Raw genomic sequence first — 230,686 nt, forward strand, 5'->3', positions numbered from 1 at the left:
GATAACTATAATGGGCGATCAAGTCATGTAAAAGGACTTGATCGTTCTTAATTTAAACCGACTGACTCATCCTATTAAGTATGGAGAGTCGGTTTTATTTGTGTTTTACATACGTTTTTTCATATATCCATATATTTTCAAAAAAATAGTATAGAGAGTATGATATACTTTTTCGTGTACTAAGTATGTATATTATTATCTATCAACTCACGAAAGGGGATTGTTATATGAAATTTCGTATCTTGCCCATTGCATTAACGGTAATCATCACTGGTTCGCTTTTGTTTGGCGGATGGTTTGTATATAAGCAAGTGAAGGTTCAGAATCCACTCGAAAAAATAGTGACAGAATATGAAGGAGTTAATACTGCACAATTGAATATTACCCGCAACGAGGTTGTTGTGAAACTTGATATTGAACCAGGTACCCGATTACCCGGATTGGTTCAACAAATCACGACTGAAGGAAAGTCTATCGTTGGGAAGCGTACATTGAAGTTAGATGTGAAGGAACACCCAACAGCTAACATAAATGAATTCTGGGATAAAGCGATGTTTCCTGTAGCGGAGGCTATGGAGAATAAGCGCTATACACAAATTGTAGATAAATTGAAAGAAATGGAACAAGATTCGACTGTGAAAGTGACAACTGAAATGGACGATAAGAATGTGTATATTAGTCTAACGGATGGAGAGGCAAGTAAATTTATCATTCTACCACGTGATCCAAACGTGCTGGGGGTGTGGAAAAATGCCTAAGTTATTGAAAGAAATATTGATTGGTTTTGTGCCGATATTGCTTATCTTTCTTGCTTTTATAGGTGTGAATATTATTCCAGTTCTCTTTGTGGGAGGGTTAGTGGCTGGTCTTCTGACGTTTACTAAAATGCGTGGTGGGATTGCGGTAGGTACATCAACTGATCGTAAACGTAAGAAGAAAGGTCCTAGTAAGCTGACCTTTGATGAAATTGGAGGCCAAGAGCATCCCAAGGAGGAATTGATGGAAGCACTCAATTTTCTCATTCGACATGAAGAAATTCAGAAATATGGGATTCGCCCATTGAAAGGTATATTACTGACAGGCCCTCCGGGAACAGGAAAGACATTGCTTGCAAAAGCAGCTAGCCATTATACGGACTCTGTGTTTGTAGCAGCATCAGGCAGTGAATTTGTTGAAATGTATGTGGGTGTTGGTGCGGGAAGAATTCGTGACTTATTCCGAGATGCACGCACGAGAGCGCAGAAAGAGAACAAGCAAAGCGCAATTATTTTTATAGATGAGATTGATGTCATCGGAGGAAAACGTGAAGGTGGGCAACAGCGAGAGTATGACCAAACCTTAAATCAGTTATTAACCGAAATGGATGGTATATATAATTCGGAAAGTCCACGAATACTGCTCATTGCTGCAACGAATCGTAAGGAGATGTTGGATAGTGCCCTTCTCCGTCCAGGGCGGTTCGATCGACACATTCAAGTGGACCTTCCTGAGAAGAAAGGGCGCAAGCATATTCTAGATATTCATGCGAAGAATAAACCCATTCATAAAGACGCTAACATGGATAAAATTGCGGAAGAGTCCTATGGTTTCTCTGGAGCACAACTTGAGAGTGTGATGAACGAGGCTGCTATTTATATGATGAGAGAGAACAAGGTTGAAATTGAACAGCGGCATATGTCGATGGCAATAGATAAAGTTATGATGGGTGAAAAGACAGATCGAGAGTCTACCCATGAAGAGAAAAAGAGAGTGGCCATACACGAATTAGGACATGCGATCATGGCGGAAATTGTTCGTCCTGGAAGTGTTAGTCAAGTGGCACTTACGCCCCGAGGTCAAGCTCTAGGGTATGTTCGACACAATCCACAAGATGAACAATATCTGTATACGAAGGCATTTCTAGAAGAACAGATTATGATTGCGCTTGGTGGGGCTGCTTCGGAAGAAATTTACTATGATGGACGAAGCACGGGATCTAGTAATGACTTTGAACAAGCACTAAATATTGTACAAACGATGATGAAGTCAGGATTAACGTCCTTGGGTATTATTAAGATAGAAATGGTGACGACAGAACTGTTAATGAAAGAGAATAACGTCATTTTAGAACAATTAATGACACGTACTCGAAACATACTTGAGCAACATCGAAATGTCTTTGATCATTCACTGGAGATCCTACTTACAGAGGAAAATCTATCAGGAGAGCAATTTCGATGTCTATTTCGTGAAACTTCACTTTTACCAGCATAAAATATGATGCTGGTTATTTTTTTTTACTTTTGTTCCATGCTAAGATATTATAGTATGTTGGAGCGAAATTATCGTATTTTTCGACAAAAAGGGTACAATACCGAATATCAGACATAGAGAGGGAGTTGCATACCGTATGTTATTTAAAAAGATTGGTGTCATCGGTGGTGGTACGATGGGACAAGGAATCGCTGAAATGCTTGCTGCAAAGGGCATTGAAGTATTATTGGTAGAGAAATCTGCTGAGAAATTAAATTATTCTTATAATATGATTGAAACAAGTCTCGACAAACAGCTTGAGAAATGGGGAATCACCCAAGCGGAGAAAAAGCTTATCCTAAGCAGAATCCAAAAAGTGGTTCATTTCGCGGAGCTGGGTAGCTGTGACATGGTTATTGAGACGATCTCTGAAGATATTGAAGCAAAAAAACAAATATTCTCACAATTGGATCAAGTGTGTCCTAATAATATTATTCTTGCTAGTAATACATCGACACTTAGTTTGACGGAACTCGCAAGCTCTACGATGTATCCTGAACGTGTCATTGGCATGCATTTTATTCATCCCGTTGGAAAAGTGGATTTAGTTGAAATCATTCGTGGTTTGAAGACATCAGATATTACATTCTTAGAAACGAAACGTTTTGTTGAAGAAGTGGTAAGTAAAAAGGGAATTATGATCTATGAATCACCTGGTTTTGTCTCTTCTCGACTAATCTGCTTATTAATTAATGAGGCACTTCATCTTCTTCAAGAAGGCGTTGCTTCTGCTGAGGATATCGATGATGCAATGCGTATTGGTTACCAATTTCAGAATGGTCCTCTAGAAATGGCTGATCGCTTCGGGCTTGATTCCGTACTTGCAGCTCTTGAAAGAATGTTCCGTGAATTTGGTGAATTGAAATATCGTCCGTCTACTATACTTAAGAAGATGGTTCGTGCAGGGCATCTAGGCGTTAAAACAGGTGAGGGATTCTTCAAGTACGACAAGGATGGTGACCGTGTATGAATATTCTAGTTATTAATTCAGGAAGTTCTTCTTTGAAATATCAATTGTACGATATGAGAGACGAATCCGTATTGGCTAAAGGTCTTGTAGAAAGAATTGGGATGGATTCTTCGATACTGACTCATAAACCTACTGGTGGTCAGGAAGTAACTCAAGTCAATGAGATTTTGGAACATAATACTGCCATTCGAAAAGTACTTTCATTGCTAACAGATCCTGAGCATGGTGTTATCAAATCGGTGGATGAGATTGAAGCTGTAGGTCATCGTGTTGTCCATGGAGGAGAGTCGTTTAAGACATCTGCTATTGTTGACGGTCAAGCTAAGTCAGAAATACGTCGTTTGTTCGACTTAGCACCACTTCACAATCCAGCAGCAATGATGGGGATTACAGCAACAGAAAATAATATGCCAGGTGTTCCTCAAGTTGTTGTTTTTGATACCGCCTTTCATCAAGCAATGCCTGAGAAGGCTTATTTATATGCGATCCCGAAAGTTCTGTATAATAAATACAAAGTACGCCGTTACGGCTTCCATGGTACTTCGCATGAATATGTTAGCCAGGTCGCAGCGGAGTTTCTTGGCATAGCTATTGAAGATCTGAAGATTATAACTTGTCATATCGGGAACGGGGGAAGCTTAACTGCCGTTCAAGGAGGCAAATCAATTGATACTTCTATGGGCATGACTCCTCTAGAAGGTTTGATGATGGGAACTCGTAGTGGAGACCTTGATCCAGCGATCGTACCGTTCGTCATGAACAAGGAAGAATTGACTGTGAATGAAGTGAACTCTATGCTTAATAAGCATAGCGGACTTCTAGCAATATCCGGAATCAGCAGTGATATGCGAGAAATTACAGATGGCATGGCGAATGGCGATACGAATTGTACACTCGCTTTTGAAATGTACGAATATCGTTTGCGTAAATACATTGGTTCTTATGCTGCAGCTATGAATGGTGTCGATGTGATTGTATTTACAGCTGGAGTGGGCGAGAATTCCGTTGTTGTTCGTGAAAAAGTATGTGAGAATTTAACTTATCTTGGCGTGGAAATTGATGATGCTCTTAATGCTATTCGTTCCGGTGAACCACGGTTGATCTCAACAAGTGATTCTAAAGTGAAAGTATTGGTCGTTCCAACCAATGAAGAATTGGTCATTGCACGTGATACGTACCGCATTGTTAATGATTTGAAATAATTGTATTTATTATGAATACATTATCTAGAAGGTCAGTGAATAAGGGAGAGATTAAGGCATGTCCAAGAAAAGTGTGATTCGTGATGTGTTTCAGCATGTTGGGGAAACAGTGACCATTGGAAGCTGGATCAACAACAAACGCTCAAGCGGGAAAATTCAATTCTTACAATTACGTGATGGTAGTGGATATATTCAAGGTGTTGTCGTAAAGAGTGAGGTATCAGAAGAAGTATGGGACGCGGCTAAGAGTCTGACGCAAGAAAGCTCACTGTATGTAACAGGTATCATTCGTGAAGAACCACGTAGCGCTTCAGGTTATGAAATGACGGTTACAGGTATTGAAGTGATTCATATCACTGAGAACTATCCCATTACTCCGAAGGAGCATGGTGTAGATTTCTTAATGGATCATCGTCACTTATGGCTACGTTCTAACAAACAACGTGCGATTCTTGTGATCCGTGCTGAAATCATTCGTTCGGTTCGTGCATTTTTTGATAATAATGGATTTACATTGGTTGATCCACCGATCCTTACTCCGACATCTGCGGAAGGAACAACGAATCTGTTCCACACGAAATATTTCGATGAAGATGCTTACTTAACACAAAGTGGCCAGTTATACATGGAAGCTGCAGCGATGGCATTAGGTAAAGTATATTCCTTCGGACCGACTTTCCGTGCTGAGAAATCCAAAACACGTCGTCACTTGATTGAATTCTGGATGATTGAGCCAGAGATGGCTTTTACAGATCATGAAGAAAGTTTACGTGTACAAGAGAACTTTATCAGTTATGTTGTACAATCAGTTCTTAAGAATTGTCGTGCTGAACTGGAAGCAGTAGGTCGTGATATTTCGAAGTTGGAACAAATTCAAGCACCATTCCCACGTATAACTTACGATGATGCGATTGAATTTCTACATGGACAAGGCTTCGAGATTCCTTGGGGTGATGATTTCGGTGCACCTCATGAGACAGCGATTGCTGAGAGTTATGACAAACCTGTATTTATCACTCACTACCCAGCAGGTATCAAATCGTTCTATATGAAGCCAGATCCAACTCGGCCAGAAGTTGTGCTATGCGCTGATATGATCGCACCAGAAGGATATGGTGAGATTATCGGAGGGTCTCAACGTATTGATGACCAAGCATTACTAGAAGAACGATTCAAAGAACACAACTTGTCATTAGAGACATACCAGTGGTATATGGATTTACGTAAATATGGTTCAGTGCCGCATTCAGGATTCGGTCTCGGTCTAGAGCGTACTGTGGCATGGATTTGTGGACTTGATCATGTACGTGAGACGATTGCATTCCCACGCACGTTGTATCGTCTTTATCCTTAAGTTAAGAGGTGAAGCTTATGGATAATGCTAGTTGGAGAATATGGGCAGATGGAGCTTCATCGGGAATGGGAGCGGGAGTAGCTGTCATACCGTATGCTTTGTTTCGTTACTACCACAGATTGAAGCTGAGTGACAATGAGTTGTTATTGTTAATGCATCTGATATCTTTCAAGCAGGTAGAGCATAAAGAGTTCCCAACGTTAGAAGATATGCAGGAACTTGCAGGAGGAACAACAGCATCCATATCTCTCACTTTACAGAAGCTTATGAAGGATGGATTTCTCAGTATTGATGAAGAGTACGATGAAGAAAGTGGTATTCAATACGAACGTTATAACGTCTCAGGATTATTTGACAAACTAAGTATATGTATGGCGAATGATGCTAAGAATAAGGCTAAATTAGCTACTATTCAACGTGAAAACACCATATCAGATGCAGGTGAACCTGAGGCTGAACGTAATATGTTTACCATTTTTGAGAAGGAATTTGGACGTCCGCTGTCACCGATGGAATGTGAGACGATATCGGGTTGGCTAGATCAAGACCAATACCAAGACGAACTCATTCTAATGGCTTTGAAAGAAGCTGTATTTGCTGGAAAGGTCCATTTCCGTTATATCGACCGTATTTTACTGGAATGGAGCCGCAATCGCGTCAAGAATGTAAATGATGCAAAGGCGTACACGCAGAAGTTCCGTAGTAACGGTAGAAATTAATAAGATGGATTGAGAATATTAAGATGAGAACCGATAAAAAGCTAAACAGCTTTTGCGGTTCTCATCTTTTTTGTATCTATTTGGATTACACTCTGTTCTTCTCCATCCATGTAACAGTCCAATCGACTAATGGTCTTTGTTTCATAAATCGAACATCAGCATATCCTACTCTATGAATCTTGTAATTGTTTACTGTTTCATACTCGTTGCCTAACCTAATGAAATCTTCATCATCGACTGCTTGGGTAGTATAAGTCACCCACTGTCGCTTTCCGTCTACCAGTATTGCGCTGCTTTCATTTGTAAATCTTTTTGTAGCAATGTTCGCTCTTGTCTCCGCCAAATGGAGTGATGTGTTCTTATCATAACCGACACCTATCAAGAGGACGTATCCATCTAAGGTATACAATTTATCCACAGGAGAGTTGTTACCGAAAATATTACTTAAATCATGTTCAGATGTTATATATTCTGCATGTTTACCTACCGCAGCTATCGACCTTGCCGGGTGATCAGATCGGTATGCTCCCGGCCATTTTCTAAACATTTCAGCGACGATCCCCATACTATTGGTAGGTGTAATCTCTTTATCATAAGCGGGCCAATGTTCACGAATGATAGGCCACCATTCTACGGGTTCCTCCCAATGTACGCCAGTGGATGGATCGAGATTCTTCCATGTCTGAGTAGGCATCATTAATGTTCCTTCTTCGCCTACGATTTCAAGAAGGGCCCTGATCAACGTTTCGGCACCACCTACAACAAATCCCAGACTTTTAAATGATGTATGTACAAATATCGTCTGCCCTTTTGCTAATCCACATGTAATAAATTGTTTGATTAAATCCTCTTTGGTTAAGATGACTCTTGCTTCATGTAGTTCTGACATTGTTTAACCTCCATATTCAATTAAAAATACAAAACAAAAACAACCCATCGTAGTTACGGGGTTGTCTCTGGAATCTCCAGAAAAGCATAGCCCTTATGTTGTTGTAAATGGAATGTTTTTAATATTGTAGCAGTTATGACCATAGGCTACAATGGTGATTTAGTTGATAAAAATAAAAGGATATGGATAGATGTAGAATTATAGTAATCGTAAGTGTATTGATCAAATTGCTTGATTTTTCCGTAAGCACGGTTATTAACAAGGATATCATTCTTATCCGCAAGTTTTCGCCAATGGGTCCATCGTTTAGTGCCTGCCTGTTGACTGTGAGCAAGTGCTCAGGGGAGTCTCATAAGGCACATCGCTAGCTTAAATGGAAAAACTTGAATGATCCACAAGACGAAGGCCGCAAGTAACTGCATTGCTAACATCAGAGTGATAACTTTTCAATTCGTTCAAAGTAGAGTTAGAGGAAAAAATTACAATTATGAGGTCGCCTCTTTCAAATCGAGTGTATGTGCAATCAATGGTATAGAAAGGGCGACCTTTTTTTAAATTGTAGTTTCCTTATTTTGGTTAATAAACTGGCGTGATAAATAACACCAAGTTTATTTTGTAATACTAATTATAAAATATTCGAGGTTGCCCCTTTAAGATGGCAGCCTGTTTGTGGTTTCTAATTTATTATTTAACGTTTTGGATTTATTTGGGAGCCAAATATATTATCATAAATTTGCGAATTTGGTATTGTTTATTCATTAAAGTAATTATATTGTATTTTAACAATATTATTCTTGTATTTCCATATATTACTATGATAAACTCCAACTGAAAATATATATAAATTGCATGTAGAGAGAATGATTATGATGATAATTTTGGAGGAGAGATATGTATACTAATCAATTTCAAACTTTAGTAGAGGTCATACAAGACAGAAGTAAAATGACTGACCGTGGTATTCTTTTTATTGATGCTGATAAAATAGAAACTTTTATATCGTATAGTCAGTTATTCAATGAAGCACGAGGATATTTAGGTTATTTACAAGAAATGGGAATCAAGCCGAGGCAAGAAGTTATTTTTCAGATCCAAGAGAACAAACTGTTTCTAGTAGCATTCTGGGCTTGTTTACTTGGTGGGATGATACCCGTACCTGTAAGTGTTGGTGAAGATGATGAACATAAGCTGAAGGTAAGCCGTATTTGGAATTTACTTAAGGACCCATTTATGATTGCGTCCGAAAAGGCATTGAATAAAATCAAAAAGTTCGCTTTAGAACATGAATTACTAGATTTTCATGATCAATTAGGAGCTACATCGGATATTATACAAAATAAAATATATGATTTCGAATCTGCTAGATGTTATAAACCTAAGGCAGAAGAGTTGGCATTTATTCAATTCTCTTCAGGATCAACAGGTGATCCCAAAGGTGTTATGCTCACGCATCGTAACTTAATTTACAATACATGTGCTGCTATAAATGGTACTCAAATTACTTCAAGTGATTCTTTCCTTTCCTGGATGCCACTTACCCATGACATGGGGTTAATTGGATTTCACCTCGTGCCGATGGTAGCAGGTATTCATCAGTACTTAATTCCTACCGAATTGTTTATTCGGAAACCTATTCTTTGGATGCAAAAGGTAAATGAACATAAAGCAAGCATTCTATCCTCTCCTAACTTTGGTTATAAGTATTTCTTGAACTTCTTTCGTGAAGAGAAAGCTATGGGTTGGGATTTGTCTTGTGTCAGAGTCATTTATAATGGTGCCGAACCCATATTACCCGAAGTATGCCATGAGTTTTCAAACGTATTGTCACCATATCATTTAAAGAACACGGCAATGTTTACTGTATATGGATTAGCAGAAGCCTCTGTTGCAGTTGCTTTTCCAAATATAGATGAAGAATTGACTTCTGTATATATACACCGAGATCACCTGAATTTCGGCGAGCAAGTAGTTGAATTAGAAAAAGACGCTGAGCATGTGGCATCGTTTGTTGCAGTTGGTAAGGCTATTGATTATTGCCAGCTAAGAATCTGTGATCATGTAAATACTATTGTCCCAGATTATGTTATTGGAAACATTCAAATCAAAGGGGATAACGTTACCCAAGGTTATTATAATAATCCACAAGCAACAGAGAAATTGTTAACTCCAGATGGTTGGGTGAATACAGGGGACCTAGGTTTTATAATGAATGGTAATCTTATCGTAACAGGACGGGAAAAGGACATTATTTTCATCAATGGTAAAAATGTATACCCTCATGACATTGAACGTGTAGCGATTCAATTGGATGGTATCGAATTAGGAAGAGTTGCAGCTTGCGGTGTTTATGATTCTAATAGTCAAAGCGAAGAAATTGTCGTGTTTGTGGTCTATAAAAAATCAATCGAACAATTTCTACCCCTCATAAAAGAAATTAAAAAACACTTATATATACACGGAGGGTGGAGTGTCAAAGACATACTACCCATTAAAAAATTACCAAAAACAACGAGTGGGAAAATACAGCGCTATCAGTTAGTCAAGCAATTTGAAGCAGGAAAGTTCTTAACAGAGTCCTCATTCATTAATGAATGGATCATAAATGATAAAACAAAAGAAACAGCTCCTATATCTGTTCATGTGTTAGAAACGGAATTAATTTCACTATTTTCTGAAGTGTTAGTAGGGAAGAAGATTGTTATTGGGGATAGTTATTTTGATATGGGTGCAACCTCATTACAACTTGCTCAAATTGCTGAACGTATTGAACAACAATATGGAGAAGAACTTGCTATCACCGACCTCTTTACATATCCGACTATACCTGAATTAGCAAGATATCTTGCTAAAAGTTATGACGAACCTACTCAAGTAAACAAAAGCATGGAGGATAATCCATCCTCAAAAGATATTGCCATTATTGGTATGTCTCTAAATGTACCGGGAGCCTCAAATACGAATGAATTTTGGAGTATATTGGAGAATGGTAAGCATTGTATTCATGATTATCCTGACAATCGGGTAAAAGACGCAGCGGATTATTTACAATCCATTAGAAGTGAAATCAATGAAAGCCAATTTATTAAGGGTGGTTATTTAGATCAAATTGATCAATTTGATTATTCCTTTTTTGGTGTAACTCCGAAAACAGCACAATTTATGGACCCGAATCAAAGAATGTTCTTGCAAACGGCATGGCACACCATTGAAGATGCAGGCTACGCGGGTGAAGAAATAAATGGAAGAAATGTAGGCGTGTATGTAGGTTACTCCAAGGTGGGATATGATTATGAGCGCCTCGTCACGGCAAGTTATCCTGAGGAACTAAAAAATTATTTAATTGGAAATTTGCCCTCTGTACTGGCGAGTAGAATCGCTTATTCAATGAATTTAAAAGGCCCGGCTATTACGATTGATACGGCTTGTTCTTCATCTCTTGTTGCTGTTCATATGGCATGTAAAGGATTGCTCGTTGGAGATTGTGAAATGGCATTAGCTGGGGGAATTAGAACGGCATTGTTACCTATAAGTATTGGATTAGATATGGAATCTCCAGATGCGTTAACAAGGACTTTTAGCGAAGATTCTAGCGGTACAGGATTTGGTGAGGGTGTAGGAGCTATACTCTTGAAGCCATTACAGCAAGCCATTAACGATGGGGACCACATTTATGGTGTGATTAAAGGAAGTGCGATTAATCAAGATGGTAAGACGGTGGGAATTACTGCACCTAATCCTGAGTCACAGACGAATGTAATTGAACAGGCGTGGAAAGAAGCGGGAATTTCTCCAGATATGCTTAGTTTTATCGAAGCACATGGAACAGGGACAAAGATAGGTGACCCCGTTGAGTTTAATGGCCTGCGTAAAGCTTTTGAGAAATATACGGATAGGAAACAATTTTGTTCTATTGGATCTGTAAAAACAAACATTGGGCATTTATTTGAAGCAGCGGGTATAGCTGGATTAATAAAATCGATCCTCATGTTTCAAAACAATAAAATTCCGCCATTGGTCCATTTCGATAAACCTAATCCATTGGTTAAATTTGAGGCTTCACCCTTTTATGTTAATCAAGAATTGATGGATTTTGCTGAGGAAGACAAGCCTTTAAGATGCGGAGTTAGCTCTTTTGGTTTTAGTGGTACCAATGCGCATGTTGTACTAGAAGAATTTATACCTTTGGCAACAGAAAATATCATTACTGGCTCTAAGCCTAGTCTTAATCTATTTGTTCTATCTGCTACTAATGAACGGGCACTTGATGAGCTAGTTAAAAGCTATCAGCAATATATAATCGATCACAGCGAAGTTTCAATTCAACAAATTTGTTATACAGCGAGTATAGGAAGAGCTAATTTAGATTATCGTTTGGCAATCGTTATAAGCAGTACACACGAACTAAGTGAAAAATTAAAACGAATCGGACTAGGAGAACGTAACCTTTCAGATGTTTTTTATGGTTATGGAAAAAAAGAGAAAAGGTTCATTTCCGATCATCTGTATACAGAGGCAACTATAGAATCCTTAAATCAATTAGGCGAGTTATTTACACAAGGGGCAGTTATGGATTGGGAGAAATTATATGGTCATGAAGTCATTCAGAAAATTCCATTGCCGTTATACCCATTTGAACAGAAGAGGTGTTGGATTGAAGTTAAACATCCAATACCAACGGGAAACATTTCAGAGAGGGATGAGGTTCATATGGAGATGGCTACAAATGATATTGAATTAAAGATTAAAACAAGTATTAGTCATGCTTCTGGAATTAAGCTGAATGATCTAGAGGTTCATGCTCATTTTCTCCAAATGGGTTTAGATTCCATTATTCTCGTGCAAATCAAGAAAGAAATTTTAGATATGTTTGGTCTAGATATCCCAATGGAAATGTTTTTTGAAACCCTAACTAACATTCATTATTTAGTTAAATATGTTTCTGAGAATGTAACTTATAAACATAATGAGGAATATACAGAAAATGATGCCATAGTGAATAACACTGTGCAATCTTCTGCAAATGCTTCGGAACAAAATGTTGTTTCCACAAATGTTTCAGAACAAATTGTTATTTCTGCCATTCAATTGATGGAATCGCAATTAAAAAGTTTGAATTTACTAATAGGTGACTCCATAAATACGGTTCAATCACCTCATTTGGAAGTTAGAAATAATGAAATCAATGAAATTAAAAAAATAAAAGAAATCAAAGAAGTTAGCGAATCTAAAGGAATCAAACCATTTATACCTTATCAATCCTTAAAAATTCATGAAGACAGTGGATTCTCACATCGTCAAAAGCAGTATGTCGAACAATTTATGACGAAGTATACTGCAAAAACAAAAGGTTCTAAGTTAAGAACAGATCAGACTCGGTTTGCTCATGCCAATAATCGTAATGTATCTGGATTTCGTTCTTATTGGAAAGAAATAGTTTATCCGATTGTCTCCATAAATGCGGATGGTTCAAAGATGTGGGATATAGACGGGAATGAGTATTTGGATCTGACCATGGGATTTGGTGTGAATCTATTCGGTCATAATCCATCTTTTATTAGGAATGTAATGCTAGATAGTATTCAAAGCAATTTACCTCCTTTAGGCCCAATGTCAGACTTAGCAGGAGAAGTCGCTGACACCATTTGTGATATGACAGGTGTAGAGCGTGTTGCATTTTATAATTCAGGTACAGAGGCAGTCATGGTAGCACTCCGGTTAGCAAGAGCAGTAACGGGGCGTTCTAAAATTGTATTGTTCTCAGGGTCATACCACGGTACCCATGACGGTGTGCTGGGTGTAGCGAATCCTGAAGATGCTTTAGCTTCTGCGCTTTCTATGGCCCCTGGTATTGCAAAAAGCTCTTTGGATGATTTAATTATTCTTAATTATAACAATCCAGAATCACTAGATATCATTCAAAGCCTCGGTGATGAATTGGCAGCTGTACTTGTGGAACCGGTGCAAAGTCGAAGACCTGATGTGCAACCAAGACAATTTCTACAGGAACTAAGAGAGATTACAGCTCGATATGGAATTGCACTTATTTTTGATGAGGTCATCACTGGATTTAGAATCGCGTTAGGTGGGGCGCAACAATGGTTTGGCGTTCAAGCAGATCTGATTACTTATGGAAAAGTTGTAGGTGGAGGGATGCCTATCGGCATCGTCGCAGGTAAAGCGGAATTCATGAATGCGGTTGATGGGGGAACTTGGAATTTTGGTGATCAGTCTTATCCGGTAGCTGCGGATAAGAAAACATTTGTTGGTGGAACATTTTGTACACACCCCCTTACGATGAGAGTAGTGCTAACGGTGCTGCGTTATCTCCAATCAGAAGGAGACAAATTATATGAAGATTTAAATGAAAAAACAAATTATCTTGTAAAAGAGTTAAATGAGTTTTTTAAAAAGTCTGATGTACCTATATATATGGTAAACTACGGATCGCTTTTTAGATTTATCTCATTCGGGGATATGGAGTTGTTTTTTTACCATTTAATTTATAAAGGTTTATATATTTGGGAAGGGCGTAACTGTTTTATATCCACGGTGCATACGTTGGATGACATGAATAACATCATTAAGATTGTGAAAGAAACCATCTATGAACTTCGCGAGGTTGGATTTATACCTGGAGATTCACCTATTCCAGAATATCAACTTTCTTTAGAGCAAAAACATCTTTTACTGACTTCACTGCATGGGGAAGAGGCTAATGCTTCATTGAATCAAAGTATTATTTTGAAAATGACAGGGAATGTAAATGCTCAAATATTGAATCAGGCAGTGAATCATATTGCACATCGTCATGAGGCTTTGAGAACGATAATTCATGTAGATCGTGAAACACAACAAGTTAGACCCGTAATGGATTTTCAGTGTGCATATATTGATTTTTCAGATGATGTGAATGAGAATCAAGAACTACAAATTTCCAACTGGTTATCTAATGATGCGAGTAAAGCATTTGACTTACAGTCAGATGAACCTCTATTTAGAATCAGTTTACTTAAACGAGCAACGAACCAATATCTTATGGTGCTTTCATTTCATCATATTATTGCAGATGGTTGGTCAATCGCTGTATTCATTCAAGAGTTAGAAAAAACATATTCTGCTCTTATTCGTGGGGGTTCAATTGCATTACCAGAAGCCACTCCATTTCGTGATTATTTAGAATGGCAACAGGTTGAACAGGGTAAAGATACATTTACACAAGGGATTCAGTTTTGGAAAGAGCAGTTTTCCTTACCATTTCCAAAACTAAACTTACCAACCGTGCAATCTGGTGATGTTCACAAGGGATATTCAGGAGAAAGATATTCCTTGAAGTTGGATCATCAATTAACAGAGTCACTCCGAACATTAAGTATAAATAATAAGAGTAGTTTGTTTGTAACTATGTTTGCTGCGTTTCATTTATATTTGCACAAACTAACAGGTCAGTCTCAACTTGTGATTGGTGTTCCTACGGCGGGTCAGTCCCACATGAATAAAAACGTGCTCATTGGTAATTGTGTCAACATTCTACCTGTTCATTATACCGTGCAAATGGAACAATCCATTGTAGACCATATCATTCATATCAAAGAAACATTAGCTAGCGTGATGAAACATCAGGGTGTGCCGTTGTCTAGCGTTTCAGAACAACTTCCTAACATGCCTATACCGGATACTCGCATTTTATTTAATATGGATAGAACCATTCATAACCTTCATTTTGAGAACATGGAGACCGAAATTTTATCGTATCCCATTAAACATGTGGCTTATGACTTATTTCTTAATATTACGGATGTTAGCCACGAATTGTGTCTGGATTTTGATTATAATACCGATGTCATTGAGCATGAGATGATGAAATTGTGGTCAGAAGGTTTTGTGGGTCTGTTGCAAAATATGGTGGGTCATCCATGGGTTGAGATTTCGTCTTTAACGTTATTTTCGCATGAACGACAAGAGCGTTTAAATCAAATGTATAACCGTTTTGTTCATGAGCGTGAACTTAACTCCAATCATTTAACCGTGTTTGAACATCCAGTAAATGATACGGAGAGAACGTTGGCACTTATTTGGGAGGACATACTTACGGTAGAGAGAGTAGGCAAAAATGACCATTTCTTTGATCTAGGGGGGAACTCACTCAAAGCGACGGTTATGCTTTCAAAAGTGCATGAGCAGTTACATCATAAAATTTCAATTGTACAATTCTTTAAGAATCAACATCTTAAGGACCTTGCTAGTGTGATTATGGGTGAGAAGGAGGAAGCTTTTATACCTATAGAGGTATTGGAAGTAAAGGAATTCTATGAAACCTCCCCTGCACAACAACGGATATATTTCATGGATCAATTCGAGCAGAATAGCATTTTTCAAAACATGTGCGGGCACATCACGGTTACAGGGAATAGTGATGAACATAAATTGATTTCATCATTGAACAAAATGATACAACGTCATGAAGCATTTCGAACATCCTTTCAGCTTGTAGATGGAGAACTTTATCAAAAGATTGCCCCATCCGTTGATTTCGAAGTGAAAAAGTCTCAAATGAGTGCTTGTCAATTTGATCAATATGTTAATGAGTTTGCACAACCATTTGATTTGTCAAAGGCTCCATTAATTCGTGCGGAATTCATTCGAGTAGATCAGGATCATGTAGAAATACTTATCGAGATGCATCATATTATATCGGATGGCTATTCCGTTAGTATTCTCGCGAATGAACTCATGGATGATTATGATGGAAAACTTATTCCAGAAGTTGAAGTTGAATACAAAGATTTTGTAGCTTGGCAGAATAATTTCTTGGCAGGAGAGTCTTTTAACCAACAAGAAAAATATTGGCTGGATCAATTTAAAGGGGAGATTCCAAACCTTAATTTGCCTACTGATTTTGTTCGAACACCTTATGTAACATCAAGAGGATCAAGACTCTCATTCTTTTTAGATGATCAATTGAAGCTGGCTTTGGATAAGCTTGCAAAACAAACAGGAACAACGTTATTTATGGTTTTATTGGCAGCTTATAATGTTTTACTTCATAAGTATTCGGGTCAAGAAGATATTATTGTAGGTACCCCTACTTTAGGTAGAAATCATCCAGATGTAGAAAAAATGATAGGTGTTTTTATTCAGACCGTAGCGATTAGATCGCAACCGATTGCGAATAAACCTTTTCGAATGTATCTCGAAGAGATTAAAAAACAATCCCTTTATGCATTGGATAACCAAGATTATCTTTTTGATAGACTAATAGACAAGTTAAATACACATCGAGATACAACAGGGACAGCGCTCTTCAATACGATGTATAGCTTTTTAAATACAGATTTAAATCAAAGACAAGAGGATGCTTGTCAGTTTAAGGTTAAAGAATTAAATGTTGGAGTATCGTTGTATGATTTAATGCTAATCGTGGAAGATGATAACCAGTGTTTGGAAATGCACTTTAATTATAAGACGGAATTATTTACACGAGACACAATCGACACGATGCAAATGCATTTTATCAACATACTCAGAAACATTGTGATCGAACAAGATGTTGTATTGTCAGACATTCAAATGTTATCTCAAAGTGAACAAAACCAACTATTAAAAGAATTTAACGACACAAAGATAGAGTATTCACGGGATAAGACGATTCAGGAACTGTTCGAAGAACAGGTGAAGGAAACACCCGACCAATTGGCGGTTTCATTTGAAGATCAAGAATTGACCTACCGACAGCTGAATGAACGAGCGAATCAGTTAGCGCGAACACTAAGAGACGAAGGCGTACATGCAGATTCATTGGTAGGGATTATGACAGAGCGTTCAATAGAGATGATCATTGGCATCTTTGGGGTCTTAAAGGCAGGCGGGGCATACGTGCCGATTGATCCGGACTCTCCAGCAGAGCGTATCCAGTATATCTTGCATGATGCAGGAGCAAAGTTTTTAGTCACGCAAGGGCATCTTAAACAGGCTGTATCTTTTACTGGCAAATATATTGATTTAAATGATGAACAAGCCTATACAGATGACATTTCGAACTTGGAGTTAACGGTAGGTTCCAATTCGTTAGCTTATGTTATTTATACTTCAGGTACAACCGGAAAGCCCAAAGGGGTCATGATTGAACACCGTCAGGTACATCATTTAATTACAGGATTGTATACCCAAGTTATTGATGATCAGAATAAAAAATTGAACGTTTCTTTATTAGCACCTTATTATTTCGATGCATCTGTTAAGCAAATTTTTGGTGCATTACTGTTAGGCCACTCTTTGTTTATCGCAAACCAAGAAACGATATTAGATGGACAAGCTCTATTAAATTACTATCGAGACAATCAAATTGATTTAACCGACGGTACACCTGCGCACTTGAAATTACTTTTGAAATCGAACGATTTTCAAGGCATATCGTTACAATACATGCTGATTGGAGGAGAGGCGCTTTCTCAACAAAGTGTGGTTGAATTAACATCATTATTTTCGATAAACCAAATCTCGCCACCAACCATTATAAATGTGTATGGTCCAACAGAATGTTGTGTGGATGCCGCTACGTTTAAAGTTGTGCCAGAGCTTGTATCAGGGAATAGTCGAGCATACGTCCCGATTGGCAGGACATTAGGCAATAACCGTCTGTATGTTGTGAACAAATATGAACAATTACAACCTGTGGGAGTAGCGGGAGAATTGTGTATTGGTGGCGACGGCGTAGGTAGAGGTTACTTAAATCTATCGGACCTCACAGCAGAGAAATTTGTAAGTGATCCGTTTGTGCAGGGCGAAAAAATGTACAAAACAGGGGATTTAGTGAAATGGCTTCCAGATGGAAATATTGCGTATTTGGGACGAATGGATCACCAAGTAAAAGTTCGCGGATATCGAATAGAACTAGGAGAAGTAGAAGCAGCGCTGTTAAATATAGATTCTGTAAAAGAGGTCATCGTCACTGTACACGAGGATGATCATGGGGATAAATCGTTATGTGCATACTTCATAGCAGATGACATGCTAACGGTTAAAGAGTTGAAAGAAAAAGTATCCAATGAATTACCGAGCTACATGGTACCAGCCTATTTCATACAAATGGATCAAATGCCACTAACACCTAATGGAAAAGTTGATCGCAGATTGTTTCCTGCTCCAGAAGAAAATATACAAACGGGAAGAGATTATGTAGAACCTCGTACATCAGTGGAAGAACAATTGTTATCTGTATGGCAAGACGTGCTTGGTGTAAATGAAATCAGTATCAAAGATCCTTTCTTTGATGTCGGAGGCAACTCTTTACGAGCGACAAAGCTCGTATCAAAGATAAATGAAAAAATGAATGTCAGTGTATCTGTCAGAAATGTATTTGAATTACTCACGATCGAACAGATGGCCCAGTTCATTGATCATACGGAGGAGCGGAATGTATTTGTCTCCATCCCCAAAGCTGTGGAGAAAGAATACTACCCTATTTCTTCAGCACAAATGAGAATGTACATTATGAGTATAAAGGCCGGTAAAGAACTTATCTATAATATGTCAGGTGTATTCATGATCCAAGGATCATTGGATCGAATGAGATTAGAAGAATCATTTCAACAATTAATTCGTCGTCATGAGTCTCTTCGAACGGCATTTAAAGTAATACACGGAGAACCTAAACAACAGATCCATCCTGAAGTGAATTTTGGAATTGAATATGTAGAACTAACGGAAGAAGATGCAGAGGATCAAATTCAACAATTTGTTCGTGTATTTGATCTTAGTCAAGCACCTCTTCTAAGAGTTGGAATCATTGAACTTGAGCCTGAGCGTCATGTATTGCTTGTAGATTTGCACCATATTATTTCAGATGGATTATCCGTAAATATTCTAATGACTGAAATTAGTGAGTTATATAATGGAGCAAAACTCTCACCTCTTCGGATTCAATACAAGGATTATGCAGAATGGCAGCAGATTCAAATTCAAAGTGATCGGATGAAAGAACAGGAAAAGTATTGGCTCCATGTTTTTAGTGAAGGAATCCCCTTATTGGATATGCCAACAGATTATGAGAGACCTGTATCCTTAAGTTATGAAGGAGATTTATTCGAATTTGTGATTGAGGAACAAATGATTGAAGGTTTAAGAACGATGGAGGGTTTGACAGGAACGACGCTGTACATGATTCTATTAGCAGCCTATACCATTCTTTTATCTAAATACAGTGGGCAAGAAGATATTATAGTTGGAGCACCCATTGCAGGAAGAACACATGCAGAGTTAGAACCGATTATTGGTATGTTTGTGAATACACTTGCTTTAAGAAATTATCCTTCAGGAGAAAAAACGTTTACTGAGTACTTACTTGAGGTCAAAGAAAACATGTTAAATGCCTATGAAAATCAAGATTATCCATTTGAAGAATTAATCAAGAAAGTAGATATAACAAAAGATGTACGGCGTAATCCGTTATTTGACACGATGTTTGTGTTACAAAATACAGATGTAACGGAAATTCAAATGGATGCTGTAACATGTAAACCTTATGTTCAGAATAACAAGATATCTAAATTTGATTTAACATTATATGCAGAAGTTTTTGACTATAAACTAGAAGCGGCTTTTGAATTTAGCACAACATTATTTGAGAAAACAACGATTGAAGCGATGTCCAAAAATTTATTGTTGATCTTAACATCTGTTCTTCAAAATCCACACATCGAAATCAACAAGATTAAATTGGTTGAAGAATTAATAAATAGTGAACCCTTAGTAGATTTAATTGAAGTAGATTTCTAATTATTAAAAATCGGAGGTGCTACATGTCAATTTTTAAAAAACAAGAGTCTTTTTGGATAAATCAGTTTGAAGAAGAAGATGTTCTTATTCATTTGCCTTATAAAACGACTTTAAAACATTTAGGTGATACTAATCATCACAATTTTATTTATAAATCTTTATCATCCGATGTTTCGCAAAAAATCAAGTCTATATCTAAGGACTCTAATATGGCGATTTATGCGATTTTATTAACTGGGATGAAGTGCCTACTTCATAAATACACGAATGAGAACAATATTATTATGGGTATTCCAACGATGGAAGAAAAGAATAGTGACCTTTCGCTTTCCAATAAGTTTTTAATATTAAAAAATAGTATAGCTAGTAATAGTTCATTTAAATCTATATTTAATCAAGTGAAACTAGGTCTAAGTGGAGCCATCCAACATCAAAGAATACCTTTCAGAAAAATGGTCGAACAGTTAAATTTGCAATATGATTCGAACCACTTACCTATGATCAATACCATGGTTTCTTTAAATGAAATTCATTCATTCGATTATGAAAAGCACGTAAGTTCAGATACTATTTTTCATTTCGATCTGGAAAATGATGAAATTCATTTAAAATTATTTTTTGATGAAGATCGTTATGATGAAGAGTTTATGGTTCAAGTGATTGAACATTTAGACCAATTCTTCTCCATTGTTTTAAACCAACCTGATCTAGAGATTAATAAAGTAGATATGCTCTCAGAGACACATAGAAATAAGCTATTATTTGATTTCAACGATACCGCGGTGGAGTATCCACAGAACAAGACGATGCATCAATTATTTGAAGAACAGGTGGAACGAACACCAGATCATATAGCCGTGGTATTTGAGAGTAAACAACTAACGTACAAAGAACTAAATCAACAATCGAATCAATTGGCTAGGACGCTTCGAACTAAAGGTGTACAAGCGGGGCAGTTAGTTGGAATTATGGTAGAACGCTCGCTTGAGATGGTCGTAGGTATATTCGGTATCCTAAAAGCGGGTGGCGCTTATGTTCCAATTGATCCAGAATACCCGGAAGAACGTATTCATTTTACATTAGAGGATTCGCAAGTGAAATGCTTGTTGTTGCAAAATCATTTACAGAAACGAGTATGTTTTGCAGGGACGTCCATTATTTTAGATGATGAACAAAGTTACGATAACAATCGTTTGAACTTGGAGCACGTAACGAGTTCGCATGATTTGGCTTATGTAATCTATACATCAGGAACAACAGGAAATCCTAAAGGGGTTATGATCGAACACGGCAGTATTTCAAATTCCATCCAATGGAAATCAGAATTTTACAAATTTACTGAAGAAGATCGGGTATTGATGCTGAATCCATTCGTTTTTGATTCGTTTATTACCCATTTTTTTGGGCCCATTAGTTCTGGATCGACGGTATATGTGTTAAGTCAACAACAATGTAAAGATGCTATAGCCATTAACACCATCGTAAAAAAACAGGGAATCACGCATATGCAAAGTCCACCGAGTTTTTTGATGACCTTATTGGAAAGTGTGAACGCAGAAGATTGGATTTCGATGAAGAATGTCGTCGCCGCAGGAGAGAAGATCATACCTGCCTTAATACACAAATTACAGCACATTAATTCGCATATCGAAATTTGCAATGAGTATGGCCCAACCGAGAATAGTGTCGTATCAACGGTTCTTTCTATTCATCACGCGGATCAAGACATTTCAATCGGCAAGCCTATTGCGAATAATAGAATCTATATATTAGGGGAACAAAATAGATTACAGCCTATTGGCGTACAGGGAGAATTATGTGTAGCGGGAGCAGGACTCTCTAGAGGTTACTTGAACCAACCGGACCTGACGGCTGAGAAATTTGTAGATGACCCGTTTGTTGTAGGAGCAAAAATGTACAAGACGGGTGATTCAGCCAGGTGGCTGCCAGATGGGAACATTGAATATATAGGAAGAATGGATCACCAAGAGAAAATCCGTGGATACCGGATCGAACTTGGCGAGATAGAAACAGCACTCTTAACAATAAAAGTGGTTCAAGAGGCCGTTGTCATTGCCCGAGAAGATGAAGTGGGAACGAAGCAATTATGCGCATACCTGGTAGGGAAAGATGCAATAGAGATAGGAAAACTGAGAGAAGAGTTGTCCCACAAACTACCAAACTATATGATTCCGTCCTACTTTGTACAACTAGATCAGATTCCACTTACGACAAATGGAAAAGCCGACCGCAAAGCGTTACCTGCTCCGAAAGAAAATATGTTGAAGGGAATGGCGTACGAAGCACCAGAAACTTTTGTGGAACAACAACTCGCATCCATTTGGGAAGTGGTATTAGGAGTTGAGAAGATTGGGATCTCGGATAATTTCTTTGAACTTGGAGGGGATTCTATTAAATCTATTCAAGTGTCTTCGAGGTTATATCAAGCGGGCTATCAGGTACAGATGGAACATTTATTTAAATATCCAACCATAGCAAGCTTAATTCCATATGTTCATCCCATTAGTTCGATGTCAGAGCAGGGGATCATAACTGGAAAAGTGATGTTAACTCCAATTCAACATTGGTTTTTTGAGCAATATAAGGTGGATGCCCATCACTATAATCAATCTATAACGTTATATCGGCAGGATGGTTTTCACGAAGCTACACTTCGCCATGTATTACATAAAATTTGTGAGCACCATGATGCGCTTCGCATCGTATATAACCAAACGGAAAGTGGTTATGAAGCATGGAATAGAGGGACGGAAGATGAACCGTTATATAGCCTTGAAATTATAGATTTCAAGAACCTAGCAGATCCTTCTCAACAGATAGAGAATAAAGCCAATGAAATTCAAAGCAGTATCCATTTGCATAAAGGACCCTTGATGAAGTTAGGCCTATTCCAATGTGCAGATGGAGATCATCTATTGATCGTTATTCACCATTTGGTCATAGACGGGGTTTCGTGGCGAATATTGATAGAAGATGTCTCAAAGGGATATGAACAATTACGTAATGAAGAACCGATTCAATTCCCTCAAAAAACAGGTTCATACCAATTATGGGCAAAACAATTGGAGTTGTATGCGGGTAGTGAAGTAATGCAGCAAGAGCTTGAATATTGGAATGAAATAGAACAAGTCGAATGTAATCCGTTACCTAAAGATGATGAACAGGATCATGCACTAGCAAAAGATAGTGAAGAAATAACGTTAGAATGGACAGCGGTAGAAACGGTACAACTATTAAAACAAGCGAACCGTACTTACAAAACGGAAATCAACGATTTGCTGCTAACCGCATTAGGTATGTCTATTCATCAATGGACTGGCATGGATAAAGTCCTTGTGAATCTGGAAGGGCACGGAAGAGAACAAATTATAGCAGATCTTGATATTACACGTACAATAGGATGGTTTACGAGCCAGTATCCTGTTGTATTAGATATGGAAGCAAGTACAAATATGTCGCACCTCATCAAAACAATAAAAGAAAATCTTCGCCAGATTCCGAAAAAAGGAATTGGTTATGGTATTTTGAGATATTTAAGCGAAAATCAGAATGATGCTCAATTTAAAATAAATCCAGAAATTAGTTTTAACTATTTGGGACAATTTGATCAAGATATTCAAAATACTGCGATGAAGATATCCCCTTACTCTAACGGAGTAGCAACAAGTGAAAACCACACAAGAAATCATCTTATTGATCTGAACGGTCTAATTGTGGAAGGAAAGTTATCACTTTCATTTCGTTATAGTCGCACACAATATCAGAAAGAAACGATAGATCAATGGACTAAACTATTTAAAGATAGTCTGCAAGAAATTATTAGGCATTGCGTAACGAAAGAGAAACCAGAGTTAACCCCAAGTGATATTTCGTTAAAAGGAATAAATATAGAAGAATTAGAAGGATTTGTGCAGCAATCCGAACATATTGGTGAGATAGAAGATATATATGCTTTATCGCCTATGCAAAACGGAATGTTTTTTCACAACCTGCTTAATTCAAGTTCTGATGCTTATTTTATTCAAACAACGCTTGATCTTCATGGATCTTTAGATGTGGAAGCTTTTACAAAGAGTTTGAATCATCTGATACGACGAAATGTCATTTTCAGAACTAATTTTCACAGTAAATGGACAAATAATCCATTGCAAGTCGTATATCGTAATAAACAGAATGGACTCAGATATGAAGATTTGCGTGAAATGAATAAAGAAGAACGTGAAGTGTATGTGGCATCCTATACGAGAGAAGATAAAATTAAAGGTTTCGACTTATCTCAAGATGTGTTAATGCGTATCTCAATCTTGCATACCCATGATGAAACATATCGTTTTATTTGGAATTATCATCATATTTTGATGGATGGATGGTGTCTGTCTCTTGTAATAAAGGAGCTATTCGATGGATACTTTGCGATTCAAGAACAAAGAAAACCTGAGGAGAAGGTAGCGATCCAGTATAGTCAATATATCGAATGGCTAGCAAAACAAGATCATGATAAATCTTTGAAATACTGGAGTGAATATTTGAAAGGTTATGATGAGCAAACGACTCTGCCGAAAGAAAATACAATAACGAAGAGTGACGAATATCGTTCAGAGAATATGATTTATACGCTAAGTAAAGAATTGACTGGGCAAATGACACAAATCGCCAGTCAGAATCAAGTTACGTTGAATACGTTAATGCAGACCGTATGGGCCATTTTGCTGCAAAAATATAATGGAAGTGAAGATGTTGTATTTGGGAGTGTTGTATCAGGCAGACCCTCGGCCATCATAGGCATCGAAAACATCATTGGCTTATTTATTAATACCATTCCAGTACGTATTCATGCCCAAGGCAATGAAGCATTTATTGAAGTAATGAAGCGGAATCAAGAACAAGCCGTCGCTTCTCATCATTTCGATACGTATCCATTATATGAGATTCAAGCTATAACACAGCAAAAACAACATTTGATTGATCATATTCTAGTGTTTGAAAATTATCCCGTCCAAGGCATTATGGAACAGTTTGGGGATCAAGAGAAGACAGCTCTTAAGATTACGAATGTAGAAGCGGATGAACAAACGAATTATGATTTTAACCTGATTATAAAACCAGGTGAAGAGATGAAATGGATGTTTTTTTATAACGCAAACGTCTATGATCAAGCAAGTATAGAACGAATTCGAGGTCATTTGGTTCAAATGATGGAGAAAGTGATAAGAAATCCACAAATCGGTATCAATGAAATAGAGTTAATAACACCTCAAGAGGAAACACAAATTTTAGAGGTATTTAATGATTCCATGGCTGACTATCCATTGGACAAGACAATCCACGGGTTATTTGAAGAGCAAGCGGTACGAACTCCCGATCAAGTGGCTGTTGTATTTGAGGATAAATACTTAACCTATAAAGAATTGAATGAAAAAGCCAATCAATTGGCAAGAACACTGAAATCTGAAGGGGTAGAGGCGGATCAGTTAATTGGGATCGTGGCAGAACGATCATTAGATATGATCATTGGAATCATGGCGATTATGAAAGCGGGTGGAGCCTATGTACCCATTGACCCAGAATATCCAACGGATCGTATTCACTATATGCTTGAGGATTCGGGAGTACACTTATTATTGTTACAACGTCATTTACAAGAACGTATTTCTTTCGCAGGAAAGGTTGTTATGGTAGATCATCATCAATTTTATCATGAAGATTATTCAAATTTAGGAATAACCGTTGCTCCATCGGGATTAGCCTACGTAATTTATACTTCAGGAACAACAGGTAAACCGAAAGGTACGTGGATTGAACATAAAAATGTCGTTCGTTTATTATTCAACAGTAAAAATTTGTTTGATTTTCATGTATCAGATACATGGACTTTGTTTCATTCATTTTGTTTTGATTTTTCTGTATGGGAAATGTATGGTGCGTTACTCTATGGCGGAAAATTAGTCATCGTACCTCAAATGACGGCAAAAAGTCCAGAACAATTCCTACAGTTGTTAAAAAATGAGCAAGTGACGATATTGAATCAAACACCCACTTACTTCTATCATCTCCTTCATGAAGAACTACAAGATCATGGAAGAGAATTGAAATTAAGAAAAGTAATTTTTGGTGGAGAGGCACTCAATCCATCGTTATTAAGTGAGTGGAAGGAAAAATATCCATTAACACAGTTGATTAATATGTATGGAATAACGGAAACGACGGTTCATGTGACCTATAAAGAAATAACTGCAATTGAAATACATGCGGGTAAAAGTAATATTGGCAAACCGATCCCGACTTTGCAAACGTATATTTTGGATAAACACCAACGAAATCAACCTATCGGAGTACAGGGAGAGTTATACGTAGCAGGTGAGGGGCTTGCTAGAGGTTATTTAAACCGACCTGACTTAACAGCAGAGAAATTTGTAGATAACCCCTTTGTTGCAGAAGGGAAGATGTACAGAACAGGAGACGCAGCGAGATGGTTGCCGGATGGAAATATTGAATATCTAGGACGGATTGATCATCAAGTGAAAATTCGTGGTTACAGAATTGAGCTTGGCGAAGTGGAAACAGCGCTTTTAAAAATAGACTCTGTTCAAGAAGCAGTGGTGATTGCTAGGGAGAATAATGATGGGTCAAAGCAGTTATGTGCGTATTTGAAAGGGAACAGCTCACTCACAGCCAAGAAAATGAGAATGGAATTATCTCAAAAAATCCCAGATTATATGATTCCATCTTATTTTATTCAATTAGAGCAAATGCCGTTAACATCAAACGGGAAAATCGACCGAAAAGCATTACCTTCTCCAGAAGAAAGCATGCAAAAAGGAACAGAATATATGGCGCCAAGAACATCTACAGAACAAACGATAACTTCTGCTTGGGAAGCTGTGCTCGGCGTTCAGAATATTAGCATATCAGATAATTTCTTTGAACTCGGAGGCGATTCGATTAAATGCATTCAAGTTTCCTCACGCTTGCTCCAAGCAGGTTATAAAGTTGAAATGAAGCGTTTTTTCACCTACCCCACGGTAGAAGAGTTAAGTTTACACGTTAAATCAGTAAGCACCATTTCTGATCAAGGGGAAGTTACGGGACAAGTGATGCTCACCCCGATTCAACGCTGGTTCTTCGATCAAAATATGGTGGATGCGCATCATTACAATCAAGAAATGATGTTTTATCGAGAAAAAGGATTTGAAGTTAGTTTCATTCACCAAGTGATGAATAAGATGGTTAAGCATCATGATGCACTTCGTATGGTTTACCGCAAGGCGGCTGAAGGCGGATATGAAGCAAGGAATCAGGGGTTCGAGGAAGATGAATTATTTAGTCTTGAAATCATGGACCTTAGGAAAGAAGTAAACTCTGCACAAATCATTGAAAATAAAGTGAAAGAAATTCAGAGTAGTATAAATATAGATCATGGGCCGTTGATGAAACTTGGCTTGTTCCAATGTGCTGAAGGGGATCATTTATTAATAGCAATTCACCATTTAGTGGTAGACGGGGTTTCATGGCGTATTTTATATGAAGATATTCAATCAGGACTTGATCAATTTTTAAGAGGGCAAGAAATTCAGTTCCCACAAAAAACGGCTTCGTATAAACTATGGGCAGAACAATTGTCTATTTATGCAAACAGTTCTGTCATGGAGCAAGAATATAAATATTGGCATTGTATTGAGCAGGTTGATATGAAACCACTGCCTAAAGACATTGACTGTGACTATACCATAGGGAAAGACAGTGAAGTGATAACCATACAGTGGACAGCAGAAGAAACCGAACAATTATTGAAGCAGACACATCATACGTATAATACTGAAATTAATGATCTATTGCTAACGGCACTTGGCATGGCTATTCATGATTGGACAGGTATGGAAGAAATTATTGTGAACTTGGAAGGCCATGGGAGAGAGCAAATCATTCCAGACATGGATATCACCCGAACGGTGGGTTGGTTTACAAGTATGTACCCTGTGATCCTTAGTATGAAAGCTGCGTCAGATGTATCAAGAAGGATTAAGACGGTTAAGGAAGGATTACGCCAGATACCAAACAAAGGTGTTGGTTATGGTATTCTAAAGTATTTGTCACATTCTCATAAAGAATTTATTCTTGAAAAAAATCCTGAAATTAGTTTTAACTATATGGGACAGGTGGATCAAGGTTCAGAAAATGATGGAATTAAATTTTCATCTCATTCTAGTGGTCCATCAGTAAGTGAAAACAACAAAAGGCCATTTTCACTTAATATCAATGGTATCGTTATAGAAGGCAGGTTGTCGCTCACAATCAACTATAGTCAAAGACAATATCGACGAGAAACAATGGAGCAACTGGCGTCGCACTTTAAGGAAAGTCTCAAGGAAGTGATTGTCCATTGTGTTACGAAAGAACGAACCGAACTTACACCAAGTGATATTTCATGCAAGACATTAACCATTGATCAACTGGATCGCTTAGTGGGACAAACACAACACATAGGTCGTATAGAAAATATTTATCCGTTAACACCGTTACAGAAGGAAATGCTGTTTGAAAGTGAACGGAATCCAATTTCGGGAGCTTATTTTGTACAAATCATGTTTGATATGCGTGGGGATTTCGATGTTACCTCTTTTGCACAGAGCTTGGATCATTTAATGCAAAGACATGCGATATTAAGAACTAATTTTTATAGTGATTTCATGGATATCCCTTTACAAATCGTTTATCAAGAGAAGAAATTTGAATTTAATTATGAAGATTTACTGGATATGAAGGAGATTCTACGTGAGGGATATGTTAACGATTATATCCAACAAAATAAGGCAAGAGGATTTGATTTACAACAAGATTCCTTAATACGTATGACTGTTTTACGAACAAAAAATGAAGAATACCGCGTTATATGGAGTTTTCACCATACTTTAATGGATGGTTGGTGTATGTCTCTTGTAAGCAAGGAAATATTTGAAAATTACTTTGCTATTCGGGAGAAAAGAAAACCTAAAATGACGTTACTGACGCCATATAGTCAATTTATTGAGTGGCTAGAACAACAAAATAGTGAAGAAGCAATAAAATATTGGGGTCATTACTTGGAAGGTTATGAAGAGCAAACGAAATTGCCTGGAGAAAAAATAAAAAGAAAGAATGTAAGACAAGATTCACAAACTTTAAACTGTTATTTGGATGATGTATTAATCCAGCAAATGAAGCAAGTAGCGGAGCAGAACCAGGTTACCATGCACACATTAGTGCAAACGGCTTGGGGTATTTTACTACAGCAATATAATGAAAGTAACGATGTTGTATTCGGAAGCGTTGTATCAGGCAGACCGCCTGTTATTCCTGGTATTGAAAGTATGATTGGATTATTTATAAATGCAGTGCCTGTTCGTATTCAATCGAAGGGAGAAGAATCTTTTATATCATTAATGAAAAAAACTCAAGCACAAGCCGTTGTGTCACATGCTTATGATACGTATTCATTATATGATATTCAAAATTTAACCAAGCAAAAACAATCTTTAATTAACCACGTTGTTGTATATCAGAATTTCCCTGTTGAAGAGCAGCTGGAGGATTTGGGTAAACACGGCGAAAAACCTCTTGAAATTATGAATGTTGAGTGTGCAGAACACAATAGTTTTGATTTTACTTTAATAGTCAAGCCCCATGATCATATGAAGATGATACTGCTATATAATGCAAATGTGTATGACTCATCAACAGTAGAACAGATTCAAGAGCATTTTATCGCTATCATTACACAAGTGGTAACGAATTCTGGGGTTAAAATAAATGAACTTGGATCACGTCGAATGACAACAATATAGCCCATAAGCAACCTGCTATATGAATATCTCAAACAGGATCTTTTCCAAAAATAGAAACCAAGAAGAGGGTACCAAATGAAGACATATATTGCATTTTTGCGAGGTATTAACGTAGGTGGAAAGAATATGATCAAAATGGCAGTGTTAAAACAACTGTTCGAAACGATGGGTTTCCAACGCGTACAAACCTATATTCAAAGCGGAAATGTCCTCTTTCAATCAAATGACTTGGAGGGAACATTACGCAGTCAAATCGAGCAAGAGATCGAAACGATTGTTGGATTTGCAGTCAATGTTGTGTTGAGAACGGCTGTTGAGCTGGAACGGATTATCGGTAATTGTCCATTCTCGGAGGGGGCAGTGGCGGAAGCGGAAGCATCTTCCGTTGGAGAAAGTCTCTATGTTTCGTTGATGGTAGAAGCGCCGGTCCAAGAATCCGTTGATCGGTTGAGCATCTACGCAAGTCCTAATGAACAATATTGTGTTGAAGGTCGAGAGGTCTATTTATTGTTTGGGAATAGTGTACGGAATTCGAAATTATCGAACAATTTGCACAAGCTTGGGGGACCAGCTACGGTCCGTAATTGGAAAACATTAAGCAAGCTTTTAGTATTGGCAAAAACTATGGATGGTGCTTAAATAAATACAATAAATAAGGGGTGCCGAATTAACGGTGTCTCTTATTTATTCTGTATTGCCAATTTATGGTGAGTGAGATATTGTTAGGAAATAGTTGCTCGAAAGCTAATTTGTTCCGCGGAGAGACCTTTGGTTATCGATTACGGTGTGGGATAGTCTATAGGTTTAACGATAAAGAAGCGATGCCCTCATGTACAAATAGATTAGGTATCCAATGCTATGGATTGATTTTATAATTAATATATGAGGTGAGTTGAGATGAGTAGATCTGAGCAGAGTACAAAGTTAGATTTAGAAAGAATTGTTTTTATCGGAAGAAGTTATAGGGAGTATTTAGATATGTTTTCTCTTTCGGTGGAAGAATTGAAGGGGAAGAAAATACTGGATTGTCCAGCGGGGGCTTGTTCATTTACAGCATTAGGTAATCAATTAGGATTAGATATCACGGCATGTGATATTGCTTATTATCATGCTGGGGAAGACTTAGAGAATAAAGGACTGAAAGACATTGTGCATACAATGGAACAGTTGGAAAAAGTTAAAGAAAAGTACAAGTGGGATTATTTCAAAGATATAGACAGTCTCAGAGAATATCGTCTAAATGCTTTGAAAGATTGTGCTAACGATATGAGAGAATCAAGTGAGCGATACATTCCTGTTACGCTACCTACTTTACCGTTTCGAGATGGGGAGTTTGATATTCTTCTTTCTGCACATTTCTTATTTACGTATGCTGACCGAATAGATTATGAATTTCATATAACAACGTTGAATGAGTTATTAAGAGTGTCGAAAGAGGAAATTCGTATATTTCCTTTAGTGGATTTAACAGGGGAAAGATATGAACATCTAAATATAATAGTGAAATATCTCGAAAGTATGGGATGCTCAGTTGAAGAGGTTAAGGTATCCTATGAATTTCAGGAAAATGCAAATTCAATGTTGAGAATAATCAAGGGGAAATAGGAAGGGGGAATGGCGAGAATGCAAATCATCAAGTTGTTTTTTATTCCATACGCTGGAGGTTCGGCTACCGTCAGTTTAAAGTGGAAGGAACAATTAAATCCTCATATCCAGTTGATTCCACTGGAGCTGTCTGGAAGGGGGATACTTGGTGGGGAGATTTTACACAGTAATATACATGACGCGGTAAAAGATCTGTCCATTTACATTCAGAATTTCTTAAAACCCGGTGAGCGTTATGCAATTTATGGTCATAGCTTGGGGAGCAGGATTGGGTTTGAATTGGTATACGAGTTGTTAGCTAACAACTACGGGGAACTACTACACTTCTTTGCATCTGGTGGAAGTGCGCCTCAAATCAAGCGTACCCCAACATACATCTACGATAAACCTGACGATGAATTTAAGGAGCATTTGATGAAATATAGTCAAGCTTCCAATGAGGTATTTGAGAATAAAGAACTTTACGATTATTTCGTTCCTGTACTGAGAGCAGATTTTCAAATGTCTGAAAGTTATGAATATGTTCCCAAATTAGATAAGCTAAGTTGTAATCTAACAGCCTTAACGGGTCTGGATGACCCTAATGTTTCGGATTGGGACATGTTAGAATGGGGCCAGCATACGACGGGTGTCTTTAAGTTGTGTAACGTCTCAGGGGGGCACTTTTTCATAAATGAGAACCATCGAGAGGTTGTCGAAATCATAAACAATACCTTGAAATCAGAGATATTATTTGATCATATTGATTATGCAGAGCTTTAAGAAATCATTTAGCGTCTATTTGCTGGATGTAAGGCATAATTCTGGGCAACGTATCATGTTGTCCTTTTTTTTATTGCTCAAGGTAATGATAATAGTTAAAATATTGAAACTTTGAATCTCCTATATACGTCTATTATTAAAGTATATGACATAATTTTCTTGAGATATGTAAGAAGACGAGACAGGGAGGCAAATAAAAGCAGTGAACCCTTCATCATTACCCAGACGTTCAACGGTACACCAACAGAAGAAAATAACCAAGAAAAGAAAGAAAAAAGGATTTATTTATGTAATGAATCGGGTATTTTTGGGTGTGTTTATGCTGCTAATTGTTGCAGGGATTTGGTTGTATTTTGCCCCTTCAGCTCAAAATATCCGATATCTAATTGCGGACACTTTTATTACAACGCAGCACCGTTACTTAGCTAAATATATTATCGGAGAAGATGAATTGAAAACACGGGTGACGGAGTATAATACCCGGTTTGAGCATATGGGAGATGAAATAGATACGCATGACATTCAACCCATCGTGCAAGAAGAGAAAAAGCCTCTTGTCGAAATTGAGAAGATTACAGGCAGCGGTTATACCGGATTCGTTATGATAGTCAACGATCCGACGAAGGTCCGACTGGGCATACCTAGTAAAGTGGGTACTGGAGAAAAGGTATCCGATATGGTCAAGCGCACAGGTGCGATTGCCGGAGTTAATGGGGGTGGATTTGCTGATCCGAATGGAAAAGGCAACGGGTTCAAGCCGATTGGCGTCGTAATTTCGCAAGGACAGCTATATTATAACGGTATCGGTGGCAAGAAGAGCACACAGATTGTAGGGCTAGATCGAGAAGGTAAGATGATTGCTGGTAACTACACGCTCAAAGAGCTGACAGAACTGGGGGTTCAGGAGGCAGTCACGTTCCAGCCACGTATGATCGTTAATGGGAAGGGACTTATTAAGAATGCAGGCGAAGGCTGGGGTATTGCTCCAAGAACGGCTATGGGACAACGTGCGGATGGCGCGATCCTATTTGTTGTCATTGATGGACGGCAGGTAGGTTACAGTGTAGGCGCGAACTTATATGATGTGCAGCAAATCCTGCTTCAACACGGCGCTGTGATTGCGGCGAATTTGGATGGCGGTTCCTCTACCGTGTTGGTCAAGGACGATGAGATCGTTAATAAGCCATCTTCTCAATATGGCGAGCGGTATCTACCTACTGGATTTCTGGTCTTTGAACATCCTGAGCAGGTCAGTCTACCTAACATTTGGAAGGGACTTGATTCGAAGGATATTGATGCTGGGAAGAAGCGGAAATAAGTAGCACTTAGTAGATCAAGGAGATAGCAAGGGGGAATATCGTTGTTCATAAATATGACAGGGCATGTCTTCGTAAGATCTCTTATTAGTGTGGCTAAGAAAGATTTGCCGGACGATTTCGATATCAATTTTATCAGCATGGTTGGCATTTAGGATCAATAGATACAACGGATGTAGTTCTTATTTTGCTAATGGATAACGTTGGTGGAATGGCGGGTGCTTCGGCAGCTGCTTTTTTCTTGTGCTCATCTACTGATGATGAATTGTTCATATCCAAACGGTAAGTTATCAAATATTTGTCAACCAAGTGAGAGTTTTACTAATATTTCTCGTCTATATAGTATAGAACTTTTAGGAGGCTTGCCATTGGAAGAATGTGCACATGGGAATGATGATGAACAACGATGGATTAGCCGAGTGTTGGAGGGACATAAAGAGGAATATACCTTTTTGGTGAACAAGTACAAGAATAAAATATATGGTCTTCTCCGTGGAATGGGGGCTGATCAACAGGATGCTCAGGATCTAACTCAAACTAGATGGTAATTTCAAAGCGAAGGCATTTTATGAAACGCTGGATAGACAAAAAAAATTTGCCTTCCTATTCAGAATTCATAATGCGAAGAAACAAGAAACTCGAGAGAAACGAATTCACAGTTTGTAATGATGCTTGAAAAAGGTGAGAAAATTTATCCCTAAATTTCGAGGAACTATATATTACACGAGAATCCAGGCCAACTAGGTTGAAGACTGCCGCCAGTTTATAAGGTAGCCTATTCATCTAAGCTGGTAGGGAAGTATTCTTTTTCATGGAATTCAATAGTATAAGCCTATTGATTAATTAACGTTGTTCTCACAAATTGGCCAATATTCGTGATGGCATGTTGTGCTTCGGGTAACATATAGGCTAAGAAGTGAAACACACTCCACATGTTGTCCCATACTTCGAGCGTGACTTCGACACCTGCATCTCTTGCGAGGTCAGCACAACGAGTCGCATCGCATAATAAGACTTCGTGATCTCCTACTTGGATGAAGAGCGGGGGTAATCCTTTTAAATCCATCCTTAAGGGTGATAACAACAGAGGTACTTCTTGTGACACATCACCTAGATAAGCGCTCAGAATCCTCTGATTAGTCTGTATACTCCCACTAGGATCCAGCTCCGCTCGGCTCTGATATGATTCGCCGTCTAAATGCACGAGATCGGTATGCGGTGAGATAAGAAAGGCACCAGCCGGTAGTACTTCATTAGCATCACGCAAAGAAAGTAATGTCATCAGCGCGAGACTGCCTCCGACAGAATCACCTCCTAATATGATATTGTGGGGCGTGAATCCGTTCTCCATTAACCAAGAATAGGCACTCAGACAATCCTCATTTGCAGCAGGATATGGATACTCTGGTGCTAGGCGGTATTCCAACGTCAATACCTTCACGCCACTAGCTTTCGATATCCTTGAAGCTAGATCTCGATAAAATTCGCAGGTTCCTGAGATAAATCCTCCTCCATGCAAATAAAGAATTACTTGTTTCTCGGTCTCAGGGTTATTATCCACGCTACTGACCCACTCACCTTTTAAGTGCCCGATAGCGACCCTTTCGAACATAATATCAGGAAGTTGAGGGAGGGCCGCTGCTGCGTCCGCCATACCGTTTCGTATTTCCTCAACAGTCTTACCTTCGTAGTTACTGGTTTGACGTAGATAACTTTTGATTCCCTTTAGCTGTTCTAAAGGCGTTCTTTGCACATTAATTCCTCCTACAAGGTTAATAAAGGTATTATAAAACCTGTAGTAAGGTACAAGGTCAAGTTAAGAATTCATATTGAGAGTCTGGAGTACAACCTGAACTTCAGGATCCTTATTTGTTGTTTGCAGACTGGATTTCAAGTGTGACAGCATCGATTTTGTATTCTCTCTCTTGCTAATTTCTTTGTTTATGCTGTTGATTTTTCTATCAATAACATCGATGAAATCAGCAACGCTGATAGAATGGTCTTTACACCTAGTTAAAGCCTTCTTTATTTCTTTTAGTGTAAATCCACAAAGCTTGGCATTTTTTATAAAGGCGAGACGAATGAGGACTTCATCACTATATAATCGATAGCCGGATTCTGAACGTATCGGGGTTTGAATGAGCCCTTGATCTTCGTAATATCTTAAAGTTTCAATATTCACATCTGCCATATTTGCTATTTGTCCACGTAAAAATTCACCCAACAACCACACCTTCTTTCATAATGCCAAAGATAAGATCACGAATATCATAGTATGGATTGTATAAATATGTAAACCGAAGTTATGACGTGCTACACTGATAGAGTGAAAGATTCGTAAGGAGGATAAATAATGGAAATTAGAAAGTTCCGTGATTCGGATATGAGTCAGATTATCTCATTATTTTATGACACAGTGCATACGGTCAATAAACAACATTATACGCAAGCGCAACTTGATGTTTGGGCACCGAGAGATGAAGAGGCGCTTAAACTGACAACTTGGAAAGATTCTTTTAATCACAATGTCACATATATAGCAGAGATCAACGGTATCATCGTTGGGTTTGCTGATATGTCTCAAGAGGGCCATTTAGATAGACTGTATATACATAAAGATTTCCAAAGACAGGGAATAGCTTCATTATTGGTGAACACTCTCGAATTGGAAGCAAGAAGACAAGGTCTTCTTGCGATGGATACAGAAGCAAGCATCACAGCGAAACCATTTTTTGAACATCATGGGTATCGCGTAACTGAACAACAAGTTGTAGAGCGTAGGGGAGTTACATTATCTAATTTTAAGATGATTAAAAATTTGTAGAATAAATAAAATCATTTCATTGTACTAAAACCGTTTTGCCTGTTCGGCAGTCTAATATGGGAAGGGACGGGGTGAAGGCGTGTTACAAGAAGACCTGGTGAAGGCAGCACAACGTGGCGACCATGAGGCGTTTCATCAATTAGTCAGTGGCAATAAGCAGAAACTTTACTCCATCGCTATCTCGTACCTAAAGGACGAGAATGATGCATTGGAAGTTATCCAAGAGACGACATGCAGAGCTTACACGAAGCTTACTAGGCTAAAGGAACCTCGATATTTTCAGACTTGGATGATACGTATCCTTATCCGATGTTGCATTGATGAACAAAAAAGAAAACGTAAAATGATTCAAGTAACCGAGCCGCTTGCTGCGGATCTTGAACTAGATTTCAAATTGAGTATGGAGATGGCAATCAATCTGCTCGCTCCTAAACTGCGTCATATCATCATTCTTAAATATTATGAGAATATGACACTAAGCGAGATCGCCAATCTGTTGGAGAAACCAGAAGGTACAGTGAAGACTTGGCTGAATAAAGCATTAAAGGAACTTCGGATATATTTTTCGAAGGAGGGGGAATACGAATATGTCCAACCCAACTGAACAAGAAACGGACTGTGAACTAGATCATCGAATTGAGACTGCTATTACGGATGGGATTCGGAAAGGGCAAACGGAGATTACGCGTCGGAGAAAACAAAGGCGAAGACGATTAACAGGTTCAATCGTAACAACTTTTCTATTCCTCACATGCCTGTTTACAATTAGGGTATCACCGGTGTTCGCCGCTATGGTCAGGGATATTCCCGGCCTTGAAAAGTTCGTTGATTTGATCAACGATACATCGGATAAAGGTATTAAACTAGCCCTAGATAACGACTTCATTCAACCTGTTGGCGTCTTCGAAGAGCGTGAGGGCATGAAGTTCATGGTTCAAGGAATCATCGCAGATGACTCCCGGATCGTTGTATTCTACGACATTCAATTATCCGACAAGGATAATTCTGCCCTAATAGATAAGATATCTCTGTTGGATGACTCTGGTAAGGAATTTCCAGCCGTCATCAGATTCAATTCTCCCGAGGAAGCGAAGCAAGACATTCGAGAAACGGGATTTCAGCGCGGAACAGCAGATTTTCAACTTGAGGAAGGAACATCCTTACCTAGCGAAGTGATACTAAAAGTGTTACTCAAAAAGTCAGCATTACCGAACTTGTCAAATGTGATATTAGACAAAAGTGAGGGCGAGGAGGGCACACCTGTCATTGAAGGGGATATTAGTGGGACGGAGTTCAATGTGAAAATACCGATTGACCGGGCACGGTTCGCAGGCCTTCAGGAAGAGTATATCATCGGAGAAACCATCAAGATCGAAGGTCAGAGTATCACCTTTGCTAAAGCTGTCGTCTCTCCATTGAGCATATCTTTGTATATAGATTACGACAACGACAATTCAAAACAGGTTTTTGGGCCTGGTGATATTGTGTTGGTCGATGACGAAGGTACTGTTTGGAATAATACTATAGGGGTAATGGTGAAGGATCATCCGGTTTATCATTTTGAGAGTCCATATTTTAGGGAACCTAAGTCACTGACTATTAAGGGGAGCTGGTTTCGTGCCTTAGACAAAAACAAGCTGTCTGTGATTGTTGACACGGAGAAAGGTCAGCTGCTCCAGGCTCCGGACGGAAAGCTTAATTACCGAGGGTTAACAAATGTAGATAAAAATATGAAACTAGATTTTTCCCTTAATGGGCTCGATCCAGCAGATAAGATGATGTATTCTTTATTATTTGAAGAGGAGTTTACTGACGCTGCTGGGATCGGGTACAAGAAGACCTACCTTGAGGGGAGTACTACTACTGGATATTTCAGAGGGTCAAGTACGGTAGAGCAACATTCGCTGCAATATATATAGAATAATTTCTATCAACAACCGCTTACCTTCACGCTATACGACTATCCTGCATATATCCGTAAGCCATATAAGATTCGTATAAAGTGAAATAATCGTTAGCTCCACTCACATTGATAGTTTCTTCAGTCGTCACCATGAGTGACGACATTTATTTGTATCGCGCCAAGAGGTCAGAATTCTCTAATGGTGAGCTACATATTATCAAAGTAATATGCCTTGTGAATGGATTCCGTAATGTAGATGCAGATCAAGTTTGAACAAGGTATGATGAAATCATCCTTCTTAAGGAATACAGTCCTTCTTGTGGAAGCTCAATGATTTGGTACATTTGAAGGCAAGAAAATCGTTGGAAATGGTGTAACGACCGCTTTACTTATAAGAAACGGTTTAAGAGTGATTTCGGAAGAGAACCTATCGGATTTTCTTGATGATCTGTAAAGGATACTTATTCCATTGACAGTCAGCTAGTTTTCAATTATGCTTTACAAGAATTATTTTTAAATATCACAAACTCAGTTTTTTTGAGAGACGAAATTTTTAAAAGGGAAACCTTTTTTTCAGTCGTCATCTGTCCTTAGGACAGGTGGCGATTTTTATTTTTTAATAGAAGGAGTGTTTAGTTTGAATTTATTGAAATATTCAATTTTTGCAATTTTAGGAGCAATATCGTATGGGACATTGTCGACGATGGTTAAGCTTGGATTTAAGGACGGTTTTACTTCTGGAGAATTAATTGGAAGCCAATATTTGATCGGCTGGGTCATTATTGCTGCTATATATCTGTTCTCATTTAACTACAAGATTTCATGGAAGAACGTAGGGCAACTCTTGCTTACGGGTTTAATGACCGCTTTAGTAGGTATAACCTACGCGGTCTCTGTATCTGAATTACCTGCATCTATAGCGGTTGTATTCCTGTTCCAATTCACTTGGATAGGCGTTGTTATTGAAAGTATAATGACTAGAACATTGCCAAGTAAGAGTAAATTGGTCGCCATCTTCTTATTAGTGATAGGTACATTACTGGCGGGGGCTATCTTTAATCAATCCTTATCTGCATTGAGTATGAAAGGCGTATTGTTTGGGCTACTTGCTGCCTTATTCTTTGCACTTTATATGGTACTTTCTTCAAAAGTTGCAACGCAGGAAGCGGCTCCAAAAAGGTTGTTTTTTATTAGTACCGGAGCGTTCTTAACGATATCCCTTACAACAAATCCGGTACACCTTGTAACCCAACTAACAGAGACAAGTCTTTGGAGATATGGTTTGCTACTTGGGGTGTTAGGTGTCGTAGTTCCGTTCTTTTTATTTGCAATTAGTATGCCTAAAATAGGAGCAGGTCTAGGAACGATCCTATGTGCAGCAGAATTACCTTCAGCAATGGTAGTATCTGTCATATTCTTGGGAGAATTGGTTACGCCTCTGCAATGGAGCGGGATGTTCTTGATTGTACTAGGAATCATGGCACCAGATATAATAAAGAGGATCTCAGTCACACACCGATCAGGGGAAAAGTTGCTACCTTACAATAGCCAAGGATGATCACAATGTAAATTATGATATGATAGCCATGGTAAATATTTCTGCAATCTATGATTGAGAAATAGAGCCGTTGCGTATTTTCAAACTAACCTTCAGGGGGAACAATGAAATATGGTGTTCTGGGTGTGGAAATGGAAACGACTGCTATCTATACACTAGCGGCGAAGAGACAACCTCTGAAGAACGCCAGACTACATGTAATGATATGATAGAAGTTGCACTTGATACAGCTATCAAATTGAATTTTTTTATTTGGGCGCGTATGTTATGAAATAGCCTTTAAAATAGAGACTGAGCGAGGATATCCTTGTTCAGTCTTTTTCTGGATTTAATGAGACATAAACGTACTGAATTGGAACATGGGAATAATATTTTCATAAGGAGTGCAGGGGACATGATAAAATAGACGTCTAAGATTAGGGGAAGGAGAGGAGAACTATTGACGAGGATAAAATCATAGAAGATATTCTTCAAGGGGACGCTACAGCATTTCGATTCATTGTAGATCAATATAGTAAACATATATTCCATACAACATACTCCGTATTGCGCGATGTAAAGGATGCAGAAGATGTTGCTCAAGAGACTTTTATCCAGATCTATAAGTCTCTTTCTCAATATCGATCCCAAGGGTTTAAATCGTGGATTACACGAATTGCAATGAACAAGGCCATTGATCTGAAACGAAAGAAAACGCGGCGAGGCGAAGATAAGCAATATCCTGTGTTCGATATGGAATTAATTCCTTCCGATGAGGAAGATCCGTTAAACCGTACGATTCGCAAAGAAAAGAAGGAACTCTTTAAGCAGAAGTTACAGACGATTCCTGATAACCATAGGGTTGTACTTACGGCATTCTATTTAGAGGAGAAGAATTACGAACAAATCGCGCAAGAACTAGAAGTAAAGCCGAAGACGGTAGAATCTAAATTGTATCGGGCAAGAGAGTGGATTCGGAAGAAATGGAAGGAGGAAGATTGGAAATGAAACATTTAAGCGTGGAAGATAAGCGAAGATTAGGACAACTTTATATCAATGGTGGCTGTACGATGGAACAAGAGCAGTATTGGGAAACGTTACTACTTGAAGATACTGAAGCGATGGATTTACATATCCAACTTCTATCTTCCGTGGAACTAAGTATGCCGGATATGATGGATTCAATACAATTTACGGATAACGTCATGAATAGAATATCTGTTCATCTCTATAAACAAGACGAGAGATACATTGAATATCGACGACGGTGGTTCGAACATCCGATCTTCCATTATGCTGTGGCTGCATGTGTGACTTTGTTATTCTTGTCTACCGGGCTTTTTGATAAATTAGTTACTGGGGATTTAAATGTTATAGCTAAAGAACAGAAACAGACGACGCCTTACAGCGAACAGATGATGGATATTACAGTGACTTGGCTTGACCAATTGAAACGATAAATGACTTGAAAGGATGGATCGATGTGCAGAATGAACGAAATGGATTTTATGCTTTTATATTAAATATGATCCCCGGATTAGGGCATTATTTCTTGGGAAGAAAAACGAGAGGATTTCTATATCCCTTAATGTTCTTTGGATGTATGGGTTTCAGTTTTTTGTTGTTGTTGGTTAGTAATGAGGAGGGATTTATAGGTGTTGGATTCGGAGGTGGACTATTCTTCTGGTGTATTAGCATGCTAGATTTAATAATCTTCTTACTAAGAAGGCCATCTTCACCGCAGATTGCATCACAATTGAGAAATGAACTAGGTCATGCAATTGATGAACATGGAAACTTGATCAGTGAACCAACCATTATGAAAAGCGAGCATAGTGAGCGTTTTTACACGATTCTACTATCATTTATCCCAGGGTTAGGCCATCTTCAATTAGGTTTGATGCAGCGAGGATTATCTTTTCTAGTGGCATTCTTCGGGTTGTTGACGATCATGATGTTCGTTACAGGGATTACAAGTTCATCGGTATTCATGTTGTTTCTCGGTGTGCTCCCCATTATTTGGTTATATTGTATGTTTGATGTTGTACAACAAATGAATCGGAAGCAGGCAGGGGAGAATTTATTTGATCGAACATTATTTGAGGAATTTGAAGAAGGACGAGAAGAAGGTAAACGTAGTAAAATATTAGTGACGTTGTTGTCTGCCTTTCCTGGTGCGGGACATATGTATCTCGGCTTGCAAAAGAGAGGGTTACAACTGATGGTATTGTTCTTGGGTTCCATCTATATTCTAGATATTCTCAGACTTTCGCTATTCATGTTTCTCATTCCCGTTATTTGGTTCTATAGTTTCTTTGATGGACTACAACAGGCCTCTCGTTATGGGAAAGAGCCTCTTGTTGATCGTCCGCTTGTTGAAGGAATCGACAATCATCGTGGGTTGATAGGTATAGCATTAGTATTACTAGGATTGTATTATTTAGGTACGCAATTCATTTTTCCTTTGTTGGATGCGTGGTTCCCTGAATTCCGTATTGACTATCGATTCCGTACGTATATCCAAACCTTCATCGTGTCGTTACTATTTATCGGTGGTGGACTGAGGCTTGCGCTCGGGAATAAGAAGTTGAACAAGAAATCGGATCAAGTTCGACCTCGTCGTTAACGTATTTGATATAAATGTAGGAGGTATTTCATGACAACAGCATTAGTATTAGGTGGGACACGATTCTTTGGAAAGAAATTAGTAGAGCTCCTCTTAAAAGAAGGCGTGGAGGTAACGATCGCTACTAGAGGGATTACTTCGGATGCTTTTGGAGATCGAGTTCAACGTCTTGTCGTAGATCGAGAGAGTTATGATTCCTTATTACAAGCTACCGCAGGTTCTGAGTGGGATGTCATATACGATAATATTTGTTATTCTCCACAAGAAGCATGGAATGCCTGTGAAGTGTTTGCAGGTAAGGTGAAGAGATATATTAATACATCAAGCATCTCCATATATGAACCCAATCCTAATGAACACATAGAAACAGAAGTGGATCCAACTACGTATCCTATAAAGATGGGAACACGCTCAGATTTCGACTATGGTGTGGGTAAAAGACTAGCTGAAGCCGTATTTGCACAACATGCCACATTCCCTGTGTGTAGTGTTCGATTTACCTTTGTCGTGGGTGAAGATGATTATACTAGGCGTCTTGAATTTCACATCGATCGGATTAAGAATGGGACACCGATACATATTCCTTCCTTAGATGCAAAGATTAACTTCATCTCTTCGGATGAAGCGGCATCATTCCTATGTTGGCTTAAGGATCAATCGCTTACTGGACCACTAAATGCCTGCGCCACAGGTGAGATATCATTAGCAGAGATGATCGCATTGATGGAACAAGCAGTGGGCAAGACAGCCATTATAGATCAACATACAGAGGATTCGAATCACTCACCTTATGGTGTGGAACAATCGTTCTTCAGTAGCAATGCTAAGGCAGTTGAAGCAGGATTCCCCTTCACATCATTAAATTCGTGGTTCCCAGTTCTAATTCGTCAATTGGCGCGAACAACATTATAGATGTTTGATTGAAAAGAAGCATCCCATTCCTAGTTGAAGGAATGGGATGCTTTTGTGTCACTATCTCTTAGGAACATTATTCAGAAGCAAACCGCGATACAAATATTCAAAAATAAATTCAAATGCCTCTAAGTGTCTCTTAGCTTCAAAAGCATTCTTACCCCAGGCACAGATACCATGATTCTGTAACAATATGCCAGGTACCGCAGGATTAAGCACACCAGGAACTTCTGCTGCAATACTTGGAATGTTTGCATAATTAGGGATAACTGGAATGGCAATCTCAGCATTCTCTTCCCAGATGTTGAAAGCTTTAATCAGTTCAATACCTTGAGCTTTAACAACCCCCGTCTGACCAAGCCATTCGCTAATCAGGTTGTTGTATACGGTATGTACGTGGAACACCGCACCGCAACCAGTCAATCGATATATTTCACAATGGATCAGTGTTTCGGCACTGGGTTTGAGTGTAGTTGTTTCACACGCTTGACCGTTCTGATCTACGAATAAAAAGTCCTGAGGCGTATTCACAGATTTATCTTTACCGCTTGCAGTTACCGCGAAATGAAATTGATCCTCTTGAAATTCCCCAACTCGAATGGATAAATTACCGCTTGTTCCAGGGAACCAATTACGCTCTGCAAATAGGGTTTTTACTTTTCGTAGGTCATCAAGCGCCTGTTGTTTTTCTTCTAAGGTGATATCCTCAAAGCTCATGATTTCAGCACTCCTTATTCTTGTTTCAGTTGCATATCTTTTAAGATGTCATGAAAAGTCTCATAAGGAACATGGTCTACACCAAGCTCTTCACATTTCGTAGTGAGGTGGGAGCGGGAATAGACAAGATCAGCAATTTTGGCACCTTCGAAATCAGTTAGGCTATCTCCAATAAGGATTCGGAAATAAGATTCCTCTGGAAACATTCGCATCACTGTTGTTTTACACATGCCGCACCCACTCTTGCAAGGAGGAAGACATGGATTGGGCCAAGTGATTTCCATTTGTTCACCTGTAAAGTCAGCACCATTGCAATAGATATGATCCGCAGGAATGCCAAATGGTTTCAGCATAGGATGGATGAAGAAATCCATACCACCACTAGTGACATTGAATTCAATATTCTCAGCTTCAAGATAGTGGAGAAAGTCTTGGAAACCTTCGCGTATCCCAGCGGTATTTAGTACGAAAGAGGTAAGTTCTTCTTTTTGGCTAGAAGGTATGAGAGCGAACATAGCTCCTACACCTACTTTAAGCGTTAACCGTTGCTTAATTGTATCTTCAACAATAGCCTCATAACCAGCGGGTTTGAATTGGTTCATAATCGCAACAATATTATCTGTAATTGTGATAGTACCGTCGAAATCGCAAAAGATGACGGTTTTCTTAGGTGATGTCATTATTTTCCTCCCCAGATGTTCAATGCTGTTTGTAGTTCAGGAAATGAATGTGCATAGTCGGATAAAGGGATGTTGTGTGTAGCTGCATCAATGGCTTGTAAAAAAGCACGTCCGCCTGCAGCCGTACCCATTGGATGACCGTGAATACCGCCACCTGCATTGACTACGACATCCATGCCGAAATCTTGTAGTATGACCGGTACGAGGCCGGGATGAATTCCAGCAGAAGGAACAGGCATACTTGTTTTTATAGATAAATCTGAGCTTATAAGTTCATCTCGGATCGCTAAATTCTCATCGCGAGGCATCGTGACAGATCCATATGGAGAAGGGAAAAGTACTAGATCGGCACCAGCTAGGCGCATTAACTGTCCAAGAAGTACTGACGCTGAAATACCATAATGAGGTGAAGGGTACATTGCCCCAGCCAATGCAGGATGTGCTGCAATCGGAACGGTAATCTCCGGATCACTACTTAGCTCATGCAGGACATCATAACCATAAGACAGGACATTGAACAGTAAAGCGTTAGCCCCAGCATCGATAGCTCTTAGTGCTTGCTGTTTCAGATCAGACGTGCGTCCGGTTAAGTTCGTAGCGTAAAGAAGTTTTTTACCTGTTTCTTTACTCGCTTCTTCCGCAGCTCTAGCACAAATCTCGACACGTTTCTCAATAGGTGTTAGTTCATTCTCGAACAAAATCTCATCATCTTTGATGAGATCGACACCGCCCAAAGCTTGAAGGGTGAATTGCTCACGAAGTTCATCTAGATTAAGCCCTATGACAGATTTAAAGATACTCATTAGGAGTGGGCGATTGTGTACATCAAGTTGTTGTCTGATGCCTTCAATTCCAAATTTAGGACCTGGAAAAGCTGACTGAAATGATTCTGAGAATCCGAGCTTAATTAATTTGATTCGTCCATCCATAGAGATTTTACCAAATACGGTGACAAGAAGTGCTGGAATATCACGGCTGAAATTGACATCTGGGTAGGCAATGGTGATGTCCGCATACCGATCTGCGTCTGATAAGTCTTCATGTACATCGACATGTAATACTTGGCCTAGATGCTTTTGCATGGCGGTACGTTTCGCTTGAGGTAATTCGGTCCAACTTCCTACCGTTAATCCAACAGCGATCGATTCTGCCTTTTTATGAAAATCCGCTTTCGGATCATGCAATCTATACGTAGCTGTGCAATAACTCATTTAAATTTCCTCCTCAAGTGCCGCGCCCATTTCACGTGAGCGTTCACTGCAACGATTGACAGCGGCAATAACATCTTCGAAAAAATCACCTTCGTCAAGCACACTAATCGCGGCTTGGGTAGATCCGTTAGGTGAAGTGACTTTCGCTCTCAGAGCGCTAGGTGCTTCACCCGTTTGTTGTACCATTCGAGCAGCACCAAGTACCGTTTGAATCGTCAATTCCGTGCATTGTTCTTGGGTTAGACCACCACGAACCCCTGCAGCAATCATCGCTTCCATCATATAGTAGATATAAGCGGGGCCACTGCCCGAAATTCCAGTCAATAAGTCCATATTCTTCTCTTCAATGATCGTGATCGTGCCAACAGCTTCAAATAAAGTCGTAACAATACGTTGTTGATCTTCAGTCACTTCAGTAGAGAACGAAATTCCAGTGGCGCCAAGACCAATTGAACTAGACGTATTCGGCATCGTGCGAGCGATAGGTTGATTGCGACCTAATAGGCGCTGCATAGTGCTGATCGATAGACCTGCGATAACAGATACAATCAACTGGTCTTCTGAAAGCAGAGGTCCTAGTTGTTGGAGAGCCGCAGCAGCATCTTTGGGTTTCATCGCTAGGACAATAACCGAAGAACTCTGCAGGATACCGATCTTGGCTGATTCATCATTGCTGGTCTTAACTTGATATAACTTCTGCAATTCTTCAAGACGTACAGCATTACTGCGATTAAGCATCATAATATTGGAAGGCAGAACCACGGACCGCGCAATAAGACCGCGTACGATAGCTTCTGCCATCGATCCTGCGCCATAAAAAGTAATATTATTCTGAATTGCGTACTGTTGTTGGCTCATGATTCAATCCTCCATGTCGGAATTATCGACGAATTTGTCCGTTACCGTAGATTCTATATTTCGTAGAAGTGAGTGAAGGGAGTCCCATTGGGCCCCGAGCGTGTAACTTTTGAGTGCTGATTCCAATCTCTGCTCCAAATCCGAATTCGAATCCGTCCGTGAACCGAGTAGAAGCATTATGATATACTGCTGCAGCATCAACCTCTTGGATGAACAAAGCAGCCTGATCTTTATCTTCCGTAACGATACATTCAGAGTGTTGCGTTCCATGTTGTGCAATATGATCAAGCGCTTCTTGGATCGTGTTGACTATTTGGACATTCAAAATGTAATCATTATATTCCGTAGAGTAATCTTCTTCGGTAGCGAGGGTAGCCCAAGGGATGATCGCAAGCGTTTCTTCACATCCACGAATTTCTACGTTGGATTCCTTGAATTGCTCTGCTAGAGATGCAAGATGGCGTGCAGCGAAATCTTGATGAACGATAAGGGTCTCCATCGAATTACAGACGGATGGACGTTGAACTTTGGCGTTTAAGCTGATATCCGATGCCATAGTAGGATCAGCCGATGCATCTAAATACGTATGACATACACCAGCGCCTGTTTCGATGACTGGGACAGTGGCATTCTCAACAACATTCTGGATAAGAGATCTGCCACCGCGTGGAATCACAACGTCTAGTAATCCTTTGAGCTTCAACATTTCATCGACAGATGCGCGATTCGGATCTTCGATAATTTGTAGGGCATCCACAGGGATAGCTGATAGGGCAAGTGCACGATGCAGCACTTCAATAATTTGACGGTTGGATGATATAGCGGAAGAGCCACCGCGCAGGACAACTGCGTTACCCGTCTTAAGACAAAGACCAGCAGCATCGACAGTTACATTCGGACGAGCTTCATATATGATACCAATTACGCCAAGTGGAACACGAACTTTATCGATCGTAAGACCGTTAGGACGATCTAACGCTTCTAGTACGTCACCAATAGGATCTGGAAGATCAATAATCTGCTCTAAACCTTCAGCCATAGCGTTGATGCGTTCCGGATTCAATGCCAGTCGGTCGAGTAGAGAAGGGACCGTACCCTGCTGACGTCCGCGTTCAAGATCTTCAAGATTCGCACTTAGAATTAGCTCTTGTTCCTGTCTAAGCGCCTGAGCCATCAGTTGCAACGCCTCATTCTTCTGATGAGTATCCAAGCGATTCAGTACAGTAGCAGCAGCTTTCGCAAGCGTTGCCTTTTCTCTTACTTCACTTTTGTTCATGGGATAACCTCCTGAAATTTTTTAGCGTTACTTTCAGATTACCTTCGTAAAAAATTGCATCGTAAGCATGAGCTTAAGTTTTTGAGCATATCATCATTGATCTGCTTCGAAGAAACTACTTCGGAAGCATGGTGTTATTTTTTAGCGTTACTTTCAGATTACCTTCGTAAAAAATTGCATCGTAAGCATGAGCTTAAGTTTTTGAGCATATCATCGTCGAACTACTTCGAAAAAACTACTTCGGAAGCATAAGCTATAATCTAAAACTTCTAACCTCATTGAGCTATAGGGGTTCTAATCCTTAATTAGTAGTGCTTTCAAAAAAGTTGGATCAAGCTGAAGCCTAGCGAAGGGGACGGAATTATCCTGAAGGAGCGATAGCGTTCGCCTTTGCAATTGGATTTCTACCGCGATAAGCGGTATATAATCAAGAAACCCAATTACAACAGCGAGCGAAAGGATAATCCGTCACCGTAGCGGTCATCCTATGCATACAATTTTTCAAACGCTAATTATAGTGCTGTGCCCCTATTTCAATGTAATCCACTCGTCCCGATGAACAACCTCTAACCGATGAATACTATCAATCTTCTGATATACATCTGAACTGGACATGCCGCAGACTTGGCGTAATTGATCATCATCATAATTAATGACGCCTCTTCCGATGACTACAGCTTCCGTATTAAGTACTTCTACGACATCTCCTGCATGGAAATGACCTTCCACTTGTTTAACACCAACAGGTAGTAGACTATGTCCGCCATGAATTAGTGCCTTTTCGGCACCTGTATCGACAATAATCGAACCAAGTGGTGTTGACATGAAGCCAAGCCATTGTTTTTTCATAGATAGGGAGGATAGTTTAGTATCGAAATAAGTTCCACGTCCTTGACCGTCTACAGCGTTCTGAAGATCTCCATGTGCTGTAACCTTCCCTATGAAGACTGGGACACCGCCTCGTGTTGCTATTTTGGCCGCATCTACTTTGGAGCGCATGCCACCTGTACCGAGTGAGGAACCAGCACCACCTGCAATTGCGTAAATTTCCTCCGTTATTTCAGTCACATGACTGTAACGAACAGCATCTGGATGCTTGCGAGGATCACCACTATAAAGACCGTCCATATCCGTGAGGATTAAGAGATGGCGTGCTTTCACTAAATTGGCGACAAGGGCGGATAAGGTGTCATTATCACCGAATTTCAGTTCATCAACAGATACGGTATCATTTTCATTAACAATAGGGATGACACCTTGTTTCAACAATTCTTCAACAGTCATACCAGCATTATTCATCCGTTTACGGCTGCAGAAATCGGTTCGTGTAAGTAGTAACTGCGCGGTGACAATGCCATGGGCAGCGAAGGCTTGTTGATAGGCTTGCATGAGTAGTGCCTGACCTACCGCAGCAGCAGCTTGTTTCTCATGTAACAATCGAGGACGAGCGTTATAACCAATCTCACGGAAGCCTGCTGCAACCGCACCTGATGTGACTAATAGTACTTCGTGACCTGCCGCTCTCAAGCCTGCCATTTCTCTAGCGAAAAATATGATAGCTTCTCGGTTCAATGCTCCTTCGACAGAGGTAAGGGAGCTACTTCCAATTTTGACGACGATACGGGACGACACAACAATCACTTCCTCATTAAAGATCAATTTTACAACAATAAATACAAAAAAACCTTCATCCTTTACGAGCAAAGGACGAAAGTTATAGCTTCCGCGGTACCACCTTTATTGATGAGTAGATCATCCAACTTAATAACCTTGTAACAGAAGGTACTGTCCCGCATGATGGTGCAGGCCGCTCAGGGGTAGGGTTCGATAAGGATTCACGGTAAACTCTCTCAGCCAAGGAATTTACTCTCTATAAGCGTGCACAGCCTTACTTAATGGTCCCGTCAACACGTTTTCATATATAAAGGATAGGTTTATTTTCAAATAGGATACCATGTAAATGAACCCTTTGCAAAAGATTAAGAGAAGATGCCTAGTTTACCAATCCGTGAGGCTGCTTCTTGCAGTCTAGCCTCGGAGCTAAGTAACCCAATACGTACATAACCTTCTCCACAGCTACCGAATCCTACACCTGGCGCGACAGCTACTTTAGCTTCCTTAAGAAGGAGATCTGAGAAGGAAACGGAAGTATGCCCCTCAGGAACAGGTAACCAACTAAAGAAAGATCCACTCGGTCTATCTGTGTGCCAACCTATTTCATCTAATGCACTGTGTAGCGCATTCCGTCTCGATTCATACCGAGCCACTAGCTCATGAACACAATCCTGAGAAGAAGTGAGTGCGACTGCTGCGGCAGATTGGATACCGCCGAATAAACTGACATACATATGATCCTGAAGAGAATTAATGTGTGAGATCACTTCGGCATTACCAAGAGCAAATCCTACACGCCATCCAGCCATATTATACGTTTTGGAAAGGGTATATAACTCGATTCCTACTTCTTTAGCACCTGGTGCTTGAAGGAAGCTGACAGGCTGCTTACCATCGAATCCGATAGCTCCATAAGCGAAATCACTGGCTACGATAATTTTGTTCTTTGCAGCGAATTTTACGGTTTCTTCATAGAAAGAAAGTGGAGCCGTTGCAGAGGTTGGGTTGTTAGGATAATTCAGGAACATGAGCTTAGCGCGAGCTTTATCTTCTTCACTAATCTGATTGTAATCAGGTAAGAATTCATTCTCTTTGAGAAGAGGCATGAAGGACATTTCAGCACGTGCTAGCGCTACACCCGACCAATAATCTGGATATCCTGGGTCTGGTACAAGGCAGAGATCGCCTGGATTAAGAACCACTTGAGGTAACTCTACAAGCCCTGTTTTACCCCCGAATAGAATAGCGACTTCAGTCTCAGGATCAAGAACAACACCGTAATCCTCGAGATATCGTGTAGCAATGGCTTCTTTTAGAAAAGAATAACCCGTAAAAGGAGGGTACTTGTGATAAAGCGGGTTAGCCGCCGCATTTTGTAACTCTTTCACAATATGTTCTGGTGTTGGTGTATCGGGATTGCCTTGTCCTAGATTAATGACATCATGGCCCTCGGCAATTTCACGATTGACTTTCTGAACTAAATTAGCGAAAAATTGACTAGGTAGTCCCTTGATAACATCGGCCGGTTCGATGTGAAAGGCTGAGACGGTATTCTGGTTGTTTGGCTGACTGGTCATCCTTAATCACACTACTCTCTTAAAAATATAGTAAATTTAATTTATCATCATTTAACCGAGCTGTATAGGTTGAATTAACATATGGAAGTGTTGCATGGGGATGGTTCAACAAGATAAGATGATGTATATCAATTTGAATAGAGGCGAGGGTTATGACAAATCTAACAAACAATGACCAATTACGTATAGCATTGATTCAAACACCTATTCAATTAGGGGACCCAGAAACGAATGTGTTGCATATCCGCTCTTTAATGGAGAAAGCCGTGGGACAGACACCCAAACCGGATCTTTTGATGTTGCCTGAAATGTGGAATACAGGATATGCCTTGGAACAAATTCAAGATATCGCGGATGAGCACGGTGAGCACAGTAAGGGATGGTTAAGCGCTTTTGCCAAGGAGCATCATATCTTCATTGTAGGCGGTTCGATTGCTGAAGCGAATGGCGATCAGATTACGAATTCGATGTATGTATTCGACCGACAAGGAGAAGAGATCGCTAAATATTCGAAGATACACTTGTTCTGCTTAATGAATGAAGAGAAATATTTAGTTCCAGGTCAAGAGTTAGTTACTTTTCCTGTGAATGATGACTTTAAAGCAGGAGTGTCCATTTGTTATGATATCCGTTTTCCAGAAATGGCACGAAGTCTAGCACTGAATGGCGCTAAGGTATTATTCGTTCCGGCAGAATGGCCGCATCCCCGCTTGCATCATTGGCGTACACTGCTTATGGCACGTGCCATTGAGAACCAGATGTATGTTGTCGCTTGTAACACAGTTGGGGATAACGGTGAAGCTTCATTTTTCGGTCATTCCATGATCATTGATCCATGGGGTGGGATTGTTGCTGAAGGTGGAGAAAGCGAAGAAATCGTCACAGGTGAGCTCTCGTTGTCACTTGTAGACGAAGTGAGAAGCCGTATTCCAATCTTTCAAGACCGTCGACCTGATCTATATAAATAAGAATAAGTAGTGAGCAACCTAATCTGGCGACAGATTAGGTTGCTTAAATGCCTGCCATCGATTTCTTGAATGTCTCGATAAAAGCTTCAGCTGCTTTAGAGAGATAACGTCCTTTTCTATATGCAACAACTAGCGTACGGTAAGGAACAGGATCAGCTAATGGTAAGTACACAGGAACGAACTCAGATCTAGGTGCCCGAGCAATATACCGTGGAACGAGCGTCACACCCATGCCAGCAGCAACAAGAGATTGGATTGTTTCCATGTTACTACTTTCAAATACGACATGAGGTTCAAATCCTGCTTGTTGACAGAGTTCAATCATCATTTTACGAAACCCTTGTCCCCTCTTGAGCACGATAAAGGGTTCTCCCTTTAATTCTTCTAGGTTGACCGCTACAGGCTGTTTACTTGCTGACGCTCTCTGGGCTAGTGGGTGATTAGTCGGGACTGCCAGATCAATTAATTCTTTCCCAATGATCTCATAAGCGAGAGAAGGTTCCACGAGTGGGAGAGAGAGTAGACTTAAATCTGTTTTTCCAAGCGCAGTCAGCTTCTCTAGGTTCATAGAGGAATCCTCTACGAGGGAGATCTCGATATCTGGAAAAGTTAGCTTGAAGGTTGGAAGCACATATGGAAGTAAATGAGAACCGGTAATGGGCATACTCCCCACGACAACCTTACCTCCGCGAAGTTGTGAGATGTCGGACATTTCCTGACGTAATAACTCTACGGCGTCTATGATTTTCTGCGCTTGTTCCATAAATGCTGCTCCAGCATGTGTGAGTTCAACACTACTCGTATTTCGCTGAAAAAGAAGCACACCAATTTCTTTCTCAAGCTTGGATAATTGCTGACTGAGAGAAGGCTGAGCAATATGTAACTTCTCTGCGGCTCTCGAGAAATTTCGTTCAGCAGCAATTTGCAATGCATATTGTAATTGTCTTAGTTCCATGAATAACCGTCCTTTTACGTAAGTTCTTATCGTTTTCTTATAAAGAGAATATCATAGAATCTATTGTATTATTCCGTCCTACTTATTCTAACACCTTATAGCTGAAACCTATAGCATTTATAGATATTATATCTTGGAACAATCAACAGAACGATGTTATCATTGTTTTATTCAAGAAATACCGCTCAATTAGGGTAGTTCTTCCAAAGTTCGAATTTAAGATGGGGTGATTATGATGAGTAAAAAGACAATGTTCGAGAAAATTTGGGAAAATCACGTCATTCATCAGGAAGAGGGCAAGCCGAGTATTCTTTATATCGATTTACACCTTGTCCATGAAGTGACATCTCCGCAGGCATTTGAAGGTCTTCGTCTAAGTGGACGTCTAGTACGTCGTCCTGAGCTGACATTCGCAACGATGGATCATAACGTACCAACGAAAGATCGTTTTAACATTAAAGATCCAATCTCCAAGCAACAAATCGATACGCTCTCACAGAACTGTCGTGATTTCGGCGTAACATTATATGATCTTGATTCAATCGATCAAGGGGTAGTTCACGTTATGGGTCCTGAACTTGGACTTACTCACCCTGGTAAAACAATCGTGTGTGGGGATAGTCATACTTCTACTCATGGTGCTTTCGGGGCTTTGGCCTTCGGAATTGGTACAAGTGAAGTTGAACACGTACTAGCAACACAATGTTTGCAACAATCGAAAGCGAAGACGATGGAAATCCGTTTTGTAGGTAACCGTAAAGCAGGCGTTACTGCAAAAGATATGATTCTAGGTGTTATCGCTAAGTATGGTACTGATTTCGCTACTGGTTATGTTATCGAATACACTGGTGAGTCCATCAAGTCGTTGACGATGGAAGAGCGTATGACGGTCTGTAACATGTCTATTGAAGGTGGCGCTAGAGCTGGTTTGATCGCTCCAGATGAGACGACATTTGAATATCTACGTGGTCGCCAACATGTACCTCAAGATGCAGCTTACGATAAAGCTGTTGAAGGATGGAAGCTATTGCTTACAGACGAAGGCGCTGCATTTGACCTCGTATTGGAATTCGATGTAGATTCATTGATTCCACAGGTGACTTGGGGAACAAGCCCTGGGATGGGAACCGATATTACTTCAAAAGTTCCTGTACCTTCAGAATTGCCAACAGAAAATGAACGTAAAGCTGCTGAGAAAGCGCTGGAATATATGGGTCTTACACCGGGTACACCAATCACTGAAATCGAGATTGATTATGTGTTTATCGGTTCTTGTACGAATGGTCGGATTGAAGACTTGCGTGCAGCTTCGCAAGTTGCGAAAGGTCACAAAGTATCGGATAAAGTCACAGCTATTGTTGTACCGGGATCAGGACGAGTGAAAATTCAAGCCGAAGAAGAAGGATTAGACAAAATCTTCACAGAAGCGGGATTTGAATGGCGTGATGCGGGATGTAGTATGTGTCTTGCGATGAATCCGGATGTTCTTGAACCAGGACAACGTTGTGCTTCTACTTCGAACCGTAACTTCGAAGGACGCCAAGGTCGTGGTGGACGTACGCATCTAGTATCTCCTGCTATGGCAGCAGCTGCTGCTATCAAAGGACGTTTCGTGGATGTGCGTGATTGGAACTTCAAGACTGAAGCAGTTATCTAAAGAAATCGAAAGAGAGGAGCTAATCAAATGGAAGCATTCACTAAATTAACGGGTATTGTAGGACCAGTAGATCGTGTTAACGTAGATACAGACGCTATCATTCCTAAACAATTTTTGAAAAGAATCGAACGGACGGGGTTTGGTCAATTCTTATTCTATGAATGGCGTTTTGATCAAAAAGGAAATGACATCGATAGTTTTGAGTTGAATAAACCACGTTACAGTGGTGCATCAGTTCTAGTATCGAGAGCCAATTTTGGATGTGGTTCATCACGTGAACATGCGCCATGGGCGATTTTGGATTATGGATTCAAATGTATTATTGCACCATCTTTTGCAGATATCTTCTATAATAACTGTTTCAAGAATAGTATCTTGCCTATTAAGTTGTCTGAAGAGCAAGTGGAAGATATATTCCAACGTACAGCAGCACATGATGGATATCAATTGAATGTTGACCTTGAGAACCAGACGCTGACGGATGAGTATGGTCTGCACATTGATTTCAACATTGATGAACATCGTCGCCAGTTCCTTTTACAAGGTCTAGATGATATTGGTCTTACACTTCAACATGAAGCGGACATTACTGCTTATGAGCAAAAGCGTGCTAGTCTTGCTTTAGGCTAGTATGTAATTGAATACACATTAGATCATTCATTTACTAAGTCTCCATTCCTAGGAATGGGGGCTTTTTTTATTTTATTTGATGACAACAAACGACGGAAGTGTAGGTAATAATCGCAAAGTTAGTATATTTCTCAGAAAAATATGTAATTAGAGCAGGATTCGGCTACCTAAAGGTAGAATATTGTTATTAATAAGATAATTGGGTTGAAGAAATGTACTTTTAAGAGAAATTTATACAACTGGGGTGAATAATGAAGAAATTTAGTCTGTTATTGTTTTTATGTGTGTTCTTTCTTATCGTGTATCCGAGCGAGGGAAGTGCTGCCGCGGTTCAGTCAAAGATCATTCTTGATGGCAAGGAAGTAAGTATGCCTGCTAATGTCCAGATTGAGGTCGTAAATGGGAATGTTATGATTCCTATTCGTGTCGTTGTTGAGAATCTCAAGTTCAAGGTAGATTGGGATCATAAGTCACAGGGTGTCAAGATCCAACAAGATACAAAGACGATATCGCTAACGGTCAATCAACAAGAAGCGACAGTTGATGGCACAAAAGTCTTATTAAATGCCGTGCCTCAAATTAAGAATGAAACAGTACTAGTTCCGATTCGTTTCGTAAGTGAGCAAATGGGCCAATTAGTAAGCTGGGATAACATAGATAAGACGGTTTATCTGACGAGTAGTAATAAGGAGTCTATAAATGATGGACAAGCAGGCACAGATGCAGGAGTAGTAACACCTACACCTAATGTTCCTACTCCACCACCTATATCAGTTCCAGGTATAGATGGAAGTGGACAGACCACGAATCCATTGAATCATCTTAATGGACTGAGTTTTATTAATAACCAGCTCCAAATATCACTAGATGGTCAAATAACACCTGTGATTTCTAGATTGACAAATCCGGATCGTATCGTAGTGGATTTACCGAATACTACATTTGCAGATTCCTTTGGATCAATGCAACCTTTAGATAGTGGATTGAAAGGTGCAATCGTTCCTAGCGGGTATCCGAATGTGTCGGAAGTGAGATATTCGTTGTTTACTCGTGATCCGTACACAGTTCGAATTGTCATTGTTCTGAACAGTCCTAACGCATATCAACTAAGTCAAGATGTGGATTCTAAGATGGTTGTGATCGATTTGAATGTGACAGAAGATAGTAATACGATTATTCCGCCTCCAGTCATCGGTTCAGGGAAGAAAATTGTCGTTATCGATCCAGGGCATGGAGGGTCAGATCCAGGTTCATCCAGCATTACGAAAAAACTTGAGAAGGATTTCAACCTATCTGTTAGTCTGAAAGTTCAAGCCCTTCTTCTGAAAGAGAAGAATATAGAACTCATTATGACCCGTGATAGTGACGTATACCCTACTCTTTCTGAACGGGCGCAGTTGGCCAATCGATTAAATGCGGATGTGTTTGTATCTATTCATGGTAATAGTAATCCGTCATCTAAGCCACAAGGAACTGAAACCTATTACTACCAACGGAGTAGTAGTAAAGATCTAGCAACGGTCATTCATAAGTATTTAATTAAAGCAACAGGTTTAACTGATCGTCGTGTGAAAGAAAGTAGTTTCCATGTCATTAGAGAGACTAAAATGGCTGCAACACTTCTGGAAGTTGGATTCTTAAGTAATAGTACAGATGAAGCAGTTATGTATACTGAAGACTTTCAGAATCGAGTAGCACAAGCTGTCGTAGATGGAATTAAAGAATATATGGGTGTTAAGTAAAGAGAATTTCCCTGGGGGATGTGATGTCTTGTATAAAAAAATAGGATGTGTTTTAGTATTGTCCCTTCTTATGATTATAGGAGTAGGATGTGGGCAGAAACCTCTGAGTGATGGAGGTACCCAAATTGTAGGGAATGAGGCTAGCAACACGAATAATCAAGAAGTTCCTACGACAGAAAAAGGTACATCGTCAGAAAATAATAAACCAGCAACCAATCTTTCGTCCGACAGTAAAGAGGTACCCGTAAATGTACCAGTGGAAGACGCTCATAAAGAGGATACGACATTAAGTCAAGATAAGGATACTAAGCAGAGTACAAAGATTCAGGTGTATTATACGGATACAGATGCCACGTTACTTCAGAAATCGGAGTATGAGATTCATTTCGCTAATGACACTGAGAAGTATCAATCTGCATTCAAAGCGTTGCAAGATGATAGTAACCCTGATCTTATCTCCTTATGGAGCAAGATTACGCTTAAGACCCTGTCATTCAATAGTGGAAAAGTAACATTGGATATTCATATGCCAGACGAAGCAAGATTGGGAGCTGGTGGTGAGCAGTTCGCATTAGATGCATTAAAGAATACATTATTTCAATTTGAAGAAGTGAAAAGTATTGAACTGCTTGTGGATGGTGCAGCTGTTGAGAGTTTAATGGGACATGCTGATTTAGAGCATCCGATGGTTCGATAAGATTCAAAATTCATTAATGTAAATTTGATATCCCACATAAAACCTTCATTCCCGACAATTGGGAGTGAAGGTTTTTTTCGTAAACACGCATGTTCTTCCTAGTTATAAAGTAGGGGGCTTTTTTTCATTAAAAGGAATATATTCGCAACCTTTAGCGAAAAATTGCGTCTAATAGTTGTCCATCGAAAGGAAGTGAAACTAGGACTAACTCAATTTTTAAAGACAAAATGAATAAGGATGGTAGGGTGAATGATGAAGAAATTTAGCTTCTTGGTGATGATTATCATCTTTGTTATGATGTTTCCAGGCAAAGGACAAGCTGCCTCAGGGCATTCAAATATATATTTGGACGGTACGGAACTTGTCTTAGCAACAAATGCCAAAATTGAAACGATGCAGAACAATATTATGATTCCCGTTCGTGTGGTCGTGGAAAATCTTGGATTTAATGTTGCGTGGGATAAAAATAAGCAGTCGGTAACTATAAATAATGATTCTACAGTTATTCATCTTGTTGTTAACAACAAGAGTGGATATGTGAATGGGAATAAAGTTACACTTCCTATCGGGCCCGCATTAAAAACGGACACCGTATTGGTTCCTATTCGTTTCGTTAGTGAGCAACTAGGACTTCAAGTCAACTGGGATAATGCATCCAAAAAGATATATCTGATTTCCTCGGATACTGGGAGTGGAAACCCAGGTACGAAACCAGAACCTAACCCTGACCCTGGCACGGAACCGACAACACCGGGTGAACTAGCACTTATTAATAGCATAAGCTATAGCGAGAATCGCCTTATGATTGCCACTAAGGGTAGCATTGAGCCTAAAGCAACGGTAATGAGCTCACCTAATCGCATTGTTATAGATATACCCTATGCCAAGTTCTCTGAAACATTTGGGACAAGCCAACAATTAGATAGTTATTTACAAGGTAGTTTCCACGTCGTGGGTTATCCGGATCTATATCAAGTTCGATACTCGCTATACAATAATTCGCCATCGACAGTGAGAATTGTTATGGATTTGAACTACGCCAAAGTTTATACGATACACGCTGAAGGTAACTTACTTGTTGTAGAATTGAAAACAACGGATCCTTCTAATCCAGGTACACCAGTGGGAGGGAATGGCAAGAAAATTGCTGTCATAGACGCTGGTCATGGTAATCAAGATCCTGGAGCAATCGGAATTACGGGGAAAAAGGAAAAGGCTTTTAATTTGGCAGTTGCCCTTAAAGTGGATCAATTGTTGAAAAATGAACCTAAAATAGAGGGTGTTCTGACACGTAACAACGATACCTTTTTAGAGCTTAAAGAACGCGTGAAAATAGCTAATGATTTGAATGCGGATGTGTTTATATCCATCCATGCAAATAGCTCGGGTTCATCTGCAGCAAGTGGGACTGAAACATATTATAATAATGATCGTAGTAAAGCATTAGCAAATGTCATGCATAAATATTTAGTGAGAGCTACCGGATTCAAGGATCGCGGAGTTCGTTACGGAAATTTCCATGTGATTCGTGAGACGAAGATGGCTGCTGTTTTACTAGAATCCGGATACCTTAGCAATAAGCAAGATGAAGCGGGTCTCTTTACAGAAAGCTTGCAAAATCGTGTTGCACAGGGTATTGTGGACGGAATTAAGGAATATTTTGGACTTGAATAACAAGAAGTAACGCTACAAAACTTTTGGGTATGCTTCCGAAGTAAGTTTTTACGAAGTATACCCTAGAAGTGTCGCTACAAAACTTTAGAGTTTGCTTCCGAAGTAAGTTTTGACGAAGTATATCCATGAAGTAATGCTACAAAACTTTAAGAGTATGCTTCCGATGCTAGTTTTGACGAAGTATATCCATGAAGTAATGCTACAAAACTTTTAGGAGGAACAACATGAATAAAAAATGGTGGTGTACTGGACTGCTTGCGTTAGTCGTGGTTCTCGGAACGGCCTGTGGAGATAAACCGCAAGTTGGACCTACCAACAGCCCAAAAGAAGGTCAGAGTGAAACCGTAACTGTACCCGAAAAAGAAAAAGAAAAAGAAAAAGAAGTTCCAGCTACTGATGCTTCAGGCGAGAATGGTTCTGTAAATACTGACAAAGTAGATAAAGGTAATGTTAAAAAAGATGAAGTAGAAGCATCAGCAAAAAAAGAATCGATTTCTGTGTACTTTACGGATACACAAGAGATGGAATTGAAAGAATCTAAACAAGAAATTACGTTTGAAGATGATATACAAAAGTATAAGGCAGCATTTAAGGCTCTTCAAACGAGCAACAATGATGAACTTATTCCTTTATGGGGAAAAGTAGAGTTGAAATCATTAGATATCAAGGAGGGTGCCATTACGATGGATATTCACCTTCCAGACGAAGCACGTCTTGGAGCAGGTGGGGAAATGTTCGCACTTGAATCTCTTCAGAAAACGTTGTTTCAATTCGATGAAGTAAAGTCTATTGAACTTCTTGTAGATGGTCAACAAGTCGAAAGTCTGATGGGACATGCTGATCTAGAGCATCCTATGACAAAAAAATAAGAAAAGCAGGAAATGGCGCTTTTATGTCGAATAAGTCGAATAAACTGTTTATATCTTATCTAAGGTTGATGATTTGTGCTAAGTAGAGAGGGGTAACCAAATGAAGTCCAAACGTAATCATTCTATAAACTCTAAAAAGGTAGTATCTGCGGTGCTTGTAAGTATGGTAGCCTTAAGCTCAGGAACCGCGGCCTTTGCTGCAGAGGCAACATCTCTTGTCTCGAATCAATCTGTCACTTCAAGTAGCATATTTAGTGATGTGAAGAGTGGATTCTTTGCTGAAAAGCATATTTATAAATTAGCTGCTCAAGGTATTCTCTTGGGTGATAAAGGTTTGTTTAGACCAAATGATGGTGTAACACAACAGGAAGCTGTAACGATGGCCATTCGTTTCATGAATATCCAGAACCAAATGAACTCAGGTGCAGCTGTAACATGGCCTACTAACTTTACAGTCGGTAACTATTTCAAACCCTATGTCACACTAGCATTTCAGAAGAAATTGTTGGATACAAAACACGTAAGTGATGATGCCAAAGCGAAAACTACTTGGGGCGAGAAGAAAGCAAACCGGGAATGGATCGCTGAATTGTTAGTTCGTGCTATTGGTAAGGAAGCTGAGGCTAATTTATCCGCGAATAAAGCTACAAGTTTCGCGGATAACAGTAAAATTTCTGCATCTAAGCTTGGATATGTGAACGCTGCTATCGAAATGGGATTAACAAAAGGGATAGAAGGTAATCGATTCGATCCGCTCGGATCTGTGACGCGTGCGCAACTAGCGACTTTCTTCAGTCGTGGTGAAGCGTTCATGGATACGCAATATGCAAGTGCTACAGAAGGTATTGTTACAGCATTGAGTGACAAATCGATCAGTTTATTTGCTAACGGTAGTGTTCGTAATTATTCTCTAAATAATGCAACGTCATATTACACTAGCACTTCAGATACGAAGATTGCATTAACTGATGTGAAATTATACTCAAAAGTTATGGTTATTGAGAATAGCAGCAAGGCAGTGTATGTTGAAGTTACGGATCCAAAAGAACAATTAGAGAATATTGAAACAACTTTTGAACGTCTGTTCCCTGGGAATTCATTAGGGGTTTCCAATAATACTGCATTTGCTTCATATACGTATGATAGCAACACTCTTTTCCAAGACGTAAATGGGAATAAGATTGAACCAAAAGATTTAACTGCTGGCAGCCAAATTATCATTAAACGTGAGAATTTCACTGCGAATAAGAGTATTGTCATGGTTCAAGTGAAAACGGGTGTCGTTAATAAGAACGAAACAGGGACATTGGAAAAAGTAGAGATCAATTCCAAGTCTGTGAGTATTAAAAATACACTGGGTACAACGGAGAGTTACAAATGGGATGACCGTTTAATCGTTCGTTATCAGAATGAAATTCTGACCCCTGCGGAATTGCAAAATGGCTCTACGATTAAATATACTGTTCAGAACAATATCATTCAGTCTATTGAAGTAACTCAAGCTGTTGAACGGACACTTCGTGGATCGATTTATGAAGTCGGACCGAATGGTACTACTCTTACCTATAAGAGAGATGGTGGTTCATTGGATGTGAAACTCCTGTCTGATAAGCCTGAGATTGTAATCAAAGGGATAGATAAACCAGTAATATCCGATCTTATTGGCGATAAGACTGCTGGTGATCAAGTAGAGTTGACGTTGGACTCGAAGGAATTAGTTACGAAGATTGTTGTCTTGAATAGACAAATGGAACAAAAACCTGCTTCTACGGTTGTATCCTATGATGCGAAGACTAAATTGTTGACTGTTCTAGATGCCAATAAAAAGCCATTTGTAGTTACGTTAGATGACAAGACTAATCTAATCTACAATTCAAACACGCCAACATTAGCAGGTATGGAATCACTCTTAACAAGCACTCGTAAAGTCAATCTTAGCTATATTAGTAATCGTGCGTTATCTCTTGAAGTCGTGTATAAATATGATGGTACGGTTACAGCGGTAGATACCGTTAATAAAAAAATAACGGTTCAAGCGAATGGCGAACAAAGTATTACGGTTCCTTATTCGAATCCAACGATTGAGATGTATGGTAAGAGCAACTTAAATATTTCAGATGTGAAGGTAGGAAGTTCTGTATCACTTGTATTATCGAATAATCAAGATAGTATACAAAAGATTCAATTAAATTCTGTTATCCAATTTGAGATTGTATCTGTTGACCTCGCAGCCAATCGGATTATTGTGAAATCAGAAGGAGTTACGAGTCAAATGTATCTAGATAAAACAGTAATTATTGGAGATAGCGGACAATCTCTGAGAATTTCTGATTTGCAAGTAGGTAATATTTTAAATGTGACTTTAAGTGGTAACACAGCTACTACTGTGCAAAATATTAAATTGTTGACGGGTCAAGTTCTTGCTGTAGATACAAAAACTGCGAGTGTTACTGTCAAAGATTATAATGGCAGCACCGAAGTCTTGAAAGCTAATTCGGCCGTTAAAGTTGTCCGCGCAGGAAGCATTAACACAAACTTAAGTAGCCTAGCACCACAAGATCGTGTTGAAATTCGTAAAGATGTGGATGGAACTACGATCATCAAAGTGTTAAGTTCTGTGAACCGCGAGTTCTGGAAATATGAAAGTTCTACGAGAGAATTTTTTGTGAAACGACAATATACATCAGAGAATAATCGTTATATTTTATCTCCAAACGTATATATTCACCAAGGTGACACGACATTGCTCGTGCAATCTCTTAAAGAAAATGATAATATTGTAGTGTATATAAACAATGATGTGATTGTGGAAGTACAGAAACCGTAATCTGCTTTGGGAATGGTCATGAAATACACCGTCTTGATACGGGAGGTACTTCCTGTATCAAGACGTTTTTTTTGCAGGAGGAATTCATCATGAAGTCTGAAACGGTACGCCATATTCTGGATACAATGCATGATATGTTTCCTGAGGCGCATTGTGAATTGGTCCACGGTAACGCTTTTGAATTGACGATTGCGGTACTTCTCTCTGCTCAATGTACAGATGAGACGGTAAATAAGGTTACTAAAGATTTGTTTCAAAAGTACAGATCACCTAGTGATTATATCGCGGTTCCGCTTGAAGAACTGGAGCAGGATATTCGACGAATTGGACTTTTTCGCAATAAGGCCAAGCATATTCATAATTTATGTAATATGGTGATAGAACAATTTGATGGTGATGTTCCTAAAACACTTGAACAATTGGTATTGCTACCAGGAGTGGGGCGTAAGACAGCAAATGTGGTCGTGTCTAATGCTTTTGGAGTGCCTGCCATCGCGGTAGACACCCATGTGGAGCGGGTATCCAAACGTCTGGGATTGACAGGATGGAATGATTCCGTACTTGAAGTGGAAAAGAAGCTGATGAAGAAAATTCCGCGGGATGAATGGACGGAGACTCATCATCGACTTATTTTTTTTGGTCGCTATCATTGCAAGGCTCAGAATCCACAGTGCCAAATTTGTCCGCTTCTTGATGTATGTCGTGAAGGCAAAAAACGTATGAAGACGACCCAAATCAGGAAAGATAAAGAGAATATAGGATAGTGAACATTAGAGATGGGATGGGATGTCAGATGAAGTGCATATCAGTATACACGAATAATTTCGAAGTATTCTCAGATATTTTTGAGAATGTTGTGGAAACCGTATTTGAAGAGAACGAAGAGAAGGAAGTGGATGGTATTACGGTCAGCCATTCAGGAGAAGTACCTGATTTTTATTTGGAGCGTATGTCACAGAAACCAGAAGTCGTGGTTATGAAAGATAAATCACGCGGGGTTACTATTCTTCAACATGGTTCTGTGTTTGAAATATTGATGCCTGATCTTGAGACTGTATTGGCTTAGGTTCATAGCACATATATACACGATGCTTTAACTGCATGGTGTTGTCGAATAAAACCGAAGGAATTCCTTCGGTTTTATTTTTTTTGCAAAGGGAAGGGATTTCGTTAAGAGCACTGAAATGTTAATATGAAAATAGGTTATTGCAATGAGATAGATCACAAGGGAGAGAACAGATCCATGATGGTAGCGACAGCGAGCAACAAGAAGAATGAATTGGCATTTTTGGAAGCGCTCAAGAGTCAACTTTCAACTTGGGGAGATGCAAAAGCAACAGATACAATCGATGATTTAATACATAAGGAACAATCTGGTGAATTAACGATCGCGTGGTGTGGTCATTTCTCTGCCGGGAAATCGAGTCTAATCAATGCATTATGCGGCATGAAGGTATTACCTTCTGGACCCGTACCAACGAGTGCGAATGTGGTTACGATTCGAAATGGGTCAGCACGAGCGCTTATATATTCGCAAGATGATGTAAAAGTACCGATGGAAGTAACGACGGATGAATTAAATGAATATTGCACAAACGGTGGTTCCTATTCTTCTGTAGAAGTATGGGAGCAGATTCCGTTCCTCGGATCAGATGGTGTACTTATGGATACCCCAGGTGTAGATTCTACAGATGATGGACATAAGAAGGCTACACACTCTGCACTTCACTTGGCAGATGTCGTTCTATATGTGATGGATTACAATCATGTTCAATCGGAGAATAACTTGGTATTTGCAAAAAGCCTGTCTGATTGGGGAAAGCCACTGTATCTCATTGTGAATCAAATTGATAAACATCGCGAACAGGAATTATCTTTTCAATCTTATCGGGATGAAGTCATTACAGCGTTCGAACGCTGGCAGGTCCAATATGTTGGGCTCATGTTCAGTTCATTGAAAGAAGCGGATCATCCGTATAACCAATATGACAGTCTGAAAGAATTAATTACGGGGTTAATAGGGAAGAAGAAGGAGTTAGTGCGATACAGTGTTTCTTGTTCGGCTAATCACGTAGCGGACGATCATATACTCCAATTTGGAGCCTCGCTTGCAGAAGAAAAGGAACGTCTTCTAGAACAACTGGGCGGGTTAGAACAATTGGCCCGGATGGAAGATGAGAAGTTGTCATTGGTTCAGGAACAGGATCAGCTCCGGGGGCTTATACAGTATGAAAGGGCAACGTTACGGAAGGATATCAATGCTATTTTGGATAATGCTAATCTTATGCCTGCAGAAATACGGGAGTTGGCTTATGATTTCGTGGAAAGTCGAAAGCCAGGATTTAAGAAGGGGTTATGGTTAGCTGGGAATAAGACACGCGTCGAGCAAGAACAGAGACAAGACATATTTCTTCAAAAGCTTCAGGAACAAGTCTCATCGCAGGTCGAATGGCATGTACGACAGTTAGTAGCTACTTGGGCTGACAAGCATCATCTTTGGAGTGATGAGTGGCAGAGGGAAATGGATTTGTTCATTCCATCCATTGATGAAGAAGTCATTTATAAGACAGTTCAGACCGATGCTGTACTATCAGGAGAGTATGTTCTGAACTATTGTCGAAGTGTAGCTGAACAGATTAAAGTCCAATATCGACGTAGCATAACAGAGTTCACAGAGCAGCTTCTGCTGCTCTTGGAGGAGGGGGCTGCGCGCGAGCTGCAGCGCTTAAGCTTTGCGATGGCCGACTTGGAGCAACAGTCGGCGCAAGGCTCCCGCTACGCTGCGCTTGAGCGGGAGGAAGTCGCGCGTGCGCAAGCTTTAGCTGAGCTGCTGCCGCCGCGCGTAAGCCTCACCCCCGGCCTCCTGCCGGCGGTGAGGCCCCTAGGGCCGCCCGCTCCTGCGGTGGCGGCCGAGGCGGGCGCGCTTGCGCCCGCGCAAGTTCTTGCCCCGCCGCACAGCGGTAGCGGGGCACACCTGCGCGGCGGCGCGGCCTCAGGCCGCCGCCAGCGGCTAGCAGATGCGGCAGCACAGTTGCACGGTGCTGCCGCGCTGCTTGCGAAGTACCCCGCGATGGCATCCGCCGCGCGGGGAATCCGTGAACGTGCCGCTGCGCTTGAAGGCGGCACGTTCACGCTGGCGCTGTTCGGAGCTTTCAGCGCCGGTAAGTCTTCCTTCGCTAACGCGTTGCTTGGCGAAGATGTGCTACCGGTATCGCCGCATCCGACCACGGCGGCTATTAATCGTATTCTTGCACCTCATGATGACTTTAAACATGGAACAGCACAGGTGGTCATGAAGTCCCGTGAGACGCTAATGGAAGATCTGAGGATATCATTCTCGATCCTCCATTTAGGTGAGCCAGATCTCAATCACTGGAGTGATGCTGTACACGAATTAACATCAGAGGGGATACATCCCGCAGGATTACCTCATTATGGGTTCTTGAAGGCCGCTTGCGCTGGGTGGGTGGAAGCCGAAGGGATACTAGGCACGATGCAAACCGTAGACCTTACACAATATCGCTCTTTTGTAGCAGACGAGACGAAGTCTTGTTTTGTTGAACGGATAGATTTGTTCTACAGTTGTGAACTAACGGAACAGGGCATTATTCTGGTGGATACGCCAGGAGCGGATTCACTGCATGCACGTCATACAGGTGTAACTTTTCAATATATGAAACACGCCGATGCACTGGTGTTCGTCACGTATTATAATCATGCCTTTTCTAAAGGAGATCGACAATTCCTTTCCCAGTTAGGAAGAGTGAAAGACAGCTTTGCACTGGATAAAATGTTCTTTATTATCAACGCTGCAGATCTGGCAGGATCAAGTGACGAGCTGGAGCAAGTGATTCAACATGTTAAATCCAATTTGCGGAGTAGTGGCATTGCGTCACCTCATATTTATGCCTTATCCAGTATGAATGCTTTAGAAGGGAAGATCGCAGACAATGAGTCATTGTTGTTATCTTCCGGATTTACAACATTTGAATCATCACTTCATGATTTCGCAGGGAAAGAGCTCCCTGGATTATCTATTCAAGCTGCGAGACAAGAGATTACGTCTGCACGTAAGCGTGCAGAAGAGTGGGATCGAATATCCCAGCAAGACGAAGCGACTCGAGGTATACGTCAACTTGAGTTGCAGAAGATTTATGCTAAGGCGAAGGAAATGTTAACCGAGTTCACACACGTCTCTGGACAGGATAGAGTCATCGAACAGGAGACGAAAGAATTACTATTCCACGTGCGAAAGCGAATCGATTATAATTTGGCAGCTTTTTTTAATGAAGCATTTCATCCTTCATTATTGCGGGACGGTACGGGATCATTGAAAGAGATCTTTAGTGATTGTGGTCGTGAGTTAGAACAATCCCTGTTGAGGGAACTAGACCAAGAGCTATGGGCTACTACTTTACGCCTTGAGATAAAGGCGAAATCAATCCTTCAAGAAGCATCGCAACGCTTCACGGATCACATCAATGCTTTGGACGAAGGATTGTTGCTGTCACCTGTAAAAGAAGAACAGGATTGGATGGTTCCTGATCTACAAGGTAGCAAATTCCACAAGACAGTAGAATGGAGTGGACTGTGGTCTACTTTCAAATCACCTAAGTTATTTTTTGAAGGTAAGGGCCGCGAGAAATTAAAAGGCAGTGTTGAACCGCTGCTAAAAGACAATATTGCAGAAGCTGCAATCGCACAAGAGCCATTACTCTGTGACTTCTATATCCATGAATTTAGCGTTGCTCTAACACGTCAAGCTTACCTTTTATCTGAGCAATTGTTAGAAAGTCAGAGTGCACTAGAAAGTACACTTCAATTAACGGAAGGACCCGTAACGTGGCTAGCACTAGCGGAACAATTGAAGGCATATGAATGAATGTCTAACTAACATAGCTATCAATGAGTGCTTGCTGACTAGAGAATTCTATGTTGATCGTAGTGAAGAGGACAGAATTGTCATAGAGCAGTGAGGAAATTCACCTTTGCCCCTAAAATGACACCGCAACAGTGTAGATCTTGTTAAATTGCGGGCAATAGCGATATGGAGAATAATCTGTTCTCGTAACGGTCATTTATGAGCTCAAGGTAGTGTTTAAGCACTGATATTAGTGTGGATTCATTAAGATTCACTTTAAATTTAAACGGTGAAGGAGGCGCTTTGATAGCGTTTCCTTTTTTTTGAGTTGAGTACCCTAGGGATATGGAGGAATTCGCAACATATCATAAAAAATTCTTGATTGTTCCCAATAATTGACCGATGGTAGGGGAACGCGCCTGTATATGATGACATATGAACTTTGCCGCCTTCTGAAGACGATGTTAAACTTCATTAATATTCACAAATATGACTGAAATGGATCTATGCATCCAAAGGAGGAGAAACATGAATGTTCTCAGGCAACTAAAAGGCTTCTTCTGGGACAAACGAAGGTTTTTGTATCTATCGATCCTATGTTTAGCAATTGCTACTGCTTTAGGACTCGTTACGCCCAACCTGCTTCGTATTCTGATTGATGATGTTATTATCCCCGGGAAGTATGAGAAAGTACCTCTGCTAGCGCTGAGCGTCATCCTTGTTGTTATCCTCAAGGCGATTATGCAGTTTCTAAGTGGGACACTTGGTGGCAGACTTGGTAACCATTTGGCCTACCGTTTGCGAAATGCCTGTTATGAGAAGCTACAGTTTTTGTCATTCCGGTATTATGATACAGCGAAGACAGGAGATTTGATGTCTCGTCTTACGGGAGACTTAGAGGCTATCCGTAACTTTATCGGTTTCGGTCTTGCACAGTTGATGAATACGATACTCATGGTCACGTTTGGTTCGATTATGATGTTCTCCATTCATTGGCAATTAACGTTAATTACGATGATCAGTGTTCCCTTCTTGATTTTTGTGGCGTTGAGATTTGAAGGTCGAATTCATCCAGCATTTCAAGAAATGCGAATTGCGTTAAGTACATTAACGACGGCTGTTCAAGAGAATGTTACTGGTGTAAGAACAGTTAAATCTTTTGCACGTGAACCTTATGAGGTAGAGAAGTTCTCCATTCGTAATGAACGTTATAAGACGAATCAAATCTTCACCTCGACATTATGGAGTCGTTTCTTCCCACTTATGGAATTTTTAGCTTCTATCAGTGTTGTCCTGTTACTTGCTGTAGGAGGAACCTTTGTTATTAAAGGGTCACTTTCATTAGGAGAATTAATTGCATTCTTTAGCTTAATTTGGTACATAATTGGTCCTATGTGGGGTATTGGTTATTTAATTAATAACTACACCCAATCGGAAGCTTCGGGAGAACGAGTATTAGAGCTCCTTAATCATCCCATAGATGTTAAAGACCGTGAAGACGCTAAGGAACTTGTGTCGGAAGAAGTAAAAGGGAATATTACGTTTGAGAACGTTACTTTTGCTTATGGCAATAAGTTGGCTGCGGTTAAGGATATTAGTTTTGATGCACCAACAGGCTCCGTTATTGGTTTTCTTGGAGGTACAGGTTCAGGTAAATCAACCATCATTCAGTTACTTATGCATGCTTATAACGTGAATGAAGGTAGCATTAAGTTAGATGGAGTCGACTTAAGAGATATAACGGTCCATAGTCTACGCAGCCAAATGGCTTCTGTATTCCAAGAGACATTCTTGTTCTCATCAAGCATTCAGAATAACATCTCATATGGCTTAAAGGATGTTTCGATGGAAGAAATTATTCGTGCTGCGGAGCTAGCGAAGGCTCATGAATTTATTATGGAGATGCCTGATGGCTATGATACGGTAGTCGGTGAACGAGGTATGGGTCTATCTGGAGGGCAGAAGCAACGGATCGCTATTGCGCGTGCACTACTGAAGAATCCTAAAATACTTATTCTTGATGATGCAACGAGCGCGGTCGATATGGAAACAGAGCATGAAATTCAGTCTGGGTTCCAGGAAGTGATGAAAGGGCGGACAACATTTATAATTGCCCATCGTATCTCCTCCCTACGTCATGCTGATGAAATACTCGTATTGGATGAAGGTAAGGTTGTACAACGTGGCAACCATGAGCAATTAATTACTGTTCCAGGTCCATACCGAGATGTATACCAAATTCAGTACGCTGATCATATTGCCCGGATACCCAGTGAAGCAGAAGAGCAGGTGAAATCATGAGTACTAATGCAAATGTAGATAGGCAGGCTAGTAAGACTGTTAAGAAACCAATAGGTGTAAGTACAGGTGGAGAACGGTTTGTTTACAAGGATGATGATTTGATAGATAAAGCTTTTGACTGGGGACAATTTCGTCGATTGTTTGCATACATGAAACCGTATGCAAAACAATTGCTACCTCTCATAGGTTTAATGATGATCTTGGGAACGATCACCAAGTTAACGGTACCTTTTCTAACGAGTATGGCTATTGATAAGGCAATATCACCTGAGACTGGGTTACCTAGTTTAAAGCTGTTATATATGATTGCTGCGGGTATATTAGTGTTATATGTCGTGCAATGGGTAGCGACCGCATATCGGATTAAGTATATGAACATTATTGGTCAGCGGGTTATCTACGACCTTCGTGCAGATCTGTTCAAGCATATTCAGAAATTATCCTTCAACTTCTTTGATAAAAGGCCAGCGGGATCGGTTCTCGTGCGGGTTACGAATGATGTGAACTCGTTGCAGGAACTTTTCACAAATGGTGTTGTTAACTTGATGATTGACTGTGTTCAGCTAGTTGGGATTGTTATCATTTTGCTACTGATCAATTTAAAGCTAGGATTAGCGGTAATCATAACGGTACCGATTATGTTCCTTATTTCTACGAAATTACGTGTGAAGATCCGGAGGGCGTGGCAAGAAGTACGGATGAAGGGATCTCGCATTAATTCACATTTGAATGAATCCATTCAAGGGATTCGTGTTACTCAGGCGTATACGCAAGAGAAGGAAAACATGGAATTCTTCGATACGATGAATAAAGATGCTAAGAAATCGTGGGATAAAGCGACTACCATGAACCAAGGATTTGGTCCACTCATAGAAATCACAGGTGGTTTCGGTACATTAATCCTGTTCTGGTTCGGTGCCTATCTGATTCAACAAGGCGAATTAACGATTGGTTTGCTAGTAGCTTTCTCTAGTTATGTGGGGAACTTCTGGGATCCGATTAACCGTCTTGGTCAAATGTACAATCAATTGTTGGTCGCGATGGCTTCCTCGGAGCGTATATTTGAATTTATGGATGAGAAGCCTAATATCGACGATAAACCGAATGCAACGACACTACCACAGATTAATGGAGATATCACGTTCAAGAATATCGTCTTTGAATATGAGAAGGGACGCCAAGCGTTAAAAGGAATCGACTTGAACGTTGAAGCGGGTCAGACAATTGCGCTAGTGGGTCATACAGGTTCAGGGAAAAGTACCATCATTAATCTGTTAAGTCGCTTCTATGACATAACGGGTGGGCAGATTAAAATTGATGGATATGATATCCGGGACGTTAAAGTAGAAAGTCTACGTAGCCAAATCGGAATCGTTCTACAAGATACGTTCATCTTCTCAGGGACGATTAGAGATAACATCAGGTTCGGAAGACTCGAAGCGACGGATGAAGAGATTGAAGCCGTGGCTAAAGCTGTAAATGCACATGAGTTTATTACGAAGCTACCAAGTGGTTATGAAACAGAAGTAGAAGAGCGAGGAAATATGTTGTCTATGGGTCAACGTCAATTATTGTCTTTTGCTCGTGCACTACTGGCCGATCCGCGTATCTTAATCCTTGATGAGGCTACTGCGAGTATTGATACGGAGACGGAACTTCGAATTCAAGAAGCACTGAAGGTGTTATTACAAGGACGGACTTCATTTATTGTTGCCCATCGATTGTCAACGATACGTCATGCAGATAAAATTGTCGTGTTAGACCATGGGGAAATAAAAGAAGAGGGTAGTCATGCAGAACTCATTCAACGGAAAGGGATTTATAATGGTCTTATTGAAGCACAATTTAGATTTATCTAAAATAGTATAAATTTACACAACAGTTCCAGTTACTTCAAATTCAAACAAGTTTTTTATTTGAATGTATCGATTTTATGAGTATTTTTGTCTAATAAAATGTGAAATTTGATGAAAATTAGCGGAGCACGCTTGCATTATTGTTGCCAAACCCTGAAAATAGAGTTGATAGAACTATAGGGGGGATGGCAAGTGGTGTGGGGTGCTCCTTTTTCTGCATATTCCAGGAAAATGTTGCTGCTGGGCAGTGGAGAATTAGGTAAAGAAGTGGTACTTGAGGCCCAGCGTTTGGGAGTAGAGACCATTGCCGTGGACCGCTATAAGGATGCTCCTGCAATGCAGGTATCGCATAGGTCCCATGTAATCGATATGCTTGATGCTGAAGCTTTGAAAAGCATTATTCGACAAGAACGACCTGATATCATTGTTCCTGAAATTGAAGCTATTGCAACACACGTGTTATTAGAGTTAGAACAAGAAGGTTACCATGTGGTTCCAAAGGCACGCGCAACACATCTGACGATGGATCGCGAAGGGATTCGTCGGTTGGCTGCGGAGACATTATTGTTGCCAACAGCTGAATATCGATTCGCAGACAGTCTGGAAGAATTAAAGGCTGCAGTTGTTGAACTAGGAACACCATGTGTGATTAAACCGATCATGAGTTCTTCTGGTAAAGGACAAAGTGTATGTAAGAGTTTAAATGATGCAGAGGCTTGTTGGAACGCCGCTTTAGAAGGTGGACGAGCTAAAAGTACGCGAGTAATTATCGAATCCTTTGTTCAGTTTGACAGTGAAATTACGCTTCTTACGGTACGTTCTGTATCCGGTACGCTGTTCTGCCCACCGATCGGCCATATTCAAAAAGATGGCGATTATGTGGAGTCTTGGCAACCGCATCAGATGAGTATTGCACAACTTGAAGAAGCACAAGCCGTAGCGAAAACGATTACGGATGAATTAGGTGGATACGGCGTTTTTGGTGTGGAATTGTTCGTAACGCCTGATGGAATTCTGTTCAGTGAAGTATCACCCCGTCCGCATGATACCGGTATGGTCACGATGGTGACACAGGACTTGTCGGAATTTGCTTTGCATGTTAGAGCGATACTAGGCTTACCCATCGAGCAAGTCCAACTTCTGGCACCGGGGGCATCGGCGACATTGAAAGCCCAAAGTTTTAGTTCTGATTTTGCAATTAGTGGCGTTGATAAGGCACTGTCACTGCCACGTACTCAAGTAAGAGTATTTGGTAAAGGTGAGAGTAAACCAGGTAGAAGAATGGCGGTTGCTCTAAGTACTGCTGAGAATGTTGAGATTGCTCGCGAGACAGCAAAACATGCTGCCAGTCTTTTAAAAGTGGAGGTATATGATCATGAACAGTAGTGTGTCTGCTCCTACATTGAGCATCCGCAGATTTCAATGGAATGACTTGGAGACTATTACTACGTTAATGCGAGAACTAAACTATCCTACAACACTTAGTGTGATGAGGGAACGTATGCAGGATATGGAATCCAGTCCTTTGCACTGTACCTTAGTAGCTGAAGTGGATGGTATTGTAGTAGGCAAGATCAGTTTACACCACATTGTTTCCTTTTCACGTTGTGAACCAACAACCCAGATTACTGCGATCATTGTTGCAAAAGAATATCAAGGTCAAGGATTGGGTAAAAGATTGATTCAGCAAGCGGAAGATTGGAGCAAGGGAAAAGGAAGTACACTATTATTTCTAACTAGTGGAAACCGTGTAGAGCGTGCCCCTGCACGTGCATTTTATGAACATATTGGCTTTATAAAGAAAGGCTATCGCTTCAGTAAGAAATTATAGAACGACATCGTATCATGAAGAAGAGACGGATACTCGCCCTTAAGGGGCGGTGTAGCCGTTTCTTCTTGTTTGTTTACAACAATTAAGGATTGATATACAATACCTGAATAAGTGAAACGATGGCACCCTATATTGGAAGCGTTTACATTATAGTGATGAGGGATGAATATGTATAGCCTTATTTTAGTAGATGATGAAGAGGATGTAAGAGAAGGTCTGCTTGATGAGATCAATTGGGAAGAATATGGATTTCAAGTCGTAGAAAAGGCAGAGAATGGTCGTGAAGCCACTGAATTAATTGAAAGATATGTACCTGATGTTGTCGTAACGGATATTCATATGCCTTTTATGAACGGATTACAACTCGCTGAATGGATTCGCAACGATTATCCCAATACTAAAATTATCATTCTCACAGGATATGATGAATTTGAATATGCGCAAAAAGCAATTAAATTACATATAGACGAATATATCTTAAAACCATTTTCTTCTAAGGAACTTGTTGATATTTTGCTAAAAGTGAAGCAGCAATTAGATGAGGAGACGGCGGATAAAGATAACTTACAAAGTCTAATACAGCATTATCGCAAAAGTCTTCCGGTTCTAAAAGGAATCTTCCTTTCTTCCTTAGTCTCAAGACGAATACCTATTTCAGAAATTATTGAAAAAAGTCTAAGTTATGAGCTGAATATGACAGCAAATTCGTATATGACTTCTATTGTAAGAGTGGATTATACGCATTCAGATTTACAGGAAGCAGACTCTTCGAAGATCTCTACTTTGCCAGAGTCTATGAAAGATACCAAGGATCGGCACTTACAGTTGTTCGCCGTGTTGAACATAACAACAGAAATATGTGAGAAGTATAACGATTTCGAAGTGTTCCTTCACAATGATGACGTTGTCCTGTTATTTATGGATCAAGATAAGGATTCTGAAAAGACAAGTAGGCGAATGCTCAAAATACTCGAAGAGGTAAGACAGAACGTGGAAAAATACTTAAAGCTCACCGTGACGATAGGTGCTGGTACGATGACGAACTCCGTTGAAGGTGTACATCATTCTTATAATGAGGCGCTACAGGCACTGGATTATCGATTGCTCTTAGGCAACAACCGTGTGATTTGGATTTATGATGTGGAGACAAGCCATGATCCAATGGTTCATGAACCTCTTCATTATGATGAATTGAAACAACAGATGTTAATCCGTTCTATTAAAGTGGAGACGGCTTCGGAAGTGGCGAATACTGTAGCAAGTCTATTTACGGATGTAGAGATGACACAGCTTACGGTAAAGGATTGCCATGTCTATGTTCTAGAGATTCTAACTTCAATCATGAAGGTGGCCAAAGAGTTCCGATTGGAACTTGATGAAATATTCGGTTCCAATGAGTATCCCTTTGCTGAGATAACGAAGTTTAATAACCTTAATGAAGTAAAGTTGTGGATTACCGGTATTTGTATCAAGCTAATGAATCACATTTCGAAAGGGCGTCAATCTAGCTACAATCAACTGGTGGATAATGCTAAATCCTATATATCGATCCATTATCACGAAAGTGATATTTCAATCAACAAAGTATGCAAACATTTGCACATCAGCTCGGGTTATTTCAGTGGTATTTTCAAGAAAGAAGTGAAGATGACCTTTGTTAATTATGTGATGCATCTTCGGATGGAATCCGCCAAGAATCTACTACGTTCAAGCGATATGAAATTGTTCGAAATAGCAGAGAAGGTAGGGTTTATCGATCCCAATTATTTCAGCTTTTGTTTCCGAAAGAAATTTGGATTCTCGCCAAAAGAATATCGGAACAACAACGTTGGGGGCGGTTATGAGTGAATATTGAACCTAAACGTTCACGTTTACCCAAATTTCTTAGTAAACCCAAAGTCCCTCTTTCATTTAATGTAAGAAGTATTCAAGTTATTATTACCATTTCGTTTACGATGATTACGGTGATCATCGTGTTACTTGTCAGCTTATTACTCTACAATAAGTTCGCCAGATCGGCAGAAGATAACGCGACTCTTAACATTCAACAAATTATAGAACAGGTTAATTCCCATTTGGAGCTATATGTCAAAGGAATGCAGGATATCTATGAAGTGGTGGAAGATCAGATTGGTCAGACGGATAATATCTCTAATTCATTACTGAAAGAGCAACTGACGACACTTCTTCACACACGTGAAGATTTAGTCTCAGTGGCTTTGTTTACACCAGAAGGTAACATGATACTTGATGTTCCAGATGCAACGATGCGACGCAATACACAGTTGAAGGAACAAAGTTGGTTTCTGACTTCACTGAAGGAACCCGTAGCAATCTCCTTCTCTCAACCTCATATACAGAACTTATACAAAGGTCAATATAAATGGGTTGTTTCATTAAGCCGAATGATATCTTACAAGGCAGATGGCGTATTGAAAAAGGGTATCTTGTTGGTCGATGTTAATTTTCGGACGATCGATGAGCTTAGCAGTAAAGTAAGTCTTGGCAAAAAAGGATATGCCTATATTATGGATGCTCTAGGAAATATCATTTACCATCCACAGCAGCAATTAATCTATGCAGGACTTAAATATGAGAATATTGAGCCTGTATTTGATTATGCTTTCGGGAGTTATATCGATACCTCAACGGAAGAACAAAGATATATAACAGTTCGAACCGTGAAGCCTATTGGCTGGAAAATCGTAGGGGTAGCCTATCCTGATGAGATTGTAACCACGAAGAAGGATCTTCAGGTGTTTATATTCTGGTTCTTAAGCGTAGTTATTGTTGTAGTCCTATTGGTCTCGATCTTTGTATCTGCCAAAATATCGCAGCCTATTCGTCGCTTAGAAAAAGCTGTAAAGTTGGTAGGACAAGGTGATTTCAACACACCTATTGATGTAAAGGGTGCTTATGAAGTAGAGCAATTGACCAAACGATTCAATTTTATGCTACATCGGATTCGTCAGCTGATGGGTCAGATCATACATGAGCAGGAAGCCAAGCGAAAGAGCGAATTAGATGTCCTTCAAGCGCAGATTAATCCTCATTTCTTATATAATACATTGAACTCGGTCACCCGGCTTGCAGAGCGGGGTAAAACGGAAGAGGTCGTGACAGCGATCACCTCACTGTCCAAATTATTCAGAATCAGTCTGAGTAAAGGGATGAATATGATCCCGCTAGCCGAAGAATTGGAGCATGTTCGTCATTATCTGATTATCCAAAAGATACGATATAAGAGCAAATTTAATTACATGATGGACGTTCAGGATGAGGCTCTATCATGTATTACGTTGAAGCTTATCATTCAACCGATTGTGGAGAATGCCATCTATCATGGGATTGAGCTTATGCCAGATGAAGGTTGTATTCACATTTCAGTTAAGGCAGAAGAGGAGAAAGTCATCATTTCGGTTACGGATAATGGTCTTGGTATGAGTTCTCAAGTGATGGGACAACTATTATCAGGAGGAGTAAAAAGTACGGTAGGATCAGGCGTGGGTGTGAAGAATGTTCATGAACGTATCCAATTGTATTGCGGCAAGGCATATGGACTGACTTTCAAGAGCGAAGTGGAAGAAGGAACAACGGTTACAATCACGCTACCTATGATAAAAGATCAACCGGAAACTGTGGAAAGAGAGGGATTACGATGACTAGAACCGTGAAAAGTGTGATGTTATTAATGGCTCTTCTTTCACTGGTATTGGTTTCTTGTTCGAACTCTCCTTCCAGCCTACGGATGACAGATACAGTTCGGAAGGTAAGTATGATCGTCAAGATGAATAGCGGTGCCTTTTGGAACACAGTTAAAATGGGTGCTGAGGTTGCTGCAAAAGAATATAATGTGGAGTTAACTTTCCTTGGTCCAGATAGCGAGAATGATATTGAGGGACAAATCAAGTTAGTTGATGATGCGATTACGAACAAAGCAGATGCCATTATTCTTTCAGCGAGTGATTATATGAAATTAGCACAGGTGACGGATCGCGCAGCCTATCACAAAATTCCAGTCATATCTATGGATACCGAGGTAGCATCCGCTCGCGTGAAGGCTTTCGTAGGAACCAATAATTATGAAGCAGGTCAAAGAGCTGCCGAGAGATTGATCGCATTGATTAATGGCAGAGGACAAGTTGGATTGGTCAGTTTTGTAGAGGGAGCTCGCAATGCGGATGAGAGAGCATCAGGGATGTTGGACTATTTTGCACGTTTTCCCAATGTAGAAGTGGTGGATACCGTGTACTGCGGATCGGATGTTCAGCTCGCGGCTGACTTAACGAATGAAATGCTTAACAACTATCCTAATCTAAAAGGCATCATAGCATTGAACGAAATGGCAGGAATCGGTGTATCCCAAGAAGTGCTGAAACTTGGATTTGGAGGGAAAGTAAAAATCATTACCTTTGATAGTCCCCCTGAAGTCATTGAAATGTTACAAGAGGGTATTGTTCAAGCAACAGTCATCCAGAACCCGTACAGTAACGGATATTTAGCCGTGCAGCATGCCGTAGAAGTGATTGAAGGGATGCATGTTCCTGAAAGAGTGGATACAGGCTCCAAATTGATCGATCTTGATAATATGTTATGGCCAGAGAACCAAAAGCAACTGTTTCCGTTTGTTAGGTAAAAATTGAAGGCTTATCCAATAGAATATGAAAAGATTGAGAAAAGCGATTGGAGGATATTTTTTAATGAAAATAGGGATGAAAAGATGTATACCTATCTTGCTCGTATGTGCACTATTCGCGACTGTTATAACAGGATGCTCGAACTCAGGTGAGGGTAGTGAACTCCCTCATATTGGGGTTGCGATTTACAAATATGGCGATACGTTCATGAAGGGTGTTCGAAAGTCTATCAAGACGAATGCTGAAGGAAGAGCAAAAGTGGAAATCGTAGATAGCCAAAATTCTCAACTTACTCAGAATGACAAAGTAGATATGTTTATTATGAATAAAACGAAAGCACTATTAATTAATCCTGTAGACAGGACAGGGGCTGGTATTAATATTGAAAAAGCAAAGACAGCTGATATTCCTGTCGTATTCCTCAATCGTGAACCGCTTGCTGATGATATGAAGAAATGGGATAAAGTCTATTATGTCGGTGCGAAGGCAGAAGAATCGGGCACGATGTCAGGTGAGATTATTGCTGACTACTGGAAATCACATCCTGAAGCAGATAAGAACAAAGATGGTGTTCTCCAATATGTCATGCTAAAAGGTGAACCTGGTCACCAAGATGCTGAATTACGTACCAAATATTCCATTGAAGCGATTGAAGCTGCAGGGATAAAAGTGGAAAAGGTTGCTGAAGACTCAGCGTATTGGGACCGAGTTAAAGGTCAAGAAAAAATGGCTACTTTCCTTGAATTAAAGGGAGGAAATATTGAGGCTGTTCTAGCGAATAACGATGATATGGCTCTAGGTGCTATTGATGCCTTAAAAGATGCAGGTTATTTCAAAGGTGATAAATATATGCCCGTTGTTGGTGTAGATGCTATGGATCCTGCGATAGAAGCTCTAGAAGAGGGGACGATGTTAGGTACTGTGCTCAATGATGCTAATACTCAAGGGAAAGCAGCGCTACTTCTAGCTACACTGTTGGCAAATGGTGAGATACCTACGAAGGAGAAGGTGGGTTTTGATATTACTGACAATCAATATGTGTGGATTCAATATAAAAAGATAACGAAAGAAAATATCGACGAAGCGAAATGATTGGATTCTATCAGTGAGCTGGATATTTCACGAGAACACAGCTAGCTTATCGATGATTATTTGAGTTTAAGTTACGAATATATAAACTTCGTTCTAGCAGGCCTTATGTGCTCACACGGTGTAAATCGGGTGAGAATATAAGGTTATTTCTGTTGTTTATGGTTGTCACATGACGTTTTCCAGTATTTGCGGGGTTAAAAATGTAATCTAGCATGTTACAATGATTTTGTTGGTGATGACAATTTTGTAACCTTTTTGTAACTGTGATATTCAAAAATACGATACGAAATAAGGAGATGTATATATGAAAAAATCAATGATCAAAACGGTAATGACTGGTACAGTTGCTTCTATATTAGCTGTTGGAATGGTACTACCAGGGTCAGCTTCTGCTGCTTCTGCTGAAACTTATAAATATACTGATGTGAAGGTGATTTTTCAAGATTGGATGAAGAATAATGACGGGGAATGGAAAGTCATTGTAGATAAGCTACAGACAAGTATTAAGCCTTCTAAACCAATTACTAAACCAATTACTAAACCTGAAGTGAAACCTGAGGTAAAACCAGAAGTAAAACCAGAAGTAAAACCAGAAGTAAAACCTAAACCAGACACAAACGTAGATCAATCGGTTACTGCTCAAGTTGTGAACCTAGTGAATCAAGAACGTAGCAAAGCAGGTCTGAAACCATTGACTTCGGATGCTAAATTAGCCAATATGGCACTAGATAAAGCTAAAGATATGAGTAACAACAAATATTTTGCGCATAATTCACCAACCTATGGATCTCCTTTCGACATGATGAAGAAATATGGTATTACTTATAGCTACGCAGGCGAGAATATTGCTAAAGGCCAAAAGACACCAGCTGAAGTTATGAAAGCTTGGATGAATAGTGAAGGTCATCGCGCTAATATCTTGAATGCGAACTATACAATTATCGGAGTAGGTTATTACAATGGTCATTGGGTACAAGAGTTTATTAGTAGATAATCAGAAAATCAATATACAATGAAATGGACAGCTGAGCTATTCGATGATGAATAGCTCAGTTGTTTTTTTGTATCCTTTTCGGGAAAGCATAGGCTTGATAGCTTGATCTCCATATTTTATCCGCAAATAGGTGTCGCAATCAACTTGTTATTTGCAAATTTGAAATAGAAGTTTTAATGTTAAACCTAAGATTGAAGGAGGTATTGAATTTGAATTCGTCAAAGTGGATCTGGCGCAGTGTAAGCATCGTCTCAATTGTGACGACATTGGTATTGTTAGTTGGATTTATATACGCTATTAAAGATGTTAATGCTCCACAGGTTGGTACAGAAGCGATTGAACGTCCATCTCAGCAACTAGGGGAGGGAGTAGCGGATAGTATGGATAGTAAAAAGGAATATAAGATTGCAGCTATTGGAGATTCCTTGGCAAAAGGCACAGGCGATGAGACAGGAAGCGGGTTCGTGAAAAGAAGCGTGGAAGGACTCGCGAAGAGTAGTGGCAAGAAGACGACGTTACTTAACAATTTAGGGATTAATGGACTAACGACGGATGGTCTTGTGACGAAGTTAGATGAAGAAGGTGTACAATACGTTCTGAAACAGTCTGATGTTATTATCCTTTCTATTGGAGGTAATGATCTATTTCAGGGGGCACAGCTGTTATCATCAGCTAAGGGGGAGTCAGAGACATCGGCAGGCGCAGAGTCAACGAATTCAGCACACGAGGTAACAGCAGAGAAGATACAAAGTGCATTGCCTAAAGCATCAGCACAACTCAAAGTTGTTTTAGAGAAAATAAGAGTGATTAATCCTGATTCCTATATTGTTTATGTGGGATTGTATAATCCTTTTGGAGATATGAAAGAATTGAAAACCGTAGGAAATGAAGCTGTAACGAGATGGAACAACGTTGCACTTACGACCATCAACAAATATGAGAATATGACTTTAGTCCCTACTTATGATTTGTTTACACATAATTTGAAACGATATTTATCGAGTGACCACTTTCATCCAAATGCAGAAGGATATCAACAAATTGCTAATCGAATTGTACAGGGGATACAGTAAGAGATGGAAATTTAAAAGAAAGGGGCATTCATATGACTGTAACTAGTGCGGATAAAATTGTTCTTTCTGTTGAACATGTACATAAAAAAATTGGTAAAAAAATGATTATTAAGGATGTAACTTTTGATGTGCGTGAAGGAGAAATTTTCGGTTTCCTAGGTCCAAATGGCGCGGGGAAAACGACGACGATTCGAATGTTGGTTGATCTGATTAAACCAAGCAGTGGAACGATAAAAGTATATGGTTATGATGTCAATCGTGATCAGGAAAATGCGTTACGATACGTAGGCTCGATTGTTGAGAATCCAGAAGTGTACACGTATCTCACAGGATGGGAAAATTTAGAGCACTTTGCAAGAATGCAACCCGGCGTTGATGAAGTGCGGATTCAAGAAGTTGTAGATATTGTCCGGTTGGATCAACGCATTCATGATAAGGTACGTACATACTCACTTGGTATGCGTCAGAGGCTTGGTATCGCCCAAGCGCTATTGGGTCGTCCAAAGTTACTAATACTTGATGAACCTACGAATGGACTTGATCCTAAGGGGATTAAGGAGCTTCGCGTGTTCATTAGGAAGCTTGCTGAGGAAGGATTGGCGGTATTTGTATCCAGCCATTTATTGAGTGAAATCCAATTGTTATGCGATCGTGTAGCAATCATTAGTCAAGGGAGTGTACTTGCTGTAGGTGAAGTGAATGAGTTAGTGTCTCAGAATGCCGAATATGTCATTTGGGATATGGAGCCCATGTTAGAAGGACGTACTATTCTTTCTAAGTTCGAGGGCGTGCAAATGGTTGAATCCGTGGAAGCATTACTGGATGATACTATCATTGCAGGAATGTCATTGAATGCCGTTGTTACACAAAATGGAGAGGAACTAATTCCTGCCATCATTTCGCAATTAGTCAAGGCAGGTATCGCAGTGAAGGGTGTCAATAAGATTAATCCAACACTAGAACAATTATTCCTACAAATGACTGAAGGTGAGAATATTGAGTAGTATCCTGCCACTTATAAAAAACGAATGTATCAAGATTATTAAAAAGAAGCGTTTTTACGTCGTTCTACTCATTTTATTAATTCTGGTACCGATTTTTACCTATGCCCAAATGAAATCGTCAGAGCTAAGTCGAGATAAGTTCAATGGCGACTGGCGGCTTGAATTACAGCAGCAAATAACAGACAATCAGAATTCTCTCGGAAGTAATCGAATACCAGAGGAGTGGAAGAAATATCGGTTAATTTTTGTCCAGCAACTTCAGTATTATCTCGACCATAATGTGAATCCTAAAGAACCAAATGGGGTTACCTTTACGCGAGAATTTATGGATAATTCCATCTCATTGTTCATTCCTTTACTTATTATGGCTATTGCATCGGACATTGTATCTGGTGAAAGAACTACAGGTACGATCAAAATGTTATTGACAAGACCGGTAAAAAGGTGGAAAGTACTGCTGAGTAAGATGATTACGATGATCATGTTTGTATCGTTGATAATATTATCGACTTTTGCCATAAGTTATTTGATCTCAGGAGCTTTTTTTGGATATGTTGGCTTTAACATGCCAGTGTTCACGGGGTTCCAGATTAGTGGTTCTAATGTCGATATGTCTGCTGTACATGCCGTGCCACAGTGGGAATATTTGTTGATGCAATGCGGATTAATATGGTTTGTTGCTGTAACGGTTGCATTACTTGCTTTTATGGTGTCTGTGTTAGTGAAAAGTACGGCTGCCAGTATTGTCGTCATGATGGCCGCACTCATTGCAGGGACTATTTTGACAAACATGGCATCTGCTTGGACAAGCGCTAAATATTTATTTATGGTAAACTTGCAACTTACGAGTTATTTGGCCGGAACACCAGCTCCCATTGAAGGAATGAATCTTAATTTTTCATTGATTGTATTGGGAATATGGGCACTTGTTTCGGTTATCGTGTCATTCACAGTCTTTACGAAAAGGGATATCTTGAACTAAAATAGACAAGGATAACAAAACATCTGTTTGCATCGGATGAAAGTCATCGTTGATAAAGATTTATTAAGGGGGAGCATGAATGGTCGAGCAGATCGATTTGCTTGCAGAGTCATCCAAAGGCGGCGAAAAGGGCCATGCCGGGTACGATGTAGACGACATTCAAGTGCTCGAAGGTCTAGTCGCAGTTCGCAAAAGACCTGGAATGTATATTGGTAGTACGAGTGCATCGGGACTTCATCATCTAGTATGGGAAATCGTGGATAATGCAGTGGACGAACATCTTGCCAAATACTGCACAAGAATTGAAATAACTTTACACAAAGACGGATCCGTGACTGTTCAAGATAATGGGCGCGGAATTCCTACAGGAATTCATAAAACGGGTATACCAACACCTCAAGTTGTCTTCACGATTCTACATGCCGGAGGTAAATTCGGAGGATCAGGATATAAGAAGTCAGGCGGTCTTCATGGTGTCGGTGCATCAGTAACCAATGCTCTATCTGAATGGCTAGAAGTCGAAATATTCCGTGATGGAAAGGTACATCGCCAACGTTTCGAATATTGGGTAGATGATAAGGGCATAGAACATGTAGGTGAACCATCTACAGGTCTCGAACAGCTTGGAAATACCAATAAGACCGGTACAAAAGTGACTTTTAAACCGGACATACGCGTTTTCTCGAATGGCATTCACCTTAATTATGACACTTTAGCGGAACGGGTACAGGAACTTGCTTTCCTGAATTCGGGCCTTCGAATTGTGCTGAAGGATCATCGTTCTGATAAGCAAGATGAGTTTCATTATGAAGGTGGTGCGAGTCAGTTCGTCGAATTCCTGAATGAAGGCAAGGATGTATTACATGATGTCATTCATTTCAATGCTGAGAAGGATGATGTCGAAGTTGAAGTAGCACTTCAGTATAACGCTGGGTATACGGAGACACTTGCATCTTTCGTTAACTCCATTCCAACACGGGGCGGGGGAACGCACGAAACAGGGTTCAAGACAGCTTACACGCGTGTCATGAATGATTACGCTAGAAAAACAAGCCTACTTAAAGAAAAAGACAAGAATCTAGAAGGATCAGATTTGCGTGAAGGCATGATGACGGTTATTAGTGTCAAAATGTCCGATGTTGAATTTGTGGGTCAGACGAAAGACCAACTAGGTAGTGCATCCGCTCGGAGTATGGTGGACGCTATTGTCTCTGAGAACATGCAAATCTTTCTAGAAGAGAATCCGCAGGTTGCTCAAACACTGATCAAGAAGGCCGTTCAGGCATCGAAAGCACGTGAAGCTGCGCGGAAAGCTCGAGATGACATGCGTACGGGTAAGAAACGTAGTGAAAGTTCCAATCTGAATGGTAAGCTTACGCCTGCACAGTCTAAAGATGTGACACGCACAGAACTGTTCATCGTGGAAGGAGATTCCGCGGGTGGTTCGGCTAAACAGGGTCGAGACTCTAAGATCCAAGCGATCCTTCCTTTGAAGGGGAAACCTTTGAACCCAGAGAAGGCTAAACTTGCTGATGTTCTGAAGAATGAGGAATATCGTGCGATTGTATCTGCCATCGGTGCAGGAATTGGTACTGATTTTGAACTGGAAGACAGCAATTATTCTAAAATAATTATTATGACAGATGCGGATACGGATGGAGCACATATTCAAGTATTGCTTCTGACGTTCTTTTACCGTTATATGAAGCCGCTTATAGATGCAGGGAAAGTCTTTATTGCACAGCCGCCATTGTACAAGATCACACGTAAATCGGGGAAACTTGAGACGATGCGTTACGCATGGAGCGATGAAGAACTAGCGAACTACTTGAAAGAATTCGGAGATAAATTCGAATTGCAGCGTTATAAAGGACTCGGAGAAATGAACCCTGAGCAGTTATGGGAGACAACAATGAATCCAGAGATGAGAACGCTGCTTAAAGTACAGATTGTAGATGCAGCTAAAGCAGAGAAACGTGTATCCACGCTAATGGGTGACAAGGTTGATCCACGCAAACGCTGGATTGTTGATAATGTTGACTTTACTGATGTCGAGGAATAGAAGGTGAATAGATGAGCTTATCAGAAGAATATCTACCGGCCTACTTAGAAGAGGTCGTCGGTGACCGTTTCGGGCGGTACTCTAAATATATTATTCAGGATCGTGCGATTCCCGATGTACGCGATGGGTTGAAGCCTGTTCAACGACGGATTCTATATTCAATGTATGATTCGGGTAATATGCCGGACAAGCCATATCGCAAGTCGGCCAAGGCGGTCGGAGATGTGATGGGGAATTACCATCCTCACGGAGATTCATCGATTTATGACGGAATGGTTCGTATGGCTCAGCCATGGAAGATGGGACATACGCTTATTGATGGACACGGTAACTGGGGATCTATTGATGATGATCCAGCTGCAGCGATGCGTTATACGGAAGCAAGGTTATCACCAATTGCTTTGGAATTGCTGCGCGATATCGAGAAAGGCACAGTATTATTCAAGGACAATTTCGATAACACGACACAAGAACCAGCTGTGTTACCGTCGAGATATCCTAATCTTCTAGTGAATGGTGCGAGTGGTATTTCTGCAGGTTTCGCGACGGAAATTCCTCCTCATAATTTACGTGAAGTTATTGATGCGTGTATAGCCGTCATGCAGAAGCCAGAGATTGAACTGGAAGAACTCATGACATTCATTAAAGGGCCAGACTTCCCTCTTGGTGGAACCATTATGGGTGGAGAAGGCATCATGGATGCTTATCGTACGGGTAAAGGACGCATTTATTTAAGATCTAAGACGGATATTGAATTTATGCGTGGCGGCAAGCAACAAATTGTCATCACAGAAATTCCTTTTCAGGTGGTTAAATCACGCCTTGTTACAGCTATGGAGAATATCCGTCTAGAGAAAAAAGTAGAGGGTATCGCTGAGGTTCGTGATGAAAGTGGACGTGAAGGACTTCGAATTGTTGTGGAACTCAAGAAAGAAGCCGATGCACAAGGGATTTTGGCCTATTTATTGAAAAAAACAGATTTGCAAATCACATATAACTTTAATATGGTAGCGATCGTTAATAAAGCCCCGCAACAATTAGGGCTTAAGCCGATTCTAAGCGCATACATCGAACATCAACGTGAAGTCGTGACTCGCAGAACTAGGTTTGATCTCAATAAAGTTGAGGATCGCTTACATGTACTTGAAGGCCTAGTGAAGGCACTTAACATCCTAGATGAGGTCATTGCAGCCATTAAAGCTTCTAAGAATCGTCAGGACGCTCAGAATAACTTACAATGGATGTTTGGCTTTACCGAACGCCAAGCAGATTCCATTCTTACGTTGCAGCTCTATCGGATAACGAACTTAGAGATCACAACATTGCAGAAAGAAATGGACGAAATCCATAAGAAAGTTGAAACGTTGCGCGCCATTCTAGAAAGCGATAAGAAACTGATTGCCTTAATCCGCAAGGAATTGATGGAGATCAGAGATAAATTCGGAATAGATCGTAGATCCGTCATTCAAGGTGAGGTCGAGGAAATTAAGGTTAATCTTGAAGTGATGGTCAATGCGGAAGACGTTATCGTGACGCTTTCTAAAGAAGGATATATCAAGCGTACCAGTATGCAGTCTTTTACAAGGTCAGGCGGTGATCGCGAAGGCTCGGGCGTGAAAGATGGCGATTATCTCAAAAAAGTGCTGGAGCTAAACACACTTGATAATTTACTTGTCTTTACGCAAAAAGGACAATATTTCATTCTTCCTGTTCATTTGATTCCAGAGTTTAAGTGGAAAGATGCAGGTACGGCTATAGTGAATGTGATTAACCTTGCTAAAGAAGATGACATCATTGGATTTATATCTGTATCGACACTTGATGATCCTGGTAAGAGTCTAGTGTTTGTAACAAGAAAAGGTCAAGTTAAGCGTACTGAATTGAAAGAATATATGACGAATCGTTCAAGTGCTATCGCTGCTTGTAAAGTAGCCGATGGCGATGAGATCATCTCCGTTTCACTGAGTGATAATAGTAAGGATATTCTTCTTGTAAGTAAACTTGGGATGAGTATTCGCTTCAAAGAACAAGAAGTTAACCCAATGGGACGAGTATCAACGGGTGTTCGAGGGATGCAGTTACGAGATGGTGACGAAGTCGTGTCTGCTCTATGGGTGGAAGACGATGAAGGCGAAATTCTTACAGTAAGTGATATCGGCTACGCGAAACGCTCATTATTGGTTGACTATTTATCACAAAGCCGTGGTGGTAAAGGGTTACCGACGTTTGAATTCAAGGAAGGTAAACGAGTGAAACCGAATGGTAGCCAATTAGTAGGGGCATTCTATTGTAAGAATCCTGTACACTTAGTTGCTGTTAGCCAAGCGGGCACAACAAACGATATGATTTCCGAACAAACGCCGATCGCAGATCGTAAATCAACAGGTAAGCAGTTGATACATCTGGATAAAAATGATCAGATTATTGATCTGTTCGAGAAGTGAATTAACTAATATAGGAGGCATTCTGCTACGGTTGTAGTAAGAGTGCCTTCTTTGTAGAATGAAAAAATTTGTGAGACAGGAAGGAAATGGAACAAATTTCGCGAAAGTTAATGTAATAAACGAAGTGTATATAAGAAAGGTAGGAGGTATACAGTTGCAGACTTCCGAATTCGCGAAATTATGGTCCCAGCTTAGCAAAGATTATAAACTGCATATGGAAAATGAGCTTGCACCTGTACTGACAGAATCCCAATTAACTGTACTTGAGGTCATCATGGAACGTGGCACCATGAAACCATCAGATTTCATACCTTATTTGGCGACAAGTCCCGCTGCAGTTACAATGCTGTTAGATCGGATGGAGAGGAATGGGCTATTGGGGAGAGAACGTGACAGCAATGATCGTCGTATTGTCTGGGTATCGATCTCTGAGAAGGGTAAGCAAGAAGCAGAACGTGGCGTACAGATTCGAGACGCTTTTCTGTCAACGGTGTTAAATCGTATATCATCACATAACCAACAATTACTTGTTTATCTACTTGGGAAGATTACAGCTAATACTAAAGTAGTCTGAGTAGAATTAACGAATAATCTTTGTCTACGGGGTTAGATTAATAGAGGTTGAGACAACTAAGGGAGTCATTCATATTATGAACAACATGGAATTATTACGTAATCCTAAACAACGGAAGTTATTATTCGGCGTTGGCCTCAGTTGGCTATTCGACGCGATGGATGTTGGTATTATCTCATTTATCGTTGCAGCGCTAAAAGAAGAATGGACACTCACAGCAGGTCAGATTGGTTTTCTTACAAGTATTAGCTCCTTGGGAATGGTCCTTGGTGCGGTGTTGGCGGGAGCCATGGCGGATCGTTATGGACGCAAATCTATATTATTGTGGACATTATTAATATTCTCTATTGCTAGTGGCTTGTCGGCGCTAGCTACAGGCTTCGGCGTGTTGTGTTTACTGCGCTTTATTTCTGGCGTTGGGCTCGGTGGAGAGCTACCAGTAGCTTCTACACTTGTATCTGAATCGATGCCTGCGAAGGACCGTGGACGAGCTGTAGTGTTATTAGAGAGCTTCTGGGCCATCGGTTGGATCTGTGCTGCGCTTATAGCGTATTTCATTATTCCGAAGTATGGTTGGCAAGCTGCTTTCGTTATTGGAGCTATGCCAGCATTATACGCACTTTATCTTCGACGAGCGATTGAGGATCCCCCACGGTTCATTAAGCAAAATGGCATCCGGAAACCTTCTTTCCGTGAGAAAGTAGTACAAGTATGGTCGATAAAGTATCGCCGATCTACGATCATGCTGTGGATTTTGTGGTTCACCGTCGTGTTCTCATATTATGGCATGTTTCTATGGTTACCGACGGTTATGACCATGAAAGGGTTCAGTTTGGTGAAGAGTTTTGAATATGTGCTGATCATGACGTTAGCTCAATTGCCAGGTTATTTCACAGCGGCCTATTTCATTGAGAAATTTGGACGTAAATTCGTCCTTGTGACGTATTTAGTGATGACGGCTGTGAGTGCAGCATGGTTTGGATATTCAACTTCTGTAGGTATGTTGATTACAGCTGGAATTTTCTTATCCTTCTTTAACCTGGGAGCTTGGGGTGGATTATACGCCTATAGCCCAGAGTTATATCCTACAAAGGTTCGTACAACAGGCGTAGGACTTGCGACAGCTATGGGGCGTGTTGGTGGCGTTATTGCTCCACTGTTAGTGGGTTTACTCGTTTCTAAAGGAACAGGGATCAATGTTATCTTTATGATGTTTTTTGTGGTCATACTGATTGGGGCTTTTGCTGTGCTCTTCCTTGGAAAAGAGACAAAGGGAATAGAATTAGCGGATGAATAGGTACACCTTATTAGCATTTATAGACAAAATGAAAACCTGTTCACAAATGAACAGGTTGATTTTGTCTCGTATGTTGTACAAGGAGAAGGGAGTTGAATTACAGTTATAATTTAGATGAGATCGTCTTCAGCTTCAACTTCATCGGAAACTTCAACTTCGTCAGCCTCTTCAGCAGCTTCTTCTTCGGCATCTTCTTCATTAAGGATTTCGTCAGTCGCATCTTCGCTGGGATCGGATGATTCAGATATTTCAGCGTTTTCTACATTTACTTCTTCTTCCAATACAATCGCGTTTTCTAATTCTCCCATATTAATCCCTCCGTTTATGCACTTAGTTCTCTAAGTGTAGGTCAAATATATCATCTCTCTTGAGAAAAGATTGTCACTTCATGCAGGTAGAGAATAATAATTTTCTGCTATATTCCGATCGTTTATTACTATTATCTATGCAATCTTAGAGTCTACTAGTCGCATATTGGAGGTTTATAGAATAAATAGCTATACTGGAGTCGAGATTTGAAAAATCTGAACTGTTCCCCTATCCATTAACGGGTATGTTAATATATATCTTCTAGGGTTTAAAGAAGATACGTTGAGAAAGGTGATCGTATGCAAACATTAAATGACGTCATTTTTGACATGGATTTATATGATGAATTGGGTTGGGAGTTAGAGAATGTCAAGACTATGAAGCTGAACGGATTAGAGATTTCACGTAAATTTCTGAATTTTGTTCTGCAAAAGGGTGATCGCGTGGAGATTGAAACGGTAATGGGTAAAGTGTATGTAGCGGAAGTCCAATAGGTAAGGGAAGGATTGTGTTCTTATTTATGATAATGTAAATTATTGTAACCATGTGAGGAGCTTGACGTTATATACTGTATAGAATATTCGATCAGGTAAAGGAGATAAACTTCTTATGTTCCTAAAAAGGAAAAATGCAACACAATTATATGATCGTAGGGAGGAAAAGAAATCACCATTAGTTCGCGATCGGCGTTCTTTGCAACTTGCGATCATACTGTTATCGATGGTCATCATATTGTGTCTTCGCTATCCGGGACCCTTGAATGTCGTTGAATGGCTCTTTCAGAGCATAGGCCTTCCGTTATATTCTGGTGAGAATGGGATGGGGTTACATTTTGCAAACATATTTGTATTGATGTTATTGGTGGCCGTATTCTTTGTGCTAAACAGAGCGCTTGAACGGGGGATGTTTATAGCATTTATTGTTATTATGATGTTGGTGAGTAATGCTCCTGGATGGATTACAACTTCCTATCAACGTTTATTCGCGTCAGGCGTATATGCAGTGGAAGTGGATCAATCCAAAGTGAATTGTAACTACGAACTTAAGGATGGAAGCCTTGGAGGAACATGTCAATTGGCACTGACAAATTATAGTGGAGATGTAGTTGAAATCGTTCCTGTCATAGAGTTTCCTAAATTTCGGGGGGAAGAAGAGCTAAGATTCCCCGTGATTCGGTTGTCATCTATGACTATTCCACAACGAGTAGATAGTGTCTATAATGTTAGTTTCGATATTGAGATGGACAATAATGGTTATGTTTCTAGTGGGATGGGATCTGGTATGATCATCACGTTGAGTGATGGTGTTCATGAGCGAAGATGGGAATAAGAGCGTGGAATTTAAGTTTACATACACAAGGATATACAGTGGATCATACGAGTCTTTTTTTGAAGGAAAGTAGAGTTCTTGTTACAGCGGATGCCATGAAATGTGTGGAGGTTGAATTAAGAGGTTCGGGTCAGCAAACAACGAAGGATATGACTATTACATTGCACTCTTTGAAGGAATATAAAACTATAAAATACAGGATATGGTATTATTGTTCTATGAATTGAGGGGGGAGATCTATATGAATATGATAAATCCAGTTATTGATTACTATAATAGCTTTGGGGATAGAGAGTGGAGTCGCTTGGATCGAGAGCCGCTCGAATTCACAGTGAATTGGTATTATATCAATAAGTATCTGCCAGCAACCGGTCGGGTTTTGGATAATGGAGCAGGTCCGGGTAAGTATGCCATTGCACTTGCCCAGCAGGGTTACCAAATGACATTAACAGATCTCACACCGAAACTTGTTGAATTAGCTAAAGAGAAATCGCGAGAGCATGGTGTGGAGACAATGTTTGACGGGTTCCATGTAGCAGATGCTCGTGACTTATCGGAGTTCGTGGATCAATCCTTTGATGCATCATTGATGCTCGGACCGATGTACCATCTACAGAATGAGATTGATCGCCGGATTGCTGTCCAAGAACTTCGTCGTGTGACGAAGTGTGGGAGTTATGTATTCGTTGCCTTTCGCTCTCGCACGAATCATGCACTTGCGTCTTTGCGATCTCCGGGTCAATGGAAGCCGAATGATAACATGAATGCTATTCAAGAGTTTATGAACGATGGTATTTTTAATCATAGTGATGAAGGAAGATATACGGGAGCTTATTTTTTCAACGTAGAAGATATTAATCCATTCATGGAGAGTAGCGGGTTTCAATCCATTAATCTCATTGGTTCAACCAATATAGGAACATTACTTAGCGAAGAGCAATTATCTTATTGGAAAGAGAAGGGACATGAGGAATATGCTCAACTTGTAGATTTCCTTATACAAAGAGCACAAGATCCATCGCTACTAGGGATTTCTTCGCATCTTTTATATATAGGACGAAAAGTATAAAGGTCTAAAATTTCGATTTCTCGAATTTCATCAATATTAACATTATTTAAATTTCAAAAAGAAGTATAGTAAGCAAGCATGGTTCGCATAAAAATACTCCCTCCAAGTACGCTTGGAGGGGGTATTTACAATTGTTCAGTGGATGACTATGGAAGTTGATTCCCGGCTGCTCTGTATATCTCGTACCATTCTTGTCTTGTAAGAGTGATAGTTGAAGCCTTACAGATATCTTTCAAGCGATCTGCATTGGTTGTCCCAACGATAGGTTGAATTTTGGCAGGGTGCCTTAGGATCCATGCAATGGCAATAGCAGAATTGGATACCCCTTTAGCTTCAGCTATTTGATCAATTGTGTGATTGAGTTCTGGGAATTTATCATTATTTAGGAATACACCCTCAAAGAATCCATATTGGAAAGGAGACCATGCTTGGATCGTAATATCCTTCAGGCGGCAATAGTCCAATATACTCCCGTCTCTGTCGATGGAACGATCGATATGCATATTTACGTTAATCCCAGAATCTATCATTCCTGTATTTGTGATGCTTAACTGTAGTTGATTGATGATAAGCTTGTGATGTAAGTACTTGTTAAGCAATTCAATCTGCATTGGGTTCTGATTGCTCACTCCGAAATGTCGTACCTTACCGCTATTACGCAATATCGTAAAAGCTTCATCGACCTCTTCAGGTTCAACAAGTGTATCTGGACGATGTAATAGAAACACGTCAATATACTCCGTTTGTAAACGCTTTAGACTTTGATCAACAGAATTCAGAATATGTTCTTTGGAAAAGTCGAAGTATCCCGGCCGAATGCCACATTTTGTTTGGATAATCATTTTTTCTCGTATACTAGGGCTCATCTCAATCGCTTGTGCAAATATTTCCTCGGATTTCCCAGCACCATAGATATCAGCATGATCAAAGAAATTGATGCCCTCGTCCATAGCTGTATTAATAAGCTTACCAGCTTCCTGTGTGGAAAGTTCCGCAATTCTCATACATCCAAGCGTAATTTCTGAGGCGATTAAGCCGCTTTTACCAAGATTAATATTGTTCATTACAACACCACTTTCAAAGAAATTGTGATCGAACGTAAATATTGAGGCGACACCCTTCTCTCATTATAACTTTATACATAGGAGTATATTATAAGTTATTAAAAATACACCCCTAGACACATTCATCGGATTAACCAAGAGGGTAGTCCGATGAATATATCTAAGGGATGCAGGGAAGCACAGTAGATCATTACAATTGAACGATATCCTGCGGCCACAAATCCCAAGGGTATTGGGAAGGTGGTGTGGATGCCAACGTAACTTCTTCTTTCGTGACAGGGTGAGGGAAGCCTACAAATACCGACCAAAGGGCGATTTGCTGTCCAACCTTATTCACTTCACGACCGTACTTCTGATCACCATACAAAGGATATCCAGCGTGACTAAACTGTACACGAATTTGATGAGATCTGCCCGTAAGAAGTTCGATTTGAACTAAACTTAACGAGTTCGAAGTTCCGATAACTTTATAATCTAGAATCGCTTCTTTCGCACCGTCTCTTCCTTTGGGAACAACAGATACGATATTCGTCTTAGGATCCTTCAATAACATATCGGTTAATCTTCCTTGAGGTGAAGAGAGAGTTCCATGAACTACTGCTAAGTAGACTTTACGGAAACTTCGACTACGAACATGGTCAGAAAGCCGTGAAGCTGCTTTAGAAGTCTTCGCGAAGATCATAGCCCCTCCAACAGGTCGATCCAATCGATGAACCAGCCCTACATAGACGTTGCCAGGTTTATTATAACGTTCCTTAATATCCTGCTTGAGAATATTAACGAGGTCAGGATCTCCCGATGCGTCTTCCTGAGTGGGTACGTTCACAGGTTTGACGATCCCAAGAAGATGATTATCCTCATAGAGGATAGGTATATTAGATCTAGATGTATCCCCTTGATTCATAGACTTAAGCCTCCCAGCGGCCTAGAATACCACAAGGTAGTGTTAGTCCTGAAGAGGATATAGGTAAACCAATTTCACCTGAAGAGATACTTCCACCATATTTACGAGATACGGTCATCGTAAGCATATTGCTCAAGACCGTTGGCGAAATACCTGTTGTATACGAATTGATAAGCATAAAGAGAGGGTTGTCCGACATAATCTCCATGCAGCTCTCAAGGAACGGATACAAACTTGATTCTAACTTCCACATTTCGCCACCAGGACCACGGCCATAGGAAGGAGGATCCATAATGATAGCGTCATATTTATTGCCACGACGTTGTTCGCGTTGTACAAATTTAAACACGTCATCTGTAATAAATCGTACTGGACGGTCTTGTAGACCAGATAGTTGAACATTCTCTTTAGCCCATTGCACCATACCTTTAGCTGCATCAACATGCACGACTTCTGCACCTGCATAAGCTGAAGCAACAGTTGCGCCGCCAGTGTAAGCGAAAAGGTTCAATACTTTGATAGGGCGGCCAGCGCCAGAAATCTTGTCCATCATCCAGCGCCAATTCACAGCTTGCTCTGGAAATAGTCCAGTATGTTTGAAACTGGTAGGTTTTATATGGAATTTCAACTTATCATAAGATACAGTCCAACGTTCAGGGATTGGTTTCTTCATATCCCATTGACCGCCACCCGTTGAACTACGCGAGTAATGGCCATGAACCTTACGCCATTGTTCTGTTTCATTCTCTAAAGGCCAAATAATCTGTGGATCAGGTCTACGTAAGAAAACGTCGCCCCATCTTTCAAGCTTATCACCATCACCAGTATCCAATAATTCGTAATCTTTCCAATCATGTGCTACATACATCATTAATCCATCCTTCATTTCAGTCTAAAAGTCATTTAGCTTATATTGTACATCATTTGTCCCTCACAATGCATCTTATAGCATCATATAACTATGAAATCGTCTCCTTTCTTGTGAATTGATAATAATCTTGCTTCTCTTGCGTAACGAAACCACAAGATTCATAAAGTTTCAAAGCTTTTGGATTATGAACAGCCACTTCAAGCCATAGTTCTTTATTGTGCGGTAGTTCCTGTTGGATAATATGATGGAGTGTTCTACGTCCAATGCCTTGTCCACGAACAGCTCGATCTACAGTGAAGGCGTAAATCCATGTCTGCGATTCAGAAGGGAGAACGTTAATCTTACCCATGGTTACGCCATTGGATTCCATAACATACATATGCTCAAGTCCATCTTCCGTTAGCGTCTTATGCATATCGAGTACATCCTCATCACTCATTCCAAATCCTTCTTTATCGAGACGAACCAAATCTTCGATGTCATTATCGGTAGCGCTACGGAGAGAAACTTCGTGCTGAGGTGTAGGCTCGATTAAGTTAAGTGATTCTTGTGCATATGTGGCATTCCAGCGCATTTGATACTCTGAACACTCATATTGACATGGAACAGTATGTAGAAATCGTTCTCCTGAGACCGAATTAGCAGGTGAATTTAGTAATAATGAAGAGTAGCCGATAGTGCCCGTATCTTGGATGGCTGTCTGAAATAGGGAAGTGAAAATCCCTTGTCGACGAAAATTAGGATGAACCATGCCGCATATCTCAAATTTACTACCGAACTTGTACACGCCTAGGAACCCCGTAAGCATGTCCCCCGAATAATGAAAGTAATCATAATGATCATGTGTCTTTCGGGTTCGTAATGTCTCCCAGTTAAGCTTGAGGGCTAAATGGTCGGTGTCCTCACAGAGTTGTTGAAGCGATTGAATATCTTGAAGCTGTTTATTGCTTAGCAAGTGTAGATTCCCCCTAATGATTCCTCTCCTAAGAAAAGGTTACTTCAGTGCATCTGTAAATTTATGATTAAGATTGTACACCTGTAAACCATTGAACGCTATGAACTTTTAAAAGTAATCATCAAATATTGGGCACCTGTCGCGTTCTCACTAAGGGGTAGGAGAATATGCTGAGGTAATATTATGCTTAGAAGGTGGTTTGACACATGGGGATCAAGAACGGTTCACAATATATGCAACAAATCGATCATTCTAAGCCTGAGGTCTGGTTGCAAGGTCAGAGAATCATGGGAATGTTATCTAATCACAAGGCATTCCGTGGTTTAATGTTCACCCAAGCTTCTTTGTATGATATGCAAAATGAACTGGAGTATAAAAACAGAATGACCTATTCCTCTCCAACAACTGGAAATCCAGTTGGACTGTCTTTTCTACAGCCTACAACAAAGGATGACTTACTTAGACGTCGAGTGATGATGTCATTGTGGGGGGAACGACATCATGGTCTGATGGGACGTTCTCCAGATTATATGAATACAGCCCTAATGGCATTTAATACAGCAGCAGACTTGTTGTCAGAGTCCTCACCAGAGTTCACGCATAATCTAAGGAATTATTATGAGTATTGCCGCGAGAATGATGTGACTATGTCTCATGTATTTGTTCAGCCCCAATCAAGTCGGGTGGTTAAGATGTTAGATGATGGATCTTTTGACACCCAAGCGGCGAAGATTGTGGATAAGAATAAGGAAGGGATTGTGGTCAATGGAGCGTTTTTATTGGCTACACAAGGGGTAACAGCTGATGAGTTATGGGTTCATCCACCAGTTACAACCTACCTTCAGGAAACAAATAACCTGAATACATTTGTATTTGCTGTTCCGAATAATTTACCAGGGATGAAATGGATCTGCCGAGAAAGTATGGTCGGGGGAGATTCTAGCTTTGATTATCCACTAAGTTCACGGTTCGAAGAGATGGATACGTTGATCGTGTTTGATCATGTACTCGTTCCATGGCACCGTGTGTTTGTGGATGGTAATGACCGTTTATCACAGAAATTGTTCAGCGAGAGTGCATTTCATACACATTCAGCGCATCAAGTGATATGTAGATATATTACGAAATCTGAGTTTCTGTTAGGTGTCGTTCTTAATATGGTGGAGTCTCTTGATATCGCAAATCATCCACACATTGTAGAAAAAGTATCTGAGATGATCGTTCATGTTGAGACGTTAAAATCGTTGTTAATTACCTCAGAGGTCAATGCATCACCTGATCGATGGGGAAGTATGGTCCCAGATCGTAATTCATTATGGACTGCGAATGTGTTATTTCCCAAAATATATCCTCGAATGCTGGAGATTATTCAACTTATCGGAGCGAGTGGACTGATCATGATTCCATCGGAGTCTGATTTCAACACAGAAATTGAACCCTATCTAAGTACTTACTTAGCAGGTAACAATAAAGAGGCTAAGAATAAGGTTCAGTTATTTCGACTTGCATGGGAGCTTAGCTCTAGTGGTTTCGGAGGTCGGCAGGCACTGTATGAACGATTCTTCTTCGGAGATTCGAATACGGTAAATAGGCGACTATTCCATGGTTATTCTCATAAAGATAAATACATGAATCGAGTGAATGATTTCTTAAAATGACAGAATGGCAAGCCAAGGAAGGTTGAATTCTCTTGGCTTACCTTGATGATTGATATACCCAAACTTGCCGGAGGGATCAGATTTCGTCGCAACGCCAACTAATGCAAAACCCTCCTTGAAAGGAAAGGCGCAATTGTATTTCTGATAACCAATGACCAGTGCCCCTTTTTTATTGATAAACCCAATTTTTCCTTGGCCGTTATACACAATGGCTAATCCTTCACTAAAACTATCAGCGTTATCATACTTAAAAGGAATAACGACCTTTCCAAATCTATCAACAAATCCCCATTTGCCCTTAGTATTTTGCACGGGTGCCCATCCTTCGGAGAAATCGCCCCCCGATTTATATTGGAAGGGGATGACTTGTTTACCCGTAGTATCAATATATCCATACAAACCATTGCTGTTCTGAACAAGGGCTATTCCTTCAGAAATCCACGGGAAAAGGTGTACTTATAAGAGATAGCCAATTCACCAGCTGTATTAATAAAGCCAACTTTATTTCCTAAGGGTGCATACACCACTGCTAGGCCATCGGAGAAATAATAGTCAGAACTATATTTTTGGTTGAAAGTGGTGACAATTTTCCCAGTCCGATCAATAAAGGCCTCGCTTCTGGAATTGGTCATCGATACATGAGCCAGACCCTCGGAGAAATAACCTGCTTCTGCATATATGCAAGGAATCGCAAGTTTACCTGTTGTGTTGATGTAACCTATTAAATTTGTTTTTTTATTTCTCACAAGCGCTCGTTGCTCGACAAAATCGCTTAAAGGTTCAATTTCGGCTGGAAGCGTAAAGGCCAGATTCCCTTTGGTTTTATAGTACACAAGGGTGCCATTCGACTGTTCAGCGAATAACAAACCATCATGGAAGGTTCCATTACTTTGAGGTCGAACATGACTATAGTTCAAAGATGTTTTGGAGACTTCAATGTGTGGCGTGTTGGAAGATGCAAAACTTGTACTCGACATTGTAAGTGTAGTACAGAGAGTCAGTATAACTAATCGCAGTTTTCTAATCATTTACATAGCTCCTTATCGGGAATGGAATCATACGACTAATCCCACTATATACCATTTGGTGTTATCTCATTTGAATTCTTTATTTTTTTCATGGTTACTCTTATAAAGATCGATACATGAATGGAGTAAATGATTTCCTGAAATATCATAATGGCAAGCGAAGAGATGGTCATTTCTCTTTGCTTGCCATGATGTGTTTGGGGTTTATTTTAGTTATACAGTTATTGACATTTTGATTTTTATGACATAAACTGTCAATTGGAATTAAATATCAATAAAACGTTAATGTCGAAAGGTGGTAACTTCCATGAATGGTCAATACAATCGAAGATGGTGGGTGTTGGGCGCACTTGCCATCGGTATACTTGCGGTGGGTTTAGACATGACGATCCTCAATCTGGCTTTACCTATTTTGGCTACCGACATGCAGGCAACGAATGGAGAACTGCAATGGTTTGCTGATGCGTACAATCTTGTCTTCGCAGCAGCGCTACTTCCTGCTGGATTACTTGGTGATCGGTTAGGACGCAAAAGGATGCTCATCGTCGGATTAATTTTATTTGGAGCTGCATCGTTAATATGTGCATATTCGATTTCTCCATGGGAGCTAATAACAGGGCGAGCTTTACTTGGACTTGGAGCAGCACTTCTGGTGCCTTTATCTATGTCAATCATACCCGTGATGTTTTCTGAAAAGGAAAGACCTAAGGCAATAGGCGTGTGGATGATGGCTAACGCATTTGGTATTCCGCTCGGCCCAATTGTGGGCGGATGGCTTCTCGATAATTACTGGTGGGGTTCTGTGTTTCTTATTAATATCCCTCTCATTGTTGTCGCTCTATTTGCAGTTTCTATCCTTCTGCCGGAGTCTCGAGGTTCGGAGAGTCAAAGGATAGATCTCATCGGAATTCTGACTTCAAGTCTTGGTCTAGTCGGTGTGACCTACGGCGTAATCGAAGTGGGGGAGAGAGGCTGGGGGGATACAACAGCAATGACTACAATCATCGCTGGGTTGCTGCTCCTAGTAGTATTTATACTGTGGGAACGTCGAACTAGTCATCCGCTTATTGATCCCGCTTTGTTTCGTTCGCGAAGTTTCACCTGGGGTACGATATTAGCTACGGTTATCTCCTTTGCTATGTTTGGGGTGTTGTTTGTAATGCCACAATATTTTCAAGCGGTAGAAGGGGTGAATGCGTTAAGTGCAGGTATGCGGTTATTACCACTCGTAGGGGGGCTACTAATTGGATCACAAATATCTGATCTGCTCCAGTCTCGTTTCGGGACCAAGATCACCATTTCACTCGGTTTTTTAGTGCTGGGAATTGCTTTGTCCGTTGGAGCCAATACGGGAATGAATAGCGGATATGGATTTGCTTCGGTATGGATAACTCTTGTTGGGCTTGGAATTGGGTTCGCACTGCCAGCAGCCATGGATGAGGCCATGTCCGCACTTTCTGTCGAAACGAGTGGTGTGGGTTCAGCGCTCCTAATGGCCTTGCGTCAGGTTGGAGGAACGATGGGCGTAGCTATCTTGGGCACCATACTTAGTACTGGGTATCGCAACAAACTAGATTTACAAGGATTACCTGCGGAAACCGTGGATTCGGTACGACGAAACGTATCAGCTGGTGTAGCTGTGGCTCGTCAGATCAATTCCACCACATTGATCGATTCGGTGAGGTCCTCTTTTGTTCACGGAATGGGAATCACGTTGTGGGCGTGCGGGGGTGTAGCCGTTCTAGGTGTTCTGATAACGTTGAGCTTCTTGCAGACGCGGGTAAATCGTAATGAAAATACGGAGTTGGATCAGACGACTACCATTGGGAGTAAGTAGTATAGGGACCCTTGCGTTATTCGTAGCCGGAAGCTTCGCTGGATGGATGAAGGTTATCCACCGGGATTTATAGTCGTGCAAGTGGATCTTTCCTTCTGAATAATGGAAAGACGGAAGCAGTTGATCATACCATACCAACCGTTCTTTCTAGGAACGGTTTTTTCTATGTAGAAATTTATTTATTGACAGATCGATGAAATTGACATGAACAATTAAATGGAATAAAGTAGCATTATCATGTGGGATATCAAGATTTAATGATAATTCCGGCATAGCAATGAACGCCTTCGATTGTGGATGTTGAAAGGGTATGTATTTGCACCGGGCAGAATCGAGGGCATTCTCGCATTAAGATAGAAAAGGATTAGATAAATGGAGTCGGAACAATCTAGCAGTAAGGAGTGAAGAATAAAATGTCAACAGATATCAAACAAAAAATTGGATTGCGTGAGCGCAAAAAGGCAAAGACCATGGCATCCGTTCAAATGCATGCGCTGAGGCTTTTTCGCGAGCTAGGCTATAACGCAACAACTGTGGAACAAATTGCGGAGGCTGCCGAGATTTCTCCCAGCACCTTTTTTCGTTACTTTTCGAATAAGGAGGATGTGATGATAACGGACAACTATGATCCTCTCCTCATCGCTGCATTTGAAGATCAGCCGCCAGAACTGAGTCCACTTCAGGCTGTACGTAACGCGATCATGTCGGGAATGACTGACATGTCTGCTGAGGAGATGGAGACGATGCGCGAACGCAATCAGCTCATCATGACGGTTCCTGCACTTCGGGCAGCGACTCTAAACAACCTGACCCAGACGATGCAACTACTCACGGAGATGGTAGCCAAACGCGTTGGTCTTAAACCGGATGATTTAGCTGTGCGGACATTCGCTGGTGCGATCGTAGGTGTGAACATCTCAGTGATGTTTTACTATGCGGAGAATCCTGCTGCGGATTTTGCTAAATTGATGGATGAAGCCTTGGCCAAACTGGAGGATGGGTTGCCACTTTGAACCTGTCTGGGAACTTAGAAGACAATGGCAGGATATGATTTACTTTTAAGAAGAATTAATCAAATGTTTTCCTAGCTACGGTGGCGTGAAAATATAAAATTCAAACAATGAAGCGGTTTAAAACTCTATGATTTTCGGGGTTTTAGGCTGCTTTTGTTTTATCCATTACCGCATCTAATTTGATCTCTTCATGAGTACGATTGAAACCTTTCCCAATTATGGTACGTATCAATTACCAATATTTATGTTCTGCCACAATTGGTTCAGTGGTAAGCTGAATAAGACTACACCATTATGGGAGGTATACATTTGAATACTGAGATTAATCCGAATGTGAAAAAGAATGTGAAATGGATGTCAGGTCTAGTTGTTATCATCTTAGTTGTATTGGTATTGGCGTTTAATGGTTTCTCCACGGTTCAATACGGTCATATTGGACTTTATAAAACGTTCGGGAAATTAAATAATAATACGCTTGAACCTGGAATTCATATGAGGCTGCCTTTTGTCCAGTCCATTATTCAAGTAAACACGCAAGTGACTAAGGCTGAGACGGATACCACGGCTTCTTCTAAAGATCTTCAGCCCGTATCGACACATGTTGCAGTGAACTATTCGGTTAACAAGGAAGCTGTATATCATTTAATGAACAATATCGGAAGCTCATTCGATGTCATTATTATTAACCCAGCTATTCAGGAGATTGTAAAAGAAGTGACGGCGAAATATCCAGCTGAAGATTTAATTGCGAAGCGAGATGTTGTAGCAGGTGAGATTAGTGAAAATCTGACGAAACGTTTAGCTAAATACGACCTTATCGTAAATGACATTAATATTGTGAATTTCAAATTCTCAGATGCGTTTAATCAATCCATTGAAGCGAAGCAGGTTGCACAACAACAAGCACTTAAAGCGGAAAACGACCTGAAGCGTATTCAAATTGAAGGTAAGCAGAAGATCGTTCAAGCCCAAGCTGAAGCTGAATCATTAAAGCTTAAGAAGCTTGAAGTGACACCGGAACTTGTACAACTTAAACAAATTGAAGTCCAGGAAAAAGCCGTCGAGAAATGGAATGGACAATTACCTAGTGTAACGGGTGGGGCTACGCCGTTCATCGATGTAGATTCTTATAATCAACAGTCAACTAAACCGTCTTCTCAACAGTAATCTTTTGACATAATCAAATGTTGACCTGCATATTTATGTTATGGGGAACGTCCGGAAATGCAGGAGAGGGAAATCGTCCGAAAGAGCCATCCTTTTAAGATGGAGGCGGACGAATATGACGGTAGATCAGCTCATTCAACTGCTCGTGCTGATGATTATGATTATGGAGCTCGTGGTCGGAAAAGGGAAATCATAAGATAGGCAAATGTGCTTTAATCGAGTGGTAAGGTTGTATGGGAACAGACGAAAGAGCGCCCTATGAGGCGCTCTTTCGTCTGTTCAGAGGTAGATCATTGTATTGTTGTATCTATACGTGATCCTAGCTCTGAAACCATTAATATTAGTGTCACTGTTTTTTTCTTAATTTACCTTGTGGCACGATCATCGGTGTACCATAGATTGGATCTGAAATGACTTGGCAATTCAATCGAAATACAGACTCAATGGTTTCCGGATGAATAACATCCGAGGGACGTCCTTGCGTATATACAGTTCCATCTTGAATGGCTACGATATGGTCTGCATAACGACAGGCAAGATTTATATCATGAAGTACCATGACGATCGTACGACCGTCTCGTTCATTTAGCTCATGTAATAAATCTAACACATCAATCTGATGGGTTAAATCGAGATAAGTGGTCGGTTCATCTAACAATATAATGTCGGTCGCTTGAGCGAGTGTCATCGCAATCCATGCACGCTGTCGTTGACCTCCGGACAATGAATCGACAGAACGCTCTGTAAAAGCCTCCATACCTGTCGCATGAATCGCAGCATGTACAGCTTGTTCATCTTCCTTCGACCATTGCTGAAGCCAAGATTGATAGGGATATCGGCCTTGCTTCACTAATTGTAGTACGGTTAACCCTTCTGGGGTAACCGGTCCTTGTGGTAGAAGAGAAAGCTGCTTTGCTAACGTTTTGGATGGCATATTGGAGATATTCGATCCATCTAATTGTATTTCGCCTTGAACGGGTTTTAGTAGACGAGCTAACGAGCGTAACAGCGTCGATTTACCACAACCGTTGCTGCCGATAAACACCGTGATTTTTCCTTCAGGTATTTCTAAATTCAAATGATCAAAGATGAAGACTCCACCGTAGGACACAGCCAAGTCTTTGGCTTCAAGTATGCTCATTAAAGTCATTCCTCCTAGAGTTATGCATTTCGGTTACGGTATAGCAAATATAAGAAGAACGGTACACCGATGGCTGCCGTGAATACACCTGCAGGTATATCAAGCGGTGCGAAGATCGTACGGGCAATGAGGTCAGAGATAAGTAATATAAGAGCTCCCAACAATGCACTCACAGGTAGCAGTCCACCAAATGATGAGCCAACAAGCTTACGGGCGATATGAGGCGCCATCAAACCAATGAATGTGATCGCTCCTCCTATAGCCACAGCCGCCCCTGCTAAAGCGACGCTAAGAAGTAGCAATATAAGTCGATGAAGTTGTACGTTTGCGCCAGCACTTGCCGCTACATCATCTCCGAGCGCCTGAACGTTGACATGTCGAGATTGAATCCATGTGAGCGGGAGTAAAATGAGAACCCAAGGCAGTAGGGTGGAAACATCCTTTTCCCAAGACGATCCATAAATGCTACCCGTCATAAATATCATCGACTTGTTTGCTAATATGAAGGACCCTGAAATGATAAACATGTACGAAATGGACTTGAAGGCAGCCGACAGTCCTGTCCCAATTAATATCATCCGTAAGGGTGAGGCTCCGTTCTTCCAAGAAAGTAGATATAGAAGAGCTGTTACAACAAATGCCCCAGCGATAGCTGCTAGGGGAGCCCATTGGATCGAGACTTTTTCAGATAAAAAGAAAACAAAAAGTACGGTACCAAGCGAAGCTCCTTCTGTAATACCCGTTACATCGGGTGATGCAAGCGGGTTGCGAATAATACCTTGGAGCACTGCGCCTGCAACGGCTAACGAGGCACCAACAAGCACGGCGATAAGGATGCGTGGAAGTCGGAGCTTCATGATGATGACTTCATTCATGCTACTTCCCTTACCAGCAATCGATTGAATCACTTCAAGTGGCGATACGTACTTACTACCAATTCCTGTACTAATAACAACTAAAGTAGCGCAAAGAACAAGCAAGGTAGCTATAATCCACAAAGTTCTTTTCTCAATTAGAAAAGATAACTTGGTCTTGTTCCATCGTAATGGTGTGTATTTGCTCATTGCACTCGTTTTCCTTTCCTGGCGATATAGATGAAGAATGGCACGCCAAGAATTGCAGTCATGACGCCTACAGGTATTTCTTTCGGCATGGCTATATATCGGGCACCAATATCTGCAGTCACAAGTAAAATACCGCCTAGTACAGCAGAGTATGGAATGACCCGGCGATAATCGTTCCCGACGAGATATCGAACAATATGCGGGATAATAATGCCTACAAATGCGATGGGTCCAGCCACAGCAACAGATCCTCCAGCGAGAAGAATAACGGCAACGGAAGCTAGACTTTTAATTGTAGCGGTTCGTTGACCCAGAGTTTGTGCTACATCATCTCCCATTAACAGCACGTTGAGATGACGTGAGAGTGATACGGCTATAATGAATCCGATGAACAAATAAGGTAACACATTAATGAGCATACTCATGTCTCTACCGGCTACTGAACCAACTAACCACACGAGGACTTGATCGAACATTTTACCGTTTGTGAGCATATATCCTTGCGTCATAGAATGGAAAAAAGCAGCGATCGAGGCTCCAGCCAATGTGATTTTAATAGGTGTCATACCGTCTCTTCCAATACTTCCAAGATAAAATACGATAGATCCACTGATTGCAGCACCTAAGAGAGCGAATAAGGTGAGTGATTGCATACCGCTAACTCCAAGCCAGCCTGAAGCGATAACGACCATGAATGCGGCACCTGAGTTGATCCCGAATAAACTTGGCGAAGCGATTGGATTACGTGTAATCACTTGCATTAATGCGCCAGCAACAGCCAGACTTGCTCCAGCAGCAACAGCTATCAGTGCGCGTGGTACTCGCACCGTTTGAATGATTAGATGTTCTTGTGATGAATAATCATAATGAACGAAGGATTCCCATATGGAGGATAACGGAATATCTGTAACGCCGTAAATAACGCTACATATTACCGCAACTCCGAGTATGAACAATGAACAAGCGAGCCCAAGTAATCTCATATATGCCTACTTTCTGCTTCATTTTGCGAGTGTCTACATTAGAATCTTAGTAGATTGATTATAATGTGTCAACGCAAATGATAATCATTTTCATTGACATTAGACTAGATATTATTTTATATTGTTCATTGTGAATAATTTTCAATACATTAGGGGGAAGTCAACGTGGTGAAAAAGGCAAACAGGGGTAAGGTAAAAACATGGTGGGCATTATGTGCACTAGTACTTGTCATGATCGTAACGGGCTGTGGCTCAAACAATAATACAGCAACTACTTCGAATAAAGCGAGTGAAGACGCGGCGGTAACGGATCAATCTTCAAATGAAGTTCGTACTGTGAAGCATGCGATGGGTGAAACAGAAATTAAAGGAACACCGCAACGCGTGGTCGTTCTTACAAATGAAGGAACTGAAGCGGTACTTGCGCTTGGAATTAAACCGGTTGGAGCCGTTAAATCGTGGACAGGAAGTCCATGGTATGAGCATATTAAAGCCGATATGGAAGGCGTTCAAGAGCTAGGTGAAGAAGGACAACCTAACCTAGAGCTAATTGCAGGACTTGAGCCAGATCTAATTATTGCTAACAAAATGCGTCATGAGGAAATTTATGAACAATTGAAGGCGATCGCGCCAACTATTGAATCGGAAACCTTACGTGGTGATTGGAAAATCAACTTCAAACTGTATGCTGAAGCATTGGGCAAATCAGCTGAAGCAGACAAGCAGCTTGCTGCATTCGATACTCGAATTGAAGATTTTAAAACCAAAGCTGGCGATAAACTGAAAGATACCGTATCTGTTGTTCGATTCATGGGTGGTAAGACGCGTGTATATCATGCTGACACCTTCTCAGGTATTATTTTCGACCAAATTGGTATTACTCGTAATGATATGACGTTAAAAAGTAAAGAAACATTTGTAGATGAAATTACGAAAGAACGTTTACCAGAAGCTGATGCTCATCGTTTATTCTACTTTACGTATGACACAGGTGATGGTAAAGGGAATGATACGGAAAAAGAGTGGATTAATGATCCGTTGTGGAAAGGTCTAAGCGCGGTTAAAGAAGGACGCGTATATCGTGTGGATGATGCGATTTGGAATACGGCAGGCGGTATTAAAGCAGCCAACCTACTATTGGATGAACTTTACACCATTTATGAAGTGAAATAAATAACTGCATTGGAACAGCCGACCCATTTAATGGGTCGGCTGTTTTTGTATTATAAAGAGTGATGGCATAACCTATTTGATTATCCATATATTTTATGATGTGCATCATTGGTGTTTTAAAAAAAGGCTTGGATTCATGAGTAGTTACATATTATGAAGGAGGTCTTGGATGAGAGAACGTAAAAAGTTTATTTGGGGTAAGGTAATCGGATTAATAACGTTGTGGTATTGCTTTGCTCCTGTATTACCTGTATTCGCTCATGAACATGGAGGCGATGTAACTACGAATAGTGGAGTGCCGTCATCATTAACGATGAATACAATCGTTTTATCTATTATTGTCGTCGTATTCGTAATCATTCTTCTTATTGTTCGATTGCGCAAACAAGGAGCAGTCATTTCCAAAATGTCAGGTATGATGGCAACCATGACAGCAGCAATGCTTTCAAGCCTAGTGGTTGGAACCATAGCAGGAGTATTGTTAGCAGGACTATTTTTGTCTACAGTTATTGGCGTGTTGTTTGGTTTAGTCGTCGGTTATATATTAGGATTGCCGTTAAGTCTTCTTGCATCCATGGACGGCATGCTCTCAGGTATTATGGGAGGAATGATGGGGGCCATGTTTGGAGTGATGGTAACGATGGATTATCCTACACTTTCGATTGTTTTCGTGGATATAGTCTTCGCAGCTTCCATGTTTCTTCTATATATGCTGTTGGAAAAGGAAAAGGCTGCTTCCAATAAAGATAACACATAAAAAGTTCAACTAGCCTTCCCATTAAGGAGAGGCTAGTTGTGATCGAGTATAGTAGGGGTGGAACTCTACATGAATGGGTTAGATGGTTGTTATGTGCTATGGATTGACCATGAAGTTAATTTAATGAATGGATTATCAATATTTCCTTTTATGGAAGTAGTACATGCTGAGAGGCCACCAAATAATGGCGAAGATAGGATATACTGCCCAGATGGTGGAAGGGCTTGATATGACATTCGTTGTAATGAAAAATATGGCAGTGAGAAGAGTTGCTGTAATGGAGAAATTGAAATGGTTCTTTTTTCTCCCGTAGTATATAGCTAGTGGCCACCATAACACGAGAAATGACGGGTAAATGACCCAAGGATATTGAGGAGCATAGAATGAATTGAGCATTTCGTAATAAAGAATCGTACATAGACTTCCGATGATAGCGATGGTAAATGATGAACGATATTTTCCTAAATACATGAGGATGGGCCACCAGAGAAGGGGATAGACAGCGAATACAAACCATATATGATCAGGACTATTTAACATATTCTCAAAGATTAGAAATGCAATTAAGATAGCTGTGGTTAAGGCTGAGTAATGTTTAAGCTTTCCTTTTGCCAAAAAGTAGATAGAGATCGGCCACTGTAGAATGACAAATGAAGGATAAATAAACCATAGATCATGAGGAGTGGTATTGTAATTCGTAATAGCAAGAAACAGAATGCTCAGCACACTTGCGACAGTAGCAAAACTAGCTTGATGCTTATTCATAATCTGAAATCCTCCTTTTATTTAACTCCTAACCATCTATAGAACATAGCCAGTGGCCACCATAGAACAGCAAACACAGGATACACGAACCAGATCACATCGGGTGAATAATACAGATTAATAAATACAAACAATGCCGTAATGAGTCCGCTTCCCCAAAGTGAGAATCCTAATTGCAAAGAAACGTTTTTTCGGTCTCTACGGGGCGAATTGTTGGTGTTGGTACCTAGTTCCCTCTTAATATCCTCAATATCACCGAACTCAACGATGGTCTTGTTAATGGCGTCTTCCTCAAACTTACCAGCGAACATTAAATCACTTACTTTCTCTTCCATGTTCTGAATAACGTCTTTCATCATTAGTTCCTTGTGTTCGCTTGTTGGGATGTCCTTAAACAATTCCTTAACATGATCTTTAATTGTACGCATTCATATTCCCTCCATAAAAATATTTATTATTTCCTTGATTTCTTGCCATTCTTCTACAGTTTCTTTGAAATAGGCCTTTCCAAGCTTCGTAATTTTGTAATATCTACGTTTGCCTCCATGCGAAATGTCACCGAAATAGGATTCAATTAATTCTCTTCTTTCTAACCTTTGGAATACGGCATATAACGTGGCCTCTTTTATCTGGAAGCGATCATTTGTCCGTAAACTGATTTCTTTGGATATTTCATAACCGTATTGATCCTTCTCATAGATGAGCCGCAAAATAATAGCATCTAAATGCCCACGAATGATGTCACTACGAACCATTTGCGTCCTCCTTATTTGGTAAGTATTCTATCTGATAGAGTAAAAATATCACATATTACTCTAGCTGTCAAAGTAATTATTATTGATTTATTTATGTTTTATTTCATTGAAATAGGAACAAAATGGTTGTTGTGTTAAAATAGACATTTGTATGATATTATGAAAATAGTATCAGGTGCTAATACCAGATAATAAATTAGGAGCGTGAATAAATGGAGCAATCAAAAGCAAGAATCACAGCCATCGGTTCCTATGTACCAGATAAAAGAATGACGAATTTCGATTTGGAAAAGTTGGTGGATACCAATGATGAATGGATTATGCAGCGAACGGGAATTCGGGAGCGCCGAATTAGTGAACCTGATCAATATACAAGTGACTTGTGCGTATCTGCTGCTCAGGATCTCATGCGGAGATATGATAAATCTTTATACGATGTAGATTTGATCCTTGTGGCGACAACTACACCAGATTTTATTTTTCCTAGCGTAGCAGCAATCGTTCAAGACAAACTTGGCATATCTAGTTCAGTAGGAGTCATTGATCTAAGTGCTGCTTGTTCTGGATTTGTGTATGCACTTCATGTGGCACAAGGTATGGTGGCTTCTGGATTACATCGGAAAGTCCTTGTGTTTGGTGCAGACACCATGTCTAAAATTACGGATTATACGGATCGCACTACCTGTATATTGTTCGGTGATGGCGCAGGGGTTGTATTGGTGGAATCAGAAACAGAGGAAACAAGCTTTCTAGCGTATCATCAAGGAACAGATGGTATTGGAGGTGCTCACGTTTATTTGAATGGCATTGCTGATAAGTTAAATGGTGTAGAATTGAGTAACACGGGTAACATTGTACAGAATGGAAGAGAAGTATTTCGCTGGGCTGTTAGAAATGTTCCAGAAGGTGTTAAAGCGATTCTTGAGAAAAGTTCATTCACAACGAATGATGTAGATTGGTTCATTCCTCACAGTGCCAATTTACGTATCATTGAACCGATTTGTGAGCGAACGGGGATTCCTCTCGAACGAACGTTGTACAGTTTAGAGAATTTCGGTAATACATCCGCAGCGACAATACCACTTTCTTTGGATCTAGGGATTCGTGAAGGTAAGCTTAATGATGGTGACCGTATCTTGATCTATGGGTTTGGTGCAGGCCTTACACATGCAGGTCTATTGCTTAACTGGAATCTACATCCACAGGTTCAGTTGCCAGAAGCCAAATAGGTAATTTGTGATCGAAGTTAACAACTTGTTGAAATAATAGTGAGCATATAATCAGGCAAAATCCGGTCTAAAACGAGGAGGTTTTTTTCATGCAAAAACGTGTTGCTGTTACTGGAATTAGTGTTATTTCACCACTGGGTTCGCAGATTGAGACTTTCTGGAGCCGGCTTATTGCGGGTCAGTCGGGGATATCTCGGATTGAAAGCTTTGATCCATCGGGTTTTACAACTCAGATAGCAGGGATGGCTACTGATTTCAATCCTGATAATTTCTTTGATAGCAAAGAGTTACGGCATATGGACCGTTTTGTTCAATTTGCTGTTGCGGCAGGTAAGATGGCTGTAGATAATGCTGAGTTAAAGATAACGGAGTCCAATGCGCATCGTGTCGGGGTTAGTATTGGGACAGGTATAGGTGGAATTCAGACAACACTTGATAATCATAAAACAATGCTTGAAAGAAGTCCCAAGCGGATTAGTCCATTCTTAATTCCGATGATGATTGCCAATATGGGTTCCGCCCAATTGTCTATTCACCTTGGAGCTAAGGGACCAAACACCACACCTGTTAATGCTTGTGCATCTGGTAATAATGCGATCGGCGACTCTTTTCATATGATTAGAAACGGCGTTGCTGACGTGATGATTGCTGGGGGTGCAGAATCTCCGCTAAATGAGCTAGCTTTTGGTGGGTTCTGTAACATGAAGGCCATGTCTACGCTTAATGATAATCCTCAGCAAGCAAGTCGACCTTTCGATATGAATCGAGATGGATTTGTGATGTCGGAGGGTGCTGGTGTGCTAGTGCTGGAAGAGTGGGAGCATGCGCGGAGTAGAGGAGCCACCATCTTGGCTGAGGTGATCGGATATGGTCAATCGGCAGATGCGTATCATATGACAGCGCCTGACCCACTTGGGATGGGAGCCGTACGGGCCATGAATGCTGCGTTACAAGATGCTAGAATTACGCCGGAAGAAGTGGACTATATTAATGCACATGCCACGGGCACACCGCTCGGTGATAAGTCGGAAACGCAGGCCATCAAGCATCTGTTTGGTAGTCATGCTTATAAGCTAAAGGTGAGTGCAACCAAATCAGCCACTGGCCATCTATTTGGCGCAGCCGGGGGATTGGAAGCCGTGATATCTGTCAAAGCACTAATGGACGGAATTCTTCCACCCACAATCAATTATGAGACGCCAGATCCAGTATGTGATTTGGATTATATACCAAATGAAGCAAGAGACTGTGACATTCAGACAGTATTGTCCAATGGATTCGGATTTGGTGGTCACAATGCGGTGATTGTGTTCAGAAAAGCATAACTAGGATAGGAGGACGCAGGTCAAATCAAGTCGAATCAAATCTGCGTTTGCGTTCTATCAATTAGAATGACATGAGGTTTTTGGAATTAAATTGCTAGGGTATATGATAATGTGCTATTTCAATTCTACGTCATGTTGTTGCAAGTGAGATGTGCCTTTCATGACTTTATCGAAGCTACCTTGACCGATGGCGCGTTAAGATGGTAGATCTAGCGATATCAGATGCTCAACCGGCATTGATTTAGCTATGAAAATTTCTGGGCGAGATCGCTCATTTGTGGATAATACGTTTGTTGAAGAGTTGAAGAAATATAGGAGTAACGAATATAACAAATCCCTCACCTTGATTTTCGAGTATTAACGAGAATTGTGGGTGGGGGATTTTTTTTGACTGACTGTATGAGGAAGCTGATAAATGTTTCTTATTTCTCAACTTCTCGTTGAGGTAATTGTGTCACGTAGCTATCGGACAGATGAAGAAGTTCAAGCGCACGATCAAATTCATTTTCTGTAGCTGGGAGTGCTTGGACACCATCTCCAGCTAGCGTACTATGCTGTCCGTCCTCATATCCGCTGCCTGATAAGAAGAGTTCTTCGTTGTTCACGAATGATCCGGTGGGTAAATAATAGCGTTGTGGGAGCAGGTTATAGGTGGTCTGATTCAGTATATCCTGTCCGAAATGAATTTGTTTATCAAGAGATATACCCAATAGATTGGATACGGTAGGTAAGATATCCACTTGTCCGCCTAACTGTTTCATCACACTTGAAGTCGTAACCCCAGTGGATGAGATGATCAATGGAATATTAATTAAATCACGTTCTGAATATTCATGACCCAGGATCTCCTGCATTAACGCTCGATCATCATCTTTGAGAGAGAAGATAGGAAGTCCTCGATGATCACCGTACAGCACGATTAAGCTGTTATCCCATACACCGTTTTGTTTGAGCTCTTCGATAAAGCGGCCAAGCGAATAATCAGCATAATTCTGTGCACGAATATAATCGCCAACGAACGTACCTTCGAATCGCTCTGGAAGTGTCATCTTGTATTTACTCTCTGGAATCGAGAAGGGATTGTGAGCTGACATGGAGATCACGTGTGAATAGAATGGTTGGTCATTCTGATCCATTGTGGCTAACTCTGCGGCAGTCTTTTCATATAGCACTTCATCAGAAGCGCCATAGAATACAGTATCATTGTCACCAAAATAGGTTTTATCATAATAACGATTAAATCCCAATGTGTTGTAAAGTTCACCACGGTTCCAAAAGTCGACATCATTCGTATGGAACGTAGCGGTGTCATATCTCTGCTCTTGAAGTAGTTTTGGCAAGCTTGGAAGCTCCTTGTCTACGTACTTTTGGGTAGCTGCACCATTCGGTGGAACATAGAACGAAGTGTTCACGATAAATTCAGCGTCGGATGTATTACCTTGTCCAACCTGCTGGTAGAAACGAGGGAAATAGTAACTGCTTCCCGCAAGCTTATTCATATTAGGCGTTATTTCATGTTCATCAATCGATAGATTAATGAGGAAGTTCTGAAATGACTCCATTTGAATGATAATAAGGTTCTTTCCTTTGGCGGCTCCAAAAAGTATCGGATTAACCGTAGCTTGGATTCCCTTGGTTTCATTAATAGCAGTCTGTGTAATTTTAGAAGCAACAATAGGTTCATCTTCTTTATTGGCTATCATAGAATAGGCTTCATAATTGAGAATGCCCATTTGTTCGGCTTTAACCGTTTCATTCATACTTGCTCGGTTAGGGAAAATATTCAACGTGCATAACACGATAGAAATGCAGAATAGGGTGCCAACCACTTTACGGTTAGCTTGACGTGACATGGCTTGCTTCCATTTGAGAGCCCTCTGGCGTCTAAGCATAACAAAGCTAATGATAATGATGTCCAAAAAAATAAGGATATATTGCGGTTGATAGACTGCAAATATACTCTTCTTGACTGCTCCAACTTGTTTGACTTGCCCAAACACTTGTGAGGTAGCAATCATACCAAAATGACTATGATATACAATTAATGAAAAGAACAAAATGGTAAGTATAAGATTGACAGATAGATAGATCGCGATCTTTCGTTTCGTAGCAAATCTTTCAATTAGGCAAAAAACGATTAGTATAAAAGGGATTTCCTTAAGCCATGTGGTCCACGAGGGGCCATCTTCAAATAGAAAATACCAAGCGAAATAAATCTTTGCAAGCATGATCAGAGAGAAGAATAGTAAAGATCTTATACTGAGCTTGCGTGGTACAGTAAACGTCATTGCTTTTCGCGCATCCTTTACTTTGAGATGCATTCATTTTAGTACTAGAATCTTTGGAAATCAAATAGAGTGGTCACTAGGTGGTGGGTGGGGTTGGACAGGGGGATTTACTAAGGAATGGATTCGTTGTCGTAACAGCATAAGATGGAGTTTAGGCTGTTGAGAGTTGAAAATATAAAGAATTAGAATTATAATGGTCATAGCAACTATAATCATGTCTATTATTTGGGAGGTGTATTACTTGGAATTAGAAAAATATATAGGTGTTATTGTACACCGGGCAGATTTGAAACTTAATAATTATTATCAGAAAGTGGTTAATCCTTTCGATATTACAGTGGATCAGTGGGAGATACTGGTTATACTATGGGAAAAGGAAGGGATTACTCAAAAGGAAATCGCAGAAAGACTGTATAAAGATCAGACGAATATTGCTCGTATGTTATTCAAGCTTGAGAAGAAAGGCTTTATTCATCGTGTAACCCATGAAACGGATCGAAGATCCTTACGTGTATATCTAACTTCAAAGGGTCGAGAAATAAAAGATGAGATTCTTGCTCCATCTATTGAAGCGTATAGGAAGACTATTGATGGATTAACAGATGAAGAAGTCGAAACCTTTAGAAGGATACTATCTGCAATACATAATAATGTAAAGGATTTATAGTAGATTTTGTCTGTAACTGAATTATTTCATCAAATGAATTAGTTGCTACGACGATTATTGTCAAGGCCATTTGTTTTGAATCACTAAATTTATTGAAAATGAATTAAAAAGGGAAGTAAATAAAAAATCATGGTTTGATAGTTGCTATGGCAACTAGTGCTTTGACAACTATAAGGAGAGTGTAAATATGAAAACAAACAATAATAAAATAGGGATTTTTGATGCCCAGTACAGAGCTTTAACAATCGGTATTATCTTGGCAGTTACAACAGTAGCATTCGAGGGACTGGGAGTTACGACGATTGCACCGAAAGTGGCCCAAAGTTTGAATGCTATCCATTCTTATGGTTGGATTTTCAGTGCATTTCTTTTATCCCAAATTATTGGCACAATGGTCATTGGTCAGCAGATTGATAAGAATGGTGTGTACAAATCTTTTATCATTTCTATTCTAATTTTTGTTGGAGGGATTGTCATTGCAGCAACTTCCTTCAATATGTATATTTTGATCGGTGGAAGAGCTTTTCAAGGATTTGGTGCAGGTGCCCTTTTAACGTGTGTATATTCCAGCATTACTTTAAATTACCCTGATGGGCTTAGAACTAAAATTCTTGCAGCATTTTCTAGTGCTTATATTCTTCCTGCATTAATTGGTCCTTACATAGCAGGGCTTTTAGCTGAATATCAATCATGGAGGTTCGTGTTCTGGCTGGTTCTGCCTTTCATTATTCTATCTGTATTCTTAACGCTCCCGTCATTTCGTAAATTACAAACTGAAAATACAATTGCACCATCGGCTAAAAGAGGCGAGTATAAAGAAATATACGCGATTGTGTTAACGTTAGGAACGGGGTTGCTATTAGAAGGATTAGGATTAATACCTGATTGGAAGGGAATTGTGATTTCAGTTGCAGGGGTCTTGATTATGGTTCAACCTTTACGGAAACTGTTACCAGAGGGCGCTTTATTAGTTAAAAAAGGTTTGCCGGCAACCATTGTTACTAGAGGACTATTTGTTGCGTGCTACTTTGCCGTTGAAAGTTATGTTGTTTTAGCTCTAACAAATGTTAAAGGTTTATCGGCGGATGTTGCGGGTTTGATTGTTGCCACTGGAGCAATCAGCTGGTCAATAGCCGCGTGGTTGCAATCCAAGTTTGATGAAAGAGACCAAGGGAATGGTCGAATACAGCGAGTAATGGTCGGTGTTGCTTTAATGATTGTCGGAGTTGCACTGGTCATAACAGCCATGGGACTTTCAGGTAATGGAATCGTGCTCGCAGTGTTCTCACAAATACTTACCGGATTTGGAATAGGGTTGGCACATCCAACTACGGGAGCCATTGCACTACAACATGCCAAAGCAAGCGAAGCAGGTACGATTTCAGCGAACGTTCAATTTGTTGATGCGTTTAGTCCTGCATTAAGCATCGGATTAGGAGGTGCTCTAATTACCATAAGTGGAACTTTTGGATGGGGAATATTGACAGGAATCATGTTAGCCTTATCCATCCAGCTTCTTTTCGTACTTTTCAGTTTCATAGTCTCCTTCCGTATTGCGAAGAAGGACAGAAGATTACAGATATAATAACTGTGATTTTAAGTCAATTTAATATTAGGGAAGCCTTTTATTAGAAAGGTACATTTGATTGTTTACTACCCTCATTGGTTTAGATATGATTTTAAGTATAATCCTTCTAAAGAAACAAGGTGAGCCCTTACTACTAAAATAGTAGGGCTCACCTCTTTATTTATCTTCCTATTCTGTGTTTAATGCCAGTTGTACTCCATGCAATGGACTCCAATAAGTCATGCCTTAAAATTATCCTGCCACTTCAGCGAACGTTGCTCCAAGAATCTCACAAATGAATCAGAGAATTTACCAGCTAATGCAAAGATGATAATACCTACGAAGACGGTATCTGTCTGCATGAAGGAGCGGGCATCTTGGATACCTCTATCTGCGCCTAATAATTCGGCAGCGACTAAGCACATCCATGTAACGCTTAATGATAACCTTACACCTAACAGAATATTGGGTAAGGCAGAGGGTAACATCAGCCGCGTGATTTGATGGAAGCGATTATATTCCATGACTTTGGCAACTTCGAACAGTTTGTTGTCTATATTTCGTATACCGAGGAAGGCTTGCATGTACAACGGAAAGAAAGATCCAAGGGATATTAATAGCACTTTCGAGAGTTCGCCGAAGCCGAACCATAGAATAAAGAGTGGCGTGATGGCTAATAAGGGAACGGTATGGATCATTTGGAAAGAAGGATTCAAATAATGTTCTGACTTTCTGTTCATCCCCACAATAACACCGAAGAGTAATCCAAGTCCTCCTCCTAATAAGAAGCCAAGTAATGCACGGACTAAACTGATCTCCATATGAGACCATAGTTTGCCTGTGGCAATTAAGTCCATGGCACGGATGAGGATAAGAGAGGGTGATGAGAATAACAATGAGGGTAGAATACCTATTCGTGTAACTATTTCCCAGAGAATTAGAAAGGCAATGGGTAGAAACAAAGCGCGAAATAAGATGATGCCTCTTGTGGAGTTCGTTTTCTTTTTCTTAATGGTGTTTGCTTTACTCTGAGTAATTGTTACTGTAGACATTGCAATGATCCTTTCTATCGTAAAATAAAATATTTTAAATGATGAAATCTTCTTTATCGTTGATCTTATGATCTAGATGTTCGAGAATAATGGTTCTGAATTCTTGGAAAGCTTTGCTTGTTCTCGTTCTTGGATAAGGAATATCAATCGGTATAATAGCTTTAATGCGACCTGGTTTAGCATCCAATACGACAACTTTAGAAGACAAAAAGACAGATTCATCAATATCATGGGTGACAAGCACCATCGTTGTTTTATTCTTCTCCCAAATCTCATGTAAAGCTTCTTGCATATGGGATCGTGTAAAAGCATCTAGTGCACCAAATGGTTCATCTAATAATAGAACTTTCGGATTGCGTAGTAGTAGCGCGAGCAATGGCTAGATATAATAACGAATTCAAACATAAGATTATGCTACGGATGATGCCGCCCTACTGGTGTTGCGAAAAAAGGCCCAACAGATCCCGAGAAAGAATGATTGCTGCCTAAGATCGTCAAGATGTCATTACACTTATTGGGGAAGCTGTATTAGCAGGAGGACGGGAACGTCTAGCCTGTTAGGAGCATTCCATTACCCAACGAACGTTACAGCGGCTGGCGCAGTGAGCGATCCCCGCTGGAAGATCAACGTCCCCATGACATCAAACTAGCGCCTTCACATAAGCTAAGTGAACCCGAAGTTTAGCAGATCGTTGAAGTGATTAACCAAGCCGAGTATAAGAGTTTACCACCGAGTCAGATCGTGCCGAGACTTGTAGATCAAGGAATCTATCTCGGTTCAGAATCTACCTTTTACCGCGTCATGCACAAGTATGGGCAACAGCAACATCGTGGGCGTAGCCAGAAGCCTAGCTCAAAGCCCATTACTAATCATTGTGCCACCCAACCCAATCAAATGGATGTGGGATATTAGTGGGCTACAGGGTCCGGTCACTATCTCTATCTCGTTCTAGATTTATATAGTCGCAAAATTGTAGCCCGATGAAAGGAGCAACTCTACTTGAAACCCTATACAGTCTAGGAATAATACCCTCACGAAGTAGACCGCGAGTAAGCAACGACAATCCGTACGTAGAGCCTATTTTTAGAACGTGTAAAAACCGACCAAAACTACCCTCTTAAAGGATTTGGATCTAGAGGTGAGGCCGGGAGTGAGCCTTACGCTTTGTCCGATGGGTATAACTAGGAGCATCGTCACAGAGGGTTGAACTTCTTGACCCTGAATCAAGGACATCTGGGACTTTCTGAGGAGATATTTGAGAAGAGAAAGCAAGTCTAGGAGGCAGCAAAGGCGAAGAACCCTAGTCGTTGGTCTGAAAAAAACACGCAACTGGAGACTAGATAAACAGGTATGGCTCAATCCCGAAAAAGACGGGGTTATGGATGGATACCGATGAAGAGCATTCCGAATGACTACATAAATTCTATGGAATCGCGACAACTGTCTTGACAACTACCGAAGGACATCACTTGCTTTTTCTAAGATCATTAGATGTTATGAATATACCCTCTTCTAATTGACAATGATTATCGTTATCGAATATCATCATAGTGAACTGCAAAGGGATTTATTGCTGAATAATAGGTTCAGCATGTTGTCAAACGGGGGAGAAGAAATAGTGAACTGGGAAGAGTATATCCAAATGTGGGACAATGCATCGATTCAGTTGGTGGATATTCGCCAACTTGTGATAAGTAGCCGGGGGAAGCAGCAATATTCTCTCCCAGCCAGTGGTTTTATATATGTAGTGCAAGGACAAGGCACCATTTGGCTAGATGGTGAAATACATAAATTTGAACGGTTTTATCTACTGCATGCAGGAAAAGGAAGCAGTATAAGTATCGAGGTTGGACAAGATGAGGTCACGTACTATTACATTTTATATAGAGGTAGTATGTCCGCCAAAGCTAGTAAGGAAATACAGAAGAAATATCACATGAACAACCCTTTTCAGCTTCCGTATGCCTGCCGGCCTCTTGCTCCGGTCATTTTATATCGTCACGTGGATTCAATGTATGAGGAATGGAACCGTAGGGAGATTCTGGAACGTTTTCATGTGAAAATCTGGTTTTATCAGTTCGTATATACACTTGTCCAGCAGCTTAAGCTTCAGGGAGTTGCTTCAAAGGAAACGGATATGGTAGAAGAGATCATTCAGTACATTCACGAACATTTCAATGAGTCTATTTCTCTAGAGTCATTGGCGGAGCTATGGAATTACAGCATTCAATATTTATCGAGGCAATTCAAACGCCATACGGGGAGAAGCCCTATCGAATATGTGATTCAGACGCGGATGGCTAAAGCGAAGGAATTAATGATCCGGACAGATGCCACTGCACAGGAGATTGCTTCAAGCGTAGGTTATAGTGACGTTTTTTATTTTACACGTCTGTTCAAGAAGCAGGTCGGGATGACGCCAGGCCAATACAAAAAGCAAGTGAAGGAGAGCTCGGGCGGTTCAGATAGTCCATGGGAAGGGTTCGTATCCTCTATGGGCAAAAATGCTTCTTCTTGTTATATTATTGATGATAATCATTATCAATTAAAAACAAAGGGAGACAGGCAGATGTTAAAAGGAACAAGATCGAAGATAGCGTTAACTCTGATGTTATGTTTTACGCTGATACTTGCAGCTTGCACGAATGGGAACTCCAGTCGAAATAATAACCAGGGCTCACCAGGTGGAACTTCAGAGCAAAGTGCGGAGTCTACTCAAAATACGTCTTCCAATCAGACCAAAGAAGATACGAGCATGCGAAAATTATCAACGGTCAAGGGAGAAGTTAGTGTTCCGGCACATCCCAAACGTGTTGTTGTTGACTGGGACCTAGGGCCAGTCTTAGCTGTGGGGGTAACGCCAGTTGGGGCGTCTAGTACACAAATGAACTTTGCTGAATTTCTAAAGCCTTATTTACCAGAAACGATTCAAGATATTGGTTTAGATGGGAGTATTTCCATGGAGAAGGTATTGGATTTGTCTCCGGATTTGATTATTACTTGGAATAAGGATGCTTATGATAATTACTCCAAAATCGCACCGACCGTCGTGTTTGACACAAGCCAGTATTCAACAATTCAGGACGAAATTACGGCCATGGGCGATATCCTAGGTCGACAAGAAGAAGCTAAAAAGTGGATTGAAGATTTTGAAATACGTACGGAAGCTGCCCGCAATAAAATCAAAAATATAATTCCAAAAGATGCAACTATCTCAATTGTGGATTATGTTACTGTAGACAAATTTTTGATGGTGATTGGCAATTCAGGCGAACGAGGAGGCAGAGCTGCATACGATATTTTGGGTCTGAACCCTACCCCAAAAGTGAAAAGTGAAATCATTGATAAAAAAGCGGACCGTGTTGAAGTGTCTTGGGAGACTGTAAACGACTATGTAGGCGATTACGTCATTGTGCTTAAAGTTGATGGTAAAGAGCCACCCAAGCTGCCAGTGACCTGGACATCCTTAAATGCTGTCAAAAATCATCATGTGATTGAGATTGAAATGGAGAAATATTTTGCGGCGGATTCATTCTCATCCCTTTTACAGGCGGAAGATATTGCCGACAAGATCACGAAACTGGCTGCGACTACTAAATGATCAATTCTGTGTGCGATCTTTGTAATAGGTTGGATTTTTAGTGCTTGGAATGCTGATTTACAAATTCAAAAATTAGCGATTCACTTCATGGGATATTCAGCGTTGATGGGGGAGTTCATTAGTGGCCATTCTTGCTGTGGGTGCACATCATATGGCTTCGCTCCTTCATGCTAAGGATGTACCAATTATCGTTGCACTCAGATGCTTGTTCATTGGATAGAAGTAGATATGTTTCGTCTTAGGTAATCATTTTACGCGGTTAGAGTCCTATGGTCGTGCGATTAAGGTGTTAGAAAAAGGATCGATTTCGACAATAAAATAGATAATAATTTGGTTTACGAAGCGGGTCCTCACTTCGTTATCATGAAAGTTCCAGTTTAACGTGTTCATTACTGCCGATATTTTATGTAGTTCAAGAAATTACTTGCGCCGAATAAATTGATGAAAGTATAAGACTCCCGTTGCTTCTGTAGCACGGGAGTTTTTAACTTTTATTGGATTATCACGGAACATTGTAATTATGTTTATAATATTAACTTCTTGTGATGAAAAGTGGTTCAGAACTAGCCGGTCACTTCCATTGTTGAAACTGTCCGCTCCTTACTAATGAACGAGCCAGTCGGCAACTATGTTTAGATTGCACTTGCATGGTGTTCTTCGGGCGGTTTCGTTGTCGACTATAGCCTCTTACGGAAAATGTGCTTGCTCTAGCTGACGTTGGATATTTACTCTAGGGTTTGTTGAAAGCTTCTATTGATATTTGTATGAAGAATGATGTATGATTGAAACATACGATATCGTATGTTTTTTTTGGGAGGTGAGTGAGAAACGTGCAGCTAACGAGTGATGATTGGATTAAATCGGGACTTGAGACGTTATCGCAATCTGGAATTGCATCCGTAAAAATCGAAGCCATCGCTCGAAAATTAAAAATAAGCAAAGGGAGCTTTTACCACTATTTCAGGGATCGCGCTGATTTACTTGAAGCGATGCTTTTGTACTGGGAAGAGCACTTAACCCGAGAAGTTATTGGCCTGATGTCGAACAGCGGCATGTCTGCCAAAGAACAATTTCAGGCTTTGGTGTACCAAAGCTTCTCGCATACGACCAAGTTGCAATCGGCCATACTCGCATGGGCCAATCAAGATGAACAGATTGCGAAGCGAGTGAAGGCGATTGAGCATGATCGAGTGCGATACATTGAAAGGCTATTCACCGAAATGGGGTTCCATCCTGCTGAATCGGCTATGAGAGCAGAGATTAGTTATTTTACTTTTCTCGGTTGGATCGACCGAAGCAGCAGAGATCCGGCATTGAAATCAACTCAGTTGGCGGATGCGTTTATTAATCTCATCACACAGATGTCCTAGCGCCTTTTAAATTTGATTAAAAGGCTTTTCTTTAATCAAAACATACGGATTCGTATGTTTTGCATCAATTAATTTAAGGAGGAAGATGCAATGAGAGGTTTATTAAAGCTTGGCGGTTATTGCAATCTGGTCATTTCCCTGCTGCATATCGTGGGATTATTCTGGGCCAAGGAATTTTTCCGAGTAACAGGTGTTGCCGAACCCATGACCCAATTATCAGTGCTTCATTATTCGCTGCCTTATCTTTTAACCGTGCTAGTGGCTATCGCATTTGCCCTATTTGGTATCTACGCGGTGTTTGCGGAGGATGGATTTATCAAGCTTCCTTTTAAAAAAAACGTGATTTATGGTATTGTCATCATCTATTTCATAAGAGGGTTTGGAGAATGGATCGGGCATGCCGTTCTTGGGTCTGTGAATGCTTCTGAGACCCTCTACTCAAGTATTGCGATTGCAATTGGCGCCATGTATGGCTTGGGTGGATGGTACCTATTCAATAAAACAAAAACGATTCGTCGAATAAACGAAAATCGGAGGTGATCTGCGATGAGGATTTGGAAATATAGCGGCATGTACATGATCGTGACAGGGATTATCCATAATGTTGTAGGTTTGCTCATGGGTTGGGAAGTATTGAGCCTTATGGCGCAAGACGGTTGGGTCAATTCGGTGAATAATGAACCTGATAGGAACGCCATATTTTGGTTCCTATCAATGGGCTTCTTTTGGATGATTACGGGGTATGTTTTCCATAAATATTTGAAAAAAAGTGATCATGCGCTTCCGGATATTTTAGGGTGGTACTTACTCCTCTTCGCGATCGTTGGTTGCACGTTAATGCCTGTATCAGGGATATGGCTGTTTTTCCCGCAAGCCATCATAATCCTAGTAAAACGAAATAAGTAAGCAGTTAGGAAGGACCTGGCCATAGGCTGGGTTTTTCTATCGTTGTGTATTTCCCACCTAGTCACAAACCCAATAGATTAATCGCCAAGAAATCAACGTATTTACTCCAACATGCTTTATAATCCAGTCATCTGGTATGCATGCGTGGAGCGAAGAAGCGTTTGACCAAACGAGAAGAGAAAATAAGCCCATCTTCTTATCTAAGGGGTATAGCTAATGTTTTAATGATACACACGTACCTCTCATTGATGGGATGTTCGCGTGGGTCTGTCAAATATTTTGTGTAAACTCTTTTAAAAACCATCTCCCCCTCGGGGAGAGAAATTATCGTAAATGCTGACCAACTCGATCGAGGAAAAATACAGAGAGTTGAAGCAGCATTTGCCCCTAGTTTTGGACACGGAATGTCCATTTTCGAGTCACGTTCATGGTTACCAAGTAGAGCATTTTGAGCAAAACGCAGTCACCCAGAGGCGGCATGTGAGTAGTGGAAGATGTCCTATGTCAAAGGTATTGGAAAATCTTAAATGACTGTTTGAGCGACAATATACTCATTCTATTGCTTGTGTGAAAGAAGCTTAAAACTGTGGGTAATAGAGAATCACTTGTTGACTAAACAACTGGTGTTTATAATGGAGAGACAATCAAGGCGCTCATTTTTTTCTTTGTGTGTTTATCATGAGTCAAGCAACAGATGAATCAAAACATATGTTAACTTAGTCCCAAGAGTATTGCCATTAATGATGGATAGGGTTGAGTTGTTGAAGAAGAACGTCAGGGGAGTGGGGCTTGAAGCTTCTTGAGAAAGGTGCATAAATAAAGGATTATAGGAAGGAGCATTCATCATACGATGAAGCAGCAAGAAGAGTACAAACTCTGGAATCAATTACATATTGAGCTGGCCGACATCCGTCGGTATACACTTGCTGCGGGAGAATCAAGCAACGGCTACCATTTGCCTGCAAGTACTTTTCTATTCCTGTACAGGGGCAAAGCGAAGATAAGGATGGATGGGCTTGTTCATCCAGCTGAACATTTTTATTGTTTACATGGCTGCAAGGGTATGAGGCTGGATATTGAAGCAACGGAATATCTGGAATATTATTTGGTGCTTTATCGTGGCGAATTTTCGCTCCGCCGAAGATATTTTCTGAACAAGGGTGAAATTCCCCCGTCTCAGCAAATATTTGCATTTGCTCCCGCACAGCCTGTAGGGCTCTATCAGATAATGCTGCGAATGGAAGAGGCATGGGGCGAATCGACGGAGAAGGATAAATTTGTGGTGAAAACACTGTTCTATCAATTTATTCTGGAAATGCTTCAGCAAAAACAGCAGTTAGGAGTTGATCTCCTTCCTACAGAAGTTGTTAAGCAAGTAGTCCAGTATATGCATAAGCACCTAGACGAACCGTTGACGCTGGAGCTTCTAGGACAGAGGTTCGGCTACAATCCCCAGTATCTGGCCCGTAGATTCAAGGAATTGACGACGCGTAGCCCGATCGATTATCTTATTGGACTTCGTATTGGCAAAGCGTGTCATATGCTGCAATACACGGATGCTTCGATTGGTGAGATTTCCCAGAGTGTAGGCTATGAGGATGTGTTTTATTTTAACCGTATATTCAAAAAGAACGTTGGTCTCTCTCCCAGCCATTTCAAAAAAGAGCTGTCTGGTGAAGAGGATGTTCGGTTTAATCCATATAAAAGGTGGGGATTGTCCATGTCAGAGTCCACTTCTCAATGTTATGTTGATAATGATAATTATTATCAACATAACAAAAGAGGAGAGTATCACATGAACAGAACATCTAGAAAAAATATGATGGCAACACTTCTACTCTGTATGGCCTTATTGGTTACAGCTTGCGGAGGGGGGAACTCTAGTCTACAGTCTCCATCGGAAACATCTGCTCCCGGCTCAAATTCTTCTGAATCAACTCAGAAAACAACGCCTGTGGCAGCCACCAAGATCGTGAATACCATATTCGGAGAGGTGGAAGTTTTGAAAAATCCCGAACGCATCGTGGCGATTCAATATTTGAGCAGTCTTCTGGCAGTGAAGGCTAATGCAATCGGCTCTACGACGCGCATCATGGACAACCCGTATTTCAGTGGTTTAACGGACAATATTGAGATTGTCGGTTCTTCCGGCAGTGATGTTTCCTTTGAAAAGCTGATTGATCTTAATCCCGATCTGATTGTCGTAATGACCTCGGATGAGGAAGAATATAAAAAGTACAGTAAAATTGCACCAACGATTGCCATTCCCTATGGGAACTTTTCATCCATTGAAGAGGAAGTGAAGTTCTTTGGAGACCTGCTGGGGCGGGAGGAGGAGGCCACCACATGGATATCCGATTATACTGCGCGAATCGCTGCTGCCAATGCGAAGGTCCAAGCAGTGATACCCTCAGATGCAACCTTTAGTATTATGCAAGAAACAGACAAGACATTAAGTATATATGGCAGTGAGTTTGGCCGTGGCGGACAAGTTATTTATGGGAATCTAGGACGGATATCACCTCCATCCTATGATGAAGCTTTGTCGAAAGAGAAATATAAGGATATTTCAATAGAATTATTGGATCAATATGCCGGAGACTATATTATCCTGACTACCGAGAGATCACCGGAGGAACTTCGAAAGGATCCAATCTGGGGACAACTGGAAGCAGTCAAAAATGACAGACTATATGCCTGGTCCAACACTCGCTCCTATTTCATTGATCCGTTGTCGGTGTTGATGCAGACAGAAGAATTGACTGAGTGGTTGACGAATGCTCCACAGAAAAATTGACCAAGGACCTGTATTATTCAGCGGTAATTAATCTTTCATCATGAATCCATTTATAAGCGGGCCTATATATCTTCCAGCTGGCGTTATTGACCCACACGTACCTGTCATTGATGAGATGTTCGCGTGAATCAATTATAAATTATTTCCAGATTATAGTATGAAGCTGAAACTGCTGCGCACTTTATACATTTATACCTTTGGGAAATCTGCTGAAATACTTAAACAAGTCGGAGCGCATGTGGGGCAGCGCTCTGGCTTGTTTTTATTTGTGAAATTTCATCCTACTCATGAGTAAGATGAAACTTCACTCTTGCTATAATTAGTAATTAGGGTTATATTATTAATTAAATGATTGATCATTTAATTAATAATAATTAAATCTACAGAGAGTGGGAATGAATTTGGCAAGACCAATCAATGAAGAAAAAAGACAGGAGCGGCGTAGTTGTATCCTAAAAGAAGCCGTTGTCCTGTTCGCAGAAAATGGATATTCTAATACCACAACGGCTCTCATTGCGCAGAGAGTGGGAGTGACTGCTGGAACCATTTTTCAATATTTCCCTAGCAAAGAAGCTTTATTCAACGCCGCTGTCCTTGAGCCGCTTGCTGATATTCAGGAGAAGTCGCTTGCTTGTCTAAAACAAGAGGGGACACCGGGCGTATTAATTAAGAACATGGTAGAAGAACAATTCAATCATATCTATTGCTATACAAATGAATTGCGGCTTGTTCAATATGTCTTAGGACAACGGATAAGATTTCCTGAACTTACACAGAAGGTCCTTGAAAGTACAAAAGTAATGACAGATACTATCGAATGCGTCTATGCCAAGGGACAGTTAATGGGAGAATTCAACAAGAATTTTTCACCAGCTATGATCTCTCGTGCCTATATCTCTTTCTTAAATGGGATAGGCTTAACTCTTGGAGAAAGTATTATTCATCACCCCGAGTGGGGAAATTTGAAGGAGCACGCCTTATATTTGTTCGCACCTACACAACCTAAAAAAATGCGAGGGAATCTGAATGAGTGAAACATCATTACAACCAAATTTGACATTAAACGTTCGTTCGAAAAAACGGAGGAACATTATATTGATCCTAGGGATCGTGCTATTGCTTGTGGTGGGTTTAGTATTTTTTATATCCTATAAAGTAATGGATACCTTGATGCACCATCCTAGAGACACGAATGTCAGCTACGACTTGAATATCGATAAAACTCCCTACGAAGAGGTTGAGTTCAAGAGCTTGAAAAATGATAATACGATTAGAGGTTCTTTCTTTCATGCAAATGGTCTTTCCAATAAGGCAAGTGATAAGACGATTATTGTCGTCCATGGATATACAAGCAATCGTTTAGTCAAAGGGCGGACCAACAAGTTAGTAGAGCATTTCGTTCCGAAAGGCTATAATGTATTGGCATTTGACCTCAGTTCGCAAGGTAAATCCGATGGTAATATGATTACACTTGGCTTCAATGAAAAATATGATTTGCTTGGAGCTGTAAGCTATTTAAAATCCAGAGACCATGCTGGTGATAACATTGGAGTTATTGGCTTTTCAATGGGTGCTGCTACTACTTTGCTAGCCGCAAGTGAAAGTGATGACATCAAAGCTGTAGTTGCAGATAGTCCTTTTCGTAATGCAGGTCTATTTCTGAGAGAGGGTTTGCCCTTCTTCTCAGGTTTACCTTCTTTTCCATTTAGTTATACATCGATATGGGTGGGTAAATGGGTCTTAAAGGTTGATCTTGATTCCGTATCTCCTATGGATGCAGCAAAGAAGATGAAAGACAAGCCAGTTATGCTGATTCATGGAACTGGAGATCAGCAAATTAGTTATAAAAATACAGAAGCAATTTTTGAGTCATTAAAAGATGACCCATATGCGGAAGCATGGTACCCGCATAATACGGAGCACATCGATGCCATCAATCATTACCCCACTGAATATTTCCAAAGAGTAGATCGCTTTATGGATAAGTATATAGGAAAAGAGTAGAAACGACATGAAAGCCGGTGTTCCTTATAGTAGGGGAAAACCGGCTTTTCTGTTGTCACTTGACAAAATGGTGACCAACATTTAAATGTCATTGATGCGATGTTCGTATGAACCAATAATTAGAAGTTCTCGTGGCTAATATGTGCTGATAGAAAGGCATTACGTAGCCCCTGTTCGAGGACCGCGTGAACTTAGTGCCAGGAAGATGGAATTATGGACGGGACTCATATCGCCACGATACGAGATTTTTTAAAGAAGCCTCTTTTAATGGGGATTTAGCCATCAACATTGTGCCCCATAACCTAATCGCTCCCCAATTACACCTCCAATTAATTAATGGCCCGATCGCAGGAGCAAGCATTAATAATAATTGGTAAGCAATGTCTGAAATATTGTATTATGAGTGTACAACAACTATTTTATCCTATATTCGATTCGATCTTATCAACCTACATAAGGAGACTGAAATGAGAAAATATATAATATTTGGAGCTAGTCAAGGTCTAGGAGATGCGTTTGTCAAAGGATTACCTGATCTGGGAGATCAGGTTTGGTTAGTATCTAGAAGTAGACCGAATAGTTTGGATTTACAGGATGGAATTCAGAGGAACTGGATTCAAGCAGACCTGTCACAGCAGACTGCCGCAAACATCATCGTAGATGCACTACAAGAAGAGACGTTGGATGTGCTTATCTATAACGTCGGTATTTGGGAAAAAGAAGGCTTCGAAGATCACTATGATTTTGACAAGGATGAACCTGCTGAAATTGCTAACATCATTCATGTGAATATCACTTCGACCATCACCTGTATTCAAGCCCTATTGCCCAATTTACGAAAATCGGAAGCGGGTAAAATGATTCTGATCGGCTCAACGGCTGGATTAGCTCATACGAATAATTCCCAAGTCTCTTTTGTCGCTTCTAAATTCGGATTACGAGGAATAGCAAGTGCTTTGCGAGAGCATGTTCGAAAAGAAGGTATTGCGGTCACCTGTATCAATCCGGGAGAGCTTGCTGCTGAAATACCTTATGAAGAAGGAGCTGAAAGAGCGATCTCTGAATATAAAGGCACACGAATCCCCGTCCAAGATATTGTCTCTCTTGTGAAGTGCGTAGTCAGCTTATCCCCAGCAGCTTGTGTCAAAGAAATTCACGTTCCTGCTATAATGGATTTAAATGCATAAGCCTATCGGTGAAAAAACAGTGCATTGAAATAGAGTACTGAAATAAGGTTGAATTGGAGGTTCTACACGAAATGAATATATCTACGGATTTAATTAGACCTTTCCCTTCTTACGAAGAAGTATTTTATGATGATCTCGATAATCACCGAAAGCATTTTTTACCTATTTGTTCAATCAATCTACAATGTATCTATCCTGATCAGGATGAGTGGTTACATATTGTATCTGTAAAAGAAATACATGAAGGATGCGTAGGAGAGAATACTCAGCAATTTCATACATCTTTTACTAAAGAAGATATGGTAGGTTTTAATGTTATTGATGGAAAATACAAATTTGAGGCAGACTGGAATTACTTTATCCTCAATCAAAAACAGCAGTTGGAAAAGACGCATGAGAATTTGAAAGCTGACGGAGACAAAAAACATTTGAGAATGCTAAGGGATTTAGCGGAGTTGAATGACTTGGAGAAAGCCTATTTATTGAATGAAAAGGATTATCAAATCCGAAAGGAATTCTTTCATCAAAATAACATGATCTACCCGTATTCCAGTTTTGGTGATGATTTAGAATCAACAGAAGCATTATTACGTGATTTTGAAGAAAAACAGTCTAGTGGTTGGGGACTTGAGTTTCCTGAAGTAAATGGTATTTTAGATGATGTAGCTTTCATGTCTGACAAGACTCAGGAGTTTATGAAGGAAGATGATGAGTCCTTAGAAGACATGCTCAAGTTCGAACAGACCAATCTCAGCAATATTCCCAAAAATATGAATGGCGAAGTGTTTACATATGTTGGCTCATTGACTGGTTATTATTTTCAAGCGTATGGAGCAGATTGTGCGTATTTATTTTATGACAAGGATTTAGGAAAAGCTGTAATGTGTTTTGAATATACTTGATTCGAGATTTAGTGAAAAACAGATATACATAGGAGATTTTATTTGAGAGAAGATATGAAAAACAACGAATATCCAATCCTTGTAGCTCATTTAGGATATTTAGACTACGAAGGCAGTGTAAAAGTAGCTGATTCGTTTTTGGAACTCTGTAAAGGTGGAATATCTGCTCGTACCTTTAATTCCACCGACAGTTCCACGGGGCATATGGGGTTTAGATGCATTTCATGAACGGATTAAATAAAGGATATGGAAGCATTCCTCTTAGGGAATGTTCCATATCCTTTATTTGAGTCTAACTTAGTCAGTACTGATTACGAGGTTTTAGATTAAATGAATTAACATGGTTCTCCACTGTCATAGTTGAACTGCCACTCAATTCCAAATTTATCTACTACACTACCGTAGAGTTTACTCCAGAAAGTTTCTTGAAGTTCCATGCCAACCTTACCGCCTTCTTTCAGCTGTTCAAATAAAGATTTAACTTCATCGATATTCTTAGTAACGACTGCAAGGCTTATGTTATTACCTACAACAAAAGGCATTCCGGGGAAAACATCGGAAAACATCACGTTGCTGCCACTAAGATTTAGTCGTGTATGCATAACTAAATCTTTCGCTTCCTCTGGAAGTGGGTGTGCTGGATCTGGTGGGGTGTCTCCAAAGGACATGATATGAGGTTGTTCTGTTCCAAATACCTGTGCGTAAAAAGTTACCGCTTCACGACAGTTCCCGTTAAAATTTATGTATACATCAATTGCCATTTCCTTCACTCCTTAGTTAAAATTTGATTGTAAATCATTTACTGATCTGTATATTCTATATTGTATCATTCAACAGCGAAGAAGCAAATATCGTTGCCGATGTTTTATAAGTAATTGTATTATAAAGTAAGAATAATGATGAAAGCTTTTAATTGGAATATGGGGGAGAACTAATGCATGAAATTATTTTAGAACAACTTAAAGCAATAGAACAACAACACAACGTGAAGATCCTCTTCGCAGTGGAGTCGGGTAGCCGTGCGTGGGGATTCCCTTCGCAAGATAGTGACTATGATGTTCGATTCGTATATATCCGGCATCCTGAGTGGTATTTATCCATTGATGATAAAAGAGATGTTATTGAAGTCCCTATTAACGACATACTCGATATTAACGGTTGGGATATTCGAAAAGCTTTGAAATTATTCAGAAAGTCTAATCCTCCGCTACTGGAGTGGTTGGTATCCGATATTCTTTATTATGAGGCTTACGGATTTAAAGAAGAAATGCTAATACTCAGACAACAGGTGTTCTCTCCAAGAGCTTCATTGCATCATTATCTCAGTATGGCGAAGGGCAATTTCAGAACATATTTACAAGGGGATCAAGTCAAGATAAAGAAATATTTCTACGTTCTTAGACCCATCCTAGCTTGCAAATGGATTGAGAAATACAACACGAACCCACCGATTCTTTTCGATGAATTAGTATCTGACCTAGTTACGGATGTACAATTGAAACGAGAAATTGAGGATTTGTTAAGAAGGAAAATAGCTGGAGAAGAACTGAACTTACAAAATCGTGTGGATGTGATTAATGATTATATTGATAAAGAAATTGAACATTTGACTGCATTTGCTCATTCCCACAAGAATGAATTGAAAGATCCAACAGATCTATTAGATCAACTATATCGAAAGTATTTGAAAATGGTGTGGAATTAACGAGTAGTGTAAAAAAAACGCACCAGTAGGTGCGTTTATACTTTCAACTCATTATGGGATATTAACGAATTCTCAATTTGGATCGTTGTATGTTCTATTTTTAATTTCTCCCTAATGATATTAATCGCCTCTTGTAATATGGTTTGACTGTTCTTATCGTCTTCAATTAACATATGACAGCTTAAAGAATCTAATCCAGAGGTAATTGTCCATATATGGAGGTCGTGTACATCGATAACACCATCTATTTTTTCAAGAAAGGTTTTGACTTCTGCTTGATTAATGGTGAGTGGAGTGCCCTCCATCAATATATGAACCGAATGCTTAATGACGCCCCAAGCACTTTTTAGAATCAATAATGCAACTATTACCGATATAATAGGGTCTGCTATATACCAATCAAATAAGAGCATGAATACTCCAGCTACAATTGCCCCAACAGACCCTAATGCATCCCCAAGGATATGCAGATAGGCACTCCGTAAGTTAACATTATTCTTCACATCGCCTTTGCGCATTAACGACCAAGCACTAATTAAATTCGCCAACAAACCTATGGATGCGATCAACATCATTGCGCCACTTGCAACAGTCGGAGGTTCGGAGAAACGACCGATGGCTTCCCACACAATAAATCCTGCGATTACGAATAAACTAATACCATTAAATAATGCTGCTAATATTTCAAAGCGATAATATCCATAACTTTTCTTGGGAGAAGCTGGTCTCGATGCGAACCATATCGCAATCAAACTTAGTAGCAAAGAGCTCGTATCGCTAAGCATATGACCGGAATCGGATAATAAAGCCAGGCTGTTTGTAATTATTCCGCCAAAGAATTCTAGAAACATAATCCCCGCAGTTATGACTAGGGCTATAATTAACCCTTTTTTATTTCCTTCTCTTGCTTCTTCAAAATGACCATGACTATGATCATGACTATGTCCGTGTCCATGATGATGGTGATGTCCCATGAGAAATCCTCCTTATTTACATTCGATATGAGATAGTACTTGGTTTAAAATGGTAATGACGTGTTCATCATCATAGGTATAATAAAACGTGTTGCCTTCCCGTCTATATTTAACAAGACGTAGGTTTCTTAAAAAGCTTAATTGATGGGAAACGGCTGATTGAGTCATTTCTAATACTTCAGTAATGTGATTGACTGAGCATTCCTCTTGAGACAGTAAATATAATATCTTTATTCTAGTTGGGTCTGCCAACGCTTTGAATGTTCGTGAAGCTTCATCAACGGTATCAGGTGATAAAAAGGAATGCGCGTTTTGTTGCATGAATACTGGACCTCCTTTAGTTGTGTTATAGATGGAGTATATGTACTTATCATGGGTGTTTGAAAACTGTTAGTAAAAGTGAATGAACATATGCTCATATAGAATATATTATTAATGGCGAACTTTGTCAATCCCTCCTGAAGACGTTTCTTTTGTGTAAAGATAGTTCTAGCATTTTGGCACTTTATTTTAATTGTTAATAATTATTATTGAAATAATATTTCAAAAGTGTTATTCTTCATTTAGAAAGCGATTTCAAAAACGGAAAAGGATGATGATGAAAATCATGTTAGAGCATTTGACAACAGAGACTCGCAATAAGAAGACAATGAACTTGGATGAATTAACACCTCTTGAACTTCTAGAAGTGATGAATGAAGAAGATCAAAAGGTCGCACAAGCTGTTAAACAAGAAATTCCGCAAATTGCCAAAGCGGTAGAAGCGATTACAACGGCGATCAAACAAGGAGGACGCTTAATTTACATGGGAGCTGGAACGAGTGGACGTATCGGTTTGCTAGATGCTGTTGAATGTCCGCCAACATTCGGGACAGCACCTGAAGAGGTAGTTGGGCTAATTGCTGGTGGAGAGAGAGCGTTTATTAAAGCGGTCGAAGGTGCAGAGGACAATGAACAATTAGGGATGCAAGATTTACAAGATATTAAGCTTACAGCCAAAGATATTGTCGTAGGAATTGCTGCTAGCGGTCGTACGCCTTATGTCATCGGTGGATTAGAATATGCCAATTCTATTGGAACGCCTACTGTAGCCGTGAGTTGCAACAAAGATTCAGCGATTGGTAAAGTTGCCAAGATTGCAATTGAAGTCGTAAACGGACCGGAAGTGTTAACAGGATCAACACGTTTAAAAGCTGGGACCTCTCAAAAATTAATTTGCAACATGCTTTCAACTGCTTCAATGATTGGAACGGGGAAAGTATATGGAAATTTAATGGTAGATGTACAATTAACCAATGAAAAACTTGTAGAACGTGCTAAACGTATTGTGATGGATGCGACAGATTGTGACGCTGAAACAGCAGAAGACTATTTGAAACAAGCAGATCACAAACCGAAAATTGCAATTGTGATGATTCTTGCTGGGCTTTCTAAAGAAGAAGCTGTACAACGTTTGGAAGAATCTCAAGGTTTTGTACGTCAAGCGATAAAATAATACGAAAGTAAGAGAGGGGCATAAACATGAGTAAATATCATGATATAGCGGTCCGAATACTAGAGACTGTCGGTGGTAGTTCAAATGTATCCTCATATACCCATTGCATGACTCGTCTTCGTGTAACTGTTGTTGATCGCAGTCGAATCGCTGAAGCGGAATTGAAGAAGATTGATGGGGTTCTAGGTGTAGTGGACGCTGAAACGTATCAAATCATTCTCGGACCAGGGGTCGTGACCAAAGTAGCCGAACAATTTGGTGAAGTGTTAGAAGGAAGTGTCGCAGCAGGGGGTGAAAGTTCATCTTCGGCTGAACAATTACAATCAAAAGGCGCACAAATGAAAGCGCAATTAAAGAAAAAGAATGATACACCCTTCAAAAACTTTTTGCGAAAAATAGGAAATATTTTCATACCCCTAATTCCTGCGTTCGTTGGAGCTGGTTTAATTGCAGGTATTGGCTCGATTCTAGCTAACAATATTACAGCAGGCAACATAGACGCCGCAACTTGGCAGCAATATGTAACGATATTAAACGTAATTAAAAATGCAATTTTTACTTACTTAGTCATTTATGTCGGTATTAATGCAGGGAAAGAATTTGGAGCTACTCCTGCTCTTGGTGGAGTGATCGGTGGGGTAACGATTTTAACAGGTGTTACAGCTGAACTGCCCATTTTTAATATATTTACGGGTGCGCCTTTAACGCCAGGGCAAGGTGGGGTTATTGGCGTTCTAATCGCAGTATGGATTTTATCAATCGTTGAAAAATATTTGCGTAAAATTATTCCTGATGCCGTTGATATTATCGTTACTCCTACAATTGCCTTACTAGTCGTGGGGCTGATTACGATATTTTTCATCATGCCATTCGCTGGATTTATTTCTAGTAACTTAATCGGAGCGATTAACTGGACGTTAGAACGTGGTGGTGCATTCTCAGGTTTTGTATTAGGAACAGCGTTCTTACCGCTTGTTATGTTAGGACTGCATCAGGTATTGACGCCGATTCACATTGAGATGATCAATAGTTCAGGTATGACGCTATTACTTCCAATGCTTGCTATGGCTGGTGCGGGTCAAGTAGGGGCATCCATTGCATTATGGATTCGTTGCAAGAAGAACAAATCATTAACGAACATGATTAAAGGTGCTCTTCCAGTTGGTATTCTGGGAATCGGCGAGCCATTGATTTATGGGGTAACCTTACCGCTAGGTCGTCCGTTTATTACAGCTTGTATTGGCGGAGGTATTGGTGGTGCGGTCATTGGTTTATTTGGCAACGTTGGAGCGATAGCCATTGGGCCATCTGGAGTCGCGTTAATTCCATTGATCGCGAATGGATTATGGTTGAAATATGTAATAGGGTTAATTGCAGCATACGCTGGTGGATTTATAATCACTTATTTATTTGGTATACCAAAAGAGGCTATGGCAGAACAGGAATAACTGACTAGAAATACTGAGGTGATTCGATTGTTGGGGATTTCAATTTTTATAGCGGACCGGACGTTAGAAGAAAACATGAATTATATGAAAGAAATGAAGGAAGCAGGTTGTACAGAGATATTTACATCACTTCATATGCCGGAAGATGATATAGAACTATTGAAGGAGAAATTGCTGGGAATTGCAAACGCTGCCAAACAATTAGGAATGGACTTGATGGCAGATATTTCTGGGAAAGCATTGGAGAAATTTTCATTTCCCTTTTTATTGCAATCAGGTGTTACAGGTTTGCGGATGGATTTTGGATTTAGCGCCCATGAAATTGCCGCCTACTCGCAAAAAATGAAAATTGCCTTAAACGCCAGCACATTAACATCAGAGTTCTTAGCTACATTAAAGGATCATCATATTTGTCTTGAGAACATTGAAGCTTGGCATAATTATTATCCCCGCCCGGAAACAGGTCTTGATAAAGAAACGTTTATAGAGAAGAACAAATGGTTGCAAGCGGAAGGAATTACGACAATGGCCTTTATTCCGGGAGACGGGCTGAAGAGAAAACCATTATTTGAAAGTTTGCCTACATTAGAGAAGCATCGGAATCAATCTTCTTTTCTAGCTTACTTGGAATTAGAGAAAGATTGTGCCGTGGACAAAATTTTTGTTGGAGATTTAACACTTTCAGAATGGTCTCAGCATCAATTTCAAAGGTATGCAGAAGGAATTATTCCTTTGCGAGTAACCAAGGAACTGCCTTATGCATTATGGGATATTGTTCATCGGAATCGCCTTGACGCTGCACGTGATGCCGTTCGCTCAGAAACTGCACGTACAGATGAAGAGCGTTTTGTAATGACAAAAAATATTGCGCCTATGCATACGACCAAGCGACCTAAAGGAACGATTACTGTAGATAATTATTTGTATGGCCGCTATGAACATGAGTTACAGATCACGTTAACGGATTTGCCGGCTCATGAAGGTGTTAATGTGATTGGTCATGTTATAGAAGAAGATATTCCTCTATTGGATTACGTTAGAAAAGGCGGAAGCCATTTTTCCTTTACAACTGCTTCTTAATGATTACTCCCCTCTATTTTGTTACAATAAGGAAAATAGATTAAGTAGAGGAGATAAGGACTTGGTAGTAGGAAGTATGATTTCTCAAATTGAACTAGTATTAAATGAACTACCAGAATCAGAAAAAAAAGTAGCAGAGTACATTCTTGCAAATGCTAAAGAAGTCATGCATATGACCATACATGAGTTAGCGAAGAAAGCGGAGGCAAGTAGTGCTGCGGTTGTTCGTTTTTGCAGGTCGCTAGGAATAGATGGTTTTCCCGCTCTGAAAATCCGTTTATCAGCGGAAGTAGAAAACACGCAGTATGTTGGCTACTTTGATGTTGAATCGAATGAAACGGTGCATTCTATCATTGATAAAATGTTGTCGAATACAATACTGACCTTCCAGAATACGGCCAGTCAACTGGATGCGCAATCTATTGAGCAGGCAGTGAACATGTTACAACAGGCAGAAGTTATTTATGTTTACGGAATAGGTGCCTCTTTTATTATTGCAGAAGATGCAGCACAAAAATGGCTTCGACTTGGCAAAAATGTCTATGCTATTTCAGATCGCCATTTATTAGCAGCGGCCCTGGCTACGAAATCGGAAAACGCCGTCTTCTGGGGAATTTCTTATAGCGGTGAAACGAGAGAGGTTATTCAATTAATAAAACGAGCTAAGGAACAGGGGATAAAAACAATTAGCCTCACTCGTCCTGGAAATAACAAGCTTTCTCAGCTTGCTGATGTTTCTTTATTTACATCACGTGCGCCGGAAGCAAAGCTTCGTAGTGCGGCAACAAGCTCTAGATTTGCTCAATTATTTGTGTTAGATATTGTCTTTAGCGCATATGCTTCTGCTCAGTATGATTTTACTGTGGAGCAGCTAGCGAAGACAAGACAAATGATTGAAGTGTTGTATGATTAATGTTGTGATAAGTTTGTAGAGAAGTAGACGGGAACCTTCGGTAGCTACTAGACTGCTGTCTGAAGCCGAATAGGAGAAAACAACGGTAAATACTTTATACTGTATACTCAGGAAAATTTGAAGTTGGGGGAACTGGATTAAATAAAGGATATGGAAGAATTCCTCTAGGGGAATGCTCCATATCCTTTATTTGGGTATATCGTAGTTAGCACTGATTATGAGGTTAATCTTTAGGGCAACGCTCTCTTTTGAAGGGGAACCAAAGAAAGAAGTTTTTGAGAGATACTGGATTAGAGTAACTCGGCAGTTCTTTTTGTTATGTTCATGATGTGGAACGTTTTGTTGGTAATTCAATTAATGTAATATGATAATCAGATCCACTGCACAAAGACTTATCCGGACAACCTGTTCATCTAACGGGCAGGTTGGCCACGATTTTGTAGTATTTTATGTTAATATATTAAAAAAAGGAAATTATTTAGGTGGATAATGCCATCATGCAATAAAAAGTATGTTTAAACAAGTTTCTGTCATATTCTTTACTCTAGCAGTTCTAGCTCTCTGTGTGTCGAATAAATAAAGTAAAATAAAGAATAATTCAATAATTTAGAAATAAGTAATTTATTGTAGAGGATTTGAATAGATGAATATCTTTTTATATCTCATGATTTTATTTTCAATTCTGATGATTGTACTTATCGTACTGATCGTTTTTAAGATAATCACGAAGAAAGAATTACCGAGCAGTAATTATACACCATTCGATTATATTACAGCTCAAACTAGTGTTGAATTTCATGAAGAGAAAGAAGATAAGGAGGAAGAGGACGACAAAGGTGATGATAAAGATAAGAACAACTCTAAAAAGAAGAAGAATAGGTGAATATTTGATTCAGGAGGACTATACTAGCTCCACAATCAACGAAAAAGACCAAAGATGCATAACGTGAATTTGGTCTTTTTGGTTTCGGTAATTTCCATGTCGTGGTCCACTTGGGATATTATTGATTATGAAACTTTTTCCATTTCCTTATGTTTATAATGATGATCATTTAAATTAATCTAAGCCAAAGTTGTAAAAGATAGTGGTAAAAAAATGGGGTGTACTTCAAAAGATATTTGATTCTAACTTTTAAAATATAAAATATGGAGGTAATGTCGTGAAAAAATCTATTGGTTTGTTAAGTGTTCTGTTTGTTGTTGTATTATCTACTATTAATGTTGCGTCTGCATCAACGAATAAGGAACTAAACTTAAATGTAAATGGCCAAAAAGTTGTAGGCCAACGCCCTATTATCATTAACAATAATACCTTGGTTCCGATACGAACGGTTTCACTAATTCCAAGTTTTAAGGTGGATTGGGATAATAACACTAAAACTGTCACCGTAATAGATTCTATGACTAAAGATGTCGTTAAATTAAAAGTTGGAAGTAAGACTGCTTATATTGGGGATAAGCAGGTTACTATTGCAACCCCTTCGATTGTCAAAGATGGTTTAACATATGTTCCATTCCGGTTTATTGGTGAAGGTTTGAAAGCACATGTGGATTGGGATATAAATACGAATACCCTAATTATTTACAAAATAAATAAGGAGCTTAATAAACTAGTTGATGGCACTGATATTACTGATGCTAGAAACGCCCTATTAAAGTTACCTCGTATTATTCTCCATGATGGATTAGCTCCTATTGAAGAAGGAGGAGCTGGTGGGACTTATTACTTCAAATTCGGACAGAAAAATGCGTTCATTTACGTATATAGAGGTCTAGCCCAATATTATGAATTGAAGAATGGTGCGGCATGGGAAACTTGGGAAGCGCAAGTTGGATCAAAAGATAAAAATAATAAAGATGTAATTCCTAATGTTATTCCATCTATAAAGGGGGAATGGGGAACACGGCCTCTATTCACTGGTAAGATTAACTACTTTATGGACCTGTGGATGTTAGATCAAGTGCAATACGGCACTATTGATGAAAGTGGGAAATCCATTTTTGAAGATTCTAAACCGATTACTAACAGATCAGAAAATATCATATTCGAAATTCCGAACGAATCTTAAAAAACACTCAGCAAAAGAATCGTCATTCTTATTTCGGATGATGAACGAATTTTCAAAATTGACGAGCAACTTTGTGCATTGCTAAATCAACGCAAGGAAATATCAAACAATAATCACACTATGGATTATGCACCAGGGGCATCAATACGAGGTTTTCGGCTAATTTGTAACTGGGAAAATATAACGCAGGAATATGTATTTATTATTAAATCAGATGCTTTTACAAAAAGTATAGATTTGAAATGAACAGGGGAGCGGCAACTCCCCTGTACCTTATCTTACTTCAACAACCATAGCGAAGGTACATTTGTAGGTTCCCAACCGATTAAGGATGTATGAGGTTGACGACACTCATATACAGAACCATTGTAGGATACGAGCGTACCTGCTGTGTATGCAGTATTAGCTGCCCAAGCCGGGTTGGTTGGTGCAGTAGCGGTCCTGCCATTGACTGTGCTAACAGTTGATTGATTGTTAGCGGCATCGAATGCATACACATTGAATGTATAAGCTGTGCTTGCACTAAGACCTGTTACAGTATAATCCGTTGTAGAGCCAGATACAGACGTGACTAACGTCGTACCGTTATAGATACGGTAACCAGTAACGCCAACATTGTCCGTTGATGCATTCCACATCAACTGCATACTAGAAGAAGTTGGAGTTCCCATAACATGCAAGCCGCTAGGTGCTGTTGGAGCTTGCGTGTCATTGCCAACAGGTGCACTTGTGGTAACGCTTACAGAATTGCTGGCATTAGATACGTTGCCAGCAGCGTCAATCGCCTTGACACTAAAGCTATAAGCAGTATTCGCTGTAAGTCCGGACACGGAGTAAGTTAATGTTGAGCTAGATACAGTAGTGACCAAGGAAGAACCGTTAAATACTTGGTAACCTGTTACACCAACGTTATCTGTGGATGCGTTCCAAGCCAATGAAACGCTGGTAGATGTTTGTCCAGTAGAAGATAAAGCTGCTGGGGCAGAAGGTGCTTGTGTATCGACAGGGTTGCTACCACTGAAGTTAACATCAATGACATTATAGAAGGCGTTCGGAGTATCTGCGATTTCCCAGACAGCCAAGATCACTTGGTATCCACTGCGTGCTGGAACGTTACATGTGTCAGAGTAGGAGAATGGTGGTTGTGTTCCTGGATAATTGACGGAACAGAAGGGAGTAAGGTCGAATGAGTCCCGAGTTAGAACAGCGTTAGGATTCCAGTTAGCTTTTGTAATGTAGTACTTCCAGCTTGTTGTAGCATGATTGGCAGTCAGCTTCCAAGTGAATGTATTAGTTCCTGCAGAGATGTTTACTTTAGACCAACGAGTAGCTGATTGTTCATCAAGCTCAGGATAAGCCCCATTAGCACTAGCAATTTTTCCGTCAGCTGGTCCCGCAGCAGGGAAGCCTTTAGGCGCTTCTAAACTTTGTGGCTCATATACGATCGGTCCACAATTCGTGTTTTGACCCGATTTACAAAGTGCTGCTCTACTAGCAGGTCCTTCTACATAACCGTGTGCGGAAGAATTCCCCGGGAACACAATCAAACAAATCGCAGCAATTAACAGGATACTACCATAAGCAAGAAACTTTGACATACTTAAATTAGAAACACGAATAGTTGACATTTTATTACGCCTCCTTTAATTTGAAAAAAATTTGATCTAACAAATAGTTTCTTTAAATTTTATACGTGATGTTTCAGATGTTAACTCCTCTCTTTTTTTAGACGTATTTATATAAACTCAGAAAGAGTCATATATTCAATTTGTAAAAAGTGAGTAGGAAAGTAAAAATGAAATAGTTCATCATAGCATGAAATGAGTGTTTGACACGGTGGTAGCGCTTTCAAAACGAAGAGGTAAATACGGAAATAATTGTTTACTGATAGAGTGTTTTGTAATATTAATATGTAGATATTTGGAAGCGTATATAATATAAGAGTGATTATACTACAAAAAAATAGAAATGTGTGACATTTATCATAGATTTATGTGAAAATAGTTAAATTTCCTTATAATGCAACTTTGGAACTATGGCCGCGAAAGACGCCTTTCGTTTGCCGCTTTTGATGTAATGCTCTATGCTTATATGGAAGTAATTAATGACACGAGGTGGAATTATTTGTAGCACATTATTGAAAATTGATCGACGTGACATTCCGAAAGCTGCAAGTGTTCTGGCACAAGCGTTTGCAAAAGAAGATCCGTTGTATCAGCATATTTTACCGGATGAGAAGACAAGGCTCCACGTTATGAATATTTTTTTTCATAGGTATATTGAAATGCTATATCCATATTGTGATTTGCTAACAATTTCAGACAACTTTGAGGCTGTGGCGCTGGTGTTTCATTCGGAGCGCGAAGCAGGGACATTACGTTCGAAAGTCAAGTATATGAAGCAGATTGTATGTGCCATAATCAGATCATTACCGATTTGTCGATTCATTGGAATACATGGATTTGTCCGGGGAATATCTATTCTACTTAGTATGAGCTCATCGTGGCTATCGATGTTAGGCGATAAGGAATATATGCACCTCGATATGCTTGTTGTACAGGAACAATATCGTGGACAAGGTTACGTTTCGAAGGTTATCCAACCACTACTCTTCGAATGCCGATCGAGAAATATTTTCTGTACGCTGGAGACGCAGACGTTGAGCAATTTACCCATATATGAACATTATCAGTTCCGTACGGTGAAGGTCATTTCTCTGCCGAACAGTTCACTAGAGCAGTATTGTATGGTGTACACTCCGGCGGGAAGTTGATTTTAGCCAATCCCGAAAAAGGACATTTGTTCAATGAAAACACATCCTTGATAGTATTATTATTTAAGCTATTGTTCTTCCAGAAGTCTCTTATGATAGACTCATGGGAGTATTGCTACCAAAGGAGATTTCATTATACAAAAATGTGCATTGACCAAATGCGTTATCGCACCGTCTGATCCACACTATATGTTCGTTCTTCTTCAAATGTCATATTTCTACATAATACTAGATAATCTAAGTTCTCATGTGAAATTATTGACCTTAACTCTAGATAATAGGCGTATAAGATTTACACGCAACAACCACGAAGTACAGTTGTCCTGTACTTCGTGGTTTTGTGCATGTGAATTTAACACCTGAAAGAATGACAAACGTTTTATATCTTCAAAGAACTATTATTACATGATTATTGCAGTAACCATAATGCAGGTACATTTGTAGGTTCCCAACCTGCTAATGATATGTGGTTTTGACGACATGAATATACAGAACCATTGTAGGTTACTAGCGTACCCGTCGTGTAAGCAGTATTAGCTGCCCAAGCCGGGTTTGCAGATGGTATACCCGTTGTGCCAGTGACCGTACTTGCTGCGGATTGATTACCCGCGGCATCAAATGCGTACACATTGAACGTATAAGCTGTGGAGGCGCTAAGTCCCGTTACCGTATAATCCGTAGTGGAGCCAGATAAGGATTGGATTAACGTCGTTCCATTAAAGATACGGTAGCCAGTAACACCGACATTGTCAGTTGAGGCATTCCACATCAACTGAATGCTTGAAGATGTAGGAGTTCCCATAACATGTAAGCCACCGGGTGCTGTTGGGGCTTGCGTATCGATAGGGTCAGGTGCATTTGTAGTAACGCTTACAGAATTACTAGCACTTGAGACGTTGCCTGCGGCGTCTATTGCCTTAACACTAAAGGTATAGGCAGTATTCGCGGTTAGTCCAGCTACAGAGTAATTTAATGTTGAGCCAGATACAGTAGTAACTAAGGAAGATCCTTTAAATACCTGATAGCCAGTTACACCAACGTTATCTGTTGATGCGTTCCAGGTTAAAGAAACAGTGGTAGCTGTTTGACCTGTAGAAGTCAGAGCTGATGGAGCAGACGGTGCTTGGTTATCAACAGGGTTACTACCGCCGAAATTGACATCAATGACATTGTAGAAAGCGTTTGCAGTATCTGCGATTTCCCATACAGCCAAGATAACCTGGTACCCAGTACGTGCTGGCACGTTACACGTGTCTGAGTATGTGAATGGTGGCTGCTTACCTCCATAGTTCACAGAGCAAAAAGGAGTTAAGTCGAATGAATTCCGAGTAAGTACTGCGTCAGGATTCCAGTTGGCTTTCGTAATATAGTACTTCCAGCTTGTTGTCGCATGAGCGGCAGAAATTTTCCAATCGAACGTATTTGGTCCTGGAGATATGTTGACTTTAGTCCAACGTGTTGATGTTTGTGCATCAAGGTTAGGAAATGCTCCGCCCGCACTCGCAATCTGCCCGTCCGCTGGTCCTGCATTAGGGAATCCCTTAAGTGCCTCTAGACTCTGTGGTTCATAAATGATCGATCCACAATTCGTGTTTTGCCCAGATTTACAGAGTGCTGCTCGACTAGCAGGTCCATCTATATATCCGTGGCCAAAAGAAACGCCAGCGAATAACAAAGTACTCATGAACGCCAATAAGATAATACATCCGTAAACCAACAATTTAGTCATTGCTGAATAAGAAATACGTAAAGATGACATGTTTAATATTCCTCCTTTAGTTTGGGTAACGATTTAACAACGAATTCCATCAGTTAAACCCGAATGTTAGATTTCAAATAACACCTCCTCCTTGTTGGTGAAACGCAATTTATATAGACTCACGAAGAGTGTATATATAGACACGGTTAAAAGGTGAAAGGTAAAAGTAAGAGTAAGAAACTCGTGGGAAAATGAAGTCGTGCAGCTAAATATGGATCAGGTATTTGACGGATGGGTGATTTTACAAAAGAGGGACTAGTGCGGGAGATGAAAGATGATCAGCATTTGATCGAATTCAGTACACGATTTTAATCATATAACGTTTGATGGATTTTATTACAAAATTATGGATGATTTAATATATATTTGTTTGAAAAACAATGATGAGGACGTGTGAAGGAGAAATCATTCTCAGCATGTCGAATATCACTTCTATGATTGTCAAAAATAAGAGTTAATCGCCTCTACTTAAGCAGGCATTTGGGACTATTTACAATTAGATTACATTTTTTATAATGGAGTAATGAATTCCAATATAAGTAAAAAGGGGAGAGCGAATGTGTCTAAATGGAATTATCCATTATCAAGTAGTCTGATTCATCGTACCATTTGCTTATCGCTTGGCGCCGTTCTGCTAGCATCGCCACTCACGGTTTCTGCAGCGGAAGTCAATACCAAAGCCGTAGATATTTCGAAAAACGTGGTGAGTAAAACTACAATAAAAAGTGTAACCGCTTACTTGGGTAGTGCACTTGCTGTCGGAGAAAACCATTTTCTCACACTCAAGGAGATTGATAGCAAATGGGGTGGCATCGATCCCGATTATAAGCCAGCTCAAGCTGTCACAGCGGTTAAAGAGTTGCTTCCACAAAAGGAATACGAGATTTTGTTTCCTAATAGGTTAGGTTCACCCGAATGGTTTAAAGTAGCTAAAGGCAAGGAGTACTTTAAAGCAGACCAGGTGGATTATTTCTCATATGATAATTTGATTGCGGCTGTAACCGAAGTATCGAATATTAAGTTAAAGATTAGCACACGTAAAGGTAATACCAGCGCTCAGGAAATTCAAAGGTTTGATAAGGAAGCGAGAATTGAGACGTTGATATCCCGTTCATCTGATTTTAATTCTGCAGAGAATTTGAAGAAGGAAATTGATACGGTTATCGTTGATTTTGGAACCTTCTTAAAAGAAGGGTTCAAGAAGGATCGGAAGCGCGAACTTGCTGCATTCCTAGCAAATCTAGCGCACGAGACTGGCGGAGGTTGGCCAACCGCCCCAGGTGGGGAATTGAAATGGGGATTGTTCTGGAATGAGAATATCGCTGGCAGAACGGGCGTCAATATGGACGCTTTCGTCGATCCTGCAACTAGCGATCTTTACCCAGGTGTGAAGGATAAACGTTACTATGGACGTGGACCTATTATGATGAGTTGGAACTTTAACTATGGCTTATTTAGTTCCATCATTTATGGGGACAAAAAAGTGCTTCTTAGTAAGCCAGAAATCATATCAGCAGACGGGAAGGTAGGTTTCATGACCGCTATTCTGTTCTGGATGACACCACAAGCTCCGAAGCCTTCAGCCCATGATGTTATTATTAACAAATGGAAGCCTGGGAAAGAGGATATTGCTAAGGGTCTAAGTCAGTCGGGCTTTGGTATTACCATTATGGTTCTTAATGGCTTGGAGACAAATTTGGGCGAGACGGAAGGTAGTTCTGTCAAGCGTCGTGCCGGTCACTATCGTGATATTACGAGCCAGATGGGTGTAGATATCTCAGGCGAGAAAATTGATACGTTAGGCATGAATCCTTTTTAACAAAAGGAGTCATAGAAAGATGAACCATAATGTTATTTCTATTTGGTATAACATTGGCTTGTTAAATTAGATACTAAATAATTCTTGATGATAATGTAAGAGACTCTTGCGAAAGGGTCTTTTCTCTATATTTTTTCACTAGTCAGAATACTTCCCCACAGCTTATAACTTTGCTATCGCAATTTTTTCACAAAAAACAAATTAAGATCATGGTCTACTACGACTTGCTACCCACACTTAAGATATTTACCATTTTTATAAATTCCTTTACCGTCTGGAACATATCCACGAATTATGTATAATGATTGTGCCGCACCGTAATCACTGAGCAAACCTATATCGAGTCCAGCAACTTCACATCTTTCATGAATGGTGTCTTCAGATTTAGCTAATAACAGTGTACCTATTCCACGACGGCGATATTGTATCAACACGTTAAAATCTTGGATTTCAGGTAAGGGGCATTATCGTTCATAACTCGAATTACAGTTTTTTTCATTTCCATCTAGTATTGTCCTGCCTTCACATTGATGTCCATCGAGTGTCCATCCCTAGTCGTTACATAGACTTTCCAGTCCCCAGACATGCCACTACCATCTGTCATTGTAAAAGTTCTTGATACGGCCTTGCCAGCGCCAACATCAACAAATTCAAAGTCTTGATTCCCCTTAAGTAATTGGAATATTACGGTTCCAGACTTATTGTTATTTTTAACATATACATTTAAAGTTTTAGCATTACTTGAAGTACAGGAGAATGAATTCTCAAATGCTGTCGTTCCTAATTGTCGACTGTTTATGAATGAGCCATCGTTAGATGGAATATCTTTATCATCTATTATTTCCTGTGCATCGATAGGTGAGTCTGTTGGAAGAGTAGGTGTTATTAAACTTTCTATTTCTTGCACACTAGCAATCTCAACCTCAGCGTTGTTGGCACAAGAAACTAAGGTCGTTGATAATATTAGGACCATAATCAAGTAAATCCCCTTGAATTTGTTCATGGATACAATCTCCTTAACTTGTTATTGACCCTAGTAATCCAACCAGCTTCATGAAACCTCATAAATATGTACGAAGACAAGATTGTGCAGACTGACTTAATGTAATGGTGTGGTCTGTAGCTATTTTACCATATTATCTCAAATGGGGGGGTGAGGTTTACGTATCTATGGGGTGCAAAATTGAGAGATTCCCAAACTATGATTACATAGGCAAAAGTAAAGGGCTGTTGGAAGATTCGCAAGCAGCCCTTATCGTTCATTATTTAAGACGTTTACCTAGTAGAATAAGAAGCCAAATGATGCTTGCACCAACAATCGCATGACCCAGCCCGGCGATATGAGGAAGGAAGCTGATATCTCCACCTTTGATCTGTAGCATGCCACGAGTAGCCATAGCGCCAATCGAAATGAGTAAACCGATGTTATAGAGAATGTACCACGCACCGAAGGATTTTGCTTCATGCACATGAAATAACTTGGCTAGGATTAGTGTAATGATAAAGAAGAAGAATCCAAGCATCAGAATATGCGTATGAAGTGCAACGAATACTGTGTTACCACTGAAATCATTCGCTTTCGTGATTTCACGATAAGCAACGCCTGCTAATAAACCAAGTACGGCATAGAAAAAAGAAGTATAATACAATTTCTTCAAAATCATCGCTCCTTAAGTTTGATCATTCAGTTTATATCCAAAATATATCATGCTATTAAGAACGCAGTATGAACGAAATGTTACAAAGTGAAAAATTTCACCTTTTAATAAATATAAGAAGTTGATAATCTACTTCTTATATTTACGAAAGAAACGAGTACCCACCCTGCCTGCACACCTTGTATTGAATTTTTGAATATAACTTTAATTGTTTCTATTGGAATTATCGGATATATCATAGTAAATTTAGGATATATCAATGAGCAGAGGAGCTAATAAACGATGAGTAAACCTTTACTAGTTATTGTTGGAGCGGGTTCTGGCGTTAGCGCGGGTGTCGCGAGGAAATTTGGTGCAAATGGATTTCGAGTAGTACTTGTTGCAAGAAATCAAGCTTCTCTAAATCAATATACGAGTGAATTGGCGGCACAAGATGTGGAAGCCTACAGCATAACCGCAGATGCCTCAGATGGACAATCGTTAAGTAATGCTTTTGATCAGATTAAACAGGAATATGGGTCTCCCGAAGTGCTAGTATATAATGCGGCAGCAATACAACAAAGTACGCCACAAACTTTAACAGATACGGAATTATTAGAACATTTTAAAGTGAATGTATTAGGTGCACTAACGAGTGCTCAGCAAGTGATTCCGGATTTAATCGAACAGAAGAGAGGTACGATATTATTTACTGGTGGGGGACTAGCGTTGGCACCATCACCAACATACACTTCCCTTTCAATCGGTAAAGCTGGGGTTCGGGCATTGGCATTTGCACTGGCTGAAGACTTGAACCCTCATGGTATTCACGTCGGCACGGTTACGATCGCGGGTTATGTATCGAAAGGAACATTCTATGATCCGGACATCATTGCCGAGCGGTATTGGGAATTGCACACAAAGAGGGATCAGACGGAAATCGTATTCGCTCAATAAACCTAGTCTATCTCTTATTCAACTTCCATGGTTAGGATTTTCTGATGATATATTTTATGTCGCACAAAAAGTAAAAGCATGATGAACCCTAATGGAGGGTTACATCATGCTTTTTGATTTTTCTAATCGATGATTACTTTAGCAACCACAAAGCAGGTACGATCGGTGGCTCCCATCCAGTAAGTGTTGTGTGAGCTTGACGACACGTATAGGTAGCACCGTTGTAAGTAACTAGTGCACCCACCGCGTAATATGTGTTCGGTTTCCATTCAGAAACAGTAGGAGTAGAAGCGGTTGCCGTTGTGCCGTTTATCGTGCTTGCAGCTGATTGATTACCTGCGGCATCTAGGGCATAAACGTTGAATGTATAAGTTGTGCTGGCACTTAGTCCAGTTACCGTATAATTCGTAGTTGTACTCGAAACCGTTGTTAGCAACATCGTTCCATTATAAATGCGGTATGCAGTGACACCGACATCGTCCGTCGATTTGTTCCACATTAACTGCATACTAGAAGCGGTTGGTGTACCCATAATGTGTAAGCCGCCTGGAGCGGTTGGTGCTTGCGTATCAATTGCAGGCGGAGCATCCGTGGTTACACTAATAGAATTACTTGCAGCAGATACGTTTCCAGCCGCGTCTATTGCCTTCACACTGAATGTGTACGCGGTGTTAGCAGATAATCCGGTTACAGTATTACTAAGCGTTGTACCAGATACGGTAGCGACTAAGGAAGATCCGTTAAAAATTCGATAGCCGGTTACGCCTACATTATCTGTTGAAGCTCTCCAATTCAAAGACACGCTGTTCGTTGTTTTGAAGGGTGCAGTCAGAGTCGATGGTGCAGTTGGTGCTTGTGTATCGACTGGGTTGCTGCCACTGAAATTCACGTCGATCACGTTATAGAAAGCATTTGTCGTATCAGCCACTTCCCATACAGCCAAGATCACATGGTATCCACTTCGAGCAGGAACGTGGCAAGTGTCGGAGTAGGAGAATGGAGGTTGAACCCCGTTATAATTCACTGAACAGAATGGAGAAAGATCGAAGGAATCCCGTGTTAGAGGGGCGTTCGGGTTCCAGTTCGGTTTCGTAATATAGTACTTCCAGCTCGCTGTGGCATGCGCAGCAGTCAACTTCCAAGTGAACGTATTTTGACCAGAAGAGATGTTGACTTTGGACCAACGCGTAGCGGATTGCTCGTCAAGCTTAGCGAAAGCACCGTTCGCGCTCGCGATTTTGCCGTCTGCAGGTCCTTTTTCAGGGAATCCCTTCGGTGCTTCTAGACTTTGTGGCTCATAGATAATCGGTCCGCAATCCTTGTTCTGACCTGATTTACATAGCGCAGCACGGCTAGCAGGCCCTTCGACATAACCGTGACCAAAAGCCGTACTCGGTAATAGAAGTATGATACCAGTAACAATCAATAGAATACTGCAAAAAGTAAGTAGTTTGGTTCCAGACGACTGTGTTAAACGAATAGATGTCATAATATTAGGTCTCCTTTGATTTAGGGTATGTCTAACTCGACTAGAGCTGAACGCTCTGATCTGTTGTTGACAACACTGATGTTTTTAACGCACATATTCTAAAAGAGCAAATATTCGGGTTTGCATCGCCCCCTTTTATAGTGAAGATTTAAAAAAACTCAAATTCGCTAGAAGCTCATATATCGAATGAGTCGTAGATAGAGTTGTTGATAGAAAGATAAAAATTGGTTTTTTCAAAAAAAATAATTCATGGTGTTAATGAGAATTGTACGACAATTAAACAACTTTTTTGAGAGACTTGGGAATCAATTTCTTAATAAATTGTCACATCATTGGGAAAATAGGGGAAATAGTTAGAAAATTAACGAAATCCTTTATATTCTATGGGTTTTCTTTCAAATGAACAGGGAAAGTTGATAGGAAAACACGAGAACGAAGGAGGGATAATGTTGGACAAGGGCTAGGACTTATGGTTTATGAAATCCAAGTTTTGGTAAATCAATAGAGCAGAAGGCATCAAGTTTCAACCTAAATATGGGGAATATTGTGTCGTATCGACCTTTCTTTTCTCAGCATAGGCTATTTGGTCTGTCATAGTTGAATTTCAGGAAGTTATTTGTAATATTTTATACAATGCGCAATCGATTTCAGTACCATCTTCTACCGTAGTGAATAGGTTCCAAGATGCATCTAGTATTCCAGATTGGGCTGAAGCTGCGGTTAATTCACTCGTAGAATCAGGAATTATTCAGGGTTACGGGGATCAGACTCTCCGTTCCAATGCACATGCTACAAGGGCAGAAGCTGCTTCCATGCTGTATAAATGGCTCGTAGCGATGAATATTTAACGAAATTTCTGTATGGTCCGTATCCATCTAATAGGATAACCAAAGAGCTGCTCCATCACAATGTGATAAGGGAGCGGCTCTTTGATGTGTGACAGATTACATTGGTTAGTTACCACTGGCAATGTGAAGCATGTTTGCTATCAGCAGAGTACTCCCCCCGTACAAAGTGTTCATGTTGAGAGATGAGTATATTCAAGAAACAGGTGAGGATTTTCTATTCTGGGTGGGTAAATGAAGTGATATTATCATGTCAGATATACAGAATCAACTAATAAGGGGAGGTTTTTAAATGAAAAAGGTTCTGAAAGCAATTCCGTTCTTGCTCGTTGTAATGATGCTTGCAGTTATTGTCTCAGCATGTGGTAACAGTAGTAGCAAGGTCGATGTGGGGATCGTATTACCTACTAAAGATGAACCAAGATGGGTTCAAGATGAGCAAAGATTTAAAGATGCTTTGAAGGACACGAAGTACTCTTCTGAAATTTTATTTAGCCAAGGATCTTCTGCCAAAGAGAAAGAAAACGTAGATTCTTTGATCGCTAAAGGCATCAAAGTACTCATCATTTGTCCTCAAGACGGCAATGCAGCGGCAGCTGCAGTAGAAGCTGCTCAAAAAGCAGGCATCAAGGTCATTTCCTATGACCGATTGATCACGAACACAGATGCGGTTAATTACTACGTAACTTTTGACAGTATTGCAGTAGGTAAAGCGCAAGCTCAATACCTCGTTGATCATGCCAAAGGTAATGGCCAGCCATTGTATTTATACGCTGGTGCATCATCTGACAACAACGCTTTCTTGTTCTTCGAAGGGGCTTGGACCGTTCTTCAACCTAAAATCGCTGACGGCACTTTCAAAGTCGCTAACTCCAGCGAAGCCGTTGCGTTACAAGCTAACGGCGAATTGACTCGTGATCAACAAAGTAAAATTATAAGCCAGGTTACTACAAACTGGGATGCGAATGAAGCTAAGAACAAGGCACAAACTCACTTGACAGCCGCATCAGCCGACCAAAAAGGTGATGTTGCGATTCTGGCTCCGAATGACGGTACAGCTCGTTCGATCGCTGATGTATTCGGATCTGATAGTGCAATCACAAGCTTTGTGGTTTCTGGGCAAGACGCTGAGAAAGCATCCATTCAATACATCATTGACAGTAAACAATCCATGACTGTATTCAAAGATGTTCGTAATCTCGTTAAAGACTCTATCGGAATGGCGGTCTCCGTTCTGGATGGCAAAACGCCTGAGACGACTGGATCTTACAACAACGGTAAAGTGGACGTGAAGGCTAAGCAAACGGAAGTTATCGTTGTCGACAAAGCCAACGTCAAAGCCTCACTCATTGATTCTGAGTATTACAAAGCAAGCGAATTCACAGGTCTATAATCGCACATAAACAATAGTTTGGACGGAATTAGTGATAGATTGGTCTATCACTTTTCCGCTATTCTACGACTTGTTTTGTTAAGGAGTGTAATCTAAATATGAATCCTACCATTTTAGAAATGAATAATATATCTAAAGAATTCACGGGAGTAAAGGCGCTCACGAATGTTAATTTCAAAGTGAATAAAGGAGAAATTCATTGTTTGATCGGTGAAAATGGCGCTGGTAAATCAACTTTGATGAAAGTTCTAAGTGGTGTATACCCGCATGGCACTTATTCAGGAGACATCATATTTGATGGTAGTGTTCAGACTTTCTCGAGAATCAGCGATAGCGTAAAGACTGGCATTGCTATTATTTATCAAGAACTTGCGTTGTTTCCTGACCTCACCGTATATGAGAATATTTTCGCGGGAAATGAAGTGAAAAAAGGCGCATTGGTAGATTGGAATCAAACGATTGTTAGAGCTAAAGAAATGCTTAACAAAGTGAAACTGAATGTTAATCCTGAAGTGCTGATCAAAGATTTAGGTGTGGGTAAACAGCAGTTAGTAGAAATCGCTAAAGCGTTGAGTAAAGATGTGAAACTGCTTATTCTGGATGAACCGACGGCCGCACTTAATGAGAATGACAGTGAAAACTTGCTCCAACTACTAAGAGAATTGAAAAACCAAGGCATAACGAGCATCATGATTTCGCATAAGTTGAAAGAAGTGATAGCGATAGCGGATCAGGTAACTGTTCTTCGCGATGGTCGGACCATTTGTACGTTAGACGCTTCTAAAAATGAAGTGTCCGAAAGCGTGATCATAAAGAACATGGTTGGCCGTGAAATCGATGATATCTATCCAAAAAGAAATAATAAACAATTTGGCGACAATGTACTTGAAATCCAAAACTGGACGGCATTTGATCCGAAACTAGGTCGAGAAGTCGTGAAAGACGTCAATCTCCATGTGAAGAAGGGAGAAATCGTCGGTATTGCAGGCTTAATGGGCTCTGGCCGAACAGAATTAGCACAGAGCATATTCGGCAATCCGAAATTCTATAAATTGCGTGGAGAATTACTTTTGGAAGGTGCGAAAAGAACATTAAAGAATCCCAAAGATGCGATCAAAGCGGGAATCGCCTATGTGACGGAAGATCGCAAAGGTGACGGCTTATTTCTGATACAGGATATCAAGCAAAATATTTCAGCCGCTAATCTTGAAATGATTTCGTCTAAAGGGATCATTAACAATAATGAAGAAGTAAAAATATCTAATGAATATAAAGGGTCTTTAAACATAAAAGCACCTTCAGTTGAGCAACTGGTTGGTAATTTAAGTGGTGGGAATCAGCAGAAGGTATCCTTGGGCAAGTGGTTGTTCGTTAATCCAACTTTGCTTATATTGGACGAACCTACGCGGGGTATTGACGTGGGAGCTAAATTTGAAATTTATACGATCATGAATAAATTGATTAGCGAAGGCATGAGCATCATCATGATTTCTTCCGAGCTGAGTGAAGTATTAGGCATGAGCGATCGTGTCTATGTCATGGCTGAGGGGGAAATAAAAGGTGAATTACATGCTAATGAAGCGGATCAAGAAAAAATAATGAAGCTTGCAACGCAATAGGAGGGAAACCGGTGAAATTACTTAAGGAAGCGAAGTCGTTGATTGGAGTTAATATTCGAGATTATGGGATGTATATCGCTTTATTTGTCATTATGTTGACTTTTTCAATCATGACGGATGGGCTGTTTATGTCATCTCGGAATATTAGTAACTTGATAGATGCAACGGGTTATATTGCTGTTCTAGCTGTTGGGATGACGCTAGTCATTGTTATTCGTCATATTGATTTATCCGTCGGATTTGCGGCAGGATTTATGGGAGCTATTGCGGCTATACTGCTTACACAGTTTGGAATGCCATTTTATATTACGATTCCGATTATTTTAGTGTTGGGAATGATCATCGGTTTATTTAATGGTTTCCTAGTAGCTCATATGGGGATTCCTTCGTTTGTTGCTTCTTTAGCGGCGATGTTGATTTTCAGAGGGGCATTACTACAGGTAACCGAAAAAACCGGAACGATCAGTATAAAGGACGAACATTTTAACGCTATTGGAAATGGATTCATTCCAGCGATCGCAAAAGTAGGTCAATTAAATTTGTTGTCATTAATCGTTGGGGCACTGATTATCGTCCTGTTCATCTACTTTGAATTCTCTAAGCGAAGAAACAAAATCAAATATCATTTTGAAGTGATATCTAATAGCATGTTTGCCATAAAAGTTTTATTCGTATCCGCCATCATAGCGTATATTACTTGGATTTTAGCGGGATACAACGGATTTTCTTGGACGGTCATTATTGTGTTGATCGTCGTGGTGATATATCACTTTCTTACGACTTCAACCGTCATTGGACGACATATCTATGCCGTTGGAAGCAATCCAGAAGCTGCGAATTTAAGCGGGATTAGCGTCAAGAAAATTACCTACATTGTTTTTTGTTCCATGGGATTGTTGTCGGCACTCTCAGGGTTACTGTTTACTGCTCGTCTGCAATCGGCTACGACGACTGCGGGTACATTATTTGAACTCGATGCGATTGCGGCTGCTTACGTTGGTGGCGTATCCGCTGCCGGTGGAGTAGGAAAAGTGACGGGTTCCATTATCGGAGCGATCGTCATGGCATCACTCTCCAGCGGTATGAATTTACTCGGAGTAGGGATTTCCTATCAGTACATGATCCGCGGGGGCGTGTTAGCTGGTGCTGTCATTTTCGATGTTATGACCCGTAAGCAGAGAGCATAATTCTATGTTTGGTGAGATATCTAAAAAACGCCGGAGAGTGTTAGTTACAGCTCTCCGGCGTTTTTGTGGTATAAATATAATGCTACATGAGTTTATTGAGATGTCAGATGAAGGATCTTAAATTGAAGTAATGAATATAAAACCAGCTACATTCTTTTGTTCGGAATAGGTACTAAGTTAGGAATTCAAGCGGTTGAAATTCTTAGAAGCAATGCTCAGAAATGTCGTATACAAAGGCTGTACATTAAATTTTTTCCCGAATTCAAACTTATAGAGAGCGGTCTGTAAATTGTTGCTCTTGTGATAAGGGGAGGTTATATAGTGAAGGGTAACTTCACAATCATCGAAACCGGTGCCTCCCGTTTCCATAGTAACCTCATAAATTGAGCTAAGGTGTATCGATGCAACACGGGTCTTTTTACCAGTAACGCCTTGATGGTCAATGAGAATTAATCTTTCATTAGTAATAATAAAAGCGTCACGTACCAGTTTGAAGCCCATATGAATTTCTTCCTCGGGCATAAGATAAATCCCATATTGGCTCTTTAATTCGGGAATAGTTACCTCAGAATAATTTCCCATTAAACCACCAAACAAGTTAGCCATCGTAATTCCCCCTAATTATATTAATACTTTAAATTTTAATTTATTGCTACCTTTCTCATTGGATATTCTATGTAGCCAAAGATTTTTCCTACTTTTATATAGAATGTTTTAAAGTCTATCATCTAGAGCAAAAGGTGTATACAGTAATCATACTAATAAGTATTATGTATTTAATGATCTTGTATTGAAGTTTAAGGAGGGATTAGTATCAGAACGCTAGTGATTAGTGACATACATGGTTGTTATGATGAGTTCAATACACTACTAAAAAATGTGGGATACAACCCCGAACAAGATAGGCTTATATTGGTAGGCGATTATGTGGATAGAGGGTTAAAGAGTAAAGAGGTAGTTGAGCAAGTGAAATCATTGGTTGAAGAATGGGGAGTAATCGCTCTTAAAGGAAACCATGATCAGATGATGGTAGACGCTATCGATAAGGAAGAAGATGTTGATGATAAACGCTGGATCAGAAATGGGGCGTTCCAAACACTTGAAAGTTATAGTGGCCTAGATTTCAGTGACGAAGGTTCTGAGTGGGATACATATATAGAAGGAAAAGAATATATCATGAAACATTATTCCCATCATTTAGAATTTCTACGATCATTGCCACTTTATTATGAAACGGATAGTCACATATTTGTTCATGCAGGAATTAATCCATCATATGAGAATTGGAAAGAGAGTCAGCCCCTTAACGAATTTTATTGGATTAGAGATGAGTTCTTTCATCATGCAACCAACTTAGAGAAAAAGGTTGTGTTCGGTCATACACCAGCAGTCAATCTGCATGGGTCTGAAGATATATGGTTTAGTCCAATGGGAGATAAGATCGGCATTGACGGTGGGTGTGTATATGGCTTGAAATTAAATTGCTTGGAGATCAGTGATGATGGAGACTATACGACACATTTTGTGAAGAAGGTTGCATTAGACAAACGGGATGACATTTAAGTGTTGTTATAGTAGATCGGTATAAATTCATATAACAACATATCATGTTCAGTATTATATGAATTGAGGAAGTTCTTAATGATGTTTATAAAATACTCAATGGGAGGTAAATATGCAAATTATTAACCTACTAATTAGTGCAACATTACAGCTAATACTATTCTCGATTATCCCTTTTATATGGTGGTTGATTTCTGGCAGAAAGGCACTGGGATTATTTAAATGGTTAGGCTTAAAAAAACCTGTTGTTAGAAATAAGATTAAATATATAATCACTTTTGTAGGTACAATCATTGTTATGGGGATTCCAGCATTCTTAATTGTTCCTATGTTTGTAGATAATTCTGAATTTGCTTCATCCCAATTTTCTGGACAAGGAGTGTCTGCATTAATTCCAATTCTGATCTATGCTTTTTTACAAACAGGACTTTCTGAAGAATTGTTGTTCAGAGGTTTTTTGACCAAAAGGCTGGTACATAAGTTTGGCTTTCAAGTAGGTAACATGGTACAAGGTTTATTGTTTGGGTTTATGCATGGTGCGATGTTTATATCAACAGCAGGATTGTTAGGTGCAATAATTATTATTGTGATCACAGGTACAGGCGGTTGGCTAATGGGTTGGATTAATGAAAAGCAATCTGGGGGTTCTATGATCTCAAGCTGGTTACTTCATGGTTGTTCTAACTTGTTAGCTTCCATTATAGTGATGTTTAATATTTTTTAGTCATATCATTATCATGTGTAACTGGTCAGTAATGTTGAAATCGTCGAACTAATATCAATTGAGGAAAATATGGAAGAACTATCTGAGCTTTTAATGCAAGTTGTAGAAGATGGGGCATCAATAGGATTTTTACCACCATTAAATCGTTTAGAAGCTGAACATTATTGGGGAAATGTATTAGATCCTGGAGTCATACTTTTAGTTGCGAAAATAAACAATATCATCGTTGGAACGGTACAGCTACAATTGTGTACGAAGCGAAACGGTAGTCATAGAGCCGAAATTGCAAAATTAATGACCCACCCTAATTATCGACGTAATGGTATCGGTCGTGCCCTCATGCGAACGGTTGATGAAAGAGCCAAGAAAGAGGGTCGGTCATTATTAGTTCTCGATACTAGAGAAGGAGACCCATCCAATCTCCTATACACTTCAGTAGGTTATATTCAGGCTGGACGGATTCCCAACTATGCGATGTCTGCAACTGGCGAATTAGATGCTACGATATATTATTATAAAAGCATGATGTCTATATATCGACGGTAGGATGGGGAGGTTTACTGTAGATGGAGTGCATATAGAAGGAAAACTAGCAATTTTTTTGGTCTTACTACCCAATATAATATTTGCATTTCTTCCTCCAAAGCATGTTACAACTGATTTACGTACTACACCATGATTTTTACCGTATTAGAACAAGTAGGGAAATGAATTCTAATTAGTTGGATATAAAGGGTGCCTTATTGACATAGCTATCGTCATTCAATTGCTTAATTAAAAAGTCGGCAATGTCCCTGTTCGAGATACTATTCCCGGGCATATCCACCAAATCTTCTTTGATCACTCCGCTAGACGAGACATCTTTAATAAATGGGAGTCTAACCAAAGTCCAATTCACATTACTCTTGGTTAAGATCTCGTATTCTCTTTGTTTGTCCCTTATCAATTTTGGGAATATGATTCGAAAAATAGAAGCTCCTAAACGATTAGTAAACTGTTTTTTATCCTCATTTAAGGTTAATGAACCCCCAGAAACGGTTATGTATCTATGAATCCCAAGTTCTTGCATAACGCTAAGTATTTTAGAAGTTGTATCACTAAAAAAAGAATCGTTATCTTTTGCGGGACCAATAGTATTGATTACAGCATCACAGTCCTCTAACAATGTTCGAATATCATCGATCTTACTGACATTACCAAGGACAAGCTCACACTTAGGATTTATATGTCTGCGCCTCGATAGTAAGCGAACAGTATAGCCGGCATGTAGGGCATGCTCTGCTAAATATTTTCCAACCTTTCCATAACCACCAATAATTGCAATTTTACCGCTATATATCATAAGGGGTCACTCCTTATTCCTAGTTTATGTCATTTACGTTATGCGAGTGGAGGAGGTTTCACATAGGTCGCGACTACTTAAACTATGGAATCTCTGAATTATTCCTCCCAAAACAAATCATTCAAAGTCATAGATAATGCCCTGCATATAGCAACGCATAAACTTAAACTGGGATTATATTTACCGAGTTCGATTAATCCAATGGTCTGTCTAGATACGCCGACTCGTTGGGCTAGTTCTTCTTGTGATAAATCTTTTGTAACCCTTGCCAGTTTTAATCTGATATTTTTCAAACCCAATCACCTACCCAATTCTATCTTTTAGTCATCTAGATCTTTCTGAGCAGCCTTTTTACTGGCCTGATTTGCAAAATGATGTGTTAATAGCATAGCTACACTTAAAAAAGGGATGTAGATCATTATTGAAGCTATGAATACGATAAAAAATGTCTGTAAAGAGTGTAGACCACCATCGCCATAGACGATAGCGCTTCGTATTCCAAAGCATAAAGCCAAAGCAACACCAATACCTAATCCCCAAATAACATTTTTAATGCTCATTGGAAGTTTGCTTCTTTGATCGTGAATCTCAACTTCGTCTGAATACAAACCAAGTAAGATCGATCTAGTTCCGTAATAAAGAGAAGCGACTCCAAAAATAACAATTTCTGTGATCATCATCCGTATGTTTTGGTCAAAGTAAAGGATCTTCACTATGACTGAAATACCAAATAAAATATAGACAAGGATATAGGTTTCTTTGTATAGCTTGTTGCGTGTGTTTACAATCCGTTCATCAACGGATTTTTTCTTAACTGTCCACCATTTCATAATCATCCAACCTCCAATTAGAAAATATTACCTGATACTTATAAATTTAATTTATACTATTTCTGCCAAAATGTCAATTATATATTGCATTTAAGTTGTTATACACGTCATTATTAGGGCGCTCTTCAACGTCTACATTAGGAAAGGAATCATCATGAACACTCGCCTGAAGTGTAACCTTATATACGAAAAAGGCATCTTTCACACAAATAGATTGTGCAAAAGATGCCTCTCAACCAGTTTCAGTTGTTGCGTAAAAGCATTCGATTATGTTCGTAGTAGCTTCGCAGCTGCAATTGTTTTGAAAAAGCTTAAACAGATTATAATCAAGAACACGAAAAGGGGAAGGTTACTTATGTAACATGAGCCTTAATGACTTGGCTTTGTTCTTCATATACGTATACGGGCATTTGGACAGAACACTCTCATCATCGCGCAGAAAATACTGTTTCCACTCCAGATTGTCCTCTTGCCCATACCATTTCAGGGATGGGTGTGCGGGAATATCATCGTATTCGACCAGCTTTTTGCGTATCAGCTTCTTCATATTGCGGCCCATTACTGTGGAATCGTTGATTTCTTCGAATACCCAGCGGGGCTGAAATGCGATGATAAAATAGGGTGTGTGACGGCTTTTTCGTAGTTTATGTGCCGGGGTAGCGCAGAACGCGAAGTAAGGATGCCCATTGAAGCAGAATTCCCAGGATTGGTCAGATGGATCCGTCGATATATGATCAGGCCAGGGAGTCGTATCCTTTGCGTTAACTCGGTTTAAGAGAGACCAGAATATCTGCTCATAATCTTCAATAGAGAATGCATCCGACAGGTCTTTTGGGGACTCGAAAAAAATAACAAGTGAAGCGTATTTGCCTGTATCCCGTGAGCAGTCACCGTACTCCTCAAGCAACTGGGCGACTTCCGTAATCGCTTGATTACTTCTTGGATCGGCCGCGAAGCCGAAGCGCAGGTTATTCGATAGAAACCCTTGGCGACCCGGAATACAGGGGTACGAACCCTCGGGATCCGCAATCATAGACGTGAATTGGCTAAATGCATCTTGCTGCCAATACGGTAGCTCAACTTTATGTTCATCCAACCAGACCTTAGTGTTCAAATGGGCCATTTCAATCCAAGCCTCCTCGTTAAGTACAAAACATACTATGCGAGGTGAAAAAGATGGGTGAATGCCTAGGACCAGAGGAAGGCTATTGTATTGTCGAAAGAAGCGCAAGTCTAATGCTGTATGCGTATCTTATCCGAACAACTGCACAAAAGCTCGATAACCGAAGTAAAGGCCAAAGCCAAGCAGGGAAATGCCGGAAACTGCTGAAATGATACGCAGAGTGGAAGGGCCTGCGAAACGGTGAAAAGAGCTGGCCATCAATGCCATGAATACATCCCAAAGTAGGATGCCAGCAAAGATGCCCATGCTATGCCATAGCACAAGGGAGAGACCCTGATTCTGAACGCTATTGGCAAGGATTGAGCCATAAATGCCAAGCCAGAATAGAATGTTAAGTGGATTCATCAGTGCCATTAGAAATCCGGAGCGAAATGAGTTCATTCCGGTTTGCGTACCACGTGCGGAAATCTCAGGTGCGGCATTGATATTTCTTAGCGTTTCAATTGCAATATAGAGAAGAATAAAGCTGCCAAATGTCCACAGGAAGGTTTTCATAAATGGGGTATTTAGGAAGTGCGCCAGACCGAAGTAAATAAGCAACATGTAGATGAAATCTGCGCACATAGCGCCCAGGCCGAGGAGCCATGCGTGAGTAAAGCCCATCCGCGCACCTCTGTCCAGTTGGGCCGCATTGATTGGACCAATGGGTGCGGATAATGAGATACCAAGTACCATATAGGTGAAGAAAGCATTCATTGGACAACGCTCCTTAAAAATAGAAAATATTGTACAAGTCAATGTATTCAAGGGGATTGTCTAATAGAAGAGGCTATATTATTCTCACAGCGATGGGTGTGCACTTATCACCGTTGCAGACACTTTCTGAGCAAGGACAAGCCGATATGGCGATGATCAAATCCATTTCGGCACGAAGTTCGACATAATCACCGGCTTTGGATAGTGGTCTTTCCACGCTAATATTACCGGATGGGTCGATAACCGTATTCATAAACAGGTTAAAGGGATAATGCTGGTCAGGTGCCAAGAGACCAAATTCCATAAGTGCCTCATTCAGGTTATTATAGCAGCTTGCATGTTCCTTTTTGTTGTACAGAAACTCATACATCTCAGGACGGCAGGCGGAATTGATAAAGTCATGCCGGCCCACGGTATCCGAAATAATGGTGAGTAACGGTCTATATTGGTTAGAGTAGAGAATATCCCCGGGCTTCACATTCATCTTATGCAAAGCGTCCATGGTTACACTAGGGTCGATCCGCTCATTTGGATTGCTGGCACTATAGGCTGCGAAATCAGCTACCTGCTCACCTTCGACATCGGTCACACGGACAATCTGCCCTTTGTCTAGCTTGAAGCCAAGTCCTCGGGTGGCGGGAATGAGCCATTCTTCTTTATTCATTAGTATCCTCCTTGTATGAGTTTCTTTCACCTGCGCAGGTTAGTATGCCTCTTGGGAGAAAAAGTAATGTGAAGTAGAATCACAACAATCGAATAATTTGATTTTGTCATGTAGAAGGGGTTAAATAGTATGCAAAAAGGATAGATAAGGCAGTTATATCTGCTTGATCTATCCCTTTTGCTACCCTAAAGAAGTCCGATTTCCATCGCTTTCTGTACCGCTTCTTCTCGATTGCGTACTTCTAGTTTGAGATATACAGAGGAGGCGTAATTCCTCACGGTTCCATCAGATAAGTATAATTTCGAAGCGATGGTTTTATATCGTAGTCCTTGGGCTACCATCTTTAAAATTTCTAACTCTCGCGAAGTTAGCCCATAAGCGTCCAAAGTCTTCGATTCCACAGATTGTGCTTCCGATCCATTCTGGGAAGTTTCAAGGTCTTCAAACAATTTGGTCGACATATCTTGAGCAATTATCGTCCCCCCGTGATGAACAAGGCGAATGGTTTCAGCTAATTCACGCGGTTCCATAGACTTCAACAAATAGCCGTCTGCTCCACTTCGAAGCACTTCAATGGCTTTTTCCTTTTCTTGAAAAGTGGTCAGAATCAGCACGCGAATGTCCGGCCATTGTTGTTTAATCAGTTGTGTTGCTGAAATACCATCTCTATTAGGCATGTCCAAATCCATAAGCACCACTTGTGGTTGCACTTGCTCGCAGATGTCCACAGCCTGTTGACCATCTTCAGCCATTCCCACGACTTTTAGATCTCCTTGTCCTTCTAAGAGGGTTCGGAGGCTTTCTCGAATAAAGGGCTGATCGTCAACAAGCAATAAACGAATAACTTCGTCAGACAATTCCACTTGCCTTGGTAATGTGCAGGTGATAACTGTTCCTTCGCCTACTTCAGAGTAGACTGATATTTGTCCTTGTAGATTAAAAGCTCGTTCTTTCATGGCCCTCAATCCGAATCCTTCCTGCAAATGCTCAGCCCCGAGACCGTTATCTTGCACTTCAAGTCGTGTTTGACGCTGTTCAAATTGGAGGGATACTCCAATTTCTGTTGCTTGGCCATGACGCACTGCATTCGTTAACGATTCTTGCAAGCAGCGATAAAAGGTCATTTGAACCTGTCTTGGAATTGCAGATTCTTCCCCAAAGCTTCTAAAGCGAACGTTGACGTTGGAGTTAGCCTGAAACTCATTTATGAGTTGTTGTAATGACTCAACCAACGGCAGTCTGTCTTGCGGCGACTCCATCTGATGAACATACCCTCTGACTTCATCTATGCTCTTACGCGCTAAGTGTAGCAAAGAATCGAGTTTATCTTGGCCTACGTCTGTAACTAATTCGAGTCGTAATGTTTCCATACCCATGATGATAGACGTATATGAATGTCCTATTGTATCGTGAAGGTCCTTGGAGAGTCGGGTTCGCTCTTCGAGGATCGTTACGCGTTCAATTTGGGATACATACTGTTCTAATACGGTATTCTGGTCGCGAATAATTTCATTTTGCCGATGATTAACGACGAGTAGATGAAAGGCAAAACCTAACGCATAAGCCAGTCCTGTGTGTACAATTACTAACCAAGGCGTACTCTGACGTGAGACCATACTGATCAATATTGGAATAACAAGGATGGTAATAGGACCTGACCAACGATGGGATTTCTTGGCACTATTCGCTGCGATCATGAATGCAGGCATCAAAAAGGTAAGATAAGCTTCAGGAAATAAAAAACTCAGATACAAACTTATTCCACCGGAAAGGATCATTTCCGTAACGAGATAATATTTATAGTTGAGTAGCAAACAAAACCAAGGCACAGAAAAAGCGATGATTTCCCAAGAAATTGCTCCCCACAAAGGTAGCGTCAATCCTCCTTGAAATTCCACCATAGTTAGAATGAGGGAAACAGAGAATATAAGTCTAAATAATAGCAAAATCCAGTCATACCAGAACCACTGCTTGACCATATCAAACAAGTCAGTCACCTCTTTCAAACTTCAACCTAATGAACCCTAACTATTATAGAACAAACTCTCCCCACATGCACTTAACATTATTGTGCCTAAGCATGGAGGGATTTAAGCAGGTTATCCTTTAATCGCTTTGATCATAAGACGAGTATAATTTCCAATCATTCTTACGATACGATTTCCCAACCATGATCCAAAGATAGCAAGGATAATTCCCACAACCATGATAAGCAGAGATTTTGGCAATGTATCTATAGGCATATTCATGAAGTAAATTCCTTCAAATGGCATTAGGAAAGGAGTTAAGATTAATGTTATAGGCACGATGTACAAGATAACTGCACAGATAAGACACACTAACCCAACAATCAGTTTCTGCATCAACCAAAGAATCGCTCTCCAGTTACGAGGATCAAGAAGTTCTTCTTTAGCTTGCATCCAAAGCGAACCTTCTATTGGTTGTTTTCCTTCATAGGCCTCTATGGAGATATCCGTATAAATCTTTGTCTGAATACGTTCATATCGTACGAATGTTTGTGTAGAACGCATGACATAGGTAAGCAATGGAATCCCTATTACTGTAAAAGACAAGCTTACACCTAACATAAGGCTGACTAGATAAAAACAAAAATAAAACAATCCCGTAGTGAAAGTGAGTAACAAGAATGCCATGTTTTGCATGTTACATACAATTCGATTTTTCAATTTTATTACACCTCTCTAATGTTTGTTGGGGCCTATATAATCAACCGTAGTTTAGCTTTCCAACTCTCATATTAACTAGTGTCAAAATGTCATATGACATGTAAATAAGCTGATATGGAGCCAAAAGTTAAAGAGGTGACAGAAGGTAACTTGTTAGGATGACAACCATATTGTGATACTGAGAAAGTGTTATCCATTCAATACACACGCTGGAAGGGGGAACCGTAAACAGTCTTTAACCCGTATCAGAATGAGATCAACGAAAAATACTAATAACCATTTAAAGGAGAATAAAGCTATGAAAAAAACGACTCTTAATCTCACTCTTGCGGCTCTACTATTATCTTCAACTGTTTTTACAACTTTTACAGCGCTGGAAGCCAGTGCAGCACCTAACAAAACCGTATCTAATAAGCAAACAACTAAGGTAAGCTCGAAAGGCCCTATAAATTCAAAAGAAATTCAGGCGTTCATGGATCCTGTGTTTGCGGAAAAAATGAAGAAATACAATGTGAACGGGTCTAATTTTGTAGTCGTCAAAGACGGCAAAGTGCTCGTAAATAAAGGGTATGGCTATGCCAATAAGGAAAAGAAAACACTTGTAAATAAAGATACCGTCTTCCAAATCGCTTCCGTTTCGAAGACATTTACCGCCTTAGCGGCCTTGCAGCTTGCAGAAAAAGGAAAGATCGATCTTAAGCACAATATCAACGAGTATCTTGGTGGCATGAAAGTACCTAATAAAACGAATAAACCGTTAACCATGTACGATATGCTGACCTACACAACTGGATTTGATTATCCGGATATATCAACCGATATATCACCCGAAATGGTGTATCAAGACATTCCAATGAGGCAGTATATGACGGAGCATATGCCGACGGTCGTTCGGACGCCTGGAGAGGCTTACACCTATGATAATTATGCTTTTCTACTCGCTGGTTATGCGGTACAGACCGTAAGTGGTATCCCATTCAACCAGTATATGGAAAAGAACGTGTTCAAGCCGTTAGGGATGGGTTCTACTAGTGTTCGTTTCACCCCAGAACTTCTATCAAGAATGGCCACGCACTATGATCCAGATGGCAAACCTCATCCGGCATTTGGACATGCGCCAACCGATGGGGGCCATGGTAGTATCCTTTCAACAGGAGATGACATGGCCAAGTATTTGATCATGTTTCAACAACAGGGGACAGTTGGAGGGAAGAAAATTATTAGCAAGAAAACAGCAAAGCAGATGCAAACCTACTCGGTGTTTGCCGACAAATCACTTCCTATGACGACGGTTGGAGGATTTGAAGGGTATCGTAATGATCTTATGAATGGTCATCATGTCGTCCTCAAGGGAGGTAGCCTGCCTGGTCATCAATCTTTGATCGTATTATTGCCAGAGAAAAATACCGCTTTTTACATGTCCTACAACAATGATACGATGATGAGTTTAGAAGTTTATGAAGCCTTCATGGATCACTATTTCCCTGACGAGAGAGCCCCAGAGAAAAAGACTTACATCCCACTGAGTGAGTCAGATGCGACTAAATACGTTGGATCTTACCAGAACACCCGATTCTATTTCTTGAAAACTAACTTTACATATGCAGATGGGAAGCTGCTTATGGAGACAGGAGCTAGCGGCAAACATACGTTAAAAATGATTAACCCGCTATTGTTTGAAGATGAATCTGGTAACAAACTGGCTTTTAAGAAGGATCATAAAGGTCAGATAGAATACTTCTATTATACAAATCCAAATAGCCTTGATTTTGTTTCAGATGCACGCAAAGTTCATCCGAAGCCAGCATTCGCAGATGTACCTGATGACAGCGTATATAAAACCTACATCGACAATCTGCATTCGCTGGATGTGATAAGTGCTAAATCAGGCAACAATTTTGACCCGCTTGGCAAAGTGACCCAAGGCGAGTTTATGGATACCCTTATTCTTGCCCACGGATGGATAATTCCTGATTACATTAGGGCGAATAAAGAATTAACGAAAAAAGGCATACCTGGATTTGATCGTAATGCCCCAATTACAAGACAAATCGCAGCGGTTATGATTCAAAATCTAAAACAAGCCGAACCCGCAACGGATATTAAGCTGACGGGTAACACGGATCCTTGGGCGGTTAAAGCGATCACCGCACTAGTTTCTCAAGGTATTGTAGATCCAGATACAAAAGTAAAAGCGGATGGTTCCGTCGATTTCCGCTCTAAACAACCTTTACTTCGTCAAGAAGCTAGTGCTTTACTTGATCTTGCATTTGGATACTATACGTTGCCAATCAAGACCAAATAGATTTAGGTGATGAGCATAATGGGATGTATGCGTTAAAGTTATATTTATGCGATTATAGTAGCACTGGAATAGTGATTGTAATATGGACAATTCTATTTCTAGCATGAGAATCTTATCTTTTATTTCATTTTTATTGCATAAGAAAAAGATAAACATCCAAGTATATGCTTAGTTAAACGTGGTGTTTATGAAAAAGATGAGCAGGCCGACCAAGAGATGACCTTGGTCGGCCTGCTTTATTGTGGTAAAGCCATTGTTTCAAGGATGGGTGTTTGGTGTACATATGTCGTTTATTGTAATTAATAGTTGATAATTATAACAAATTGTTGTTATATTAACTATGATAGTAAAAATTACCATTGTATAATAAATTTGATATATTTATATATTATCAGATTTTATTTTTCCATATAATCGCAAACTATTTTTCTGGATATATGACATCGTAAAGAAAGAGTGGTCACTAAATGCAATACTCAATGGAGCTTAAACCATATAACGAATTTTGGATGAATTGTATTCTTAATTCTGCATTTACGATTGCTATTCATAAGGATCCTAGTTATAGATATGCTGCTTATATGAATAACTATCATTACAAAGTGTGGGGAGCAGCCATAGATCCCTTATTCAAATCTCCAACGATTAATGTTCTGAACTATGAAAAAAAATGGAGAAAATTTGTATTAAAACAGGTGATCAAGAAAGAAACTTCTTATAAATTCAGAGACAAGGAAAAATTCTTAACTGAACTACACGAACTAATTGATAAAAAGCAATTATTTAGAATTAATGTAGATTTATTTTATTGGTTACCTAATAATGTCGCATGGAACAAATTTCATATGAGTCATTATTCTATTATTCAGGGTTATGATCCTGAAACAAAAATGTATCAAGTATTAGATGATGATACGAATGGGTATGGAACGCATCTGATTCCCGAGGAGAGACTCATAACAGCATTTAATAACTCTGATGCAATGGTGTACCCAAGCTATAAACGACCTCATGTATACATTTATCATCTTCAAAAACAAGTTGAACCCTATAGGTTAAGTATAGATGAAGTTTCACGTAATGCTGAACGTTTAGTAGTTGAACTTGATTCTTTCACATTTGACAATCTTTGGGATATAAAAGATATGGTTAAATTTAATGATTATATCGACATTTCTTTAATTGGAATCAATATCATTAGTAGTCGCCATAAGGGAAATGAGTTCTTATTTCAGTCTTTATATGAATTTAACTTGATAGATGAAGTGGTTCATAAAGATTTGGAGACAAGTATCAAAAAAATTCAGAATGGTTGGAAGTCCATAAAATTTATATTTATCAGTAAAACCATTTCTGAAGATAAAAATATCGATTTGGAATTAATCCGAACTAAAGCGACACAGTTAATTGGTGATGAGAAAAAAATGTGGTTGTCATTTATTAATTATACGAGGTGATTTCATGAAAGCTCCGGTTGAAGAATTAATCATTGAAATATTCAAAAAACACAATGTCATTGTACTTGAAAAGTACTACGATGATCATCTTGATTATTTATCAGGTATTGACTCAATCTCATATGTACAAATTATCATTGATATCTCAAAGAAATTCGAAATTGAAATTCAAGATAAGGACTATATTCTTTATGATCTAACTACAGTTAACAATATCATTAGATACGTTGAAGATAAATTATCTTAAAGAGTGAAGAAACCTATAGTTAACCAGGGTAATGGACAAATAACGTTCCAAAGTTTTGTGTTTGTAATCACACCAGTAGGTTTGGGGCTCTGTTACGCTGTGGATAATGAATGATTATCTATATAGGGAGGAAAACCAATATGTTTTGTTACCAGTGTGAACAGACACCGAATGGCGGATGTACTGTGGTTGGGGTATGCGGGAAGAATGAAACCATAGCTAGTCTACAGGACACGATGATTTTTGCGTTAAAAGGCATTGCAGCCTATGCGACACATGCCAGACAACTAGGATATAGCGATCCCGAGGTGGATCGAATCACCCACGAAGCTTTGTACATGACATTGACCAATTCCAATTTTAATGTGCAAGAGCATCTGGAGATGGCGATGAAGGTCGGAGATGCAGCTGTGCGAATCATGGATGTGCTGGATCGCGCGCATACGGATCGCTTTGGCATTCCACAGCCGATCACAGTTAGCCAGAATAAAATTGAAGGCAAGTGTATTGTGGTGACAGGACATAATTTGTATGCATTGGAGGAATTGCTGCGGCAGACGGAGGGAAAGGGCATCAACATCTATACCCACTCGGAAATGCTGCCAGCTCACGGTTATCCTGCTTTGAAGAAGTACGGGCATCTGAAAGGCAACATCGGCAAAGCTTGGTACGATCAGCGTAGACTCTTCGAGAAGTTTCCAGGTGCGATTCTCGCGACCACGAATTGTGTAATGCCGATTAAAGGCACATATGCGGATCGCTTTTTCTCTTATGAAGTAGCGGGGCTTGAAGGTGTCGAGAAGATCATGGATGACGATTTCTCCCCACTGATTGAGCGTGCTTTATCGCTACCTGCGGCAGATATAGAGTCAGAACAGGTGCTCACGACTGGGTATCACCATGAGACCGTGATCGGACTCGCTCCCGAGATCATTCAGGCTGTCAAAGACGGGCATATCCGCCGATTTTTCGTCATTGCAGGCTGCGACGCGCCGGGTCCAGGCGGCAATTATTACCGTGAGTTGGCGACGTCCTTGCCGAACGATACTGTCATTTTAACCACTTCTTGCGGGAAATTCCGCTTTAATGACGTAGATTATGGCACTGTGGGAGACACCGGCATTCCGCGTTATATTGACCTTGGACAATGCAACAATTCCGGTTCTACTGTGAAAATTGCGATGGCCTTGGCAGATGCTTTTGACTGTACCGTGAACGAGCTACCCGTCAGCATCGTGCTGTCTTGGTTTGAGCAAAAAGCGGTCGCCATCCTGCTGGGCTTGTTCAGCCTCGGTATTCAGGACATTCGTATCGGGCCGAAGCCACCTGAGTTCATCTCTTCTGGCGTACTGGATGTTCTCGTAGAGACTTTTGGATTGAAGTTGATTACCACTGCCGAGGAAGATATGCACGCGATGTTGGCGATGTCGTAAGGGTTCAGAAGTTGAACTTAATAAATGTAGTACAACTTTGAAGAAGGTAACATACTCCCCGAATGATACTCGTGGTTAATACCACTAAAGACACTAATACTCTGTAATATTGAAGGGGACAGAAGCCCATCTTAACCTATAAAAATAACATGTTATATATCATGTTACACATTTTATAAATTGATGAGTAATGCAGAGTGTTAGCTACGCTTTGTGTTACCCATCTTTTTTTCGTTCATGCATATATCACATGTCAGTGTTGTACGAAGAAAATAAAGTTTTAGACTGCTCATGCCGGACTCCGTTGCCGGCGCGATCGGAAAGCCAGGCTTCTTCGTGAAGAATCCCGTAGCGTGAGCTGTAGCTGCTTGAGTCGGCCGCTGTAGCCGGTGCGCCGATCGCGAAGCTAGGCTTATGCTAATTTTTCAATTGCTCAATTGGAAAAAAAACCGCCAATGTAAACAATCTACAAAGGAGGTTTTTTGTTCTAAAAGCTATAAAAAATAGCTGTTAATGTTGAGGTGCGATAGATTGCCGCCGTAGGAGTATTTAATCTTATAAGTGTCTTGCGGCAAGTCATTTATAGTAAAGTTGAAAATAACTGTGCCTGAGCCTCCGCTAGGAGGGCTGAGAACATTTGAACCCATTTTAACATACTCGTCTACACCGTTTACGGTACGATAAACCTGAGCTATTACGACTCCACCTCCATCAACATACACCTGACCAGAAACTTTTAAAGATCCTTGACCAGTACGAATATCTGTTTGGTTTAAATAAGTGGTAGCGCTTGCAATTGAAGTAAACATGAAGAGCATTACAGCAGAGAGCATTAATATCGTTAACCTTTTCGCTTTCATTACATTCATCCTTTCTATTGAGAGACTAAGAGAAGGAGTCTCTAAAGATGTGAATGCTGGCCAGCGTTCTATTAAATGTGCCTAAATCCTTCTATAAATTACTATAACAGATTATGTCAGTATTCACACAATTAAATACATTATTACTGTTTAAACCAATTTATAGCACTCAACAATGCATCGCTCAAGAATGACCGATTTATTTGCGAAATTTATCCGAAAAAGCGCAGCCTCTTCTCTTTTAAAGGAGTTAAGCTGCGCCTATTATGTTGATGTTATAAAACTATCATGCGGGAGATTTTAGGGCCTGTATTTTAAATGGCAGAAATTCATTTCTCCCAAAGAACCTATCTGCCAATCTTCATCCAATTAAAAGGAACTAGAGATGTCTTAAGTGCAGCTTCCATCTTTTGATAAACCCACTCTTCCGAACACTCCCCTTCGAAAAAAGTATGGATGATGAAGTCAAACAAAACCTCTTCGCTTTTTCGCTCAATATTTTCAACTTCCATATCAATCGTGACAATTCTTATTCCGTCCTCTTTTATGGTCTGAAGACGTTTTAGGAATTCATCAAGTAACAAGCCACCGATCGGGAAGCCAGGCTTCATCGTGAAGAATTCGGAGCGAGCGTTGCAGCTTGCTCGAGCCGGCCACGGTTGGTCAGTCTACAACTTTATTCTCCGAGTCTAGTACTTTATTTTCCAGTCTAATACTTTATTTACTTCTGACAATCAATTCATAATGTAATTGTAAATCATGAGGGAAGAAGGGATAGAGAATCAGATGTAATCTGATGACTCTATCCCTTTTTATAATAGATAAAATGTGTAACATTATATCCAGTGCCTAGCTATTATTGATTATTATGCTCTTCTTATCACTTCAATAAACCCCCTCGTTAGTGTCTTTTTGCTGCTTAGAGGATTAGAGGATTTATATCCTTGTTACTTCCAAATATCTAACAGCTCAAGAGTTAAGGATAACCTTGAAATAATTATGAATAAATATGATTATAAATTTTTTTTTGTGCAAGGATAAAGATTAGTAAGCATCCGATAATGGGGTATGAACGGTGCTGAACGGCAGTATGCAACAGTACTTACAGAAGCATTGAAGCATACGATCCAGTAGGAACTGGGCACAGTTTAATAGTAACGAGTCAGTAGACAGTAGTAATATCTATTAGTGATTTAATTATGGATAATGAAGGACCTGGAGGATGGCTATTATGGAGCAACATGTCGATGTAGCGATTATTGGCGGCGGACCTGCGGGGGTGAATGCAGCGCTTGTGTTAGGAAGGGCAAGAAAAAGCGTAGTGGTTATTGATGAAGGGCGTCCGCGTAATCGGGTTACTCGTGAGTCTCACGGTTTGCTTTCCAGAGATGGTATCAGTCCAAGGGAATTACGGCGAATTGCTATGGAGCAGATTAAGGCTTATCCCGCTGTTCAATTTGTGAAGGATACGGCTGTAACGATCACGGGAACCGATGGTGATTTCCAAATTACGACCGCACAGGCAACGACCTATAGGAGTAAAAAGCTGCTCTTTGCAGTAGGGATGAAGGACCTCCCCTTGAATATTGATGGGTTGACAGATGTATATGGTACTAGCGCATTTATCTGTCCTTATTGTGATGGTTGGGAATTACGAGACCAGCCACTAGTCTTGATTGTTCATGGAGAGAAAGCGATACACTTGGCAAAAAGTCTAGCTGGGTGGACAGACCAATATACAATCTGCACCAATGGACCTGATGAATGGACGAATGAACAACGCGAAGAGATTAAGCAACATAACATTCCAGCATTTGACGCAGCAATCCAACGTATCGAATCTAGCGATGGCATGGCGCAGAGCGTAGTACTGGAGGACGGAACGGTCATTCCATGTACAGGGATTTTCTTTGCACCGAAGCTTGTAACAGGATCAGACTTACCGCAAGCATTAGGGTGCCAGACCACAGAAGCAGGGATTGTCATCGTCGATGAGTTTGGTAAAACGAACGTACCTGGTATTTATAGTGCCGGAGATGTAGCATCGGAAATGCATCTGGTGGTTACAGCCGCATCTTTGGGTGCACTGGCGGGTGTGAGCATAAATGGTGAGCTACTTTCAGAAGTCTGGAATAGCAAGAACTAGCTTTACAAAACTTTACATTCCTATTCATTAAATTTCTCTACTCCTGTTAGTGGCAGGGGCGCTATCATGACCTAAAATTGATCTGATTCAACTTGTTCCAATATATATTTACCTCCTAAGGTCTCCTTAGTGATTCATAATCTATTGTTGATTTCTTAATATTGATTATATAATATGACTACCACTACTAGGAGGAACACATATGTCTAAGGTATATTCACGCACATATATTGAGAAAGTAAAGATTGAAATGTTGAATAGGTTGGGATTGAAGCAGGTGTATTATAAGGAACAAATAGGTGATAGCTTAATTTATGAAGCCTCGGGGTTTGATAGAGGGACACAACATCGATTTTGTGTTAGACCGAAAACGGGAACGATTGATGAATTTGTTTCAGGAAAATGGATGAAAGTACGCAATTTTGTGATCAAAAGTAAACTTAGTTAGCGTTTTGCTTGAAACCAACAACGAATTGCTTCTAATGATTATGTCACGGCTACTTTATGTTCAAGTAGTCTTTTTTTGTATTCAGTAAAAATGACTCATGATATTTACATTTTACAACATGCATACAATAGAAGTGAATTGCTTAGTTTATCTTATGTTTCATGATAGTGAATTATATTTATTATGGTATAATATTCCTGGAATTGGAGGTGTAATATGAAGGTAGCAGTAAAGAACACTTTAATTGTTATATTGGGATTATCTTTTTCATTATTTCTTGGATATTCATTAAGAAACCCTGATTTTGACTTGTTTAATATTCCTGGTACTTTCACGTACGCATTTGAAGGGTTTCTTGAGCTATTGAATATCGTGGGTGGCAAATTACAATCAATTATAGGTTAATGGCTCGCTGTGTTTTTATGGATAGTTCGTAACCCGCCTTTGAATAGATTATTTGGGTGTGGTTTGAGGTAACAAAATATGCATGATATAAGAGGAGAGAAATCGATGAAAGAAAAAGTAACCAAAGGACATCCGATTTTATTTTCAATCATGTTTGGGATTTTGCTAACCTTATTGGTTGCAGTGGCATCGACTGTCGCGACGATAGTAGGTTTAAAAGACACAGGCATCATGATTGCCCAAGGCTGTGCATTTTTGATAATGGCAGTGATGGTTACGTTGTACATGAGAAAAAGGGATCGGTCGTTTGGAATATTTGGTTTTAACAAAATAAATATCCGCAAAGAAAAGGTAACGCTCTATTATATTCCATTGCTTATTATAGTGCTTGTTCAGCCGATCATGGGGGGCTTCAACTTTGAACTTACGGTAGCTCAAATTATACTTGTTATTATTTTTTCTTTACTTGTCGGCTATACGGAGGAATCGATTTTCAGAGGGATCATTAGAGAAAAGCTACAGTCCAAAGGGCCCGTTTTTTACATCGTCTTTTCTTCTATATTCTTCGGTATTCTACATATGGCAAATGCGCTAAGCGGAAAGGATTTGGTATCTACCTTACTGCAAGTCATCAATGCGCTTCTAATCGGTCTTATTCTTGCTCTGCTTATAGAAACGACAAACAACATTATTCCCTTGATCGCATTTCATTTTATGTTCGATACATTTGCTCAATTAACGAGCAGTGATATCGTTGATAAAGAACTTATGGCTGTTTCTATATTAAATATTATATATTTGGTATACGGAATCTATTTGATCACCGTATTATTGCGTAGGAAAAAGATGAACATCGAGAATGATCAAGTAACTGTCTGATCAGATATGGTATTTATGCAGAAATAAATGAGCAGGCCGACCAAGAAATGTCTTTGGTCGGCCTGATTTATTGAGCGCAGTTAACGTTATTTCAATGGATATTCTCTCTTAAGAATGGACATCATGATGCCATCCTCTAATTTTCCTTTGATCAAATCTCGTTCTCTTACGATTCCCTCATGAACGAAATTTAGTTTGCTCAATACTTTAACAGATGCATCATTACCAGGTGTTATTGTAGATTCAATCCGATTAAGATTCATAGAGGTGAACCCATAATCAATAATTGCTGACAGTGCTTCAGTTGCATAACCTTTACCCCAGTGTGCTCGCGCGAAATTATAACCAATTTCTACTCTTCTAGCTCCATCGTCAAAATTTCCGAAGCAACAAGTTCCGATAAATGTATTGCTTTCTTTTAAAACAATCCCCCAAGTGATTTCTTCATTGTCTTCTAATTCTTTCTTAAATCGATCTATAAATTTCTGTGCTTGCTCTATTGATGTTAACGGGTGGAAATAATCGAATTTGGCGTTTTCGGCATCACTTAGTATTTCGTATAAGTGTTCCACATCGGTATCCTCAACGAATCGAAGGATCAATCTTTCAGTTTCTAATGTTGGAAATGGAACAAAACATTTGGTTATCATGTAGCTCACACTCCTAGAATTATATAAAAACATCATACTTTGAGTATGGTGTGGATTACTATAATATAATTCACTATCACTCGTTAAATTAGTGGATTTTTGTTATTAATCATTTCTATGATCGTGATTGAAAATCAAATACAGATGCCCGAACATTACGTTCAAGCATCTGCATACATCAAGCACTGATTTTTTTGTTTTGACATCTCTTGCATACTGTTAGTTTATTACCATCATCTTGTACACTTACATATAATAATTTGATTCGCTCTGCCTTACAAATAGGGCATGTTCCTCTTCCTCTGGATGGTAATTTGCTTAAACCTTTGCCTCTATGATTTTTTGACATGTTAATCTCCTTTTATATTATTATTTCTGGCTTTTAAGTTTATGTAGACAATTTTTCGAATAGACTCACTACTCAAACAAAAAAGTTCTGCTACGAAGCCATGGTTGAATCGAACGATAGTATTTATTATTTTGAACAAGCTTCCATTTCTAAAGCAGTTGCTTATTTTAGCATTCCCATGATGCCACGCTCACTTTGCCGATCTTCGCCATCCTCATGGGCTGGGTGTGAGTGCGAATAGGGGTTCCTAGAATAAAGAAATTGACGCAAATAAAAACCGCATAACTATGCGGCTTTGCGGTGATAGGATGAGTATACTTACATAAATTAAAAAAAGTAAAATATTGTCACTTGTATGGTCATTATAAATGCGATAGATCCATGTGTTTATAGGCTTTTATCTGCGAATCGTTTAAGTATATTTATCGTGTTATAGTGCATTCCCTCGTGATAGATTGAAAAGTTTAGGAATTCTCCTATTGTACTTAAAGTTATACCACTACCTGTTGTGAATGGTGTTTTCACTTGTTCGGCTAAGCGATTGTGTAAAGATTCCTGAATACGTTTGGGTTGCTCAGTAAGCAACTCAAGTAATACCTCAAGGGTTGGAGGTTCCTCGTTCCAATCGGCTGGTTTTGTACCTTTTGCAAATAATCGCTTAAAGTTTTCAGGTATTTGCACAGGCTCACCAGAAAAATGAAATGCAAAGATTTCTTGAATCAAGTAAATATGTCCCAAATTCCATCTCACATTGTTATTAAACCCTTCAGGAATGATATCCAGCGTTTCTTCTGACATTTCCTTAACAGCATTGATTGTAATTTGGCGTACAAATTCAAGTTGTTTGATTACGATTTGATCCATAATCTCCCTCACTCCTTTGTAATAAATTGCTTGGGCAGTATGACTGCCATTAGCTATGGTTTTAATGCCCATAGTTTACCACGTAATAAATGGAAATGGGATAAAAGTTTGAGATTCATACCTTAAGACTGACGAAGAAGACTAACAGAACTAAATAAGAAAACACCGGATCGCTGGCGATTCGGTGTTTTTGATGTGTATACCCTATGGGAAATTCTAATGAACACTCTCTTTGATGAATGATTGAGTTCTTGATCTTCGCTTTAATATCAATTGCCTCAATGCGCCCGCGTTCACAAGGATGGTTCCAGCAATGATCGTGACTACACCAAGAAGTGTGATCCAAGAGATGGTCTCATTGTAAAAGAGTACGCCTACCCCGACAGCAATCGGAGGAGAAATATAAAGCCAGGTGGAAGGGAAGACAGGGTTCGTCTTGGCTACTAGCCAGTAGAACAAGGTATGTCCGACCATGGAACCGATCACGATCAAGTAGAGCAGGGAACCTGCTGTTTTGAAAGAGAGAAGAAATTCTGGATGCACATCTTCGGTGGCCAAAGATAGAATGAACAACAACGCTCCGCCATACATCATTTGTGAGGCATTCATTGCGATCGGCGATACTTCGGACATGCTGTTGATTACTTTTTTAGAATAGAGTGTTCCTGTTGCATAGAAGCATTCCCCTATCAATATGGCGACACAACCGATGAGCCATAACGAAGAGAATTCCATCGACAAATTGGGCAGAACGAGTAGCGACACGCCGATGAATCCGATGATACAACCATATATCGAGTATAATGGAGCTTTTTGACGAAGAAGAGTCGTTTGTAGAAGTAAAATCATAATCGGACCAGTAGCTGATAACACCGCAGCGAGTCCTGAAGATACATGCTGTTCAGCCCAGTACAGGGTAGAGAAAGTTCCAAATGTTAATGTTAACCCGGTAAATATCATCTCTTTCCGTAATAGTAGGGAGAAGCTTGCCTTACGTTTCCATACCATCCATAGGAAGATAATAGCACCAGCTAGAAAAAAACGGAGCCCCGCTGAGAAGAAGGGAGGCGCACCGGCGTCTACTCCAATTTTGATTGCTAGAAATGTCGTACCAAAGATGAGACATACAAGTCCGTAAGCTAAAAGAATCATGTTCATTTCCCCTTTAAAAGTTGTTCGTTAATCATATAAGGGTTAGGACAGAACAGATTGTATATAATAGAACAGATTGTGGGCGTAATCGTGTACAATAATGTAAATAGGTTATTGCGGAGAGGTGTTGTGGAATTATGAAAAAAGCGACGGGAGTAGAGCAAAGCCAACCGTTGTTCCGGCAAGTGTCTGACAACATCTTGAACCGTATGGAGCGGGGTGAATGGAGAGCCCATGACAAATTGCCGTCGATCCGGCTGCTTGCAGAAGAATTCAAAGTGCACCGGCTGACGGTGTTTAAGGCATATAGAGTGTTAACTGAGGATGGCAAAGTATATGTAAAGGACAAATCGGGTTATTACGTGTCGGCGGATAGCGTATCTTCTGAAGAGGTTGAAGATGGCGTCGTCTCCTCATACTCACTATCCAATCAGCTTTCCGATATTCATCGAATGCCTGCGAAGTATCAGTTCTCACAGGCATTGATTGATCCCAATCTGCTGCCAAATATATATTTGTCGGATTATGTTAAGAAAGTATTTGATATGTATCCTAAGGTCATGGGTACATATGCCACGGTACAGGGGGATGATGAGCTCCGGGAATCGCTGAGCCAACATTACAGTGAGCATCATCGGTTGCAACTATCATCGGAGGAATTACTAATCACTTCAGGTGCGCAGCAGGCCATTAATCTGATCGCGCAAATGATGCTCGGGCCCATGGATACCGTGTTAATTGAGCGACCGACATATAGCGTAGCGATGGATATTTTTCGTAGACAAGGAGCGCGCCTTATTCCAGTTCAAATCACGCCAGAAGGATATGACTTGGATGAAGTAGAAACGCTCATGCGCACGCATAAGCCACGTATGTTCTATATGAATCCGACCCACCACAATCCTACCGGATATACGGTTCCGGCATGGCAGCGCAAAGTGTTGGTGGAATTGGCGGAGCGCTACCACTGTCTGCTAGTAGAAGATGATCCGTTCAGGGATATATATTTTGATGAGGAACCGCCCTTACCTTTATTCGCTTATGACACGGAAGGGTGGGTGGTCTATATCAGTAGTTTCAGTAAGTATGTTGCACCGGGTCTACGAATTTGTGCTGTAGCATGCCGTTATCCGTTCATGGAGCAGTTAATCAAGGCCAAGTCTTTGGCGGATAACGGTACTCCGCAACTCAATCAGAAAATATTCCTACATTATTACACCTCACCGCGACTCCAGCGGCATCTCGCCAAGTTGCGCATTGCGCTTCAGGTTCATAAAGAGATTATGGAGGAAGAGCTTGCTAAGGCAGGCTGGGAGTGGACGGCTCCAAAGGGAGGACTGAATCTGTGGGTTAAGTTACCGGGAGATATAACGGCAGAAGCACTCTTTAGAAAAAGCATAACGCAGTCGATCAGCTTTGTTCCAGGAGAAATATGTGATCCACTGGGAGAGTCGAACTCATGGATCCGTCTCAGTTTTTCTTTCGCAAATGAGGCCTTACTACGTGAAGGAATGCAACAATTGACGGCATTGTCTCGGACGTTGTAATCGTGGATATCGTGAACTACTTCTGATTAGTTTCCAGTCGAGCGATTCATTATTTACTGTCAAAGTTATTTCGTGATTTGGGGGATTGTGTGGACCTGTGAATGTTTCAACTTGAACGGTTATCTCGAAGTAATGTGAAGATAGCGTCTTCAAGTATATGCTCACGAAATTGTTCGTGTGATTCTGGGAGGGACTGTTCAATCTGAACCGGGGGCGGGTCGATTGGTGGATTAGTCGATTCGTTAGCGAGTGACACACTGGGGAACATCCTCAAGAGTAACGCGCCTATACATAGTACCTTTATCGTGTTCAAAGTAAATCCCTTTCTTTGAATGGAATATTTCGATTATTATCCCCGATAGTTTATTTATACCTATTATTTATCTTAAGTAATACAACTCCTAATGGTAAACTAGAATTTGTATGTCATAAAACTTGTAGGGGGAATAGTTGTGTTTTCTAATGAAAATATAGAAGTTGGGATAGACCTAGTTTCCGATTATAAAGATAATAAGGCTTACAGAGATAGTTTGAACCTACTAACGACTTTAGTTTTTGATTTTTATTTTGAAGATTGGTATCAGAAAGGTTTCTGGGATGATCGTTATATCTGCTATTCATTACTTAGAGATAATGTAGTCATTGCTAATGTTTCTGTCAGCAAAATGGACGTAGTGATTAATGGGTTGAACAAGAAAGCGATTCAAATCGGAACGGTTATGACTCATCCCGATTTCAGAGGGAAAGGGCTTTCTAGAGCGTTGATGAATCATGTTCTAGATATTTACGAGCAAGATTGTGATATCTTCTTCTTATTCGCTAATAGCACTGCGATTGATTATTATCCGAAATTTGGTTTTGAATCCTTTGGTGAATCGCAATTCATACTTAAATTTAGCCCAACTCCAAAAGAGGATTCCACCTTACGCAAGCTGAATGGTTCCAATGAAGAAGACTTGGCATTAATCAAACGAATGGTGATGTCCCGCAGACCTATTTCAGAACAATTTGGTGTTAGCAATAATCAAGGAATCTTTATGTTTCACGCAATAAAAGTAATCCCCGAATCAATATATTACTCACAAGAGGACGACGCTATTATCGTCTATCAACACGATGGTCATACCCTTCATCTGTATGATGTAGTTAGTCAAGGTGATGTTAATGTAAATAGTTTACTTAATCGTATTACTAATGAGCAAACGGAAAATATTCATTTTCATTTCACACCTGATCAATTCACTGAGAACGCACAGGATGAGCCGATGGACAATAATGACGATATGCTCTTTATTAAGGCTAACTTTCTCTTGGATAAAAACTCAAAATTCTGTGTACCTGTATTAGCACATGCTTAGTGTTATAATTTTTTTCTAATTAACTACCGAGACACGAGAGCACAATAATGAAAGGGCTGCCGAATGGTAGCTCTTTGTTCAATTGGCAAGATGAGATCGTCAATTACCGTCGTTGTCGATGAACGAATGCAACCGTAGAAGGTCGTCATAATCGTGTCAAAGCTTATCAACGCAGGCATTACTTCACGCGTAATCGTGATCGTTATAAGACTGGGATTTTAGTAGAATGCAATCGTAATCGGCTTAACAAATTAATCAAGCACTGATTTTCGAGATTAAGCCGAAAAAAACCGCAAAATCTTGCGGCTTAAGGGCTATCGGTTAGGTGATCATCGCTCGAAATCTATGAGAAGATGTATGCCGTTCCCATAACATTGATATCAGCACTGAAAGGTAAGAGTCAATTATGAATACTCTCTTTAACCCTTGCAGATATTGACTTATCGAGATGCCTACTCGCCATCGTTATGCTGGTGAGCAAAGATTAACCAAGAAAGCGTGTATTATTCCCGGTAATGAGCGGTGTCACCATATAACTCAACGTTGAGGACGTCATTATGAATAGTAACTTTACACAGAGCAGTTGGGTGAATGTCGGGCATGGTCCCGATTTCATGCAGCTGTTTATTCATAAAAAAGCTCATAATAGCTTTTAACGTGATCCGGTGAGTTACAATAAGCACTTGTTGGCCCTTATGTTTCGTCAGGATATCTTGGATTGCAGGAAGAGCTCTGTTAATTAATTCACTATAGCTCTCCCCCTGACCAGTGGGTTGGTATAAGTGAGGTTCATTGAAAAATTGACCAAATTGAATAGGGAAATCTTGTGTGATTTGTTCTATAAGCTGACCTTCCCATAGTCCCATGTTGATTTCTTTAAGTGAATCAAGCTTCACGATCTCAGTAGACCGATTACCAGATATCATACCTGCCGTAGTTATCGCTCTGGGACTCGAACTGCAATATATAGCATCAAATGGAACAGTAGACAATCGCTCTCCTAACCATAGGGCTTGTTGAACACCGAATTGTGTAAGAGGGGAATCCTTATGCCCCTGCATCTTTTTCACTAAGTTCCATTCGGTTTGTCCGTGACGGGTCAAATATAAAGTAGTTTCCATTGAGTATTCCTCCTAATCGTATTGTAAGACTAGTATAATGTGTAGGGATATAAACTAATAATATAGAATATCTAATATACATAAATTAAATATATAGGTGGCGTTACAGTTGAACCTTCATGTACTTCGATTATTTTATTATGTTGCGTTAACGGGTAGTGTAACTAAAGCTTCAGAGAAACTACATATTAGCCAACCGGCCATTTCGGCTCAAATACACAAATTTGAAAAAGACAACAATATTAAATTATTACAACTTCAGGGCAGAGGTCTGATTCTTACTCCGTTAGGGAACAAGTTGATTAAGCCGCTGGAGCAGTTATTTTCAATCGAAGATCAGGTTCGTTATATAATCGAAGACCATCATAACTATCCTGAAGGGAAATTAAGGATTGCTGGAAATTATCTTGCTACGAGTGTACTCATTCCTAAGTGGGCTTCTTTATTTAAGCAAAAATTCAGTGAAGTTGAAGTACATATTACTACGGTCAACTCTCACAATGCTATTGAAAGATTAATCAACTTTGAGGCGGACGTAGCGGTCTATAGTGACATGGGGGTATCCTTTGCCAATTCAGATTTATTTGAATTCAGAGAGTTGTACAGGGATGAGTATTTGTTCGTAGTGGCACCAGGTCACAAGTATTCATTGCAAGAGGTTACACTTGAAGAAATTGCGTCTGAACCATTTATTATGAGAGAAGAGGGGAGTGCGGCGAGAGAAAGATTATTTCAGCTATGCCAGGAGCAGCGGATCACGCCTCCCAAAATTGAATTGCAATTTAATGGTCTGAATGAGACGATTCATGCTGTAATGTCTGGATATGGAGTAAGCTTTGTTTCCTCCCTGGTAGCTGAACCTTTATTTAAGCGGGATATCCTCACCAGAGTGAAAGTGCCGGGGATTTCTTCAGCGAACTCTATTCTGCTAGGTACGAGAAGACAGGAGCATCAGGAGATGTTTGTTAATGACTTTATCTCTTTAGTTATCAATAATTTGGACACTTAAGTCTATTAAGCTTGTGGCGCAACAATAGTATAATAAAAATGGACTATCATTTCAGAGAATGCAGGTGGACGAGTGATGAAGTATTGTTATGCTTGTGGAACGGAATTACATTCCAAGGAATGTGAAGGAGAGGGACTGATCCCGTATTGTAATAAGTGTCAGGTGTATCGCTTTCCTATCTTTAGTACGGCGATTAGCACAGCAGTGCTAAACAAAGACCGTAACAAGGTGCTGTTGATCCGACAATATAATATGGAGGATTACATCTTGCTTGCTGGTTATATCAATCGCGGGGAAACAGCGGAAGAAACGCTTATCCGTGAGGTGAAGGAAGAAGTAGGACTACATGTGGATGAATTCAAATACATGCGAAGCCAGTACTTCGAACGATCTAATACATTGATGTTAAATTACGTCTCTGTGGCACAAGATGAGACACGTTTGCAAATAAATCAGGAAGTTGAGCATGCGGAGTGGTTTACATTTGATGATGCCAGAAAGGTTATTATGAAAGAAAGCTTGGCGGAGTCTTTTTTACTAACTATTCTTGAACAAATTGAAGCAGATGAGTTTGGGCAGATAGTTGGAATTGTTTAAAGAACATATAAACTTAAAATCAGAACTATTATAATATTTTTCTGTACAGGGAGGTTTTTTAAATGAGAATTCTTATAATAGGTGCAACGGGTACCATTGGAAGTGCTGTTCGTAGCGAATTGGCATTGCGGCATGAAATTATTTCGGCAGGACGAAATGGAGCGGATATTTCTGTTGATATTACATCCCCCGAAAGCATCACAACAATGTATCAGGCAGTAGGCAAAGTAGATGCAGTTATTAGTACAACAGGGAGTGCGTATTTTGGCTCTCTTCTGGAACTGACTCCAGAAAATAATGAAATTGCTATTCAAAGCAAATTAAAAGGACAAGTAAATCTCGTCTTACTTGGACTTAATCATGTAAATGATCGAGGTAGTTTTACTTTGACAACAGGTATTATTATGGATGATCCAATCTTGGGCGGGGTGTCATCCGCGATGGCTGGTGGAGCAATTAGAGGTTTCGTTCAGTCGGCGGCTATTGAAATGCCTCGTGGGATACGTATTAACAATGTAAGCCCTAATGTTGTAGTGGAATCAATGGAAAAGTATGGTCCTTATTTTCCTGGCTTTGAACCTGTGTCTGCCAGCAGGGTAGCACAAGCTTTCCGAAAAAGCGTCGAAGGTGCTCAAACAGGGCAAACTTATACGGTTTATTGAGAGGTTCAGCAACATTTTATCCTTTGGTGTTTAGCCATGCAGATTATTAATTTTGCACAGTTGAATGAATCAACCCTTAACCTCGAGATCATGGCACTTAGTAGAGCTAAACGATTCCTTTGTTTGCAGCGCTTCATAATCAACACTAAGTAATGGTATGATGTAAGCATCAATTTAAACCCTCCCTCTTGTAAAGAGGGAGGGTTCTTGCAAGGAAAAATTAAACTGCAAAACGGAGAATATGCCTTAGTATTAGAGTAAGAAATTGAAGAATCTAACGACAAGAAGTATAATGTCGTTTGGTCGAAGGATAGCATCTATTACAGAGTAATCGGTGAATCTCAGGAAATTGCGATTAAAATCGCGAATTTGGTGAATTAGAACTAATATCGTAAGCCTGTAATCGTAGACATTGAAAGAAAAAAGCCCTAGACAACAAGCTGTCGTCGGAATTCCACCGCGTCAGCTTGTTTAATTTTCATTATGCTCTTCCTCATTATAGAAGCAAATGAATTCCTAGATTAGTCTTTGCGCTTCTTCGATGCTTCGGAGATCATAGGGATAGAGAGCTTCCATGGTCACTGTTGATTTTTCATACACTAACCTCCACAGTTGGAAATTCAATAGTTGCTTTCATGCCTCTTCCAGTATCGCTCTTTAAAGTAAGCTGACCATGATGCGCCTTAACGATTCTTGCGACCATCGGCAGCCCTAGCCCATGTCCGTTATGAATAGGGTGTTTTCTTGTTGATGAGTACGGCAATTCTAGCAAATCGGGCAACTCGCTTGACGGAACCCCTTTACCGTTGTCAGATACAATAAAGTGACAAACCTTTTTGTTAGGGAAAGCTATCGTTTGCAATAATATTTGACATCCTATCTCGTTATGAGTAATGCTGTTTTGTATGAGGTTGGTAATGGCGCGAAGTAATAGCTTTTCATCACCATTCACTTTCAGATGCTCATTTGTGAAGTCGAGTTCCAAGGAAAATCGTTCATCCAAACCATTGTTCAGAAAATCTGCTGCAACATGCCGTGCGAGTGCCGATAGCCTTATAATCTTTGTGTTTAATGGTTGCATTTCGTACTCTAGCATGGAGACAAGGTTTAAGTCACTAATAAGTGAGCGGAGTTTTTCTCCCTGCTGTCGGATAATACTAGCCTTTTGTTGTTGTTCTAAAGGGACGACTTCGCTTTCTTCTAGTTCACTTGCATATCCAAGCACCATGGACAGTGGTGTACGAATATCGTGGAATATGCCGGAAATCCAGTTAGAACGTGCTTCATCTCTTGCTTTAAGCGCAACGTTTTGTTGTTGTAATAATGCGGATGTATGGTTGATGCTTGTAGCAAGACTGCTTAGTACTCCTTTTGGCTCGACATGGGCACTTTGTTCCTCCGCCAAAGCATGAATTCCTCGAATAAGCGGCGTTATAGATTTAATGAGACGAGAACCGATTAAGAGTGATAAAAGTAAGGCCAAAGCAATATTTCCAATGACTAAAGCAAAGGAACGAAAAGGTATATCGCGTATCCATTTAACCGGAAAACCAAATTGGTATTTGCCGACACTGTCTTTGGGAAAACCGATGACAACAAGTCCATCACCATGCTCCCATACATACACAGGATAATCCAATAAATAATTGCGAGAAAACTTCGCTACATCGGTAAGGGAATAGAAACGGGGCAGCTCATCTGGCAGGACATAGCTCCATTTTACAATTCCATTGTTGTTAAGCAGCATGGCCCAAGCATCGTTTTGCTGTAATAGTTTTTCAGCTTCCGCATCTAAATAATAACTTTCGTTATCCAGATGAAGATTTTTCGTTATGCCTTGAGTAATGCTATTCGGAGACGGCCCGTCATTCATTCCTTTGAGTACCCATGTTCCAAGTGTAATCAGATTGAGGACGAGCAGGAAAACAGAAATGATCATTGTCGATCCTACAAAGCGTCGTAAAATGCGGACAGCTCCGTCCATGGTTACTCCTCCTTCATGATCAGTTTATAGCCAAGTCCTCTTACAGTAAGCAAGTGTTCGGGGCTAGAAGGGGTTGTCTCGATTTTTTCCCGAATACGCCTGATATGCACCATTAAGGTATTCTCATAACCGTAGTAGTCGTCGCCCCACACCGATTGACATAAAGCATCGCTCGTGACAATACGCCCCCGGTTTTCATAAAGTTTAGTAAGTAGCGCATGCTCTTTGGCTGTTAATGGTTGCTCACCTGCCCTACATTGCACCACGGCGCCTTCAAGATCGACAGTATGTTCTCCTAGTTTGAATATGGGTTGTGGCTCATGCCTTGGTGGAGCATATACACGTCGTAATATGACTAAAAGACGAAGAACGAGTTCACGTGGTAAAAATGGCTTGACCATATAATCATCCGCGCCAAGTCCAAGCCCGAGTAATCGGTGTTCATCCTCACCTCTTGCGGAGAGAAAAAGAATCGGCATTTGTGAAAAACGACGTATTGAAGAGAGTAGGGTAAAACCATCGCCATCCGGTAACATGATATCCAAAATTGCGATAGCTGGCTTGTCCGCCAGGCAGATCGCGATAGCTTCTTGGCAATTCCCCGCATGATATACACGAGTAAAGCCTTCCTTGCGTAGAAACCCATCAATCATATTGCGGATTTCATGCTCATCATCAACGATGAGTATTTTTTTGTGTTTTAAATCTTCCATGTTAATCACCCATTTTAATTATACAAAGTACTGTCTGTGATTCCACTAAATTCACTCGTATGTTGATGATTTAAGGTTGTCGTAAGGTTATCGTCAGGTTGAAGAAGGGTTGCACCATTACACTGTGATTACGAATAAGAACTGAGTACAAAATCAAATTGGAGTGAAAAAGACGATGAATACGATTATTTCAACGCACAATCTCTCAAAACGCTATGGTGACGCATATCGGGTAAGTAAGGTGGATCTAGCTGTATACGAAGGTGATGTGTATGGCTTTCTCGGCCCGAATGGAGCAGGGAAATCGACCACCCTTAAAATGCTTCTGGGACTTGCTAAGCCTACCGATGGTCAAGTTGTTGTCTTTGGCAAGGAGTTCGATAAAAACCGTCAGTTTATTCTGAGTCAAACAGGATCACTTATCGAATCCCCTTCTTATTACGGTCATCTTACCGGACTAGAGAACATGCGTATTATGCAGCGCCTGCGAGATGTACCGGACAAAAATGTGTTTGATGCTCTGAAAATTGTCCGTTTGGAAAATCAAAAGGATAAAAAAGTGGGGCAATATTCTCTTGGCATGAAGCAGCGCCTTGGAATCGCGATGGCATTGGTTGCTTTTCCGAAACTTCTAATACTCGATGAGCCGACAAACGGACTTGATCCGGCTGGAATAGGTGAAATCCGGGAACTTATTCAATCATTGCCGCAGCGTTACGGTATTACCGTCTTAATTTCAAGCCATTTGTTATCAGAGATTGAGCAAATTGCCACTTCGGTTGGCATTATAAGCGATGGAAAACTGCTGTTTCAAGGTAGCATGGATTTGCTGCAAAGTAAAAGTCAGTCTTCTATTGCTATCAAAACAGCAGATAACGAAACAGCGAAAAAGTTGCTTCACAGCCAGGGACTCTTGCCGATCATCAACGAAAATTATCTAACTTTTAAAGGTATGAACGATGCACAGGTGGCGCAAACGAACAGAATGCTCATAGATGCAGGGCTGGACGTAATCCGTATTGAAGAACACAAGAAAAGTTTAGAGAGCATATTCCTTGAACTTACGGGAAAGGAGAGAAGTCTTTAATGAAAATGATCGGTCTTGAATTTTTTAAACTGCGCCGTAAGCATCTGTTTCTCATGATTAGCCTGTTTTTGTGCGTGGAATTAGCATGGGCTTTCATGGCATCCAGCATGTCTGTATCCCGTAATCCGGACAGCGTCGGATGGGATGGGGTACTCGTAATGATTGCATCTATGAATGGTCTATTTCTCCCCATTATTTCGGCGGTAGTTGCTTCACGGATTTGCGATATGGAGTACAAAGGAAATACATGGAAGCTCTTGATGGCAGCATCCGTCAAGCGAAGTCATATTTATGCGGCTAAATATATATGCGCCTGTATTTTGATGTTATTTGCTATCATCTTGCAAATCTTTGCTATTGTAGGCTTTGGTGTTGTGCAGGGATTTGAGCAGTCTGTACCGTTATTTCTGTTAATTAAATTTTGGGCTGGCACTATGTTGACCACTATGGTTGTTATCGCATTGCAGCAATGGATCTCGCTTTCAGTCAAAAATCAAGCCTTTGGGCTTTGTCTAGGGATGCTCGGAGGCTTCATCGGCATAACGGGGGATCTCTTTCCAGCAGTGGTGCGCCGTATCTTTGTTTGGTCCTACTATACAGGTCTATGTCCTGTAGCATATAACTACGTGAACAATACAATGCGGTTTGTTGCCCGAGACATTGGAGCGTATTTGCCCATTGCGCTCTTATTCATGGGAGTAGTGGCTTATATCGCGGGAAGCATTCATGTATCCCGACAGGAAGTATAGGTGAGTGTAGTAATGCTCCACAAAACTTTTAAGAGGAGATAATTATGTTAAAAAGATGTATTCAGGCTGAATGGCTTAAACTTCGTCATTCTCGCATGTGGCTTATACTTTTGGTGCTTCCCGTTTTTAGTGTTCTGATTGGCTGCGCCAATTATTATTTTAACCAAGCCGCATTACAAAATGGTTGGTACAGCCTATGGACACAGGTTAGTTTGTTTTACGGGGAATTTTTCTTGCCTGTACTTATTGCGATCTGCAGTGCATATGTGTGCAGGCTTGAGCATATGAACAAAAATTGGAATTCGGTTATGACAGCTCCAGTTTCAGTTGCACATATTTTCATTTCAAAACTGGTTATCGTCGGAGCGCTGATTTTAATAGTCCAGTTTTTCTTTATAACACTTTATTTTTGTGCAGGGAAACTATTCGGATTGCCGCTGCAATTACCTGTAGAAACCTTCGGCTGGATTATTCGTGGCTGGTTCGCATCTATCACAATCGGCGCGATTCAACTTTGGCTTTCTATGCAAATCCGTAGCTTTGCCATTCCTATTGGCATTAGCGTTTGTGCTGTTTTTATCGGCTTGGGCATGTATGTGATGAATCTAGGCATGTTTTTTCCGTATTCACTTCTGACCATCGGCATGGGCGTAATAAGCCAAGAGAGTCTGACAAATAGCGATATTATTCAATTCTTGGCTATGAACATCATATTTATTGTCATCATCTCCGTATTGACTATTCGTCGGCTGAAGAAAGTCGATGTGATGGCTTGAGGTAAAAAGCCCCATGACAACGAATCACATACCCAATAGATTAATCGCCTTATCTGCTCCAACATACACATAATCCAGTCAACTGGTTCCCTTAGAGCGAAAGAGAAGCGTTTGACAAAGCGAAAAGAGATTCCCGCTATTAAGCAAGTGATTGCTGATGGGTCAGTCGAAAATCTGAGGATGCTTCGCTCCATGTACCTGTATTCCTTCGAAAATACACTAAGGTATCTGAAGAAGTCGGAGCGGGAATTCATTCAAAATAACCTGAAATAGAACAAGCCGGAGCGTGGAATGGTCATGCGCTCCGGCTTGTTTTTATTTTGTTAAGTTTCATGCCTATCTTGCGTAGAATGATGCACTTTGGGGAGAGGTATGTCTATCTCGGCCTTGGCTTGGACAGTTTGCCTCAGCATTTCAACTACATGCTCATGAAATTGCCGTAACGCTTTGCCGGATGGTTGATTAACTTCTTTGATTATATATGCACATTTCTTCATCGGGGCAATCAACCAAAATTTTACAATTGTCATATTCGATGATGTATCATCAAAAATGCTCAACATTCTACTTGGATGGCGACAGAATATTAACACGTAAGCAAAACAATTAAACACGTAGCCGTCTATTTAAGAAAATCACGTGACGATGGTGAATTTGAAGACGTTCTCTCGAAGCATAGGGATACCCTTCTGACCTTGGTCGAGAATCGAAATGACCTATAGGCTATATGAAGAAGTGGCCTCTGGTGAAAAGATAGAGTCCCGTAAGGAAATGCAGAAGTTACTTCGGCATGTTGAAGACCAGCTCTATGATGGAGTAGTGGTCATGGATATTGACCGTTTAGGGCGTGGAGAAAACAAGGATTGGGCACTCATTAAAGATACATTCTTAAACTCAGAAACAGTCATTATCACGCCAAACAAGATATACGATTTGGAAATAGACAATGACGATGTATCCTTTGACTTCATGTCCATTTTTGCCCGAATAGAATACAAAACGATTAAGCGAAGAATGAAGCAAGGCAAAGAGGCCGGGGCGAAGAAAGGCATGTGGACAAATGGAAAGCCACCGTTTCCTTACTATTATGATAAGAACACAAGGTCGGTACTGGTGGATGAGACGAAGCGTCCGATTTACCGAGCGATTGTAGAGAAATATCTTAATGGAACAAACCTTGGTCAGATCGCCATTTGGTTGACGGATAACAAGATACCCACGCCATACAACATTAAGCGGGATGGAAAGAACAAGGGCTGGTCCAATATTACGGTTCAACGTTTGCTGGCAAGCGAAATCCATATGGGTTACATCACTTATGGCAAAACCCGCTCCAAGCGTGGTCAGGTGGAACTTGTACCTGAAGAAGAGCGGATTAAAGTCATGGGAACGCATGAGAAGCTGAAAACACCAGAAGAACATGAAGTGATTATGGAGCGGCTGCTTAAGAACAGGATGCTGAACCCTAATTCAAGGCGTAACATTTTTCCGTTGTCAGGCTTGTTGTATTGTGAAAAGTGCGGTTCACGGATGAGATTCCGGGTAGGTGAGAACAAGAAGCAGGGACAGCATTGGAGTGCAGTGTGCTATCACCAGTATAAAGATGGCAGCAAATGTGAGCAGCGTGGCAAAGTAATGGATGCTGACTTCTTCAATTCTCTGTATGATCGGATTATTCATGTAGACCCGGATATATTACGGGAAATTGAACTGCATGGAAGTAGGTACAATGATACACAGACGATCATTGAGGTGAAGGAACAGGAATTGAAGAAACAGAAGCGGGCATTGGACAAATTACATGAATCTTATGAAGAAGACATGATAACGAAGCAGGTATTTTTGGAGCGTAAAGCTGTAAGAGCAAGGCAGATACAGAAGTTGGAGGAAGAGTTGAAGGATTTGCGGAAGGTTGTAGTAGATGAAGGCAATTATCCGACTGTGGAGCAGATATATGAGCGGATAGGTGAGTTTAGGGAGTTGTGGAGCGCTTCAGTGACGAGTGAAGAGAAGAATCGGGCTTTGAAGAAGCTGGTGGAGAGGATTGTTTATAATCGGGAAGGGAACAGGGTGGAGTTGACGGTTTGTTATAGATAAGATTGAGTACTTTTGGAGGTCATTTCCACTGTCTCTACACATGTGGAGTGCTGTGTGTCGCTTATTAAAAAGTAATATCTCTGAGCCACATTTACCTATATTAAAAGCCCAATCCTTTGTGAGAGGCCGCTGAAGAACTAGCAATTTTTCGGTGAGGCCAAGAATCAAGCGAATAAAAAAGCAAAAGCGGCACCTGATCCAGATTTTCCGGAAGGTGCCGCTTTTTTCAAGGCGTTTTTTCCTTGTTCTTAGTCTGCCAGCTTCATTATTCGTTTCAAGTTCACCGCGAATATCGCCATTACCCCTTGTATTTGCATCCCTATCAGACCCGAGGACGACGCTACGTCGTACCCGTGCCGATGCCTGAGTTCGCAGTTCTTCGCTTCGATTTTGTAACGTTCTGTATCTTCTCCTTGAAATACTCCGTTTCTTGAAAAGCCATTTGCTCGTCGGTTGGTCGAATTCGAACCTGTTGTCGTTTGCAATTGAAAAATTAATTTGTAATATTTTGCAGGACTTTGTACTGGGTCTATAGAAGTAATTCTAGTGTCATGGGTGTTTTATCATTCTAAATAAATAATTGAATAAACAGAAGGACGGCCGGGACGCTTGCATTCGCTTGGTGAACAGCTATCTCATCGAATAGAGTGAAGATGGGGCTACAGGTTACTCCTACATCCATCCTAGGATTATTGAACAGATTAACCAAAGACCTGCATAAGTCTCTTGGGAGGGCTGATGGTTTTCCCAAAATTAGTAGGTTACAAAATATAAAACAAAGAAATACAGTTCAAAGAATAAATAAATAAAACTAAGTGAGGGAAATATGGCGAAAATCCAAAAATATATTAATCAAAATAATTTCAATGAAAAGACAAATTTTAATGGACCAACACAAATTGCTGCAGGAGATATCATTAACAACATACTAAACACTAATCATCAAGAGGCAAAATATACGCCTGAACCAACATGGCGAAGCCCATTTACTATGGCTGTTTTAACGTGGATTAGTTTTGCCATTGCAATTGGAGGGTTGCTTCCTATTGGCATTAAAATAGTAAAAAGTGGTCTGAATATTTTTAATGGAACTCTGAAGGCATCAGTAGGTTTTGAAAGCCAGATTTATTTAATAATATTTGTAATACTGATTATCTTATTTGTGGTTTTTCTTAGTCTTAGGAGAATTGCCAAAAGTCAAACGAGGTACCCTCTATTTTTTAATTTTGCAATCAGTGGTTATGGCAAAAGATTGACATTAGAGAAAATACATATTGATAAATGTCCTCAATGTGGGGGAAAGATGAAATATTATAATAAACCAGTGGAATGGAGAGAGGTACAGTACAGTGATGGCAGAAGAAAGCGTGAAACTACAAAAAGGGTTCCTGCATTAGAGTGTAAGCGAAATTCAGAGCATTGTTATAGAGTTGACCCTGCCGAAGATATGTTATTATAGTTTTTCGTTAAGTGAATCAATTTCAAAATGCATTGACTTGAAAAATTACAGACGACTCCAATGTCATCGTATTGCATTTTTATTTTTATGCTGTTTGCATGTCTTGTTATTTGCTAACACGATCTACGATGAGCTTCATGCTGTTGTAAACTAAGGTGACGAGGGTAAAGTGTAGTTGAGATACGCATTTACGTGTTCTACTGAGGGTCTCCGCTTTTGTTCAAGGTAGACTTGGGCCTGAAGGGGAGGAGGAATCGTATATCTTGTTTCCACACATGTGGAGGTCGTAATAGGAATGCAACGAATAGATACCTAGAAATCCTTTGTTTTCAACACTTTGCGTCGTTTACGACTTTTACGAAGTATGACAATAATTTCAAAAATAAGGTTCTTGAGGAAATAATTAATGTTTCGGTCGTGCTGAACCTTGGTTTGACGTCGAGTGTGTAGACATGTAGTAAAGTGTATGGAGCGTCTTTAATTAGACGCTTTTTTTAATGGACTTCAATGGGAGAGGAATTTCCAATGATTTGTCGAATAGTCTAATGAACGTGGTTTAAATCAATTTTGAATAGGGGTATGTATGGCTAATGAATCGAAGTAAATATTTCAATTATATAGAAGAAAAGCTGGAAGTTTTGGCAAGACGAATTGAAAAACGAGGAAAGATTAATTTATTGGATTTGAATATATATTCAGAGACGTTTTTTGCCGAATTAATGAATTTATTGTTTGGACTTACGTTGGTTAATATGAATATACTTAAACAGAATGTTGAAGGTATTGATTTGGTGGATGTAAACCACAAAGTTGTTGCTCAAGTATCTTCAACCTGTACAAAACAAAAAATTGAAGGCTCGTTAAATAAGGATATATTCCGTAGGTATTCAGGTTATCGTTTCATTTTTGTTTCAATTGCTAAGGATGCAACCAAACTTCGGGATATGAGTTTTATTAATCCACATAATGCTGCTTTTTCTCCCACGGATGACATTGTGGATATAAACACATTATTAAATGTTATACTGAGTATGGAAATCGACAAACAGCGTGAGGTATTTGAGTTTGTAAAAAAGGAACTTGGAAATGATGTTGATCTACTTAAAGTAGATACGAATCTTGCGACCATCATAAACATACTTGCAAATGAGAATCTTGCTAACTGTATTGAAGCGCCAGAGATTAATTCCTTTGAGATTGATAAGAAAATAACCTTCAATGATTTATCGGATGTCAAAGACACAATTGATGATTACAAGATATTTTACCAAAAGTTAGATGAAAAATATGCTGAGTTTGATAGGGAAGGCTCGAATAAAAGTTTTTCCGTTTTTCAAATTATCAAAAAGCAGTATACAATGCATCAACATGAAAAAGCTAACTCTAAAGAACTTTTCTACAGTATAATTGATAACATAACCAAGATAATTATCGAGAGCAAAAATTATATTGAAATTCCGTATGAAGAATTGGAGCTCTGCGTCTGTATTTTAGTCGTTGATGCTTTTATACGATGCAAAATTTTTAAGAATCCGGAGGGATATAGCCATGTTATTGCCGGATAATATACATCCACAGCTTAGCATTTACTATAATGGATCTTTAGTTTTGAAAGAACTTAAACAACATGCCAAACAACAAGTATTTGATCTGTATCAAAGGATTAAAAGCCAATATAACATGTCTTTTCCCACTTTCATGCTTTGTTTAGATTGGCTTTATCTAATTGATTCTGCAAAGATAGATGATGATGGATGGGTGGAATTATGTTTATAAAAACACTGAAAATAACGTGTCGCACAGGGACAATAAGAGAACTGACTTTTCAATCCGGTTTGAACCTAATCATTGACGAAACACCATCCAATGATGATAAATCTACTGGGAATAATGTGGGGAAAACAACAGTATTAAAGCTAATTGACTTTTGTTTAGGTTCTAACGCTTCAATAATATATTCTGATACAGAGAATAAAAAGGAAGTCTATGAGTTGGTTAAAGATTTTCTTGTAACCGAAGAAGTATTGATTACTCTTATTCTTGTTGAGGATTTATCAGATGAGGCATCAGATGAAGTAATAATTGAACGCAATTTTCTGCCAAGAAAAAAGAACATTAGGAAAATTAATGGGAAGTCAATACTTGATAAGGATTTTGAAGACCAGTTACAGGGGTTTCTTTTTCCCGACCATAAGGCTGAGAAACCCACATTCAGACAAATCATCTCTCACAATATTAGATACAAGGATGAGAATATAGGTAATACACTTAAGACTTTGGACAAGTATACCTCTGATGTGGAATATGAGACTTTATATTTGTTCTTATTAGGTTGTGACTTTGATGAAGGAGCAAAGAAGCAAGCATTAGTGGCAAAAATAAAACAAGAAGAAGCCTTCAAGGAAAGACTGGAAAAAAAGCAAACAAAAACAGCTTATGAAATTGCTTTAGAAATGATTGAAGCAGAAATAGCTCAATTAAATGAGAAAAAATCAAATTTCAATTTAAACGAAAATTTTGAAAATCAGTTAGATCAACTTAACTTCGTAAAATTTCAAATAAATAAAAGTAGTTCAAACATAAGTAAAATGAAAATTAGAAAGAACCTCATAGAAGAGGCCAAAAAAGAGATTGAAAATAGCAAAGCTAATATTGACTTGAAGCAATTGGAAGTACTGTATGCTGAGGCTAATGCAAATATTTCTAACTTACAAAAGACCTTTGAAGAGTTAGTAGCGTACCACAACAATATGGTTGTAGAAAAAATTAAGTTTATAGCTGCTGATTTACCTTCTTTAACTGTAAAAATTGAGACTGAAGAAAAGAACTTAAATACATTGTTATCTCAGGAGAAAGAGTTGGCAATGACTATATCTAAAGGTGACTCCTTTGAAGAGTTAGAAAAGATTATAACAGAGTTGAATGATAAGTATAGAATTAAGGGTGAATATGAGAGTATTATCTCGCAATTAGATGAAGTAGAGAAAAATATTAGTGGAATTGATGATCAAATTAAAGTAATTGATGATGTTTTATTTTCAGGAAGTTTTGAAGAAAAGTTAAAAGGCCAAATTCATAAGTTTAATAAACATTTTTCTGAAATTTCTTTTGAATTGTATGGTGAGAAGTATGCATTGAAGTATGATAAAGTTATTCATAAAAAGAGCCAGCAGCAAATATATAAATTCAGCGCATTCAATGCTAATTTAAGCTCAGGCAAAAAACAAGGTGAAATTTTATGTTTTGACCTTGCAGCTATATTATTTGCTGATGAGGAAAAAATACCGTGTTTGCACTTCCTTCTAAATGACAAAAAAGAATTAATGCATGATAATCAACTGATCAAGGTTGCAGATTATGTAAGTAAAGAAAATATTCAATTAGTGGTTTCTATTTTGAAGGATAAGTTGCCCGTAAGCCTACTTGATAAAGCCCATATTGTTGTTGAATTATCTCAAGAAAATAAATTATTTAAAATAGAAGAATAATTAATCTGAAATTCAATTTGATAGAACCAAGAGAGCGCTGAAATATTGGCCGCTCTTTTTTTATATAGATATCCTGCAAGGGCCGATTGCCTGAATTATAGCGAAAGCGGCTTTTTTTCGTTGAAGGGAGGAAAACGAATGAAAAAGGTAGTCGCCCTTGCTCCATTGTAAAAAGGAGAAGTCAATGTATCTGTGCAAAAGGCACATAAACCGGTGAACTGATCCCTTGGTCAGAAGCAGCTCTTGAAAACAATCCCACAACCTGGTCATATCTATTAAATATAGCTATTTATTGACCCACACGTACATCTCATTGATGGGATATTTGCGTGAATCATTAATTCTAAAGCTTGAAAATTGCTTAATTCTACTGCGAAGGAGGAACGCGATGTTAGCGTGGTCGTAGTGGTACAGAAGTTGAGGGCCATACCTAGGAACGAGGAAAATTTACATCCATTCAAGCTGGTCACGCAGGATGATACTATACTAGCCTATCGCTGATTCAGAGTGTGGGCTCGTATAAGGACTGGAGTTCTCTGGCATCCGTCCTTCTAGAAACAATTTAACATTAAAGTAATAGTCCAAAAAGGCCTCGGGATCTTTCCCCAACGCCTTTTTGGATTTGTCTATAGCCTTTTTATAGATCGCTCGGAGCAAGTAACGCTACTTGTTACGTTATTCAGCAGTTGCACTTAGCTATTAGTGATGCTCGATCCTTTTCTTTCAATCGCGGGCAAGAATAGCAGTAGCCGAATTCAGTATCCAAGCGATAAGCAAGGCAGCAGGCTGTTTTTATTAAGATCCTTTGATCAGGGTTATTCGGGTGTTCAATGAATTTCAGCTTAATATCAAACGGATTCTTGCGGAGTCCGAAGGCACTGGCATCGATACCACGAGTAAGGATACTATAATGATAAATGATACTCTTCTTGCTGTTCTCATCCGAAGCTTCGGCCATTTCTTCTTCCATTTGAGTATATAATGTATTGATTATTTGTCCCCATAATGGTATGACGCTTATGTGGGCCACTTGGGACAAAATTTCTATTAAAGGTCTTACGTGTTCTCTGTAAAATGAATAGAGTACTTTCTTACACCAAGCTTCACGATCTATATGCGGAATTTTGATGAACCGTACTTCGTTGATTTTGAATGAAAATAAAGGGTACTGGGCATCGGCATACAATTGCACGGATATATTCCGTAATGACAAATCCAAAATTACCCCTTCACCGCGAAACAACATACTCTGCATCGCACCGCACACTCCCGCCAACCAGGTGCAGAAAAAGGCTGCAGCTGTAGATCGTTCCCCTGCTTTGATGAGAGGACTGTACGTGTCGATCAAGTGCATCATATTTTCTGCTTGGATTAGATCGAATGCAGGCATGGTAAGCACAGTATTGCAGGGCTCATACAAAGTCAGGAAAAACTTCTCCTCCAATTGTTTGAAGTCTACCGTATGCATATCACCCATTATTTTGCTTTCTTCTCAAACGCATGAAGTACATCGCTAACTGCGTTGTAGTCGGCCAAAGGAGACATGCCCAAACTAAACCATTCCTTGCCTCCCATGATGTGAATCTGGTTTTTCTTTACTGCCGTCATATTCTTCCACAACGAACTATCTATTAATTCTTTATACCTGTTCTGAACCTTTTCGCTGGACTCATCATCGAGCTGCAAAATGATATGGTCAGGATTATACTCAGGTATTTTCTCTAAAGAAATCGTAACACTCAATTCAGTCTGCGGAAAATCTTTAACTGGTTTCAAGCCTAACTTTTTATGGATGAAGCTACCCCGATCGATATTCTCTCCGTAAATAACCAGTCCATCTGCCATAATCATCATATACATAACGGTTTCATTTCCAACAAGGGCATGAAGCTTCTCCTTGGCTTCAGCTTCTTTATGTTGCAAATCTTGAATGACCTTTTCAGCCTGATCCTTCTTACCTAAAACCTCACCAATATCACGCAATTCATCACGCCAATTATCTCGCTGTGGCAAAAGCACGGTTGGCGCGATTTTAGAAAGCTGATCATAATCCTTATCAGCCCACCAAATAGGCGCAATAATGATGTCCGGCTGGGCGGTTAAAATCATTTCAAAATTAGGCGTTTCGGCAAGCCCTATCTTCAACGTATTTTTAAACGGTTCCTTTAAATAAGAAGGAAATTCCTGATGATAGTTTTGTACAGCAACTGGCGTCACGCCAAGTGCATACAAAAACTCCGGATAAACGACAGAAAGTCCGATAACCCTTTTGGGTTCAGATGGAATGCTGATGTCTCCTTTTAGACTTTTTACAACACGCTGCTTATCGGATACACTTGCATTGGAATTACCAGAATCTCCAGATGCCGTGCCAGACTTATTCAGCTCAGTGTTCTTGCCTGCACAGGCAGTACTCAGCATTAATAACAATATGATAACCAATCCCACAATCAAACGTCCATTTCGCTTCATTCTTGATGCTCCTCTTGAAATTTTTAATTTGCAAATGATAATCTTACAATAATATTGATAATCATTATCACATAAAAGGAGTATAAACGATTTTTCGATTTGGGAATATTGACGATATCGACATTATTTTATGCACGATTACGCCAAAGCTTAAGCGCTTCGTCGAGTATCAGATCATGGGTGAATGCCGTATATTCTACCCAAGGGTACGGGGGAAGGAAGTCGACCCGGCCGTTCCTGACAGCTTCCAGATCGCGCCATGACTCAGAGCGCATGAGCGTTTGCCAACTGGATTGTGACAGTACATCTTCGTCTAATATGAGTAATAACCGATCCGCATCGAAATCCGTCAGCTCAGCAGGTGTTACTTGCTGAGCCGGCTTCGTACGGTCGACACCACGCGCGGGCACAATGTGCAAATCGTCGTAAAACACCGTGTCTAAGCTTCTATAGCCCAAAACGTTGTACCGATCTTCAGTGATTCTCAGGATGAGAAGACTGTCATCCTGGATAGTGTACTTCACCTGTTCTCTTACAAAACGGGCCTTTCGCTCATAATTTTCAAGCCAGGTTTCTGCTATTGCTGTTTTGTCCAGAAACTCTGCAATCAAGCGCAAATGCTTGCGCCAATCATTTTCTATCCAAGGGACGAAATAGGTGGGCGCGATTTGTTTGATCCTCGCTTGATCTTCGGCAGATATAAAAATGTCGATACCGATAATAAAATCGGGATTAGTGAGCCGAAGTTCCTCCCTCTTTATTGAATCATTTGAACTTAAAGGCAGTACTAAATCTGTTTGATACTTTCTTTGGTAATAATCAGTCCAGGGGTGATCGGCTGGTGCGGCACAAGGAGTGATTTGAAGCGGAATTAATTGTCCGATGTTGAACGAATGGTAAGCGACAATTTTTTGTTTGCTGTTTCTCATAAATGCCGCTGGAGGTATACCGGATATCTGTTTAAATTTGCGTCGAAAATAAATATCATCATGGTAACCCACATGCCGGGCGATATCTTTGAGTCGATATTCTCCTCCCGTCTTCATGAGCTGTTGTGCCTGCTTGATCCGGAAGGTAGCCAAATAGTCGATCGCACTACTGCCATATCTTTTTTTAAATAATCGCATAAAATGACGGGAACTGATTCCCGCTACCTTGGCCAAATGTTCTATCGTCAGTTCTTGTTGATAATGCTGCTCTATATAGGTTTTCACGCATTCGAGTGCCGCTTCCGAATCATTTACTTGTACAAGAAGAGCATCTTGCAAGATGTTATACAGAACTTCTTGAAAGAGAATTTGACTACGAAATCGTTTCAATTGATCCTCGCCCTGTAAGTAGTCACAAATGGTTTCGCACAAAGCGTTAACAGAAACCGGAGAAGAAACGATAACTTCTCCTTTTACCGGGAATAGACTGTCTCGCTTGACAGTCTGCATAGGATGGACTGATGATTCAACATCTCTAATAACATCGAATCGCAAATGATAAAATCCACGTTCATCAAACGAAGACGCTGCCGCTTCGATAAGTTGACCGGGTGTACAAACATAAACACTGCCTTCTCGCAACTCGATGAACTGTCCGTCAACGGTCAGCCAACCTTGGCCGCTTGCCGCAACAAGAAGCAGGTGCGACTCGATGAACTGAAGCCTTAATTCCCATTCATTCGAATTGTTTTTGATATGATGGATCTCTCGAAGCTTAAAGCATATGTTTTCGAGTGAAATATATTTGGTGTTTTCAATGTTCCTATCTATATCACTCATGTAAAATTACCATCCTTTTTACTTACTAAGGAACATTCTAGCTTACAATCATTCTCATCGCAATTGGTACGCAAGCTTCATTCACCTGTAAGAGCATGGTTACATACGGGAGTGGGGGTGAAATCCAATTGTCTACTGATAGCTAACCTTTCCTTCATATGATAGTATTTCACTAAAATGAATCAAGGGATTCTAAAGATATCGTATACAAGGCTAGTGAGAGGAGAGAAGTCGTGTCAATTCGTATAAAACTACTGCTATCTTATACGGGAATGCTTGTTGTTAGTTTACTTATGTTAGTAATGACTGCAGCTTTGTTTACAATTGCTTCAACAGGCGATGTTCACAGTCTTCGGGACTTTTATAAAGTACACTACCAATTAAATCCGTTATCGGAGCAAGAAGAATCTATTTTTTTGGAGTTAAAGTATTTAGCTAAGCATGACCCAGATGAATTGCAGAACAAGGATTTGTTATTGGAATATGATTTTAAGCTAAAAACAGAAAGAGCGGGGCTATTTGTAAGACGTGCCAGTAATCCGATCTTTGAATCAGGCACTTTCAATCAACCTGAATTAGAGGAAGCTTTACCTCCTTATGATCTGAATAACTATCAGATTCGCAACACGTTTAATATAAATGAAAGGTTTTATGGGTATGCCAAATTTGACTTTAAATACTCGGATGGTGCAAAAGGCAGCAACCGGACCTGTACTTTCGAGTACCTATTTTCTTCTTCAAATGCTGCTAAAGTTCTTCTTACTCCAACGACCTTGGAAGTCTTCAATCGTTTCCCCTGTCTGAAACTTTCTAACCCAGTTAACAATCAGTGAATTACTTTTAATCTATCTCGTTCTTTGATTTGAGATAGGAATTCCTCTACCTCAATCGTACAACTTCTTTTTTCATTTCTTACGTGTACTTTTTTGAATTTCTGTCCTTTTCTAGCCACAAAAAATCCCCTCCGAAAAACAATATTAAGCACATAATATCATGAACTCTTTTTTCACTGTCTACTCCAGTGTTCGAGATAATTGGATGCTCTTTTTTTATGAGAGATGAGATGAAAATTAGAATTGAAATTTAGATATAAAATCAATTGATATCGTAGGTGAAAAATTGGACTATATTAGCTATCTTCAAGTTGTGAGATTCACGTGAGGAGATTGTTTACGGATGATTGGTTCTGGAATCGGGTGGAGTTGACGTTATATACAACAATAATTTAGTTTAGTATTTTCGACCTATTATTGGTGCTCCACTCTCAGAAGTAATAAAAACTATGATTAAAGACATTCACCATTTTGCCTTAATTTCAAGCAGAAATAAAGAAACTCTGTGTCTCGATCCTCTCATATATTGCTAATACTCTCATTTTTAGAGGAGTGTCTATTTTTTTGTTGGAAAAAATAAGATAATATAGAATAATGTCGGTAAGAAAATATTTATATGCATAAAAAGTGATACATAAGGAGCTATTTAGGATGGACTATGAAAAGTTGAAGAAGCTTGAAGTATTTATAGGTGCAAGAGCATTACAGAAGCAAATTCATTTAATCTTGCCTACGTATAACTTATTAATTGAACAAATTGATTTGATTAGAACGTCTGCAGGCCGTCCGAAAGCGGAGTATAAGCAGGAAACTAACCATACGATTGGCATTTTTGGAGCTAGGGGTACGGGAAAAACGTCGGCTTTATACACCATCATCCAAGCACTGGAAGGGAACAAGTCCGATGAGCAGAGTAAGACTAACCTGACCAATATTATCCTGCCGATCATAGAGCCAGACAATTTTGGTGACAACACCAAAATTATGGGATCCATCGTTGGGCTGTTGAAGGGGGCTGTTGAAGATCAACTGAAGCTGATTAAGCAACTTGATAATAAGAACAAAGACAAGGAAGGATTCTCAGAATACTTTAATCAATACGTGTTTAGAGAAAATAATCCGCTTCGCGAGAAAATCAACGAACTGATCGAATATCATTTATATACTGAGAGTGAGTACCGTACGCTGCTTATACATAATTATGATGATGCTGCCACACATATCAAGAAGTCATCCAGTCTGTTAATTCCAGATATACAATTTAAGGAAAAACTGACTGCTGTGATTGATCTGCTTGTAGATCAGCAAAAAAAAATGAATGTAACTGATAAACCTGTACTCGTTTTTATTTTCATTGATGATATCGATCTGAAAACAACAAAATGTCGGGAACTGGTCGATTCCATTTTGCAATATGCCAATCATCCACATGTGGTCACCATTCTTTCCGGTGACTATGAGATTCTCAAGGAATCCTTAACACTTGCTTTAATCAATGATGAATATTTACAGAATATACAGTTGGGCAGTGGTTATCAGATTAACGAAAATCAAACGATAGCGGAGAGAAAAATGGGTCTGGCGCATGAATATTTAAAGAAAATTCTTCCACCTGCCAGACGCCATCAGGTCGTTAGCTGGAATAATACTAGTATCCCGAATTTTTCCTTTGAAGATATTACTTTATCATCTCAGTTGGATGAGTTAATGGGAGGAGACAATATCTTTACCGATACAAAAACGGACAGCGATGAGTTGCAACCGATTCGCGCGAGCTACAGTATCTTTGACAAGACACCAAGAGGTTTGGTTAATGTGTATTACCATGTGCACCAGATCAACCTGATGAAGCAGGAAGAGACCTTTAAAAGTATGGAGATAAAAGAGCAAAACGAGTCGCTTTTTAAATCCGTGAAGTCGCTAATCGATACCATTATTCTTTCTTCCAGTGAATTGGTGGAGAGACAGAGGCATTTCCTAGATAATTTGCTACTCTGGGGGAGTAACGCGGAGAATACGCAAATAAATTATACTAGATTCGATACAGATATTGACCTCAGTAATAAAACTAGATGGGCAGTTAAAAATATAGATGAAGCTAAGAAGAGAGAAAGAGCGATAAAGGAATCTAAACGATTGGACGAAAGTATCTTCAGCTTCTTTATTATCGTTGAACTATTAAAGGAATTGATTCCTGAAGTTCGGTGTGATGAGACAGAACGTATCAAAGTAAGAAATATACTGCTGAAGAACAGGTGCCTAGGTCCTGAGGATTCCAATAATCTGGTTACCGATCCAATTAACAACAGGCTTTACGATGTTGCAGTTGGAGTAGTAAGTAACACAGACCTAAGAACCGCGCTTTTATTTTTGGAGCATTTAGGAGCGTCTAAATGGGAAAGTTATTATTATGAGCCCGATGATAAAAAAGAGCATAAATACGAAAAGGATCAATTCATGTTCCTAACGATTGCAACATTAATTAGGGAAAAGAAAAATGAAAGTGTATTGAAGCAATGGTATTACACCTCCTATAGCGAACGATCGAAGACTGCATCGAATATCTTGAGCTTCCTGGAGGAAATCAGTGAGACCGCTTCGGAGTATGAACTAAAGGAGAGAACCTTTTCCTCCTTGTTGAATAGATTCGATAATGAAGCCAAAAAGAGAGCAGACGACCCCAATCGTGAGCTAGTCACGAGACTGTTGATTAATACACTTATTAAGCTTGATCATAGTTTTGACAAGCTTAGAATAATTGAAGAAGATGTAAAGAAGGTCGAAGGGTCGAAAGATTATCGCCAGTACCAAGTTATGAAGGCTATTAATGAAAACGAAGAGAAACGTACTATTGTGACGGACAGGCATAAGGCGAATATTGATAAACTCATTCAAAATTTGGGCGAAACCATCTTTATGAGAATGAATTCAAAATACCCTTCTTATGTTGTGAGAACAAAGAGTAGCTTTAGTGAAAAGGTTAAGCTGTTTTTTATGGGCGAGGCTGGTTGGTCCAATACAAGGTATCGCCAATTAAAAGAAGAAGTGAGGGGTAGTCTGGATCTAGATAGTAATAATATTAAGGATAATAATTTTGAGACCTATACAAACATATTTAAGAAAGTAAGGGGACTGTCGCAAAACTATCTCGTTTGGTATGGCAGAAAAGAAGCACTCACCTTCTTGACGGTTTTGAAGCAGGAAGTTTTCTTTGATCCCACCATATTTACGCATGCAGAGATTTTGTTAATCCGGGAATTGAACATCTATCTAAATACGGTCAATACCACAGTTATCCAAGATAAACTATACGAGAACAGCAAGGATGAAATGAAAAAGAAACTAAGCCGAGCATCCGATGAAACCCAAGCAGAAGTGGAAGCAGATCTCGAACAAATTGCCCTTACTTTAAGTGATGATGAGCATCAGAATCATGAGAATTCTGATGCAGGATAAGATATTTCTAATGCTGAATGTCGCCCTTTTTCCTTTTAAAGACTTGAACTTCTACGGGCAGGAGTTGGTACGCCAAGTAGCTGAAGAAGTAAATACGTTTGAGCCTGGAAAAAAAGCCTCTCGCTCACAAAAAAATAATGAGCAGTTATTAAGTAGGTTCCATAATGATATTCTGCTCAAGTGCAAGCCGAACAGTCTGGATGAGGTTAACCTGATCATGGAGAAATTCTATCCTTTCCTGTGGAAGAAATCAGACGGTTTGGCTAACGTAGACAAGTCTATCTATATACATTATTTCTGTATCCTAGAGGAGTTCACCAAAGCCCTCTTGTCCCACCGTGACGGAGAGATTGTGTTCAAGTATTGGAAGAACGAAAGGGAAAATGGTCAGAACAAACGTTACAATGATTTCTGGGACGAATACAAAGAGCTGGATAAAGTGCATATTTTTAATGCGATTAGCCGATTGATTCCAATGGACCTTCTGGTGGCCATGCATTACTCCATTAATCATATTACAGAGCCTATTCAGCTTAATGGATTCTACCAGCATGTTAATCTTGCAGATGCACCCTTACATGATGTTCTGCAAAGAGGAGTGGCCGAGAACCATATTCATGCCTCTGCTGCATTCAACTTTACAACACTCTGGAGTAAGGCAATGAATGAGCAGAATATTGAGAAGCAATACAGAAAATTCAAGGTCAGCCACTATGCGACCTCCAGACAAATAACGGAATATCTACTGACTGCACAGATTATGAGGTTAATTATGGCCCTCTACCTGTCTGAAAACAGCTCATTTCCCATTCTGAGATGGTTAACTGAGACCATAAAAGATCCTGAGATTCTGGATATTCTTATCGGAAAAGTTCTTCATTATGATAACAACGTCTTTCTGGAAGCGTCACAATTGAAGGAGATCATTGAAGATTTGAAAAAGAATTACGGACTTACAGACGGGGACCGAAAGCATGATATTATGTTCTCTATATTCAGAAATCACGAACATATTAAGACCTATGGCGAGAATATTTTTCTCCAGCGTATTTTTAAATATAAGGGAGAATCGGAGCATGCAGAAAATAATCATTTCGAGCAATTTTTTCATATCTTTTTAAAATATGTAGCCATTAAAAATGAGTTTTACCAGCAAGTCACGCAGTCCAATTCCATTAAAGGCCTGGATTTCTTTAAGCCTTATTTTGATAGGGCAACCCATTTTGTCGAAAAATCGGATTACCTTACTCTTTTGCGTACACTATTTCAGAATCAGTATCTCAAAAAAGTTGAGCTGCGTTTAAGCATTCTGGATAATGAAGGAAAGAACAAGGGAAATATCAAAAATATTCTCGCTGCCTATCGAACTATTCTTGAAGAGGATTACCGTATAGGAGGTGAAAACCCTAACGCAAATTTCCCCCGCATCGGAATTATCTATCATCTTATTAAGCAGCCTGATGATATCGAGAAAAATTGGGCAGAGTTCAATGAGAATAAAGAAAATACAGAGTTCAACCTTCATTATGGAAAGGTACAGAAGAAATACCTAGCTTCCATCCAGATGATGCTGAATTTGAGGAACTCCATTCCTTACCTGGCTAATTTCATTGTTGGCATCGATGCGGCCAGTCTAGAGAACAATACACCAGTTCAGGTATTCGCACCAGTATTTGGAAGCGCAAGAAACAGTGACGATGATGGAATGATTATGACTGACAGAGAAGGGCTACTGGTTAAAAATCAGAGTCTGTTCTTCACCTTCCATGCAGGAGAGGATTTTAGGCACCTGAATTCAGGATTGAGACGGATTGATGAGGTAATTGATTATTGCAAATTCCATTCGGGTGATCGGATAGGGCATGGTATTGCGCTGGGTGTTCATATCGAGGAATGGGTAAGACGCAACAAGGTGGTCATCATTCCGCGCGGAGAATATTTAGACAATCTGTTGTGGATTTGGGATGTATACAGTAGGACATCCAATTTCAGTTCCAAAACCTACGTATATTTGGAACAAAAAATTTATTCGGTAGCAAATACGATATTTACTCATTCCGCAGGCTTGACTGTACCCCTGCTACATGAAGTCTACAAGAATCGGTTTAAAAAAATCGGTTCAGTAAGCAATGAGGTACGATCGGGTCATCGTGAAGGCTATGCCGAATTGTGGGATTGTGAAGGACTGATGAGAGCCTACCACACTAAAAGTTATTTGGAGAAAATGATGGAACCTATCTATGTGAATACTGCTGACATTGAGCAGGAAATGACTTCGGATATGCAAAAGTATTTAATTCAAAAAGTAGCTATGACTGGTGTTGTTGTTGAGATCAATCCCTCATCCAACTATGCCATTGGGGAGATCGGTTCCGTGTTTGACAATCAATTTTTTAATATACAGTCTCCTAGCAATAGTGACCTCTCCAACATCATTATTAATATCAATTCTGATGATCCTATTGTGTTCAATACAAATGTCAGCAATGAAATCGCCTATTTATATTATGGAATGCTGGATCGAGGGCTGGGCAAGGATGCCGCACTAACCTGGATTGAAAATCTTAGAAAATCGGGGATGGACACTTCCTTTATTCGTGGGAACATCAGTAATGGAGATTACATCCTTGCACTTGATTGCTTGTTGGCAGCTTTGGATGACCCCACGTATTGCAAGTAGTCTTTTTAGTTGCCAATAGATAGGTAATGGCGACAAAACAGTAACAACATCATTAGCTTGAAACCAAATGCTCGATTTCAAGGACTTGCACAGGCCATCAGCTTGATGGAGATTGTGCCTAGCCTAATACAAAGTGTATGTGGCATAAGAAAAATAGAGAAAAACAAAGAGTCGTATGACAAAATTATTAACGGATAATCCTCTTCTTTATGCAGGAGCAGAAGGGTTGCTTGATTTCGTGAAGATGGCTGTTGAAGCGGGTGCAGACACATCCATCCTGAACAGATTTGGAGGGACTGCACTGATTCCTGCGGCAGATCGAGGCCATGTGGACATTGTGGAAGAACTCCTTACAACTTCAGACGTCAATGTTAATCATATCAATAAGCTAGGCTGGACAGCACTACTTGAAGCTATCATCCTAGGTGATGGAGGTAAGGAACATCAGGCTATTGTTCAACTGTTAATTGATCATGGTGCAGATGTTAATCTTGCAGATTCTGATGGAATGAGTCCCTTACAACATGCGAGAAATAATGGCTATCAAGAAATGATAGAAATGTTAACGATTAAGGGTGGTAAGTAGAGGATCGTGTATTGAGAGAAAAGGTAGGGATGACATGTTGAACACTTCATATTGGTTAACGAATGTAAGATTAGAGAAAGGTTACATCATGGAAGAAGGGCAGGTTGCCAGTACTCAAACGGAAATTTGTCATATGCGAATTGAAGACGGATCAATTGCTGAAATGAGCCCTGCTGTAGCTGAAATACAGAGTCATCTTCCAAAATACGACTGTAAAGAGTTATTGATGCTACCTTCTTTTGAAGAGGCACATATACATTTGGATAAAACGTATTTCGATGGACCCTGGAAAGCTGTGAAGCCTATATCCAGCATCTTCGAACGAATTGAGGAAGAGAAGATATTACTTCCTAGACTCTTACCGATGGCGAGACAACAAGCCGAAAGTATCTTAACACGTATACAATCATTCGGCTCTACACATGTACGTAGCCATTGTAATATCGAGCCTGTCAGTGGGTTACATCGATTAGAAGCAACGAAACAAGCTCTGAACACGTTCTCTGGTAAAATTTCATATGAAATTGTAGCTTTTCCTCAGCATGGGCTGCTTCGTTCAGATTCTGTCCAACTGGTAAAGCAATCTTTGGTAGAGGGTGCAACTCATGTAGGAGGAGTTGATCCCTATACGGTGGATGGAGATATAGAGAAGTCACTACAGACGATGGTAGAACTGGCGGTTATGAATAAAGCTGGCATTGATATTCACTTACATGATAGCGGAGATGCAGGAAAGCAAACGCTGACTCGACTAGCTAGTCTGACTGAAGAAGCAGGATTGCAGGGGAAAGTGACAGTCAGTCATGCTTTCTGGTTCGCACACGCTCAGACACAAGAATCAGAAGAATTAGCTGAACGTATGGCATCGCTTGGGATGTCTATTGCATCAACCGTCCCGATTGGCAGAACAATGATGCCACTTCCTATGCTTCATAAAAAAGGTGTAAAAGTGAAACTTGCAACAGACAGTCTTACAGATCACTGGTCTCCATTTGGAAATGGAGATCCATTGGAGAAGGCAGGACGTTTCGCAGAATTGTATGGGTACAATGATGAACAATCATTGTCTCATTCCCTTGGGTTTATTACAGGAGGGATAACGCCACTCAATCATGAGGGTGAACAGGTGTGGCCCAAGGTAGGAGATAAAGCTAACTTTGTATTGTTGCCTGCAAGCTGCTCGGCGGAAGCCGTGGCACGAAGACCGAAGTGTCAAGTCGTATGTTACGAAGGGCGCCTCGTAAGTGGTTCGTTGTATTAAATAGATGTAAGATATGAAGCTCGGATTCATGAAAGTGAATAGGGTGAAGTTACTTGGGAAAGTCGGAACGTGAATTTATGCAAAATAAAAACAAGGCGGAGGCGCGAATTGGTTATGCGTTCCGACTTGTTTTTATTTGTGTACTTTTGTTAGATCTCGCGTATCGTTATCAATCGGTTCTAAATGTATATGCAGTTCCCAACACATCATCATAAACATCTTCTACATCTAGATATTTCATGAAATCAGCTCCAACGATTTCTTGAATGACTGACTCCCAGAATATCTGTGATGTTGGATTATTCGGGTGAACTGTCAATTCCCATTTACTTGGATGCATCTTAAATACTTTCTTAGCTACATATTTCCCGATGCCACTTCTACGATACTTTTTCATAACAAAGAACTCACCTATATTTAATGTGTCTTTGTCTTTAGATACATAACAATAGTCACATACCAAAACAAATCCAGCAAGATTCCCATCAACTTTTATGAAATACGGAAATCTTCGTTCTTCAGTCCAATAGAAGTCTAAATATGTATATCCATATAATCCAAGTGAATTTACATCGCTATTTTCAAATTCTGAGAAATCATACTCATATAATTCAATTAATCGTGCTAATATTTCTCGTTCTTCTACTTTCACTTTGACTATTTCTATATCCATAACAGGTTTATCCCTTCTAAAGATAATATAAATTATCTTCGCTATTATTAATTACTATACTACCACAAAGATTGTTTTTCGTTCTGGGTTAATATTGTTTCTAGCAATCGACATTTCTCCCCCTATACAGAAGACTGCCTGTACCTACGCCTTGCCAAAATCATGTGCAACGAAGCATTTATCGCAGATATAAAACGTCGGGTACACAAAGTTGACGAAGAACAGACAACAAAAATGGAGTATAATGGTATATAGATTCTGGATTTTAAAGGGGAGGGGCAAGGGGAATGTCGGAAGAGTTGAATCGGGAAATACTTGATGAACTTAAGGGAATAAATCAAAGACTAGATAAAATTAGTGAACAAAGAGGAATATCAACACCTCTTAAATTCTTTGCAGTAATAATAGGGCTTTACATTGTAGGACCTCTTTTTATGGTGATTATTGGAGTTATAAGTAGGTTTTTAAATATTGGTTGAATTATTATCGGCTTTGCCGATGATACGGACATTCCATCTTGGGCAAAAGTTGCATTTGGAGCTTTGAAGTTGTGTGGATTTATAACGTCAACGCTGATAACAACTTCGATCCAAATGCCTCAGCCACAAGAGCAGAGGGAAAAACCTTTTTGTTCGGGTATAATCGTGTGAGCTTATAGATTAATCGCCGTATTTGCTCCAACACAAGATATATAGTTACTCTTGTGATTTCGTTACAATGACTGGACAGAATCCAGGATTCATTAAGCATAACTGTTCGGTGAATTGTGGTTGGAGCTTGGCAAGCTCTGCGAAATAACTGCTCATAATATGATTGGCGCCAAGGGATCCATTCTGGAAAGATAGCGACGAGAGTGTCTGGACATGACTGTAATAGTACTTTTTTTCCCGTTTGGGCAGTTTGTAGATGGGTGGGGGAGCATGCGTTACGACGTCAAAGGGATTGGCAATACGGTAGCTGTTTCGAACATATTTTGTGAAAGTTGTCGTGAAGTCCGGATCGCCTACACGTGGGGATCCATATGTATACAGGTTGGGTGAGATGTAATTGGTATTGGCTGCAATATCAATAGCACATAATGTCGCGAGTGCACCACCGAGGCTGTGACCTGTAATGTATAATGTCTTGTCGGGAGACAACCTAGAGAGTGCGGAGATAATCCCATCGCGAGTTGAATAATAGATGTCTGTGAAACCGCGATGTGTAAGACAATCTTCCTTAATATATTTGAAGTTCTTTTGTGAAGCCATGATGTTAGATATCCAATCAGTCCTCGAACTGGTTCCCCGAAAGGCAATAATAATCTCTTGCGAAGATTCCAGAATAAAGCCGAAGCGTTCCCATACGTTGCTGAGGGATTTCGCTTCAAAAGTATCACTAACCCAATAATTTAATGGAACGACAAACGAACCGTCCACATTTGAAAATTGTGTATAGGTCTGCCCGGAGATTGCAGCTAGAAAGATAGCCCATTGCTCTTGATCTTTATTGTTACCCACGAACATCCCACCCTTCTCTCCTACACTGTATTAGTGGGACGAAGGAGAGATTCCTAAATATTGCGAAATCGTGTGCTGATAAATTACGGACATGATATACGCGTAAGAGACGAAGTTTGTATCAGACTTTAAGATTCAAGCTATTGTTTAACTCTGCAACGAGAAAGTTATACCATAACTACATGAAATGAAGGAGTTTATAAAATGAGTGATCTAGAGGTTCTGAAAAATGAAATTCTATCGTCATTTCGCTTTCGACATGCAACTAAAGAATTTGATCCTAATAAGAAAATAAGTGATGCTGACTTTCATTACATATTAGAAACAGGTCGTTTATCACCAAGCTCGTATGGCTTTGAACCATGGAAATTTGTTATTGTGCAAAATCAGTACATTCGTGCCAAGCTTGCGGATTATGCATCGGGCGCCAAAAAGCAGTTATCAACAGCGAGTCATTTTATGATTATTCAGTCGAGATTACCTAAAGATATGATTGCAAGCTCTGATTATATTAAAGGAATGATGGAGAATGTGCAGAAGCTGTCACCCGAAATTACCCAGGGGAAGCGGACTACATATGATCATTTTTTGAAAACAGGTTTTGCAATTGAAGATGATCCCAGAGTAATGTTCGAATGGGCCTGCCGCCAAACTTATATTGCATTAGGTAACATGATGACTGCTGCCGCTTTGATTGGTATTGATTCTTGCCCAATTGAAGGTTTTAACAGAAAGAAAATCAACGAATTATTAGTAGCAGAAGGGATTATGGACCCTGAACATTTTGGTGTTTCTGTTATGGCTGCTTTTGGCTACAGATTACATGACCCATCTGAAAAGACACGTCAATCCGCACAGCAAGTCATTGAGTGGGTGGAATAACGGTGAAGGGGAGAACTCCCACATAAATATCACAAGTATAGGCGTTTTGGTGTGTTTATTATTTTGCGACACTCATGATTTTGTACAGTTTCACCCAATAAGGAGGTACGATATTTAATGAAAACTTGGTTGAAATACATTGTTTTATTTTTATATGGGACTTCTTTTCTATATCTATCGAATCTTTTTGAAATACCTAAAAACATTTACTATTTCATGATAGGTGTTCCCATATTTATTGGGATCGGGTTTGTAATTGTATATCTTTTTGAAAAAAAGAGGAAAACAACAGGTAACTAGATAGGTATGAACTTTATACTGCCTAATGGAGAGTCGCTCATAAGAGCGGCTTTTTATTTGAATAAAAATAAAAGCCTGCAAAGGTAGGAACGCATTCCTATTAGTGCGGGAGTTACAGAAATATCTCGACTGCACCCAGCTTGGTAGGTTAAGTGAAGAATTATTTCACTACGCTTATGCTCATGTTTCTGTACCGATGATGATGGAAACGTTGGAAAGTAATATCACGATAGAATTTATGATCATTTTGGTAGGGTGATTTAAATAGCTTGATATGGATTTTCTTGTTGTGATTCAATAGATGTAAAAGATTTTTTTGGTTAATCGTGGAAAAAATGAACCGATTTCGAGCTTCATTTGTTTATACTATATCAACTTAAGAAAGGAGCGCCTTGAATGACAGAACGTGAATTATTTGATTCATACAACAAGGACGTGTACCGCACTTGTTATCACATGCTTCAGAACGCACAGGATGCGGAAGATGTGTGTCACGATGTATTCATCACTGTGTTTCGCCAAGATTGGAGAAGTGTGGAGCATATACGGGCTTGGATATTGCGTATCGCGATGAATCATAGTCTGAATATATTGAGGAAGAATCGGACGAAAAGGGAAAAGCAGGAGCAGATTCAAATCCAACATGATCAAGCCACGATGGCGATAAAGTCTGTGAACACGATTGTTATGGAGAAAGCATTGGCAACAGAATTACAGAAACAGCTAAATCAACTTCCGGACAAGTTATTGGCTGTAGTAACACTTCGTTACGTTGGAGATTTGTCGATGGTAGAGATCTCTGAATCGATGAATATTCCTCTAGGAACGGTAAAATCAAGGCTTCACAATGCCTTAAAGCTCATGCGTAAAAACATGGAACGCCATGAACGCTTTCTAACGAAGGGAGAGAAGCAACTTGGAATCAATTGAGAAGAAATTGAAAGAACATATGAATGATTCGGCAAGTATACCTTATCCTGATTTTGAGGGTGTATGGAATAGTATTCAGCTTAAGGAGATGAGGACTATCGATAGCGACGATATACGTGTCAGACCCATGAGAGGTCGAAAAGTGGCGATCATTGTAGGAATCTCGGTTGCACTACTTGCCACACCTGTGTATGCAGCGATCACCTACGATTGGACTAGCGTGCTCACCTACAGAACTGGCATTCAGTCTGCCTTGGATCAGGGGCTAGGCCAAACCATAGAACAATCCGTTACGAAAAACGGAGTAACACTAACCTTGCATACTGCTTTTACCGATGAGAACCGGACCGTCATTCTATATAGCCTTAACCCGGGATCGTCGAGGGAAGGAAAGAATGTGAGTTATGAAAGCATTGGTCTAAGAGACAGCACAGGAAATCTGATTGAGGGACATTACACGCAACAATGGAATCCTCAGCTAGGCGTATATCAAGGCTATTTCGAAAGTGATTGGGTTGTAACTGGAAGCATGGCGGACGTTGAATTTATGATTGAAGATATCCGATATATCGACGACGGTGTGCAACCAATCGATTTCGATCCTAACAATCCGAACGCACAGGAATTCCCTATTCAGAAAGATGGGATTGGATCGGTGACTGTGCAGTCTTTCGATCAGTCGGAGGGTAAAGTACTTTTGAAATCGTCCATTACATCCACAGATCCTGAACTCAAAGAGTGGAGTTGGGCACGCATTCAAGCGTTGAACGGGAATAATGAGTTGATCAGGGAAGTAGAACCTTCTGTCTTCGGAACGCCAGGAGCATCTGGAGAGTATAACAGTCAGCAGATATTCGAATTAAATCAGTTAAATGGTCAAGGCAACCACTATGTTCTTGCGTATGATCGTGAGGTAGCACATGTTAAAGGGGAATGGGGTCTGAATGTTAGCTTGTCCAAGAAACAATTGGAGAGTGGTACGTTCAAAGAGAATCTGAATATTCCTCTGAAGCAACTACCAGGGGGAACAGAGGTTAGTGAAATGATCGTCACGCCGACTCAAATTCGCTTAATATTGACTCATGAAGAAAAATACACTCGTGTTCCATATCAGAATTACCAACTTGACGTGGGCGGCACATTGCTAAACGGAGGCCAATGGTACGTAGAGGGCAACACCAACAAGACAGAATTGCGATTTGAGATGGGTATGCTTGAAGTGAACTCTATTGCAAATAAACCCATTAACTTGATCGCTAAGCACCGAGTGGATGAACACGTTGGCAATCATATCCCGGTCCGGTTAATGGATATTTCGAGTGAACGTAAGACCATTACTACGGACTATGAAGGGTATCCGGTCACATGGACATATTATAAGAAAGACAATAACCTATACGTCGAATCATTAAGCTCAGATTCGGAGTTTGGTGGAGTAAACCAAACGTACTATCTTGATGGTACAGAGAGAAGCTACGGGACATCGGTGATCGTCGATCTTAACGGGGACGGTAATAATAAGCAGATCGACCTATATAAAAATTTTGACAGGGGTGAGCTTGAGATTTACGTATGGTATTATTCGACCGAGAAGCCTGAAGATGAGCTACGCGTTGAGCTTTCGCAGGGGGAAAAATAAACGAGATCCACAGGATACCATTTCCAAGATCGACGAGTAGTGGAATTACGACGCTATGAGAGGAACGTACCGTTCACGATAGCGTCTGCTTACAACGCGCAGCTTGATCCCACAAAAAAAGGGGTTGTCCTATGGGACAACCCCTTTATCATAAGTCTTAGTCCGTGTTTACATGTGCTGTAATCTCATCGTCGACATCTAGCGTTATCTGTTCGCGATACGCACGAATGTCGTATTCGCTTTGTAAGTAGCGAAGGATCGCTTCAATCATATTAGATTCAACCAAGAATTGGCTGCGACCTTGCACCCATACTTCAGCGGTATAACCATCTTCTTCATCCCAACTGAGTTCAACCTGAACATCCGTAGGACGTACAGCTTTGCGTTCAGCCATGTGTAGGCAAATCGCATTTATTATTTCATCCATTGTAAGGATCATATCAATTAGTACCTTCCGTCACGCGGATCTGGTTTGCGACGGTTCTTGTATGCTCTATATCCTGCACGTGCAAGAGAGAATAGAACGACAATGGCTAACAAGTTAATCATTAATCCAATGATATCACCCATGAATCCCATGCCACCGAACATGCCGCCGAATAACATACCTGCCAATCCACCGATCATAAGACCTTTCATCAATCCGCCACCGCTAAAGAATCCACGTTTGGCTTGCGTTCCAGCTGTATTTGATTTGTTGTTAGAAGTTGATTTCGAAACATTACTGTTCGACTTCTTAGGCGTGTTCGTGAAAGACTTCGTACCTGATTTAAATCCGCCGCCACCTCGTCTTGCATCTACACTAGCTGGAGCAATTGTAGCAAATATTAGAGTAAACATCATAACAACCATGAGCCATTTTTTCATCTGAAGAAAATCCCCCTAAAAGTGATAGTTTATTTTGTTCTATCTACTAGTCTACGTAGAAAATAATTAAAAGTTTCAAAATTTATTATATTAATCATATTAATCATATTAATCATTTTGTTTCGTTCTTTGAGCTTTTAGTATTTCCAACATCATAGTAGTCCATTCAATCCCAGAAGTGGTAGTAAAGATAGCTTTCTGAAATAACATATAATCATAGAATTCGGGTGTTCCGAACTTGAGATCCTCTAGTACTTTGTCAGCAATCTTGAGTTGGAAACCATCTAATTTTTTGACTAAATGAGCTTTACGGCTTTCTATGATCTCTATGGCATTCTCTAAATCGGTTAGCCACATGCAAAATGTTTTCATAGATAACTCATCTCGTGTGATCGGATCAGCCAATGGTACATATAACCATTCTTTTAGCTTACGTATTCCTTTCTCGGTGATGGAGTAGAGCTTTTTGTCTGGTTTCTCACATTGAACAATCCAGGTTGATGTCAAGTATTCTTCAGACTCCATGTGTGACAGGAGCGGGTAAATTTGACTATGCTTTGCAGGCCAAAAAGGCTGGAGTCTAAGCATCAGATTGTAACCTGAAGACTGTTCCCTTGCCAGAAAAGCAAGGAGTGCATAGGAAAGTGTATTCATGCGTATATCTCCTAATAATAAATTTTACAATGAGAAAAGTGTACACTTAAACTGTATGGTTTGGCAACCAAACAGTTATTGTAAACTAAAAAGACACGGTATGTAGCCAGCCGTGTCTTCGTTAAGATCAATATATGAGGTTAGCTCGTTCTAGAATAACCATCAACAATAAGCTCTAATGCACCATTATCCGGATCGATAATCATGCCATGTACAGGAATATTAGGAGGGAGTAATGGATGTTTGTAAATGATATCGACGGTATGAATTACGCCATCGTGCACGTTATTAAATCCTCGTAGCCATTTCGATAATTTAATGCCAGAATTCTCTAATGTAGTTAATACCGTTTCCGGGACACCACGTTCTTTAATGGATGATATCATATGCTCTGCGTTAAGTGCTGCCATGCCGCAATCCAAGTGACCCACAACAAACACTTCATCTGCCTGGAGTTCATAAATGGCTACCAATACACTACGCATAACACTACCGAAAGGTTGGGAAATAATTGCGCCAGCATTTTTGATGAGTTTGACGTCCCCGTTTTTGAAATTCATTGCTTTTGGAAGTAATTCTGTAAGACGAGTATCCATGCAAGTGATTACGACGATTCTCTTCTCTGGAAATTTACTGGTACGATACTCTTCGTACTCTTTGTTCTCAACAAATTGACGGTTGTATTCTAACACTTCAGTAATATGATTCATGGGGGACCTCTTCCTCCTTTAATTAAAATAATTTCTGTTCTTAGAAGTTGATTATACTTTTTGTAAAAAGTATCATCAAGAGGAAACCATAAATATTTTACGTGAGGTGAGCCTTAAAATGGAAGATCAAGTAAAAATTAAATTAGAGAAATTTCGGGAATTGGTTCGCAAAATAAGAGGTTATTATGAGGCTGTAGGTTTAATGCATTGGGATCTGCGTACGGGTGCTCCCCGCAAAGGTGCTGAATTTCGATCAGAGACGATAGGAATGTTAAGCACGGAAGGGTTCAAATTAATAATCTCGGATGAGATGGGGGATTACCTGGAATATTTTACAAAATCAGATATTGCAGAACAATTGGACGATCTAGATCTAAAAATCGTGAAGGAATGCAAAAAGGAATATGACCTGAACAAGTTGATTCCTGCGGAGAAGTTCCAAGAATATTCTGTCCTAACGGCACATGCTCAAACCTTATGGGAAGACGCGAAGGAGACGAGTGATTTTGCCGGATTTGAACCTTATTTGAGTAAAATTGTTGCTATGAAGCAAGAGTTTATCAATTTTTGGGGAGTCAAAGGAACAAGGTACGATACACTTATTGATATGTATGAACCAGATATGACAGTTGAGAAACTGGATGAAATATTTAGTAAACTGCGCAGTCGGTTAGTGCCACTAGTAGAAGCGATTCGTGCATCTACTAATCAGCCGGATAATACGTTCCTAAAGCAATTATTCGAAATTGATCAACAAGAGAAATTCGGCCTCTTTATTCTTGAACAAATGGGTTATGACTTTGAGGCAGGGCGCCAAGATGAGAGTGTTCATCCGTTTGCTACGAGTCTTAACGTAGGGGATGTGCGAATTACGACTCATTATTTACAAGATGATGTAACCAGTGCGGTATTCAGTTCTCTGCACGAAGGGGGACATGCTCTTTATGAGCAGAATGTTGATGTAAAGCTCGTTGGGACACCTCTAGCACAAGGTACTTCTATGGGAATTCACGAATCACAGTCTCGCTTGTGGGAGAATATGATTGGACGTAGCCGTCCATTCTGGGAACGATACTTCGAAGATTTGCAACAACATTTCGGTCCGCAGCTTAAGGATGTCTCAATAGAAGAGTTCTACCGGGCTATCAACCGTGTGGAGAATTCCCTTATCCGCATTGAAGCGGATGAACTAACGTATAACCTTCATATTATTATTCGATACGAGATTGAGAAGATGTTGTTTAATGAAGGGTTGTCAGTGAAAGATCTACCAGAGGTATGGAATGCGAAATATAACGAGTACCTTGGTATTACCCCTCCAAATGATGGACTCGGTATCCTACAGGATGTGCATTGGTCTGGTGGAGATTTCGGATACTTCGCTTCCTATTCACTAGGAAATATGTATGCTGCACAATTCTTACATACCATCCGTAAAGAGTTACCTCAATATGATGAATGGATTGCTGAAGGCAATTTACTTCCGATTAAAGAGTGGCTCGCCGACAAAATTTATAAATACGGTAAGAGTCTTACACCTGCAGAAATCATCGTTAATGTTACGGGTGAGGAACTGAATCCAGATTACTTGGCAGATTATTTGGAAGAGAAATATAAAGAGATTTACAAGCTATAGTTTATGGATATCCTTCTCTATGAATCATTCGGAAGTTAATGTTAAGGCCGTGATTTATCTACGTTATGTAGAGAATCATGGCTTTTTTTGTTAACGGGGTAACAGAAATATGGGTTTATGAATAACCTTTTCTGGGCGGGTGCATATGATGCATTATAATTTATACGAAAATATTGGAGGGATACCCATATGTGGAAGGATGCGAAAAAGTTGACTGCAGTAGCAGGTATTCTTCTACTCTGTGCTTCGGTTGTAGCCGGATGTGGAGGAAAAGATGCTCTGACGAAAGTTAAGATTGGGGAAGTCACTCGGTCCGTATTTTACGCACCAGAATATGTTGCCATCGAACGAGGATTCTTTAAAGAAGAAGGGCTAGATGTTGAACTAACGACGACCTTTGGTGGAGACAAGACGATGACGGCATTGTTATCCAACGCAGTAGATGTCGCTTTAGTAGGATCGGAAACGTCCATTTACGTTGCTCAACAAGGTTCCGAAGATCCAGTGATCAACTTCGCGCAATTAACTCAGACGGATGGGACATTCCTAGTTGCCAGAGAAGATAGTGGAACATTTAGCTGGGACCAGTTGAAAGGAAAGACATTCTTAGGCCAACGTAAGGGCGGAATGCCGCAAATGGCCGGAGAGTTCACGCTTGAGAAGCAAGGTATTGACCCACATGCAGATTTGGAATTGATCCAGAATATTGAGTTCGCGAATATCGCAGCAGCTTTTGCTTCTGGAACAGGACAATATGTACAGTTATTCGAACCGCAAGCCTCGATCTTTGAAAAAGAAGGTAAAGGTCATGTTGTTGCTTCATTCGGTGTAGAAAGTGGACACCTTCCATATACCGTATTTATGAGTAAACAAAGCTATATTAAGAAAAACCAAGATACCGTACAGAAGTTCACGAATGCTGTTCAGAAAGCTCAAGCGTGGGTAGCAAGTCATACGCCTGAAGAGATTGCGGATACGATCCTTCCATATTTTAAAGATGCAGATCGTGCAATCATTGTATCTAGCGTGAAACGTTATCAAGAACAAGGCACTTATGCAACAGATCCTATATTAGATGGTGCAGAATGGAACAATCTGTTGGACGTGATGGACAATGCAGGTGAATTGAAAGAACGTGTGGCACATGATGTGATTGTAGATAATACGTTTGCTGAGAAAGCGAAATCTACTGTAAAGTAAAGTAACCTGTATTCCGGCCCAAAGGAGAGTGTACATGGTACCTGTTGTTGAGTTAAACGATGTCGCCCATGTCTATATCACCGATCGCGAAGCCTCTCTGGCTGTGGATCGTCTTCAATTGACTGTATCCGCTGGAGAGTTCGTGAGTCTTGTGGGTCCAAGCGGATGTGGCAAGACGACGATCCTTTCAATCATTGCGGGACTTCTAACACCTAGCCATGGAGAAGTGCTCGTCAAAGGTCTCAAGTTGGAGGGGCCAACACCTGAAGTAGGATATATGTTGCAGCAGGATTATTTGTTTCCATGGCGGACCATTCTGAATAATGCGCTCTTAGGTTTGGAATTGACGGGGAGAATCACACCAGAGAGTACAGCAATCACCTCAGGACTACTAGAAGAGATGGGTCTACAAGGTAAAGAGAACATTTACCCGCATCAACTATCAGGTGGAATGCGTCAACGGGTTGCTCTCGTGCGGACGTTGGCTACAGATCCTGGTCTACTGTTGTTAGATGAACCATTCTCTGCACTGGATTATCAGACTAAGCTTCAATTAGAGGATCTGATATCTCGGACCTTACGTGAACGTAATAAGACGGCAGTGTTGGTTACCCATGATCTATCTGAAGCGATAGCCATGAGTGATCGGATCATATTGCTCGGTAGTAATCCAGGTAGAATCCGCAGAATGTTCGATGTACCGCGTAATATACGAGAGGTGTTGCCTTTTCATGCTCGTGACCAGGAAGGCTTTCAAGATCTCTTTCACGAGATTTGGAGTGCTATGGAAAAGACTAGTGATCAGGAGTGAGGAGGTGAGATATCAGCATGCTGAGGAGAAATCTACCGGGTGATGAGTCTTCGACAACGAGACGAAATGAGTTGACTGAACTATATCGTGAGCATCTGGCACTTAAGAAAAAGCAACGGTGGAGCGTAATATCCGTTCAGCTTGGAATACTACTGTTGTTGTTCATCTTTTGGGAGATGGCTGGAAGGCTGAAATGGATAGATGTCTTGTTGTTCAGTTATCCTAGCAAGATATTTAATCATATTGTGCAAGAAATAATAAGTGGTGAATTATGGGGTCACTTGGGTGTGACGGTTGGTGAGACTGTTGTAGGGTTTCTGCTGGGAACACTGCTTGGAACGGGGCTTGCCATCTTGATCTGGTGGTCACCTTATCTGTCTAAAGTGTTAGATCCATACATGGTCGTATTTAATAGCATGCCAAAGGTGGCATTAGGTCCGTTATTTATCGTTGTATTTGGTGCTGGGTTTACGGCCATCGTAGTCACCACATTGTCCGTCATTATTATTATTACCACACTCGTGGTTTACAATAGTTTCTCTGAAGTGGATGCAAACTTCGTTAAAGTAGTGCGAACATTCGGGGGATCACGATCACAAATTTTCAGGAAAGTGATATTTCCAGCATCGTTTCCTGCGATCATTTCCACACTGAAAGTCAATGTTGGTCTAGCTTGGGTGGGTGTTATTGTAGGTGAGTTTCTAGTGGCCCAGATGGGTCTAGGATATTTAATTATTTATGGTTTTCAAGTGTTTAACTTCACGCTGGTGATGTCCAGTTTGTTCATTATTGCAGTTGTGGCAACGGTGATGTATCAACTCGTGGTGTTTATGGAACGTAAGCTGTTATCCCATAAGTAAAATAGGGTAATATACGTATCAATTCTTAAATCTGCATATTAATACTTATCACCAAGTGTTAAATGTCGCATTGTGTAGAATTGTGAAATCAAGTACCATGAGATTAGAATTATATTGATAGAAAAGAGAGGCGTTCTCATGGGGTTTCGAGTTGTAAAAACAGCAGTTGCTACACTCATTTCCATTCAGATTGCTAATATAGTAGGTCTACCCAGCCCTCAGTCTGCGGGTCTATTGGCTATTCTAGGTGTGGAAGTTACACGGAAAAGGAGTCTTAGAACGATCTCAGCTCGCTTCTTCGCCTCCATTGTGGGGCTTCTTTTTGCGTGTGCGTTGTTTGCTCTATTCGGATTCCATTACTGGGTACTGGCGGTATTTGTCTTATTCGGTTTCCCTCTAATCGTTAAGACAAGCTTCAAAGAAGGGATTGTTACCAGTTCGGTCGTCGTATTTCGTTTATTTGCGGGCGGGGTTCTCTCTTTCCATACGGTATTAACACAAGTTGAATTGCTTGTTATCGGTCTAGGTTCTGCCATGGTGGTAAATATGATCTATATGCCCAAGGGTGGAGAGCAGATGATTGAGATTCGTCACAAAGTGGACGGGTTGTTCGCTGTGATCTTTCATCATGTAAGTCGTACACTGCGAGATCCAACGTATGTATGGGATGGAGGCGAACTCATTGAAGCGGGTAAAGCGATTCAGGAAGGAACGCTTGCGGCAAACAGAGCGATGGAGAATCAAATGGTTCATCCAGATCAGGCATGGAACATTTATTTCTATATGCGCAAGGAACAGTTGGATTTAATACTGGTCATGATGCAACGGATTGCTGATGTATATCAGAAGCTTCCGCAGGCTGACTTAGTAGCGGAGTTATTTGAACAACTTAGCCATGATGTAACAGAAGAAATGTACACGGGCCGTACCGAAGTGTTATTGGAAGCGCTGGAACAAGATTTCAAAAAAATGGATCTACCAACGACGAGAGGGGAATTTGAGATTAGATCGTCAATACTACAGCTATGCCGGGAATTATCTTTATATCTAAAAATAGCTAAGAAGAATAAGTCACCAGTCTTTGATAAAAAGCGGGTTGAAGGTTGATCATTACGATACATATTTCATAATTGACGTTAAGAAAATGGTGTGAGAGTAGTCAATCATAGAGAGGTAGTTGATCATCCATGAATAGAGAATTGACGATTGAAAAACACTTTTGGACAGACGATGAAATCGCAAGAGTTAATCCTGATGGAACTGTATTTAAAGAGATGCATGATTTTAAAATAAAGGTGCAAACAGAGGTTGAAAGAATGCTCGAAGAACTTAAGGCCGTAGAAAATAACTTAATCATTGAAAATAAAAAATTAGATTACTGGATTAATAAATATAATGAATTTAACGCTAATTGTTTGGACCTGGAAATGGCTGATATGAGAAAACGCATGAAAATTGCTGAATCAGAAGCTAATCATTGGCGTTTAGCAGTAGAAAATATGTTTTACGGGGCTGAATTAAGTGGTACACGGTATGAGTATTTAAAAGAATATGCCAATGAGATTCAAGAAATGAAAGGCAGAGAAAGAAAATTAAAAGAAGCTATAAGTGAAGCGATGGATGCCACATTGGATGAAGTGGAATTTGCTTTCCAGAGAATTATTGATGAAAGGTATGCACATCGCAGCGTTAGATGAATCTTAGAAAAGGTCAATCTTAGTTAAGAAGAATAGTAGTTGAACGATTCTCTTATAAAAAATCTAATTATTTGTACTGGGCTAATCAACTTTTGCCTACCTCCTGCATACACTTAGTAGTGAATGATTGTATGGAGGAGGTTCGAAGATGTCATTAAGTCGTAAACATCAAAGTAGAGAGATCATAACGAAAGCGATCTGCGGCAAAGGTCGTAAGTTCTCTACCGTAACACATACCGTAACTCCGCCACATAATCCAACCAGTATCTTAGGTGCATGGATTATAAACCATCAATACGAAGCGGTAGCGGCCGGAGACGGAATTGAAGTTATTGGTACTTACGATATCAACATTTGGTATTCCTATGACAAAAATTCTCAAACCGACGTAGCCAAGGAGACAGTGCCTTATGTAGAATTTGTCTCGCTATCGTATCTTGATCCAAGACACCGGGCTTCAACAGTGGAAGTATCTGCGGATGCAACGCAGGAACCTAGTTGTGTTGAAGCAAGTGTCTCTTCTGGTGGGGGAAGTGTCATCATCCGTGTCGAAAGGGAATTCACTGTGGAACTCATTGCTGAGACCAAGGTGTTCGTACTGATCGGTCACGAAGATTATGAAGACAAGGAATTTGAGTTCAGCGAGGATACTGGAGATTATGAAGACCTGGACCCTGATTTATTGGATGATGACCTGTAACAACGAGGGTTGAACTAAAAGGTATAGTGTAGTATATGATTCGAGGGCGTCTGTGTAGAGGGCGGATGCCCTCCTTTTTTGTTTTTATTTTACGAAAGGGGGAATCACGTAAGTGGGTCAAGAAGGGTTTCTCAACAAATCAATGTCACTCTCTACCGCTCAAGCTCGACTTATCCGTTCAGGAGTGTCTGCTTCACTGATTGAAGTTAGGTCGGGGCGAGAACACAATCCATTAACTTATCGCAGTAGATATGCTGTGCAAGTATTTAATCTGCGCGGCATTGACGTTTGTAAGCTAGGAAGTGGTGGGAAAGAAATAGGATTTAGGACTGGGATAACTGTGAGGTCTGGCTTAGAGCAAGAACAGAGTCCTCTGATGAATAGATTAGCGAAAATGGCCGTACGAAGCTTATATACATTAGGTCTAGCGTCGGGCGAAGCCATCATCTCAACGTACGGTGAGCGCCAATATGTGGTGGAGCGGGTTACGCCATTATCGAAATTACGTAATCCTAAGTTGGTAAAGTTGTATTCACAACAGCAGGCGAATCTATATCATGTTCTAGAGCAGGAAGATAAGAAAGGGATTCAACTTATGATGGGCATGGATCCTGAATTTCTACTGGTAGACTCTTCAACGATGGAAGTTGTTCCTGCCTCCCAATTTCTAGAACGCGTTGGTGAAGTAGGTTGTGATGCGGTTCATATGGGTGGGGTTACTAGCTTTCCGGTAGCGGAATTACGCCCAGAACCAAGTCTACAGCCACGAGGATTGCTGGTAGAGCTTATGCATGCAATTGCGTCCGCTAAGCAATTGATTCGAGACAGATCTTTAATCTGGATGGCTGGAGGTATGCCAGTCCCAGGATTGCCCTTAGGGGGACACTTGCATTTCAGTGGGATCGTACTTACGTATTCTCTTGTGCAAGTGTTGGATAATTACTTGGCACTTCCTGTTATGTTGCTTGAGGATCATACAAGCTTAAACAGACGACCTCGTTATGGTTATCTTGGTGATTTCAGAAGGCAACCTCATGGTGGATTTGAATATCGAACGCTTCCTAGCTTCTTGGTATCACCACTTGTTGCGAAGGGCGTCGTATTCCTTGCTCATCTGATTGTTCGTCATTATAAGGAGCTAGATCTTCGGCCATTGAATCAAGAGAGAATACATAGAGCCTACTATGAGGGGAATAGGCGAGTAATTCGAGATTGTGTAGAGCCCCTATTCAGAGATATGATGTCTCTTAGTGGTTATTCAGAGTATGCAAAGTATATTGATCCATTACTGGATCATATTTCTAGCGGTACGATATGGGATGAATCACGTGATATCCGTCCGTTATGGAATATTCCTGTGTTATAATAAATTGTAGTAAATGAAGATGTATGGAGGTAACTGATGGCCCAATATACGCCAATGATTGAACAATATTTACAAGTGAAGGAACAAGCTCAGGACGCGTTTTTGTTTTTCCGTCTGGGAGATTTCTATGAATTGTTTTTTGAAGATGCAATTGCGGCATCACGTGAACTTGAGATAACGCTGACAGGGCGCGGAGGCGGAGGGGAAGAACGCATACCGATGTGCGGTGTGCCTTACCATGCTGCTGAGGGCTATATTCAGCGTCTAATAGAAAAAGGATATAAGGTTGCTATCTGTGAGCAACTTGAGGATGCAGCAACCACCAAAGGTATGGTGCGCCGTGACATTGTCCGTGTAGTGACACCAGGAACGATTATGGATGGGAAGAACATCGCGGATAAATCAAATAATTACTTAGTATGTGTGACAACATCCGGCGGAATGATGAGTTTATCTGCTTGTGATCTATCTACTGGAGAATTGTATATTACTTCTGTTCCATCCTCTTTGGAATGGCTTCGTGACGAGATTAACATCTATGAACCTTCTGAGATTATCGGCGATGTTGGGATGCTCGACAGCATTCGCTCATTACAGCTTCAGGGAAATCGCCCTGTTGTATATACGCCATGGGACAAGAAAGAAGAGAAAATGGTCCGCAGTCAATTCGGAGAAGCGGCTTGGGCGCGCTTAGATCCTGAGAGGGCGTTATGTATCTCTGTATTGATCTCCTATCTTAGTGAGACTCAGAGACGGTCGTTAGGACAGTTAACACAAATATCTCCTTACGAACCTGGTCACTTTATGATATTAGATCCTTTTACACGCCGTAATCTAGAGTTGGTAGAGACCGTTAGAGAACGATCTAAGAAAGGGTCATTGTTATGGCTTCTAGATAAAACAGAGACGTCGATGGGTGCACGATTACTTCGACGTAGAATCGATAAACCACTGTTACATCGGAGTCGTATTGAGGAACGTCTTGAAGCTGTTGAATTGTTGTACAACCAGTTGATATTACGTGAAGATTTACGACAGTCGCTTCGAGAGATCTATGATCTAGAGCGGCTTGTTGGCAGAATAGCCTTTGGAAATGCGAATGGACGTGATCTTACAGCACTCAAATTGTCATTAAGGCAAATTCCATCGCTTAAAGAGCTGTGTGCAGCAACACCTTCCTTGACGCTTGGCAAAATTGCAAGAGAGTTAGATGCATGTGAAGATCTACACGATGAGATTAATCAAGCGATTGTGGATGAAGCCCCGATATCCGTTCGTGATGGTGGTTTAATCAAGCCAGGGTATCATGAGCATTTGGACGAGCTACGGGAAGCGAGTATCAATGGGAAGAGATGGATAGCAGAACTTGAAGCAAGAGAACGTGTAGCAACTGGAATTAAGTCACTGAAGATTGGTTTCAATAAAGTGTTTGGATATTATATCGAGATTACTAAATCCCACATTGCATCTGTGCCGGAAGGTAGATATGAACGGAAGCAGACACTGGCAAATGCAGAGCGATATGTCACTCCTGAACTGAAAGAGAAAGAGGGACTCATTCTCGAGGCACAGGAGAAGATGGTGGATTTGGAATATGCACTCTTTGCAGAGCTAAGAGATAGATTAAACAAACAAATTCCGCGTCTACAGTCACTTGCTGAGAAAGTTGCAGAATTGGATGTGTATCAATCGCTGGCTGCAACCAGCGCAGAACACGGCTTTGTGAAGCCGATCCTTACAGAGGACTATGACCTCATCATTGAGGGTGGTAGACATCCCGTAGTTGAAGCTGTGATGAAGGAATCGGCATTCATTTCGAATGCCACGAACCTGTCCAAGGAATCAGCAAATATCTTACTTATCACAGGGCCCAACATGGCGGGCAAGAGTACGTACATGCGTCAAGTGGCGCTAATCTCCATTATGGCGCAGATTGGTTGCTTTGTACCTGCGAATAAGGCAGAGATCCCAATGGTTGACCGTATATTTACGAGAATTGGTGCGGCTGACGATTTAATTGGTGGTCAAAGTACCTTTATGGTAGAAATGGCTGACATTCAAGTGATGACAGAGAAAGCAACGCCAAGAAGTCTCATTATTATTGACGAACTTGGCCGTGGAACCTCCACCAGTGAAGGTATGGCTATCGCTCAGGCTGTGATCGAATATGTACATGATGAGATTGGTTGTAAAGCGCTAGTGTCAACACATTTTCACGAATTATCCCATATTGAAGGAAGTTTGAAGGGATTACGCAATTACTCCATGGCCGTACAAGAAAGTGGAGATAAAGTCCACTTCTTACGTAAATTGATTCCCGGTGCTGCCGGCAGTAGTTATGGTGTGTACTGTGCTCGCCTAGCGGGATTGCCAGACTCCATTATTGATCGTGCCAATGTCCTACTCGAAAGCTTGGATCACACGACGGTGACTTCTGAAGTGGCCGTAGCGAGAGAAGTTCCAGCGGCATCTGATAAGGCGATAGCAACTGGAGTAGCAGTAGCAGCAGCAACAGGAGTTGCAGAAGTAACAATAGCAGAATTAACAGACTCAGCCTTGGTAGCAATGACACCCGATGTAATAGCCAATGAATCCGTTGCTACTCAGTCAGTTACCGATCCAACTGCTGAAAAACACACCGGTTCTTATCGCAAAGACGAGATCAGAGAAGTCAGCGACGTTGTACAGCTATCCATTTTCGGCGAAGAGGAACTCAAACCTACTAAGAAGGAATCCATAGCTCCAATGAATCGCAACGTCACGCAAATTATTGATTCCGTGAAGAATCTCGATCTAATGAACATGACACCCTTACAAGCAATGCAATTACTCCATGAGCTTAGTGTAAAAGCGAAAGGGATCTAAAATAACCTATAACGAACGAAAAAAGGGCTCTACACCATACTCAATCATTGAAGAAAAAAGTGGATAATGCGCAAACGTAGCGAAGGGGACGGAATTGTTTTTAGAAGCGTAAGCGTTCGCCTTTGCCCTCAGATTTCTACCGCTAGAAGGGGTATTTAAATCAAGAAATCTGAGGGCAACAGCGATCGAAGAACAATCCGTTACCGTAGCGGTCGGTCATAGTATACGATTATTTTTCAAAACTAATAATGGTGTTGAGACCGAAAAGAGAGAGGGATAATCCATGGCCAAAATCCATATATTGGACGAGCACATAGCTAACCAGATTGCCGCAGGTGAGGTTGTGGAGCGTCCTGCCTCCGTTGTTAAAGAGCTTGTGGAAAATGCGATCGATGCGGGAAGCACCAAGATAGAGGTTACGA

At 40.1% G+C, this 230,686-nt stretch carries 192 protein-coding genes and 9 pseudogenes (2 of these 201 running past the window's edge); 134 read left to right on the top strand and 67 right to left on the bottom strand.

All coding sequences use genetic code 11. The annotated features are described in order from the left end of the window. The 7 genes from PGLA_RS06545 to PGLA_RS06575 form a co-directional block, all read left to right on the top strand. Positions 1-5, top strand: partial view of a cell wall elongation regulator TseB-like domain-containing protein gene (locus PGLA_RS06545; protein WP_068530521.1) — the 3' end only. It extends 508 nt beyond the left edge of the window; 5 of the gene's 513 nt are visible here — the last part of the coding sequence; its start codon lies beyond the left edge, outside the window; its stop codon occupies positions 3-5. Positions 6-227: 222 nt separating this feature from the next. Further along, positions 228-758, top strand: a complete 531-nt coding sequence (locus PGLA_RS06550) for a hypothetical protein (protein WP_068530524.1) — start codon at positions 228-230, stop codon at positions 756-758. Then, the gene (locus PGLA_RS06555; RefSeq protein WP_068530527.1) at positions 751-2,253 is read left to right on the top strand and encodes an AAA family ATPase; all 1,503 of its coding nucleotides are present in this window, start codon (positions 751-753) and stop codon (positions 2,251-2,253) included. The genes PGLA_RS06550 and PGLA_RS06555 overlap by 8 nt, the downstream gene beginning before the upstream one ends. Before the next feature lie 136 nt (positions 2,254-2,389). Next, positions 2,390-3,262 (top strand): 3-hydroxyacyl-CoA dehydrogenase family protein, encoded by an 873-nt coding sequence (locus PGLA_RS06560; protein ID WP_068530530.1) that lies wholly within the window; start codon positions 2,390-2,392, stop codon positions 3,260-3,262. Beyond that, positions 3,259-4,464: an acetate/propionate family kinase gene (locus PGLA_RS06565; RefSeq protein WP_068530534.1), complete on the top strand. Its 1,206-nt coding sequence runs from the start codon at positions 3,259-3,261 to the stop codon at positions 4,462-4,464. Before PGLA_RS06560 ends, PGLA_RS06565 begins: the two co-directional genes overlap by 4 nt. Positions 4,465-4,522: 58 nt before the next feature. Further along, positions 4,523-5,818 carry an asparagine--tRNA ligase gene (asnS, locus tag PGLA_RS06570; protein ID WP_068530538.1) on the top strand — a complete coding sequence of 432 codons (1,296 nt, stop codon included), beginning with the start codon at positions 4,523-4,525 and terminating at the stop codon, positions 5,816-5,818. A 17-nt stretch (positions 5,819-5,835) separates the two neighbouring features. Beyond that, positions 5,836-6,537 (top strand): DnaD domain-containing protein, encoded by a 702-nt coding sequence (locus PGLA_RS06575; RefSeq protein WP_068530540.1) that lies wholly within the window; start codon positions 5,836-5,838, stop codon positions 6,535-6,537. 85 nt (positions 6,538-6,622) lie between these two features. Here PGLA_RS06575 and PGLA_RS06580 read toward each other — a convergent pair whose 3' ends face one another. Next, positions 6,623-7,426: an AAC(3) family N-acetyltransferase gene (locus PGLA_RS06580; RefSeq protein WP_068530543.1), complete on the bottom strand. Its 804-nt coding sequence runs from the start codon at positions 7,424-7,426 to the stop codon at positions 6,623-6,625. 891 nt (positions 7,427-8,317) lie between these two features. Here PGLA_RS06580 and PGLA_RS06585 point away from each other — a divergent pair. The 8 genes from PGLA_RS06585 to PGLA_RS26595 all read left to right on the top strand — a co-directional run bounded on the left by PGLA_RS06585 (position 8,318) and on the right by PGLA_RS26595 (position 34,391). Beyond that, positions 8,318-20,200 (top strand): non-ribosomal peptide synthetase, encoded by an 11,883-nt coding sequence (locus PGLA_RS06585; protein ID WP_068530546.1) that lies wholly within the window; start codon positions 8,318-8,320, stop codon positions 20,198-20,200. A gap of 23 nt (positions 20,201-20,223) precedes the next feature. Further along, positions 20,224-30,042: a non-ribosomal peptide synthetase gene (locus PGLA_RS06590; RefSeq protein ID WP_068530549.1), complete on the top strand. Its 9,819-nt coding sequence runs from the start codon at positions 20,224-20,226 to the stop codon at positions 30,040-30,042. A 75-nt stretch (positions 30,043-30,117) separates the two neighbouring features. Continuing rightward, complete coding sequence (locus PGLA_RS06595) at positions 30,118-30,681, top strand: DUF1697 domain-containing protein (protein ID WP_068530551.1); 564 nt, start codon at positions 30,118-30,120, stop codon at positions 30,679-30,681. Positions 30,682-30,939: 258 nt separating this feature from the next. Further along, a complete protein-coding gene (locus PGLA_RS06600; protein WP_068530554.1) occupies positions 30,940-31,647 on the top strand; it encodes an SAM-dependent methyltransferase in 708 nt (235 codons plus the stop codon). Positions 31,648-31,665: 18 nt separating this feature from the next. Then, complete coding sequence (locus PGLA_RS06605; RefSeq protein WP_068530557.1) at positions 31,666-32,409, top strand: thioesterase II family protein; 744 nt, start codon at positions 31,666-31,668, stop codon at positions 32,407-32,409. A 202-nt stretch (positions 32,410-32,611) separates the two neighbouring features. After that, positions 32,612-33,727, top strand: coding sequence for a phosphodiester glycosidase family protein (locus PGLA_RS06610; RefSeq protein ID WP_068530560.1), 1,116 nt, complete (start codon positions 32,612-32,614; stop codon positions 33,725-33,727). Positions 33,728-34,093: 366 nt separating this feature from the next. Next, on the top strand, positions 34,094-34,273 hold the full coding sequence (locus tag PGLA_RS06615) for a sigma-70 family RNA polymerase sigma factor (RefSeq protein ID WP_068530564.1): 180 nt from the start codon (positions 34,094-34,096) through the stop codon (positions 34,271-34,273). Positions 34,274-34,301: 28 nt separating this feature from the next. Further along, a complete protein-coding gene (locus PGLA_RS26595) occupies positions 34,302-34,391 on the top strand; it encodes a YdeI/OmpD-associated family protein (RefSeq protein ID WP_245699756.1) in 90 nt (29 codons plus the stop codon). A 166-nt stretch (positions 34,392-34,557) separates the two neighbouring features. On the opposite strand, the gene PGLA_RS06620 is transcribed toward PGLA_RS26595, so the two are convergent. Both PGLA_RS06620 and PGLA_RS06625 read right to left on the bottom strand, forming a co-directional pair. Continuing rightward, a complete protein-coding gene (locus PGLA_RS06620) occupies positions 34,558-35,478 on the bottom strand; it encodes an alpha/beta hydrolase (RefSeq protein ID WP_084410794.1) in 921 nt (306 codons plus the stop codon). Between the two features lie 63 nt (positions 35,479-35,541). Next, positions 35,542-35,949 (bottom strand): MerR family transcriptional regulator, encoded by a 408-nt coding sequence (locus PGLA_RS06625; RefSeq protein WP_068530569.1) that lies wholly within the window; start codon positions 35,947-35,949, stop codon positions 35,542-35,544. Positions 35,950-36,078: 129 nt separating this feature from the next. Between PGLA_RS06625 and PGLA_RS06630 the strand changes: the two genes are divergently transcribed. The 10 genes and pseudogenes from PGLA_RS06630 (at position 36,079) to PGLA_RS06665 (ending at position 43,527) form a co-directional block, all read left to right on the top strand. Next, positions 36,079-36,549, top strand: a complete 471-nt coding sequence (locus tag PGLA_RS06630; RefSeq protein WP_068530572.1) for a GNAT family N-acetyltransferase — start codon at positions 36,079-36,081, stop codon at positions 36,547-36,549. Between the two features lie 79 nt (positions 36,550-36,628). Next, a complete protein-coding gene (locus PGLA_RS06635; RefSeq protein WP_068530575.1) occupies positions 36,629-37,153 on the top strand; it encodes a sigma-70 family RNA polymerase sigma factor in 525 nt (174 codons plus the stop codon). Next, on the top strand, positions 37,137-38,468 hold the full coding sequence (locus tag PGLA_RS06640) for a DUF4179 domain-containing protein (RefSeq protein WP_068530578.1): 1,332 nt from the start codon (positions 37,137-37,139) through the stop codon (positions 38,466-38,468). Before PGLA_RS06635 ends, PGLA_RS06640 begins: the two co-directional genes overlap by 17 nt. A gap of 272 nt (positions 38,469-38,740) precedes the next feature. Beyond that, a pseudogene (locus PGLA_RS28790) lies at positions 38,741-38,906 on the top strand (2-thiouracil desulfurase family protein); the annotation flags it as partial. Positions 38,907-39,089: 183 nt separating this feature from the next. Continuing rightward, a complete protein-coding gene (locus tag PGLA_RS06645) occupies positions 39,090-40,010 on the top strand; it encodes an EamA family transporter (RefSeq protein ID WP_068530581.1) in 921 nt (306 codons plus the stop codon). Positions 40,011-40,117: 107 nt separating this feature from the next. Then, positions 40,118-40,281: pseudogene (locus PGLA_RS28795) on the top strand (hypothetical protein); the annotation flags it as partial. 275 nt (positions 40,282-40,556) lie between these two features. Next, complete coding sequence (locus tag PGLA_RS06650; protein WP_425415346.1) at positions 40,557-40,997, top strand: RNA polymerase sigma factor; 441 nt, start codon at positions 40,557-40,559, stop codon at positions 40,995-40,997. Continuing rightward, the gene (locus PGLA_RS06655) at positions 40,994-41,449 is read left to right on the top strand and encodes a hypothetical protein (RefSeq protein WP_068530587.1); all 456 of its coding nucleotides are present in this window, start codon (positions 40,994-40,996) and stop codon (positions 41,447-41,449) included. Before PGLA_RS06650 ends, PGLA_RS06655 begins: the two co-directional genes overlap by 4 nt. A 23-nt stretch (positions 41,450-41,472) precedes the next feature. Then, on the top strand, positions 41,473-42,615 hold the full coding sequence (locus PGLA_RS06660; protein ID WP_068530589.1) for a hypothetical protein: 1,143 nt from the start codon (positions 41,473-41,475) through the stop codon (positions 42,613-42,615). Positions 42,616-42,645: 30 nt separating this feature from the next. Further along, positions 42,646-43,527, top strand: a complete 882-nt coding sequence (locus PGLA_RS06665) for an NAD-dependent epimerase/dehydratase family protein (protein WP_068530590.1) — start codon at positions 42,646-42,648, stop codon at positions 43,525-43,527. A 60-nt stretch (positions 43,528-43,587) separates the two neighbouring features. Here PGLA_RS06665 and mtnB read toward each other — a convergent pair whose 3' ends face one another. The 7 genes from mtnB to PGLA_RS06700 form a co-directional block, all read right to left on the bottom strand. Beyond that, the gene (gene mtnB, locus PGLA_RS06670; protein WP_068530593.1) at positions 43,588-44,244 is read right to left on the bottom strand and encodes a methylthioribulose 1-phosphate dehydratase; all 657 of its coding nucleotides are present in this window, start codon (positions 44,242-44,244) and stop codon (positions 43,588-43,590) included. Positions 44,245-44,258: 14 nt separating this feature from the next. Next, positions 44,259-44,924: a 2-hydroxy-3-keto-5-methylthiopentenyl-1-phosphate phosphatase gene (locus tag PGLA_RS06675; RefSeq protein WP_068530596.1), complete on the bottom strand. Its 666-nt coding sequence runs from the start codon at positions 44,922-44,924 to the stop codon at positions 44,259-44,261. After that, positions 44,924-46,135: a 2,3-diketo-5-methylthiopentyl-1-phosphate enolase gene (locus PGLA_RS06680; RefSeq protein WP_068530599.1), complete on the bottom strand. Its 1,212-nt coding sequence runs from the start codon at positions 46,133-46,135 to the stop codon at positions 44,924-44,926. The genes PGLA_RS06675 and PGLA_RS06680 overlap by 1 nt, the downstream gene beginning before the upstream one ends. After that, complete coding sequence (gene proC, locus PGLA_RS06685; protein ID WP_068530602.1) at positions 46,136-46,993, bottom strand: pyrroline-5-carboxylate reductase; 858 nt, start codon at positions 46,991-46,993, stop codon at positions 46,136-46,138. A gap of 22 nt (positions 46,994-47,015) precedes the next feature. Continuing rightward, positions 47,016-48,269: a glutamate-5-semialdehyde dehydrogenase gene (locus tag PGLA_RS06690; RefSeq protein ID WP_068530605.1), complete on the bottom strand. Its 1,254-nt coding sequence runs from the start codon at positions 48,267-48,269 to the stop codon at positions 47,016-47,018. 528 nt (positions 48,270-48,797) lie between these two features. Further along, on the bottom strand, positions 48,798-49,901 hold the full coding sequence (gene proB, locus PGLA_RS06695) for a glutamate 5-kinase (RefSeq protein WP_068531331.1): 1,104 nt from the start codon (positions 49,899-49,901) through the stop codon (positions 48,798-48,800). Positions 49,902-50,248: 347 nt separating this feature from the next. Next, positions 50,249-51,460: a pyridoxal phosphate-dependent aminotransferase gene (locus PGLA_RS06700; protein WP_068530608.1), complete on the bottom strand. Its 1,212-nt coding sequence runs from the start codon at positions 51,458-51,460 to the stop codon at positions 50,249-50,251. A gap of 152 nt (positions 51,461-51,612) precedes the next feature. On the opposite strand from PGLA_RS06700, the gene PGLA_RS06705 reads away from it, so the two are divergent. Then, positions 51,613-52,428: a carbon-nitrogen family hydrolase gene (locus tag PGLA_RS06705; RefSeq protein WP_068530611.1), complete on the top strand. Its 816-nt coding sequence runs from the start codon at positions 51,613-51,615 to the stop codon at positions 52,426-52,428. 43 nt (positions 52,429-52,471) lie between these two features. Here the strand turns inward: PGLA_RS06705 and PGLA_RS06710 are convergent, their stop codons facing one another. Next, positions 52,472-53,383, bottom strand: coding sequence for a LysR family transcriptional regulator (locus PGLA_RS06710; protein WP_068530613.1), 912 nt, complete (start codon positions 53,381-53,383; stop codon positions 52,472-52,474). Positions 53,384-53,618: 235 nt separating this feature from the next. On the opposite strand from PGLA_RS06710, the gene leuC reads away from it, so the two are divergent. From leuC to PGLA_RS06840, 26 genes are all read left to right on the top strand, one after another. After that, entirely contained in the window at positions 53,619-55,040 is a 1,422-nt protein-coding gene (gene leuC / locus PGLA_RS06715) for a 3-isopropylmalate dehydratase large subunit (protein ID WP_068530615.1), read from the top strand. Positions 55,041-55,067: 27 nt separating this feature from the next. Further along, positions 55,068-55,670 carry a 3-isopropylmalate dehydratase small subunit gene (leuD, locus tag PGLA_RS06720; protein ID WP_068530618.1) on the top strand — a complete coding sequence of 201 codons (603 nt, stop codon included), beginning with the start codon at positions 55,068-55,070 and terminating at the stop codon, positions 55,668-55,670. Between the two features lie 251 nt (positions 55,671-55,921). After that, on the top strand, positions 55,922-57,412 hold the full coding sequence (locus tag PGLA_RS06725) for an N-acetylmuramoyl-L-alanine amidase family protein (protein WP_068530620.1): 1,491 nt from the start codon (positions 55,922-55,924) through the stop codon (positions 57,410-57,412). Between the two features lie 70 nt (positions 57,413-57,482). Beyond that, entirely contained in the window at positions 57,483-58,109 is a 627-nt protein-coding gene (locus tag PGLA_RS06730; RefSeq protein WP_161487850.1) for a GerMN domain-containing protein, read from the top strand. Between the two features lie 252 nt (positions 58,110-58,361). Further along, on the top strand, positions 58,362-59,783 hold the full coding sequence (locus tag PGLA_RS06735) for an N-acetylmuramoyl-L-alanine amidase family protein (protein ID WP_068531333.1): 1,422 nt from the start codon (positions 58,362-58,364) through the stop codon (positions 59,781-59,783). A 224-nt stretch (positions 59,784-60,007) separates the two neighbouring features. After that, positions 60,008-60,652 (top strand): GerMN domain-containing protein, encoded by a 645-nt coding sequence (locus PGLA_RS06740; protein WP_068530626.1) that lies wholly within the window; start codon positions 60,008-60,010, stop codon positions 60,650-60,652. A 100-nt stretch (positions 60,653-60,752) separates the two neighbouring features. Further along, positions 60,753-63,479, top strand: a complete 2,727-nt coding sequence (locus PGLA_RS06745) for an S-layer homology domain-containing protein (RefSeq protein WP_068530627.1) — start codon at positions 60,753-60,755, stop codon at positions 63,477-63,479. An 89-nt stretch (positions 63,480-63,568) separates the two neighbouring features. Further along, the gene (nth, locus tag PGLA_RS06750; protein WP_068530630.1) at positions 63,569-64,243 is read left to right on the top strand and encodes an endonuclease III; all 675 of its coding nucleotides are present in this window, start codon (positions 63,569-63,571) and stop codon (positions 64,241-64,243) included. 29 nt (positions 64,244-64,272) lie between these two features. Continuing rightward, positions 64,273-64,545 (top strand): NAD/NADP transhydrogenase alpha subunit, encoded by a 273-nt coding sequence (locus PGLA_RS06755; RefSeq protein ID WP_068531336.1) that lies wholly within the window; start codon positions 64,273-64,275, stop codon positions 64,543-64,545. Between the two features lie 126 nt (positions 64,546-64,671). Next, positions 64,672-68,361, top strand: a complete 3,690-nt coding sequence (locus PGLA_RS06760) for a dynamin family protein (protein ID WP_145939496.1) — start codon at positions 64,672-64,674, stop codon at positions 68,359-68,361. A 507-nt stretch (positions 68,362-68,868) separates the two neighbouring features. Then, complete coding sequence (locus tag PGLA_RS06765; RefSeq protein WP_068530634.1) at positions 68,869-70,641, top strand: ABC transporter ATP-binding protein; 1,773 nt, start codon at positions 68,869-68,871, stop codon at positions 70,639-70,641. Next, positions 70,638-72,500 (top strand): ABC transporter ATP-binding protein, encoded by a 1,863-nt coding sequence (locus PGLA_RS06770; RefSeq protein WP_068530636.1) that lies wholly within the window; start codon positions 70,638-70,640, stop codon positions 72,498-72,500. The genes PGLA_RS06765 and PGLA_RS06770 overlap by 4 nt, the downstream gene beginning before the upstream one ends. A gap of 192 nt (positions 72,501-72,692) precedes the next feature. After that, positions 72,693-73,883 (top strand): formate-dependent phosphoribosylglycinamide formyltransferase, encoded by a 1,191-nt coding sequence (purT, locus tag PGLA_RS06775; protein ID WP_068531338.1) that lies wholly within the window; start codon positions 72,693-72,695, stop codon positions 73,881-73,883. Further along, a complete protein-coding gene (locus PGLA_RS06780; RefSeq protein ID WP_245699739.1) occupies positions 73,873-74,328 on the top strand; it encodes a GNAT family N-acetyltransferase in 456 nt (151 codons plus the stop codon). Before purT ends, PGLA_RS06780 begins: the two co-directional genes overlap by 11 nt. Positions 74,329-74,496: 168 nt before the next feature. Next, positions 74,497-76,176 carry a response regulator gene (locus tag PGLA_RS06785; protein WP_068530643.1) on the top strand — a complete coding sequence of 560 codons (1,680 nt, stop codon included), beginning with the start codon at positions 74,497-74,499 and terminating at the stop codon, positions 76,174-76,176. Next, entirely contained in the window at positions 76,173-77,990 is a 1,818-nt protein-coding gene (locus tag PGLA_RS06790; RefSeq protein WP_342671682.1) for a sensor histidine kinase, read from the top strand. Before PGLA_RS06785 ends, PGLA_RS06790 begins: the two co-directional genes overlap by 4 nt. After that, positions 77,987-78,964, top strand: a complete 978-nt coding sequence (locus tag PGLA_RS06795; RefSeq protein WP_068530645.1) for a substrate-binding domain-containing protein — start codon at positions 77,987-77,989, stop codon at positions 78,962-78,964. The genes PGLA_RS06790 and PGLA_RS06795 overlap by 4 nt, the downstream gene beginning before the upstream one ends. Positions 78,965-79,040: 76 nt before the next feature. Beyond that, positions 79,041-80,057, top strand: a complete 1,017-nt coding sequence (locus tag PGLA_RS06800; RefSeq protein ID WP_068531341.1) for a galactose ABC transporter substrate-binding protein — start codon at positions 79,041-79,043, stop codon at positions 80,055-80,057. 304 nt (positions 80,058-80,361) lie between these two features. Continuing rightward, positions 80,362-81,051 carry a CAP domain-containing protein gene (locus PGLA_RS06805; RefSeq protein ID WP_068530648.1) on the top strand — a complete coding sequence of 230 codons (690 nt, stop codon included), beginning with the start codon at positions 80,362-80,364 and terminating at the stop codon, positions 81,049-81,051. Positions 81,052-81,260: 209 nt separating this feature from the next. Next, the gene (locus tag PGLA_RS06810) at positions 81,261-82,124 is read left to right on the top strand and encodes a GDSL-type esterase/lipase family protein (protein WP_068530650.1); all 864 of its coding nucleotides are present in this window, start codon (positions 81,261-81,263) and stop codon (positions 82,122-82,124) included. Between the two features lie 32 nt (positions 82,125-82,156). Continuing rightward, on the top strand, positions 82,157-83,128 hold the full coding sequence (locus PGLA_RS06815) for an ABC transporter ATP-binding protein (RefSeq protein WP_068530655.1): 972 nt from the start codon (positions 82,157-82,159) through the stop codon (positions 83,126-83,128). Continuing rightward, complete coding sequence (locus PGLA_RS06820) at positions 83,121-84,110, top strand: ABC transporter permease (RefSeq protein WP_068530659.1); 990 nt, start codon at positions 83,121-83,123, stop codon at positions 84,108-84,110. The genes PGLA_RS06815 and PGLA_RS06820 overlap by 8 nt, the downstream gene beginning before the upstream one ends. 79 nt (positions 84,111-84,189) lie before the next feature. Next, positions 84,190-86,172 (top strand): DNA topoisomerase IV subunit B, encoded by a 1,983-nt coding sequence (gene parE / locus PGLA_RS06825; protein ID WP_068530661.1) that lies wholly within the window; start codon positions 84,190-84,192, stop codon positions 86,170-86,172. An 11-nt stretch (positions 86,173-86,183) separates the two neighbouring features. After that, complete coding sequence (gene gyrA, locus PGLA_RS06830; protein ID WP_068530664.1) at positions 86,184-88,616, top strand: DNA gyrase subunit A; 2,433 nt, start codon at positions 86,184-86,186, stop codon at positions 88,614-88,616. A gap of 154 nt (positions 88,617-88,770) precedes the next feature. Beyond that, entirely contained in the window at positions 88,771-89,190 is a 420-nt protein-coding gene (locus PGLA_RS06835) for a MarR family winged helix-turn-helix transcriptional regulator (protein ID WP_068530667.1), read from the top strand. 76 nt (positions 89,191-89,266) lie between these two features. Next, on the top strand, positions 89,267-90,487 hold the full coding sequence (locus tag PGLA_RS06840; protein ID WP_068530670.1) for an MFS transporter: 1,221 nt from the start codon (positions 89,267-89,269) through the stop codon (positions 90,485-90,487). Between the two features lie 110 nt (positions 90,488-90,597). On the opposite strand, the gene PGLA_RS06845 is transcribed toward PGLA_RS06840, so the two are convergent. Next, on the bottom strand, positions 90,598-90,795 hold the full coding sequence (locus PGLA_RS06845; protein WP_068530673.1) for a hypothetical protein: 198 nt from the start codon (positions 90,793-90,795) through the stop codon (positions 90,598-90,600). A 300-nt stretch (positions 90,796-91,095) separates the two neighbouring features. On the opposite strand from PGLA_RS06845, the gene PGLA_RS06850 reads away from it, so the two are divergent. From PGLA_RS06850 to PGLA_RS06865, 3 genes are all read left to right on the top strand, one after another. Beyond that, positions 91,096-91,290 (top strand): hypothetical protein, encoded by a 195-nt coding sequence (locus PGLA_RS06850; RefSeq protein WP_068530676.1) that lies wholly within the window; start codon positions 91,096-91,098, stop codon positions 91,288-91,290. Between the two features lie 115 nt (positions 91,291-91,405). After that, the gene (locus tag PGLA_RS06855) at positions 91,406-92,125 is read left to right on the top strand and encodes a hypothetical protein (RefSeq protein ID WP_068530678.1); all 720 of its coding nucleotides are present in this window, start codon (positions 91,406-91,408) and stop codon (positions 92,123-92,125) included. A 250-nt stretch (positions 92,126-92,375) separates the two neighbouring features. Next, a complete protein-coding gene (locus tag PGLA_RS06865; RefSeq protein WP_068531343.1) occupies positions 92,376-93,194 on the top strand; it encodes a class I SAM-dependent methyltransferase in 819 nt (272 codons plus the stop codon). Between the two features lie 146 nt (positions 93,195-93,340). Here the strand turns inward: PGLA_RS06865 and PGLA_RS06870 are convergent, their stop codons facing one another. The 4 genes from PGLA_RS06870 to PGLA_RS06885 form a co-directional block, all read right to left on the bottom strand. After that, positions 93,341-94,258 carry an aldo/keto reductase gene (locus PGLA_RS06870; protein WP_068530684.1) on the bottom strand — a complete coding sequence of 306 codons (918 nt, stop codon included), beginning with the start codon at positions 94,256-94,258 and terminating at the stop codon, positions 93,341-93,343. 190 nt (positions 94,259-94,448) lie between these two features. Then, the gene (locus PGLA_RS06875; RefSeq protein ID WP_068530688.1) at positions 94,449-95,162 is read right to left on the bottom strand and encodes an RluA family pseudouridine synthase; all 714 of its coding nucleotides are present in this window, start codon (positions 95,160-95,162) and stop codon (positions 94,449-94,451) included. Positions 95,163-95,166: 4 nt separating this feature from the next. Beyond that, a complete protein-coding gene (locus tag PGLA_RS06880) occupies positions 95,167-96,030 on the bottom strand; it encodes a class I SAM-dependent methyltransferase (RefSeq protein ID WP_068530690.1) in 864 nt (287 codons plus the stop codon). A gap of 91 nt (positions 96,031-96,121) precedes the next feature. Beyond that, entirely contained in the window at positions 96,122-96,988 is an 867-nt protein-coding gene (locus tag PGLA_RS06885) for a GNAT family N-acetyltransferase (protein WP_068530693.1), read from the bottom strand. Positions 96,989-97,194: 206 nt separating this feature from the next. On the opposite strand from PGLA_RS06885, the gene hpaB reads away from it, so the two are divergent. Further along, positions 97,195-98,646: a 4-hydroxyphenylacetate 3-monooxygenase, oxygenase component gene (gene hpaB, locus PGLA_RS06890; RefSeq protein WP_068530696.1), complete on the top strand. Its 1,452-nt coding sequence runs from the start codon at positions 97,195-97,197 to the stop codon at positions 98,644-98,646. Here the strand turns inward: hpaB and PGLA_RS28800 are convergent. The 3 genes and pseudogenes from PGLA_RS28800 to PGLA_RS28810 form a co-directional block, all read right to left on the bottom strand. Then, positions 98,638-98,958, bottom strand: coding sequence for a WG repeat-containing protein (locus PGLA_RS28800; protein ID WP_068530699.1), 321 nt, complete (start codon positions 98,956-98,958; stop codon positions 98,638-98,640). The genes hpaB and PGLA_RS28800 overlap by 9 nt on opposite strands. Before the next feature lie 24 nt (positions 98,959-98,982). After that, positions 98,983-99,045, bottom strand: a pseudogene (locus tag PGLA_RS28805) (WG repeat-containing protein); the annotation flags it as partial. 23 nt (positions 99,046-99,068) lie between these two features. Then, complete coding sequence (locus PGLA_RS28810; protein ID WP_068530702.1) at positions 99,069-99,674, bottom strand: WG repeat-containing protein; 606 nt, start codon at positions 99,672-99,674, stop codon at positions 99,069-99,071. A gap of 307 nt (positions 99,675-99,981) precedes the next feature. On the opposite strand from PGLA_RS28810, the gene PGLA_RS06905 reads away from it, so the two are divergent. From PGLA_RS06905 to PGLA_RS27890, 4 genes are all read left to right on the top strand, one after another. After that, on the top strand, positions 99,982-101,511 hold the full coding sequence (locus tag PGLA_RS06905; RefSeq protein WP_068530705.1) for an MFS transporter: 1,530 nt from the start codon (positions 99,982-99,984) through the stop codon (positions 101,509-101,511). A gap of 413 nt (positions 101,512-101,924) precedes the next feature. Then, entirely contained in the window at positions 101,925-102,524 is a 600-nt protein-coding gene (locus PGLA_RS06910; RefSeq protein ID WP_068530708.1) for an acyl-CoA-like ligand-binding transcription factor, read from the top strand. A gap of 309 nt (positions 102,525-102,833) precedes the next feature. Beyond that, entirely contained in the window at positions 102,834-103,691 is an 858-nt protein-coding gene (locus tag PGLA_RS06915; RefSeq protein ID WP_068530711.1) for a prohibitin family protein, read from the top strand. A gap of 57 nt (positions 103,692-103,748) precedes the next feature. Continuing rightward, complete coding sequence (locus tag PGLA_RS27890) at positions 103,749-103,892, top strand: hypothetical protein (protein WP_161487851.1); 144 nt, start codon at positions 103,749-103,751, stop codon at positions 103,890-103,892. A gap of 145 nt (positions 103,893-104,037) precedes the next feature. Here PGLA_RS27890 and PGLA_RS06920 read toward each other — a convergent pair whose 3' ends face one another. Genes PGLA_RS06920 through PGLA_RS06930 form a run of 3 tightly spaced genes read right to left on the bottom strand, consistent with a single transcriptional unit; the run spans position 104,038 to position 106,879 of the window. After that, a complete protein-coding gene (locus tag PGLA_RS06920; RefSeq protein ID WP_068530712.1) occupies positions 104,038-104,832 on the bottom strand; it encodes an ABC transporter ATP-binding protein in 795 nt (264 codons plus the stop codon). Between the two features lie 20 nt (positions 104,833-104,852). Next, positions 104,853-105,896, bottom strand: a complete 1,044-nt coding sequence (locus PGLA_RS06925; protein ID WP_068530713.1) for a FecCD family ABC transporter permease — start codon at positions 105,894-105,896, stop codon at positions 104,853-104,855. Beyond that, complete coding sequence (locus PGLA_RS06930; RefSeq protein ID WP_068530717.1) at positions 105,893-106,879, bottom strand: FecCD family ABC transporter permease; 987 nt, start codon at positions 106,877-106,879, stop codon at positions 105,893-105,895. Before PGLA_RS06930 ends, PGLA_RS06925 begins: the two co-directional genes overlap by 4 nt. Before the next feature lie 168 nt (positions 106,880-107,047). On the opposite strand from PGLA_RS06930, the gene PGLA_RS06935 reads away from it, so the two are divergent. Continuing rightward, a complete protein-coding gene (locus PGLA_RS06935; protein ID WP_425415359.1) occupies positions 107,048-108,052 on the top strand; it encodes an ABC transporter substrate-binding protein in 1,005 nt (334 codons plus the stop codon). A gap of 169 nt (positions 108,053-108,221) precedes the next feature. Next, complete coding sequence (locus tag PGLA_RS06940) at positions 108,222-108,809, top strand: hypothetical protein (protein WP_068530724.1); 588 nt, start codon at positions 108,222-108,224, stop codon at positions 108,807-108,809. Positions 108,810-108,944: 135 nt separating this feature from the next. Here the strand turns inward: PGLA_RS06940 and PGLA_RS06945 are convergent, their stop codons facing one another. The 3 genes from PGLA_RS06945 to PGLA_RS06955 are packed head-to-tail and all read right to left on the bottom strand — an operon-like array spanning position 108,945 to position 110,329. Next, positions 108,945-109,574 carry a hypothetical protein gene (locus tag PGLA_RS06945; protein ID WP_068530727.1) on the bottom strand — a complete coding sequence of 210 codons (630 nt, stop codon included), beginning with the start codon at positions 109,572-109,574 and terminating at the stop codon, positions 108,945-108,947. A gap of 17 nt (positions 109,575-109,591) precedes the next feature. After that, the gene (locus tag PGLA_RS06950) at positions 109,592-110,002 is read right to left on the bottom strand and encodes a permease prefix domain 1-containing protein (RefSeq protein WP_068530729.1); all 411 of its coding nucleotides are present in this window, start codon (positions 110,000-110,002) and stop codon (positions 109,592-109,594) included. After that, positions 110,003-110,329, bottom strand: a complete 327-nt coding sequence (locus PGLA_RS06955) for a PadR family transcriptional regulator (RefSeq protein WP_068530732.1) — start codon at positions 110,327-110,329, stop codon at positions 110,003-110,005. Between the two features lie 212 nt (positions 110,330-110,541). Between PGLA_RS06955 and PGLA_RS06960 the strand changes: the two genes are divergently transcribed. Both PGLA_RS06960 and fabF read left to right on the top strand, forming a co-directional pair. Continuing rightward, entirely contained in the window at positions 110,542-111,558 is a 1,017-nt protein-coding gene (locus PGLA_RS06960) for a ketoacyl-ACP synthase III (RefSeq protein WP_068530735.1), read from the top strand. 89 nt (positions 111,559-111,647) lie between these two features. Then, a complete protein-coding gene (gene fabF / locus PGLA_RS06965; RefSeq protein ID WP_068530736.1) occupies positions 111,648-112,883 on the top strand; it encodes a beta-ketoacyl-ACP synthase II in 1,236 nt (411 codons plus the stop codon). 422 nt (positions 112,884-113,305) lie between these two features. On the opposite strand, the gene PGLA_RS06970 is transcribed toward fabF, so the two are convergent. Further along, positions 113,306-115,171, bottom strand: coding sequence for an LTA synthase family protein (locus PGLA_RS06970; protein WP_068530741.1), 1,866 nt, complete (start codon positions 115,169-115,171; stop codon positions 113,306-113,308). Between the two features lie 241 nt (positions 115,172-115,412). On the opposite strand from PGLA_RS06970, the gene PGLA_RS06975 reads away from it, so the two are divergent. Next, entirely contained in the window at positions 115,413-115,838 is a 426-nt protein-coding gene (locus tag PGLA_RS06975; protein ID WP_068530744.1) for a MarR family winged helix-turn-helix transcriptional regulator, read from the top strand. A gap of 187 nt (positions 115,839-116,025) precedes the next feature. After that, positions 116,026-117,423 carry an MFS transporter gene (locus PGLA_RS06980; RefSeq protein WP_068530747.1) on the top strand — a complete coding sequence of 466 codons (1,398 nt, stop codon included), beginning with the start codon at positions 116,026-116,028 and terminating at the stop codon, positions 117,421-117,423. Positions 117,424-117,644: 221 nt separating this feature from the next. Here the strand turns inward: PGLA_RS06980 and PGLA_RS06985 are convergent, their stop codons facing one another. Next, positions 117,645-118,457 carry an ABC transporter permease gene (locus PGLA_RS06985; RefSeq protein ID WP_068530749.1) on the bottom strand — a complete coding sequence of 271 codons (813 nt, stop codon included), beginning with the start codon at positions 118,455-118,457 and terminating at the stop codon, positions 117,645-117,647. A 34-nt stretch (positions 118,458-118,491) separates the two neighbouring features. Next, positions 118,492-118,821, bottom strand: a pseudogene (locus PGLA_RS06990) (ABC transporter ATP-binding protein); the annotation flags it as partial. Positions 118,822-119,154: 333 nt separating this feature from the next. On the opposite strand from PGLA_RS06990, the gene PGLA_RS27330 reads away from it, so the two are divergent. The 5 genes from PGLA_RS27330 (at position 119,155) to PGLA_RS07010 (ending at position 124,335) form a co-directional block, all read left to right on the top strand. Beyond that, positions 119,155-119,370: a hypothetical protein gene (locus PGLA_RS27330; protein WP_145939497.1), complete on the top strand. Its 216-nt coding sequence runs from the start codon at positions 119,155-119,157 to the stop codon at positions 119,368-119,370. A 679-nt stretch (positions 119,371-120,049) separates the two neighbouring features. After that, positions 120,050-122,059 (top strand): AraC family transcriptional regulator, encoded by a 2,010-nt coding sequence (locus PGLA_RS06995; RefSeq protein ID WP_211269506.1) that lies wholly within the window; start codon positions 120,050-120,052, stop codon positions 122,057-122,059. An 830-nt stretch (positions 122,060-122,889) separates the two neighbouring features. Next, a complete protein-coding gene (locus PGLA_RS07000) occupies positions 122,890-123,429 on the top strand; it encodes a TetR/AcrR family transcriptional regulator (RefSeq protein WP_068530756.1) in 540 nt (179 codons plus the stop codon). A 90-nt stretch (positions 123,430-123,519) separates the two neighbouring features. Next, entirely contained in the window at positions 123,520-123,969 is a 450-nt protein-coding gene (locus PGLA_RS07005; RefSeq protein ID WP_068530759.1) for a hypothetical protein, read from the top strand. 6 nt (positions 123,970-123,975) lie between these two features. Next, positions 123,976-124,335: a DUF6463 family protein gene (locus PGLA_RS07010; protein WP_068530762.1), complete on the top strand. Its 360-nt coding sequence runs from the start codon at positions 123,976-123,978 to the stop codon at positions 124,333-124,335. A 324-nt stretch (positions 124,336-124,659) separates the two neighbouring features. Here the strand turns inward: PGLA_RS07010 and PGLA_RS28815 are convergent. Then, positions 124,660-124,800, bottom strand: a pseudogene (locus tag PGLA_RS28815) (IS256 family transposase); the annotation flags it as partial. Between the two features lie 385 nt (positions 124,801-125,185). Between PGLA_RS28815 and PGLA_RS07015 the strand changes: the two are divergent. From PGLA_RS07015 to PGLA_RS07035, 5 genes are all read left to right on the top strand, one after another. After that, positions 125,186-127,132 (top strand): AraC family transcriptional regulator, encoded by a 1,947-nt coding sequence (locus PGLA_RS07015; protein ID WP_068530766.1) that lies wholly within the window; start codon positions 125,186-125,188, stop codon positions 127,130-127,132. A gap of 401 nt (positions 127,133-127,533) precedes the next feature. Further along, a complete protein-coding gene (locus tag PGLA_RS07020) occupies positions 127,534-128,166 on the top strand; it encodes a TetR/AcrR family transcriptional regulator (protein ID WP_068531345.1) in 633 nt (210 codons plus the stop codon). After that, on the top strand, positions 128,159-129,136 hold the full coding sequence (locus PGLA_RS07025) for an alpha/beta hydrolase (RefSeq protein WP_068530768.1): 978 nt from the start codon (positions 128,159-128,161) through the stop codon (positions 129,134-129,136). Before PGLA_RS07020 ends, PGLA_RS07025 begins: the two co-directional genes overlap by 8 nt. A gap of 467 nt (positions 129,137-129,603) precedes the next feature. Continuing rightward, positions 129,604-130,323 carry an SDR family NAD(P)-dependent oxidoreductase gene (locus tag PGLA_RS07030; RefSeq protein ID WP_068530771.1) on the top strand — a complete coding sequence of 240 codons (720 nt, stop codon included), beginning with the start codon at positions 129,604-129,606 and terminating at the stop codon, positions 130,321-130,323. Between the two features lie 71 nt (positions 130,324-130,394). Next, entirely contained in the window at positions 130,395-131,225 is an 831-nt protein-coding gene (locus tag PGLA_RS07035; RefSeq protein ID WP_068530774.1) for a siderophore biosynthesis protein, read from the top strand. 335 nt (positions 131,226-131,560) lie between these two features. Here PGLA_RS07035 and PGLA_RS07045 read toward each other — a convergent pair whose 3' ends face one another. Next, entirely contained in the window at positions 131,561-131,986 is a 426-nt protein-coding gene (locus PGLA_RS07045; RefSeq protein WP_068530780.1) for a VOC family protein, read from the bottom strand. Between the two features lie 173 nt (positions 131,987-132,159). Here PGLA_RS07045 and PGLA_RS07050 point away from each other — a divergent pair, with 173 nt between their 5' ends. Further along, entirely contained in the window at positions 132,160-132,930 is a 771-nt protein-coding gene (locus tag PGLA_RS07050) for a nucleotidyltransferase domain-containing protein (protein WP_068530782.1), read from the top strand. 35 nt (positions 132,931-132,965) lie between these two features. Here PGLA_RS07050 and PGLA_RS07055 read toward each other — a convergent pair whose 3' ends face one another. Together PGLA_RS07055 and PGLA_RS07060 are read right to left on the bottom strand one after the other, a co-directional pair. Further along, positions 132,966-133,904 carry a cation diffusion facilitator family transporter gene (locus PGLA_RS07055; protein WP_068530784.1) on the bottom strand — a complete coding sequence of 313 codons (939 nt, stop codon included), beginning with the start codon at positions 133,902-133,904 and terminating at the stop codon, positions 132,966-132,968. A 12-nt stretch (positions 133,905-133,916) separates the two neighbouring features. Further along, the gene (locus tag PGLA_RS07060; protein WP_068530786.1) at positions 133,917-134,225 is read right to left on the bottom strand and encodes an ArsR/SmtB family transcription factor; all 309 of its coding nucleotides are present in this window, start codon (positions 134,223-134,225) and stop codon (positions 133,917-133,919) included. Between the two features lie 286 nt (positions 134,226-134,511). Between PGLA_RS07060 and murQ the strand changes: the two genes are divergently transcribed. The 6 genes from murQ to PGLA_RS07090 all read left to right on the top strand — a co-directional run bounded on the left by murQ (position 134,512) and on the right by PGLA_RS07090 (position 140,909). Beyond that, positions 134,512-135,399: an N-acetylmuramic acid 6-phosphate etherase gene (gene murQ / locus PGLA_RS07065; RefSeq protein WP_068530789.1), complete on the top strand. Its 888-nt coding sequence runs from the start codon at positions 134,512-134,514 to the stop codon at positions 135,397-135,399. Between the two features lie 26 nt (positions 135,400-135,425). Further along, entirely contained in the window at positions 135,426-136,847 is a 1,422-nt protein-coding gene (locus PGLA_RS07070) for a PTS transporter subunit EIIC (protein WP_068530791.1), read from the top strand. A 30-nt stretch (positions 136,848-136,877) separates the two neighbouring features. Further along, positions 136,878-137,927 (top strand): DUF871 domain-containing protein, encoded by a 1,050-nt coding sequence (locus PGLA_RS07075; RefSeq protein WP_425415349.1) that lies wholly within the window; start codon positions 136,878-136,880, stop codon positions 137,925-137,927. Positions 137,928-138,003: 76 nt separating this feature from the next. Beyond that, complete coding sequence (locus tag PGLA_RS07080) at positions 138,004-138,840, top strand: MurR/RpiR family transcriptional regulator (protein WP_068531347.1); 837 nt, start codon at positions 138,004-138,006, stop codon at positions 138,838-138,840. A 664-nt stretch (positions 138,841-139,504) separates the two neighbouring features. Then, a complete protein-coding gene (locus tag PGLA_RS07085; RefSeq protein ID WP_245699740.1) occupies positions 139,505-139,723 on the top strand; it encodes a DUF3951 domain-containing protein in 219 nt (72 codons plus the stop codon). 277 nt (positions 139,724-140,000) lie between these two features. Next, positions 140,001-140,909 (top strand): copper amine oxidase N-terminal domain-containing protein, encoded by a 909-nt coding sequence (locus tag PGLA_RS07090; protein ID WP_068530800.1) that lies wholly within the window; start codon positions 140,001-140,003, stop codon positions 140,907-140,909. Between the two features lie 278 nt (positions 140,910-141,187). Here PGLA_RS07090 and PGLA_RS07095 read toward each other — a convergent pair whose 3' ends face one another. Further along, positions 141,188-142,537 (bottom strand): lytic polysaccharide monooxygenase, encoded by a 1,350-nt coding sequence (locus PGLA_RS07095; RefSeq protein WP_068530802.1) that lies wholly within the window; start codon positions 142,535-142,537, stop codon positions 141,188-141,190. Between the two features lie 476 nt (positions 142,538-143,013). On the opposite strand from PGLA_RS07095, the gene PGLA_RS07100 reads away from it, so the two are divergent. Continuing rightward, positions 143,014-143,682, top strand: coding sequence for a GNAT family N-acetyltransferase (locus PGLA_RS07100; protein ID WP_145939499.1), 669 nt, complete (start codon positions 143,014-143,016; stop codon positions 143,680-143,682). A gap of 409 nt (positions 143,683-144,091) precedes the next feature. Here PGLA_RS07100 and PGLA_RS07105 read toward each other — a convergent pair whose 3' ends face one another. Then, positions 144,092-145,441: a lytic polysaccharide monooxygenase gene (locus PGLA_RS07105; RefSeq protein ID WP_068530805.1), complete on the bottom strand. Its 1,350-nt coding sequence runs from the start codon at positions 145,439-145,441 to the stop codon at positions 144,092-144,094. A gap of 559 nt (positions 145,442-146,000) precedes the next feature. Between PGLA_RS07105 and PGLA_RS07110 the strand changes: the two genes are divergently transcribed. After that, the gene (locus tag PGLA_RS07110; RefSeq protein WP_068530808.1) at positions 146,001-147,260 is read left to right on the top strand and encodes a chitinase; all 1,260 of its coding nucleotides are present in this window, start codon (positions 146,001-146,003) and stop codon (positions 147,258-147,260) included. A gap of 227 nt (positions 147,261-147,487) precedes the next feature. On the opposite strand, the gene PGLA_RS07115 is transcribed toward PGLA_RS07110, so the two are convergent. The 3 genes from PGLA_RS07115 to PGLA_RS07125 form a co-directional block, all read right to left on the bottom strand. Further along, entirely contained in the window at positions 147,488-147,691 is a 204-nt protein-coding gene (locus PGLA_RS07115) for an N-acetyltransferase (protein WP_068530811.1), read from the bottom strand. A 74-nt stretch (positions 147,692-147,765) separates the two neighbouring features. After that, positions 147,766-148,263: a hypothetical protein gene (locus PGLA_RS07120; protein WP_068530814.1), complete on the bottom strand. Its 498-nt coding sequence runs from the start codon at positions 148,261-148,263 to the stop codon at positions 147,766-147,768. Between the two features lie 259 nt (positions 148,264-148,522). Then, on the bottom strand, positions 148,523-148,924 hold the full coding sequence (locus PGLA_RS07125) for a DUF2871 domain-containing protein (RefSeq protein ID WP_425415351.1): 402 nt from the start codon (positions 148,922-148,924) through the stop codon (positions 148,523-148,525). Positions 148,925-149,200: 276 nt separating this feature from the next. Here PGLA_RS07125 and PGLA_RS07130 point away from each other — a divergent pair, with 276 nt between their 5' ends. Beyond that, a complete protein-coding gene (locus tag PGLA_RS07130; RefSeq protein WP_068530818.1) occupies positions 149,201-149,854 on the top strand; it encodes an SDR family NAD(P)-dependent oxidoreductase in 654 nt (217 codons plus the stop codon). A gap of 133 nt (positions 149,855-149,987) precedes the next feature. On the opposite strand, the gene PGLA_RS07135 is transcribed toward PGLA_RS07130, so the two are convergent. Beyond that, on the bottom strand, positions 149,988-151,343 hold the full coding sequence (locus PGLA_RS07135; protein ID WP_068530821.1) for a lytic polysaccharide monooxygenase: 1,356 nt from the start codon (positions 151,341-151,343) through the stop codon (positions 149,988-149,990). 668 nt (positions 151,344-152,011) lie between these two features. On the opposite strand from PGLA_RS07135, the gene PGLA_RS26610 reads away from it, so the two are divergent. The 4 genes from PGLA_RS26610 (at position 152,012) to PGLA_RS07150 (ending at position 156,387) form a co-directional block, all read left to right on the top strand. Continuing rightward, a complete protein-coding gene (locus tag PGLA_RS26610; protein WP_161487852.1) occupies positions 152,012-152,191 on the top strand; it encodes an S-layer homology domain-containing protein in 180 nt (59 codons plus the stop codon). Positions 152,192-152,480: 289 nt separating this feature from the next. Further along, positions 152,481-153,581, top strand: a complete 1,101-nt coding sequence (locus tag PGLA_RS07140; protein ID WP_068530824.1) for a sugar ABC transporter substrate-binding protein — start codon at positions 152,481-152,483, stop codon at positions 153,579-153,581. Between the two features lie 98 nt (positions 153,582-153,679). Continuing rightward, positions 153,680-155,200 carry a sugar ABC transporter ATP-binding protein gene (locus PGLA_RS07145; RefSeq protein WP_068530827.1) on the top strand — a complete coding sequence of 507 codons (1,521 nt, stop codon included), beginning with the start codon at positions 153,680-153,682 and terminating at the stop codon, positions 155,198-155,200. A gap of 68 nt (positions 155,201-155,268) precedes the next feature. After that, positions 155,269-156,387 (top strand): sugar ABC transporter permease, encoded by a 1,119-nt coding sequence (locus tag PGLA_RS07150; RefSeq protein ID WP_425415360.1) that lies wholly within the window; start codon positions 155,269-155,271, stop codon positions 156,385-156,387. A gap of 177 nt (positions 156,388-156,564) precedes the next feature. On the opposite strand, the gene PGLA_RS07155 is transcribed toward PGLA_RS07150, so the two are convergent. Further along, entirely contained in the window at positions 156,565-156,993 is a 429-nt protein-coding gene (locus tag PGLA_RS07155) for a PH domain-containing protein (RefSeq protein WP_068530832.1), read from the bottom strand. A gap of 219 nt (positions 156,994-157,212) precedes the next feature. On the opposite strand from PGLA_RS07155, the gene PGLA_RS07160 reads away from it, so the two are divergent. The 3 genes from PGLA_RS07160 to PGLA_RS07170 all read left to right on the top strand — a co-directional run bounded on the left by PGLA_RS07160 (position 157,213) and on the right by PGLA_RS07170 (position 159,220). Then, complete coding sequence (locus tag PGLA_RS07160) at positions 157,213-157,950, top strand: metallophosphoesterase family protein (protein ID WP_245699741.1); 738 nt, start codon at positions 157,213-157,215, stop codon at positions 157,948-157,950. Positions 157,951-158,062: 112 nt separating this feature from the next. After that, positions 158,063-158,674, top strand: coding sequence for a CPBP family intramembrane glutamic endopeptidase (locus tag PGLA_RS07165; RefSeq protein ID WP_084410810.1), 612 nt, complete (start codon positions 158,063-158,065; stop codon positions 158,672-158,674). Positions 158,675-158,743: 69 nt separating this feature from the next. Continuing rightward, positions 158,744-159,220, top strand: a complete 477-nt coding sequence (locus PGLA_RS07170) for a GNAT family N-acetyltransferase (RefSeq protein WP_068530838.1) — start codon at positions 158,744-158,746, stop codon at positions 159,218-159,220. A gap of 172 nt (positions 159,221-159,392) precedes the next feature. Here PGLA_RS07170 and PGLA_RS07175 read toward each other — a convergent pair whose 3' ends face one another. From PGLA_RS07175 to PGLA_RS07210, 8 genes are all read right to left on the bottom strand, one after another. Continuing rightward, positions 159,393-160,016, bottom strand: coding sequence for an NAD(P)H-binding protein (locus PGLA_RS07175; protein ID WP_068530840.1), 624 nt, complete (start codon positions 160,014-160,016; stop codon positions 159,393-159,395). A 98-nt stretch (positions 160,017-160,114) separates the two neighbouring features. Then, positions 160,115-160,309, bottom strand: a complete 195-nt coding sequence (locus PGLA_RS26615; protein WP_084410812.1) for a helix-turn-helix transcriptional regulator — start codon at positions 160,307-160,309, stop codon at positions 160,115-160,117. Between the two features lie 27 nt (positions 160,310-160,336). Further along, complete coding sequence (locus tag PGLA_RS07185) at positions 160,337-160,846, bottom strand: DUF6773 family protein (protein WP_068530846.1); 510 nt, start codon at positions 160,844-160,846, stop codon at positions 160,337-160,339. 349 nt (positions 160,847-161,195) lie between these two features. Continuing rightward, positions 161,196-161,969, bottom strand: a complete 774-nt coding sequence (locus tag PGLA_RS07190) for a YqcI/YcgG family protein (protein WP_068530849.1) — start codon at positions 161,967-161,969, stop codon at positions 161,196-161,198. A gap of 129 nt (positions 161,970-162,098) precedes the next feature. Then, positions 162,099-162,725: a LysE family transporter gene (locus PGLA_RS07195; protein ID WP_068530852.1), complete on the bottom strand. Its 627-nt coding sequence runs from the start codon at positions 162,723-162,725 to the stop codon at positions 162,099-162,101. A gap of 73 nt (positions 162,726-162,798) precedes the next feature. After that, entirely contained in the window at positions 162,799-163,389 is a 591-nt protein-coding gene (locus PGLA_RS07200; protein ID WP_068530855.1) for a DUF1989 domain-containing protein, read from the bottom strand. Between the two features lie 185 nt (positions 163,390-163,574). Further along, positions 163,575-165,368: a helix-turn-helix transcriptional regulator gene (locus tag PGLA_RS07205; protein ID WP_245699761.1), complete on the bottom strand. Its 1,794-nt coding sequence runs from the start codon at positions 165,366-165,368 to the stop codon at positions 163,575-163,577. A gap of 120 nt (positions 165,369-165,488) precedes the next feature. Further along, positions 165,489-166,052 carry a sensor domain-containing protein gene (locus PGLA_RS07210; protein ID WP_245699742.1) on the bottom strand — a complete coding sequence of 188 codons (564 nt, stop codon included), beginning with the start codon at positions 166,050-166,052 and terminating at the stop codon, positions 165,489-165,491. A gap of 322 nt (positions 166,053-166,374) precedes the next feature. Here PGLA_RS07210 and PGLA_RS07215 point away from each other — a divergent pair, with 322 nt between their 5' ends. The 4 genes from PGLA_RS07215 (at position 166,375) to hcp (ending at position 171,518) form a co-directional block, all read left to right on the top strand. Next, the gene (locus tag PGLA_RS07215; RefSeq protein WP_068530866.1) at positions 166,375-168,381 is read left to right on the top strand and encodes a serine hydrolase domain-containing protein; all 2,007 of its coding nucleotides are present in this window, start codon (positions 166,375-166,377) and stop codon (positions 168,379-168,381) included. 467 nt (positions 168,382-168,848) lie between these two features. After that, the gene (locus tag PGLA_RS07220; protein WP_068530869.1) at positions 168,849-169,838 is read left to right on the top strand and encodes a hypothetical protein; all 990 of its coding nucleotides are present in this window, start codon (positions 168,849-168,851) and stop codon (positions 169,836-169,838) included. Between the two features lie 4 nt (positions 169,839-169,842). Next, positions 169,843-170,085: an acyl carrier protein gene (locus PGLA_RS07225; protein ID WP_068530872.1), complete on the top strand. Its 243-nt coding sequence runs from the start codon at positions 169,843-169,845 to the stop codon at positions 170,083-170,085. Between the two features lie 140 nt (positions 170,086-170,225). After that, a complete protein-coding gene (gene hcp / locus PGLA_RS07230) occupies positions 170,226-171,518 on the top strand; it encodes a hydroxylamine reductase (protein ID WP_068530875.1) in 1,293 nt (430 codons plus the stop codon). 494 nt (positions 171,519-172,012) lie between these two features. Here the strand turns inward: hcp and PGLA_RS07235 are convergent, their stop codons facing one another. Beyond that, positions 172,013-172,378, bottom strand: coding sequence for a hypothetical protein (locus PGLA_RS07235; protein WP_068530878.1), 366 nt, complete (start codon positions 172,376-172,378; stop codon positions 172,013-172,015). A 347-nt stretch (positions 172,379-172,725) separates the two neighbouring features. Further along, a complete protein-coding gene (locus PGLA_RS07240) occupies positions 172,726-172,989 on the bottom strand; it encodes a hypothetical protein (RefSeq protein WP_068530881.1) in 264 nt (87 codons plus the stop codon). Between the two features lie 620 nt (positions 172,990-173,609). On the opposite strand from PGLA_RS07240, the gene PGLA_RS07245 reads away from it, so the two are divergent. The 4 genes from PGLA_RS07245 to PGLA_RS07260 all read left to right on the top strand — a co-directional run bounded on the left by PGLA_RS07245 (position 173,610) and on the right by PGLA_RS07260 (position 176,256). Further along, complete coding sequence (locus PGLA_RS07245; protein ID WP_068530885.1) at positions 173,610-174,524, top strand: NAD(P)/FAD-dependent oxidoreductase; 915 nt, start codon at positions 173,610-173,612, stop codon at positions 174,522-174,524. A gap of 202 nt (positions 174,525-174,726) precedes the next feature. Next, on the top strand, positions 174,727-174,972 hold the full coding sequence (locus PGLA_RS07250; RefSeq protein ID WP_068530888.1) for a hypothetical protein: 246 nt from the start codon (positions 174,727-174,729) through the stop codon (positions 174,970-174,972). A gap of 216 nt (positions 174,973-175,188) precedes the next feature. Beyond that, a complete protein-coding gene (locus PGLA_RS07255; protein ID WP_068530891.1) occupies positions 175,189-175,377 on the top strand; it encodes a hypothetical protein in 189 nt (62 codons plus the stop codon). Between the two features lie 105 nt (positions 175,378-175,482). Beyond that, on the top strand, positions 175,483-176,256 hold the full coding sequence (locus PGLA_RS07260; RefSeq protein WP_068530894.1) for a CPBP family intramembrane glutamic endopeptidase: 774 nt from the start codon (positions 175,483-175,485) through the stop codon (positions 176,254-176,256). Between the two features lie 86 nt (positions 176,257-176,342). Here PGLA_RS07260 and PGLA_RS07265 read toward each other — a convergent pair whose 3' ends face one another. From PGLA_RS07265 to PGLA_RS07275, 3 genes are all read right to left on the bottom strand, one after another. Further along, a complete protein-coding gene (locus PGLA_RS07265; RefSeq protein ID WP_068530897.1) occupies positions 176,343-176,906 on the bottom strand; it encodes a GNAT family N-acetyltransferase in 564 nt (187 codons plus the stop codon). 736 nt (positions 176,907-177,642) lie between these two features. Continuing rightward, positions 177,643-178,191, bottom strand: a complete 549-nt coding sequence (locus tag PGLA_RS07270; RefSeq protein WP_245699743.1) for a DinB family protein — start codon at positions 178,189-178,191, stop codon at positions 177,643-177,645. Positions 178,192-178,335: 144 nt separating this feature from the next. Further along, complete coding sequence (locus PGLA_RS07275) at positions 178,336-179,271, bottom strand: DMT family transporter (protein ID WP_068530904.1); 936 nt, start codon at positions 179,269-179,271, stop codon at positions 178,336-178,338. 137 nt (positions 179,272-179,408) lie between these two features. Between PGLA_RS07275 and PGLA_RS07280 the strand changes: the two genes are divergently transcribed. Next, positions 179,409-180,818: an aminotransferase-like domain-containing protein gene (locus PGLA_RS07280; protein WP_068530907.1), complete on the top strand. Its 1,410-nt coding sequence runs from the start codon at positions 179,409-179,411 to the stop codon at positions 180,816-180,818. Here the strand turns inward: PGLA_RS07280 and PGLA_RS29680 are convergent. Then, positions 180,771-181,076, bottom strand: a complete 306-nt coding sequence (locus PGLA_RS29680; RefSeq protein WP_084410821.1) for a DUF3888 domain-containing protein — start codon at positions 181,074-181,076, stop codon at positions 180,771-180,773. The genes PGLA_RS07280 and PGLA_RS29680 overlap by 48 nt on opposite strands. Before the next feature lie 194 nt (positions 181,077-181,270). Between PGLA_RS29680 and PGLA_RS07285 the strand changes: the two genes are divergently transcribed. Continuing rightward, positions 181,271-182,176 (top strand): GNAT family N-acetyltransferase, encoded by a 906-nt coding sequence (locus PGLA_RS07285; RefSeq protein WP_161487855.1) that lies wholly within the window; start codon positions 181,271-181,273, stop codon positions 182,174-182,176. 80 nt (positions 182,177-182,256) lie between these two features. Continuing rightward, positions 182,257-182,442 (top strand): annotated as a pseudogene (locus tag PGLA_RS29685) (transposase); the annotation flags it as partial. A 237-nt stretch (positions 182,443-182,679) separates the two neighbouring features. On the opposite strand, the gene PGLA_RS07290 reads toward PGLA_RS29685, so the two are convergent. Then, complete coding sequence (locus PGLA_RS07290) at positions 182,680-183,297, bottom strand: histidine phosphatase family protein (RefSeq protein WP_068530909.1); 618 nt, start codon at positions 183,295-183,297, stop codon at positions 182,680-182,682. A 109-nt stretch (positions 183,298-183,406) separates the two neighbouring features. On the opposite strand from PGLA_RS07290, the gene PGLA_RS07295 reads away from it, so the two are divergent. The 3 genes from PGLA_RS07295 to PGLA_RS07305 all read left to right on the top strand — a co-directional run bounded on the left by PGLA_RS07295 (position 183,407) and on the right by PGLA_RS07305 (position 185,565). After that, complete coding sequence (locus PGLA_RS07295) at positions 183,407-184,306, top strand: LysR family transcriptional regulator (protein ID WP_068530912.1); 900 nt, start codon at positions 183,407-183,409, stop codon at positions 184,304-184,306. 75 nt (positions 184,307-184,381) lie between these two features. Further along, positions 184,382-184,903 (top strand): NAD(+) diphosphatase, encoded by a 522-nt coding sequence (locus PGLA_RS07300; protein WP_068530917.1) that lies wholly within the window; start codon positions 184,382-184,384, stop codon positions 184,901-184,903. Between the two features lie 62 nt (positions 184,904-184,965). Further along, a complete protein-coding gene (locus tag PGLA_RS07305) occupies positions 184,966-185,565 on the top strand; it encodes a short chain dehydrogenase (RefSeq protein WP_068530920.1) in 600 nt (199 codons plus the stop codon). A gap of 592 nt (positions 185,566-186,157) precedes the next feature. Here PGLA_RS07305 and PGLA_RS07310 read toward each other — a convergent pair. Both PGLA_RS07310 and PGLA_RS07315 read right to left on the bottom strand, forming a co-directional pair. Then, the gene (locus PGLA_RS07310) at positions 186,158-187,549 is read right to left on the bottom strand and encodes a sensor histidine kinase (protein WP_068530923.1); all 1,392 of its coding nucleotides are present in this window, start codon (positions 187,547-187,549) and stop codon (positions 186,158-186,160) included. Positions 187,550-187,551: 2 nt separating this feature from the next. Then, complete coding sequence (locus PGLA_RS07315; protein ID WP_044876589.1) at positions 187,552-188,262, bottom strand: response regulator transcription factor; 711 nt, start codon at positions 188,260-188,262, stop codon at positions 187,552-187,554. 175 nt (positions 188,263-188,437) lie between these two features. On the opposite strand from PGLA_RS07315, the gene PGLA_RS07320 reads away from it, so the two are divergent. The 3 genes from PGLA_RS07320 to PGLA_RS07330 are packed head-to-tail and all read left to right on the top strand — an operon-like array spanning position 188,438 to position 190,874. Further along, positions 188,438-189,349 (top strand): ABC transporter ATP-binding protein, encoded by a 912-nt coding sequence (locus PGLA_RS07320; RefSeq protein WP_068530926.1) that lies wholly within the window; start codon positions 188,438-188,440, stop codon positions 189,347-189,349. Continuing rightward, entirely contained in the window at positions 189,349-190,098 is a 750-nt protein-coding gene (locus PGLA_RS07325; protein ID WP_068530928.1) for an ABC transporter permease, read from the top strand. Before PGLA_RS07320 ends, PGLA_RS07325 begins: the two co-directional genes overlap by 1 nt. A gap of 44 nt (positions 190,099-190,142) precedes the next feature. Next, complete coding sequence (locus PGLA_RS07330; RefSeq protein ID WP_068530930.1) at positions 190,143-190,874, top strand: ABC transporter permease; 732 nt, start codon at positions 190,143-190,145, stop codon at positions 190,872-190,874. 323 nt (positions 190,875-191,197) lie between these two features. Here PGLA_RS07330 and PGLA_RS28505 read toward each other — a convergent pair whose 3' ends face one another. Beyond that, positions 191,198-191,404 (bottom strand): hypothetical protein, encoded by a 207-nt coding sequence (locus PGLA_RS28505; protein WP_211269508.1) that lies wholly within the window; start codon positions 191,402-191,404, stop codon positions 191,198-191,200. A 181-nt stretch (positions 191,405-191,585) separates the two neighbouring features. Between PGLA_RS28505 and PGLA_RS07335 the strand changes: the two genes are divergently transcribed. After that, the gene (locus PGLA_RS07335; RefSeq protein WP_068530932.1) at positions 191,586-192,971 is read left to right on the top strand and encodes a recombinase family protein; all 1,386 of its coding nucleotides are present in this window, start codon (positions 191,586-191,588) and stop codon (positions 192,969-192,971) included. A 248-nt stretch (positions 192,972-193,219) separates the two neighbouring features. Here the strand turns inward: PGLA_RS07335 and PGLA_RS26635 are convergent. Continuing rightward, positions 193,220-193,419 (bottom strand): annotated as a pseudogene (locus PGLA_RS26635) (IS5/IS1182 family transposase); the annotation flags it as partial. Between the two features lie 378 nt (positions 193,420-193,797). Here PGLA_RS26635 and PGLA_RS07340 point away from each other — a divergent pair. The 4 genes from PGLA_RS07340 (at position 193,798) to PGLA_RS07355 (ending at position 197,918) form a co-directional block, all read left to right on the top strand. Continuing rightward, positions 193,798-194,430, top strand: coding sequence for a hypothetical protein (locus tag PGLA_RS07340; RefSeq protein ID WP_068530934.1), 633 nt, complete (start codon positions 193,798-193,800; stop codon positions 194,428-194,430). 590 nt (positions 194,431-195,020) lie between these two features. After that, positions 195,021-195,995 carry an ABC-three component system protein gene (locus tag PGLA_RS07345; protein ID WP_068530937.1) on the top strand — a complete coding sequence of 325 codons (975 nt, stop codon included), beginning with the start codon at positions 195,021-195,023 and terminating at the stop codon, positions 195,993-195,995. Further along, positions 195,979-196,206, top strand: coding sequence for an ABC-three component system middle component 6 (locus PGLA_RS07350; protein WP_068530940.1), 228 nt, complete (start codon positions 195,979-195,981; stop codon positions 196,204-196,206). The genes PGLA_RS07345 and PGLA_RS07350 overlap by 17 nt, the downstream gene beginning before the upstream one ends. Next, positions 196,197-197,918 carry a DUF2326 domain-containing protein gene (locus PGLA_RS07355; RefSeq protein ID WP_068530944.1) on the top strand — a complete coding sequence of 574 codons (1,722 nt, stop codon included), beginning with the start codon at positions 196,197-196,199 and terminating at the stop codon, positions 197,916-197,918. Before PGLA_RS07350 ends, PGLA_RS07355 begins: the two co-directional genes overlap by 10 nt. 679 nt (positions 197,919-198,597) lie before the next feature. Here PGLA_RS07355 and PGLA_RS07360 read toward each other — a convergent pair. The 3 genes from PGLA_RS07360 to PGLA_RS07370 all read right to left on the bottom strand — a co-directional run bounded on the left by PGLA_RS07360 (position 198,598) and on the right by PGLA_RS07370 (position 202,159). Further along, on the bottom strand, positions 198,598-199,395 hold the full coding sequence (locus tag PGLA_RS07360) for a hypothetical protein (protein ID WP_068530947.1): 798 nt from the start codon (positions 199,393-199,395) through the stop codon (positions 198,598-198,600). Beyond that, positions 199,395-200,390: an ABC transporter substrate-binding protein gene (locus PGLA_RS07365; protein WP_068530950.1), complete on the bottom strand. Its 996-nt coding sequence runs from the start codon at positions 200,388-200,390 to the stop codon at positions 199,395-199,397. Before PGLA_RS07365 ends, PGLA_RS07360 begins: the two co-directional genes overlap by 1 nt. Before the next feature lie 128 nt (positions 200,391-200,518). After that, a complete protein-coding gene (locus PGLA_RS07370; RefSeq protein ID WP_068530953.1) occupies positions 200,519-202,159 on the bottom strand; it encodes an AraC family transcriptional regulator in 1,641 nt (546 codons plus the stop codon). A 233-nt stretch (positions 202,160-202,392) separates the two neighbouring features. On the opposite strand from PGLA_RS07370, the pseudogene PGLA_RS07375 reads away from it, so the two are divergent. From PGLA_RS07375 to PGLA_RS07395, 5 genes and pseudogenes are all read left to right on the top strand, one after another. After that, positions 202,393-202,860: pseudogene (locus PGLA_RS07375) on the top strand (two-component sensor histidine kinase); the annotation flags it as partial. Between the two features lie 783 nt (positions 202,861-203,643). After that, positions 203,644-206,448, top strand: a complete 2,805-nt coding sequence (locus PGLA_RS07380) for a hypothetical protein (RefSeq protein WP_068530959.1) — start codon at positions 203,644-203,646, stop codon at positions 206,446-206,448. Continuing rightward, on the top strand, positions 206,408-209,128 hold the full coding sequence (locus PGLA_RS07385) for an amidohydrolase family protein (protein ID WP_161487856.1): 2,721 nt from the start codon (positions 206,408-206,410) through the stop codon (positions 209,126-209,128). Before PGLA_RS07380 ends, PGLA_RS07385 begins: the two co-directional genes overlap by 41 nt. A gap of 193 nt (positions 209,129-209,321) precedes the next feature. Then, positions 209,322-209,714 (top strand): annotated as a pseudogene (locus PGLA_RS07390) (ankyrin repeat domain-containing protein); the annotation flags it as partial. Positions 209,715-209,748: 34 nt separating this feature from the next. Further along, positions 209,749-210,975, top strand: a complete 1,227-nt coding sequence (locus PGLA_RS07395) for an amidohydrolase (protein ID WP_068530965.1) — start codon at positions 209,749-209,751, stop codon at positions 210,973-210,975. A 169-nt stretch (positions 210,976-211,144) separates the two neighbouring features. Here PGLA_RS07395 and PGLA_RS07400 read toward each other — a convergent pair whose 3' ends face one another. After that, complete coding sequence (locus PGLA_RS07400) at positions 211,145-211,648, bottom strand: GNAT family N-acetyltransferase (RefSeq protein ID WP_068530969.1); 504 nt, start codon at positions 211,646-211,648, stop codon at positions 211,145-211,147. Positions 211,649-211,935: 287 nt separating this feature from the next. On the opposite strand from PGLA_RS07400, the gene PGLA_RS07405 reads away from it, so the two are divergent. Continuing rightward, positions 211,936-212,127 (top strand): hypothetical protein, encoded by a 192-nt coding sequence (locus PGLA_RS07405; RefSeq protein ID WP_068530972.1) that lies wholly within the window; start codon positions 211,936-211,938, stop codon positions 212,125-212,127. A 216-nt stretch (positions 212,128-212,343) separates the two neighbouring features. On the opposite strand, the gene PGLA_RS07410 is transcribed toward PGLA_RS07405, so the two are convergent. After that, positions 212,344-213,147, bottom strand: coding sequence for a lipase family protein (locus tag PGLA_RS07410; RefSeq protein WP_425415352.1), 804 nt, complete (start codon positions 213,145-213,147; stop codon positions 212,344-212,346). Between the two features lie 204 nt (positions 213,148-213,351). Between PGLA_RS07410 and PGLA_RS07415 the strand changes: the two genes are divergently transcribed. From PGLA_RS07415 to PGLA_RS07430, 3 genes are all read left to right on the top strand, one after another. Continuing rightward, positions 213,352-214,029, top strand: coding sequence for an NAD(P)H-dependent oxidoreductase (locus tag PGLA_RS07415; RefSeq protein WP_068530978.1), 678 nt, complete (start codon positions 213,352-213,354; stop codon positions 214,027-214,029). Positions 214,030-214,725: 696 nt separating this feature from the next. After that, positions 214,726-215,259 (top strand): RNA polymerase sigma factor, encoded by a 534-nt coding sequence (locus tag PGLA_RS07425; protein WP_068530984.1) that lies wholly within the window; start codon positions 214,726-214,728, stop codon positions 215,257-215,259. Beyond that, positions 215,246-216,898: a DUF4179 domain-containing protein gene (locus PGLA_RS07430; protein ID WP_068530988.1), complete on the top strand. Its 1,653-nt coding sequence runs from the start codon at positions 215,246-215,248 to the stop codon at positions 216,896-216,898. Before PGLA_RS07425 ends, PGLA_RS07430 begins: the two co-directional genes overlap by 14 nt. Positions 216,899-217,055: 157 nt before the next feature. Here PGLA_RS07430 and PGLA_RS07435 read toward each other — a convergent pair whose 3' ends face one another. The 4 genes from PGLA_RS07435 to PGLA_RS07450 form a co-directional block, all read right to left on the bottom strand. After that, the gene (locus PGLA_RS07435) at positions 217,056-217,337 is read right to left on the bottom strand and encodes a YxcD family protein (RefSeq protein ID WP_068530991.1); all 282 of its coding nucleotides are present in this window, start codon (positions 217,335-217,337) and stop codon (positions 217,056-217,058) included. Positions 217,338-217,342: 5 nt separating this feature from the next. Then, complete coding sequence (locus tag PGLA_RS07440; protein WP_068530995.1) at positions 217,343-217,765, bottom strand: hypothetical protein; 423 nt, start codon at positions 217,763-217,765, stop codon at positions 217,343-217,345. A gap of 108 nt (positions 217,766-217,873) precedes the next feature. After that, a complete protein-coding gene (locus PGLA_RS07445; RefSeq protein ID WP_068530998.1) occupies positions 217,874-218,419 on the bottom strand; it encodes a PadR family transcriptional regulator in 546 nt (181 codons plus the stop codon). A 140-nt stretch (positions 218,420-218,559) separates the two neighbouring features. After that, entirely contained in the window at positions 218,560-219,129 is a 570-nt protein-coding gene (locus PGLA_RS07450) for a beta-class carbonic anhydrase (protein ID WP_068531001.1), read from the bottom strand. Between the two features lie 118 nt (positions 219,130-219,247). Between PGLA_RS07450 and PGLA_RS07455 the strand changes: the two genes are divergently transcribed. The 10 genes from PGLA_RS07455 to mutL form a co-directional block, all read left to right on the top strand. Next, positions 219,248-220,765, top strand: a complete 1,518-nt coding sequence (locus tag PGLA_RS07455) for a carboxypeptidase M32 (protein WP_068531003.1) — start codon at positions 219,248-219,250, stop codon at positions 220,763-220,765. Between the two features lie 189 nt (positions 220,766-220,954). Further along, positions 220,955-221,965 carry an ABC transporter substrate-binding protein gene (locus PGLA_RS07460; protein WP_068531007.1) on the top strand — a complete coding sequence of 337 codons (1,011 nt, stop codon included), beginning with the start codon at positions 220,955-220,957 and terminating at the stop codon, positions 221,963-221,965. A gap of 34 nt (positions 221,966-221,999) precedes the next feature. Further along, positions 222,000-222,776 (top strand): ABC transporter ATP-binding protein, encoded by a 777-nt coding sequence (locus PGLA_RS07465; protein ID WP_068531010.1) that lies wholly within the window; start codon positions 222,000-222,002, stop codon positions 222,774-222,776. A 17-nt stretch (positions 222,777-222,793) separates the two neighbouring features. Next, positions 222,794-223,636 carry an ABC transporter permease gene (locus PGLA_RS07470; RefSeq protein WP_068531013.1) on the top strand — a complete coding sequence of 281 codons (843 nt, stop codon included), beginning with the start codon at positions 222,794-222,796 and terminating at the stop codon, positions 223,634-223,636. A gap of 138 nt (positions 223,637-223,774) precedes the next feature. Beyond that, positions 223,775-224,743: an aromatic acid exporter family protein gene (locus PGLA_RS07475; RefSeq protein ID WP_068531016.1), complete on the top strand. Its 969-nt coding sequence runs from the start codon at positions 223,775-223,777 to the stop codon at positions 224,741-224,743. 80 nt (positions 224,744-224,823) lie between these two features. Further along, on the top strand, positions 224,824-225,333 hold the full coding sequence (locus PGLA_RS07480) for a hypothetical protein (RefSeq protein ID WP_068531019.1): 510 nt from the start codon (positions 224,824-224,826) through the stop codon (positions 225,331-225,333). Between the two features lie 148 nt (positions 225,334-225,481). Further along, positions 225,482-226,033 carry an outer spore coat protein CotE gene (locus tag PGLA_RS07485; RefSeq protein ID WP_068531023.1) on the top strand — a complete coding sequence of 184 codons (552 nt, stop codon included), beginning with the start codon at positions 225,482-225,484 and terminating at the stop codon, positions 226,031-226,033. 112 nt (positions 226,034-226,145) lie between these two features. Next, on the top strand, positions 226,146-227,399 hold the full coding sequence (locus tag PGLA_RS07490) for a putative amidoligase domain-containing protein (RefSeq protein WP_145939503.1): 1,254 nt from the start codon (positions 226,146-226,148) through the stop codon (positions 227,397-227,399). A gap of 36 nt (positions 227,400-227,435) precedes the next feature. Further along, positions 227,436-230,264, top strand: coding sequence for a DNA mismatch repair protein MutS (gene mutS / locus PGLA_RS07495; RefSeq protein ID WP_068531026.1), 2,829 nt, complete (start codon positions 227,436-227,438; stop codon positions 230,262-230,264). Positions 230,265-230,547: 283 nt separating this feature from the next. Beyond that, a protein-coding gene (gene mutL, locus PGLA_RS07500) for a DNA mismatch repair endonuclease MutL (protein WP_068531027.1) crosses the window boundary here: on the top strand, positions 230,548-230,686 show its 5' end (the start). The gene runs 1,814 nt beyond the window's last position; the window shows 139 of its 1,953 coding nt (coding positions 1-139); it begins with the start codon at positions 230,548-230,550; the stop codon falls past the right edge of the window.

The organism is Paenibacillus glacialis (genome assembly GCF_001637205.1).
Taxonomy (GTDB): domain Bacteria; phylum Bacillota; class Bacilli; order Paenibacillales; family Paenibacillaceae; genus Paenibacillus_AQ; species Paenibacillus_AQ glacialis.

Coding starts and splice junctions, on each gene's coding strand:
- PGLA_RS06550 (WP_068530524.1), top strand. CDS start 228: ATGAAATTTCGTATCTTGCCCATTGCATTAACGGTAATCATCACTGGT.
- PGLA_RS06555 (WP_068530527.1), top strand. CDS start 751: ATGCCTAAGTTATTGAAAGAAATATTGATTGGTTTTGTGCCGATATTG.
- PGLA_RS06560 (WP_068530530.1), top strand. CDS start 2,390: ATGTTATTTAAAAAGATTGGTGTCATCGGTGGTGGTACGATGGGACAA.
- PGLA_RS06565 (WP_068530534.1), top strand. CDS start 3,259: ATGAATATTCTAGTTATTAATTCAGGAAGTTCTTCTTTGAAATATCAA.
- asnS (WP_068530538.1), top strand. CDS start 4,523: ATGTCCAAGAAAAGTGTGATTCGTGATGTGTTTCAGCATGTTGGGGAA.
- PGLA_RS06575 (WP_068530540.1), top strand. CDS start 5,836: ATGGATAATGCTAGTTGGAGAATATGGGCAGATGGAGCTTCATCGGGA.
- PGLA_RS06580 (WP_068530543.1), bottom strand. CDS start 7,426: ATGTCAGAACTACATGAAGCAAGAGTCATCTTAACCAAAGAGGATTTA.
- PGLA_RS06585 (WP_068530546.1), top strand. CDS start 8,318: ATGTATACTAATCAATTTCAAACTTTAGTAGAGGTCATACAAGACAGA.
- PGLA_RS06590 (WP_068530549.1), top strand. CDS start 20,224: ATGTCAATTTTTAAAAAACAAGAGTCTTTTTGGATAAATCAGTTTGAA.
- PGLA_RS06595 (WP_068530551.1), top strand. CDS start 30,118: ATGAAGACATATATTGCATTTTTGCGAGGTATTAACGTAGGTGGAAAG.
- PGLA_RS06600 (WP_068530554.1), top strand. CDS start 30,940: ATGAGTAGATCTGAGCAGAGTACAAAGTTAGATTTAGAAAGAATTGTT.
- PGLA_RS06605 (WP_068530557.1), top strand. CDS start 31,666: ATGCAAATCATCAAGTTGTTTTTTATTCCATACGCTGGAGGTTCGGCT.
- PGLA_RS06630 (WP_068530572.1), top strand. CDS start 36,079: ATGGAAATTAGAAAGTTCCGTGATTCGGATATGAGTCAGATTATCTCA.
- PGLA_RS06640 (WP_068530578.1), top strand. CDS start 37,137: ATGTCCAACCCAACTGAACAAGAAACGGACTGTGAACTAGATCATCGA.
- PGLA_RS06655 (WP_068530587.1), top strand. CDS start 40,994: ATGAAACATTTAAGCGTGGAAGATAAGCGAAGATTAGGACAACTTTAT.
- PGLA_RS06665 (WP_068530590.1), top strand. CDS start 42,646: ATGACAACAGCATTAGTATTAGGTGGGACACGATTCTTTGGAAAGAAA.
- mtnB (WP_068530593.1), bottom strand. CDS start 44,244: ATGAGCTTTGAGGATATCACCTTAGAAGAAAAACAACAGGCGCTTGAT.
- PGLA_RS06675 (WP_068530596.1), bottom strand. CDS start 44,924: ATGACATCACCTAAGAAAACCGTCATCTTTTGCGATTTCGACGGTACT.
- PGLA_RS06680 (WP_068530599.1), bottom strand. CDS start 46,135: ATGAGTTATTGCACAGCTACGTATAGATTGCATGATCCGAAAGCGGAT.
- proC (WP_068530602.1), bottom strand. CDS start 46,993: ATGAGCCAACAACAGTACGCAATTCAGAATAATATTACTTTTTATGGC.
- PGLA_RS06690 (WP_068530605.1), bottom strand. CDS start 48,269: ATGAACAAAAGTGAAGTAAGAGAAAAGGCAACGCTTGCGAAAGCTGCT.
- PGLA_RS06700 (WP_068530608.1), bottom strand. CDS start 51,460: ATGACCAGTCAGCCAAACAACCAGAATACCGTCTCAGCCTTTCACATC.
- PGLA_RS06705 (WP_068530611.1), top strand. CDS start 51,613: ATGACAAATCTAACAAACAATGACCAATTACGTATAGCATTGATTCAA.
- PGLA_RS06710 (WP_068530613.1), bottom strand. CDS start 53,383: ATGGAACTAAGACAATTACAATATGCATTGCAAATTGCTGCTGAACGA.
- leuC (WP_068530615.1), top strand. CDS start 53,619: ATGAGTAAAAAGACAATGTTCGAGAAAATTTGGGAAAATCACGTCATT.
- leuD (WP_068530618.1), top strand. CDS start 55,068: ATGGAAGCATTCACTAAATTAACGGGTATTGTAGGACCAGTAGATCGT.
- PGLA_RS06725 (WP_068530620.1), top strand. CDS start 55,922: ATGAAGAAATTTAGTCTGTTATTGTTTTTATGTGTGTTCTTTCTTATC.
- PGLA_RS06730 (WP_161487850.1), top strand. CDS start 57,483: ATGATTATAGGAGTAGGATGTGGGCAGAAACCTCTGAGTGATGGAGGT.
- PGLA_RS06735 (WP_068531333.1), top strand. CDS start 58,362: ATGAAGAAATTTAGCTTCTTGGTGATGATTATCATCTTTGTTATGATG.
- PGLA_RS06740 (WP_068530626.1), top strand. CDS start 60,008: ATGAATAAAAAATGGTGGTGTACTGGACTGCTTGCGTTAGTCGTGGTT.
- PGLA_RS06745 (WP_068530627.1), top strand. CDS start 60,753: ATGAAGTCCAAACGTAATCATTCTATAAACTCTAAAAAGGTAGTATCT.
- nth (WP_068530630.1), top strand. CDS start 63,569: ATGAAGTCTGAAACGGTACGCCATATTCTGGATACAATGCATGATATG.
- PGLA_RS06755 (WP_068531336.1), top strand. CDS start 64,273: ATGAAGTGCATATCAGTATACACGAATAATTTCGAAGTATTCTCAGAT.
- PGLA_RS06760 (WP_145939496.1), top strand. CDS start 64,672: ATGAAAATAGGTTATTGCAATGAGATAGATCACAAGGGAGAGAACAGA.
- PGLA_RS06765 (WP_068530634.1), top strand. CDS start 68,869: ATGAATGTTCTCAGGCAACTAAAAGGCTTCTTCTGGGACAAACGAAGG.
- PGLA_RS06770 (WP_068530636.1), top strand. CDS start 70,638: ATGAGTACTAATGCAAATGTAGATAGGCAGGCTAGTAAGACTGTTAAG.
- PGLA_RS06780 (WP_245699739.1), top strand. CDS start 73,873: ATGAACAGTAGTGTGTCTGCTCCTACATTGAGCATCCGCAGATTTCAA.
- PGLA_RS06785 (WP_068530643.1), top strand. CDS start 74,497: ATGTATAGCCTTATTTTAGTAGATGATGAAGAGGATGTAAGAGAAGGT.
- PGLA_RS06795 (WP_068530645.1), top strand. CDS start 77,987: ATGACTAGAACCGTGAAAAGTGTGATGTTATTAATGGCTCTTCTTTCA.
- PGLA_RS06800 (WP_068531341.1), top strand. CDS start 79,041: ATGAAAAGATGTATACCTATCTTGCTCGTATGTGCACTATTCGCGACT.
- PGLA_RS06805 (WP_068530648.1), top strand. CDS start 80,362: ATGAAAAAATCAATGATCAAAACGGTAATGACTGGTACAGTTGCTTCT.
- PGLA_RS06815 (WP_068530655.1), top strand. CDS start 82,157: ATGACTGTAACTAGTGCGGATAAAATTGTTCTTTCTGTTGAACATGTA.
- parE (WP_068530661.1), top strand. CDS start 84,190: ATGGTCGAGCAGATCGATTTGCTTGCAGAGTCATCCAAAGGCGGCGAA.
- gyrA (WP_068530664.1), top strand. CDS start 86,184: ATGAGCTTATCAGAAGAATATCTACCGGCCTACTTAGAAGAGGTCGTC.
- PGLA_RS06840 (WP_068530670.1), top strand. CDS start 89,267: ATGAACAACATGGAATTATTACGTAATCCTAAACAACGGAAGTTATTA.
- PGLA_RS06845 (WP_068530673.1), bottom strand. CDS start 90,795: ATGGGAGAATTAGAAAACGCGATTGTATTGGAAGAAGAAGTAAATGTA.
- PGLA_RS06850 (WP_068530676.1), top strand. CDS start 91,096: ATGCAAACATTAAATGACGTCATTTTTGACATGGATTTATATGATGAA.
- PGLA_RS06855 (WP_068530678.1), top strand. CDS start 91,406: ATGTTCCTAAAAAGGAAAAATGCAACACAATTATATGATCGTAGGGAG.
- PGLA_RS06870 (WP_068530684.1), bottom strand. CDS start 94,258: ATGAACAATATTAATCTTGGTAAAAGCGGCTTAATCGCCTCAGAAATT.
- PGLA_RS06875 (WP_068530688.1), bottom strand. CDS start 95,162: ATGAATCAAGGGGATACATCTAGATCTAATATACCTATCCTCTATGAG.
- PGLA_RS06880 (WP_068530690.1), bottom strand. CDS start 96,030: ATGTATGTAGCACATGATTGGAAAGATTACGAATTATTGGATACTGGT.
- hpaB (WP_068530696.1), top strand. CDS start 97,195: ATGGGGATCAAGAACGGTTCACAATATATGCAACAAATCGATCATTCT.
- PGLA_RS28810 (WP_068530702.1), bottom strand. CDS start 99,674: ATGATTAGAAAACTGCGATTAGTTATACTGACTCTCTGTACTACACTT.
- PGLA_RS06905 (WP_068530705.1), top strand. CDS start 99,982: ATGAATGGTCAATACAATCGAAGATGGTGGGTGTTGGGCGCACTTGCC.
- PGLA_RS06910 (WP_068530708.1), top strand. CDS start 101,925: ATGTCAACAGATATCAAACAAAAAATTGGATTGCGTGAGCGCAAAAAG.
- PGLA_RS27890 (WP_161487851.1), top strand. CDS start 103,749: ATGCAGGAGAGGGAAATCGTCCGAAAGAGCCATCCTTTTAAGATGGAG.
- PGLA_RS06920 (WP_068530712.1), bottom strand. CDS start 104,832: ATGAGCATACTTGAAGCCAAAGACTTGGCTGTGTCCTACGGTGGAGTC.
- PGLA_RS06925 (WP_068530713.1), bottom strand. CDS start 105,896: ATGAGCAAATACACACCATTACGATGGAACAAGACCAAGTTATCTTTT.
- PGLA_RS06930 (WP_068530717.1), bottom strand. CDS start 106,879: ATGAGATTACTTGGGCTCGCTTGTTCATTGTTCATACTCGGAGTTGCG.
- PGLA_RS06940 (WP_068530724.1), top strand. CDS start 108,222: ATGAGAGAACGTAAAAAGTTTATTTGGGGTAAGGTAATCGGATTAATA.
- PGLA_RS06945 (WP_068530727.1), bottom strand. CDS start 109,574: ATGAATAAGCATCAAGCTAGTTTTGCTACTGTCGCAAGTGTGCTGAGC.
- PGLA_RS06950 (WP_068530729.1), bottom strand. CDS start 110,002: ATGCGTACAATTAAAGATCATGTTAAGGAATTGTTTAAGGACATCCCA.
- PGLA_RS06955 (WP_068530732.1), bottom strand. CDS start 110,329: ATGGTTCGTAGTGACATCATTCGTGGGCATTTAGATGCTATTATTTTG.
- PGLA_RS06960 (WP_068530735.1), top strand. CDS start 110,542: ATGGAGCAATCAAAAGCAAGAATCACAGCCATCGGTTCCTATGTACCA.
- fabF (WP_068530736.1), top strand. CDS start 111,648: ATGCAAAAACGTGTTGCTGTTACTGGAATTAGTGTTATTTCACCACTG.
- PGLA_RS06970 (WP_068530741.1), bottom strand. CDS start 115,171: ATGACGTTTACTGTACCACGCAAGCTCAGTATAAGATCTTTACTATTC.
- PGLA_RS06980 (WP_068530747.1), top strand. CDS start 116,026: ATGAAAACAAACAATAATAAAATAGGGATTTTTGATGCCCAGTACAGA.
- PGLA_RS06985 (WP_068530749.1), bottom strand. CDS start 118,457: ATGTCTACAGTAACAATTACTCAGAGTAAAGCAAACACCATTAAGAAA.
- PGLA_RS06995 (WP_211269506.1), top strand. CDS start 120,050: ATGTTGTCAAACGGGGGAGAAGAAATAGTGAACTGGGAAGAGTATATC.
- PGLA_RS07005 (WP_068530759.1), top strand. CDS start 123,520: ATGAGAGGTTTATTAAAGCTTGGCGGTTATTGCAATCTGGTCATTTCC.
- PGLA_RS07010 (WP_068530762.1), top strand. CDS start 123,976: ATGAGGATTTGGAAATATAGCGGCATGTACATGATCGTGACAGGGATT.
- PGLA_RS07015 (WP_068530766.1), top strand. CDS start 125,186: ATGAAGCAGCAAGAAGAGTACAAACTCTGGAATCAATTACATATTGAG.
- PGLA_RS07025 (WP_068530768.1), top strand. CDS start 128,159: ATGAGTGAAACATCATTACAACCAAATTTGACATTAAACGTTCGTTCG.
- PGLA_RS07030 (WP_068530771.1), top strand. CDS start 129,604: ATGAGAAAATATATAATATTTGGAGCTAGTCAAGGTCTAGGAGATGCG.
- PGLA_RS07035 (WP_068530774.1), top strand. CDS start 130,395: ATGAATATATCTACGGATTTAATTAGACCTTTCCCTTCTTACGAAGAA.
- PGLA_RS07045 (WP_068530780.1), bottom strand. CDS start 131,986: ATGGCAATTGATGTATACATAAATTTTAACGGGAACTGTCGTGAAGCG.
- PGLA_RS07050 (WP_068530782.1), top strand. CDS start 132,160: ATGCATGAAATTATTTTAGAACAACTTAAAGCAATAGAACAACAACAC.
- PGLA_RS07055 (WP_068530784.1), bottom strand. CDS start 133,904: ATGGGACATCACCATCATCATGGACACGGACATAGTCATGATCATAGT.
- PGLA_RS07060 (WP_068530786.1), bottom strand. CDS start 134,225: ATGCAACAAAACGCGCATTCCTTTTTATCACCTGATACCGTTGATGAA.
- murQ (WP_068530789.1), top strand. CDS start 134,512: ATGTTAGAGCATTTGACAACAGAGACTCGCAATAAGAAGACAATGAAC.
- PGLA_RS07070 (WP_068530791.1), top strand. CDS start 135,426: ATGAGTAAATATCATGATATAGCGGTCCGAATACTAGAGACTGTCGGT.
- PGLA_RS07080 (WP_068531347.1), top strand. CDS start 138,004: ATGATTTCTCAAATTGAACTAGTATTAAATGAACTACCAGAATCAGAA.
- PGLA_RS07085 (WP_245699740.1), top strand. CDS start 139,505: ATGATTTTATTTTCAATTCTGATGATTGTACTTATCGTACTGATCGTT.
- PGLA_RS07095 (WP_068530802.1), bottom strand. CDS start 142,537: ATGTCAACTATTCGTGTTTCTAATTTAAGTATGTCAAAGTTTCTTGCT.
- PGLA_RS07100 (WP_145939499.1), top strand. CDS start 143,014: ATGACACGAGGTGGAATTATTTGTAGCACATTATTGAAAATTGATCGA.
- PGLA_RS07105 (WP_068530805.1), bottom strand. CDS start 145,441: ATGTCATCTTTACGTATTTCTTATTCAGCAATGACTAAATTGTTGGTT.
- PGLA_RS07120 (WP_068530814.1), bottom strand. CDS start 148,263: ATGAACAAATTCAAGGGGATTTACTTGATTATGGTCCTAATATTATCA.
- PGLA_RS07125 (WP_425415351.1), bottom strand. CDS start 148,924: ATGATTTTGAAGAAATTGTATTATACTTCTTTTTTCTATGCCGTACTT.
- PGLA_RS07130 (WP_068530818.1), top strand. CDS start 149,201: ATGAGTAAACCTTTACTAGTTATTGTTGGAGCGGGTTCTGGCGTTAGC.
- PGLA_RS07135 (WP_068530821.1), bottom strand. CDS start 151,343: ATGACATCTATTCGTTTAACACAGTCGTCTGGAACCAAACTACTTACT.
- PGLA_RS07140 (WP_068530824.1), top strand. CDS start 152,481: ATGAAAAAGGTTCTGAAAGCAATTCCGTTCTTGCTCGTTGTAATGATG.
- PGLA_RS07145 (WP_068530827.1), top strand. CDS start 153,680: ATGAATCCTACCATTTTAGAAATGAATAATATATCTAAAGAATTCACG.
- PGLA_RS07150 (WP_425415360.1), top strand. CDS start 155,269: ATGTATATCGCTTTATTTGTCATTATGTTGACTTTTTCAATCATGACG.
- PGLA_RS07155 (WP_068530832.1), bottom strand. CDS start 156,993: ATGGCTAACTTGTTTGGTGGTTTAATGGGAAATTATTCTGAGGTAACT.
- PGLA_RS07165 (WP_084410810.1), top strand. CDS start 158,063: ATGCAAATTATTAACCTACTAATTAGTGCAACATTACAGCTAATACTA.
- PGLA_RS07170 (WP_068530838.1), top strand. CDS start 158,744: ATGGAAGAACTATCTGAGCTTTTAATGCAAGTTGTAGAAGATGGGGCA.
- PGLA_RS07175 (WP_068530840.1), bottom strand. CDS start 160,016: ATGATATATAGCGGTAAAATTGCAATTATTGGTGGTTATGGAAAGGTT.
- PGLA_RS07185 (WP_068530846.1), bottom strand. CDS start 160,846: ATGAAATGGTGGACAGTTAAGAAAAAATCCGTTGATGAACGGATTGTA.
- PGLA_RS07190 (WP_068530849.1), bottom strand. CDS start 161,969: ATGGCCCATTTGAACACTAAGGTCTGGTTGGATGAACATAAAGTTGAG.
- PGLA_RS07195 (WP_068530852.1), bottom strand. CDS start 162,725: ATGAATGCTTTCTTCACCTATATGGTACTTGGTATCTCATTATCCGCA.
- PGLA_RS07200 (WP_068530855.1), bottom strand. CDS start 163,389: ATGAATAAAGAAGAATGGCTCATTCCCGCCACCCGAGGACTTGGCTTC.
- PGLA_RS07205 (WP_245699761.1), bottom strand. CDS start 165,368: ATGGTCAAGCAGTGGTTCTGGTATGACTGGATTTTGCTATTATTTAGA.
- PGLA_RS07210 (WP_245699742.1), bottom strand. CDS start 166,052: ATGCAAAACATGGCATTCTTGTTACTCACTTTCACTACGGGATTGTTT.
- PGLA_RS07215 (WP_068530866.1), top strand. CDS start 166,375: ATGAAAAAAACGACTCTTAATCTCACTCTTGCGGCTCTACTATTATCT.
- PGLA_RS07220 (WP_068530869.1), top strand. CDS start 168,849: ATGCAATACTCAATGGAGCTTAAACCATATAACGAATTTTGGATGAAT.
- PGLA_RS07225 (WP_068530872.1), top strand. CDS start 169,843: ATGAAAGCTCCGGTTGAAGAATTAATCATTGAAATATTCAAAAAACAC.
- hcp (WP_068530875.1), top strand. CDS start 170,226: ATGTTTTGTTACCAGTGTGAACAGACACCGAATGGCGGATGTACTGTG.
- PGLA_RS07235 (WP_068530878.1), bottom strand. CDS start 172,378: ATGAAAGCGAAAAGGTTAACGATATTAATGCTCTCTGCTGTAATGCTC.
- PGLA_RS07240 (WP_068530881.1), bottom strand. CDS start 172,989: ATGAAGCCTGGCTTCCCGATCGGTGGCTTGTTACTTGATGAATTCCTA.
- PGLA_RS07245 (WP_068530885.1), top strand. CDS start 173,610: ATGGAGCAACATGTCGATGTAGCGATTATTGGCGGCGGACCTGCGGGG.
- PGLA_RS07250 (WP_068530888.1), top strand. CDS start 174,727: ATGTCTAAGGTATATTCACGCACATATATTGAGAAAGTAAAGATTGAA.
- PGLA_RS07255 (WP_068530891.1), top strand. CDS start 175,189: ATGAAGGTAGCAGTAAAGAACACTTTAATTGTTATATTGGGATTATCT.
- PGLA_RS07260 (WP_068530894.1), top strand. CDS start 175,483: ATGAAAGAAAAAGTAACCAAAGGACATCCGATTTTATTTTCAATCATG.
- PGLA_RS07265 (WP_068530897.1), bottom strand. CDS start 176,906: ATGATAACCAAATGTTTTGTTCCATTTCCAACATTAGAAACTGAAAGA.
- PGLA_RS07270 (WP_245699743.1), bottom strand. CDS start 178,191: ATGGGCATTAAAACCATAGCTAATGGCAGTCATACTGCCCAAGCAATT.
- PGLA_RS07275 (WP_068530904.1), bottom strand. CDS start 179,271: ATGATTCTTTTAGCTTACGGACTTGTATGTCTCATCTTTGGTACGACA.
- PGLA_RS07280 (WP_068530907.1), top strand. CDS start 179,409: ATGAAAAAAGCGACGGGAGTAGAGCAAAGCCAACCGTTGTTCCGGCAA.
- PGLA_RS07290 (WP_068530909.1), bottom strand. CDS start 183,297: ATGGAAACTACTTTATATTTGACCCGTCACGGACAAACCGAATGGAAC.
- PGLA_RS07300 (WP_068530917.1), top strand. CDS start 184,382: ATGAAGTATTGTTATGCTTGTGGAACGGAATTACATTCCAAGGAATGT.
- PGLA_RS07305 (WP_068530920.1), top strand. CDS start 184,966: ATGAGAATTCTTATAATAGGTGCAACGGGTACCATTGGAAGTGCTGTT.
- PGLA_RS07310 (WP_068530923.1), bottom strand. CDS start 187,549: ATGGACGGAGCTGTCCGCATTTTACGACGCTTTGTAGGATCGACAATG.
- PGLA_RS07315 (WP_044876589.1), bottom strand. CDS start 188,262: ATGGAAGATTTAAAACACAAAAAAATACTCATCGTTGATGATGAGCAT.
- PGLA_RS07320 (WP_068530926.1), top strand. CDS start 188,438: ATGAATACGATTATTTCAACGCACAATCTCTCAAAACGCTATGGTGAC.
- PGLA_RS07325 (WP_068530928.1), top strand. CDS start 189,349: ATGAAAATGATCGGTCTTGAATTTTTTAAACTGCGCCGTAAGCATCTG.
- PGLA_RS07330 (WP_068530930.1), top strand. CDS start 190,143: ATGTTAAAAAGATGTATTCAGGCTGAATGGCTTAAACTTCGTCATTCT.
- PGLA_RS28505 (WP_211269508.1), bottom strand. CDS start 191,404: ATGACAATTGTAAAATTTTGGTTGATTGCCCCGATGAAGAAATGTGCA.
- PGLA_RS07335 (WP_068530932.1), top strand. CDS start 191,586: ATGACCTATAGGCTATATGAAGAAGTGGCCTCTGGTGAAAAGATAGAG.
- PGLA_RS07340 (WP_068530934.1), top strand. CDS start 193,798: ATGGCGAAAATCCAAAAATATATTAATCAAAATAATTTCAATGAAAAG.
- PGLA_RS07345 (WP_068530937.1), top strand. CDS start 195,021: ATGAATCGAAGTAAATATTTCAATTATATAGAAGAAAAGCTGGAAGTT.
- PGLA_RS07350 (WP_068530940.1), top strand. CDS start 195,979: ATGTTATTGCCGGATAATATACATCCACAGCTTAGCATTTACTATAAT.
- PGLA_RS07355 (WP_068530944.1), top strand. CDS start 196,197: ATGTTTATAAAAACACTGAAAATAACGTGTCGCACAGGGACAATAAGA.
- PGLA_RS07360 (WP_068530947.1), bottom strand. CDS start 199,395: ATGGGTGATATGCATACGGTAGACTTCAAACAATTGGAGGAGAAGTTT.
- PGLA_RS07365 (WP_068530950.1), bottom strand. CDS start 200,390: ATGAAGCGAAATGGACGTTTGATTGTGGGATTGGTTATCATATTGTTA.
- PGLA_RS07370 (WP_068530953.1), bottom strand. CDS start 202,159: ATGAGTGATATAGATAGGAACATTGAAAACACCAAATATATTTCACTC.
- PGLA_RS07380 (WP_068530959.1), top strand. CDS start 203,644: ATGGACTATGAAAAGTTGAAGAAGCTTGAAGTATTTATAGGTGCAAGA.
- PGLA_RS07385 (WP_161487856.1), top strand. CDS start 206,408: ATGATGAGCATCAGAATCATGAGAATTCTGATGCAGGATAAGATATTT.
- PGLA_RS07395 (WP_068530965.1), top strand. CDS start 209,749: ATGTTGAACACTTCATATTGGTTAACGAATGTAAGATTAGAGAAAGGT.
- PGLA_RS07400 (WP_068530969.1), bottom strand. CDS start 211,648: ATGGATATAGAAATAGTCAAAGTGAAAGTAGAAGAACGAGAAATATTA.
- PGLA_RS07405 (WP_068530972.1), top strand. CDS start 211,936: ATGTCGGAAGAGTTGAATCGGGAAATACTTGATGAACTTAAGGGAATA.
- PGLA_RS07415 (WP_068530978.1), top strand. CDS start 213,352: ATGAGTGATCTAGAGGTTCTGAAAAATGAAATTCTATCGTCATTTCGC.
- PGLA_RS07425 (WP_068530984.1), top strand. CDS start 214,726: ATGACAGAACGTGAATTATTTGATTCATACAACAAGGACGTGTACCGC.
- PGLA_RS07435 (WP_068530991.1), bottom strand. CDS start 217,337: ATGATCCTTACAATGGATGAAATAATAAATGCGATTTGCCTACACATG.
- PGLA_RS07440 (WP_068530995.1), bottom strand. CDS start 217,765: ATGAAAAAATGGCTCATGGTTGTTATGATGTTTACTCTAATATTTGCT.
- PGLA_RS07445 (WP_068530998.1), bottom strand. CDS start 218,419: ATGAATACACTTTCCTATGCACTCCTTGCTTTTCTGGCAAGGGAACAG.
- PGLA_RS07450 (WP_068531001.1), bottom strand. CDS start 219,129: ATGAATCATATTACTGAAGTGTTAGAATACAACCGTCAATTTGTTGAG.
- PGLA_RS07455 (WP_068531003.1), top strand. CDS start 219,248: ATGGAAGATCAAGTAAAAATTAAATTAGAGAAATTTCGGGAATTGGTT.
- PGLA_RS07460 (WP_068531007.1), top strand. CDS start 220,955: ATGTGGAAGGATGCGAAAAAGTTGACTGCAGTAGCAGGTATTCTTCTA.
- PGLA_RS07465 (WP_068531010.1), top strand. CDS start 222,000: ATGGTACCTGTTGTTGAGTTAAACGATGTCGCCCATGTCTATATCACC.
- PGLA_RS07470 (WP_068531013.1), top strand. CDS start 222,794: ATGCTGAGGAGAAATCTACCGGGTGATGAGTCTTCGACAACGAGACGA.
- PGLA_RS07475 (WP_068531016.1), top strand. CDS start 223,775: ATGGGGTTTCGAGTTGTAAAAACAGCAGTTGCTACACTCATTTCCATT.
- PGLA_RS07480 (WP_068531019.1), top strand. CDS start 224,824: ATGAATAGAGAATTGACGATTGAAAAACACTTTTGGACAGACGATGAA.
- PGLA_RS07485 (WP_068531023.1), top strand. CDS start 225,482: ATGTCATTAAGTCGTAAACATCAAAGTAGAGAGATCATAACGAAAGCG.
- mutS (WP_068531026.1), top strand. CDS start 227,436: ATGGCCCAATATACGCCAATGATTGAACAATATTTACAAGTGAAGGAA.